Consider the following 230174-nt stretch of genomic DNA (forward strand, 5'->3'; position numbering starts at 1 on the left):
ATGCCTGATAATGCTGATATAAAACAATTATTTAATGTCCTCCTTACTCTTTTCTCGCGAGTGAGCCTTGGCAACATAACACTATTTACACTGTAAATAACGCTCATCACCTGTCTACACCCTGAACAAAAAGTGACTTTGCTCACATAATTATTGCGATTTTATGAATCCCGCCGTAATATCCGTTGCGACGGACAAATTAATGAGACTAACGTCACAGTTGTGCCGCTAGCGTTTCCCATCGGACGGACTATTTGTATTCGAGCATCTGAGGTTGATATGAAATTGGCACAGGTTTCATCCCCCGTTCGGACCGTGTTTCATGGTGCCGGGCAATTCCTAGCCATTGCGCTTTATTTTGCGGCTATCGCTGGCATTATTCATTACAGCGTCGCCGCCCATAACGTTGCCTCTGAGGCGTCACTGATTGAGCTTTCCCAGCTTATATTACTCGCCGCGTCCGTATTTACTTTTCGACGAATCGCCCATGTACATTGCGCATACAGCTCGGCAGCGTCGCTAATGAGCGCCTTTTTCTTAGTCCTGATGATCCGTGAGCTTGATGCAACATTAGACATGGTTTTCCACGGTTTTTGGAAAATCCCGGCGCTCACCGTCACGGCACTCGCTCTCTGGCCAGCAGCCAAAAACTGGCGTGAAACAGCTGAGAGTCTGGCAAGGATCGTCACATCTAAATTCGCTCCCGTACTGATGGTCGCCTTAGCGCTGTTACTCGTTTACTCGCGTTTGTTTGGCATGGGCGTGCTTTGGGAGCAAGCGATGGGCGCCAACTACGTGCGTGATGTGAAAAGCATTGCGGAAGAAAGCACTGAGCTGATGGCGTATGCCATGATTTGGCTCGCGGCACTCGGCTATTGGTTTGAAGCACGTCGCGCCCAAACGATCGGCGAGACGCAATTATCTCACCCTGTATCTGAGAACGACCTTTCGCTGTAACCGCAATAAACCTAAGCGGAATAAGCGACACAAAATGTCAGCGGCCAATGGGTCGCTTTTTTTATGTTTGCTTAAACACCAAACTGATGAGCTAGCTAGACGACCATGTCGGCGATAGTCGACATCCCGGCTTAATGCTATTATTAGTGTGAATAGATTGAGGAACTCATATATGGCTAAGTCGTTTTTCGCCTTGTTGGCGTTGTTATCATTTTGTGTGTATGCCCAACCCGAGTCCGATACCCCAGCTAACACGGGCCAAGTAGTGACCGAAAAAAACGAGTCTATTTGTAAAACCACTTTTAGTCGCGAGATGTTCAATCAGCAGATGACATTTAGCGATCAGGACAACGACAAAAAAGTGCGCCGTATTGCTGAGCGAAAAATTGCGGCGGCACGAGAGGCCTTTGCGGAAACCGGTAGCTACTGTAACGCGGCTGATGTGCTCCTCACCTTTGAACCTAAATCGCTATCCAGTAAAGATGGTGACGCACAGTTTCGAGAGTAAGTCATCATTTCCCACCTTATTCATTTGGCGTAAAAACACACAGAAACCAGACTGTGTTAGACTGTTTGCCAACATTTATTCAGGCAAAACACAAAACAGTTATGAAAAAAGTACTTTGCCTCGTCGCATTTAGTGTGATGTTATCCGGCTGTGATAACAGCGAGGTGGGCGATGTGAGTTTAGGCATGTTCACCATGAAAGATATCAAACTCAATCACTTGGTTGATCCTATCGTTACCGGCGTCACCTGCCATGTCGCGTCGGTAGAAGCCGACCTCAGCTTTGCCGATCCCAGCGACAGTGCGATCTCTTGTCGACAAACCGGTGAGATTACGCCCGAGATGATCGCACAAATTGATAAAAGCGACTCCGGTGAAGTAGTGTTCCGTAAATCAAAAAGTATCTTCTTTAAGTCGATGAAGATCCGTCGTATTTACGATGCCAAAAACCAAACTTTGATGTACCTGTCCTATTCCACCAAAGAAACCTCTGGCAGCTTTAAGCATAGCTTGTCGACCGTCCCGTTATGGGGAACCAAGGCGTATCAGTTATCGCCTCAAAAAGGCTAACAATTCACTGAATAAGCGGCTACCATAGCGGGCCAATAGACTAAAGATGCTCGCGATGAAAACGGTAGAATCTCGTATTGCGGCGTGGTTAGATGAAGTGGTTATCGGGTTAAACCTGTGTCCCTTTGCTGCCAAACCGCGCCGAAATCAACAAATCAAAATAGATATCTGCACCTCGTGTGACGACGCAGATATTCTCGAATCCGTATACCAAGCACTCACCGACTTGGCGCAGACGGATCCGGCGATCACAGACACGACCGTTCTCGTCGTCCCGAACGCACTCCACGATTTTGAACATTATCTTGATGTGCTGTCGATGGCCGAGAATCTTATCGACCATTTTGGTTGGCGAGGGACTTTCCAGCTCGCCAGCTTTCATCCGCAATATTGCTTTGATGGTTGTGAACCTGATGATGCAGAGAACCTCACCAATCGTGCGCCTTATCCGTGCTTTCACTTGATCCGTGAAGACAGTATGTCGCGAGCACTTGCACATTACGGTAAGGATCCAGAGGCGATTCCGGCGCGCAATATCGCCTGTGTCTCTGCACTCACTGCCTCTCAGCGAGCCGCGTTGTTTCCGTGGTTATCCACTGACGAAGACGCATAGACGACGCGCGTTTCACCCAAATCGCACTCCCCTAAACGCAAGGTTAACTTGTCCCCATTAGCAAGGGGACCAACCCCTTCAGGGGTGCCAGTAAACACCACATCCCCAGGACGTAGCGGGAAGGTATCACTCATATGTGCAATAAGTGGCACCACTGATGTCAGCATGTGTGCCGTATGGCCTTGCTGTCGGATTTCGCCATTAATCGCCAGTGAAAAGAAAACATCGTCCCAGTTCTTTGGGGTTGCCACAAAGGGGGTTATCAGCGCGCTGCCCGCAAATGCCTTTGCCCTCTCCCACGGCAACCCCTTTGCTTTTAGGTAACTTTGTTGGTCACGTCGTGTTAAATCCAGTCCCAACGCCATGGCCCCCAGACCTGATTGTACCTCCGACGGTGTTGCCTCATACAACGGCTGGGTGATCAGAACTGCCAGCTCGGTTTCAAAATGCACCGGCGCAAACTTCTCTGCCAACGTCAAAGAGTGACCAAGCGATTGGATCGTGCTTGGCGGCTTGATAAAAATCACCGGTTGTTCTGGAAGCGGATTATTGAGTTCCGCTGCATGCGCCGCGTAATTTCGCCCGACACAATAAACCTGTCCGACTGGGAGTGTGATCACATTCCCGTTTGTCCATTGGTGTTGATAGTCCATGTCCTTGTGGTTCCTTGGCGATTAAAAGTCGATCCCTGACCAATTTTGATAACGAATTAATACAGATTGCAAGACAGAGTTAGCATTTCAAGGGACGCTGACTTGTTGATTTTCAACTCAGCGCTAACGATAAAGCGAGGCACACAAGGGAGCCACTATGGAGCACTTTACCTTAGATGAACCAATTGCCTGCGTTATTTTTGACTGCGATGGCACCTTGGTTGATTCAGAGCAACTGTCTCACCAAGCCTTAGTCGCTACATTTGCGTCTTTCGGCGTGGCAATTGACTTGCAAGAATCATTGGATCATTTTGAGGGTGGCAAACTCACCGACGTGTTGCGCCAAACCTGTGAGCGCTACGCCGTGCAACTCCCTATCGACCAATTAGAACCCAGGTACCGTACCTTATGCCACCAGCTGTTTGAACAATCTTTACAGCCCACAGCAGGCATTGAAGAAGTGCTAAAAACACTGGCCTCCCAAGGCATCGAGATGTGTGTTGCCTCCAATGGGCCAACCGAAAAGATGGCGCATGCCTTAACCCTCACCGGCTTAATGCCTTATTTTGAAAACCGACTCTTTAGCGCCTTTGATACCAACAGCTGGAAACCTGCACCAGACTTGCTTCATTATGCTGCCATGAATATGGCATGCCCGTCTCAACAGTGCATTTTTATTGATGATACCAATCGCGGCATTCAAGCGGGTATTAACGCCAACATGCGCACCATACACTTTAACGCCAACCCAAACGCACTCACCACAACCCACCCATTGGTGCACCGTGAATATTCAGCCGAAGGGCTTAGGCAATTGTTTTCAAAGGCGTATGTGGCGATCTCACCGTGAATGGCTGCTCAGCGCAATTGCATGTTGGCGCCACCATTCTTCGTCGACACGAATGGCCTGTAATTGACCCGCGCGCTCAATCAACCAATGCCGCTCCAATTTCAATGCGGGTGTACCAACCGCTACATTGAGTGCCGCCATCGGCGCCCCTTCTAAGGCTTCCCAACGGCTGGTCCAGTGACATTGATGAATGGTTACATTGGCAGACAATTTCTCACTCATCGTCTGCTGCTGATGTTGTGGGTAATAGTCAGGTTGTAAGTAAGTGCGAACATACCCCACAGGTACGCCCACTGAAGAGACAACGCCTTCTGCTTGATAGATCGCACTAAAGGGTGGCAAGTGCATCTGTTGGCTCATTTCTGCACTGGCTAGCGTCGTCGTTTCTTTTTGAATAGCAAACTGTCCGCCTTGTGCGGCGAAATCAGTCGTCCAGTCTATCAAGTCACTGGGGTTATACCGCCAAGGATTCGGCGCAATAAACCAACCTCGCCGATCAAGCCGGTAGATACGCCCTTCTGCTTCTAAAACCGCGAGTGCTTCACGCAAAGTGACGCGCGTCGTGTGGAAGGCTTCCGCTAACTGCCGCTCTGACGGCAGCTTTTGCCCGGGGTCGAGTTGACCACTGTTGATTTGCTCTAAGAGTTGCTGGCGGATCGCCATAAACTGCATCATTGAATTAATACGCCTAGCCAAGGTTTGCGTTTCTTATGTGATCTTTCTCAACTTGCCTATTAAAACCTGACCTCAAGGTGCCAGAACTAGACACAGGTTAAGATAGAATCGCCAGTCTACTTGGAATTGCAAACAAGAACAAAAGATGTGCCAACGGATTAAGCAGGCTTTATCAAGGATTAGACCATGCCATACATTCACACTTTTCGTGTGTAGTTGGCTATTCGTTTCTCTCGCCTTGATGACCTCAAGTCACGCCGATGATAACCAGCTATCCGATTATTTTATCGAAACGTGGACCTCTGCAAGTGGCCTGCCTCACAATAGCATTAACGCGATTGAACAAACCACAGATGGCTACCTGTGGTTCGCAACGTGGGAAGGTATTGCCCGTTATAACGGGCTAGAGTTTGTTCTTTTCGATCGTGGCCCCAAAACCCAAATGCAAGATTCCGGCACCCGCGCACTCGCGGTTGGTCCCAAAAATGAGCTCTACGCGGGTGGCGCACGTGGCAGTGTCGTGATGCGACAAGGGTTTTCATGGCACGCTTTACCGACTGCACCCAGTTTAGTGAATGATATTCTACGTGACGCTGACGGCGGCCTCTGGCTCGCTATCGAAGGCATGGGCGTTGTCTATTACTCGGCTGAACAGTTGCAAATGCCTACTCCCCGGCCCACACACTTTATCGAGACAATCAGTAGTTATCGTCTCGCGTTAGCGCCCAACAAGCATATCTATGCCGCTACAGAGAAAGGGGTTTATCTCTTGTCGGCGCAGCAGGGTGCCACGCCCATCTCTCATCATAACTTGTTCGAAAAAGTGTTCTACGTCGCCACGGCTAACGATGGTGCTCTTCTCGTCGGCTCTGAGCATGGCGCTTGGCGCTATCAACAACAGCGGTGGACACCTCTCGATGGCGCCTTGCTTAACCAAGCCGTCACTCTGGTAGAGCAAGACAGTCAGGGGGCTTATTGGTTTGGCACGCTGAGCCGTGGCGTCGCCCACCTGAGCGATGGCGAACTCGACTTTCTCGACAATCATCGAGGGCTGCCGAACAATCGCATTTTATCTTGGTTTGAAGACAGCGAAGGCAGTATTTGGATTGGCACTAACGGCGGGGTCATGCGTTTACGCTATGCCCCCTTTGTCACCCTGACCGCAGACCAAGGGTTAGCAGGAAATTACGTGCGTACCGTCTTAGCAGGCCAAGACCATCACGTTTGGGTAGGCGCGAGTGAGGGGCTTAGCCAGATAGATACACAGCGTGGTAGTGCTCAAATACTAACGGATAATGTGTCGGTGCTCAGTCTTGCCCACCGCCGTCAAGGTGGACTCTGGGTGGGAACCTATCAGCATGGACTCCAGGTTTGGCAAAACGGCACGCTGCATACGCCGCGCGGCATCAACGGCCACTTGCCAGATGATGAAGTCCGAGCGATTTTAGAAAGGCCTGATAACACCTTATGGGTTGGTACTCCTCGCGGATTGGCAAAGCTCAATCAGGGGACCCTAGCCCAGCTTTATGATAGTCAGAATAGCGATATGCCCGGCAGTTATGTCATGGCATTGGCGAGCGACGAACAAGGTAAAGTCTGGGTAGGGACCGGACGCGGGGTCAGTTATATTGAAGCGGGTCAACTCCACACACTTGACCTCTCACAACAAGAGCAAGCTCAGTATGTCTTCGGCTTTTATATTGAGCCGGGATTTGTTTGGATGGCAACCGACCGGGGCGTGATTCGTTACTCGCAAACCGATGGAAGCCTTGCGCTTGTTGGTCGTCCACAGGGGCTACCGATCGATAAATTTTTCCAAATCATCAAAGATGATAGCGATAATTTTTGGTTGTCGAGTAACCGTGGTATTTGGCGCATTAACTATCAACAAGCGCATCAAGTGGCCGACGGTACGCGCCAACGCATCGACTTTGAGCATTATGATCAAAGCGATGGCATGGCGAATAACCAAGCCAATGGCGGCTCGTCACCCGCAGCGACGATAACACCAAACGGCACCTTACTATTTGCAACCGCCAAAGGCGTGGCCAGTGTAAGTCCGGATAGAATTGCGCGATTGCTCAGTCGCCCACTGCCTATTGTGATGCAGCAAGTCCAATTTGATGGTAAAGATATTAACCCCGAAGCCAATGATATCGCGCCAGCGGGTACCAATCGCGTCCTCTTTTCTTACGCTGCGCTCGGCTATTCGATGCCAGAACAAATCCAATATCGCACCCAGTTGGAGGGGTTTGAGCTTGATTGGGCCTACCGGCACGAGAGTCATGATGCGGAATACACTAACCTGTCGCCGGGGGTTTATACCTTTAAAGTGAGTGCTCGCTACCCTTATGGGGAGTGGAGTGACGATGTATTGCGTTACCAATTCACCTTAGAGCCTTCGTTGTGGCAACGTTCGGACATACGCGCACTTGGCTTTTTTCTTTTTGTGAGCGCAGCGTACGGCATCTTTTTATGGCGTATTCAACGCTTACAACAAAAGCAATTGCAGCTGAAAGCCCTGGTCAAAGAGAAAACGCAGGCGCTGCAAGCGCAAGCCGATGACTTTGAGCGGTTATCCAAAGAAGACCCTCTCACCGGGCTGGCGAATCGTCGTGCGTTTGATGAATATTGGCACCGTGCCTTTGACCAAGCACGTGAATCGGGCGAGACATTGCAGGTCGCGATTCTGGATATTGACCACTTCAAACGGATTAATGATCATTACTCCCACTTAGTGGGCGATCTGATTATTCAGCGTGTTGGCGCGTTTTTAAATCAAGAACAAAAACACTTACGCCATGTGGCACGCTGGGGAGGCGAGGAGTTTACTCTGCTGTTTGCTGGCAGCGTTGCCGACGGATTCAGCTATTTTGACCACCTGCGTCGCCAAATCGCAACGTTAGACCTGTCTGATATTGACACCACGCTCTCGATTACGGTCAGCATTGGCATGGCGGGTAATCAGCAAGCCAGTGACTATGTCGATGGGCTCAAACGCGCCGATCAGGCGCTGTACAAAGCGAAACGCGATGGCCGCAATTGTGTCCGCCAAAGCAAGAGTGAGTCGACTGCTCTGTAAAGCGATGAGATCAAAAAAGGGAGCGTTTGACGCTCCCTGGTTCATGGTTCATGGTTCATGGTTCATTACAGTCTCATGCCGTCAACGATTACGCCATGGTATCTAGGCTTTTCTCGTATCCTTCAAATTGCTTAGAGACAGACTCGCTTGGACCACCGGTCAGTTTACTGATGATGATCGCACCTAGGCCGGCCAAGAAGAAACCTGGGACGATTTCATACAAATCATAGATGCCACCCGACATCTGCTTCCAAACAACCACGGTGATACCACCAATCAAGATGGCAGCAAGTGCACCGTTACGGTTCATTCCACGCCAGAAAAGGCTCAGGAGCAAGGCCGGACCGAAGGCAGCACCAAAGCCTGCCCACGCATAAGAGACCAAGCCGAGTACCGAACTGTCTGGATCCATCGCAAGCCCCAGCGCAATCGCAGAAAGCAAGATCACAGCACCACGACCTACCATCACCACTTCTTGTGTGGACGCGTCAGGACGGAATACTTGCTTATAGAAATCCTCTGCCAATGCCGATGAAGAAACCAGTAGCTGTGAATCGGCGGTACTCATGATCGCAGCCAAAATAGCAGCTAACAGAATACCCGCAATGACGGGATGGAAAGCAGCATTCACCAACAGCATGAAAATTTTCTCGCCGTCTTTCAGATCACCGGTCATGTCATTTTGTACGTACAAAATCCCAACCAAACCGATCAACACCGCACCAAACATCGACAACGCAGACCAACCCACCGCAATGCGACGCGCTGTGGTGATGTCTTTGTTTGAACGCGTCGCTTGGAAACGGGCCAAGATATGAGGCTGACCAAAGTAGCCCAAGCCCCAAGCAGCTAATGAGATGATGCTAATCCACGTCAGCGGCTCACCGTTAACATCGCGCCAGAGTGTCATCAGCTCAGGATTGATCGCGGCCACATCATTGCCCAGTTTGAAGACACTGCCATCCATAATAACAAAGGGCACAATCAGTAGGGCTGCCGCCATTAATAGCCCCTGAACCAAGTCGGTCCAAGAGACGGCTAAGAAACCACCAAACAAGGTATAGGACACAACGCAAATCGTGCCAATCACAACCGCGGTGGTGTAATCAAAGCCAAAGACGGTAGTAAAGAGTTTACCACCCGCCACCAAGCCTGAACTGGTGTAGAAAAGGAAGAAAAGCAAAATGAAGAAGGCCGAGATCGTTTGCAGAAGCTTTGACTTATCTTCAAAGCGACGCGAGAAGAACTCAGGCAATGTTAATGCATTGTCGACTTCAATACTGTACGTACGCAGGCGCTTGGCACAAATCAGCCAGTTGAGGTAGGTCCCCAACAGCAAACCGCCTGCTAACCAAAGTGATTCCATTCCAGCCGCATAGGCATAGCCAGGAAGGCCAAGCAGCAACCAACCACTCATATCTGACGCACCGGCCGACAGTGCCGCAGGCCAAGGACCTAATGAGCGGCCACCGAGAAAATAATCCTCGGAGTCGGAGGTACGTTTATACGCATATATACCAATGACAAGCATCAGTATGAGATATGCAAGAAACGTGGCACTGATGGCATAGCTATTGTCTATCATATCTGTCCCTCAATTACATGGCCCCTTCCGGGGCCATCTCTGGAAAGTTAATGTTCACCACTGCCGAGTTCCAGAAGCGTGGCATTACCACCTACAGCAGTGATATTAATTGTGCGGGTGCGCTCGGTCACAAAGCGCAGCACATAGTCAGGCGCGCCGATAACCGGATACAGCTGGGTATCGGACTCTGCGACCAGTGCTGCAATCACACCCTGTCGTTGTGCAAGCTGACGATTGACATCACGTACGTGTGTAAGCGTGCCTGTCGTCGCTAAACCCACAATATTGGGATGCGCCAAGAGCGGCGCATTGGTATCAAGGTCAACACGAATGGCCACCCTGTCCGGACACCCTGCTTTGACCAAATCGGCCAACACGGCATCCGCCATATCGGTGTGAGTGCCCTCTACACTCACCACCACACAATTACCTGCCACCAACGCAGCCGCTAACTGCCCACACAGTGCGACATGCGTCAACGACGCATCACCTGTGATAGCAAACGTCCCGCGACCAACGGTATACAGCTCGTTGGTTTCCCCGGTTGGGCCAGGTAACTCGTGTACTTTATCGAGCAAACGCTCGGCACTATCACACTGAAATCGAATCATTTTTGCTGCGTCTGCAAAGGCTTCACCTCGTGCTGACACTGTGTCAGACCAACGCTGCAATAGCGCGACACGGCCTGCGCCACCTTGATCGTTCCAGTCTTCCCATACCGCTTCACATTGCTCAATGATGCTATTTAATTGGTTCATTTTTCTCTCCTGATCCTTTCAACCGACTTATTGGCCATTCACCGTCGCTTGAGTGAAGCGATACAAGTAATGCGGGCCACCGGCTTTCGGGCCAGTGCCTGATAAACCCCGACCGCCGAATGGCTGAACGCCAACCACAGCACCAACTTGGTCACGGTTGAGGTAACAGTTGCCAACGCGTGCACGGTGTTCAATGTGCGCACAGGTGGTTTCATTGCGGCTATGTACGCCCATCGTCAGGCCAAAGCCCGTACGGTTAATGTCATCAATCACCTTGTCCAACTCTTCAGCGCGATAGCGCACAATGTGAAGAATGGGACCAAAGTGCTCTTCACTGAGCTGATCGATGCTCCGGATCTCAAAGGCCGTTGGCGGCACAAAGGTCCCTTGGTCACACTCAGGAGAGAGCGCAACTTGCATGACTAACTTGCCACTGCGTTTCATTTGTTCGATATGCGCGAATAACTTGTCTTTCGCAGTCTGATCAATGACTGGACCAACATCCGTCGACAGCAATTCTGGGCGTCCAACAGACAGTTCAGCCATTGCGCCTTTGATCAAGCTAATCACGCGATCGGCGATATCTTCTTGGATATAAAGCACGCGAAGTGCCGAACAACGCTGACCCGCCGACGCAAATGCTGAGCGCAATACATCACGAACGACTTGCTCGGGTAAGGCGGTGCTGTCGACGATCATCGCATTTTGACCGCCGGTTTCTGCCACCACAGGCACAGGGTCGGCATCTCGCTCTGCCAAGGTACGCGTAATACGCTGCGCCGTTGGCGTCGAGCCCGTAAAGGCCACACCCGCGATACGCGCATCTTGCGTCAAGGGCGCGCCAACCACAGGTCCACTACCCGGCAAGAGTTGAATAACGCCCGCTGGGATCCCGGTTTCAAGCAACAACTCGATAGCGCGGTAAGCAATGATCGAGGTTTGCTCTGCAGGCTTAGCAACCACTGTATTTCCTGCAACCAGAGCGGCACTCACTTGCCCCAAGAAAATCGCCAATGGGAAGTTCCATGGGCTGATACAAGTGAAGACACCGCGTCCGTGGTAGCTCACCGATTGTTGGGTACCATCAAAGCCTTGGTAACTAAACGGAGCCGCCTGGAGTTCCATCGCTTGCTGCGGGTAGTAACGCAAGAAGTCAACCGCCTCGCGCACTTCATCGATACTATCGTGAATAGTCTTCCCTGCTTCTCGGTGACATATAGCCACCAACTCGCCTAAATTCGCTTCTAGTTTATCAGCAAGGTCAAGTAAGTACTTACCACGCTCGCTCACATCGGTTTTTTGCCATTCAGGGAAAGCGTTCGCCGCATTATCCAGCGCTTGGTTAACCTGTTCAGCCGTAGCCCAATCCACACGCCCTACCACTTCGTTGCGATCATAAGGAGCATGCACAGCGTGGCTATCACCTGATGGTCGTTCGCCATTCACAATCGGACCGGCTTGCCATTGGTAATCTCCCATAAAGGGCGAAACGCTATCGATGAATGGTTGCCATTCAGATGCAATGTCCGTTGCAACGCCTTGTGAGTTTTGACGGGTCGGTCCGAAAATCTCACTCGGCAGCGGAATGCGATCATTGTGCAACGTCGTATGCCCTCGCAAGATATCGACAGGGCTGGCAATCAGATCCTCAATAGGGCAGCGGGCATCGACGAGACGGTGAACGAAAGAGCTGTTGGCACCGTTTTCTAGAAGACGGCGGACAAGATAGGGCAGCAAGTCTTTGTGGCTTCCCACTGGTGCATAAATGCGCACATCACTATTAAATAAGCCTTTGGCATGGTTATACAAGGCGTCACCCATGCCATGCAGGCGTTGGAATTCAAAATCCTGATGGGTCGCCATCGCCGCAATCGCCGCGATAGTATGCGCATTATGACTGGCAAACTGGGGATAGATGAGGCCACGCACGTGATCGCTCAGCAAGAAACGCGCACACGCCAAATAGGACACATCGGTGGCTTCTTTACGGGTAAATACCGGATAGCCATGATGGCCGGTTTGCTGACACAGTTTGATTTCACTGTCCCAATACGCACCTTTCACCAATCGCATTGGGATCAAATCACCTTGTTCTTTAGCGAGCGCCGCTAGCCAAGTGATAACAGGTAACGCACGCTTAGAATACGCTTGCACGACGAGACCAAACTTGCCCCACCCTTTAACGGCATCGYCACGATAAAGTTTTTCAAACAAGGCCAGAGACAGCTCAAGACGATCGGCTTCTTCGGCATCGATGGTGATGGCGACATCTTTTTCTCGTGCACGTTTAAGCAAGACCAATACCGTCTCAAACATTTCTGTCATCACACGATCTTGATTCGCGACTTCATAACGTGGATGCAGCGCAGAAAGCTTGATAGAGACAGACGGCGACGGTCCTGAGTAGCTCGATTTTGCTGCGCCAACCGCATCAATAGCCTGTAAATAATCATTGAGATACTTGCGCGCATCGTCGGCCGTTAGGGCCGCTTCTCCCAACATATCAAAGGAATAGGTAAAGCCTTGGCTACGCGGCGTCTCACCGTTTTTTAACGCCTCGTCGATATCACGGCCCAACACAAATTGGTGACCCATGATTTTCATCGCTTGATGCATCGCTTGACGAATCACAGGCTCAGAGAGCTTATTCACTAAACGATTGATCACAGACGCAGGCTTTCCTTCGGTGCTCTCATCCAAAGTAACCACTTTGCCCGTTAACATCAGCCCCCACGTTGAGGCATTCACGAATAGCGAGTCAGAATGACGCAAGTGTGCTTTCCAATCGGCAACGCTAAGTTTGTCACGGATGAGTGCATCGGCGGTATGCGCGTCAGGAATACGCATCAGTGCCTCTGCTAGACACATCAGCAAAATACCCTCGCGTGTGTCCAAGCTGTATTCCAGCAACAACGCATCAATCATTTGCACGGCTTTCTTATCCGCACGGACTTGCTCAATGAGCTTGGTCGCCTGGCGGCGTGTTTGTTCACGCTCTGTCTCTGACGGCTCAGCAAGAGGGATCAATTGGGTTAGCCATTCACTTTCATCAACACAGTAAAGTGGCGATATTTCAGACCAAATCTGCGCTAGCGGACGCTCGATAAACGATGGCTGCATAGCATCGATGGCTTTAAACATAGTGGTATCCTCACTCACGTCCTTCCCAACTCGGGCAGGAAAATGTTACGTCATTGTTACTTGGCGATCGATTCTATGCGGGGTCTATCGTCAGGGTCTTACAAAAAGCTCCGGCATTATTGCAAAATCCTCCGGTAATTAACAAATAAAGCTGTCGATCGCCATGCCTCCATAACAAATAGGACGCATGGCGACGATAAAAATAGGCACGAGATCGCGTTGTGAACAAACGCTAAGGAGTCAACTTAAACTTTGCGGGCGAGACACCAAAATAGCGTGAAAACGCGTTGGTAAATCCGCTCTGACTAGAGAAACCGCAACTATCGGCGATTTGTGCCATCGTCAAATCACTTTCTTTAATCAGTTGCTTTGCCAACGCGAACCGCTTTTCCAACACATATTGGTGGGGAGTCATCCCGACCTGTTCTTTAAACAGTTGATGGAATTGGCTTTCTGCAAGAAAAACACTACCAGCCAGCTGGGCGACGGTAATCTTGCGACTCATATGTTGGTGAATATAGCGGTCGATGATATCCATGTTGAGCCGATGACCGTCTCGTCGTGGTGAAATGTGATCACGAAAATGGCGGTGCAACACACACATCAAGGTGTCGGCACACGCTCGACTGAGCAATAAATCGGTTGGATTGGCAATCATCTCTGCCGTTAACGCTTTAATTAAGGTCTGAGCCTGAGTGTCGAGCTGAAAATACGCGTCACGTTCAAAAAGGCGAGCGATATTGTCATGCATCGACGCATGCCCAACCCATTCTTGATACGGTAAGTTAATTACCAGTATTTCATTGCGTCCCACACCGGTAAAGGCGTGCTCTTCGGATTCTGTTACCAAGCACCCCTGTCCCGGGCCAACGAGGCTTCCTCGCCCACCGACATCAAATTCCGTTTGTCCTTGCAGCCCTATCACCACTTGTTTGTAATCATGGCTATGGTGCAATTGCTGGCTGGGTAACGCTATCACTTCAGACACTTTCGGCGTCTTTGCCATTGACCGTCACTATCACCGTTAACCTATGTCGCATTATTTTGTCACGATTATCAGTAGCACGCGATCATCATCTTTCGGAACTATGATCAAGAACCTCTATTTTTACGGCCGATGTCATTTGGACTAAAAAAATGCGGAAGATCCCTCATTTTTGATTAATAGATCAGCGTAGAAGAACAAAAAAGACAACAAAACAATGACAGTGTCAGCTGCTAAGCTACTGTCTATAAAGTGGTTAAAGGCGATGCGATGAAAAACCTCTTTGCTTGATCATCGTTTCGAGGCGATCAATGGCGATCTTGGCCTTGATCATGGTTCGGTCACACGCGTCGTCACACAATCTTATTTGAAGCGCGGCGGCGCTTAAGGTAATCTCGCGTGGATATTAAAAACAATGAACACAGTTGCACCGATCACGTCGCAGAATGCTGACTGCCGTCAAATAATTAACACGGTTTGCGTGGCAACGCTGGTTTCCGTGATAGTCTACTTTTTGGACATAGGTATTATTATTGCGACACATGCGTAAGCAAGGGAACTATGACAACGAAATACATAAAGGCGCTATGCTTAGCGCTCCCTCCCCTACTGCTAACCGAGTTGGCGTTCGCTGAAAACGCGTCTTCCGCGGATAACATCGATCCGGTCAGTGAGTTGGTTGAGAAACTTCGCGCAAAAGAAGATGTGCTGGAGTCTCAAAACGATGAGCTGGCCCTGCAGCAGGCGAAGCTTGATGACCTTTTAGTTAAACGCGCCACGTTAGATGACGAGCTAAGTCAGCTTCAACGCGAGCGTAGTGAGGCTAAAGCCCAGCTGGACGCCAAGTTTCAAGACTTGATCGCTGACCCAAGTACCGACATCGGTCCTTATCAGCAAGCGTACCAACAAGCTTGGCAAAAGGTTAATAACCATCAACAGGAACAAGCTGCGAACGAATCAGCGATTATCGAGCAGAAAAAGTTGCTCGCGCAGCAAGAACGCCAGCAGGCTTTATTAGCCACCACGCTGGAAAACCTGCACGAGGCCATGCGTGAAGCCCGCGCTGAACGCTTGCGTAAAGAGTTGACGCAGAAAGACACCATTGAGGTTGTTCATAGTGTCACCTGTGCGCCCAATATGACGCTTGCCGCTTGTGCGAATCAAGGTAAGACCTTGACAATGCAACAAGCCATTCGCGAATTCCGTGGCCAAGTCACCGACTTTGTCACCGAATCGGCGGCGGTGAAGCAAAACATCGATAAAGTTGCTTTCAACATTCACGTCACTAACAGTGAAGTGGTTGATGCAGGCTTTACCGGTGGCACCGACTACACCACCCGCATTAAAGCGGAACTCGTCAGTCGCCCGGGTAAAACAGCAGCCTGTCGCTTGTTAAATCTGGAAGATCGCTACTGTGTTGAAACCACACAAGTGCAGCAACAAGCCAAACATAAGCAACAAGCAAAACGCTGGGTCAATGTCACTGTTCGCTCTAACCGTTATGACGACAGCGTTAAAATTAACGACGTGTCTTATGGCAGCACACCTGTTGAACTGATGCTTCCTGTTGGCACCCATGAACTGACGGTGAGCAAACCTGGGTTTGTCTCATACAATCGCGAAGTTTATCTTGGCAAAGATCAGGTCGTATGGGCCAAGCTCGAAGAGCAACCCAATCGTCCACCTAGCCCGGGAAAAAAGTTTACTGACCCTGTATCTAATAACCTTGAAGCCCCGCAAATGGTGGTTATTGGCGCAGGTGAATACAAAGTCGGTCCAGACGCGCGAGAAAACGTTGCGGTACGCCACTCGTTCGCGATTGGCTCGACGCCTGTCACCGTGGCGCAGTTTGATGCTTTTGTGAATGCGACCGGTTATGTCACCGCTGCAGAACAAGGGAATGGTTGTAATATGCTAGTTAGTGGTGAGATCAGCCAAAGCTTGGAGTCAGATTGGCGTCAGCCTGGTTTTGACCAAGCCGCAGATTCACCCGTTGTTTGTGTGAACAAGAAAGATGCCAATGCTTATACCAAATGGCTCAGCCAACAAACCGGCCATAACTACGCACTTCCGAACGATGTGCAGTGGGAAGTGGCGGCCCGTGGCGGCACAAACAGCGATTTCTGGTGGGGCAACGAAATTGGTGTCGGCAACGCCAACACAGGCTGGAGCGGTACCGTGTGGTCAAACACACGAACCTCACCGGTAAAAAGCTTTCCGCCTAACCCCTTTGGCGTCTATGACACAGCCGGAAATGTCTGGGAATGGGTAAGCAGTGAAGAGCCAATCGCCCGTGGTGGTGCTTGGAACTTTTCACCGCAACGTGCTCGCGCATCAGAACGCTTGGACGTCGGCGAAAACATGAGTGCTAATTATCTTGGTTTCCGCGTGATCAGAAAAATCTAGTCTGATAAGCGATAGTATCTAAGTCCTTTAAAGCCGCTTTCTCAAGCGGCTTTTTTTCTGCTTACTTCATCGGCAAGCACCATCAGCACAGTGCTATCTACCGGCGTACCACGACTGTCTATCACCCTAGCGAATCAACAACAGAATAATACACTGATTAAGAAAGCGTTTATCAGTTACTTACACTTTGCAGCATAGATTGATCTTAGCCACAATCTTTAAGTAAAGTCACTTTATCTTGTGTCAATGGGGCAAATCCCCCCTACCCAACGTCTAGGCTTCTGGATATAGTGACAAACGTAAACAGTATTTGTCCCGATAAATGCTTTTACGTAAATCCTAACACTGTTAGGTGCAGTCAACGATAACTAGAGCGGTCAACAACCCTCATGACTCGTTCGGTTATTTAGACAACCTCTTCTACACGTCGTACAGGATACAGCCCGAAAGGGCGACTCTTGTCTTTGCCGGCTTTATGCCGGCATTTTTTTGTGCTCAAATAAGCCTGCCTGTTTTTTTATGTTCAAACGGACAATGGCGTCCAATAATAATAACATTCGATCGTGTAGGCCTTATGATGCAACCGGTTTCCATGCTGCCTCCCTCTCTCTCAATGCTTGAACAACTGCCTGGGTGCTGGGGATGCAAAGATAAAAACTCCGTATTTGTTTACGCAAATAGTGAATACTGCCGACTCGTGGGACTCAAGCACCCTCAAGAGTGTATTGGTAAAACGGATCACGACATGCCCTGCCCAACCATCGCCTGTGCCGATCAATTCCAGGCACAAGACAAACAAGTGATGGAAACAGGCAAACGTCTACGGGTATTAGATATTCATCCTTACGCAAACGGCCGATGGTACGCCCATCTTTTTACCAAAACGCCTTGGTACGATGAGGCGGGGAATATCTGTGGCGTCGTTTTTTGTGGCCAAGAGTTGAGTGACACGGCGATCTTGGAAGTCGGACACTGGATATGCCGCGCAGTGACACATCCAGAGGATCATCCGCTCGACGCACCATCACATCGTCCCGACATCCATTTAACCGCGCGAGAGTCTGAAGTGCTATTTCTGCATCTGTATGGTAAAAAGCCGCAATTAATTGCGCAAAATTTAGGGGTATCGGTAAAGACGATTGAAAACCACTTTGCACACCTGCGGGAAAAGTTTGGTGTAGAGTCCAAGGCAGCTTTAATTGAACGCGCATTGGCGTTGGGGTTCGGCTCTGCGATCCCTGAGCGGTTGCTCACTAAGCAAGTGTCTGTGGTATTGCGAGATTAACGTACTGACAACAGAGAAAGTGCTACACAAAGCAGCACTTTTCATTGCTTACATTGGCTAAGAGATAGGGCTTAGGGCGCAAGGCGTTCAACATCCCATTGATCGTCATCGTTGCGCTGGTATAAAAAGCGGTCGTGCAGCCGATGCTCTCCGCCTTGCCAGAATTCAATGCTTTTTGGTTTCACACGATAGCCCCCCCAGAATGTGGGCACTGGCACTTCACCTTTTGCGAATTGCTGTTTGAGCTCCATAAATTTACCTTCAAGGGCGGAGCGCGCCGTCAGACGCTCGCTTTGCTTACTCGCCCATGCAGCGATCTGGCTTTCCTTGGGACGGGAGGTAAAGTATTTAAACACCTCTTTTTTAGTCAATGGCTCAGCGTCGCCGGTTATATGTACTTGGCGCTCAATAAAGTGCCAAGGGAAATGTAGGCTAATTTGGCTATTGTTCTTTAAATGCAAGGCCTTACGACTGCCTAGATTGGTGTAAAACACGAATCCATCGTCACTGTAGTCTTTCAACAGCACAATACGTTGGAAAGGCTGACCGTTTTCATCCACAGTCGCGATCGTCATCGCGGTAGGGTCAGGAACTTTTGTTTCTATGGCCTGTTTGAGCCAATGTTCAAATAATTGTAGTGGGCTATCAGGCAAATCATTGCGGCGTAGACCGCCTCGCGTATATTCTCTTCGAATGTCAGACAGATCCATTGCATTCTCCAATTCATTCATTTTTCGTTATTTTGCGCAGGTTGCGCCAGATAGACAAGGATATTCTCGAGTACGGTATTAAACCGACTCCGATCAATGGCCAAGGAGCAAGACGGTGAAAAAGTCGCAATTTGTGTTGTCGGCGACCCTACTCGGCACGGTCTTATCCGTGATCGTTGGCATTGTCACCTTCAACGAAACCAAGTTTCAGTTAATAGCGCAAATGCGCGAGGATGTTCGACAACTCGAAGATAAGCTGTCTGCCGAGCTGGCTCGATACAGTGAGCTACCCGCCGTCCTCGCCACCGATCCACGCTTAGTCGCCTTATTAGCTGATTCGGCGCCCAAACAGGAAGTTGTAGAGATCAATCGTTTATTAGTTCGGTGGGCCTCGCGTCTTGAAGCCGACACCGTCTACCTGTTGAACAGACAAGGGACCACGATGGCGGCCAGTAATTGGCAGAGCCAAGCCTCTTTTGTGGGTCAAAACTATGCGTACAGACCCTATTACCAACAAGCGATAAAAGGGGGAAAAGGCGCTTATTATGCCTTGGGCAGTCGTTCAGGAAAGCGCGGTTATTATTTTTCCTATCCCGTCCGTGACTCAAATCAACAGGGCTTACTGGGAGTGCTCGTCATCAAGGTTGACCTGTCGATTATCGAACAAGTATGGAAATATCAAACCTTTGACTACCTATTGACCGATCCGCAAGGGGTTATTTTTTACAGCTCTAACCCAGACTGGGTGTACCAAACACTCACTACCTTGCCCACGCCTCAAAAGCAAAGTATTCAACGCTCGAGGCGTTATGGCGACACCCCGCTTATCCCGCTGAGCCAGTTTCAGCATCCTCGCCAGTTAGGAGATAACGCGGTGATTTCTCTCGGGCTAGATGCCTCTGCACGTCAGCCAATGCTGATGACCACACACACCATCAGCCAAGCAGATTGGCAGCTCTATGGACTCACGCCGAGCAGCACCCTTTACCCTTATGTTTTTCAGGCAGTCATACTATTCATCACGTTTTATTTCTTGGTCACTGTGATTGTCTTAGCATGGTGGCAGCGTCTTGTTGCTCAGCGCCAGCTTGCACGATTAAACCAGAATCTTGAACGCAAAGTCGCACGCCGTACACAATCTTTGCAAGCGTCCAACCTGCAATTGCGTGACACCCTTCATCAATACGAGCGCACGCAACAAGTGCTCAAACAAACACAATCAGAATTGGTACAAGCCGCCAAAATGGCGACCCTTGGAGAGATGTCTGCAGGGATCAACCATGAAATCAATCAACCACTTGCGGCCATGCGCACCTACACAGAAAACAGTCAGCGCTTACTGGCCAAAGCACGCTATCAAGACGTGGAAGCTAATTTGGCGAAAACGCTCGGATTGATTCAAATGATCAGCGACATTGTGGCGCGTTTTAAGATCTTCGCAAAAAAATCACAAACCCGAACAGGTACCCTCGATGTCGTGCCATTGCTTCATGCCGCTGTCTCGTTGACCAAAAGCCGCTGGCTTCGTCAAGGCATCACGGTACAGCTTCCCTCACACTCAAGCCCTCTTTATGTTGTCGCTGATGCCATTTTACTTGAGCAAGTATTAGTCAACTTGCTCACCAACGCGATTGATGCTGTATCGAGTACTCCCGACCCTTGCATTCGGTTTGAGACTCAACACGATGCAAGCCGCCTTGAACTGCGTGTGATAGACAATGGTAAAGGCATGGATAGTGAAACACTGGCACAGGTTTTTACGCCCTTTTTTACCACTAAAGAAACGGGACTCGGGCTTGGGCTGACGATTTCGAAGCGGATCCTCGAGAGCCTACATGGTCAACTTATCGCCAACACCAACCCAACAGGCGGAACCATCATCATCATTCGTCTGCCCGTTCCGACTAAGGAGAGTGAATAATGGAGCCGACAGTGATTGTGGTCGATGATGAGCCTGCGGTCCGCGATGCGATGACGCAGACACTGCGCCTTGATGACTGGCAGGTCAACGCGTTTGCGACCGCACAAGAGGCATTAGCGGCCCTGACCACCGACTTCTCAGGCGTTATCATCGCCGATATTAATATGCCCGTCATGGACGGTATGCAGCTATTGCAAGCGATATTAGCGCTCGATGGTGAGATGCAAGTGATCATGCTTACCGGCCACGGTGATATTTCTACCGCGGTCGAAGCCATGCGGCTGGGAGCGTACGATTTTATCGAAAAACCTTTTTCAACCGATCATCTGTTGGACGTGTTAAAACGTGCGTATGACAAGCGTGCTTTGGTGCTCGAAAACCGCGAACTTCGCAAGGAGCTTGCAGCGCAAAGTGGCCCCGGGCCGCGCATTTTAGGCAACCATCCGCAAGTGAAATCCGCCCGTCGTCAGCTGGGCTACAATCAGCAAACAGACGATGACGTGTTACTAGTCGGAGAAAAAGGCACCGGGAAAGAGCTGGCTGCTCGCTTTATTCACGACCATGGCAAATGGCAAAACACGCCCTTGATTACCCTCAAATGCCGCTTACTGCCTACCCATTTGCTGGAGCAAACGTTATTTGGCGGCGAGTTGCCTCACTGGGCTAACAAAGCTGGAAAATTGCATGCTGCAGACGGTGGCTGTTTGTTAATTGACGGCATCGAGGCGCTACCGATCCCTCTTCAGCAACGGTTATATCGCTATATTCAGTTACGTGATAATCCTGAGCATCCCCAAACCAGTCAGGTTCGCCTTATTGTCACATCACGGTTTGATTTGGCCGAGCGAGTACAACGTGAGCAATTCGATCCCGCATTATGTCAACACTTCCTGACTGGCCACGTTTTGATGCCGCCATTGCGTGACCGCTGTGATGACATTATCCCGCTATTTCAGAACTTTACTCGAACCATTGCGTCACGCTATGGCATCGAAGCTCCAACATTGTCTTCACCACAACAACAACGTTTATGCGCACACAGCTGGCCGGGCAATGTGCGAGAGCTTCGCGCTTATGCCGAGCGATTGGTCCTACTTGGCGAAGATAGGCTAGACAACGAAGCGCCTTCCGCGACCACAGAGTCTAAATTGCCCACACTGACGGACCGTGTCAGTCAATTCGAGTTTGAGATCCTTAGCGATGCATTGCGACGACATGGTGGTCGACTAAAAGACGTTCAACAAGAATTGGGTCTCGCGAGAAAGACCCTTTACGACAAAATGCGCAAACACCAGTTAGATAAAGAAAATTTCAAACGTAGCCAACATTAGCGATTCTTTCGTATCATCGTCGCGCAGTGATACATAACTTCGCATAAAAACCAACAAATAAAGTAAAAAATCAGCAGCATAGACTAGACTTTTAAGAGCGGTTTCTAACATGGGGAGAGACATGGCTTGGCGCGATAAGTCTCATGCAGTATTGCCCAGAGACGAGCATCTCGATTACATCGATGATAAAACAGCGGCTTTGCTCTTAAACGCGCCAAAAAGTGCGCGTATCTTGTTGTGGACAATCGCTTTGTTTCTGATCACAGCCGCCATCTGGGCTTCCCAAGCGCAACTCGATAAAGTGACGGTCGGGCAAGGAAAAGTGATCCCCTCCTCGCAACTGCAAGTGGTGCAAAACCTTGAAGGCGGGCTGGTTAAAGAGCTGTTGGTCAAAGAAGGCGATACGGTCGTCCGTGGCCAACGTTTAATCCTTATCGACGACACCCTGTTCCGGTCGGATTTTCGAGAGCGTGAGCAGGAACTCAATGGCTTGCGCGCCGATGAAATCCGCATTCGCGCATTGCTCGAGTCAGTACAAATTAATGACACCGCTGCACTGGAAGAGTGGCGTGACAGCATCATTCTCAATCGTCAACCGCTCCAAGTCCCCAGCGATTTGGCCGCAGCGCGTCCGGGGCTCGTGAACCAAGCACAAGCCAGTTATCAAGAGCAGCTATCAAACATTCAAAATCAGCTGTACGTGACGGCACAAAAAATTCGCCAAAAAGAGCAAGAACTGATCGAGCTCGAGTCACGCATCGACAACCTCGAGCAAAGCTTGGCGTTCGCACAAGAAGAGCTCAACATTACTCGCCCCCTCGCCGAAGAAGGGGTGGTGCCTCAAATTGACTTAATTAAACTGCAGCGCCAACTCAACGATACCCAACGTGAACTATCCTCTGCACAGTTATCGTTGCCTTCCGTGGTGTCATCAATGCGAGAAGCGGTATTCCAGCGTTTAGATGTCGCGTTAACGTTCAGAACAGAACAACAAGAAACCCTTAACCAAGTCGAACAGCAAATTGCCTCGATGACAGAGGGAAAAGTGAGCCTACAAGACAGAGTCGCACGCACCGTGGTGACCTCCCCAGTTGACGGCACCGTGAAGAAGTTACATGTCAACACCGTCGGTGGCGTGATTCAGCCGGGGATGGACATTATTGAAATTGTTCCTTCGGAAGACAACCTGCTCATTGAGGCCAAAATCGCGCCACAAGACATTGCCTTTTTGCGCCCCGGGTTGGAAGCGGTGGTGAAGTTTAGCGCCTACGATTTTACCGTGTATGGTGGCCTGAACGGTCAGTTAGAAACCATCAGTGCAGACACCATTCAAGACGAGGAAGGCAACAGTTTTTATTTGGTTAAGGTACGCACCGAGAAAAACAACATCGGTGACGCAGAAACACTGCCGATTATCCCCGGAATGACCGCGTCTGTTGACATCATTACTGGGAAACGAAGCGTCCTTGATTATCTAATTAACCCTATTGTTAGGGCACAAAACACGGCATTACGGGAATAGGGATGACTGAAATATGATGCCAATTTGGACACGCATGAGTGCGGCTGTAATAGCAGTACTCAGTTTGCTCCCCGCCGCCCACAGCCAGTCGTTAGAGCAGGCAGTGGTGCTCACTCTCGCCACCGATCCTGAATTGCGCGGCGGGTTTCACGAGCTGATGAGCTTGCATGAGCAAATGAAAAACAGTGAAGGCGACTACCTTCCCGACATCGATTTAGACGCAGGCATTGGCTATGAGCGTATCGAAAACGACTCCACCCGCGCACAAGGTGATATCGACTTTGATCGCAAAGACGCAACACTAAGCCTGCGCCAGTTGTTATGGGATGGGCAAACCTCACACAATGTGAGGCGCACACGTTATGAAGCCAACAGTCAGCGCTTTCAACTGCTCTCCGATGCGGAAGACAAGGCCCTGCAAGTCGCCGAGGTCTATCTGGATGTGCTTAAGGCAGAACAAGTATTGGATCTCTCTGAGGCCAATATGGCCGTGCATGAACAAATCCTCTCTGATATTCGTCGCCGCGCGGAGTCTGGAATTGGGTCAACGGCTGACTTATCCCAAGTCGAAGCACGTGTCGCGCGTGCCAACGCAAATTTACTCTCGGCACAAACCAACCTCGAAGACGCCTTTACTGCGTTTTTCCGTGTCGTGGGTGAGCCTGCTAACGAGCCAATTGAACCCGTTGTCGATAACCTTGCCTTACCGCCCTCCATTGATACAGCGTTAGAGCAAGCCGTCAGCCGCAGCCCATTGTTAAAACTGGCACGCTACGACATTGAGGCGGCGCGCGCTCAATACGAGCAGTTTAAAGGCAATCATCTACCTAATGTTAGTTTGGAAGTCAGTCAAACTTGGGCTGATCAAGTGAGTGGCGTGAACGATACCAGTGATGAATTTAGCGCGATGGTGCGCTTTCGGTATAACCTTTTTAATGGAGGGAGCGATCAGGCCACCATTCGCAGAGGCGCATACGAGCTGAATCGCGCACGAGACATCTTTGACAATGCCTATCGGCAATTGGAAGAAAGTACGCGTTTAGCATGGAGTGCCTACCAGCTGACCACCCAACAAAAAGTGTTTCTCCAACAACAAGTGGATGCAGCGTCAGACACAGTGCTGGCCTATGAAAAACAGTTTCGTATCGGCCGACGCACCTTATTGGACTTGCTCAACACAGAAAACGAGTTGTTCGAAGCACGTCGCGCTTACCTTGACGCGAACTTTGATCATCTCTTAGCGCAATACCGGCTATTGAATAACACCGGCAATCTATTAAATGCGTTGCGGGTGACGATACCTTCCGAATGGCAAGTTAACGCGGAGGACCACAAATGATGCGAGTCCTATTTTACGCTGTGTGTATCAGCCTCCTCAGTGGCTGCGGTTATGCCATTATGGCACCGCCGGTGGCCCTGCAAGAACACGACGTTGCCGATGCGGATAAGGATGGCGTGATCAATGCGCGTGATCGCTGTGAACAAACGCCAATCGGTGCCATAGTCGATAATCAAGGGTGTCCCAGTTATGTGGAGCCAGACTCCACCGTTCAAGCGTCAGAGACGCCAGCCACATCGTTGCGGGTGCTATTTGCCAATGATACCGCAAAAGTCAGCCCCGACTATGTCACTGATATAACAGCTATGGCAGACTTCCTTACCCAGTACCCCGGCGTGTCAGTACGTTTAACCGGTCATGCCAGTGCCATTGGCTCGCCCGAGTATAATTTACGCTTATCGCGAGAGCGGGCACGTGCGGTTAGGGCCGAGCTCGTCAGCGCCGGCATTGTTCCAAGCCGCATTGAGATTGATGCGCTGGGGGAAGCGAATGCCACGCACACCGATCCGAACGCGCCACAAGACCGGCGCGTGAGTGCAGAGCTGTTGAACTTTAAAGGAGATGTAGAGAAAGCGTGGACAATCTTCACTCGCCGGCCCCAGTAGTACAGCGATCCGTATGTCTATGAAGCGATGGGGCGTCGCCATATTGGCCATTTTGCTGTCGATGAGTGTCGGCGGCTTGACCACCACTGAATCGCGTTGGATCCAGCAGGTTTCCGCGTTTTACGGTGAGCGTGCGGGCAAACGCGTATTGGCCTGGCGCAATATGGTCGCGAATACACAGAGTCTGTCGGAGCAAGAAAAGCTGCGCCAGGTAAATGATTTTTTTAACCAATTGTATTTTGTTGATGATATCGAGCTATGGGGAAAAAAAGACTATTGGGCGACGCCCCTTGAGTTTCTCGGCACCAGCGCAGGCGATTGTGAGGATTTTAGTATCGCCAAGTATTTCTCACTGCGAGAACTCGGTGTCGATGATAAGAAGCTACGGTTGGTGTATGTCAAAGCGATTCGGTTGGATCAGTTCCATATGGTTGTCGCTTACTATCCGACACCGTCATCGGAACCTGTGCTGCTCGATAACCTCGACCCAGAAATAAAACGCGCTTCATTGCGGCGAGATTTGCTACCTATCTACAGCTTTAATGGTAGCCGATTGTGGCTGATGAAAGAGCGAGGCCAAGGGGAGCTGGCCGGTAACTCCTCACGACTCGGACTATGGAATGACTTACGTAACCGCGTCGACACGTTAAAAATGCAAAAACCCGTTAAACTTTTTGATAGGTAACGACCTATGACGTTATTCAACCAAATATTCACCTGGATGCTGGTCATTTTCTTCTTCTTGGTGTTGTCGGTGTTCGGTATCGAGCTCAACACCACGCGCAACTTTTTGCTCAACCAGCAAACCGCAGATGTGAACAATACCGTGAACTCGATGGGCTTGGCCCTCGCCCCTTACTTGGAATCAGACGATAAGGTGGCGGCCGAGTCTGTGATCAATGCGTTTTTTGACGGTGGCTTTTACCGTGAAGTCAACCTCACCCTGCTGTCCGATAACAGTGAAATCGTGCGCGAATATCCAGTTAAAATCCAAGGTGTTCCGCAATGGTTTATCAACCTCGATATTTTCCCAGTGATCACGGAAAAGCAAACCATTACCAGTGGCTGGATGCAATTGGCAGAAGTAGAGGTCGTGGCCCATCCCGGCTATGCCTACAAACAATTGTGGAAGTCGTTTGTACAATTGGGGTCGAGTATGGCGGTCATTTTTCTGATCGCATCGGTCGTGATCGGCTGGCAATTGCGCCGCTCTCTCAAGCCCTTAGCCCGTATCACCGCAAAAGCAGGCGAGATTGCTAAAAACCGATTTGGCGACCCTATTCCGCTTCCCCCGACCATTGAATTAAAAACCGTGGTCAGGGCCATCAATGTCATGACCGAACAGCTGAAAAGCTATTTTGAGCAACAAGCCAAAGAAGCCGACCGATTACGCAAAACCGCTTATCGCGATCCCGTTTCTGGGCTCGGCAACCGCAGCTTTTACGTCGGCCAACTTAAATCTTGGCTCACCGAATCGGGCGTTGGCGGGATGGCACTGATTAAGGTTGATCTGATCAGTGAAGCGTACAAAAAACAAGGGTTCGAAGCGGGTGATAACTTGGTGGAACGTTTTGCCAATAATCTCACCCACACCATTATTACCGATGACAGCATGACAGCGGCCCGTTTGAGCAAGGACGAGTTTGTAATCTTAGCTCCCAATACCGACGCTGATGATCTGCGACTACTCGGTGAAAGTGTGCTGGCAATGGTAGTCGATATGCAAGCCGATCCCATGGGGCTCACACCACCGAAAGTGGCCGTTGGTTTAGCCGTGAATGGCGGCGGGAACCGTGATGCCAGTATTTTGCTCTCGCAAGCCGATAATGCGCTTTCTCAGGCTCGGAATACTCCCGATCACCCTGTGGTGCTAATTGACCAGTCGATGGGCGATGCGGCGATGGGTAAACAGCAATGGAAAGCACTCCTTCATGAAGCGGTGGCGAAAGAGCTCTTTGTATTTAAGTTTCAGTCTGTCAGTGACAGCACCTCAAAACTGCTCCACCAAGAGGTCTTCTCGGCGATTGAAAAAGACGGTGAGTATTATGGCGCCGGCCACTTCTTGGGGGCAGTAGAGCAACTTCAACTAGGTGAGACCTTAGATAAATATGTGATCACCCACATTATGAAAACACTCTCTCAAGACAAGAGTGCCGGTCCATTAGCGGTTAACTTAACCCTAAGCAGTATCACTAATGCATCCTTTATCCGTTGGTTAGGAAGTGCGATGTACCAAAACAGAGGACTTGCCGGCCGTCTATTGTTTGAAATCCCGGAAGTGGCGTTTGTACGCCATGCCGACCACACCAGTCTGCTCGCGGATCAAATTCGCCAAGCGGGTTTCCAATTTGGGGTGGATAACTACGGACGCAACTTCCAGTCACTTGATTACTTGCAACGCTTCAAACCTGATTACGTGAAAATCGATTTTGCCTATACCAATAATATCGATGACGATGCTCAGGGACATGTGTTGGCGTCGGTGTGTCGTACGGCCCACAACCTCAATATCACCACCATCGCAACACGGGTCGAAACCGAAGCACAGCTTGCTCGCCTCTCGGAGTTATTCGTGAACGGCTTCCAAGGCTATATCTTTGAGAAATCTAAGGACAGCAATGGTTAAAGATCCGCTGCTACAATCTCTCATCTATGTGTCGCGTTATTTCGGTAACGCGAACTCTCCGGACGCACTAGTGTCAGGCCTACCCATTTCCGATGGTTATCTATCGCCCTTTCTCCTTCCGCGCGCCGCCGAGCGCGCTGGTATTGTTGCCAAAGAAGAAACCATGGCCATCAAAGAGGTCTCGCCGTTACTTTGCCCTGCCATTTTGTTGATGAAAGATAACGATGCGTGCGTCTTGCTAGGATTAGATTTAGCAGCTGGCCAAGCAGAAATTGTCCTGCCTCACGCGGATATGACGCCCCAGTGGGTCATGCTGGATGACCTTAATGACGCCTATGTCGGACGGCTTTTCTTACTTAAAAAGCAATTTCGATATGATGAGCGCTCTCCCAAAGCGCAAGTCAAAGATGAAGGCCATTGGTTTTGGGGCACACTTTGGCAATCTCGCCACATCTATCGCGATGTCCTGATTGCCTCATTATTTATCAATGTATTTGCCATCAGTGTACCGCTATTTTCGCGGTTGGTTTACGACAAGATAGTCCCAAATCTTGCGTTTGATTCCCTCTGGGTGCTGGCCAGTGGCATTTTCGTCATTTTCGTTTTTGACCTCTTGCTCAAACTCCTGCGCAGTTACTTTATTGATATATCGGGTAAGAAAACTGACTTGCTGATCTCTTCACGTATCTACGCCAAAGTGATTGGGATTAAGATGGAAGCACGGCCGCCGTCCGTAGGCGCGTTTGCAAGGCATATGCAAGAATTTGAGTCTATCCGCGAATTCTTTACCTCTGCCTCCATTTCAACGCTCATCGACCTCCCCTTTGCGTTGATTTTTCTCTTCGTCATTTGGCTGGTCGCAGGTCCTCTGGTGATTGTGCCCCTGATTGCCGTCTCCTTGCTTATTATCCATGCCATGCTGATTCAAAAACCGCTACGACGCACAATTGAAGAAGGCACGCGTTTATCGTCCCAAAAAAATGCCAACCTGATTGAAAGCCTCGTTGGCCTAGAAACGATTAAGATTTTTGGTGCCGAAAGCCAGTTTCAATACCGCTGGGAAGAGGCCGTGGCACACATGGCGAATTGGAGCATCAAAACCCGGCGCTTGACCGATTCCGTCCACAACTCCGCAAGCTTTGTCCAACAGTTTGTCGTCGTCAGTATGATAGTGTTTGGTGTCTATCAAATCGCGGAAGGCGCCTTGACCATGGGCGGACTGATAGCAGCCAGCATGCTCAGCTCTCGCGCGGTCGGTCCTTTAGTTCAGCTTTCGTTGCTGTCAACGCGCTATCACCAAGCCAAATCCGCTTTAGATATCATCGAACAGCTCATGGAATTGCCCACGGAGCAAGTGGCTGGCAAACGTTACATTCATCGTCCGATGATGCGCGGTAAAGTCGAGCTAGATAACATTGACTTCCACTACCCCAATGCCACCTCTCAAGCACTGCGTCGTGTCTCGTTTACTATTTACCCTGGAGAAAAAGTCGCAATCATTGGCCGAGTAGGCTCAGGGAAAACGACCATTGCACGCTTGTTGGTAGGGCTATATCAACCCACGTCAGGATCGGTGGCTTTTGACGATACCGACATTTCCCAGCTCCATTACATTGATGTGCGTCGTAATGTCGGTTTTGTTCCTCAAGAACCGACCCTCTTCTTTGGTTCGATTCGTGACAATATTACCCTTGGGCAGCCGTTGGCGGATGATATCGATATTATGGATGCAGCGACCCGTGCCGGAGTTCTCGCGTTCACCCAATACGATTCAGCCGGTTTGGAGCGCCAAGTGGGTGAAGGTGGCGTTTTGTTGTCAGGAGGTCAAAGGCAAGCTGTCGCGCTCGCTCGCGCTTTATTAGGACGTCCGCCCGTGATCATTTTAGATGAACCCACCAGTCAGATGGATAACCGTACTGAACAGTTCATTAAGACTCAGCTCAAAGACCTTCGCCGAGAGGAGACGCTAATTCTGAATACCCATAAAACAGGTATGCTCGATGTGGTCGATCGTGTCATTGTGATGGAACAAGGCAGTGTGGTTGCGGATGGGCCGAAAAAAGCGGTGTTACAAGCATTAAAAGAAGGGAAAATAAGGAAAGTCAGTTAATCAGTTTACAGTGTAAACTCGCGATTAAGCTTTCGCTTGATAGGGTTTAAGCTGAATTTTTGCATTCTCATACATCAAAATGGACGGACCGTGCTCCGAGTCGACCGAATGCTTTTCTTCCCCGATGGTGCAATGCACTCGGCTCAAAAGAGACTTGGTCGCGACAATCGTCGATTCCCGGTAGCCCGCGGCAATTTGTGCATCCGTTACTTCAATCTCGTGTTCAATGTTGTCTATCTCTTCAAAAAGATGATCGCGCGTGGTGGTAATACGCTCTACCATCGCTGCATCACGCTTTTGAGCCGGTAAGGCTTCAAGCTTCGCTTCTGCGGCTTTGATGCGGTTGAGTTGCGCTTTTTTCTCTTCCCATTGTTTATTGAGATCGACCACTTCACGTTTCAACAACGCCAAGCGTGAGAAGCAATGAATATATGTGTGAGCCCCTGCACTCGCACCGATGATCACCGCCTCCACTTTTTCACCTACTTCGTGTTTACCCCCCGCCAGTGTCCCTTTCCGTTTCGTGGCATCGGCAATCATCAGTGATTTACCCACATGGGTTTGACAGTGCATCGCATGCAACGTGAGCTCGAGGTTGTTGTTAGCACACAAGGTGGCATACTGCGCAAACTTAGCAACGATGTTGCCTTCCGCCACCAAGGTACAATTGATCTCGGAGTCAGAGGCTACTTGGCGGCCGATAATACCATTTTGTATGATAATGTCTCCGCCTGCCGTGATGGTGCATGACTCAACGACACCGCCGACAGTAACTGTGCCGGTCGCGGTCACTTTCATCCCGACTTCGACGTCGCCTTTAATCACCACACTCCCTTCAAAATTAACGTGCCCTGTCCCCACATCGACCGCGTCCAAACTCAAGGCATCATCTACCGCGACACCGTCATCCAATAAACGCGGAATACCCGCCATGGTTGCCACCAAGATATTAGGGTCTTTATTACTGAATTCACTGCCATCATGTGCATTCAGCGCCATGGGTTTACCTGGTGTGGTCGGTAATACCGACCCAGTCACAGTGAAGCCTTCGTAACCGGCAGTTTCAGGCACCAGCTTGGCGAGTGGCTGACCATTTTTCACCATCACCATCTCACCGAGATCACGCATATCGACTCGCCCGTCATCACGCTCTCTCGGTCGGCGAACACGATCGGCGGGATCTTCGATTAAATAAACGATATGGGCGTCTTCACCCGGCACTGGCTGGCGACCAAACGCAACCGGTACATCCAAATATTCGCCTGGTTTTAAGCGCCCAGAAGCAGAGAGGAGTTTTTGTAAGGTTGGCTTTTTGATGCCACGCACAATGTTGGCTTCACGCAAGGTCGAGAGAATATCATTTGCTTTAAGACCACTGCCACCACAGGCACCATTCACGACTAAGTAGGCTGTCATTTTATCGTCAGCAATACGTGCTTCGACTGTTGCATCACGGCTTTCGGCAATGATGATTTCTTCGGACTCATCATGTTCGGCACTGTCATTCAGCTTAGCGAGCGCAGATTGAATCGTATCATCAAAGCAAAAGAAACTACCGACCTTGTTGGCAACCAACCAGTCTTTAATCTGATGTTTATCAACCAGCTCATCGCCTTGATGATGTCCGCCGATTGATAGATATACTCGTTGTCCATCCTGCGATATACGTAGGATTTCGTCTAGCATCTTGGTCCCTGCCTATTCGGTCCTTTTGAAAACCATATCGTCAACGCGAAACAGTCCTCGTCATGAGTTTAAACCTTTATCGAGGCGAAATATTTTGGGTAGTTTCTTATAAATTAGCTGACATTGAACGCAACCACGCGCAATTGTCTCATTAATAATAAATTATAGGGGTTTTGGCACACATGGAAGTGAGGTCACGTCTAAAATCGTGAGGTAGTAAGCGTTTATCATAAAAAAGTGTGAGGATGCAGTGAGAAGCGTACATCTTATTGCATATCACGCATTCCGGTTAGAATGCGTGCTATCTAACACGATTATATCTTCGTCACCGTTAAAGCTGAGCGTAGGCATTGCGTTTTGGCAATAATTTACAGTGTAAATAGGGGCAGCGATAGGACGTCAAATTTACACTGTAAATAGAGGCTAATTATCCAATCGAAAAGCCACGTAATCACGCAGGGCTTTCTCTGCCGCCTTCTTACCTGACAGATTAAACCGAGCACAGACAGTTTGCCAACAAAGGCCTTGTAGGACTTTACTGGTTAATAGCGCCTCGCGCCAATCCCACTCGACAGGCGACGTTGACTGAAATGTCCACCGAGTCCAGGCTTGCAAACTCCCAATCGCCGCTTCAGTGCCAACACCGCCGGCCGCATACCCCTGCACTTGACGAGTCTCCGCGTTGGTTAGCGGACGAGCGGGCATGAATGCGACCAGTGTCGCCGCAATATCGGGCTCCAAATTCTGGTGTGCGCTCATCAATAAAAGGGGCAAGCTTTGCTGAAAAAGCGTCACGGCTTCTTTCATCCATGTCATCGTCTCTACCGGCCTAATTAACTGCAATGAGTAACATCCGCTAGCCTGGTCGCGCTTGATGCCAAGTTTGACCGGTTCAAAACCCTGCTTCTGCCAAAAGTGAATAAGGGCCTTTGTCGCCCCAAAACTGGTGCCTATACAGGCTATATTTTCTTTCGCGGCTTGCTGTTGAAGATGCGTCAGTAGTCCACTTGCTACACCGTGCCGACGCCATTCAGGAGCGACCGCAATGCGCTGAATACGCCATAGCTTGTTCTCTAACACCGTTGCGTATCCAAGGTGAGTCGCCAATGATTGTGCCAGTAAGTGCCCGCGAATACGGCGAGTGCCAGCAATCACTGCCTCACTTAACGGAGTTGAAAAGCCTCCCTCTTCCGCCACCACCACAACGCCAATCGTGTGTTTACCTTGCTTGGCAACGACGATATGCAAACTATCATCATCAAGCAACAAGGCTAAATCATTGGGCGATGTTTGATAATGGGCCGTCATCAATAAAGAAAATAGCGTGACCAACTCTTGTTCATGATGGAATAAATGTTCAGCGCTGAGCGTTTTAAACTGCACAGCGCTATCCGCACACGGCTCCACCTTTGGTGGTATCACATCGTGAGCTACATTGAGTAGGAAAAGCTGATTCAGACAGGTCTCTACCGGATCGCCTTCGGCCCAACGCATGGGTTCGGTTAGGGTGAGAGAGCGCCACTGTGGCTGTTCTTCTTCGAGGAGCGCGCGTAATCTAAGCGTAAAGGCACGACCCGTTCCTTCATAACCATGCTCGGTACTGGCAATGGCGACACGGCTATACTGACGAAGGATCTGACTAAGCATCGGTAGTGGAATGGCTGCCGCCTCATCAACGAGAAGAAGATCGGCGTCGGGGCATTCTCGCAGCAACGCATCTGGCGCGACAAAGCGAATACGACTACCTTCAACACCAACATCGAGCCCATTCACCTCCATGATGCCCAGCTGACGTTTGGCATGGGCAAACAAGGTAGTGACATTGGCGGGAGTTGGCGACGTCACCACAATTTGTCGCGGCGCTTGTAAGGCTAACTGCGCTGCCGCTATTCCCATTGCTGCGGATTTGCCACGCCCACGATCCGCGGTCAGCAATAAAGGTCGACGGCGATGCCCAGTCACTACCTTTTTTAATCCGTTAATTACATCCTGTTGTGAAACGAGATGAGATACGTCGGATAAAGGCGGAAGGGTGGGTGCCCGCCAACCTTGATGTGAAATCCAAGCCACACTGTCCGTATTTTGCAAAAGCCGAAGCATTCTTCTGACTGATAACGGTAAGGTCGCCACATCGGCCGCCACCTGCAAAATGATCAGAGAGCCGGCTCGACAACAACCACTGATCGCACAGAAGGCCTCGCTATTAAATGCCCCATCAACGTCCACTAACAGATGGCCACACTCTTGCCCCAACCATTGTTTGGCTTGCCGCCAGCTGATGACATCCGGCGCATCTTGGCTTGCTACGCGACGCACTGGCGCTTCTCCTAACGCTACGAGGATGTCAGTCACCGACCGCTCAGAGACCACCAGTTGACGATGCGAGCGGGCTTGGGCTGTTTCAATGAGTTGAGAGAGAAACTGGGACAAAAGAGACGTGGCAGACATGAAGCGCCTAATCGAGTAGCAAACAATAGGCTGATCATAACTGAAAGCAAAAAAAACGGCACGCAATGCGTGCCGATATTCAATCGCGAGGTCGAGGCTTACACGTTATCAAGCTGCTCTTTAATTAATGCGAGAATACGCTCAGCTTGCTGATCATCGATCTTTTTAAGGTTGATGCTTAAACTACTGCCTTTGCGTCGATACGCCGCACGGCCTTCCACTAAGGTCGTTGATTGCTCTTTTTGCTTCGCTTTTGGCGCAACTAACTCATCCTTAAATTGCTCGATGTGCAAGGTCACTTCTCGGGTAATACGCGTCACGCCCTGCGCATCCACTTGTTGCCACAACGGAGTATTTCCCAGTTTATCCAATAGTGCCTGCTGTTGACTGTCGTCTAAGCCAAAGAACAAACGATGCAACTTCACTATGGTCGGTCGGCCAAGTTCGGCGACACTCGGATAGGCTTGCAGTAGTGGCAAGGGTAGGGCAGCAGCTTTCAACGCACCACTGACCAGTGCTTCACTGCACTGGCAGACGGTTGCCAACGCCTTTTGATCAGCCACTTCGCCACTATCCAACATGGCTTGCATCTCTTTGCCTCGCTCATACAACGACAAAGGTTTATGCGCATTAGCGACATCGGAGAGAAATTTTGCATGACGCGTACTGATATCTTTCGCGACATAAACGAGGAAGTCTTGCTCTGCAATCAAGCACGACATGCGACGGCGGCTACCGTCCAATACCTCAATGCGTCCATCATCTAACCAACGTCCCACCGCGGGATATTGCTGACCGCGGTCTTTGAGCGTGGTGAGAATATCTGATAGCGCGAGCTCATTAAGAAACGACTGCTCTCGGGCGTTTTTATCAAATACCGTGGTTTTCTCGGCGATATCTGCCGCCGGTACTTTAATTAGCTCAAATTCAACAGTATGTTCGCCGGCCACGGCCAGCTCAATCACCGCCGCTTTTTCGCTAGCCGCTTTTTGCGCTTCTTGCGTGGTGGTGGCGCGACGCTTGTCGGCTTTGGCAAACAAACGTGCATTCAAATCGGAAGTTTTAATCGCCATTCTTCTTTATCACTCCTGATTGAGCAATGCCCAGTGACTATGTAGCACACGCTCAAGCTCAAGCCCAACACGGTGCACCGCTTCTTGCGCAGTTGATAGCGTCTTCTTACCTCCCTCAAAGTCTTGCGAGGTCAAATCAAAGACGGTGCTATACGTATCTGCACAGGTCTCAAACGCGCGGCTTCGAGGAATCGTCGCCATCATCACTTGGTCACCCAAAAGGTAGTTCATTTCAGTCAACACTGAAATTTGCTTTTTATTGTCATCTTCAAACATGGTTGGCATTAAGCGCACAAACTCGAGACCATGCCAATCTTCAGGGAACATTTCATACACTTGAGGTAAGTGCTGGAAAAAGTTCACCGTTGACGCCCAATCTAAGCGCTTGGCGGCACACGGGATCACCAACGCATTTGACGCATACATCGCATTCCAAACGAGGGGATCGATGTGCGGACCCGTATCAATCATGATCACGTCGAACTCATCACTGATAGGATCAATAACCTTCTCTTTGAGTAATTCGACGACATCGAGCGACTGACTGCTTGCCAATGATTGCCATGCTTCTGCGTTGAACATGGCATCCTCAGGAAAGGCAGCCATGGTTTTTAAGTTTGGATATTGCGTCGGCAGCAAGACAYTACGCATCATAAAGTCTTTATCTGCCGCTTGGGGGGTATTATCCAGCATGACGTCGACCGCCGAATAAATCCCTTCCTGTTCCGTCAGGCTGATTTGTGGATTGAGGAATAGACGCAACGACCCTTGAGGATCAAGGTCAATTAAACAAATGCGATAGCGCTTCTCCAAGTTTAATGCCATACAGGCCGCGAGGTGCACCGCACTCATTGATTTACCCGTTCCGCCTTTCTGGTTCTGGATGTTAATCACCCAAGGCTTATGGGCTTTTCCCTTACGCTCATGAAAAGAGGGGACATTGGCCGCGTCCATGATTTTATGAGCTTCATCTAAGGTAATCGAGTAGTGGTTTGCATTGTTCTTGGTGAACTGATGCCCTTGCTGCTCCATACGAGAAATTGCTTCATCTAGCTTACGACGGGTTAAGCCAGATCGGGTTTCCATCAACGCTTTTGACATTGGTGGAAACAACTGATCATGTCGCTCTTCCATCACAATTTCGACGCGATCAGACTGAACTTGTTTCGTCTGCGCAGCGATATTGCGAAGGTTTTCAATCGTCTTTTCCCTATCCATCTTCTTTTCGCCATTATGAGGAATAATTGGCGATTGTACAGCACTAAGAAGTAAATACAATAAAAAGCTGAACAGATAGCAATCAAATAAAGATCCTGCTCACAATTGTTATTCCAGCGAATATAAGGGCAGTTTTGCCGCCATAATCTTGCGATTAATTGTAGGGCAAACGCCAAACATTAAAAATGTCACASTGTCACTTATTTACAATGTAAACGGAAACACTTCACGGAAGCCTATTTCATGATGGACAAATTACGGATAGTGTCATTTCAATCTTAATTGTCTGTCTGACGATACTCCACGAGTCACCTTTCTACCTCGCTTGATGCTATTAGTAACCTTTAACATGGCTTTTGATCATTTTTCCCGAAAACATGATCAAGGCAGATGCGATGTAAAGCGTAGTAACCTTGATCATGCTTACGCTATCGGTATCCCTGTTAAGGAACGATGATCAAGTAATATATCCGTTGAATTTGTCAGCAAATGGACGCTCACTGACACCAGTGAATACGGAAAAATGATCAAGTGAACCGCAACAAGCGGACTCTTCCCTATTCAGGCCGGAACGATGAGAGCAATTGGCTAAAATACGGTGAATGTCCGATGTAGCAAGGGATCGCAAAGGATCGTATCACCATTCCGCAGCTACAGTAGGCTCACAGTTATCGCTACGCATACGATCCAACAGCACGATCGCTATCATGATCATTGTTCCGTAAGTCGGACACATATCTCGGCTTCGCTAATCTACTGTGAATGTCATTTCAATTTTAAGCCCGAGCGCTCCCTTTCCCTCCTCGCCTGGTAACAATCACACCAATATTGACCGGAAAAGCTGAAAATGACGCTAGCTTGATCATAGTTCCATACCATAAACAGCCGATATCCAGCAGATTTTGGCTAGGATAACCACACAAGGTAATACTTGCCTGTGGATAAAGTGTGTGTGAGCCATGATCATTGTTTCAATTGATTGATGATCATCGCTTCGCGCCATTGATGATCATTGATACGGGCATTACATGATCATCGTTGGAGACATATGTTGATCATGCCTCCGACCTTGCGTTGATCATGCTTTCGGGGGTGTAAAAAAATAAAACTCTAATAAACAAACACTTAAAGGAAATTCGCTCCATGGATCAATAGATCAGATCATCAAATTAGATCAGTTAAATCATAAAGATCAGTTAAAAGCGCCAATAAAAAAGATCTTTCTTTTATGATTTTTTTTTATTAGGATTTATCTGGAAGTATGGTCAATTTACGGTCTTCGCTTATTTGACTATTCTCGCTCTCTAATGAGCAAGCTATCGGGAAAGGAACGAACTGCACATGAGCAGCACCAAACCAGAAAAAATACTGATTAAAGCCCCACGATCGCACAAAGATGGGCATCTTTTTGAAGTGCATGCTCAACTTGTGGACTGGCTTGCTCAATATGAACATTTTAAAGGGGTAACCAAAAGTATTCTTGAATTACTGAACCTGATTTCAGTCCGTGGTTTCTCCTCTCAAGATGGCTATGTGTCAACCACAGAATTAGTCGATGCCACTGAAGGCCAACTCACCCGTGCCGCGATTCAGCAACGACTGCGAGCAGCTGTCAGCCTAGGGTTATTCATCCAACAACCGGTGCGGTTCGAGGAAGGCTTAGCAGGCAAAACCATGCTTCATCGCTTCGTCAATCCTAGCCGTTTAATCTCTACCCTCGGTAGTGCGGGATTAATGACAGAGAAAAGCCGTGATGTGGTCAAACAAAAACGCTCGAAAGCATTGGCACAAAATCAAGTGAATCGCCAACTGCTCAGTGAGCATGGGCTAGGCACGCCTCCTACCATGCCGGATGAGAAAGATCAGATCTTGGTATCGCCGACCAGTTGGGCTGGGATCATTGACCAAGCATTGGCACCGCCGCGAACGAAAAAAAGTTACCAAAAGTCGATGGTGGCGATCAGTGGCACCAAAGCGATCATCGAGACACGCTCAGCGAAGTCTATCATGACGGTGGACGATCTGATGACCCTGTTCGCGCTGTTTACACTGACAGTGCAATACCATGATCATCATTTGCCCAGTTATGAACTGCAGACCCAGACCATTGGCAATAAAACGCCAATTTATATTACGGACATCCTGCAGCTGCGTGGTAAGAAAGACAGTGGTCCAGCGCGAGATGCTATCCGTGAAAGTATCGATCGGATTGAATTCACCGACTTTCAGTTGCACGAGCTGACGGGACGTTGGTTGAGCGAAAACATGCCGGAAGGATTTAAAAGTGACCGTTTCCGCTTCCTGGCCCGCACCATCACAGCGTCAGAAGAAGCCCCAAAAGAAGGGGAGGATGGTGAAGTAAAAATCAAACCGAACCTGTATATTTTGGTGTGGGAACCGTCGTTTTTCGAAGAGTTGATGACAAGAGACTATTTCTTCTTGTTCCCCCCCGAGATCTTGCGTCAGCATACCTTGGTCTTCCAGCTGTATTCGCTCTTCAGAAGCCGTCTGTCGCGTCGTTTAGAAGATTCCTTGTTACTGAGCGAACTAAACCAGAAAATGGCGAGAAACATCGAATGGCGCCGTTTTTCGAGCGATCTCATTCGAGAGCTTAAAAAACTGGCTGATGGAAAGGTGACGGATGATGTGTTTGCAGTCAATCTGTGGGGGTATCACCTGACCCTCACTCGCGAGGATGATAAAAAGTATCCTGACTATCGGATGGATATTAAGTGCAATGTGGATGAAGTGATCCGCTACTCACGGGCCAAGATGTATAATGAAGGCAAACGATCGCTAGCACCAACCATGCCGAACCCACTGCGCAATGAGATTTTACCCAAACAAGACCTTGATCAGCTTTCCGGGATCATCGATGGGGAGTTTGAACCCATTCAGCGCAAAGAAAAGTCCAGCGGTCGATTAGGGCGGCGTGTGAAGTTACGCAAGCACTTGGTTGAAGTGAACGCGGATGAGCTCACGATCGTGTTGTCGAAATATACCTCGGAGGAAGCCCTCCAACGCAGTATCACGGCGTTATCAGCAATGACGGGACATCCAGCGTCTGTGATCACGGAAGAGTGCCAAGGCTATTTAGAGAAGCTGGATTGGCTGATGGTGGGTGAGAATGTGGTGCCGTACGAGACGCTAAGCCGTACCATTGAGTTTTATAACCAACAGCAGCAAGAGCGTCATCTTTCCATCGAGCGATTGATCTCTGGCTTAGCCGTACGTCGTAAAGTCTGTCAGCGCGTGTATGAAGGCCATTTAGATGGGCAAGTATTAAGCGTGCTTGATGAGATTGCCTCAGGGCGTTGACCTTACCGTTTTTCATGTCAATAAGGATTAGCAGTAAGTTAACCAAGCGCTGACAATTGCTAAAGTAGGAACGATATACTCAATCTCGATAGATACCTTTGTCCTATTTGATGTCCTCGTCGACATCCTTTGGCACTTCTCTCGCCAGCGGGCTCTTTGCCCGCTTTTTCTTTGCCTGAATCCCCCCTCTCGCCCTCAATGTCCAGCAAATTAGGCGTTTCATTGGTGAGTTTACAGTGTAAACTGCCTGCTTTTGCTTAATTGATTTTTGCTGTTTGGGAGATCTATGCCTGTTTTCTTGCCCTTTGCGGCAGTGTCCATTTGGGCGATGAATACCATCGTCAACAAGATGGCGGTGGTGGTGATTGCTCCTGGAGCCATGGCTTTCTATCGATGGTTCTTTGCGATTTTAGTGCTTACTCCCTTTTGTCTGCCGACTTTATGGCGACAGCGGCGTGCGGTGTTTAAATTAGCCCCTCGTCTTGCGGTGTTGGCGTCTCTGGGTATGGTGATCAACCAATCGGTCGCCTATTTTGCTGCACAAACGACTACCGCCACTAATATGGCGTTAATTATGTCGTTGGTCCCAATGCTCAGTTTGCTATTTAGCGTGTGGTTTCTGCACCAACCGCTAACACGTATCGCCATCGCTGGCGCGATATTGTCCTTTTCTGGACTTGGGTATATGCTCACTCAAGGTCAGCCCATGACGCTGCTTGAAAGCGGTGTCACTGCCGGTGATGGACTCATGTTGATTTGCGCATCTGCTTATGCCTTGTATTGTGTATTACTCAAACGCTGGCCGATGTCGGTGTCTAATTGGGTTTCTGTGTATGTACAAGCATTGTTTGCGGTATTGATGCTCTTACCTGTGCTTTATGCCGCGCCCAGTGCTGATATTGTGCCCGACGCGTATCCCTTGGTGGGCTTTGCGGCCGTCGGCGCGTCGGTATTAGCGCCGGCATTGTGGCTAAATGCGATCGCGCTCAATGGCGCTAGCCGTACTGCGATGTACATGAATTTATTACCCGTACTCACCGCAGGCATTGCCATGATATGGCTTGATGAAGTATTAACGCACTATCACCTCATTGGTGGCAGTTTGGTGCTTATCGGCGTTGGATTATCGCAACGATCTACCCATCCAACACGCTGACAACCGTCTACACTTGATAAATGAGCGTAGTATCAACCTAGGGTGTTGATAGGAGGTGAGCGATGTGGTGGTTAATTGAATTAGATTGGATGCCTTTATGGGTGACGCCTGCGCAAGGCCGCGTGAAGTCATCGGCCTCATCACCGATTATTTGGTAGTGAACCCAAGGAGAAATCGTTACGAACATGGAAGTGAAGGAAATGGAGACGCCGCGGGTAACGATTCGACCCGCCTTTCGTCGTGAAGCGGCCTATTTCTGGCGTCAGATTTACCACTCTCGCGCGTGGAAGCAGTTTGACGCGCCTTATATTCCCCTCGAACCTGTCTCATTTTGGTCCTTTCGGTTTGGCCTGTTCCGACGTTTCATTGTTGGAGACAGTGCCAAAGTCATTTGTGTGGATGAACGTCCTGTGGGCTATGTGACCTTCTACTGGGAAGACAAACGCACACGCTGGCTTGAAGTGGGGATCACTATTTTTGACCCCGCCGATTGGGGGAGGGGAATCGGCCGCCGTGCGTTGGCCTTGTGGGTGGATGAGTTATTTCGCTGCCAAACACTCAACCGAATTGGATTGACTACTTGGTCAGGGAATCCGGGCATGATGCGCTGCGCGAAGGCGTTAGGCATGAAAGAAGAAGGCCGGTTGCGTTCGGTGCGCTTCTTTCAAGGTGAGTACTATGATGCGTTACGTTTCGGTGTGCTTCGCGAAGAGTGGTATGGGTTACATCACGCCTCTACCCAGCTTGGTATCAACAATGTCTCTCTAGACGCCCAACCCGCTCCGCTTGCTGCAGCATCAACCATGCACAAGCATCATACGCTGGTATGATGCTGGCATCACTTGTTTGTCGATGGCGTGACTCTCAAGCGGGCGTGATAACACATAGCCTTGCAAGTAATCGCATTGATGATCACGTAGCCAAGCAAGTTATTGCCGTGTTTCGACCCCTTCTGTGACGACACGCAAATCAAGCGCATGGGCCATGGCAATAATCCCACGACACATTCGGCGTGTTCCAGCAATGAGGCGATAAGGGTAAGGTGCCTCGATGACAGTTTTGATGGGATTTTGTGTCATTTCCGTGAACGCTTGTTTGAACACTGGGTTCTGACGGTGATCGGCGTCGTCAAAAATATGACGTATTTTTTATACAGTCATCAGGTCGGTATCACTGGACGCAACAACGCAAAAATGTGATGTGAATCACTCATTGGTTAGTGGCTTGATTAGGAAACGAACTTTTGAAAAGGGTGGTTGATTATTCATTCTTCTCGCTCAGATTCGATACATTATGCCTGATCTTTCGATAGGGGATCACGACCTTCTCTGCTAACTTCTAGTGAGTCGATGGATGACACACTCTCGACAACACCTCTGTTCCTGCCGAGTAATAACACATTGATTGTGGGGGAGTTCCATGAAAAAGTTGGAGAATGTCTCTGCGGTATGTTTCGATCTAGATGGGACCTTGGCGGACCCATTTGACGACCTTGTTGACGCGATATCGGGCATGTTAAAAGGGCTCGATCTACCACCTGAAGATCCGAATACGATCAAAGACTGGATCGGTGATGGCGCAGATTTGTTGATCCACCGGGTGTTAACACGCCAGATCAATGGCCGCGTGTCAGATGCGGTCTTGAATCAGGCGCGCACACTTTTCCTGTCCTCTTATCTAGGCAAGAAACCGCCAAAAACACGACTCTATCCGGGCGTCCTTGAGTGCTTGAAAGGACTGGCACGCAGACAGCTGCCCATGATCTGTACCACGCACATGCAAACCGTTCACGCCAATAGTTTGTTAAAAGCACTCGGCGTGAGTCACTTTTTCACGCGGATTGTAGGCGCTGATGCGATTGCTGCCTTGCAATCTGGCCCCGATGCCATCTATGAAGCCGCGGCGATTTTACGCGTTGCGCCCACGGAGCTATTGGTTGTTGGGGATGCAGTGAATGACGTTCAGGCCGCACGGTCGGTCGGATCCCCTGTTGTTTGCGTGACTTACGGCTATAATTACGGAACAGAGATAGAGAAAGCGCGTCCCGATCTGACCCTTGATACACTCGCGACGCTGCCCAATATCATAGAAAAGCCGATGCATTCACGCGAACAGGGACCAGCAACCACTGTTCCATCGCATCCGGTCATCGCGTCGCCTTTGCCGTCTCACACCTTGCGCCGGGGAAGTGATGCGCCATTCCGATAAACGGTCAGGAGGGAAGCGTGAAAAACGAACTAGATCCTGCATATCTACTTCGCGCCTACGAGATAGTGACTCAGTTTGGAGAAAAAACCGAACAAGGACATCGCCTAGATGGCATTGAAGCCTTCTCAGATTATGACGGCTACACCATTTATTTAGCCGGAAATGGCGTACAGTTACGGGTGGGGTTTCACAATACATATCACCTGGATTATGAGCACGAAAACCTTAAAACGCAGTTCTTGAATAAGGTCGATGCCTTGGTGAAAAACTATCGACAGTCGTGACCAAACATTCGATAAACGCCCCGTTCTGGGGCGTTTTTTTTGGCCGATGATCAGGATTTGTTATGGATAATCAAACCATTAAGAAAAGCTGTACCGACAAACAGTGCGTAGTGACAGGCACGGATGCCCACTACCAAGCACTCGTGGCGAGTGCAGCCGCTGCCATTTTGGTGATTGATGAATCAGGTGTGATTATCGATGCCAATCCCTACACCCACACATTGCTGGGCTATGACCATCAGCAACTGGTGGGCAACAATGTGGAATGCTTGATGCCGCCAGAGCATGAAGGTAAGCATCAGCATTATCTGATGCAATACCTTACCGGTGGCGAAGCAAAAGTGATTGGAACTGGTCGGCGAGTTAAGGCCCGTCATGTCGATGGGCACCTCGTCCCTGTACACCTTGCGGTCAGTGAAGTACAGATAGACAATCGACGTGAGTTTATCGGCATCATGTCTGATCTCAGCGCGCTCACGCAGGCGCAAGCGAGCGTAAAACACGAGCGCAACCAGCTAAAAACCATCATCAATGCGATTGCCAATCCAGTGTTTGTCCGCGAGTTAGGCGGGCGATATACCATGGCCAATCATGCGTGTGTGCAGGCCGTTGGGGTCGATAATGTGGAGGCGTTAGCTGATGCCTTTGCCCAGTTATTGCCCAAAGGAGGACGAGAGACACTCAACGCGCTGGATCATCAACTGACCATGAATGGCGAGCCGGTGCATACCGATGTCACTCTGAACGATGGCCGCACCTTTAAACTGGCGAAAACCCTCATCCATCACCTCGAAGGTGAGCCATATGCCATTGTTACCGTCGCGTACGATGCCACCCCACTTCTTAATGCCATGAAAGACGCGGAGCGAGCGAACCAAGCGAAAAGTGACTTTCTTTCTGCAATGAGTCATGAATTACGCACACCGCTTAACTGTGTGCTTGGCTATGCACAATTATTAATGAATGCGACCTCGCCAGCGTTAGAGGCCACTCAGCAACAATACGTGGCACAAATACACCAAAGTGGCCGTCATTTACTCGCCCTGATTAATGATGTGCTGGATCTTGCCAAAATCGAGGCGGGAAAAATTTCCCTCAACCCGAGCTGGGCACCTTTGCGTCCGATGATTTGCGAGGCTATCGATTCGCTGTTGCCTCTTGCCCATCGCCAGACGGTGAGTTTGCGCCATACTCTACCGGACACACTCAACGGTGATATTTACGTCGATGCGACCCGTTTTAAGCAAGTGCTGATCAACCTCATTAGCAATGCAATTAAATATAACCATGCGGGTGGACGTGTCACGGTATCGACCCGTCAGCAAGCCGAAACGATAACGATCGCGGTGACGGACACAGGCATTGGTATTGAACAGGATAAGCTGAGCGCGTTATTTGAGCCTTTTAATCGCTTAGCTGCAGAGCAAACCCATATTGAAGGGGCAGGCGTGGGGCTTGCGGTCACACAGCAATTGATTGCGCAAATGCAAGGTGAGATCACCGTGAGCAGCGAAGTCGGAAAAGGGAGTTGTTTTGCCGTCACCTTTCCTTATCGTGGACAGTCGTTGACCGAGATAGCGTCTTCACCCACGCCGTTCACCCTTACCCAGCCGCATCGAGTGCTTTTTATTGAACCAGACGTTGCACAGCAACGCTTAATGGCCGATTGGTTCGAAGATTGGCCGTTACTGACCTTGACCTGTGTCCATGATTTATCGTTAGCAGCCGCGATGGCGCATACCACGCCGCCCTCGCTATTCATGGTCAGTCATGCGGTGCTTGATGACACGGCAGATCAGGTTCAGTCGCGACTCGGTGAACGGCCCATGATCGTGGTTAACGTGCCGGACACCGAATCTATGCAATCGCACAGCGATAGCATTGTGACGTTGGCGTCACCGGTATCGGGTGCGGCGTTGGGCCGAGCGATGCAAACACTTTTGGAGAACAGGGCATGACACGAGAAAAATCCCAAGCGCAGATCCTGATCATTGATGATCGACCGGAAAATGTCGACTTGTTGACTGCCATGTTGCTGCAATCTGGCTATCAACACATCACAGGCCTTAACGATCCACGCCTTGTGGCCGATTACCTCTCACCGATCCCCGATTTAGTGTTGCTTGATATGCGGATGCCACAACGCTCGGGGCTAGATGTTCTCGATTTGCTGAACAATACGCTCGGCGAGCACTGTCCCCCCGTGATGGTGCTTACTGCCGATAGTGACAACAATCTGCGCAATCAAGCCTTATGCCGTGGGGCCATTGATTATCTCACCAAGCCGTTTGATCATCATGAAGTGCTCCAGCGCATCCATAATATTCTCCATTTTCAATTCAAAACCCTGAAAGAGCGAGATCAAGCGGCGCGTTTGCAGATGTTAGTGAATAAGCAAACCGCGGCATTACGTACCCTGTCTTTAACCGATCCCCTAACCAATCTACCCAATCGACGTGCGCTGGTGGATGCGGCTGAACGTCAACTCGCAAAGGGGATGGTGACCGTGTTTATGATCGCGTTGGATGGGATGGAGGCGGTCACACAGCATCAAGGCCACTTAATGACAGAAGCGCTGTATAAACACTTAGCGGGGCTCTTAGCCAGTAGCTCGGTCGCAAGAGGGCGGCGTATTGGTGTGTGGGACAACACACGTTTGGTGATGGTAGTGGAAGGAGATATCACCGCCATTGACGCACTTGCTAAGCGGATTTGTCGATTATTGAGTGGTCATCACACCCTTGATGGCCGTTTGATGTCGATGCACTGCCATGTGGGAATAGCCCAAGCGGAAGGTGAGCATCATGATGTGGAGCAACTCTTTCGCCAAGCGATTCTGGCTATCCCGACCGATGACACTGAAGTGGGTCATTATCGCCAAGAGTTGGATGCGCAATCGCAACGTGAGCATATGATCCGCAATGGACTTAGCCCGGCCCTTGAACAAGGAGGGTTGTCTTTGGTCTTTCAGCCCAAATGGGATCTCAATACCGGCACCATGGTAGGCGCTGAGGCGTTATTGCGTTGGCGTCATCCGCAACTGGGAGCGATCAGCCCGGCCGAGTTTATTCCCATTGCCGAGCGAAGTGCTGATATGATCCAACTCGGCGATGCCGTTTTTTCTATGGCGTTGCGCGCGCTGGTCCGTTGGCGAGAGCAATACACCTTGCCTGAGGCGTTTCACTTAGCCATCAATGTCTCTTCCCAGCAACTTCGCCACGGTTTTGCCGATAGCATTCTTGCCCGCTGCCAAGCGCTGGAAGTACCCACCCAAATCATTCAGCTTGAGGTTACTGAATCGGCGTTAATTCGACATATGTCGGTGGCGCTTAAAGAGTTACAACAGCTCCGTGATGCGGGGATGCACATTGCGCTTGATGATTTTGGCACAGGCTACAGTTCATTGAGCTATTTGAAACAGCTTCCTGTGGACTGGGTGAAGCTTGATCGTAGCTTTATTCAAGACCTTGCATCCAACGCCAGTGACAAACATCTTGTTGGTAGCGTGATCGACCTAGCGCATGGGTTCGGCCACGGTGTGGTGGCCGAAGGCGTGGAAGAAGTTGGTCAGCAACAGATTTTGCAGCGTATTGGCTGCGATCAAGCGCAAGGCTTCTTGTATGCCAAACCGCTGGGAACCGAACAGTTTGAACAGCTTCTGCAAACCGGATGTGAGTGCCCAGCGACGGCTATCAGTGCGCCCGTGTCTGGATAGCCGTGGTCATCATCGGATTAGAGATGAGTCATACGTTAGAGGTGGCTGATAATGGTATCGWGGCGCTGATTAAACTCGGTGTCGGTCACCAAGCCTGACGTGGGGTCAAAATGCTGGTGAAAACTCGGTAGTGATAAGATCCCTTTAACCTCAGCAGCAAAATAGGGAGCAGAGTGCTGGGTTGAGGTCAATACTGGGTGAAAATCAACGAGAAATGCGTGACGGCACGGTATGCGTAAGGCTTGCGCTTTATCCGTAGGATGCATATCCTGAACACAGTTAGTCGGGGAGCAAGTAATTGCTGAGACTGCGAAAGCAGGACCCGTAGAACCTGATCCAGTTAGCACTGGCGGAGGGAACTGACACGATCAGCGCACAAAGTGATGCATACTGCCGTACTTTGTCTCCTTCCGCCCCTGATGATTAAGGGGCCATTATGAACCTATCTCCACCTGTTATTCTCACCATTGCCGGCTCAGACAGCGGTGGTGGCGCGGGCATTCAAGCTGACATTAAAGCGATTTCAGCGACCGGCGGCTATGCGTGCTCGGTGATCACCGCGCTAACCGCGCAAAATACCTGCGGTGTCGAGGCCGTCTTGGCGGTTGAGCCCGATTTTGTGCGCGCCCAATTAGATGCGGTGTTGTACGACATGCCGGTGCGTGCGGTGAAAATCGGTATGTTGGCCAATCAAGCGATTATTCGTGAAGTCGCTGCTGTGCTGGCACGGTCGCCACACTTACCGGTGATTTTAGATCCCGTAATGGTCGCGACCAGCGGCGATCCTTTGCTCGACGAGCAGGCCATGACGGCGTTGATTGACGATCTTATCCCACGCGCAACCGTGCTCACTCCCAACTTGCCGGAGGCCGCCCGTTTAACTGGCCAGCCTGTTCCTACCTCTATCGAGCAAATGCATGAGCTGGTGCCGGCACTTCGCCATCTAGGCTGTCCTTACGTGATGCTCAAAGGGGGCCATCTACACCATACGCCCGAGAGTGTCGATATGTGGATTAGCCGAGACACCTGTCAAACTTTGCGCGCACGCCGCGTTGAAACCACCAACACTCATGGCACCGGTTGTTCACTGTCTGCTGCGATCGCCTCGTTTTATGCCCAAGAGATGACGCCTATCGAGGCCGGGCGAGCGGCTAAGCAGTATTTGACGGAGGCCTTAGCGCATAGTCAGCAGCTAACGGTCGGAAGAGGGGCTAGGCCGGTGCATCATTTTTACGCTTACCCTGATAATTTGTGTCTGTCGCCAGCAGAGCATGCTGTCGCGGAGTTGCCCTGAGACGAGATGGAAACGATCCGCTGCAACCTAAGTGGGGCAGCGGTATCGAAAAGAAAACACAAAGATGCGTTGGACGCGCCCGTTAGGCGGCAGACCAATGTGGTAAACGCTCGGCGGCGATATAAAAGATGCGATCGCCCGGTGCCACTTCGGTGTGTAGGCGAGGGTTCAGAGTGATCCCATCGCCTTTGTCGAGACCAATTAAGGTTGCATCGTGCTCATGCTTTAATTGATTAAACAAGGTGCCGACATCCGTTGCTCTTGCATCGGTGGGGTAGCGGGCACAGTATTGGGTCATCCCTTGAGCCGTGCTCAATAGCTCGTGATGTAATTGACTTGAACCGGGATCAACGGCTGCTTTTGCCAGCATTTCCACCGACACAGACGGCACACATTCAGCGTGCGGATAGTGCTGCTTCAATATTTGGCTGAGTGCATCATCTTGAAAATACGCGAGTAAATGAGCGGAAGGGTTTTTGTGGGCGCAGAACAGAGCCGCAGAAAGCGTAATATCGTCTTCTGGGTTATCGATAATAATGCTAGAGGCGCTGTCGATGCCGGCGCGCGCTATGCCCTCTGCATCGGTAAAGCTGGTCACGCGCACAAACTCTACCTCGCCAGGCAGCGGATTTTCCATTTCAGGACGCACACAAAGCACGATCGGGCGCTCGCCATGAATACCGCTTTGCAACAAACGGATTAACTGAATGGTACGCTGGCCGTTCCACCCCAAAACTAAAATATGATTTTTCACAGTAAGACTCCGTTTTCCTTGTAATCCACGTCGCCAATAATCCACTAAGGCACTGGTCACATGCCCAATCACCACCGCAAACAGACCGAGTCCACCGGGAATGATCCAAAAGGCGGTAATCCACTGTCCTGCCTCGGTCGCGGGCGAGTAATCGCCATAGCCCACGGTAGAGGCGGTGACCACTAAATAATAGATGTAGCGACTGAGTGACTGAGTCATCTCAGTTTCACCCGCCGATTGTAAAAGCAGCCAGCCAATAACGCCGTAGGCGAGTACGACCAATCCGAGAATACGCCCGTTTAAATGGGCGAAGTGGCTGATAATCCAACGTTTAAAAAGCAACCAAAAGGTCATAGTGTCTCGCTCATTCGCTATAGAAACGCCAGTATGAAGGGATTTTTTATGGGTTTACAGTGTAAATCMACGCATTGGCGTTGAGAGGATCACAGTTTAATCGATTACAAGCGCATACATATGCATAAAGCGTACAATGCAGATATTACCGACTAGGAGGACTTCGCGTGTTTACATCTCGTCGTCAACTCGAAAAAGAGCAACAAAAACGTACTGAATTGCAACTGAAACTGGAGCAAGTCAATGCCCAGATAGACGCGCTACACAGCGAAAAAGCGGCGTTAGAATCGGAGCTGGCCGTGGTACAGAAAAAACGGCAAACCGGTAAAGAGATCGACGCTAACCTGTGCCATTTTGGTGATTCGATTACCGCGACCCAATCTTCGCTGGCGACCCTAGCAGAAACCATTAATGGTGAAAAAGAGCGTGTGACGGAGGTGAGCCATCAGGCGGCGTCATGTGCCGAACAAGTCAATGATCTCGCTCGCCAWGTGCAGTCATTATCCGCGCAATGTCAGCAATCGTCGGAAGCAATTCGTGCTCTCGATCAGCACGCACAGGAAGTGAGTGGCATTGTGAACTTGATTCGCGATGTGGCCGACCAAACCAATCTGTTGGCCCTGAATGCGGCGATTGAAGCAGCCCGAGCCGGCGAGCAAGGGCGGGGCTTCGCCGTGGTGGCTGATGAAGTCCGTAACCTCGCCGAACGCACTTCCACAGCAACGCAGGATATCACTCAGCTGGTGGAGAAGATTCGCGCCGGGAGTGGACATGCGTGTACGCTAACCGATCAGCTTGCCAGTGAAGCGATCAAATATAGCGAGCAAGGCCAACAGGTGGCAGATGCGATGGCGACGCAAAGTGAGCAAGCGCAGCACAGCCGAACCACCATTAAAGCATCGGCATTGCGTGCTTTTTGTGAACTGGCGAAACTCGACCATATCAGTTTTAAGTTTGCGATTTATCGTGTGGTGCTCGGTGAAGATAGCATGAGTGCCAACGACGTGACTGATCATACCCAGTGCCGCTTAGGACAGTGGTACGACCGCGGCGAAGGACGACAGTACTTCGCCCAGTTACAAAACTTTAAAGCCATCGCCGCCCCTCATGAGCAAGTGCACACCCACGCGAAAGCGGCGGTGGCCGCGTTTCATGCACAGCAACCCGAGCAGATGGTCGCGGCGCTAACAGGGATGGAAAATGCCAGTATGACGGTGATTGATAAGCTTGAACATCTGGCGATTGAAGGCAGCGAAGAAGTTGCGTAACGCGATGAGTGTGAAATAGCGACACAGATGGTAATCTCATCCTAAATCAAGGATAAAAAGCCGAAGGAGGCTGAAGTTACCATGACGTCGATTGCATTACTTGATGGTGGCCTAGGGCAAGAAATTTATCAGCGAGCGCCACAAGTGAGCTCACGGCTTTGGTCGGTGGCGGTAATGTTAGAGCATCCGGATATTGTTAAAGACGTCCACAAAGACTTTATCCGAGCAGGCGCCAAAACGCATACTCTCAATACCTATCCGGCCACCCCGACACGCTTGGCGAAGGCGGGGTTGCTCGATAGCATTGACACCATCTATCGGCAGGCCTTTTTTGCATTGCAACAAGCCATCGACGAAACTGGCGAGGACGTTGATATTGCCGGTTGCTTGCCCCCTTTAGTCGGCAGCTATCTCGGTCAGCCCCAGCGTAGCTTTGAAGACATGAAAGCGGAGTTTGCCCATATTGCGCGCCTGCAGCCTGACGTAGACGTCTTTCTTATCGAAACTATGAGCAATACACTCGAAGCGCGCGCAGCCTGTGCCGCCGCTCGCGAGCAAGGTAAGCCTTATGGGGTTGCATTTCGTCTCGAGGCTGATGGCAACTTACGCTCTGGCGAGTCGCTTAACGAGGCAATGCGTGCCGTGGCTGACTACGCCCCCACAGCGGTGATGCTAAATTGCTGTGATCCAGCCGTATTGACCGCTGCAATGCCACACATGGCACGGAACTATCACACCGTGGGTGGCTATGCCAATGCCTTTAAATCCGTGGATGATATGGCCAAAGGCAGCAAAGCCGATGCGCTAGAAGCCCGTGAAGATCTCTCACCGCTAGTGCACACCGAACGCGTACAACAATGGATCGCCGACGGTGCCCTTGTAGTTGGTGGCTGCTGCGAAATCACCCCCGCGCACATCCAACACCTCGCACAAACCCTTGAACAGTCTCACGCGATCATCAAGTTTTCGCAGCTGGGTTAGGGGACAGTTTAACTCGTTCCCACGCTCCGGCGTGGGAATGCATACCGAAGCCGATGCACCACTCGTTCCCGCGCTCCTGCGTGGAAATGCATACCGTGGCCGATGCACCACTCGTTCCCACGCTCCGGCGTGGGAATGCATACCGTTGCCAATGCACCACTCGTTCCCACGCTCCGGCGTGGGAATGCATACCGTGGCCGATGCACTACTCGTTCCCACGCTCCGGCGCGGGAATGCATACTGTAGCCGACGCACCACTCGTTCCCGCGCTCCCGCGTGGGAATGCATACCGTGGCCGATGCATCACTCGTTCCCGCGCTCCCGCGTGGGAATACATACCGTGGCCAATGCACCATTCGTTCCCACGGGCCTGAGTGGGAATGCATACCGTGGCCGATGCACCGCTCGTTCCCACGCTCCCGCGTGGGAATACATACCGTGGCCGATGCACCACTCGTTCCCATGCTCCTGCGTGGGAATGCATACCGAAGCCAATGGACCGCTTGTTCCCACGCTCCGGCGTGGTAACGCATACGGCTGCCGCTCCGTCACATTCTTAGCCCAACCTAATCACTGCGCCTTTTGCGTTCTGTTTTCTATGGTAAAATCGAGCCAACTCACGATATTTCAGAACACCACATTCAAACGAGACAATTTATGACAAGCACCCAACAACGTGCCGCACTACAACGCCAAATTTGGGCCATTGCTAACGACGTGCGTGGATCCGTCGATGGCTGGGATTTTAAGCATTACGTACTGGGTACGCTGTTTTACCGCTTTATGAGCGAGAACTTTGTTAACTACATTGAAGCGGGCGATGAGAGCGTCAACTATGCCGGTTTGCCTGACGAGGTCATTACGCCAGAGATCAAAGATGATGCGATCAAAACCAAAGGCTACTTCATCTATCCAAGCCAGCTGTTTAGTCACGTAGCCAAAGATGCCTATAACAATGAGCACTTGAATACCGATCTTGCCGATATATTTTCCGATATTGAGAACTCCGCCAACGGCTACCCGTCCGAATCCGACATTAAAGGCTTGTTTGCTGATTTTGACACCACCAGCAATCGACTCGGCAGCACAGTAAAAGACAAAAACACCCGCCTAGCCCATGTCATCAAAGGCGTCGCCGGGCTAGATTTTGGTCACGCTTTTTTTGAAGATGGTGAAAGCAGCCAAATTGATCTTTTTGGCGATGCGTACGAATTTCTTATCTCTAACTACGCGGCGAATGCAGGTAAATCGGGCGGTGAGTTTTTTACTCCACAAAATGTCTCTAAACTGATTGCGCAACTGGCAATGCACAAGCAAACCAGTGTGAATAAGATTTACGATCCCGCTGCTGGCTCTGGCTCACTGTTGTTGCAAGCCAAAAAGCACTTTGACAATCACATCATCGAAGACGGCTTTTACGGGCAAGAGATCAATCACACTACTTACAACTTGGCACGTATGAACATGTTTTTGCACAACATTAACTACGACAAGTTTGATATGCAGCTGGGCAATACCCTGACCGACCCAAAACTACGCGATCAAAAGCCGTTTGATGCCATTGTGTCTAACCCGCCATATTCGGTGAAGTGGATTGGCAGCGATGACCCCACCTTGATTAATGATGATCGCTTTGCGCCGGCGGGAGTGCTGCCGCCCAAATCAAAAGCCGATTTTGCGTTTGTGCTTCATGCGCTGCATTACCTGTCAAGCAAAGGGCGCGCTGCCATTGTTTGCTTCCCGGGTATTTTTTATCGCGGCGGCGCGGAAAAGAAGATTCGCCAATATTTGGTGGACAACAACTACGTTGAAACCGTGATTTCACTGGCACCTAACTTGTTCTTTGGCACCAGCATTGCGGTGAATATTTTGGTGCTGGCGAAAAACAAACCGAACACGGACATCCAATTTATTGATGCCAGCGGTTTGTTTAAAAAAGAGACCAATAACAACATCCTGACCGATGAGCATATTGCTCAAATCATGGCCGTGTTTGATAGCAAAGAAAATATCGATTATCTGGCTCGTTCGGTACCCTTGGAAGAAATTGCCGACCCCGCTAACGACTACAACCTCTCGGTCAGCAGCTACGTGGAAGCTGAAGATACCCGCGAGCAGATTGATATCACCGCGCTGAATGCCGAGCTAAAAAACACGGTGACCAAAATCGACCAGCTACGCACTGAGATTGATGCCATTGTCGCGGAAATTGAAGGAGGCGAGGCATGAGTCAGTTGAGCTTTTTGGATAAATTGCTGGATGGGGTTGAAGTTGAATGGTTGCCCCTTGGTGAATTCGGTCAATTTATTCGTGGTGGAGGTCTGCAAAAAAAAGACTTTGTAGAAAGTGGATATCCTGCAATCCATTATGGACAAATCTATACAAAATATGGATTGGAAGCAAAAGAGACGTTTACATTCGTATCCAGTGAGTTAGCTACCAAACTTAAAAAAGCTAAGAAAAATGATCTCCTTCTAGCTACTACATCTGAGAATGATGAGGATGTTGTCAAGCCGTTAGCGTGGTTGGGTGACTCAGTTGCAATATCTGGCGACATGATGATTTTTCGTCATGAGCAAAACGTAAAGTATTTAACGTACTGTATAAAAACTACAGAATTTCAATCCAGTAAAAAGAAATATATAACAGGGGCGAAAGTTAAGAGAGTGTCGAAAGACAACCTAACCAAAATACTCGTCCCCATCCCTTGCCCAAACAACCCCGAAAAATCGCTGGCGATTCAGGCGGAGATCGTACGCATACTCGACACCTTCACCGAGCTAACCACCGAGCTAACCACCGAGCTAACCACCGAGCTTAACGCCCGTAAACAACAATACAACTACTATCGTGAGCAGTTGTTAAGCCGAGAGCACCATTCATCAGTGCAGTGTACGTTAGGGGATGCGCTTGATATGCGTGCTGGAAAGCATATTAAAGCCAATAATATAAACAAATTTGAAAAAAATGAGTTTATATATCCTTGCTACGGTGGGAATGGCCTACGAGGCTTTGTGAGTGATTATAGTCATGATGGTAGCTATGTTGCTATAGGTAGACAAGGTGCATTATGTGGTAATATAAAACGAGCCAATGGAAAATTTTACGCCACCGAGCACGCAGTAATTTGCTCAGCCAAAAATGGAGTAAATATTGATTGGGTTTTTCATATGCTCACATATATGAATTTGAATCAATATAAATCAAAGTCAGCCCAGCCCGGACTCGCGGTAAGTAAAATCGCTAAACTACCTATAACAATTCCACCGGTTGCAGAGCAAACACGTATTGCAGCGATTCTCGATAAATTCGACGCGTTAACCAACTCCATCATCGAAGGCTTACCCCGAGAAATAGAGCTGCGTCAAAAGCAATACGAGTATTATCGTGACTTGTTGTTGAGTTTCCCGAAGCCAAGTGACGAGGCGGCATGATATGAGCAAGACGTTAAAGGAGATTGCTGAGCATTTAAATGCGCCAAGAAAGGTGAAGAATAAGAAGACCACTGAAGTCGAAGTGGTCAGGCAAGTGCCGAAAGTACAGCTAATTTACGCCTTCAACGGTATGGGGAAAACCCGCCTTTCTCGTGAGTTTAAGCAACTGGTTGCACCGAAAGGTAATGGCGATGATGACGAAGCCATTTCGTCACGGGATAAAATCCTCTACTACAACGCATTCACCGAGGATCTCTTTTACTGGGATAACGATTTAGAAGAGGATGCTGCCCCAAAGCTGAAAATTCAGCCGAATACCTATACCGAGTGGGTGCTCACCTTGCTGAAAGACCTTGGGCAAGATGCAAATATCGTTAAGTACTTTCAACATTTCGCCAACGATAAGTTAACCCCGCAATTCAGTGAAGACTATGCCGAAGTCACCTTTACTCTGGAACGAGGTGACGATAAAGGCACAGAGCCCCTGAAAATATCCAAGGGGGAAGAAAGTAACTTTATCTGGAGTGTTTTCTATACGCTGCTGGATCAGGTGATTACTATTCTCAACGTAGCAGAGCCAGAGAATCGTGAGACTGGGCAATTTGATCAGTTGGAGTACGTGTTTATTGATGACCCAGTGAGTTCATTGGACGAAAATCATCTGATCGAACTGGCCGTTAATCTGGCAGGACTGATCAAGGCCAGCAAGTCTAATTTAAAGTTCATTATCACTACCCACAGCCCGCTTTTTTATAACGTAATCTACAACGAGCTAAACGGTAAAGCCTGTTATCTGTTGGAGCGGTTTGAAGATGGCACCTTTGCACTGCTGGATAAGCACGGCGATTCTAATAAGAGCTTCTCTTATCACTTGTATTTGAAGCAGACCCTGGAAAAAGCCATCGCTGAAAACACCGTACAGAAGTACCACTTCACGCTATTGCGCAACTTGTACGAAAAGACCGCGAGTTTTCTGGGTTATCCAAAATGGTCAGAACTCTTGCCCGATGACAAGCAGGCGTACTTAAACCGTATTATTCAGTTTACCAGCCATTCCACATTGTCGAATGAAGTCGTCACCGAACCCAGTGGGCCGGAAAAAAAGATGGTAGGCTTGCTACTGAACCACTTGGTTAGCAATTACGGCTTTTGGCAGCAGGAAGAACAAAATGGTTGATTACTCGTTCCCACGCAGGAGCGTGGGAACGAGAGCAAATGTCCCTGTACATGCCCCTGTAAATGATATTGATGCGGTGGATATTCAAGGCTTGAAGACGCCGGAGGCCATCATCGCCCTGCTAGCGGCCGATAACACGCTCACGCGGCCGCAGCTGGCCGAGCGGATCGGCAAAGACATTCGCACCATTGGTCGCGCCTTGGCCAAGTTACAGCAAGCGCAAAGGATTAAACGGGTCGGCTCTGATAAAGCCGGCCATTGGGAGGTTCAATCGTGACACATTACAACACCATCGCCGAAGCTAATCACTTTATTGTATTAAGCAAATATGAAAAGGCGGGCCAGATAGCAGAAAGCTATCAGAGTGAAGACGCGCTAGAGCGCGAGCTCATTCAAGATCTTGTCAATCAAGGCTATGAATTCGTACCAGCATTAACTCGTCCAGACGCCATGCTCGCCAATGTGCGCGTGCAGCTGCAAACCTTGAACAATGTCACCTTTTCAGACGCTGAATGGCAGCGTTTTGTCGAAACCTATTTAGATAAGCCAAGCGACAACATTGTCGAGAAAACCCGTAAGATTCACGACGATTATATTCACGACTTCGTGTTTGATGATGGCCGTATTCAAAATATCTATCTGGTTGATAAAAAGCGCATTGCGCGAAATAAAGTTCAGGTCATCAAGCAGTTTGAGCAAACCGGCAGCCATGCCAATCGCTATGATGTCACTGTGCTGGTAAATGGCCTGCCGCTGGTACAAATCGAGCTAAAAAAACGCGGAGTCGCTATTCGCGAAGCCTTTAATCAGGTGCATCGCTACAGCAAAGAGAGCTTCAACAGTGATAACTCGCTGTATAAGTATTTACAGCTGTTCGTGATTTCCAATGGTACAGACACACGCTATTTTGCCAACACGGTGAAGCGCAATAAAAACAGCTTTGACTTCACCATGAACTGGGCGCAAGCCGATAATACCCTGATTAAAGATCTGAAAGACTTTACGGCTACCTTTTTCCAAAAACACGCATTGTTGAATGTGCTACTGCACTATTCAGTGTTTGATATCGACAATACCTTACTGGTGATGCGCCCCTATCAAATTGCCGCCACTGAGCGCATTTTGTGGAAAGTAAAAAGCTCATATGAAGCAAAAACTTGGGGCACGTCTGAAAGCGGTGGTTACATATGGCATACCACGGGGTCGGGAAAAACCTTAACCAGCTTTAAGGCGGCACGGCTTGCCACAGAGCTGGACTTTATCGATAAGGTGTTCTTTGTGGTAGATCGTAAAGATCTTGATTACCAGACCATGAAAGAATACCAGCGATTCTCACCGGACAGTGTGAATGGCTCTGACAGCACTGCTGGCCTTAAACGTAATCTGGATAAAGATGATAACAAGATCATCGTTACCACTATCCAAAAGCTCAACAACCTCATGAAAAGTGAAGGCAAGTTGCCTGTTTACAATCAGCAGGTTGTGTTTATTTTTGATGAATGCCACCGCAGCCAGTTTGGTGAAGCGCAAAAAAATTTGCAGAAAAAATTCAAGCGTTTTTACCAATTTGGTTTTACCGGCACACCGATTTTTCCGCAAAACGCTTTGGGCGCTGAAACCACCGCCAGCGTGTTTGGCCGTGAGCTGCACTCTTATGTCATCACTGATGCGATTCGGGATGAAAAAGTGCTCAAATTCAAGGTGGACTACAACGACGTCCGGCCAAAATTTAAGGCCATAGAAACCGAGCAGGATGAGAAAAAGCTCAATGCAGCAGAGAATAAACAAGCCCTGCAGCACCCAGAGCGTATACGCGAGATTTCACAATATATTTTGCAACACTACCGGCAAAAGACACATCGCTTGAATGGTAACAACCAAGGGTTTAATGCCATGTTTGCGGTGAGCAGTGTCGAGGCGGCTAAGCTCTACTACGAAACACTGAATGCGTTGCAAAAAGACAGTGATCGACCATTAAAGATCGCGACAATTTTTTCGTATGCCGCCAATGAAGAGCAGGATGCGGTTGGTGAGATCTTAGACGAAAGCTTTGATGTATCGGCTATGAACTCGAGTGCCAAGGAGTTTTTAAGCGCCGCAATTGCAGATTACAACGGGTACTTTAAAACCACATACAGCGTCGATAGCAATGGCTTTCAAAACTATTACCGCGATCTCGCGAAACGGGTAAAAGCAAAAGAGATCGACCTGATTATTGTGGTCGGCATGTTCCTGACCGGTTTTGATGCGCCAACACTCAATACTTTGTTTGTGGATAAAAACTTGCGCTATCACGGTTTAATGCAGGCATTTTCACGCACTAATCGAATTTACGATGCCACTAAAGCGTTCGGTAATATCGTCACTTTCCGAGACCTAGAAAAAGCGACCGTCGATGCCATCACCCTATTTGGTGATAAAAACACCAAAAATGTGGTGCTGGAAAAAAGCTATCAGGAATACATGGAAGGCTTTACCGACGTGATCACCGGTAAAGCTAAACGCGGCTTTATGGAGGTGGTCTCCGATTTGGAGCAAAACTTCCCCGATCCGGCTGACATTGAAACAGAGAAAGAGAAAAAAGCCTTCGCTAAAGTATTTGGTGAGTACTTGCGGGTCGAGAATTTGCTACAAAACTATGATGAATTTTCGAGCCTAAAAGCGCTGCAAAGTGTGGACACCAGTGATCCTGAAGCGGTCGAAGCGTTTAAGAGCGAGCATCATGTGGATGACGAGAAGCTGGCCGAGATGCAGACCATTCGCTTGCCGTCAGATCGTAAGTTGCAAGACTACCGCTCAGCCTACAATGACATTCGCGACTGGCAACGCCGCGAAAAAGCCGCACAAAATCAATCCGAGTCAACCCTTGACTGGGATGATGTGGAGTTTGAGGTGGATTTGCTCAAGTCGCAAGAAATCAATCTCGATTACATTCTTGAGCTGATTTTTGAGCACAATAAAAAGACTAAAAGCAAAGCCGATTTGGTGGATGAAGTGCGCCGGGTGATCCGCGCCAGTATCGGCAACCGTGCTAAGGAAAGCTTGGTGGTGGACTTTATTAATCAGACCGATCTCGATCAGCTGGGTGAGAAAGCCAGCGTGATTGAAGCTTTCTTTAGCTTTGCACAAGCGGAGCAAATGCGTGAGGCGCAAGCACTGATTGAGGAAGAAAACCTTAAATCCGAAGAGGCAAAGCGCTACATCACGACCTCACTCAAACGCGAATACGCCAGCGAGCAAGGTACGGAACTTAACAGCCTATTGCCTAAGATGAGCCCGTTAAACCCACAATACCTGACCAAAAAACAAACCGTCCTGCAGAAGATTGCTGCGTTTGTCGATAAGTTTAAAGGCGTTGGCGGAAAAGTATGATAGCTAGGAGATAACTTTGATATGCGTTCCCACGCAGGAGCGTGGGAACGAGAGGTGAAGCAGCTCACTGGCGTTATTCGAGTGCCAGAGATTACATGGGAGCGTCGGGACTGCTGGAGATTTGTCGCAAGTGTTAGCGAGGTATGCATTCCCACGCGGGAGCGTGGGAACGAGAGGTGAAGCAGCACACTGGTGTTATTCGAGTGCCAGAGATTACATGGGCACGACGGGGCTGCTGGCGGTTTGTCGTGAGTGGTAGCAAGGAATGCATATGGAGTTTTAACTATGGGGAGAAGCCGCTACAAAATCACCGAGCCTCACTTACCGCACTTCGTGACGTTAACCGTACTGCACTGGATCCCGGTATTCACGCGCCCGGACACCGTTAATATCTTGCTAGATGCTTTGCGTTTTTTAAGCAGAGACGGCCTTAACGTTTATGCTTGGGTGGTGCTAGAAAACCACTGTCATTTAGTGCTGCAAAGTCAGGCATTGGATCATGATATTGCTCGACTTAAATCATGGACGGCGAAAAATCTGATTCAATACCTTGCTGAGCGCAACGTGAAGCAAATACTGGATCAACTGGCGTTTTATAAAAAAGCCCACAAAGGTGATCGCGCTTATCAGTTTTGGCAGGAGGGTGTGCATCCTGAATTGATACAAAGCGATGCCATGATGTGGCAGAAAATCGACTACATTCATCAAAATCCGGTGAAACGAGGCTATGTTGATGAAGCTGCACACTGGCGTTATTCGAGTGCCAGAGATTACGAGGGAGCGTCGGGGCTGCTGGCGGTTTGTCGCAAGTGGTAGCAAGGCAAGGTATGGATTCCCACGCAGGAGCGTGGGAACGAGAGATAATTAGTTAGAAAAGCATTTCTTTAGGTAGCCGCAGTATGTATTCCCACTCGAGAGCGTAGGAATGAGTTATGTGTTGATACGCACTTTATCTATCCTGAGCTATGTTAAGAAGGTAATACGTGTTCGTCGTTACTATAGAGTGGCTCGATATTCATTCCTAGACGTCTGAATGGGAGTGAATAATACTCTCTAAACTCATGCGCTAGGAGGAATCATGCCAACACCAACCCCCGATTTTGGTCTACCGGATGACTTTGACCAATACCTCGACAAACTGATGGAGTCCAATGGCACCGATCCGGCTCTGGGCGAAGAGCTTCGTAATGCGATCATTAAAAGCTGTCGAGAAGTGAATGATAAATTATCCGAGTCGTTCTCAGATTTATCGAAAACCGGCTTTGAGCCAGAGGACGAGGCGAACAGCGAGGACGATGATTAACTTATTCCAGAATAAAGTAAACCCCTCACAGTAACGTCTAGGCGCTGGTTTTGTCACTCTTTCCCACGCAGGAGCGTGGGAACGAGAATATGCAATGGGCCGTAGAGCGTGCCACAGCAACACCAACAAAATTGCGATAACTCTCTAAAAATTTGGGCTTTTTGGTATGGTTGGCTAATTTAATAGACAGTGCGGTCAGAACCTCATTGTCCTTTGGTTTCTTCAATGAGCGAGGAGCAGGCGCTGTGGGCAGGGTTTGAGTCGCTTTTTGTTAATGAATACAAGGAGTGTGGGATGGAGAGGTTGATGCGATGGATGACGTTCGTTGTGGGCGGCTTGTTGTTGGTGGCCTCTGTGATGGCGCAGTTGGCGCCGCATCCACAAAGTGTGTTGTTTGAAAATGTGCGTATTTTCGATGGTCAATCTGCTCAGCTTTCTACCCCCAAACATGTTTTAGTTGAGGGAAACAAGATCACACGGATTTCGAGTCAGCCGATTGACGTGGTGCCGTCATTGAACGCTGTAGTGATCCAAGGTGAGGGACGCACGCTGATGCCGGGGCTGATTGATGCACATTGGCATGCGATGTTGGCGACTGTTTCCGTCCCACAACTGCTTACCGCAGACGTCGGCTATATCAATCTTCGGGCCGCACAAGAAGCTGAACGCACGCTAATGCGAGGCTTTACCAGTGTACGTGATCTTAGTGGGCCGGTATTTGGTCTGAAAAAAGCCATTGACGAGGGTATAGTCGCTGGACCGCGCATTTGGCCCTCCGGTGCAATGATTTTGCAAACGGGCGGACATGGTGATTTTAGGATGCGTTATGAGGTGCCTGCTGCGAACAATGCCGAGCTGAGCCGAGGTGAATCGCTCAATGGTGGTGTGATAGCGGATGGCGTGGCGGAAGTAAGAAAGCGTGTTCGCGAGCAACTGATGTTAGGCGCCTCGCAAATCAAACTCGCAGCGGGGGGAGGCGTCTCCTCTGCGTATGATCCGATTGATGTGGCGCAATACTCGGAAGAAGAATTCCGTGCCGCGGTAGATGCGGCAGATAACTGGGGCACCTATGTGACGGTACATGCCTACACGCCCAAAGCGATTCAAACTGCGATCAACGCGGGTGTGAAAGTGATTGAACATGGACAGCTCATGGATGAAGCAACTGCACAATTAATGGCGGAAAAAGGCGTATGGCTGAGCGGCCAAGCCTTCCTTGCTAACGAGTACTCGAATCCGACGCAAGGAGAGGCGAAAGTAAAACAGCAACAGGTCGCCCAAGGCACCGACAACGCCTTTAAGCTTGCCAAGCAATATGGCCTTAAGGTGGCTTGGGGCACCGATATTTTATTCAATCCTGCCATGACCAAAAACCAGGGCGCGATATTAACCACGATGACAAAGTGGTACACACCGGCTGAAGTGTTATCGATGGCAACGTCTGGGAATGCAGCCTTGCTTGCGCTGTCTGGCAAGCGGAGTCCATATCAAGGGAAATTAGGGGTGATAGAAGAGGATGCTATCGCCGATATACTGCTTGTTGAGGGTAATCCGCTGGAAAATCTTGACCTGATTGCCGAGCCTGATGCGCACTTCGTTGTGATCATGAAAAACGGCAAAATCTATAAAAACACCTCGGAAACAACAGGGTATTGATAGCCAATGAGTGCACGCGATTGTTAGAGTGGCAATGGCGTGCGCTGTTGTCTTTGAGCTTAATCGGCCAAGTGCAGAGTTAGGCCAACACTCAGTTGGTCGCTATCTGCTTGATGTGTTTTTAGTTTTTATTGTCACTTCTTCTTTACTGATAAGCCGCAATATTCTCCGCTCCCTATGCTGCTAGGCTAGATCTTTGCCGCCAAACTCGGTACATTACACGCAAATAGAAACTATTCTCACTTTTGTTTATGGCGGAAGCCATATCACCAAGCATGTTTGTAGATATCACCATGATAAAATCGTCTTCATTTCGGCTCGTGCTGGGCGTTGCGTCCTGTTTGGCGTTTACGCCAGCGGTGAGTGCAGATCAGCTCGAAAAGGCGCAAGCCATCGAGGGTAAAACCACCCAAGAAGCGGCACAGTCGCAATCACGCATTAATCGCCGCGCCGATGCCAGTTTGGCTATGCGTCAAGAAATTGAGCAAATTCAAACTCAGATCAGTAATTTAGAAATCTACCGCGATCACCTACAAAACTTGGTGAGCAACCAACAGGTAGAAGCACAAAGCCTTCGCGATCAAATCATCGAGATCAAGGAGACGCGCCAAGGCATTGTGCCTTTGATGTACCGCATGCTCGACGGATTGGAACAGTGGATTGCTAAAGACATGCCACTGAAAGCGGAGCAGCGACAAGCACGCCTAGAAAAACTTCAAGCGATGATGGGTCGCGCCGATGTGGCGGATTCGGAGAAGTTTCGTCGTATTCTCGAGGCCTATCAAATTGAGCGTGACTATGGCACTAAGCTAGATGCTTACCAAGACACCATTGCGCTGGATGGTCGGGCACATCAAGTGGATGTGCTGCATCTTGGTCGCGTGTCGCTGGTGGCCCGTAGCCTTGATGGCAAGCAGCATTGGGTCTGGAGCACGCGAGATAAGCAGTGGGTATCCTTGGATGCGAGTGCGGGCGAAGCCGCGGATAAAGCCTTCGCGGTTGCACAAAAACAAGTGGCGCCGTCGTTGTTATCTCTGCCTTTAAGTGCCAACCAAGGGGTAAAATCATGAGCTGGAAAACCCTGATTGCTGCAGCCTGTTTTATGGCTGTCGCGCCTTTGACCCATGCTGACGATCTTGTGGGTCAAACCCAACAAGCGCAGCAGCAAGCCCGTGAACACAACCAAGCGCGTGAAGCGGAGTTCGCGATGACGGAGCGGGAGCTGCGCGCCAAACTGAATCAGTTGAAAGCGACCCGTAATGCGCTTGAGGCGGAAACCGAAAAACTCAGTGACACCTTTAGTGACAACGAGCAACAACTGGCGTCGTTGGAAGATAAACTTCGCTTAGAATCGGGCAGTTTGGGAGAGCTATTTGGCGTGGTGCGTCAAGCGAGCAAAACCATTCAAACCGACAGCGCTTCCAGCTATGTAGGCATCACGCAGCCGACCTTTAATCAAACCGTTTCAGAGATCGTTGCCGCCGATACATTGCCGTCACTCAAACAGCTAAATACCTTGTGGCAAGGGATGCTCACCCAAATGCAAACCAGCGGCGAACTGCAAGCGTTAACGTTGCCGGTTGTGGATGCGCAAGGCGTGTCGTCTGAGCAGTCGGTGGTGCGCATCGGTAACCTTGGGCTGATTAGCCCGCAGGGCTATTTGAACTGGCAGTCGGACAGGAAGGTGGCGATCCCGTATCGTGCGCAACCTGATAATACCCTGACTACATCCAAGCTCGAGCAAGCGATCACCTCGGTGGGTGAGCCTGTGCTGGTTGATCCGTCGCGCGGTTTTCTCCTCAGTCAATTGGAGAAAGCGCCAAGCCTGGCGGATCGCTTTAACCAAGGCGGTTTTGTGGCCAAAGTGATTGCGGCGTTGTTGGCTGTTGGTCTGTTAATTGCGCTCTATCGTGGCGCGGTCCTTTTGTCTATTCATGCCAAAATGCATCGTCAGCTGAAACATCCAGAGTCACCAGAGGATAACCCACTTGGCCGTGTACTCAAGGTGTATCATGATGCGCCACAACGCGATGTTGAATCGCTGGAGTTACGTTTGCTGGAAGCGGTTGTCGATGAGCAGCAAGGCTGTGAAAAAGGCCTCTCTATGTTGAAACTACTGGCAGCACTGGCGCCAATGCTGGGTCTGTTAGGAACAGTGACGGGGATGATCGAAACTTTCCAAGTGATTACCCAGTTTGGTAATGGCGACCCGAAAGTGATGGCAGGCGGTATTTCGATGGCTCTCGTGACCACGGTACTCGGCTTGATCGCGGCGATCCCACTGCTTCTTGCGCATAATATTTTGAGCGGGCAGGCCGATCACATTCGCGGCATGTTGGAAAAACAAAGTATTAGCCTTGTTGCAGAACAAGCCGAGCAACCAGCGAATACGGCGGCCACTGGACAAGCAGCATGATGGATGTAGAGCTACTTTCCCAATTCAATCACCAAGATATTTGGTTTATCTTGCGCCATTTTATGGCGCAAGGTGGGCCTGTGCTATGGTGGCTGGGTCTGGTAGTGCTGTTTTGCTGGGTGTTGGTGATCGAACGTTTGTTGTACTTATACTCACGGTTTCCGGTACAACGGCAAGCGTGGGTATCGGCTTGGCAAGCACGCACGGATCATCATTCGTGGTATGCACGCGCTATTCGTCAAGGGTGGCTATTTGAAGCGCAGCATGAACTGGGGCGCTACCTCAGTTTAATTAAAGCGCTGGTGGCCATTTGCCCGATGTTGGGCCTGTTGGGCACAGTCACTGGAATGATCTCGGTATTTGATGTGATGGCCAGCCAGGGGAYCAGCGAGCCACGCTTGATGGCATCGGGGATCTCGATGGCTACGCTGCCGACCATGGCTGGTATGGTGGCGGCCCTTGCCGGCATGTTTGCCCATGCCCGTCTAGTTAAAGCCTGTCAGCGCCGAGAAGTTGCGCTTGAACAGGCGCTTCGGAGTCAGTAATGCGATTGATTCGACCTCATAAGCAGCGCGAAGAAGCGCAAATCGATTTAACCTCCATGTTGGACATTGTGTTCATCATGTTGATCTTTTTTATCGTCACTAGCTCGTTTGTGCGCGAATCCGGGGTGGAAGTGAACCGTCCCGAGGCGAGCCATGCAACCAGCCAAAAAGATGCCGGTATCTTTGTCGCAGTGACCGCATCGAACGAAATCTATATTGATAAGCGTTTGGTGGATGTAGAGCGTGTCGAAGCGACGTTAGAGCATGTGCTGTTGGATAAGCCGGATGCGTCCCTTGTGATTCAAGCCGATGAACTGGCGTACAATGGTACCGTCGTAAAAGTGATGGACGCCGCCAAGGGAGCAGGGATCGCGAGTATTGCCTTGGCTACGGAGTCGCCATAATGAAGCGATGGCTGATTTCAATGCCGGTCGCGCTGGTATTCACGTTAGGCTTATTTATGCTGATGGCTCTGATGGTGGGTCACAGTACCCAGCGCCCGCAAGAAACGTCGACCTCGATGAGCATCGATATTTTTATGCAGGAGCCAGACACCGATGTGCAGCGTCGTCAGCGCACGGTGCCAGAGCGGCCGAAACCACCGGAAATGCCAGATACGCCGACGCCGGTGACACAAACACAATCGACAGCTTCCGCTCAGCCGGATATGCCAACGCTGAATTTGCAGACCAACATTCAAGGCGTCATGGTGCAAGCTCCCTCACTGGGTGATTTAAGCGTCATGCAGGGGCCGAATAATCAGCAGGCTATGCCGCTATTTCGGGTGGAACCCAATTATCCACCACGGGCCATGCGTCGTGGTTTAGAAGGATATGTAGTGGTGCGTTTTACCATTAGTCCTTCCGGTCGACCGCAAGATTTGAGTGTGGTTGAAGCAAATCCGCCCCGTGTGTTTGAACGTGAAGCACTGCGAGCGCTGCGTAAATGGAAGTACGAGCCCAAAGTGGTGAATGGAGAAGCCGTGGCGCAGCCGGGTCAGCAGATCAAATTGGAGTTTAACTTACGCTAATGTTGAAACGACTTATCTTTACCTTGGCATTGATGTTTGCGCTGCCCGCCGCGGCGCAGTTGTCACCCTCGGTTGCCTTATCGATTGAAAAGGCACAAGCGTTAGAGCAAGCGTCTAAGTTGGGCGAAGCCATTGCGCTACTCAACAAGCTGAATGTGAAACGTGATTTTGACAAAGCTTTTGTTGACCGTGCGCTGGGGGTTTTCTACTGGCAATATGGCAACAATGATAAAGCGATTGTTCATATCAAGCGCGCGGTAGATAGCGAGCAATTGCAAGATGCGCAAGCGTGGCAAACTAAGCGGATGTTAGCCGATTTACTGCTGATTGATGGCCAATACGCGGCGGCATTGCAATATTATTATCCGCTCGCCCGTTCGGTACCTAAAGAGAAATCCGAGCAGGCCGAAGATGTGTGGCTGCGTATCATGCAAGCGCATTATCAACGCGAGCAATGGCAGAAAGTGTTGGCTGCGTATCCGGACTATGAGCGCGCCATGAATAACACGGCCACCGTGTCGGCGCTATCACTCAAGCTTGGGGCGCAATTGCAATTGGAGCAATGGCGCGGGGCGACCCCCACTTTAAAAGCCTTGATTGCCCTTGAGCCAGATAATAAACAGTGGTGGCGTCAATTGGCGGCCAACTATGTGCGCTTAGAACAGCCGAAAAATGCGATTAGCACCTATTTACTTGCCAAGCGCAAAGGGATAGCCCTAGAGCCGAGTGAGCAACGGACAGTGGCACAGCTTTACGCCAATGTCGGTGTTCCTGAGCGCGCAGCCAAGTGGCTGAAGGGGTTGCCTGAGAGCGAGCAAGATGCGCAAACACTTGCTCAGCAAGCCAGCCTTTGGCAACAAGCGCGTGAATGGCCTCAAGCCATTTCAGCTTGGCAACTAGCAGCTAAGAAAGAGAGCCAATATCACTGGCAGCTGGCGTTGATGCAAATTCAGCAGGGTGATTATCAGCAAGCACTCACTTCGCTAGACAGAGCGGGAAAAGGGGCTTCTAAGAAGGATATTGCGCTAGCGAAAGTACAAGCGTATTACAAGTTGAATCAGTTTGACCATGCCCTTGAGCAAGCTAAAGTCGCGCAACGTATTTCGCCGGATGACGCAGTAGAAAGCTGGTTAACCTTTTTGAAAAAACGCCAGAAGATGCAACAAAGCTAATCAAGGTTAATTGATATCAAAGTTAAAGAAGGCCCCACAACAAGTGCTTGTGGGGCCTTTTTTATTATCGCGAGTGTCTGATCGACAGGCACAAAAAAGGGCGCCAACGGCGCCCTACATTCAGTCAGACAAGGTTTCTTATGCAACAGAAACGTTAGATGCCTGTGGGCCTTTTTGGCCTTGCTCAACGGTAAAGTTTACACGTTGGCCTTCGGTAAGGGTTTTAAAGCCTTCACCAACAATCGCGCGGAAGTGTACAAACACGTCTTTTTCGCCGCTGTCTTGAGTGATGAAACCAAAACCTTTCTCTTCGTTAAACCACTTTACGATACCAGTTGATTGATTAGACATAATCATTCTCTCTTAAATTAAAATAAATAGGGTAGCTTTGAACGGAGTCGATGAAATGTCTAAAAGCGAAAGTGGGTAACGTTAGAAACTCTATAATATTGATAATAGCGTAGCTTATGTCGACTTTTACTTGATGAATCATTGATGCTCCATGTTCCAGAGCTGTGACCACCATACAGCAATCCCAGTTCATGTAAAGCGTTTATTACTTATTTTGTCCCCAGTGTTTTAAAAGATCAGACACATTGGTTTTTGGGTGGTTGAGCACGTTGTCATCTTTCGTGGCTTCGCCCACCACGTCATTGGGATTATAGAGCGCACATGATTTCATAGAGAGGCAGCCGCAGCCGATGCAGCCACTGAGGCGTGACTGTAGCTGTTGAAGCCGCGCAATTTGGTCGTTCAGGGTCTGATCCCAGTGCTCTGCCATTTTACGCCATTGCGCTTGAGTGGGAGCTTGGTGTGAAGGAAGCTCACTGAGTGCTTTGCCAATCGCATCCAGTGACAGGCCAACATTTTGCGCCGCTTTGATCACGGCAAGGCGACGCAGCACTGCACGGTCGTAACGACGTTGGTTACCCGCGTTGCGTTGGCTCACAATCAGCCCCTTTTGCTCGTAAAAATGCAGGGTAGAGACCTTTACCCCCGCACGCTTAGCCACTTGCCCGACACTCATGGTCATTTTTTGCTCCCGTTGCTGTGATTTTCATTTACCTCAATATAACTTGAGGTTTTATGATGGCGAGTATGTTGAAAAAACAATGAGAGGAAAGTCACTGATGGCAATTACGAAACAAGGTTTTACCGTCACTGTGATGAAGGTTGTCACTATCACGGTTGGCATTACGCGAGCCGATAAAATGTTGAACGTTTGTTCAATGGATCAGCTATCTGAATATCTTCGCCACGATCTCGGTGTGAGGTCTGCGTATCACCCTCGTCCATCAGCCAGTCGCTTTCTTTACTGACTTTACTGAACCGTGGCGAAAGGACATAAAAAAGGCCAGTCTAAGACTGGCCTTTGTGCGCGTTAGCGTGCTAATCGCTGGCTATAAGGAACTAGGCGAGTAGTTCGTTAGCGGTTTCTACAACGTTTTCAACGGTGAAACCAAACATCTTAAATAGCTCACCAGCCGGTGCTGATTCACCAAAAGACGTCATGCCAATGATACGACCGTCTAGACCCACGTACTTGTACCAATAGTCGGCAATGCCGGCTTCGATCGCGATACGCGCTGTCACGTCTGATGGCAATACAGATTCGCGATAGGCTGCATCTTGCTTGTCAAACAGATCCGTGCTTGGCATGGAAACCACACGCACTTGCTTGCCTGACTCACTCAGTTGTGCCGCCGCATCAACGGCTAGCTCAACCTCAGAGCCAGTTGCAATCAAGATAAGCTCTGGCTTGCCCGCGCAATCTTTCAGGATGTAGCCACCTTTGGCAATGTTAGCAAGCTGTGCATCATCACGATCTTGTTGGGCAAGGCCTTGGCGCGAGAAGATCAACGCGCTTGGGCCGTCTTTACGCTCAACAGCTGCCTTCCAAGCAACGGCTGATTCTACCTGATCACATGGACGCCAAGTGCTCATGTTTGGTGTCTGGCGCAGGTTAGCCATTTGCTCGACCGGCTGGTGAGTTGGACCGTCTTCGCCCAAGCCGATGGAATCGTGGGTATAAACCTGAATGTTTTGCACCTTCATCAGGGCCGCCATACGCATCGCGTTACGCGCGTATTCCATGAACATCAAGAAGGTTGCGCCGTAAGGTACAAAGCCGCCATGCAACGCAATACCGTTAATGATGGCGGTCATACCGAACTCACGTACACCGTAGTGTAGGTAGTTACCACTGGCGTCGTCAGCAGTAATGGCTTTTGAACCAGACCACATGGTGAGGTTTGATGGCGCCAGATCCGCCGAACCGCCAAGCAGTTCAGGGAGCAGTTTGCCGAAGGCTTCCAGTACGTTTTGCGACGCTTTACGTGAGGCAATTTTCGCTGGGTTAGCCTGTAGATCTTTGATGAGCTTTTGGGTTTCGCTATCCCAGTTTGAAGGCAGGTCACCGTTCATACGACGCGTAAATTCCGCCGCGAGTTCTGGATACTGCGCCTGATAGGCAGCGAATTTTTCGTTCCATGCTGCTTCTTTGGCCGCACCGGCTTCTTTGGCGTCCCACTGTACATAAATATCTTGTGGGATCTCAAACGGACCGTGCTCCCAACCAAGGAATTCGCGTGCCGCTTTGATTTCGTCTTCGCCTAGCGGTGCGCCGTGGCAGTCATGGCTACCGGCTTTGTTTGGCGAACCGTAACCAATGGTGGTTTTGGTACAAATAAGCGTTGGTTTGCCGGTTTCAGCTTTTGCCGCTTCGATAGCTGCTTGAATCGCAGCAGGATCGTGGCCGTCGACCGCTGGGATAACCTGCCAGCCGTAAGACTCAAAACGTTTTGGCGTATCGTCAGAGAACCAGCCTTCAACGTGACCGTCGATTGAGATGCCGTTGTCATCCCAAAACGCAATCAATTTACCTAGGCCCAAGGTACCGGCTAGCGAGCAGGCTTCGTGAGAAATACCTTCCATCAGGCAGCCATCACCAAGGAACGCGTAAGTGTGATGATCGACAATATCATGGCCGTCACGGTTGAATTGAGCAGCCAGTGCTTTCTCAGCCACGGCCATACCGACGGCGTTAGTAATACCTTGGCCAAGCGGACCGGTTGTGGTCTCGATGCCAGGGGCATAACCGTACTCTGGGTGACCTGGTGTTTTTGAGTGCAATTGACGGAATTGCTTCAGATCGTCAATGGCAAGATCATAACCCGTAAGGTGCAGCAGTGAGTAAATCAGCATTGAGCCGTGGCCGTTTGATAGCACAAAGCGATCGCGGTTTGCCCAGTCTGGATTTTGTGGGTTGTGGTTCATGTGGTCGCGCCACAAAACCTCGGCGATATCAGCCATACCCATTGGGGCACCTGGGTGTCCCGAGTTAGCTTGTTGAACTCCGTCCATCGCAAGGGCGCGAATGGCGTTGGCTAGCATTTTGCGTTCCATGTGTATACCTACAGATTGAACAGGTTGAATACGGTATCGACGTTAATCATAAAAGCGGCCTAAGCCGCTTTTATTGTGTTAAATCACAGTTGCTCGCGAATCATGGCTTCGAGCTTGCCTTGGTCAACCGCGAAATTGCGGATGCCTTCAGCCAGTTTTTCAACGGCCATCGCGTCTTGGTTATGTTCCCACATAAACTCAGCATGGGTCATACGCGCTGGGCGCTGCTCTGTGGCGCCAGTGTCTTGCAATTTCACTGGCACGTCACCTTCTGCGTCACTAAGCTCTTGCAGCAGTTGTGGGCTGATGGTTAGACGGTCACAGCCTGCCAGCTCCAAGATTTCGCCGGTGTTACGGAAGCTTGCACCCATGACCACAGTATTGTAGCCATGCGACTTGTAATAGTTGTAGATGGTGGTGACGGATTTCACGCCTGGGTCTTCTGCTGGTGTGAAATCACGGCCTTCTTTCGCTTTGTACCAGTCCATGATGCGACCAACGAATGGTGAGATCAAGTAAACACCAGCTTCGGCACAGGCGCGCGCTTGCGCGAACGAGAAGAGTAGCGTCAGGTTACAGTTGATCCCTTCTTTTTCTAGGATCTCTGCGGCGCGAATACCTTCCCACGTTGAGGCGAGTTTGATCAAGATACGGTCGTTGCTGATCCCTGCCTCGTTGTACATGCTGATCAGTTTGCGTGCTTTCGCCACACTGGCGTCAGTGTCGTAAGATAAGCGTGCATCCACTTCGGTTGAAATACGGCCAGGGATAGCATTGAGGATTTCTTTACCGATATTGACCGCAAGACGGTCACACGTGTCTGCCACTTGTTGATCAGCGTCGTTGCTGTGTGATTTGGCGTAAGCAATCGCTTCTTCGATGAGCGGCGCATATTCTTTGATTTGCGCCGCTTTCAGGATCAGCGACGGGTTTGTCGTTGCATCTTGTGGTTGGTACTTTTTGATCGCTTCGATGTCACCAGTGTCAGCGACAACGGTGGTCAGGGCACGGAGTTGGTCCAGTTTGTTGCTCATCTTCACTCACCTTTTCTGCGTGATAGGCTCAGACGCCACGTTTGCGGGTTAGCGCCTGCTCTGAATATGAACAGATGCAACGCGCCTGAGCAAATGATGTGACGATCTTTGTGTTTTTCACATCGATTGTCAATTGTATTGCGAAATAAACCCGCGATACATCTCACTTCTTTGTGTGTGGTTTACTCTGGCTGTTGAAATGTGATCTGTTTCTCGTTTGGTGCCGGCTCTGACATATTCAATAGCGCCATGGCGCAACTGGCACTGGTTGCTAACACGTCAATGACACCTGTACGCAGTGCACCTAAGATGGACAACGCTTTGCGGCTCTCGCTTGCCATAGCAATCACATTAGGAATGCGCGCCAAATCTGGCATAGCTAGACCCACTACACGGCCTCGCATCAGATTATCGGTCGGTTGACCGTCCATGCGGAAAAAATCAAAGCCGCCGATGTCACCGACAATACCATCGTTAACCCGTGCTTCTACAAATTCGCGAGCGCTAAAACAGCCAAGTTTTACCATGTGGCTATTTTCATCCATATCGCCAATTCCCACCAGCGCAAACTCTGCTTTTCTGGCTTGGTTCAAGGTTTCACTGATGTTGGGGTGAGAAACAAAGACTTGTTGAATGGTTTCGTTGTCGACGTAGGCAGGGGCGTAGAGGGTTTCGCTGCTACCACCAAACTTTTTGGCGAGACGTCGACAAATATGGTCAGCGTTAAATGCATCTCCACTGCGGTGCGTCCCACCAATGGCGCAGACAAAGCGTGCTTGACGATGAGATACCACACCTGGGTGATCTGCGACTGCCGCGACATTTTGTCCTTGACCAACCGCGACCACCATACCGTCGTTCAGGTTGGCATCCAAGTAAGCTGAGACGAGTGTCGCCACCTGCATACGTTGCTCTTGGGCACTGGGTTGATCGAGAGAGATAAGTGCGCGCTTTAAATTAAACCTGTCCATTAAACGCTGCTCAAGCTGCGCACTATGAACGGGGTGAAACTTTACTGTGATTTCGACGATCCCTTCTTCTCGTGCCCGTCGCAGCAATCGACTGACCTTGGGACGACTTATTTTGTACTTACGCGCGATCTCTTCTTGTGTAGCGCTTTGTTGGTAGTAAAGAATGGCGATTTCAGTCAATAAATCGGTGTCTTCTTGCAACGCGTCTGGTGTGGTTGGCATCGTCATCATGGGTGTACTCATTGGCTAGTGGGATGTGTCAGCCCTGAATGGAATTGATTGCAGTATAGCGTCGAACATTATCATGAACAAATGTTCAAAGATACGTTAAGTGTTCACTTGTTGTGGGTTAACGAGGCAACAAAGATGAGATCTGTGTTTGAAAAATTAGCCATATCTATCTAGTTTTACAAATAATCGCCTTGAAAGTTATTCACAGTGTCGGAAAAACCAAGACAGACAGGCAGAGTTGGACTGGTCTGCTGGGTCAATCACGATAAAAATTGGAGTGAAGATGCTAATGCAGGCTCTGCAATCGCGACAGGCACTCATCTGGACCACTATTGCGCTCTCCGTTGCTTTTGTGGCGTCTGTTTTTTATGGCATCGCTAACCTGACCCGTGTCTTACAGCTCAATGATCCCTTGCTCGATGTGGAGTACCGTTACTTTATTGACGAGACCAACGAATTGTCACTCAATTACGTGATTGATCACGCGCCGTTTGCCACCGTACAAAACCCTGAAGCAATCCCCTGGAAGCTCGAATATCAGACATTTTGGATACAAGTGGAGTTTGACTATAAAGGGTTAACTGAGCGTCATCTCCATATTCTGACCGATAATACGACGATTGATTACTTGGATGCGTATCACCTGGTTGATGGCGATCAGATCGTGACTAAGTATGAGGGAGGCGATGTTACTCAATCGCGATTAGCCAATATGTCTCTCCCTGCCTCAGTACCGGTCACGCTCCTGCCCGATAAAGCGAATACGTTGCTAATCAAAGTGACGTCGAGTGATATGCCAACCATGCCGTTATGGGTGATGTCACATCAAGCGTACGATCAACTCGCTAAAGCGATTCATCTTCTGTGGGGTGGCTTTATCACCTTTATGCTATTAGTCACCCTTTATAGTGTCGGGGTGTATGTGTATAGCCGGCAGCGTGTGTATTTGATTTATGTGTTGAACACACTGATGGCGACAGTGGTGATCAGTGCCAATCATGGTTTTAGTCGCTATTTTTTACCGGAGTGGGCCCAGCGTTTTGTCAGTAACCATATTTTGGCATTCGCTGTATGCTTGCTGACCATTGCGCTGTGGTTCACCTACTTCTTCCTCGATTTTGAGCGCAGTCGAGACTACCAACGTGTCCGTTCCATGTTCTTGATGGCGACAGGTGCTTTAGCTGGCTTGGCGCTGCTTACATTTATCACTCCACCGTATATTTCCGCGTCGTTAGTGTTACTGTCTCAAGTGCCCATTTACGGATTGGTCATCTACTTTTTAATCAAACAGTGGCAACCGGGTAAATTCTGGTTGCTGTTATTTGGGTTGTCGTGGCTACCTGCAATGGTGGGTGGGCTAGCATTTTATGCGCTGATGCTCGGGTACAGTGAATATACCGTAATGAGCCGTTATGCGTTGATGCTCTCCATGGGGCTCACCATGATGTTGTTTTCGGTTGCCTTAGCCGAGCGTTTCCGGTACCAGCGAATGAACGCTATGGATGCACTGACTCATGATACGTTGAGCGGTTTGCCCAATACCAACGTGATTCACATCGCGATTAATGATCTCATCGATCTCAATATCAGCTTCAACCTGTGTTGTGTAACCGTTGACAACTACAATAATCTATTGCCCTACCTTGATGAAGATACGCGCAAGTCGTATATCAATACGATCGTTGATCGAATTCTAGAAGCCTTGGATGTTGAGCAGATTTATCAGATTGATACGGAATCAGATATACCTTATCAACGACTAGGGTGCCTCAAAGAGGGAATATTTACCTTCTTGATTGAGGAGGAAGATTTAGAGACATGTAACCATATTTTAGAGTCCGTCATTGAGGGACTTAACGGTGAACTTGCTATCGGGTCTTTTATTACCCACATCAATGCGCGAATCGGCGTGTGTCACTATCCGTCTGATGGAGCGCACCCTAGCCTGTTGATAAACCGCGCCATGCAAGCACTGCAGCAACATCGTTCCGTGCTCGGAGGATATACCCACTTTAACAACCACGAACACAAGTATCACGAGCTTCATGTTTCGTTAGTAGCAGATCTGCGTGAGGCAATTGAAAACGATGGGCTGGAACTCTATCACCAGCCTCAAATTGATTTACGAACAGGCTCCATTCATGGTTCTGAAGTGCTCGCACGCTGGATGCATCCACGCTTTGGACAGATTTCCCCCGATGTTTTTGTGCGTATGGCTGAGGATGTGGGTATTATCAACAACTTGACTCTATGGGTGATTCGACGTGCTTTCCAACAGCAGCAACAGTTAATTGCTAGCGGTCACTGTCGGCGCCTGTCCATCAATATCAGTGCGTCCGACATTTATATCCCGAACTTAGCGGCGCGAGTGGTTGATCTGGCAAGCCAATACGATGTACCAACGAATCTGGTTTCTCTTGAACTGACCGAATCGGTGATGGTTGAAGACTACGATTGGCTGAAGCGCTTGATCAGTGAGCTGTCGGAAAGTGGTATTGAGGTATCGATTGATGACTACGGCACCGGCTATTCATCGCTGTATTTTCTCTCACAGCTGCCATTTACTGAGTTGAAAATTGACCGTAGCTTTGTACGCAATTTACCCCAAAGTGGTCGCCATCAAAGCATTGTACGTGCGACGACGGATATGGCACGCTCACTTGGGGTCATGGTGGTTGCTGAAGGGGTGGAGTGTGAAGAAGCGGAAGCGCTATTGCGACGCTATGGCGTGGACGTTGGCCAAGGCTTTTACTACTCGCGCCCCTTACCGTTCAATCAGTATCAGGCTTACGTTCAGCGTATGGACAACGTCCAACCTGTCACGATTTTACGGCAAGGTCGCTTAAGCTCATCCGGATAACCGCATACAACTGGAAAAGTTGTACTCTTCTATTTTCTTCATGCCCTCCCTAGAAGGGCAAATAAATGGCACCCAAACAGCAGGCCTGACTAGCACCGGTGACAGCGGGCACGTTGCCCGGCTGATTATAGAGGGTTTGGCGGGCTAACCATGCAAACGCGATGGCTTCCATGTCGTCGCAACTGATCCCCACGTCATCTGAACGCGCAATATGCCACTGAGGCAGCGCCGCCTGCAGTGCTGCCATCAACGTTTGGTTGTGTGCGCCGCCACCACAGATAAACACGCGACCTTGCTCATGAGGTTGTATCGCCATGGCAATGCTTTGTGCCGTCAGTTCAAGTAGTGTGGCTTGCACCTGTGACGGAGAGAGTGAAAACGCCAGTAAGTGGCGATCCAGCCAGTCAAGGTTGAAGTATTCTCGCCCGGTGCTTTTTGGCGCGGGGCGTGAAAAATAAGGGTCAGAGAGCAAACGCTGTAGTAATGGCTGGTAGGCGGAGCAGCTGGCTGCCCATGCGCCATCTTTATCATACGCCTGATGTTTGTGACGCTGTATCCATGCATCCATCAGCATATTCCCCGGCCCCGTGTCATAACCGTATAAGGGTTGGTCGGGACATATCATGGAGACATTGGCAATACCGCCAATATTGACCACTGCGGTTGGCTGCTTGGCATCGGAAAATAAATCGTTATGGAATGCGGGTACGAGTGGCGCGCCTTGGCCGCCAAATGCCATATCTTTGCGGCGAAAGTCGGCAACCGTGGTAATGCCTGTTCGCGCTGCGATCACATTGGCGTCACCCAGTTGCATGGTAAACGGATAATCACCACTGGGTTGGTGATACACAGTTTGTCCGTGACAACCGATTGCAGCAACATGCTTGGGGCGTAAGCTTGCGCTTTCTAGCAAGGTATTGATGGCATGGGCATAGCACTCGCCGAGACGGCGATCTAACTGCCCAATCGCAGTGATCGCTATAGGGTGGCCGCGACTTAAACTAATCACGGTTGCTTTAATTTCTTGCGGCATGGGCTCACTGTGGCGCGCAATGGGCTCAACGTGCCCAGCTTGTGTAAAGCGTACTGCCACGACATCAATGTTATCTAAACTGGTGCCAGACATCACACCGATGTATATATCTGCTGCGGGTTGAGGCATGTGTGTTCCTTATCAATGCACAAATTGCGCAACCACTGGGCGTTATTACCACCCTGCGCGGACAGATGAGGGGAGCCCTAATAGGGAGCTGTTTAGTTGAATACCCCTTCCATGGCACGAGTATAAACAGATTGCGAATCTAGGCAAAGTGCTTGATTATTCTGTTGTGATAGTGGCTGCCAGCGTGGCATACGCACGGTATCAATACGTCACAAGGTTTTCAGTTGCCAAGCAAGTCACGTACTCATAAGGCCTTGGCACTAGTATAACGTGCCGGCGTGGCAGTCGGCTGACAATGGGATGAAGGAGATATGATGGGGCCAGTATGGTTGGATGTTCACGCAGAGCGTATCGACAATGAGGAAAAAGAGATCTTAGCTCATCCCAGTGTGGGCGGTGTCATTCTGTTTGCACGCAATTATCATGACAGTGAGCAACTGCAGGCGCTCACTGCAGAGATCCGTGCAGCAGCGGGGCGCGATATTCTAATTGGTGTCGATCAAGAAGGGGGGCGTGTACAGCGTTTTAAAGCGCCGTTCACACGTATTCCAGCGGCACAGTCTTATGGGGCTCTTAAGGCGGATGCTAGTGTTGCCGAGCAAGCCGGCTGGTTGATGGCCGCCGAGCTTATCGCGCATGGGATTGATTTAAGCTTTGCACCAGTGTTGGACTTAGGATTTGCTTGCGCAGCGATTAAAGATCGGGCTTTTGGTGACAATCCCGCGGAAGCTATTCGTTATGCACGTGCCTTCACCCAAGGCATGCGCGCGGTGGGAATGGCAAGTACGGGCAAGCATTTTCCGGGTCACGGAGGGGTACAGGAAGACTCTCATCTGGTGACGCCGCATGATCCGCGTGAGATGTTGCACTCGTCGGATTTCGCCATCTTCAAAGCGTTTATCGAGGAAGGGTTACTGGATGCCATGATGCCGGCTCATGTGGTGTATCCGCATCATGATGGGCAGCCTGCTAGTGCATCCGCGTTCTGGTTGACCCATATCTTGCGCCAGCAGCTGGGCTTTAAAGGACTGATTTTTTCTGATGATCTCAGTATGGGTGGGGCACATGTATTAGGCGATGCACCGGCTCGCGCCTGCGCAGCCTTGGAAGCAGGCTGTGATATGGTGTTGGTCTGTAATGACCGAGATAGCGTGGTTGCCGTTCTCGATACCTTGCCCATCACAGATGTCCCTGCGGCCAGCCAATTGCGTGTAGCAAAAACGATTGATTGGACAGATTTGCAGCTTGATACGCGTTGGAAGTCTGCCAGAACCCAGGTTACTGCTCATCAGGCCAAGTGGGAGGCGGCAACAGCGTAATACATATTACTTAGTACGCCATTGATAGCCTTTGTGGCTTGCTGTACACAAAAGGGCAACGCCGGAAGACGTTGCCCTTTTACTTATATTCTATTTAGCTGTGCGTGTGCTATCTCGCTATGCGCCTGAACCCGTTTTGTTGCCGTTGGGCGGTGTGGCCACCGTGTCATGCAATCTGTTAGGGGGCTAGCGACTGTTTGTCAACGGTCATCTCCGAAAAAGCCATCATCGTGTTGTTGACGGCGCGACTTGTTCTGTTGACGTTTCTTACCTTTTTTACCGCGTGGTGCCTCGTCATCAAAATAGTCGTGGTGTCGGGACTTGAACTTCTCTTTGTGTTGAGAGCCATGTTTTAACCATTGATCCCACTGTGCCATGGTGGTGCTTTCCTAACGCTAATGTATTTACGTGGCTGTGTTTGCAGCCGGATATTCAGGCAACGCGCGCGTCGCCCTTAAAGGTTAAGATAGCCCAAAAATTCACCGTCGACTAGTGAAATTATCATTGCAAACGTGTTTTTTTTACTCTGGGACAAGCTGGCCAGTAGAGCTTTGTAACTCATTGATTAAATGCGACTTATCGCTGCCATCTAACCAGACAAGATAAAGCTGATGAACCAATGCTGGGCTGGTGCCTACCAGATGCAGTTGTCCACGGTCGATGTATGGCTGAATAGCCAGAGACGGTAGAAATGCAACGCCGCCGTGGGTGAGTAAATAATTAAGCGCAAGGTGACACGATTGGGTATGGAGGACGGGTGGACGCTGCAATGCCTCAATACGACTTTGCTCGACAGCAAAGCGGGTTCCCCAATCCAAATAGACGATCGCTAAGTCTTGGATATCTGCCATGGTCACATCGGGCAGGTGGCTGACCAATTGCAATTGATAATCGCCGAGGTGATGGGAGTGCAATCCTTCGAGTTTGGGTAATTCAGACGTCAGACCGGCATCAATGCGCTTTTCAATCAATTGACGCGCCAGCATTTGTCGAGGCGTAGCTTCAGCGCGGATCACCCAATCAGGTTGATTGGCACATATACGATTAATCCAGTCACTGACCCCTTCTAGTTCCCAAAGCGTTGGGGAGGCTCCAATAGTGTCGAGCTRACGAATCCGAAAACTGACTGCCGATTGCGTCAAATAGAGGTTATCGGCCGCGTGGCCAAAATGACGTGTTTTACTGACCTCTATRAAGGTACGAAGAAGTTGAATATCCAAATAAAACACCCTGTAAAGAAACCACAGTCTTATTTAGGCAACAAAAAGTGATACGCGTCAAGTCACACCGCGTGATTTATCAAGGGAATGGAAAGGAAGCCGCGGTTAAAGGAGCAGATCGGCCAATGTTAGCGGTCGGTCGGTCAAACCAAGGTGCTGAGCCGGTGTTTGGTGCTGCTTGTCTTGCCAACACAAGTTGTGCCACGCGCGGTAAATATCAAGCAGAGGAAGCAGGCCGCCGGGACGTAAGCGTCGACGAGGTTCATTGACTAACAGCGCAAATTGCTGATGAAAATGTTGCTGATATTTCTTCAATGCATCGCAGCTAGCATGGGTTAACCAGTACGCTTCTTTGCCTTTTGCTTGGCCATGATCGCAAATGGCTTTTGTGCCTTCACCACTGCGCGTAAACGCCCAGCGATCGCGCCACCAACTGAGTAATACGATATCAATTTTCTCAGGCTCTGCGCCGGGTTGCCAGTATGCGTCCTGTTCAACGTATACGTGACTGACGCGTTTATCCCGAATGTCAGCTTCAAAGACGGATAAGCAGGCAGAGCGAAGCAAAGGCTCTTGCGGTGAAAACACCACAATGTTTTGCCAATGCGCCAATAAGGGCTTGAGATTTAGGTAGTGTGCATAGGTTGTGTACTGTGGACGTATCAAGGTGCCACGGTTAGGATAGATAAAATGCAGTGGCTGGGTATACGGGTCTTCCACATTCGAGCGGGCGAAAACCGCGCGATATTTTGCATCCACGCGACCGAGTAATCCCTCGGGTGTCGCGAGTGTTTCGCTTCGGTCGACATCAGGCGCACTGGCGATAAATCGACAATGATCTTGATAGGGATCGTGCTGAGCATTGACCACTGGGTGATCGTACGAATGATAATTCACGTCTTGCAGCAACACATAACCGCTATGTGCTTCCCCCGTGGCGAGCCATTGCACGCCATTTTGACTGTGTGGCTGCAAAGGTGCGTGTACGCTAGCAAGGTGGCCTTGGGTGGTTTCGCCTAAAAAGCGCGTATCATAAGCCGCAAGTTTTTGCCGACAGCGAGCGGCAATATGGTTGAGATGATCGTAAAAGGTCTTGGGGTTCAGCGTTAGACGGCGGCAAATCTCTCGCACCGTGTGGCCTGTGAACAGGTAGGCCAACAACTTTTGCTGTAACTCACTTTTTTTATTCACCCCCGACCAGCGATCGACGAAGGTGCTTTGACACCCTTTACAGCGATAGCGTTGTTTATCACCGCTGTAGCCAAATGCATGGTAGCAGGCTCGGTGGGTGAGTACGGGTTTGCCCAGATGTTCGCAATCTGGGTTGGTGCAGGCGCATAAACCATCGGCATGCAGTTGTCGCTGAGTGATCAGCTCTGCATGCACTTGGTGGTTGTTGAGCAATGGAGGAAACGCACCACACTCACGGCATACCAAGGTTGGGCGTGCCGGATTGGTGTGCTGAACCAAGTAATGCTGCTCATCAGTGGACCCAAAATTTGGGCAAGTGAGCGTTTTACAAAAGTTCAGCTGCAAGTCACCGGCAGCTGGGGGCAGTTTGCCGCTAGACACGTTTCCTCCGATCAACACTTACAGGTTGATCGCTGTTTCAAGCGATACAGTCATCATTTCGTTAAATGATTTCTGACGCTCGTCTGAGCTCAAGGCTTCACCACGGATGATGTGGTCAGACACAGTCAAAATGGTCAGTGCGCGCGCGCCCAGCTCAGCGGCCACACCGTAGATACCTGCCGCTTCCATATCAACCGCAAGGATGCCAAGCTTGTCCATGGTGTTGAACAGATCCGCTTCAGGGCTGTAGAACAAGTCTGCAGAGAAGACGTTACCCACACGAACAGAAACGTTTTGTTTACGCGCTTCACCTACTGCCGTTTCCAGCAGATGGAAGTCAGAGATCGCAGCAAAATCGTGGTTCGCGAAACGCGTGCGGTTCACTTTAGAGTCGGTTGATGCACCTTGTGCAACAATCACATCCATCAGTTTTACATCGTCTTTCACAGCGCCACAGCTACCAACGCGAATGATATTCTTCACGCCGTAGTCTTTGATCAGCTCATGCACGTAGATTGAGCAAGATGGAATACCCATACCGTGGCCCATCACTGACACTTTTTTCCCTTTATAGGTGCCGGTGTAGCCAAACATGTTACGTACGTCAGTGACACGCTCTGCGTTTTCCAAGAAGTTCTCGGCAATGTATTGCGCACGAAGTGGATCACCTGGCATCAGGACGGTTTCAGCAAAGGCGCCATCTGCGGCATTGATATGTGGGGTAGCCATAATGTGCTCCAATTATCTTAAGTTAAGAGAAAAAGCGTTCGATCACGGCCTGATAGGCCATGCCGCCAAGGTAGATACCAACAATGCCCATGATCCCCGATAGTACTGGGGGAGCAGGCAGTGGTAGCTTGATCGCGCTGAAGAAAAAGCCAACGATGGCACCAGCGACGACCGCAAGTAAAATCTCGTTCATTGTAACCCTCAAACAACTTATTAGATGCAGTCAAACTCATGTCGGTGCCGATTTTGCGACAGTTCTAACTGTCTTTATTGTCTTTGCTCTGGCGCCGGATGAGATGGACTCAGTGTATGTAACAACGCCCTAGTAACGCGCGATCCTGATCACAACTATCTGCATATTACCGCGAATACCCCCTAATGGTTACCAAATATGTTGATAGTGTCGATGCAATCGCTTGCTTTTTGGTCATTCAGAGCATGACGTGTGATCACGTAGGCCTTTTTGATGGTGTGTGAGGGGATAGTGGCGCAAACAAAAACAGTTCTTTTGCGCCAGATCAAGGTAGGCATCAGCCGTCACTGAGTCACTTTTGCTGTTGATCGCTGCTCGGATAGCAAACATAGATTGATGTCTCTTATCTTGCGCAATATCAATATAATTATAAATATGAACGATTCTCACTTCTATTCGTGACTTCGTTTTTTAATTGCGCTAGCATGCTGCCATCAACCTTGATGAGGAACTAGCGATGCGAGCTTTTCGTTCAATTTTTCAACTTGTTATCTTAACGACATCTTTACTATTTGGTAGCCAAGTCGCGGCAAAAACCATTGAGCATGCGATGGGTACAATCGAGATAGATGGCGTGCCACAACGTGTGGTCGTGTTGGGCCAAGGTAKCTTAGACGTGTTAGATCGTATTGGTGTTGAGCCTGTGGGTGTGGTCAAGTCACTGATGCCCGACTATCTTGCGGACAAGTACCAAGATGAAAAGTACGTCGCCGTGGGTACGGTAAAAGAGCCGGACTATGAGGCTATTTTCATGGCTAAGCCGGACCTGATTATTGCTGAAGCACGTATGGCCTCCCTGATGAAAGAGTTGGAAGAAATCGCCCCGACGATTATGTTCCAAGCAGACTACAACCAATATTGGCAGAGCGTGCAGAAAAACTGGCGTATGCTGGGTCAAGTCTTCGACAAACAAGACAAAGTGGAAGCAATCATCGCAAAGATGGATGCCAAAATTGCTAGCACACGTAACAAAGCCGCTGCGGATAACTTTAATGCGTTGATGGTGATGAGCAACGGTAGCAAAGTGGCAATGTTCGGCGAGAAAAGCCGCTTTGGTATGGTGTTTGATGAGCTCGGCCTAAAACCTGCGAAAAGCGACGATGTCGAGGTCGCCGGCTCTCATGGCAACTTGATTTCTTTCGAGTATATTGCCGATGCCAACCCAGATGTACTTCTTGTGCTAGACCGTGAGCAAGCCATTGGGGAAGGTGTGGGTAAAGCGAAAGCGCGCTTTGATAATCCACTGGTTAACAAAACGCCAGCCCATCAGAACAACCGTATTAGCTATCTAGACCCAACGGCGTGGTACATCACCATGGCGGGCATGACGGCGATGGATAAGATGATCGACGATGTAAATCGCGTTCTCTAACCGCCAAATAACTGGCTAATATTGACCCGGGCATTCCCCGGGTCTTTGTGATTGTAAGCGTCTCAACGGTAGTTGTGTTGTGAAATACCTTTCTATACCCGTACTCGTGATTCTCGCGCTGTTATCGATTTCGATAGGGGTGGCGCACGTATCGATTGAAAATCTACTCGCAGGCGATGCGCAAGCGTGGACCATTTTTACCACCAGTCGAATTCCGCGATTATTGGCCATCTGTTTGGCGGGTGCCGGCCTCAGTGTTGCCGGCTTAATCATGCAGCAGATTTGTCAAAACCGATTTGCCTCACCTGATACCACCGGCACCATTGATTGTGCGTTGCTGGGTTATGTGTTGACGCTGGTGGTCTTTGCCGGCGCGAGCCAGTGGTTGGACTTGGCCATGATTGTCGGGACTGCCATGGCGGGCACATGGTTATTCGTTCGTTTTCTGCAGCGCCTCAAATTCAAAAACACGGTACTGGTACCACTGATTGGCATCATGTACGGCAACGTGGTGTCTTCGCTCACTCAGTTTCTTGCTTACAAATACGACCTGATTCAGACCTTGCAGGCATGGACGGTCGCTAACTTTTCGTCCGTGTTGTCGGGTAACTACGAAATCTTGTTTGTCGCTGTGCCTGTTTGTGCCATTGCTTACGCCTATGCCAGTCAATTCAGCGCCGCCAGTATTGGCGAAAGCTTTGCTAAAAATATTGGCTTGGACTACCAAAAAGTGGTGCTGTTCGGCGTGATGGTCGTGGCGCTTTTGTCTTCGGCCGTGGTGATGATCGTAGGGGTGATCCCTTTCTTGGGCCTGATTGTTCCCAACGTGGTGTCCTTATTTATGGGCGATAACATTAAACGCAATCTGCCATGGACTGCATTCTGGGGCGTTGTGCTGGTGTTGAGCTGTGACATTTTAGGTCGAGTGTTGATTTTCCCTTACGAAGTGCCGATCGCAATGATCATTTCCATTCTTGGGGGCGCGGTCTTTATTTATTTAGTCATGAGGGATAAAGCCAATGCGTGATGTGGTTAAACTCTCTCTTGTCTTCCTCGGTACGTTGGCCGTCGCTGGATACTTTCTGGGTCATGGCCTTACAGCGGATAACTACGCCTATTTTCTCTCGCGTCGTACCCCGAAAGTATTGGCGATCGCCCTCGCAGCAGTGGCTATTTCGGCGTCATCGTTAGTGTTCCAAACCATTACCAATAATCGCATTCTTACACCGTCGATTCTTGGCTTCGATAGCTTGTACATGTTGTTGCAAACAACCTTGCTGGTGGTATTTGGCGCATCCAGCGTATTGCTGATTAATCCGTATTTAAATTTTGTGGTATGCGTGATCTTAATGACGATTAGCGCCACGGTTTTATTTACGCTGTATTTTCGACGCCGACGCGCGAACATTTACACCTTACTCTTGATTGGTATCGTGCTGGGGAGTGTGTTTGGCAGCATCAGTCAGTTTTTTACCTTGCTGGTCGACCCGAGTGAGTTTGCGGTGCTGCAAGATGCGATGTTCGCAAGCTTTAACAATGCGAACCGTGATTTGGTGTACATGAGTGTTCCGGTGCTCGCATTGTGCTTGCTCGCGCTTTATCGCTATGCCAATCAATTGGATGTGTGCTGGCTAGGAGAAGACAACGCGATTAGTCTTGGCGTCGATATTCGCCGTCTGACCCTTAAAGTGATGATGATTATCGCGGTGATGATTGCAGTATCAACGGCGCTTGTCGGCCCAGTGCTGTTCTTTGGCTTGATTGTGGTTAGCCTCGCGCGACAAATGTTCATCAGCTATCAGCACCGTTTCTTGATTATCGCTACCAGTATTTTGGCCGTGTTCTTGTTGCTAACCGGTCAGTTTGTTGTTGAGCAGTGGTTTGGCTTTGAAACCACTGTCAGTGTCATTATCAACTTTGTTGGCGGGAGTTACTTCCTGTACCTGCTGACTAAAAATAAGTTTTAACCATTATGATTGAACTGATCGAACTCTCTAAATCCTATGGGCAAACCAAGGTAGTTGACCAAGCCAGCGTGCTGTTTCCACCGGGAAAAGTGACTGCAATCATAGGGCCCAATGGCGCAGGGAAAAGTACCTTGTTATCGATGGCCAGTCGACTGACTGACAGTGATGCGGGGCAGGTTTTAATTGGTGAGAAGCCGTTGGCCGAGTGGAGCAATGAAGCATTGGCGAAACGTCTTGCGGTGTTGCGCCAGTCCAATAATATCAATATGCGCTTTCGCATTCGTGAATTGGTCGCGTTTGGTCGCTTTCCTCACTCAAAAGGCCGTTTAAGTGACGACGATAATCGGATCATTGATGATGCCATCGCGCAGCTTGGTTTGGAGGAGCTTCAAGACCGCTTTATCGATGAGCTGAGTGGGGGCCAGCGCCAGATGGCCTTCATTGCGATGGTTGTAGCGCAAAATACCGACTACATCTTTTTGGATGAGCCGTTAAATAACCTCGATATTCGCCACTCTGTGGCCATTATGCAGACGGTGCGTGACTTGGCGCACCGCCATAATAAAGCCGTGGTGGTGGTGATGCATGACATCAACTTTAGCGCATGTTACGCCGACAATATGGTTGCGATGAAAAACGGTGAAGTGGTTGCCAGTGGTTCGGTGAACGAGGTGGTAACGAAGCCGGTGATGGAAAGCATTTATGAGATTGAATTTGATGTGAAAGACATCAATGGACAACGTATTTGCCTTTATTACGGCGCCCCGACACCGGCGTTGGCGCTGGCTCAGTAAACGGTCTCCAGTCACGAACATGACTGGAGACTACCGTGTGACTAGTGCGATTTTGCGGTACTTGGTGTGTTATGGCTGGTTGGTGCACGAGTCAGCCACCAACTGGCCAGTGAGCCAAGCGTCACCATCGCCACGCCTTGCCAGAAGGTGAGCGTTAGTTCGGTCGACAAAAGAATGGCGGACAAAAATGTCGATAAAATCGGGATGAAATAAGACAAGGTCGCCAAAAACACCAAGTTACCCTTAAGGATGCCAAGGTTCCATAATCCGTAACCGCCCCCCATTGCCGCACCGGCTAATAGGACATAACCGACGTCTGACCAAGAAGCGGAAAATGCTGGCGCGTCGGAGAGCGCGAAACCGATCCAGAGTGTGATGGCGGTGGCGATAAAGAACCAAGTGATACCATTTTTTCCCTGCGCACTCATGCGAGTCAGATTACAGTATATGGCCCAAATGATGGCACCACTGAACGCCAGTGTGTAGCTCAATGGATTAGAGTGAATATTGGCGACTAAATGTTGCCAAGACACCCCCTGTTTGCCACCAACGGTCCAAACGACGCCTAAAAAGGCGACCATCAAGGCTGGGTAAAGCCAAAGACTGACTTTTTGACGTGTGATGAGCACGGAAAAAAACACGGTTAGACATGGCCACAAATAGTTAATCACGCCCATTTCGATCGCTTGTGTCCGCGTATTGGCCCACGCTAACGACAACGAAAGGCATAACTCGTAGACCACGAATAACACGCCGCCAACAATCAAGTAGCGGCGCGGAAAGTCACTGAGTTTAGGTGTCCCGACAAAAAGCACTAAGCAGAGCGCTGCGATAGAGTAAATGGCAGCAGCGCCACCCAAAGGGCCAAGCAGTTCGGTCACGTGGCGAATCAGGGCGACATTGCTGCTCCACAGCAGGATCGCTCCACACCCCGCAAGCGTGTATTGATTCATAACAGGCAGTCCAAGCAAAAAAGCTTAAATTGCCTATCTTTTCGGCATCACGCAACCCCATCAAACATCTTTTTGTTTCTTCAATGCTTTTTTTGCAAGTAATGTATCGAGTGGCGTGGGATGATCGATTAAGAATCCCTGAACATAATCGATACCAATGTCTTTGACCAAAGCGAGTTTTTCTTCATCAGAGACCCATTCAGCCACGGTTTTATACTGCATGGTATTACAGATATTGACGATGGATTCGATAATCACGCGATCTATTTTATTTTCCTTATCAGCCAAGTTTGCCACAAATTGACCATCAACTTTGACCACATCGACATTAAACAGTTTGAGATAGTGGAAGGAGCATAGTCCTGAGCCGAAATCGTCAAGCGCCACATGGGCGCCATAGGCACGTAGCTCGTCAACGAAAGAAATGGCGGAGTTAAGGTGGCTGATCAGTGCCGATTCCGTGATCTCAAAACATAGCCTATCGGTGGGGAAGACAGACTCGGCAACCAATTGTTTGAGTCGGGCCTGGAAGTTGGGGTCACTGATCGAATGGGCGGACAGGTTAATATTGAATCTTAGCCCAGAATCTGCGAGCTCTTGTGCGCGAGTAGTCAGGACATAGTTCGTCACCCACTCATCAATATCGCGGATATGACCAAAAGCTTCTGCGGCGGGAATAAACTCTCCGGGGCTCACAATGCTGCCATCGGTGTCCACCATACGGACCAATAACTCGTACCAGTGTTCGACTGTCGGCCCTTCAACCGGCGCAACTTGCTGACCATAAAGTGTAAATCTGTCTTCAGCCAACGCTCGGGTGATTTTACCGACCATTTGCATATCATTATGCCGTCCTTGTGCCGAGCCTGAAATATCATCGTATTCCACGATCTGACCGCGGCCTGTGGATTTGGCGGAATACATCGCCACATCCGCGCGACTCATCAAATCGGAAAGGGAAAGTGCATTATCGGTGACATTGACAAGTCCAACACTGGCACTGATAGAGAAAATACGCTCCCCATACGGGAAGGATAGTTGTTCTAAGCGATGGATAAGCGTTTTAATGGTGTGTTTAGCATCATGCATATTGCAATTGGTCAGCAGTACCGCAAACTCATCCCCGCCTAGGCGTGCGACCGCATCGTCACTGCGAATGTTATCGGATAAGGCTTGGGATACTTGGCACAACACTTCATCCCCAGCGTGGTGACCCACCGAGTCGTTAATGATCTTAAATAAATCGAGATCGATAAACGCTAATACGGAAGGGATATCCATCTCTCGCGCTTGCACGAGGTGCTGTTCCATGAAGGTTTCAAATGCGCGTCTATTGGGCAGTTGTGTCAGAGGATCGTGGTTGGCATTGTAATCGAGCTGTGCCATTAAGGCGTGCTGCTCTGAGACATCTCTCAAAACCACCACATAACCACGATGCGATTGTTGCTCGTTATCGCCTAACAAGGGAGAGATGGCGACAGAAACATACACTTGTTTGGTGTTATTGAGCACGAGCCGATAGGCATCTTGAATATGGGTTTCGAAATGCGTGTTGAGCTGTTGTTCACTGAGGAACGACAAGCGAACCGGCTCTCCATGATGGAAAAGATAAAATACATCATCGACCGATTGGCCAATCGGGGCCTGCATACGATAATTGGCAAGTTTTAGGGCGGTATTATTGAGATAGACCAAATGGCCTTTCTCATTCAAGGTGATCACGCCATCATTAATAGAATTCATGACCACATTGAGTTGTTCACGCTCGGATGCCAAAGTCGCGTTTAATTTATTAATTTCGGTGTTATCCCAATTGGCTCCAATCATGCGGATGGGCTGGCCGTTATCATCAAATTGCGTTGTCGCTAAGGCACGCAAATACCGCGTGTGCCCTTGCCGATCAATGATACGAAATTGCGTATCAAGCTGTGCCATATTGGCGAAGGCTTGCGTGAGTTCATCCTGAACGCGTGGAAAGTCGTCAACATGAATATGTTGTTGCCAGGTGGCGAGTGTTTTGCAACCGGCGCCTGTCGCTATGTCATAGAGCTGATACATTTGTGAATCCCACTCGAGGCGGTCTTCTTGCACGTGATATTCCCAAATCCCGATGTTAGCCGCTTGTGTGGCGGCTTCTAGCCGACGTCGAAGCGTATCGTTTTGCACATTTGCTAAGTACTGCTCGGTAATATCAATCGCAGTACTGAGCACAGTTTGGGCGTCATCGTCTTGGCGTGCGGAAGATTGGCGAAGGTAACGATACTCACCTGATGCGTTTTGAAAACGAAATACTTCAATGACACGTTCAGTATGGCCATCAACAAGCAGCTTCATGGCCTGCTCAAGCGCAGGGCGGTCTTCGGGATGAATCCGTGCGAGCCAAGCTTGATAGGTGCGAATCTTCTTGGCTTGAATGCCGAGTAAGGGCGCAGACCAATCAGAAAAGATCAGTAAACTTGTTTGGGTGTTTAATTCGAATACCGCGAGCTTGTTGATATCAAGTGCAAACCGCCAGCGCGCGAGCCAACGTTTTTGTTCACGTTGTGCCGCTTTGAGTTGGTTGATATCTTCGACTTGGCTGATCAGATGGGTAACATGCCCGGCGTGTTTGTCACGTACCGCAGTAACAGAGAGCCGCCCCCAAACAACATAACCATCGCTGCGGACAAAGCGCTTTTCCATCCGCTTATTATCAATATTCCCGATGATCAGATCGTTAAAATAGGCCTTCAACTCATCTTGATCTTCCTCTCGGGTAAAGCGAGAAACATGGACGCCGCGTAGCTTGGTCTGTCGGTAGCCCCAAAAGGTTGCAAGGCTCTGGTTGATATCTTGGATATAGCCGCGCGAATCGAGTATCGCCATCCCAATTAATGAATTGTGCATAGCCTGAGTCAATAAGGAGTGTTGCTGAGTATGTTGGCGTTGATGCTGGCGATAGCTATAAGCCAGTTGAGTCATACATACCCCAATAACGAGCGTGCTCGCGGCAGTGGCCAGCATGGGGATGGAGGCTTGGTAGCTACTTTCTAGGTGAAAGGTCAATACCCCCATGGCACTCAGCACATCAAAGCTCAATACCGCCAACGCGATCGTACTCAGGCCAATTAAGCGGCTCTGTAGGGTGGCGGCGAGGAAAAATAGCCCAGTCAATGCGATAAATGGATAAGGAATAGCGTAGAGCACCGCAGTGATCAGTGCGAATAAGGCCACACAGCTGGCTAATAAATAGCTGGGAGATGTGTGAACAATCAGTGCATTTTGTCGTTTAGAACGGCGCTCGGCATTGATCACTAACAAGAGTGGAAAGAGGGCAACAAAGCCGATCAATTCGCTTAGATACCAGCGTCCCAAGGCGTAGTCGACATGCATCGCGTCGTGAAAGGAGAGTACGCTGGCACCTAAAACCGCACCGAGCAATGGTGAAAGCACGATAGTGGGTCCGATACCGCGAATAAACGGCCACATACCTTCCAAGGCATGACCAAAGCGCACCCGCATGGAGCGGTAAAGAAAACAGCCCAGTAAGGCTGTCGAGCCGTTAATTAAGGCAAGACTGATACTGAGTGATGAGGGGATGCCCATCAAGGTATCGGCATAATAAATGCCAACGATAAAGCCAAGCAGGCCAATTGGCCACGCATAGCGAGGGAAGCAAGTAAGCGCAAAAGCACCGGCTGCGGAGGCGTACCAGATGATGGCGAATTGCTCGCTGTCGGGGAGGACGGCAAGTGAAAACCACACGAGGGTAAAGCCAGTGACTGCAAGCGCCAAAAATGCATGGGTGGAATGGCGTACTCGCCGACTAAAAATCATGAGTCTCTCGCTAATAACAACAACCTATGGTCAGCTTAGCCCACTTTTACGTGATTAAGATGGGAACACAAGGATTTTCGAACTGTAGTGAGGACTCTGCGATTTTGGCCTATACGGCTTTGGTCTAAATTTGATCTCATTCACCGACTTTGCCAAAAAAGCATGTAATTAGTATGAAATTGTGTACAAAAATAAAGCAAGGCAGAGTGGCGATGTGTTAGTCATTTCAATACAAGCATAGCCACAGATGGCAAGTGACTTAACAGGGATAGGTGACGAATGACAAACAAGGAAACAGTTCCGCTGATAAAGATGATCGTCCCGATGGCAATGATAACGGTGATCATTGCGTTTGGACTCTGGCTCACAGCGCCAATCTCCACCGCAATGATGCTCGTTGCCTTGGGGTTACAAACATTACTCAGCATGCTGGTGGTTTGGTTGGAAAGACGGCATGGCCAAAAGGCAACGGATAAGGAGAATGAGCCTGAAACGCATGCCTTACCGGTGGAAACCGTCGGACGTTTAGCCAATCGTGCCACGACCAATGCGATGGCAGCGGCGGAAGTGTCGCATTCGGTTGATATTCTCAATACCCACCTCGCGGAGCAGTACGCGGCTGTGGTGGAAATTACTGATACAGCACAGCATATCGAGCAAACCTTAGCACAAAATTGCCAAGCGCAAACCGATGCGGTGGAACAAGTTAGCGCAATGCGTGAGCAAAGCTTGCAGGGATACCATCAGTTGAGCGCGTCGATTGATGAAATGCGCCAAATCAACCAAAAAACAGCGACCACACTTACTCGCATTCAAGCGTTAGATGCCAACGTGAATAAGGTCAGTGATGTCGCCAACGTTATTGATGCAATTGCAGAGCAGACCAATCTGTTGGCGCTCAATGCAGCCATTGAAGCCGCACGTGCCGGCGAGCAGGGGCGAGGCTTTGCCGTAGTTGCCGATGAGGTCCGCCAGCTTGCGCAACGAACCTCTGAAAGTACTACAGAAGTGGCGAGTATCATTCGTCAGATCATGACAGAATCTGGTGAGGTGATGGAGTATATTCAAGCGCTCTCGACAGATGTGGATACCGGAACCAATAATGTCGAAAAGGTGGGTCAGCTATTACAGCAGCTTTCTAGCAGTGCCGATACTGTAGAAGAGGCGGTGAAACAAATTGCTGAGGGATCGAGCGCTAACAGTGCTAGCTTAGAGCAAATCGCTGCATCACTCACGCAAGTGCGAAGCGGATTGGAGAGCAGTGATCAGCAAGTGAGTGCATTGACCAAAGAAGCGGAGAGCTTAATGGATACTGCCGAGATGACCAATGCAGTATTTGCAGAATTATCGGATGCCAGCCCTCACCAGCGTTTCTTCGCTGCCGCCTGTGCATGTCGTGATCGTATTCAAGAGGCCTTTGAGGAGGCGGTTCGCAGTGGCACGATTAGCCAATCCGATCTGTTCGACCGTCAGTATCAACCCATTGCCAATACGGATCCGCAAAAATATACCACGCGTTTTGATGCCTTTTGTGATCGCCTCTTACCCCCCATTCAAGAGCCGATTTTAGAGCAAGATGACCACATTGTTTATGTGATTGCGAATGATACCAATGGCTATGTACCTACACATAATCAGCGATTTTGTCAGCCTCTTACCGGTGATTATGCGCAAGATATCGCCGGTAACCGTACAAAACGCTTATTTGACGACCGAACAGGTAGGCGTTGTGGGCAACATACTGATACCATGCTGTTGCAGACCTATAAACGTGACACAGGTGAAGTGATGCATGACTTGTCTGTTCCTCTTTTTGTCGGTGGTCGACACTGGGGAGCGGTGAGAATGGGGTATCATCCGCCTGTGTCTGCGGATTAAGCGAAAAGGAGTAGCAATGAATCCAGTTGCGATTGTAACCGGGGCAAGCGGCGGCATCGGCCGAGAGACCGCAAAGTTGTTAGCACAGCGTGGCTATGCCATCTGTATTAACTATCTAAGCAACAGTGAATCCGCATTTGAGTTGGTTGATGAACTCCAAGCCATTGGTGTAAACGCAATTGCGGTTCAAGCCGATGTCTCGACCGAGGAAGGCGTAACACGTTTGTTCAGCGAAGCGGATAACCGCTTAGGTAATGTCACAGCGCTGGTCAATAACGCGGGTATTATGCAGCCTCAGTCTTCGGTCAGTGGGATGGATGCGGCGCGCATCAACGCGATGTTTCAGGCCAACGTGACCAGTGCGTTTTTGTGTTGCCGTGAAGCCGTCTTACGTATGTCGCAATCGCGTGGCGGACGTGGCGGGGCGATTGTTAATGTATCGTCTGCTGCGGTAAAAACTGGCTCGCCAAACGAGTATGTTGATTACGCGGCGACGAAAGCTGCACTCGATACGTTAACCATTGGCTTGGCGAAAGAAGTTGGACGCGAAGGTATTCGTGTTAATGCTGTGCGCCCGGGCCCGATTGATACCAATATGCATGCCGCCGGCGGTGAGCCTGATCGCGTCGCCCGCGTCGCGGACAACATTCCATTGGGGCGAGGGGGCTCAACATTGGAAGTGGCCGAGATGATCGCTTGGCTGTTGTCGGACAGCGCCTCATACTCAACTGGCAGCCTCTTTGATGTTGCAGGCGGTATGTAGTCACGTTTTTCTAATCATTTGTCGGCGAGCGTGGCTGTCTGCTGTCTATGTTTAATAGAGAGGAGTTCGCCGATGATCGAGAGTTTGATACCCAGTTTGGCGACATGGTCGCCGCTGGGTTTATTTTTTCTTATTATTGCCACGTCATACTTACTAGAAGACGCTGCTATCGCGTTGGCGGCATATATTGCGGTACAGAGCTTGCTGCCGTGGCCGTCTGCGTTATTGGCAATCTTTATTGGCATTGCCAGCGGTGATATGGCTTTGTACTTACTGGGTCTTTATGCGCGGCGGTATCGAGGTTTACGGGCTCGCTTACTGACGCAAAAAGGGGTAAGAAAAGCGCGCCATGCACTCCGCCGTCAACTGTTCCTCAACTTATTCCTAATCCGCTTTATCCCAGGTTTACGGACCGTCGCTTATAGCCTCAGTGGTTTCCTCTCCATTTCGGTAGTGATATTTGCCCTCGCGGTTGGTGTGGCGACAGCGTGCTGGACCGGATTGATCTTCTGGGGAGCGTTTGAGATTGAGCATAATCCTTGGTTGGCAGAGCGGCAGCTGACTGGCTGGGCGTTTTTAGGCGCAGTCGTTGGACTGGTGCTGGTGAACCGATTTTTACGCCGCAGAGCATTGCCAAAATTAACAAAGAGGCAGTATGACCAAGTCTAAATCGGTACTGACCGGACAAACGGGTATGCCAGATTATCCTGTTGTACGCACGTCGGGGTGGTTTGAATTCTTACCCGCTTGGGCGTTTTATACCCCTGTCGTCGCGCAATCTATCGTACTTGCTGCTTACTACCGCAGTGTGACTGTCCCTTTATTGGCCAACCCTGGCATTTTTTTATCTGGCATGGTGGGGGAGGCGAAATCAGATATTTTTGCACTCGCAGGGGACGTGGCGCACCAATACATCGCCCCTTATGTGTGTTGGCAGAAACCTGAAGGTGTGGATTCAACAAGTCTGTCGTTACTGCAGCACAAGCTCGCGCAACAAGCGATTAGTTTTCCATTGGTTGCTAAACCGGATAAAGGATGCCGAGGCGCCGGTGTGCAATACATCGATAGTGAGCGCAAACTGCACCGTTACATTGAGGCCTTCCCGACCCACCGTAAGATTATTTTTCAAGCGCTTGCCCCTTATCCTGCCGAGGCGGGGATCTTTTATCTGCGTTATCCCGGTGAGGCGACCGGTGAGATTATCTCTCTGGGGCTAAAGTATTTGCCATCAGTAATAGGCGATGGGGTGTCTACGCTAAAAACGCTGATTGAACAGCATGCTGATATTGGTACACGTGCCCACTTATACCATGCTCGTCATCAACACCGACTCGATACGGTGATCGCAAAGGGAGAGCGGGTGACCTTGGCATTTTCTGGTAGCCACTGTCGAGGTGCGCTATTTAAACAGGGCGCACACTATGTGACACCTGAACTGCAGGCAAAGATGGACGAGATTGCCAACGACATTGATGGTTTTTACTTTGGCCGTTTTGATATCAAGTTTCGTGACATTTCGTCGCTAATGAAAGGAGAGACGTTGTGCATCGTGGAAATCAATGGTGCCAGTAGCGAGCCCGCACATATCTGGGACAGTGACAGCAGTTATTGCGAAGCAGTACGTGCCTTGATGAGCCAGTATCGTCACCTTTACCGGATTGGCGCGGTGTGGCGGCGGCAAGGTTACACACCGCCCTCGTTACGGGTACTACTGAACGCTTGGCGTGAAGAACGACAATGGATGACGCGCTATCCACAAACTGATTAAACGGCATGACTTCTGCTAGGTATGGATGGGATCAGGACAGCGCAGGATGACAGATCCCACTGACTGTCAAACTGTACTAAGGTAATGAGTATGCATTGTTCTCTTAACGAAGAAGATCGCGCCGTGATTCGCGGCAATTTAGACGTGATTGGCCAAGCGCTGAAGCTTCTCGAAAGCCTCTCTGATACCACGTACAGCCAGAAGAAAGCAGATGGCTTTACTAGCACCATCGGTCAGCATATGCGTCATGCGCTTGATGTGTATGTGGCACTCAAGCAAGGGGAAGCCTGTGGTGATATCGATGCCGATAGGCGTCGGCGTGGGCATCTGGTTGAGCACGACCGGCAGATGGCACGCAAAGAGTGGCAATGGCTTGCCGAGTGGCTAGAGTCTCTCTCTCATCAACAACTGCATCGCCCCGTGCATATTTCTACCCAAGTGACCTTATATGCCACCAATACGGTGTGCCTTTCTACCACAGTGATGCGCGAGCTTATTGTGGTAGCCAGTCATGCCACGCATCATTTTGCTATGATCCGCAGTGCCGCCTATGAACTCGGTGAAGTCTTGGATGAACATATTGGTGTCGCGGCGGCGACCGCAAGCTACGAGCGAGATCAGCTTCGATGTGCACGTTAACTTGGCAGGCTTCACAGGATGGGATAGACCTGTTCTTCAATCGTGATGAAGCGCGAGGCCGCAGTCGTGCGTTACCGCCCAAGACCTATCAATTGGATCAGACTCAGGTATTGATGCCTATCGACCCGGACGGTATGGGGACATGGATTGCAGCCAACGAGTTTGGCGTGATTGTCTGTCTACTGAATGATTACCAGCATGCCCAAACGGTTGCGCCACGATTAAGCCGAGGGCAGTTGGTCAAAGCGTTAGCGGTTTGCACCGATCTGGATGACATGGCGAACGCGTTGCCAATCGATGCGTTGCGCGATTTTGCTCCCTTTTTGCTGCTCGGTTTTGCAGTCGATGGCCTATCAGATAAGACACACGGCTCGGAGGTTGTTCCTCGGGCTTGGCGATGGAACGGTCAGACGTTGCGGTGTGTTGACTGTCAGCCACCAGTGGTTTCCTCTGCGATTGATATTGATACCACCACGAACACGCGAACCTACTATTTAAGGCAAATGGGTGGCACAGTACCGACCCGGCAGCAACTGTTGGCGTATCACCGCAGCCATTTGCCCGAGCGCGGTAGTGCGTCAGTGTGCATGCACAGGGAGGATGCCAGCACAGTGAGTTTGACGCATGTACACATCGGCGCCGATGGTATCACCATGTATTACTACGACGGAGCGCCATGCTTGGTCGAGACACCGCAAGCGGCGTATCTACCGCTTGCGAGAAACTATGATTTAAAAGCCAATACTGGTACCGACGGTCACTGAACTGGTTTCAGCATCACCGCGGTCGGCATAGGTCAGTTCGAAGGCTAGCCTTGGCCCGGTGGTGGTATTGAGTTTAACCCCAATCGTTCCGATAGCTCCCCAGCCAATGTCTTTTTCATTGCCAAACTCTGTGCGGTAGTAGTTGGCGCCACCGCGCAAATAGAGGCTACCCATTTCGCCCGGCACAGTAAACTGGAGGGCAACGGGAATATACGATGAGGTTAAGGTGCGCTCAATACCGTTACTGTCTTCAAAATCAGCAGTAGTTTGACCGTATCCGGTATACAAGCTGCTGTAATCCGTCAACCTAAGCGTCCCGTTCGCTTCCCATGTATGGCCGGTTTCTGTCTGTCCTGCATATTTTACGTCGGTGATACTGGCACTCGCACCGACGCTAAGCGGAGAGGTTTGAGCGGTTGCGCTGGTTGCGATCAGCGCGCTTGTGCATAGCACGGCAAGCGGCATCAGTTTTTTCATCGTCAGATCCTTTTAACAGGTTGCAAGCCTAAGCCTGATTGTCACCATTATAAGAAGCTAACGGCAATCGTATCGAAACCTTGAATGAATTTTGTGCGCTAGGTGAGGACGAACGTAAAGTTTCCCATCAAGCGATTTTATCCATCCGCAAGCAGTGCTATTGTATGGCCCCTTGTGTACGGGCATGGCTATCATGCGTATTTGTTTATCAAAGGGTCCGAGAAATGAAATTTGCTGTTCTTGATCAAGCGCTATACGACCACCTTTATCGTGATATCGAAGCGTTTCGTAACACGTTTGATCTTCCTTGTAACGATGCTGCGTCATTGGACGAGAAAGCGGACGATCTGCACACGGCGTTAGCGGTGGAAGAAATGACAGAGCTCGCGGAAGCGGACTCATTGGTTGAACAGGTAGATGCCATTGTTGATAGCGTGTATGTACTGATGGGCCGCGCAGTACAGATGGGCTCACGCGGATACCGTGATCAGTTAGAGGTGAGCTATCTCATTGATATCTTATTGCAAATCGCTAATCGTCTCGGTATTGACTTTGTGACCTGTTGGGATGAAGTGCACAGCAGCAACATGAGTAAGGTATGCCGTAACGAAGGTGAATTTGCAGATACCCAAGCATTTTATGCCAACAAAGGCATTGATGTGGTCGCCAGCCCTAAGGCCGATGGCATTATTGCCAAGTGTGCCAAAGATGTCACGGTCGAAGGTAAATTAATCCGTGAAGGTAAGGTCATGAAGTCGGTTTACTACCGTCCTGCCGATCTCGCGAAATGTGTGATGGCAGAACTAGCCTAAATTCTGTTAAGCACATCGTTATTACGCCATCGCTTTGTCGGTGGCGTTTTTGTATTTAGCCTATTGTGTATCCTTGATCTGACTAGAGCATTGACTCTGCTCTAATACGTGGCCGTTTTGGTTTGTCATCAAAAATTAGCAAAGATGTCTGCCTTTATAGCGTAAATGCGTCTTATTCCCTTCGTGACTTTTGCTACATCCGCTGATTTGGGTCTAAATTGAAAACTTGCGACTGACATAAAATCTTTCGGTCCGTTTAGTGCAATCACTCAATGCAGGGTGTGCACTAAACCAATCTTGCAACACAAAGGTAGGGAGAACACTGTGACCAATCTATTCTCACTTGAAGGTAAAGTCGGCATTGTTGCTGGGCTTGCCAATGAGAACAGTATCGCGTTTGGCTGTGCAAAAGCATTGCAGCAAGCCGGCGCAGAAGTGCTGGTGAGCTATGGTACATCGAAAGCGGAGCGTTTCGTTGAGCCTTTGCGCGGCGAGATGGGGGATCCGGAGTTGATGCTTTGTGACGTTCAAGACGATGCCCAACTCGATGCCTTATTTGAGCGCGCTAAACAAAAATGGGGGCGGATAGATTTTGTGGTTCACTCTATCGCCTTCGCACCGCTCGAGGACTTACATGGTCGTGTGGTGGATTGCTCGCGCGATGGCTTTTTACTAGCGATGGATATTTCTTGTCACTCATTTATTCGGATGGCGAAGCGTGCGGAGCCTTTGATGCCAGAAGGCGGCGCACTCTTTAATATGTCCTACTATGGGGCCGATAAGGCGGTGGATAACTACAACATGATGGGGCCGGTAAAAGCTGCCTTAGAGTCTGCTACCCGCTATTTGGCGGCTGAGTTGGGGCCGCAGGGTATACGTGTCCACGCCATTTCACCGGGGCCGATTCGTACCCGTGCAGCATCTGGACTTAAAGAATTCGAGGCCTTAGCCGTCGACGGTGAAACGCGATCACCATTGCGTCGTTTAGCCACGGTGCAAGATGTAGGGAGTGCGGTGGTTTACCTTACCTCAGATGCGGGACGTGCTTTGACGGGGCTCACCCATTACGTAGACGCGGGACACCACTTACGTTTTTAATTAGCGTTTACGATTTGACTGATTCGATTCATTGAAGGAGTCCACTATGACAGGGACACATAACGAGGAGGTCATCGAGAATAAGACGTACGATGAGATTTCAGTAGGCGATGAAGCCTTTTTAGAAAAGCGCCTGACCATGGAAGACATTAAGCTGTTTGCCATCATGTCAGGGGATGTCAACCCGGCCCATGTGGATGATGATTTTGCCAAAAGTAGCCGTTTCCAAGAGATCATCGCTCATGGGATGTGGGGCGGTGCACTGATCTCAACGGTGCTCGGCACACAGTTGCCGGGGCCGGGGACCGTATATCTTGGCCAAACACTGGCGTTTAAAGCACCAGTGATGCTGGGAGACGTGCTGCGCGTTGCCGTTCGTGTTGATCAAATGGACGATAAACGTCACCACATTGTGTTCGCTTGCCGATGTGAAAACCAACGTGGTGATGTGGTGATTGATGGCGAGGCACGCGTGCTTGCGCCCACAAAGAAGGTCCGGCGCCAGCGAGCTGTGCTCCCCGAAATCCGTTTAACGGAACGCGGACAACTGCATGCTATCTTAACCGCGGCAGATCATCCGGATCCTATGCGCACGGCCGTCGTCCACCCAGTGGACGACAGTGCTATCCGTGGCGCAGTGGCTTCAGCAAAACAGCAATTAATCATTCCTACCTTGGTGGGCCCTCGCGATAAGATCATGGCCGCGGCGGACAAAGCCGAGCTGGATATCAGTGAGTTTGACATTGTCGACGCACCGCACAGCCATGCAGCAGCCGAAAAAGCCGTGGCGATGGCGCGCTCTGGTGAAATTGAAGCCCTAATGAAAGGCGCGTTGCATACTGACGAGTTGCTTCATGAAGTGGTCAAGCGTGAAGGTGGACTGAGAACGGAACGCTGCCTGAGCCATGTGATGGCATTTGATGTGCCGACCTACCCGCGCCCTCTATTTATTACCGATGCGGCGATTAATATTTATCCAGGCCTTGCCCAAAAGCGCGATATTATTCAAAACGCGATTGAGCTAGCCCATGCAATTGGCAACACCAACCCTAAAGTGGCCATTCTCTCAGCGGTTGAAACCATTAACCCGAAAATTAACTCCACCTTGGACGCGGCGGCGCTGTGCAAGATGGCAGAGCGCGGCCAGATTATTGGGGGCGAATTAGACGGGCCGCTGGCGTTTGACAGTGCGGTGTCTGAAGTGTCCCGTGCGACCAAGAATATTCACTCCACCGTGGCGGGCTGTGCCGACATTCTCGTGGCCCCCGACCTCGAAGCGGCCAATATGTTGATGAAACAGCTGAGCTATCTTGCCGATGCTACCGGCGCGGGTGTCGTCGTGGGCGCACGTGTGCCCATTATGCTCACCAGCCGTGCGGATGATGCACTCACCCGAATTGCATCAAGTGCGTTAGCTTTATTACTGGCTGAGCATCAAAGAAAGACATTACAGACCCGAGTCTAGGCGGTGCAATGGGTAAGATATTAGTGATTAATAGTGGCTCATCGAGCTTAAAGTTTGCATTGTTTGATACAGCGGGCCCCGTGGATTCGGGGCCCAGTTCATCGGTTCACGCGTTAGTGAAGGGGCAGTTTTCAGGGCTTGGGACCGATCGCTATGATGTATCCATGACCCGTCATAAGCCGGGAGTCAGTGAGGTCCCCCCGGGCTCTGCGCCGGACCATCATGCTGCCGTCGCGTCGTTACTCATCTGGTTAGAGCGCCAAGGGCTGTTGGACGATATTGTCGCGGTTGGGCATCGTGTCGTGCATGGCGGTCAGCACTTTCATCAAGCGACTCAGCTGGATGAGCAAAAAGTGGCGTTGTTGGAAGCGTTAACGCCGCTTGCACCTTTGCATCAACCTTTTAGTCTTGCCCCGATTAAGATACTCGGCGAGCGATTGCCTGAACTGGTACAGATTGCGTGTTTTGATACAGCGTTTCATGCTCATCAGCCGCTCGAAGCAAAACAATTCGCTTTACCTTACGCGATGTTCGATCGAGGCTTTCAGCGTTACGGCTTTCATGGCCTTTCTTACGACTATATAACGCGGCGTCTGCCAACCATTATCCCTGATTTTAACCATGACGCGCGTGTGGTTGTGGCGCATTTGGGGAATGGTGCAAGCTTATGTGCTATCCAAGCCGGAACTAGCCTTGCTTCTACCATGGGGTTCACAGCGCTGGAAGGCTTACCGATGGGGACACGCTGTGGGTCAATCGATGCGGGCTTGGTGCTGCATTTGATTGCGCAAGAGGGAATGACGACTGACGAGGTAACGACGTTACTCTACAAGGAGTCAGGGCTTCTAGGCTTGTCTGGCATTAGCAGTGATATGCGTGCCTTGCTGAATAGTGACCGACCGAGAGCGCAGCAAGCGGTCACACATTATTGCTATCGCATTGCGCGTGAGATTGGCAGTTTATCGGCAGCGTTAGGTGGGTTGGATCATATTGTCTTTACCGCTGGGATTGGCGAGCACGCCGCGCCAGTACGAGAGCAGGTAGCGTCCCATTGCCAGTGGCTGGGGGTGGATTTAGATGGCGGGGCGAATCAAGCCAACCAATCTTGTATTTCGAGCACCACGAGTCGAGTCGGGGTCTGGGTGATCCCGACCGATGAAGAGCAAGTGATCGCGGAAGACTGCCTCACCATGTATCAAAAGGCGCTCACTCATTAGGACGTAAATAATCACGCATCATCGATTCAATCTGCCCAGAATCCATCATCTGTGCAATTGTGTCACTGAGCTGAGCGACTGCCTCCGCATGGTGAGATTTTTTTGATAGCACGATGTAGGCGTTAATCGGCTCAGAAAAAAGGAGTGGCTGCTTTTCGAGCACGCGATTGGTATCGAGGCGGCTAACCAAGTAATCGAGTTGGTATTCCTCACCGATGACTGCATTGGCGCGTTGATTGATGAGTTGTTTAATCGCAAACAAGGTTTGACTGACAGGACGTATCTGAATGTTTTTATCTTGACTGAACTCGTCTGGGAAATGCGCGCCTCGTTCAATTGTGATGGGCAACGAATACAGCTGTTGTTTAGTCCTGACGGTGTGCATATCACCTTTGTGCGTGTAAATTACGTAATCAAGGTTGGTGCGGTAAGCGGGGGTTAAATAATGCAGATAGCCCTCACGATCCGCCGTTCTGAGCACATTCGTCGCAATATCCGCTTCGCCCTGTTCGAGCAATTTCAGACACCGTTTCCACGAACACTTCAGCACGTTGATCTTAAATCCTGCCTTGTCCGCGAGTGCAGTGATGATCTCGACATCAATACCTTGGTAGGGATAGGTCTGGGTATCTGTCCAAGGCGGCCAGTGTGGGACCGCATAGGTTAGTGTTTTTTCTGTGTTGGCCGCCGCCCCATGTATCAGTTGCATAGCGACGAGGACGGCAAAAAGTAGGTACTTCATCAGGGATACTACGTTTTGATATTTCTATTAGTATAGTCAATGGATGCCTATGTAAAGCCTGCGATAGTTAGTTTTTTTTAGATGATTTAATCATAACAGGGTCTGCAAGACACACCAAAGTGTGACATCGCATACAAGATTTTTTGTTGATGCGCACCGTGTAAAATTAAATCGGTATTCTATCTCCGGACAAAGAACGCAAGGATGTTTTTTATGATGCGCTGGGTATGGATGGGCTTAGTGGTGCTCAGCCTCACTGGGTGTGCGCAAAAACTGGGCAGACCCTTCGATATTAAAAATCTCGCTAAGTCGGACATGGATCTGATCACGGATATCCACATAGCGGAAATTCGCGATCTGACTGAGCAGTTGATTATAAAGCTCTATAAGCGTAATCCGCGAGAGCTTAGAAAAGTACCGGGAATGACGATCGAAAAGCGTGTTGCTCAGCTTATGTCTGAGAAACGTCCCGAAAACGGCTTTCGTGAGCTGGGTGGCATGGATGGGATTGCGCTGTTACCACTGGCGTTTTCTAGCGAGTTTAGAGGCGACCGGGTGTTTGCGTTGATGGCGGGTGTTACCGGCATGATCAGTGCTAGTTACAATCACCAACTAGAATTTTTCTTGCTTGACGATATTGATCAGCAAAAGCTGTACAACTGTGCACGCAATCTCGAAAAAGTGGCTTGGTTATTGAACAACGAGAAAGATGATAACGGCGAGCTGCTTTTACTGAGTAACGGTGTGGGCAAAAATGGTGTGCCTAATTACAGCTATGAGCGCTTGTTTAGTCAGATGATCCTCATTCAGGATATGATGGCGGTGATGGTCGCCGACAGTACCAATCGCCATATCAATCAAGTCGTGCATAGCATGGCATCCATGACTTTCTTCCCGATTTAATGGGATTGTCTAAGGCGGCTTTGGCGCCGCCTAAAGCCTTACCAGCCAATCTCTTTGCCTTGATAATCGATAAAACAGCCGTTTTGGCTATCGGTCAGGGTATCGAGTACCTGTTTTAACCCCTGAGCGGACTCTTGAACGCTAATCAGCGCATTGGGACCACCCATCTGTGTTTGTACCCAGCCTGGGTGCAACGCAACCGCACGGATACCTTGGTCGCGAAGATCGATGGAAATACTTTTGATCACTGCATTCAGCGCTGCTTTTGAACTTCGGTAGATGTAACCGCCCCCCGATTGGTTGTCGCTCATACTGCCAACTTTGGAGGAAAGAAAAGCAAAAATGGGTGTGTGACCACTGTGACGAGCCTTGATGAGATGTGGCGTAAAGTACTCAGCGATAACTAATGGTGCAATGGTGTTCACTTCTAAAACATCGCGCCATGCGGCCGTGTCGACCTCACCGAATGCGTAGCCTTTGGGACCATAGAGCCCAGCATTGTTGATCAACAAATGGATGGAGATGTCGCTCAGCTCTGATGCGAGCTGCTGCACGGCGGCGTGGTCTGTCACGTCGAGTGCATGGGTTGAGAGCGTGGTATAGCGGTTTTTAAGTGTCATTAAATGAGGGGCAGAGCCGGGAAAACGGCAGCAAGCAATTACTTGCCAGCCGTGTTCTAGGTACAACTCTGTTAACGCGAGTCCGATGCCCCGGTTTGCGCCCGTAATGAAAAGTGTTGGCGTCATGCATACCTCTAAATGGTTGGCGTTGCCACCATTATATGACCAATCCGCCATCGACTTTAAGTGTTTGACCAGTAATAAAACTCGCCTTATCACTGGCTAAAAAGCAGATAGCATCAGCAATATCTTGAGCCGTTCCCATTCGGCCCAATGGTGTCTTGGCTTTCATCATATCAATCACCTTCTCGGGCAGGTTGGCTGTCATCGGTGTCTCGATAAAACCAGGCGCGACACAGTTGGCGCGTATTTTTGCACCGTGGCGGGCGAGCTCTTTGGACCATGTTTTAGTCATGGCGATCACACCCCCTTTAGAGGCCGCATAATTGGTTTGACCGATGTTGCCGTCCGTCCCCACCACAGATGATAGCGTCACAATCGCGCCTTTTTCTTGCTCTAGCATCAGCGGAGCAATGGCTTGGGTCATGGAGAATACCCCTTTAAGATTGACATCAATGACGGCATCCCAATCATCTTCTGTCATTTTGGTGAGTAGGTTGTCGCGGGTAATCCCAGCGTTGTTCACCAACACATCGACAGGCGCATTTTGTTGGTGCAATGTTTGCACCCAACTGGAAACAGCGTCACGATCACACACATTGAGCGCGATGGGCTGAATAATCGCGTGGTCTTGCCAAGCGGTCATTGCATCCATGGTGAGATCGATGGCGTAGATTTTCTCTACCCCTTGTGTAATGAAGGTATCAACAATCGCGCGCCCAATTCCTTGGGCAGCGCCGGTAATGACACAATGTTTTCCTGCTAGCATCTGTGTGCTCCTTTTTTGGTGACACCCCACGTCTTCTATAACTACAACGCAAAGCGGTGAGGAATCGATCAGTAATTTCTTGGGCGTCTGTATTGCCTAAGGCCCTGCTTACATTCGATAAGCTTGCAACAACTAGGCCATGCACTACTCTGTCTATGATAAATTGGCATATCAATTTGTGGGCGGATAGGCTAAAATTTAATCAAGATGTCACCTTGTTTGAGAGAGGACCTATGCCGACGTCAATTAATTCGCAACCTTTGGCGCAGCAATATATGCAGCGTCAGCGCGATCGTCAGGACGATCAGGTCAATGGCGGTCTCAATAACTCAATGAGCGTGCAAGAGCGTGCTGAACTGATCCGCAAAGAGCGTGAAGAACAAAAAGAAGCCGCTGCATCCGGCGAGCAACGCGAAGAAAAACGTGATTATCAGTCGCTGATCGATCGCGTTGCTGAGCAAGAAGCACAAAAGTCAAAAATGGATGCTTACAACCAGCGTCAGCAGGCGCTAATGGAGCAAGTTGAAAAGACGATCACGCCGAATGCGCAACAAACAAGCTACAGTTTGAAAGTGTGACCCTCTTCATCTCTTTTCTGTTGTCAAAGGCCGCTACATGAGCGGCCTTTTTGCTTTTTAGGACAGCGGTGCTTGCGTTTTAGTTTTCATAAATGTAAATGAAATGTTTGCGTGGGTGGGTTTCTTTACACTTTAAAGAGAGTGTATCACCCAGATAAACCGCTAATTATCGCATTGGCGCATGACTGTTCATAAAAGATGACAACTTTGGTTAACATTTAAGTAACCTTTTGTCGGTGGTGTCATGCTAGTGCTTCCTCTTTGACGGTGCTATTTCTATTGGCATGAACAAGGAGGAAGCAATTATGACGACCACTATGCAAGCGCCCTTCAAAACCATTAACCCACTGGGCACGGACGGATTTGAGTTTGTTGAGTACACGGCGCCGGATCAAGCGGGCATTGATGCACTGAAAAATCTATTTTCATTGATGGGTTTTGCGGAAATCGCCAAGCATAAGCACAAGCAGGTTTGGCTGTATCGTCAAGGCGACACCAACTTTATTGTCAATGGTGAGCCCGAGTCACAAGCACAAGGCTTTGCCAAAAAGCACGGTGCGAGTGTCAATGCAATGGCATTTCGCGTCAAAGATGCCGTGCATGCGATTGCCTATGCTGCAAAGCAAGGCGCCAAGGTGGTTGAACCAAGCATTGGTCCAATGGAGTTAAGCATTCCAGCGGTCTATGGCATTGGTGACTCGCTGCTTTACTTTGTTGATCGCTATGGCGATCAAAGCATCTATGAAGTTGACTTTGATTTCTACAACGACTGGCAATCACGTCTCAAAGAGGCTGACGCTGGCTTAAAAGTGATTGATCACCTAACCCATAATGTTGACATCGGCAATATGGATGTCTGGGCCGACTTTTATGACCGTATCGCGAACTTTAAAGAAATCCGCTTCTTCGATATTGAAGGGAAAAAGACGGGATTGAAATCACGTGCTCTCACCGCGCCATGTGGAAAAATCCGTATTCCCATCAACGAATCAAGCGATGACAAATCGCAAATCGCGGAATACTTAAAAGAGTACAACGGTGAAGGCATTCAACATATCGCACTGACGACAGACAATATTTACGAGACCGTCCGTACGTTGCGTCAACGTGGTATGGCATTTATGGACACGCCAGATACCTACTATGAAAAGATCAATGAACGCGTGAAAGGGCATGAAGAAAGCATCGACGAGCTTCGTGATACCCGAGTACTGATTGATGGTGATGTTGATAGCGGTATCTTGCTGCAGATTTTCACCAACACGGTTATCGGCCCGGTGTTTTTTGAAATTATTCAGCGCAAGGGTAACCAAGGTTTTGGTGAGGGTAACTTCAAAGCCTTGTTCGAATCTATCGAGTTGGATCAAATACGTCGCGGCGTGTTGGATTAACCAGACAGGTAAATTTAAACTTTCTACTGTAGGCGCTCTTTAAGGGCGCCTTTTTTGTCTACTTATCATGACAATTTTCGCTGAAAGCGGAAAATGCCTCTATGCTTAATTTCAATGGAGATTTAAACGGACTAGGTGACTATGAAGGCAGATACCGCCGTTGCTCGTAGCTCTTTATCGGTTGCGCTGATCACCAAACTAACCCTGTGTTGGGCGTTGTTAACCGCGATGGTTGCCGCGCTGCTATTGTATGTTGATTATCAAGAGCATAAAGGAGATGTCGAGCGTGCGTTGTCGATGACTGCGGAGAAAGACTTGAGTGTGATGGCCTCTCATCTTTGGTGGGAAGAGAGCACTGCCTTTGAGCGGCAAGTCGAGCGCTTGATTGCGCAACCTCACATCGATTATTTGCGCGTTTTTGATAGCAACGGGACCCGAGTAGAGCGTGGCGTTGCCCCTTCTGATCAAGCTCTCGAGTATTCATGGCCCTTGGTTTATCGCGATGCGGGCAACGAGTACATGCTGGGGAATTTGAACATTGCCTCGAACTACACGGCAACAAAAGCGAGTATGAGTGAACATCTAATGTGGACAGTGGCAGCATGGCTTTGCCTATGCGCATCCGGTATTGCCATATCGCTTTGGATCATTAGCCGAGAACTTACCACCCCACTAGCGAAAATGCGCCACCAAATCAATGTCTGGGACGCTGACAATAAACCGGTTTTTCTCTCCACGCCCAAGAATCGACACGCGTGGAGTGATTTAGAAACGCGTTACAACACCATGATTGCGCGTTGCCGAGAGCGTTTGAGCTGCATGGATGACGACCGCCGGTATGCGGAGCAGGCGAGTCAGAAAAAAAGTGAATTTCTGGCCAATATGAGCCATGAGATCCGCACACCCATGAACGGCATTATTGGTATGGCCTCACTGCTAAAAGGCACGGAGCTCAATGACGAGCAACAAGAATTTGTCGAAATGCTTGAGACTTCGTCAATCTCATTGCTTGATATCATTAATGACATCCTCGATTTTTCTAAAATTGAAGCTGGAAAATTAGAGCTGGAACCTTTAGAGATCAATGTTTTTGAGTTGGGAAAAGATATCGAAAACTTGTTCACGTTACGGGCTAAAGAAAAAAACCTGCAATTTCACTGTGACATCGACAAAGACATATCTCCTTTGCTGATCGGCGACGCACCTCGGCTTCGACAAGTGATGATTAACCTTGTGGGGAACGCGGTGAAGTTTACCGAGAGCGGTGAAGTCGCAGTGGGGGTCTCGAGTGTCAGTGAAAGCGACGATAGCTGTGTCTTACGCTTTGAAGTCAAAGATACCGGGCCAGGCGTGCCGTTTGAGCAGCAAAGTCGCATCTTTAATAAATTTGAGCAAGGCGATGACCCAACGGCACAGAGCCAAGGAACGGGACTCGGTCTCGCGATATCTCAGCAAATTGTGCATCTGATGGGTGGGACACTGCGATTGGAGAGTGAGCCGGGCAAAGGTAGCCGTTTCTTTTTCACCGTTCGATTTAGCAAAAGCAACGTCCCCCTCGCCACGCCGGTAGAGGCCTATTTATTTGCCGGAGCGCCTATGCTGCTGGTAGACGATAGCCGTTTAAATATGCGCATAACCACGGCACAGCTCAGTAACTTGGGTTGTCAAGTCACTTGCTGTATGCATCCAGACGATGCGATGTCGCTGATTGAAGAGCGCATCAGTAGTCAGTATCCATTCAAAGTGGTGATTTTAGATAAGTTGATGCCCAAAACGGATGGTTTTTCACTGGCGACCAAGATCAGTGCGCAGTTTGGCAAGGAAAGTCCAGCCATCATGATGTTAACCGCTGCGCCCGATGGCCTCGACAAACCGCGCATTGAACGTGCTGGTATTGAAGGCTACCTAGGGCGTCCTTATCAGTTCAATGATTTGAAGAGCCACCTTGTGCGTATTCTGCAGCAGCGTCAACCAACATTGGGCGTCGTACGGTCCACAGGGCAAAGTTCGTCGTTAGCCGGGTTGCACGTTTTGGTGGTCGAAGATACCAAAGGTAATCAGCGGGTGACTGAGGCCATGCTCTCCAAATTGGGGGTACGTGTCACCGTGGCTGAGAATGGTCAACAGGCTTTAGATTATTGGCAAAAGCAGCCGTTTGATTTGATCTTTATGGATTGTCAAATGCCCGTTATGGATGGTTACCAAGCCTCGAGACGTATCCGTGAGCAGGAAACACGCTTTAATCGAACCCCTATTGTGGCCCTGACAGCCAATGCGACTGCAGAGGATAAAGATGCGTGCCTAGAAGCGGGCATGGATGACTATATTGCTAAGCCGGTTCGTAAAGACGATCTCGCAACAATGCTTAAAAAACATACCTTTACCAGCGAGACTCAACTTCTTACTAAGTCATAACCCTAAAAAAACTGAGAAGTGAGTCGCAATTGTGATCTTAGTTACAAAACTATCAAAAAATCATACGGATTTTTAGAGTGGTCTAACCTCTATTCGTTAGGCTTCTAATGTTTTATCGGAATCTTGTTCCGTAATAATTAGAAAGCAAAACGAAAAGAGGAAACATGAAAATAAAAAAAATGCTCTCAGCGGCAGCGGCGTTGCTGCTAAGCCTCAGCGCTCAAGCGGGCCAGCTAAACGTCATGGCGTACAACATTATGCAGCTGAGTAACCTTCAAGATTGGGATCAAGCAGAGCGTGCGGCTCGGTTGCCGAAAGCCATTGCAGCGATGGACACTCAACCAGATGTGATTCTGATCAGTGAAGTCTTCAATGCTGAGGCCGAGCAAGCGATGAATCAGCTTGCAAGTGTATACCCTTATCAAACGCCCAACGTTGGGCAAGACTGCAGTGGCGAAGGCTGGGACGCTCTCACCGGGGATTGTTCCAACTCAGTATTTGTCGTGCGTGGTGGCGTGACAATTTTGTCTAAATATCCCATTTTGACCCAAAAGGCCCATATTTATCATCACAGTTTAAAGGGCAGCTGGGACTATCAAGCTAACAAAGGCTTTGCATATGCCAAGATAGATAAAAATGGGGAGATCTTTCACCTGATTGGCACCCATTTACAAGCCACGCATGATGGGATGTCCGATGAAGAGCATCAAGTGCGTCTGGGTCAGCTAGGGGAAATCAAACACTTTATCGACCAAGCAGCGATTTCCGCTGACGAGCCTGTGATCATTGGTGGTGACATGAATGTGGAGTGGAGTCGCCAAGATGAAATTAAAGACATGAAAGCGACCTTAAGTGGTGTCCTGCGCTTCACAGAGCCGGAAGTAACGTCTTTTTCTGCTAAACATAATTGGTTCACAAAAGCGAACGCTTATCACTTTGACTATGATCTTAACTATAACACCACGTTAGATTATATCTTGTGGAGCCGTGATCATGCTGTGCCAGCTAACCAACCTGAGATGAAGGTAGTGCAATTAACCGCAAAGGATCAATGGTACTGGGATTACCTTGAAGGTGAGTGGCCAGAAGAAGCCGGACAAACCTACCATGATGGTTATTACAATGAGCTCTCCGACCATTATCCGGTGATGGTACAGTTTGAATTTGAGTAAATAGACTCTCGGTAGTTCACCGTCATATGGGGCTCAATCATATTGAGCCCCATCACCTTGCTCCTTATCCTCCCTTCCATTAATAGACGATTGATTTCTCTTTGTGTACCAAGAAAATTTGGCATTATGCGCTACGCTTAAGGAAGGAATCGATAGCGCTCCCGGCCTTGGATAGCTCTCCGAGGAGCAGAACTGCGGCGTTGGTGACGCTCCCATTTGCCGCCTGACTGTCACGATAAGCAGTTTGAGGATAAATGCGAGGGAAGAATGGATAAGCCGCGTTTCCACATCATTTATGTTGATGATGACGAACTCACATTGAAAGCAATTGGTCGGGTTATTCGTCGTTTGAAACCTGACTGGACAATTAGTCTGGTAAAAAATCCTACCCAGTGGGAGAAAGGGGTCTTAAATAACCAATCGTTATCTTTAGTTATCAGTGATTTACTGATGCCAAAACTGAAGGGGGATGCGCTTCTAGAACAGGTTCGCCAGCACTATCCGGGGGCGGTGCGAGCACTGATCACCGGAGATACACGGCAAAAGATCACTGAACTGGCGACCCCTAGCGTGCATTTTGTCTTGCCCAAGCCCTTTTCTGAAGATGACTTTGCCAATGTACTCAATAGTGTTGAGCGCCTCTACAAATTGCCGATTGATAGTGAAACACGCAATCGCCTCATCGGTATCGAGGATTTTCCCGTTCTGCCTGATTGTGTCCGCCGGCTACGTGCCACGATTAACAATCCAAACTCTGACATGGAACAAATTGCACGGGTAGTGAGTGAAGAGCCGCCTCTGGTTGCTCGACTTTTGCAGCTGGCTAACTCGGCCTATCTGGGCTTTCGCAACCGAACTTGGTCCATAGAAACGGCGATCAATCGATTGGGTATTCAATCAGTGGAATCCATCGCTGCCACTATGGTTGGGCACAATGCGTTTCAGCACTTGTCGACCAAAGAACACTATGCGGTGGTCGATGAACATATCGAACTGGCTAATTTAAGCAAATCACTGGGTGCTTTTTTAGGCCATGACAAAGCACATGCTGAGCGTTTGTATCTCGCATCAGTGTTGTCCTCGTTAGGGGAACTGATGGTGCGAGAGCTTGGCTGTCGTAAAACTGGCAACAACCCCATTTGCGATTTACCCTCTCGCTTTGATACCGCGCTCGTGGTCTCCAGCTATATCATTATTTTGTGGGGCTATGATTTTGAATTGGCAAAAATTGTTTTAGCTAGCGGTGAGGCGTCTTCGCTATCTGACAGTGAGCAGGCCAGTGATGGTGCACTCCTACATTACTGCCGTCAGTGGATTCGGGCGAACGATATCGAGAAAGCGAAACTTTTACAGTCTTGGTCGTCGAATATTGGCGCGTTTTTTACTCAATCGTATCAGGAGACGATCTGAGTGTACGGGTTGGTATTCGACGTTACTATAGGTTTTCCCTGTCGACTGAATAGGGAGGGAAAACGTGAAGAATAGCGACATGTCACTAGCATTGTTCAATCAACTGTCAATAGCGATATGTATCGTCGATCATGAGTACACCATTGAGAGTGCAAACGCGAGCTTCCTTGATCGCTTACCAGCAAACCAAAGTACAGTGGTTGGACGCTCACTATTGGCATGCTTTCCAGCCCATCGTCAATTTTTACAGCAAAATATCGATTCGGTCTTCTCGACGCAAACCCCATTACTGTCCTCCGGCTCTGTCATCGTTGACCCATCTTGGGAAGTGGGGAGCGACGCCGCACATAAGTGGCAAGACATTGAGTTTCTTCCCATCCCGTCAGCGTGTGGTGTGGTAACACAGGTTGCGATTTGTTTTTACCGACCCACAACGTTGGTGGCCCCGAAGCAAGACTCAGTCACCACCATGTCGGATAGTCAGCGACTCAAACGAAGCTCGGACGCCTATCAAGAAGTGGTTTCAGAGCTTAAGCAGCTGCAAAGCCAACTGCTTCAATCTGAGAAAATGGCGTCGATTGGGCAAATATCGGCGGGAATTGCCCATGAAATCAATAACCCTATCGCTTTTATCTCGTCTAACATCCGCACCTTGTATGACTACTTAGAGAAATATTCCGCTTATGTCCATCAGTTGGATGAAAAGATTGATGCTACGGCGAACAAGGTGTTGAGCGCTGATAGGCAGGCGCTAAAAGATAAGATTCAGTTAGATTATTTACTCGAAGATGCCAGCGATCTCATTGAAGAGTCGTTAGAGGGTATCTCGAGAGTGATGACGATTGTCAAAGATCTCAAAGAGTTTTCCCGTGCTGATAATGGCGAATGGGTATCAACCGATGTTCGTCGCGGTATCGACTCGACACTGAAGATTATCCACAACGAAATTAAGTATGCCATTGAGATCGAGAGAAACTACTCGCCACAGACGCCCGACATTATTTGCCAGCCCATGCAACTCAATCAGGTTTTTCTCAATCTGTTGATTAATGCAGCCCAAGCGATCGAGGGCGAGGGAAAAATTAACATCCTTGTTGCGCCTCTTGATGATGAGCACTTAATGATAAAAATTAAAGATAACGGGCAGGGGATCCCTGATGAGGCGCTGACGACGATTTTCGAGCCATTTTATACCACCAAGCCTGTGGGGCAGGGAACGGGGCTTGGGTTGTCTGTCTCACGCGATATTATCGCTGCTCATGGTGGCCAGATTACGGTTAAAAGTGAGCTGGGAAAAGGGACCACGTTTACCATTGTGTTGCCGTGTTCAGATAACTGCGCCGACGAGATTGCCTCGTCTGATGAAGAAGCGATAAGAGGAGGCCATAGCGCATGATGGCGTACACGGAAATTCTATTGGTTGATGATGAGCCACATATTTTGCGTGCGTTAAAGCGAGAGTTACGTCGTTTTGTAGCCTATATTCATACCGCAGAGTCGGGCCAGCAGGCGCTAGATATTTTATCCAAACATCACATTGGCCTTGTGATTTCCGATTACCGTATGCCGAATATGGATGGCGCAGAGTTACTGATTAACATCCATCAGCGTTATCCCGATATCGCCACCATTATGTTGTCCGGCCAAGCCGATCTACCGGGTGTGTCTCGAGCAATTAATGCTGGTGCGTTGAGCCAGTATGTGAGCAAACCATGGGACCGCGATGTGTTGTGCGACACGGTGAAAACCATTTTGACCCATAAACACGCGTCTTTGCCCAATGACACCCTGACTACTTGCTTATCAAAAGAGGCGCTCAACCAGAAAATTCAAGGTATGGCGGTAGACGCAAAAACACCGTGGCTTGTGGCGATCATTGATAACCAAGGCACGAGCAATCTTAATGACACCGAGTCGGTGATGCTGGGGAATCAACGTCTGCAAAGGGTGAGTGAACACTTGCATGAGTTGGAGGTATTCGAATGGCATCGGATCGCCGACAAATTTATTGCTCTGTTTGAGTATTCATCAGAAGGCCACCGGTTATTAAGCGAACTGATTGAACATTTGCATGCTGCAAAAGAGGAAAAAGACCTTTCAATGCAATTAATGCTCAGTGCGCTTCGCTCTTGGCAGGAATTGTCTTTCGAGGTCATTCAGGCGCGTAAAGCCGACAAAGTACCGCTCTACGATGCGCTCTATTGGCTACCTTGCCCTGAGGATCATCAAGACGATGCCAGTTTGGTTAGCTTGATTCGCGATATTGAGGCCAAGCACTTCGAGGCGTTCTTTCAACCTCAGTTAAATATTGTAACCAATGAAATTGATGGTTTTGAAGCACTAGTGAGGCGTCGACTCGCATCGGGACACTACCAAAGCCCAGCGGAGTTTTTGCCGTTATTGAGTCAATATCGACTTGAAAATGTACTAACCACCTCGATGTTTGAGCAAGCACTGGAAGCGATTGGGCGACTAAGTCAGGCAGGTTACGCGAAAACGGTGAGTGTTAATGTCACTGCAAAACAATTAGAGACTGGGTTTGTGGTTGATGTTATCCAGCACCTTTCGCCGCACTACCCCGATGAGATTGCACACCTTGAAGTCGAGTTGGTAGAAACTGACCGGATTGATGACTTTTCATTAACGCGCCAGCAAATGGAACGTTTGAAATCCCTTGGGATCTCCTGTGCGTTAGATGACTTTGGGACTGGTTTTGCGGGGTTTGAGTCCATGTGCGACCTCCCCTTTGATGTGATAAAAATAGATGGCCGCTTTGTTCGTAATATTGGTCAGAGTGAAATGGATGAGGAGATCTTGACTTCAATGGGTCAGAGTGCGCGACTGATGAATGTCGAGGTGGTGGCTGAGTGGGTCGAGAATCAGAACCAAATCGACTTTTTGAGAGAAAAAGGGTGTACGCGTGTGCAAGGCTATGGCATTGGTGTACCGTTGAGTCTAGATAATATTTTCGAATTTTTAGCGAATTTTAAAACACCTGCCTAAACCGGACGGGCGTTATGAGGCGTGATTAGCAACGGCGTGATCCCTCTGATATAGGAGGGTGACAGCGACTGTAGTGCCGTGGGTTGATGAGGTGAGTTGTATTTCTCCTTGGTGATGACGAGCAATATCATAAACATACGTCAATCCGAGGCCCATACCTTGTCCAACCGGTAGGGTAGTAAAGAAGGGGTCGTAGACACGATGACCCTGTTCACGCGGTAATCCTGGCCCAGAGTCTTTCACGGTGATGGTGCACGAGTCACCATTGTTTTCCCCCTCCACATCAATACTGTGTACAACGTCTGGATTGCCCCGCTCACAGGCTTGCAACGCATTTTTGAGCACTTCTTTAAACAACATCACCAGCTCCTCATAGCGTCCCATAACTGGGGGCAGTTGATATACGTTAGCGGCAATCGATATCTTGAGACTCGTCGGTGGTAAGAGAGTATTCAGCGCCTCATCAATCACCGTAAAGATCTCAATGCTTTGAAAGTGTTGTCGTGTTTGTTGGCTGTAGCTGGAGTACTGCTGTAAGGCGGAAACAATATTGATCACGCGTTGCACACAGTCGTTGGCATCGGTAAAGCTATCACTAAAATCATCATAAAGGTCATCGGCATAGTGACGTTTCTTCCAGTGCGTGAGGGTTTCAAGCGGCTCTGACTGGTGAATAACCTGCTCGGCAATGTCCGCCCATTTTTGGTAGGTGTTGAGGTATTCTTGGCACATTTTCAGGTTACTTTTCACTGCGCCGATGGGGTTATTGATTTCATGGGCAACCCCTGCCGCCATGGTCCCAATCGATGCCATTTTTTCGCTTTCGACCAGCTTTTCCTGCGTTTGCTTGAGTTGATGGTTTATCTCACGGAGTTGATCATTGGACCGCACTAAATCGGCCGTGCGCCGCGCCACCTTACTTTCTAGTGTCTGGTTGGCCTCTTCTAGTCGTTTTTGGTAGGTCGCAGTTTTATTTTCGGAGTCACGTAATGCTTGAATCATATTGCTAAACGCAGCGGCCACACTTGCCAGTTCATCCTTCCCGTGGGTTGAAATGTGTACGTCTCGCTCGCCACTGGCGATGGTATCGGCAGCATTTTTAAGTTCTGATAAGCGCTGGGTCAGATAGCTTCCCAATAGGTAAGAAAACAACGCTACTAATAGCATCTCGCCCAGTACAATCAGCATGCTCCAATTTTTTGCGTCTTTAATCTGGCTAAGCAAGCCGGTCAGATCAAAGCCAATCCAGACCGATCCAAACTCAATGCCAGATTCAGAAATGGGCGCGCGTACATCATACAGTCCATCCGTGACGGACTGAGCATTCATCTCAAGAATGGCTGTATTGAAAGATTCAGGAAGGTTACCGGCCGATGATAAGACTCTCCCGTTATCGCCTAAAACCGCGACATACATAATATCGTTGTTATGGAGTAGCTCTTGGGTAAAGGAGTCGACGGTGGCGAGATCAAACGATAACACCGCATTTTTTACTGTGGAGGCGAATAACTGGGTTGTTGAACTGGCACGTTGGTTGAGCCCTTGATAGTTGGTGGTTTCCAAATAATTGAGAGTTAATGTCAGCAGAATCGCCAACAGGATCGCCTCAATCAGGGCGACACCTAAGATGGTCTTTAATCGCAAGGACATGGGTTATTCACTCAGCAAGTGTTGCAACAGCGTAATGTTTAACGCTCTCACATCGTCCCAATCCTCATCTTGCGCGGATTCTATCCCTTTGAAGCTGATATTACCCAGCAGCGCTCGGCCTTTTTCACTGTCATTAAGGGAGAGAAAGGCGGCTTTAATCGCGTCGGCTACTTCAGGGTCAAGGTCGGGATGAAATGCGAACGCATGAGGCGTATAGCCGGGCGTTTTCCATAACACGCGTAGCTGCTCGCTCACTTCGGCATTGGTATTGTTAAAGGTGCGCTCAATGCCGCCGCCGGCAATAAAGAAATCTCGTGCAACATTCAAATACACCGAGTCATGGGACGAGACATATTGTGGCGTAATGCTGATGCCTTTATTCTTCAGCGCGGCACGTGGCACCACACTGGCGGCAAACGCGGCGGGGGAAGGAAAGGCTAACCGCTTGCCGTCAAGCTCCTCAAGGGAGGAAATGGACGCTTCTTTTTTGACGACTAGAATACCGTGAATCCGCTTATCTTTTTGTTTCGCAAATGCTTGGTAGCCAGGCTTTTGGTGGAAAACGGTGTAATGATAAGGATTCATGTAAGCGACATCGTATTCACCGGTGAGCACACGTCCTTCGAATTCGGGAATATCTTTGGCAGTACGAAAGACAAGGTGGTACCCCGATTGTTGAGAGACGTATTCTAAAATCGGGCCCCAGTTATTGGCCAATGTAATCGCAGATTGTTGTGGCACGATACCAAAGGTAATGTCTTTCGCGTGTGCATGGCTGGTAAAGGCAATGCCCAGTATCAGTGACAACAAGATTCCTTTCATTTGCGCATCTCTCACCCAGTAGCTGACGATCTATTAGACAGTGTAGTTAGCTGCATCTATCCTTGCCACGCCATTCCGTGTGATTAACTCAATGAAATCAGGTTGTAACCTGAGAACCTTTGTCTTCTTTCTAATCTCAGAGCATTGTTCGCCCTCGGTGATAAGCTGATGTTCACGTCCGAGGGCGAGAAAAGTGGCAGGAGGTGTGCGCAGTGGCAGTGTCTCTGCTCTATGAGTGAGTTAACGAGGCGAAGCCGCAGGTTTGATTACCAGTACCCCAATGACAACGGTGCAAGAAAGCAGCAGGCAGGTTAACGTAGGCAGGGGCGGATAATTTAACGTGAGCGTTGCTAACAGGGAGGCGAACCCATAACCCAGCGTATGGGCCATCGCGATATAACCACTGACTTTCCCCGGTTCATGATCGAACCGTTGCATCGCTTGGCTGGTATAGGCGGGGATAAGAAGTGCACAGGCAGCTGATATCACCAGCATTGCCATCACTAACACAGCAAAATGTGGCACTAATAGCAGGGCGTAGCCGGTCACCATACTGATTGCGCCGAGGCTTAGCATACGCTCGGTGCTCAGACGCTGTCTTTTTACCACTAACACTTGTACGGCTAAGGTGGCGATACCGCTTAACGTCAGCAAATAGCCGATGGCTTGGCTAACTTTATCGGCGGACCATTCGGTGAGGTGATTGAGCATGGGGGTGAGATTGTATTGCAACAGGGCAATCGCTGCACACACGGCAAGGCCGTAACCCATGTAGGGCCAAATGGCTTTTGGCGCGAGCCATAGACGGGCGGATGAATGAGGTTCGTCCTTTTTACCCGCGTAGTGAGGCATCATGCTGATAGCGATTGCGCCTAATAGTGGCAGTAATAGCATCAGCGTCAGTGACGCGTAGGGGCTGATCACTAGTACTGCCGAGGCAATCAACGGGCCAGCTAATCGGCCGAGGCTTAAGCCAATACTGATGGAGGTAATCGCTTGCATACGATGCGCCTCGCCGGCGAGTAACACGGCCCAATGCTGATTGGCCGGCACCATCCCTGCGACTGTTAAGCCGTAGATCACCCGAGCCAGTACCGCAAGCGCCAACCAAGGCCATGGGTTAGCGCTGCTTTGCGCGCCTACTGTTGCGGCGAGCAATAACGCGAAGCTAATCGCCATGCCGGCTAGTGCTTGCAGGACCACAAACTTGGGACCATGTTGGTCGCTGATCCGTCCCCAAAATGGCGCGGCGGGGAGAAACAACACGCTCCCCACGGCAATAATCACTGCCCATGTCGACAGTGAGAAGCCACCTTGTGCCACCAGTAAGGGAAGCGAGACCAAGAGTCCGTTCTGACCGATGCCCATCAAGGCAGCAATCAAGGTCAAGGTGATCGGTTGCCACCTTGCGGTTTGTGTCGCGCTTTTAGGGTGTGTCATCACAACTCCTTACAGACACGGGCTTACTGGGCAATGTTGTTGCGCAAATATGGGCTAAATAAATTGGGAGAAAAGGCGCCCAGCGAGGACTGGGCGCGAAAAGGAACATAGTTAAAACGTGGCGCTGTAGCTCAGGCTAAAGGTGCGCCCTACGCCGGCGTAGTCAAACATGTCGGCGCTAGCGAGGCCGCTATAGACTTTCTGCGCTTTTTGGCTCCAAATTGTTTGATAGTCTTTATCAAACAAGTTTTGGATGCCGAAATTAATTTGGCCGACCGGTAACGTGTAGTAACCATTGAGGCCGACAAGCTCGTAGCCCTCAAGGCGGTCGCCATCTTCATCAGATAGATCGCCAACGTGTTGGAGGTTTAGCTCGGTGCCCCAATCGAAGTTATCGTAGCCTACTGCCGCCATCGCGGTGGATGGGCTCGCATTGTAGATACTCAGCTCATCCCAATGGCCATTATTTTTAATTTCGCTTTGCACGAGGTGACCTTGCGCGCGGCTATACCAAGTGTCAGTGAGGTAGTATTTGATTTGCCCTTCGAGGCCATAGATACGCTGTTTGTCACTATCTAAGGTGACATCGAGATCGTTATTGTACTTGTACGACTTGTCCGACATCGAGTAGTACGCGGCGACTTGCGCATTGTAGTCTTGTTGCTGAGTGCGCCAGCCTAGCTCAAAGGAGTTGGTTTTTACGCCGTCCAATTCCGTGTTTTGAACACTCACGCTATTGGTGAGGGTACCGCCTGAATATTTGCCTTTGCCGTAGAATTTACCTGGGTCGGGCATGTTAAAGCCTTGACTAAAGTTAGCCCAAACTTGTTGGTTGTCGGTTAGGTCGTACTTGAGTCCCGCATTCGCAAGCCAAATATCCTTGTCTGTGGTGCCGCCTGGGATGGCATCCGCATCTGGCAATAAGCCGAGTAGAATATAGGCTTGCTGGGTGAAGCCGATAAAATCACTGCCTTTGTACTTGGTGTACTGGTAGCGCAATCCGGCAAAGGCATTTAACTTATCGTTAACGGCCCAGTCTGCTTGAGCAAACACACCGGCATTTTGGGTATCAAAGTCAGGATAACGACCGATCGTGCCCTTTTTCTCAAACTCTAAACCATGACTTGTTGCACTGGTTGTTGAATCATAGACGTATTGCTTGGCGCGGAACTCTTCCTTGCTGTAATCCAACCCATAGTTCAGCGTGAGGTTATCCCAGTTTTTCTCCAGTAAGAGTTTTAGGCCGTAAACATCGTTGCTTTGCTCTGAGCCGCTAAATAGACCTTTACGCGGAAACGGGAAATAGCCGAAGGTTTCTTCTCGATAATAGGCTTGTGCGAGTAAGGCATGATTTAGCACATTGGTATGGCTATATTGGGTGTTGAGCATCAAACGTTCAGTGAATGGTTGCTCATCAAGTTTGAGCCCTTTACGACGCTCAACATCACTTTTTAGATCGGTCGTATCTTCAAACCAGATCCCGTAATCACTGTCTTGTTGACTGTCATAGTATTGAGCAGTCAGGGAGAGGTGCTGTTCGTCATCAGGGCTGTAATCTAAGCTACCCATCACATCAATGCTGTCATTGAATTGGGTATCGGTTTGGGTCACATCGGGCAAAATAGGATCGCCATTGCCGTCGTAGGCAGCGCCTTTGCCTTCATATGCCACGGACAAGCGCCCTTGCAAGGTATCACTGCCGCCGGATACTGCGACCGCGGCTTTCTTTGTCAGGTCGTCGCTGTTGTTAAACCCAGTGGTGACGCCGGTGTGAACCTCAAGTTGCGCATCGCCCGCTTCACCGCGTTTGGTGATAATATTGATAATACCGCCGGTTGCCCCCGCGCCATAAATGGAGGTCGCGCCTGACAGTACCTCAACACGTGCGACATTAAAGGGGTCGATACTATCCAGTTGGCGGCTGATGGTGCGAGCGGCATTCAGTGCGACGCCATCAATCATGATTTGTGCGCTGCGGCCACGCAAATTCTGTGAGGCATTGGTACGCGCGTTAGTGCTGCCAAAGTCAAAGCTTGGGATCAGCTTCCCGAGTGCGCCTTTTAATGACTCACCGCCTTGAATTTCACGGGTTAGTTCTTCATTGGTGATCACCCAGTTGGTGCTGGCGGAATCGGCGATCGTGGTCTGAATTTTACTGCCAGTTACGATGATGGTTTCGGTATTGGCCGCAGAAGGGGCGGCATGGGCAAGGTGTGTGCCAATCACTAAGGCCAGTGGGGTCAGTGAGAGGCCAACTACTTTTTTAGACTTCATAATTATCCTTATACAACATAAAGCTGCAGGGCTCAGTGAGCCTGCGTCCCTGCAGTACGTCTACGTCACTACCTAATTATTTGTCATTGAATGATAATAGATATCATTATGATTATTGATATTCGTCCTTGTTGTCAATACATTGATAACCGAATTGCCACATTTCATCTAATTCGGTGAAAAATAACGCATAAAGGTCGTAACAAATGCAGGGGAATTATTGGCAAGCAGCCAATCAGAAACTGCTCGCAAAAGCGATCAGTGAGCTTCATTTCGAAAATGCGATTACGGTTGACCACCTTGAAGGGCATCAGTTTAGGTTGGCACTGCCTGATACAGAGTGGCGGTTTACGGGCACCATGAGCATTTGGGGAATGGTGATGGTAGACAATGGCAGCGTGTCACGGGGCGACAACCAGCATCCAGAACTGATTGCATTAGTGATGGACTTGCAGCCTGTTCTCGATATGGCGCCTTTGCACCTTGGTGGTTTTATCGAGGAGTATCAAGAAACACTCATTGCGGAACAACAGCATCTCGCGATGCTTAGCACTCTGCCAGCCGATAAACTCGTGACGTTGTCAGAAACCGATCGCCAGCCCTATTTGGATGCTCACCCTAAGGCGCTCGCCAATAAAGGGCGATTAGGCTGGGGCCAGCAAGATAGCCAACAGTATGCGCCTGAGTATGGCAACACATTTGCGTTGCATTATCTCGCTGTACATCGAGCGTGCGCACGTTATGGCTTTGGGGATGGATTCGAGCAGGCCTCTTTACTCTCGGAGACCCTATCACCAGTCGCTTATGAGGCACTCATAACGCGCTTAGCGGTCGATAAACGGGATGATTATCTGATTATGGCGGTGCATCCGTGGCAGATGCAGCGTTATATTTACAGCCAATATGCGTCATTACTTGCCTCTGGTGACATCATTGATCTGGGCACGAGTGAGGAACAGTGGCGTCCACAGCAGTCCATTCGTACCTTGAGTCGGGCGGATGAACACGGCAAGTACGACGTAAAAACAGCGTTAACCATTCTCAATACCTCTTGCTATCGCGGCGTACCGGGGAGCTTTATTGCCCATGGCCCAGTGCTGTCAAAATGGCTGTCAACCTGTGTACGCGAGGATGCGTTATTGTCGCGTCTTGGCATGCATGTGCAGCAGGAAGTCGCCGGTGTGTACTGCCCGCAGCCTTATCAGGCACAAATAGACAGCTGTTACAAATATCATGAAATGTTGGGATGCGTTTGGCGTGAGCGTGCCGAAAGCCTGTTACCGTCTCATCAGCGACCCATGAGTATGGCGACTCTGATGCAAGCGGGTGGTGATGGGTTCAGCTGTGTCGAAGCGCTGATTGCGCGTACCGTGCTAACACCTAGCGAATGGTTGCAGCGTTTGTTTGATCACGTTGTGGTCCCCCTTTATCACTTGCTATGCCAATACGGGATTGGGTTAGTTGCGCATGGGCAAAACATTACCGTGGTGCTGGAAGACGATATCCCTGTAGGTTGCATGATCAAAGATTTTCATGGTGATTTACGCTTTGTCGATCAACCGTTTCCAGAGTTGGACAGCTTAGATAAACGCGTGCGAGCGGCGATCAAGCACTTGCCGCCACACTATCTGGTGCATGATTTATATACGGGACACTTTGTGACTACGCTGCGTTTTATTTCGCCGTGGTTTGTATCGCTTGGAATAAGCGAAGCTGAATTTTATCGTCAGTTAGGTGACACCCTTCGTCGCTATCAACAGGCACATCCGCAGCTGAACGAACGCTTTAGGTTATTTGATGTGCTGAGTGAGACGAAAGAGAAGATTTGTATCAATCGGGTCAGATTTAACATCGGCTATGATGACAGTAACGAACGGCCTGTTCCCATGTTTGGTGAGGCGATTCGCAATCCACTGGCTGAGGCGTAATGCGGATACTTAACGAAAAATACCCGCAATAGGCGGGTATTAACACTCAAGTTAGCGTGAGTGGTTTAGCTTACTTACCGCTTTTACTTTGCTTGGTAAGCTCTTTGATGTTGCGGCTGATTTCACGACGCTGTTTGGAGATTTCTGCGTTCTTAATGATGTAGTCATCCACGCGGTCTTCGTAATCACCTTTCATATTCTTGATGATTTCGACGATATCTTCATAGGACATCTCAGGCTGGATGTAATCGAGCAAATTTTCCAGCAATACAACGCGTTTCTGGTTGTCGCGGATTTTCTTATCGTTGTCTTGGATTTCGCGTTTAAGTTTGTTCTTTTGTCGTGAGTGCTTAACGATCTCAAATACACTGGTCATCATAGTCGCCTTCTATTTTTTTGAAGTATGAAAAAATTAAACCACAAGCGCACGACCAAACCCAGCCTTTTCGCGCTTGAAGTGAGGAGTTTTTCATCAATTGAACCGATAAAGGATCTGATTTGGGATACAAAGGATGTGCCATTGCGGAGAGACTGGCGAAAGACATGCCCAAACCACCTTATACCCGATTAGAACGTGATGTTGGCAAAGATAGCAGACTGGCATTGACAGTGGTATGACACATATCAAAGCCAGCCTGCTCGGGATAGCGATCAGTAGTTGGTTGGCGTCCCCTCAAGTTTCACGGAGGAGCCAGAGGTTTTTAGCATCGCGCCACGTAACATGGCTTGCACGAGCTCGGTGGCGTCGAACTTTGTGAGTGCTTCGTGCGCACCGACTTGTTTGGCGCGATCCACACTAATATCACTCGACAGTGACGTATGGAGTATCAGGTACGCTTCGGCCAGTTTATCATCACTACGGATTTCAAAGGCGAGTTCATAACCGTCAATGCCGGGCATCTCGATATCGCTAACAATTATGTCAAACGGCTTGCCAGCGGACGCCGCGTTTTTCATCATTTGCAGTGCTTCTGAGCCGTTGTTGGTGACGTGATAGGGAATATTAATACTGTCTAACGCCTCAGAAAGCTGCCTTCTTGCGGTTAAGGAATCATCAACAAGCAAGATGTTCATCGGCTTGAGCTTTTCACGATCGACATCCGACAAAACTGGGTGCAGTTTATCCGGATCGGATGGGAAAATATGCTCCATGATGTATTCGACATCCAGCAGCTGAACCAGTTTTTCGTCGATTTTCATTACGCCAGTTAGAAACGCACGCGTGCCGAGTGTTTGAGGGGGCTCGGCGATCGAGCGCCAGTCACACTCGCTGATCTTTTCAATGCCGCGCACCAAAAAGCCCATCACACGTCGTTGGCAATCAGTGACGATGATGTAACACGACTCCCATTCTGACTTATCGACTGGCTTATAACCAATCGCTTTAGCCATATCGATGACGGGAGTGGCGATGCCACGGAAACTGGTAGTTCCTATTACTGTGGGGTGAGAGCCGGGCAAATCCGTTAGCGGCTGAAAAGGGATGATCTCCCGTACCTTAAGCGTCCCAATCGCAAAAGATTGCGTCGGGGTCAGGCGGAACATCAACATGCCTTGTGATTGATTGGCTTTGCTCTTCATAGCATCACTCTGCGTGTAATCGTAATATCGGTGTGTATTTTATCAGCATTATGCGTAAGACACATCTCCCCATTATGATAGGGGGGATTAGACAGAACATAAAATTTTTCCGTACTATTGTCTCATATTTGAAACTTATTGATAGTGTGAATTAAATGCGCGATTTCGCACGCTTTCCGGTTAGCAGTCATGCTAGGCTAATGGCGCAGAAAACACGAAGACATAGCCATGACGCAGGGCAGTAGGTTGCCTGTCGTCATTTCTTACCTAAAATAAAGGTAATAGCTTTTTTGTCACCGTGTTACATCAATGACAAAAAGTGCATGATTAGGTGCTCGTCCTCGAGCTATCACGCGCATCGGATATACGCTTTTAAGAAGTAAACCAACGGTTGAGCAAACTATGACCAATATTTTAGATTCGGTAGATTCGCGTACGCGGCTGGTGGGGGAGAACCGCCTAGAACTGTTAATGTTTTATCTTGGCACCACGCAACCTTTTGCCATCAATGTTTTTAAAGTGCGTGAGGTCATTAAAGTGCCTCGACTCAACCAAATGCCTGGCTCGCATCCGAATGTGCGTGGCGTGGCGATGATCCGAGGAAAGTCAATCCCAGTGATTGACCTGCGTCAGTCGATTGGTATGGGCTCGATCGGGGTGTCGGACGATTGCAACGTGATCGTCACCGAGTACAACCGGACGATTCAGGCGTTCTTAGTTGGCCAAGTCATCAATATCAAAAACATGGGCTGGGATGAGATTATGGAGCCGCCTAAAGGCACCGGCCGAAATAACTACCTGACCGCGATCACCCGCCAAGACTTTGATGGCCAAACTCGCCTCGTAGAAATTGTTGATGTTGAGAAAATCTTGGCTGAGATTGTCGCGTACGAAATTGGGATATCAGAAGACGTGCTCGATCCTCAACTCACACCTTATATGGCAGGGCAGCGTGTCTTAGTAGTGGATGATTCGTCAACAGCACGCGCACAAGTCAGTGATACCCTGTCTCAGTTTGGTGTCGAATGTATTATGAAAAAAAACGGTGCCGAGGCGCTGCAATTACTTAAAAGTTGGTGTGATGAAGGCAAAAATGTCAGCGATGAGATCCTATTGATGATCACCGACGCTGAGATGCCTGAGATGGATGGCTACAAATTAACGCATGAGGTACGTTCCGATAGCCGAATGAGTAACCTTTACATCGCACTTAACACCTCATTGAGTGGTAGTTTCAACGAGGCCATGGTTGAAAAAGTCGGTTGTAATCAGTTTATCTCTAAGTTTCAACCTGATTTGCTCGTGAACGTTGTCCAAGAGCGGCTCCGTGAAGTCGTCGCCAGCTAAGGTAACGCGTAACAGCAATGTGCCTTTTGAAGCGAGCCTTGGCTCGCTTTTTTGTTGATTAACGAAGTGGAGTGACGGAGAGAAAGCCCTGTTAACGTGAAAGCCACGTGGTTTAAGGAGGTAGAATGAAATACCTGTTTTTGATGCGACATGCGAAATCCAGTTGGGATGACCCTAGCTTAGACGATCATGACCGGCCTTTGAATCCAAGAGGGTTTCGTCAAGCTCCTTTGATGGCTGAGCGCCTCAATGCTTGGTTATTGCAGCCTCAAACCATTGTAACCAGCTCAGCGCAGCGAGCGAAAGATACCGCGGTATTGGTGGCGCAGACCCTTAATGACAAGCCACCTATCCTCGTCGACACCGCCTTATATACCGAGCACAGTGGTGCGATTACTGCCGTAGCGAAACAGTTGGATGATCGTCATCAAACCGCGATGATCATTGGTCATAATCCTGCGTTGAACCTTTATCTCCAACAGGTGGGCATGTACAAAGAGAATTTACCCACGTCTGGAATAGCCGTGGTGACGTTTGAGACGACATCGTGGCAAGCGATCAACGAGGTGGATGCGCAGCTGATTTACCTTGATTGGCCAAAGCGTCAAGTGAGTTAAGTCATAATAGGCACTATATCTAGTTGAAGAAAAACTACATTTAGATGAGAGGGGAAAAAGTTATCTACTAAAACTGTGGATAACCCCGTTAATTTCTTTGTTACCTTTCTTCTGAGCCCTGTACTCATCAGGGATGAGCAGGAAAAACAAAAAAGTGGCGATAAATTAACCATCAATAACGTGTCATATATTTGTCATTATGATGACGCAATCGACCGATGATGTGGAATAATAGTGCCGCCTTGAGGCAGCCCTTGCACACTGTCGCATCAGCATTCCATTGAGTAGTAGGAGAGTAGGATTGATCACGGTAGATAAACATGAAGGCTTATCGGTTCGCGTTGCCATTCTGAACGAGGAAATCAGTGCACAAGAAGTCGACTTCTACTTGTTTGTCCCCGGAGAGCTGAAGTTTGGTAAGCATGTCCTGAACGAAGATGAATTCTACCACCGCGTGCTGTCGAATAGCCGCACCTATTTTACCTCTCGCTACCACTTACCTTTGGTGCACTCTCGTTTAGCTAGCCGAGAGAAATTACCCACCGAGCAATATCGGGTCAGCCTGAGTTTGTATGCTTATCAGTACGCGCTCTCGTTAGAGAAAGCGACGCACGACTTTTTTGAGTCGGTCTCAGGGTTGGAAGACGAAGAAGCACTCGAGCAACTAGAAGATACCATCGAAATGGCGGTGGAAATCTTGCGCCGTTTGCGCCGGTACCAGCCGCAAGATACTAAGCTAGTGAAGTATTACAACAATATTGATAATTATCTGTCATGGCTGACCGAGCAACGATTTTTATCGCTTCTAGCGCATATGCCACGCGGCTCGGTGTATAAAACCATCCGCCAACAACTGGTGGAGCTTTGTGAAGCGGAAGAAGCCCATCGTTTGGTCAATCGCTACAATTCCGACAAAGCTATCGGCGATCCGACCCGTATGGTTAACAAAATGCGCCTGTTACGTCGTTTGATTGAATTTCCTGTCACCATTCGCCAAAAACCGGAAGCCTTGGGTAAGAACCTCAACAAACTCGCGAAAGCCTCGGCGACAGCGTTTGTGATGCTGTTTGTCACGACTGTGATTGTGCAGGCGCGGCAGTATTTGGGTGAGATTACCTTGTCGTTTGTCTTGGCGATGGCTGGGATCTATGCGTTGCGTGAAATTTTTAAAGATGATTTGCGTGACGCGCTGTGGCGATGGATTCGTAAAGGACGGCCCAAATGGCGCAAACGCTTTATTGACCCCACCTCGAATAGACAGATTGGTCGGCAGTTGGAGTGGCTCGATTACATCGACTTTACCGCGCTGCCCGATGAAGTCAAAAAGCTGCGTCGTGGTAAGTTGCGTCAGCAAGAAGAGGCCGTGGTGCGTCTAAAGGTCAAAACCCAGCTAGAGACTACTCGCTTTTTGTCAGGCTATGACACGACTCGAGATGTTTGGAAGCTCGATTTTCGTTCTTTCTCACGTTTAATGGATCGCGGAAGTCAGCGTTTGTATCGTCTAAACGATGGACAGGTTTTAAAAGACTCGGTTGAAAAGCGCCACCAATTCAATTTGGTGAGCTGTCAAAAGATCAAAGACCAGCCCACGGTATATCAGCGTTGGAAAATCACGGTAAACCGTTCGAAGGTGGTCGATATTGAAGAAATCCTCGACTAATTTTTCAATGAAAACGTATTTTGCCTGCTGAGGTAGTCGATACAAAAAGCATAAAAATCCATAGCACTGAGTGGCTTAGAAAAGTAATAGCCTTGAAACTCATCGACCCCCATTTGCTGTAAACTGAGCAACTGTTCTTGCGTTTCCACCCCTTCGGCAACCACGCAGATCCCGAGCTGATGTGACATATAACAAATGGTATCGACCAGTATTTGCTGACGAGAAACGGTGGCCATATGCTCGACAAAGCTACGATCTATTTTCACTTTGTCAAAGCTCAAGTGATTCAGCACCGCCATTGAGGACCATCCGGTGCCAAAATCATCCAAGGCAAGTTTAACGTCAATGTCTCGCAACTGGTTCATGAGTAGGCTAAATCGACCAATATCATCAATGGTCATGGTTTCGGTGATTTCAAACACCAACCGTTTACGTTGCTCAGGGTGATGCATAAAAATATTCACAACGTCTGAGAGCAAGGCCTCACTAAAGAAAGAATCAGACAAATTGATCGCGATATCGATATGCTGATTGATGGTTTGCCACTCGGTATTCATCGCCGCATAAACTTGGCGTAGGATCCAAGTACCAAGCCGCTGTCCAAGACCGGCTTCTTCCGCTACATCGATTAATAACTGCGGACGGACTTGGCCAAAGGTTGGATGTTGCCAGCGAATTAATGCTTCACAGCTCAGTTTGTTAGGCTCTGACGATATAATCGGCTGATAGACAAGAGACAATTCATCCTGACTTTCATCCAGCAGCAGGGCATTTAAGTCATCCTTTAATTGTCGGCGTTCACGGGCATCGGCCTCGAACTTAGGCTTAAAGACCACGATACTGTCTTTTGAGGGAGAAGCATTTTTGGCCTTGAGCAAGGCCAGATCGGCATTATTCAATAGGGTATTCGCAAAGACCTCCGGATCTTTATGAAGTGCTGCATCAAGATCTGTGCTTTTGGCAATCCCAAGCGCGACGGTAAGTTGAATATCAGGATAGATATCGTCGAGGGCGTGGCGCAATGTATCGCGCAGTGGTTGGGTGAAAAAGCTTAAATAATGGCCATCGGCCGTGGTTAAAACTGCAAATCGGTTGCCGCTTAAACGCGCGCAAGTATAGCCATAAGGTGAGCAGATACTATTAAGCTTTTGCCCGATTTTAGCGAGTGCTTGGTCCCCTTGCGCATACCCCACCAAGTCATTAATGTCTTTAAAGCGGCGAATATCGATGACAAGTAAGGTGTGTATGACATGTTTGCTCGCAGCTTTTTGTAACGCATACAATAAATAATTCCGATTTGGAAGCTGTGTGATGCTGTCCATCCATGCCATTTTCTGTTGCGTGAGGCTGTCTCTAAACATGCGCCAAGAAAAGTATCCAAGTAGGACAAGGATCAGTCCAACGGTGAGGTAGATATGTTTTAGTTGGTTAGCAAGGTATTCGCGCTGTTTGATAGCGGCAGKGCCGGTTAAATTGTTGATCATTAAATCACGCAGCGCAGGGAGTAGGGTGTCCATTTCGCCAAGCAACAGTTGTAAGCGTGGCCTCTGACCTTCTAATACCGCTTGTTCATAACGTCTGATGGTTTGAAATGCACGTTTGACCAGAGGAGTGGCACTAAAGGCTTGTCTCAACTTCTCTGTCTCGCTGCTTCGTAAAAAGGTGTCGTAGCGACTCCAGAGAATGTCGTACTTTAAAATGAGTGCACTGCGGTCTTGACGTTGAGTGTGGAGATACAAGGCGAGCTCATGGCGAAACTCTAGGGTTTCTAATTCCATTTGGGCCAATGCCCATGCTGACAGCTGGGTACGCACGGCATGGCGAGAGTAGCTTTGATTGAACTGATAAAGCGTTACGACCGCAAAAATTAGGATCGAAAAGACAAAGATAATAAACCACGTGACCGGGCGCTTAAGCATCATAAGTGTATTGCACCGCTACTCATCCATCACCTCCACACGGTTCGCTTGCCACACCATCCGACTGTGTATTATTTCGTTATCCATTAACTGATTCTCCGATAATGGATAGATGACCCATATCGGCCCTTTATCGCGAACACGCATCCACTGACCATTCTTTTTTATCGCAAATATGGGGTTATACCGCTCAATATCCTCAACCGTAATGTAAGCCCAATAATCATTTAGCGCATAAACTTTGAGTGTTCTGGGCGGAATATCGAGTTGAGCGAGTAACTTTTGCGCTGATACGCCTAAAAATCGCTGTTGGCCATCGGTCCATGGCGTGGCTGTTTCAATAGTACGATCTGCCATCGCGACGAGTTGTTCGCGCGTAAAAGCCTCTGTTCCTTCTTTGCTGATAATCGTCAGCATCGGACTGGCCATGACTGTGCGACTGGCTGTCATTGCGATCACCCAACCAACCAGCAATATCCATTGCAAGTAGTGGCCGTACTGTGCTCGGCCAATTGTGGTGCAGTGTGTCATGATATGCGCCTCCCAAGAGCTTCCTCTTAAACGTAGTTGTACGCACTGGCTTACTCAAGTGTGGGCGCGGAGGAGGTATCCAGTCGCTTGGTCAAAGTAACTTGTTTTCATAAGCTAGAAGATAATTCTATTTATTAACCATTACATTCATACAATATCATGTCAGTTTGTTTATAAGTCGTCATAGTGGCTAAAATAAAAACAATTATTAAACCAATATTCTTTTAGTGAGTGAAAGTATGAAACAACCCCACTTTTCCACGTTAGCTGTCCACGGTGGTGATCAAACGGATAAAGGGCACAATGCGGCTTTCCCGCCGATTTACACAGCCAGCAGTTTCATTCAATCTGACCTTAGCCATCAGGCCGATTTTGGTTACTCGCGGGTTGCGAATCCAACCCGTTCGGCTTATGAGAGTGCATTGGCAGCACTCGAGCAAGGTTGTTATGCGACCGCGACGGCCTCGGGGATGGCAGCGACAGCCTTGGCCTTAGAACTGCTGCCGGCAGGCGCGCACATTATTGCGATGCGCGGTGTGTATGGGGGGACGCATCGCTTGTTCGACAAACTCCGCGCCACCAATAATGGGCTCAGTGTCGATTATGTTGATCTCAACGATTTGAATGCCGTGGCAGCCGCGGTCAAGCCGAACACGGCGATGATCTGGGTTGAAACCCCAACCAACCCCTTGTTGGAACTTGTCGATATTACCGCTATTTGCCAGTTTGCCCGCGAGCATGCGTTATTAACCTGTGTGGATAACACCTTTGCGACTGCGTGGAACCAAACGCCGTTGCGTTTAGGGGCGGATATTGTGATGTTGTCGACCAGCAAATACATTGGTGGGCATTCTGATATGATTGGCGGCGCGCTGGTCACCGCTGATGAAGCGTTGGCGAAAAAAATCGATTTTGCGAAAACCACGGTCGGCGCGATTGCCTCGCCATTTGATGCCTATCTCGCGTTACGCGGATTAAAAACGCTCGATCTGCGTATGCAGCGCCAATGCGATAATGCGCTAAACGTCGCGACTGCGCTGGAAAACCACCCTGCCATTGAAGCGGTTTTCTATCCGGGCTTACCGTCACACCCGCAACATGCGCTTTGTCAAACGCAAATGCGCTCAGGGGGAGCAGTGGTTACCATTCAGCTAAAAGGTACGCGGGTGGAAAGCGAGCGATTTTTAAGCCGCTTACGCTACTTCATCTTGGCGGAATCGCTCGGTGGTGTGGAGAGCATGATCAACCATTCAGCCTCCATGTCTCACGGCTCCATGAGTGAAGAGGAACGCGAGGCGATGGGGGTTTTCGATACCACCTTCCGGCTTTCAGTCGGCATTGAAGATAGCCGTGACTTAATTGATGATCTTCTGCACGCACTCGATCAGGAGGCGTCATGACCGATTATGGCGTCTGGACGGTGGTGACGCCACTGGTGACTATTGTGCTTGCTGTGGTCACGCGTCAGGTGATTCTGTCGCTACTAGCAGGGGCGATGGTGGGTTATACCGTGATCGCCAATTTCAATCCATTCGCAGGCGTGGCGAAGGCACTGGATAGTTACATTGGTGTGTTTGCCAGCGCGGGGAACACGCGCACCATTTTGTTCTGCTTTATGGTGGGCGGCTTAATACGTCTTATCCAAGTCACAGGCGGCACGCGGGCCGTGATTCATGCGCTCACCGAGCGTGCTCAATTGGTCAAAAATCCGATTACGGTGCAGTTGCTCGCGATGGTCACCACCATGCTGATTTTTATTGAAAGCTCAATTTCCATTATGTCAGCGGGGACGGTGAGTCGTGATTTAGCCGATCACTATCGCGTTTCTCGAGAGAAGCTCGCCTATGTGATCCAGTCATCCTGCGTTGCGACTTGCTCCAGTGTGATGATCAATGGTTGGGGCGCCGCGATGATGGCGATTATCGGCGTGCAAGTCAGCAAAGGGTATGTTGAAGGCGAGCCCTTCACCATTCTATTGCACGCCATCCCTTACAACTTAATGGCATGGCTCTCCTTGCTGGCGGTGCTTTTTTATGTGCTCACTGGGGCGAGTTGGGGGCCAATGGCGAAAGCTGACCAACGTGCGGCAGCTGGACAAGTCCTGCGTGAGGGCGCCTTTCCTATTGCTGGCGATCATCAGCGCGATGATGAGCCGCTAGGCAAAGTGAGCTATTTTGTTCTGCCGTTACTGAGCACCATTTTAATGGTGCCGGTGGGCCTGTTTATCACGGGTAATAGCGATATTGCCTCAGGATCGGGCTCGACCGCTGTTTTTTGGGCGGTGATGGCAGGGACTGCGGTCGCGATGGCTTTCTTTATCGGCACGCGTGTCTTGTCGTTAGATGCTTTTTTCCGCCACCTGTTAGCCGGATACGCGAATATGATGCCTCTGGGGGCAATTATGTCGCTGGCATTTTTAATGGGGGATTTATCGGCAGACTTACATACGGGACACTACATCACTCAGGTGATTGATGGCATTCTACCTGCAGGATTATCAGCCGCTTTTGTCTTTGTGATTGCCGCCATTATGTCATTGGCGACTGGGACCTCGTGGGGCACGTTTGCAATCATGATCCCGATTGGTATTCAGATTGGTGCAGCGACAGGCATTGACCCGCATTTGATGATTGGCGCATCGATATCTGGGGCCATTTTTGGCGATATGACGTCACCAATCAGTGATACAGGCATTGTCGCGTCGATGGCGACGGGTAACGATCACGTCGACCATATCCGTACGCAATTCCCTTATGTCTTTGCGGTGGGGGGAGTGACCGCGGTCTTGTTTGCGATATTGGGAAGCGCTTAAGCGCACACTCGGTTAGAAAAAGAAACTGTCCTTGCGAGTCAGCAAGGACAATTTGTTAATGCCCAAGTCCATGGAGTCAGTCTTTGCGGGCAAAAGGGGCAAGCGAAGGTTGATCTCGTTGTCTAATAAAATGTAGACGCCGAGCCTTATCTTGTCTAATTAATCATTCAATCAGTTTGTGTAATCGGAGTCGTGGCTTGGTTGAGATACGCAATAATATCATCTGACTCATACATCCATTGCACTTCGTCGCCCTGTTGAATACGTAAACAGGGAACTTTAATTTTTCCGCCTCCCTGTTCCAGCTCACGTCGGGCGGCCATATCGCGCTTAGCGTCTTTGGCCGCTAGTGGCAGTCCGAGTTTTCGGCTTGCTTGACGAACTTTGACGCAAAATGGACATGCTTGAAATTGATATAAGGTCACTTGCTTTGAAAACGCGACCATAGCTTGGTGCTGATCTGCGTTCAGCTTTGGTGGCTTAGGCTTAGTGAGCGCTTCAACAACGAGAATGATCCGGCCAAGGATCCAACGAATAACACCCATTTTCACTCCCTGTGTGTATCAAAGAGCAGAGTTTAACACGACAGCGCACGTGACCCTATAGCAGGGTTTGTTTCTAAATGGTGACAATGTGTTTCTGATGTGAAACACAGTGGCGTTGTATGGCGCCTTTTGGCTGGTAAACTAACCATCCTGCAACCTCACGATAATAAGCAAACGATTACAGGCACCCTATGACACTGCAAGCCATTGACTTTCAAGCGCCTAATGCGGAGCAAGCCTTTGTTGAATCCTTACGCGAAACGGGATTTGGCGTGCTTAAAAACCACCCACTACAACAGCAGCTCGTGGCTGATATTTACAACCAATGGGAAGGTTTTTTTAACACCGAGGAAAAACATGCGTTTACCTTTAAGCCCGATACCCAAGATGGTTTTTTCCCCGCTAAAATTGCGGAAACGGCGAAAGGCCACACGAAGCGCGATTTAAAGGAATTTTTTCACTACTACCCTTGGGGGCAGTGTCCTTCGGCCTTCCGTGACAACCTGCAATCTTACTATCAACAAGCGACCAGCTTGGCTGAGACCTTGTTGTCATGGGTTGAGCGTCAGTCACCGGACAGCGTCAGTGAGCACTACTCACAATCACTTTCTAGCATGATTGCAGGGAGTGAGCAGACATTGTTACGCGTATTACATTACCCGCCGTTAAAAGGCGATGAAGAGCTAGGCGCTATCCGTGCCGCCGCCCACGAAGATATTAACCTGTTGACCATCCTGCCTGCAGCGAATGAGCCGGGCTTGCAAGTGAAAGCGAAAGACGGGCGTTGGTTAGATGTGCCGTGTGACTTCGGTAACTTAATTGTCAATATTGGCGATATGCTACAAGAAGCATCGGGCGGCTACTTCCCCTCAACCACCCATCGCGTGATTAATCCTGAAGGCGCAGATAAAACCAAAGCACGGATCTCGTTACCGCTGTTTTTGCATCCGAAACCAGATGTGGTGCTGTCTTCTCGCTATACGGCGAAAAGTTATCTGACTGAGCGTTTACGTGAATTAGGTGTTCTGTAAGCGAAAAGAAAAGCCGAGGTGATATGCCCCTCGGCTTTTTATTTAGACCCGTTTCGCGTATTGCAAGTTAAGCGTCATCCCCTAAGGCCTCTTCGATGCGCTCGGCGGCCTCTTCACTGACCCATTGGTGCCAAAGGTCGCGATAGCGGCGTAAGAACTCATCGGCAGCGATCTCGCCATCAGCTTGATAATCATCCATCCAAGCGAGCATCTCGCTCATGACGCTATTATCGTATTCACGTTGCTGAACGTAGCGAAAGGCGACCGGCGATTGTTCCGCAAATGACGCTGTTGTGAGTGTGTGCACGGGAGAGGTGGGAAATGCAGTGACTTTTGGGGTCTGGCATTCCGCTTGAGTGATACAATTTTTATAGTGCTCAAGATCAACTGCTGCGCCAAGGTCCACTTCGACCATTTCATATTTGCCCATCACCGGCGTCGGTGCCCAGTAATAACCAAACCACGCGTCACGACGATCATTGGCTCGAGCAATGGTTCCAGCCAGGCCAGCGGCAGAGCCGGGATCGATCATCTCAAAACCGGCTTCACCCAGTTGAAGTGCATCAAAAAGGTGCTTGGCAGAAATTTGGCAAGTCCATCCGGCGGGGCAGCCCATAAACGCCGCTTTGTCGGGGTCTTCGGGGTGTGGAAATAATTCTGGATGTGACTTAATACCTTCAATGGTAGCAAGCTCTGGATGTTGGTCCACCATGTATTTTGGCACCCAAAAGCCTTCATTTCCGCCTTGGCTAAATGCATTGCCGGCGTATTTGAGTCGCCCATCAGTCACCCCTTTATCGAGCATTGCTTTATGCGAGTTGGTCCAGAACTCAGGCGCAATGTCCGGCTCACCCTTTTCTGTCATCGATACGCCTGTTGGCATGGTGTCACCGGGGACCAAACGCACGTCGCAGCCATAGCCGTTAGCGAGGATAAATTGATCAACATGTGCCATCAGGGTGGCTGAATTCCAATTCATATCCGCAATCGTGACATCGCCGCAGGCTGGCTCATCGGCGTGAGCACTTGGCGTCGAGATAAATAATGGAGAAAGTAGGAGCGCACAGAGTAGGGGTCGCATAGATCGTCCTTGAAAGTCGCTAGTGTTAGGTCAAAAACAAAACGTACCATGCGTCTGATACAAGGTCTATACTGGTTGAAGCGCAAGGTGCTGAATCACAATCTAAAAACACATTTTTTGATCATTAGGTTAATATCGCTCGTTATAAACGCTATTGGTACGCCTCCGTATAGCTGTTGTGCGCGTTGCCGTTGCACCTTTGCTTTGATGACTGATTGTCGAGGAACCATACATGCCACGCCAAGAACAGCTCAACGCCATTGAACAACAAGATGATGTAATCGCCCTGTCGGGATCGCAAGCGGCTTTAAAGCTGGGAAGCGCAGCCCTAGTGCGTATGCATGTGCACACGCCGATGAAAGGGTTATTTCGCTTTAATGCCATTATGCTTGGTACAGACGGAAAACGTTATTGCTACACCCAAATCCCGTCTCTATCTGCGCAGCAAAAAGGGCAATATTTAAACCCAGGCTTTCAAGTGCGATTGCATGGTGTGGCCGCAGATGGGTCGCTAGTCCGATTCAGTGGCAAGGTGCAAGGCGTGCTCGAGAGCCACTGCAGTATTGTGTGCATTGAGCTTCTTCGTGAAGGCGCGACAGCCACGCCGTTGCGACAAGACAAGCGCTTTCCAGTGGCGTTATCAGCGACGCTTGCCACAGAGGGAATGAGCAAGATTGAGGTGGAGATACGCGATTTGTCGGTTGGCGGATGTTTATTTGCTTACCGTTCAATGGGCGCCAAATTAGCTCCAGAAAAAAAAGCGACGCTAAGCCTAAACCATTTAGCGCCGAATCAAGATCTCACGCTTAACGGTTCGATTCTCTCACATCGATTACTCGGCGATGATTATTTGTGTGGCTTTCAATTTGATGACCGCAGCAAGGCACACAGTACGTGGTTAATCACCAACCTTGCCTTCGATGGCACCTATTACCGATTAGCGGTGACCAATAATAAAGGTGAAACGTCTCTGAATTGGTCTTAATCTTCTTACATGCTCGGGGTCATTTTCAGTAAGCTGCCGTTTCGTTTATCTGTGAGAAGCAAAATGCTGCCATCATTGGCTTGAATGACGTCGCGGATACGCCCGAACTGACCATCAAATAGCCGCTCTTCGCTCACCACGTTACCGTCTTCGAGGGTTAGGCGCACCAACAGACCAAATTTTAATGATCCAAGCAGTAGGTTGCCTTGCCACATCGGGAAGCGATCACTGTCCACCATGATCATGCCTGACGGTGCAATTGACGGATCCCAATAATAGACAGGTTGCTGCATACCTTCTTTCGCGGTGCCTTCACCAATTTGTGTGCCCAATCCGTAATTCACCCCATAAGTGATGATTGGCCAGCCATAGTTAACCCCTTTTTCGATGATATTGAGTTCATCGCCACCTTGAGGGCCGTGTTCATGCGCCCAGACAGTGCTGCCATTATTATCGAGTGTGATACCTTGCACATTACGATGACCGTAACTAAAAATCTCGGGCTTTTTTGCATCGTGAGCAGAGAACGGATTGTCGACCGGCAAACTGCCATCGAGGTTTAACCGCACTAAACTCCCCAAATGATCGGTAATAAACTGGGCGCGGTCACGGTGGCCGCGGTCGCCCAGCGTGATGTAAAGGTGCTCTTGGGTCACCAATAGGCGACTGCCAAAGTGACGGGTTCCGCCGCGTTTGGGTAATGCAGTAAAAATGACCTTGCTATTAATGAGAACATCATGTGACAGCGTTGCTTTGAGCACTTCTGTCCCCGCTTGGCCGCGTTCATCTTCTGCAGCATAAGAAAGGTATAGGGTACCGGTCGCGGGGAAGTCAGGCGCTAACGCAATATCAAATAGCCCTCCTTGCCCCTGCTGATAGACGCCTTTGGGTACTCCTAATATGTTCACCGTTAGCCCATTAGGCGTTAGGCGTTTTAAGGTGCCGTTCCGTTCAGTGATCAGGATATCGCCATTAGGTAGCTCGGCCATCCCCCATGGGTGGTCGAAGCCACTTTTCACTTCCTCGACATTCACAGTGACCGTCTCCGTCTCGATAGTCACCCCGTGCGCGCTCAACGGCGTGCACAATACGAACATCAACAAAAAAGTCGACGATATCCGGTGCATGACGACCTCCTTGATCAGTGGACGCTGAGTTTACGATAGAGGCGATCTTTAAGGTGTGCACGTTGCTTTTTCATCGCGGTAAAAATGTCGTCGCTGGTTGGGATCTGCTTCATTTCTAGACCACGAATATGATGATCGAGCTGATGATAACGCTTGGCATCAAGTTGGAAGTCAGGATCGTTCGCCTTCAAATCATGAATGCGTTCACGGTACTCTGGGAACTCAAAGATAAGCGCATGATTTTCGCCTTGCATAAACACCTCCTTCTCACCTTGTGATGCTATTAAGGCTAGGCGCGCTTTGCCGATCTCTCCAGTTTCAGTCTGCTTGATTCGGGTCGAGTGGCGGGATGCTGGGCTCGACGGCTTTCGCCGCTTTTTTATCGGGGAAATGGATGGTTTTTCCGTCAGCTGTCAATAAGCTGATGGTATGTGGCGAACCGTCCGGTTGTAAGGTGACCAGCCCGACAGCACTGGCGTTCACCAAGCGCTTAGGGCCTGCGGTGTCGGGATCACGCCTATCAATCCGCATACGCTTTCGCTTGGTTAGCCAATTAAATGGTGAGCGAGGACTGAACAAAATACGATCGCACCATTCACAAATGCTCAGCAGCGGCTCTGGGAAATTGTTTTTAAAGCCGCTCGCGGTAATCTGCCATAAGCGCGGGCTATTGGTACGAAAACGAATACGAATGTCATAGGCAAATGAGTAGTGCACATCACCTGACAAAATCACATAGTTGGTTGGCGTACGCTGGTGGCGGAAAATACTCAGTAAGGTATTAGCACTGCCCGGATGAGCCATCCAGTTCTCAGCATCGACAATGGTAGGTTTGCCGAGCCAAATTGCGATACGTTGTAATACTTCAATAAACTTTACCCCGAACATAGGCGCGGCCGAGACAATGACCGCACTATCATGCTTAAGCAAGTCATGCTGAAAATCCATCAGAGCTTCCCAGTCCATCAAGCCGGATGGGCGGTTCATGCTGGACTCCGATCGCCACCGACGAGTTCGAGTATCGAGTACCACTACACAGGGGGTCGTCGGTACGTTGTAATGCCAATGCTCAAAGCGAAGTAGCGTCTCAATCATTGCGTCGTGCGCACTATCATTCGGGTCATCGCCAGACTGACCAAACTGGCTAGCTGTCGCAAGCGTAATAAACGAGGGATCAAACTGTTTAGGGTCATTTCCCCAGCCTTGGCATAGCCAATAGGCAAACAGGCCGTTGCCAATAATGCGCCGTGAAAAGGGCTGTTGATAGGCTGCTTGCTCCCAGCCTACGGTGATGTTCCAGTCATCGGTGATATCGTGGTCATCAAAAATCATATAGGTGGCGAGATGGGCGAACAGACGCCTGACTTGGGGCAGACCGTGTTGAAAATGAGTCAGGGCTTGTTCTTCACGCTGATACCGTGACTGCTGTTGTGGCGTTAACGTGCGGTTGAGTGCGACTGAGGCTGTATTTGTGATGCGCCACGCTTCTGGCGACCACACCAGTAAATACATGGCGAAATGTTCGGCAAAGCTAATCAGGTGATTGCTGGTTGTCTGAGAGGTGAAGATTGGCAGCGCACGTCCTTTTAACCGCTCGAACAGAGAACCATACCGTGCGCGCTGTGTGGGTAACAATTTTGTCCTGTTGAGGTAGCCATCTGGATGCGTATCGAGTTCTCGGCAATGTGCAATCGGTGCGGCGTCAAAGTATTCATTTTTGAGCTCCAGCCGAGTAATCAAGGCTCTGATCCGCTGCAACATTGGTGTGGCGACATCATCGGCGTAAATCTGATCTCCGCTCATAATGAGTATGTCCGGCCATTGTGACATCTCCTCATTGGCGAGTTTATCGTCGAGTGTGACCAGTGCATCATCACACTGATGGTGCGGGTGCCGACATGAGCCATGCGCTAAATGGTTCGCTTGGGAGGGGATCACAAAGTGCGGTGAACGTTCACCTTCATAGAGTAAATCGGGTATCCATTCAGACAAGGGCTTTTGATCGAGTAAGATGTCGTAACGCAATGGTGCATCGAGCGGAAAGCCGTGCGCACATCGGAGATGAGCCAGCACCACCCACGCATGTTTCCCTGCGCGAAATTGCTGTGCCGAGGAGAGTGGCATCGCGGCAAGGAGGGTCTGATCATCAAAAACGGATAATGTGCCTTCGTCTGGCGGCGTTGATAATACTGCCCATACCACGACTTCATGTTGAGTGGTTCGCCGTAACATGGGGCCAGCAATAAAACGGGGCAGGGAAGAGGCGTCCGGATTCAATGTTCGTTTCCTTTTTCGGTCTGTTTGCCATCTTGGCATTTTTTGGGGGCAGGATGCAAAACGTATGCGATAATCGCWTGTTTTGGCGTCTTTTTAGCCATTTGAACATGAAAAGCGATAAATCACCGTAAAAGGGGTTGCACCCTTTGCTGCAATCGCCTACCATCCTTCTCGTTGTTACGAAACACGTTTCCCCCATAGTTCAGTTGGTAGAACGGCGGACTGTTAATCCGTATGTCACTGGTTCGAGTCCAGTTGGGGGAGCGCAAGGCGTGACGTTTTTGATATCACGGTCGATTAATTTTTAGTGATATAAAGGTTCCGTGTGTAACGTAGGTTGTTCGGATTTTCCGTATTATAGCCGCCTACTTTAGGGCTTTTGATTACACTACGCGTGTAAAAGTACATTGGAATGGCAGGCATCTCCTCGGCGAAAATGCGCTCCGCTTCCTGATAATAGGCTTTACGCTTTTCTGGGTCGACAACGGAGAGTGCTTGGTCAAGCAGCTTGTCGTATTCAGGGTTGCTCCAATTGGACTTATTCATACCTTTACTACTGAAATAGCTCAGGAAAGTTGAGGCCTCATTGTAGTCACCATTCCATCCATCGCGAGCCACATCAAAGTCTTTTTGTAGCACCTTTTGCAAAAAGGTTTTCCACTCTTGGTTAGCTAAGCTGACTTTAACCGGTAGATGGCGTTTCCACATAGACGTTACTGTCAATGCAAGTTTTTTGTGGGATTCCATGGTGTTATACACCAATTCAAACTCTAGAGGGTTGTCTTTAGTGTATCCCGCTTCGGCCAAGAGTGCTTTTGCTTTTTGATAACGCTCTTCTTGGGTCATTTCCGCCCAAGCCAATTTCGGCGGTTCGAAGTTGTTGATGGCTGGTGGTGTTGCACTGTACGCAGGTTGCTGTCCTTGACCAAGAATAATGTCGGTGACGACATTACGATCAATGGCATAGGCGAGTGCTTTACGTACGCGCACGTCGTTAAACGGTTCGCGCTCTGTGTTGAATAAATAGTAATAAGTCGCAAGTGACGGCATGGTTAGGAATTCATCGGGACGCTCTTGCTTGATTTTCTTATAAGATTCAAGCGGGAAGCTAAAGGTCACGTCGATCTCACCGGTGCGATAACGATTATACTCCGCGTTGGCATCGCTGGAGGTTACATACGATGTGTTGTTAATCACCGTTTCTTTATCGTTCCAGTACATGGGATTACGCTCAAGATCGATGCGCTCATTAATTACCCAGTTGGTCAAGTTATAGGCGCCGGAGTTGACCATATTTTCGGGGCGTGTCCAGTTATCTCCATACTTCTCTACCGCATGTTTTGGTACAGGGTAGGTCGAAGAATGGGTGAGCATATTGGGGAAATAAGGAGTACGTCGCACCAATGTAAACTCGATGGTATGGTCGTCCACCGCCTTCACGCCCAATGCACTTGCAGGCTTATGTCCATCGGTGATTTCGGTTGCATTGAGAATGTTCGCGGTGCCTAAATACCAAGCGTATGGTGCAGCGGTTGCTGGGTCKACGGCACGTTGTAGTGTATAGACAACATCTTCCGCTGTAATGGGCTCACCGTCAGACCATGTCGCCTCGCGTAGATGGAATGTATACGTTAACCCATCTTCACTGACTTCCCAGTTTTTTGCTAAACCTGGTGCAATATCGCCACTTGGCGTGCGCGATGTAATGCCTTCGAACAAATCTGAGATAATTTTGTTACTGGCGGTATCACTGGACTTGGTCGGATCCAGCGTAGGCACTTCGCCAGAAACCCCCCAAATAAGAGTCTGTTGCTCGGCAAGCTCCACGCCTTCTGGAACGTGAGCTGCAAACGCTGAGCTACACAATGCGAGTGCCAATGAACCGGCCAATAGTTTTAATTTCATCTTTCCATTCCTTGGTTGAGTGATTTGTTAATAAGCTTTGTTAATCAATAGATTAACCACAAATGGTAAGCGAAGAAAAGCGATGTGATAAAAAGATGACAAATCAACGACAGGAAAGCGTGAAATCGTGACCTCTATTTTTATATCGATTTAATCCTGCATGGCGGTTGCCGGTCGCGGCGTATTCATACGGCATGATCCCCTCGGACAACCTAGGCGGTTTTATGATAAATTGGCCGTTTTTCATAGACTCAAGGATGATCTTCCGTGCTGTTACGTCCATTTTCTCCCACTGACTTAGCCTCATTTTTATCTCTTTCTATCACGCATGAGCAGCTGCCTTTTGTCGGACGCCCAGAGGAAATCTTGGCGGCGACCAATGAATTTGCTCACCTACACCTGATTGAGGTAGAGACCATGATTGTGGGCGGTTTTATTCTTGATACTGGTTACGCGTCGCAATACGACTTTGCCCATGCGGGTGATATGGGAGTTCGTGCGGTGTTTATCGATCAGCACCACCAAGGTAACGCACTGGGTCGCCGCGCGATGATGGCCTTGGCGGATTATGTCAAACCGCGCTACCCGTGGGCGCAGCGTCTCGTTCTGACCGTAAACTGCAAAAATGCGGGCGCGATTGCGTGTTACCAACGCGCAGGTTTCACCGATACGGGCGAGTTGTATCATGGTGGCAGCGCAGGTCCTCAGCATATTATGTTGATAAATGTCGAAAATAAAGTCAGTCCTGATGGTAATATGGCTTAAACCCGCGATGACTTGCTAAAAAAGAAGGATTGTGCGACGCTCAAGTAAAATCACTGATAAGCAGGGATCATGCTTGGCGGTTGATCTCCATCCGACTGGCGTTGTGGTGGGATGAAAAGTGACATTCATCGGCCCAAGAAATGCGTCGAGTCGGGTGAGGTATTGCGTTTAACAAGGAGAGTAATGATGAAGATTTATGGCCACCCTTCTGCCATTAATGTTCAAAAAGTGATGTGGTTGATTGATGAGTTAGATTTAAGCATCGAATTGGATGAGGTTGATATTCATCATAACGCCCAAGACGCTGATGCACTGGCACAAAAATGTCCAATGCGTCAGGTGCCGGTACTAGAAGATGGCCCGAACAGTGTGTGGGAATCGCACACCATTTTGCGCTATTTGGTTGCCTGCTATGGCAATAAAATGTGGTACCCAGATTGCGCGTTCCAACGCTCGCGCTATGAGCGTTGGATGGATTGGTGCCTCTCTTCGTTTCAGCCTGCGGTTAAAACCGCTTGCTTGGAATCATCGAGCGATCTAAAAGTGAGAGAAGCGGCCCTTGAGCAGTGCCGCCAAGATTTAGAGAAGCTGGACAATGAACTTGCCGAGCGTCGCTATTTAATTTCTGACATGATGACGCTCGCCGATATTGCAATTGGCACTGTGGTCCACTCTCTTGCCGTGGCGCCATCAATGACCCTGCCGCCGCACGTGTCGCAATGGTACCAGCAACTAAAATCATCATCAGGTTATCAACGCTGGGTCGTTCAGGCTCGTCAAACCCAACCTGCGTAAACCATAATTTTTATTAAGATTGAGCCCGCATTAGCGGGCTTAAAGCGTTTTTAGCGGCCCCACGACACACAGTGCGCTTTGATAGCCAGGCTGTTGTTCAATGCGCTCAAGATACGCAACAATGTGACGGTGTTGCTGAGGGTCTAGGCGAGGACGCATTGCGATTAATGGGAAACTCATTTGGATATCTGCTGCTGTGAGTGTGTCACCACACAGCCAATCATGTGTCGCTAAGTGGTGTTCGATCATGGCAAGGTGGTCTCGCAGTTGGGGGGCAATAAACTGGTCGGTGACGCCTTTCATCAGCTTTTTCGCCAAGGGGCGTACAAAAAAGGGCATCGGTGCTTCTGGGATTTTGCTGAAAATCAAGGACATGACCAGTATTGGCATTAAAGACCCTTCGGCATAGTGCATCCAGTATCGATAGTGACCTTTCTGCTCTGGTGTTTGTGGCGCTAAGCGCCCGTCAGCATACTTTTCTAAAATGTACTCAATAATCGCGCCCGACTCTGCAATGACCGTCCCTTCATCTTCAATTACAGGTGCTTTGCCCAGAGGGTGAACGCGCTTGAGTTCGGGAGGCGCCAACTTGGTGTTGGGGTCACGCGAGTAGGTCTTGATTTGATATGGCACACCCAGTGCCTCAAGCAACCAAACAATACGCTGAGAACGCGATTGTTCAAGGTGATGAATAATAATCATAAGGAATATCTTTGACTGTAAGTTTAAAAAGGCTCAGCTATCGATACGATAGTCTTGCTATTTCGATCAGTCCTTGTGATTCAATTCATTGATTTGGAGGTGGGAGTACTCGGCCTTGAATGCGTAATTTGGGGTCCACAGACGAAATGTTCGTGCCGCGAATGTATACATTGCCCCCCACGTAAATATCGTCGGGTAATGCGCTAATTGGCGAGTTAGTAAGATAAAGGTTGCCCTCAACGTACAAGCGTCTTGGCAAGGTGGTGAGAGGCGTATTGACCAGACTGAGGTCGCCACGCACGACGAGGTTTGGTGGTAATGCGGTTACAGCGGTATTGGTGAGGTTGATATAGCCACCGACTTTGAGCCGCGGTAGCCGTGTCAGCGGCGTATTTGCCGCATTTAAGTAACCGCCGATATCCAGTCCGCGAGGCAGTCGCGAAATATCGCTGGCTTCGATATCTAAATACCCTTGCGTTTTTAACCCTGCGGGTAAGGTCGTGATGGGGGAAAAGCGGAGTTTCACATTGCCGTAGTTGTCCACATAGCCGTGAAAACGTAAGTCTTGCACGAATGTATTGAGGGGTTCGTTCATCGCATGCGCGGGCACTGCCATCATAAAATAGCCGACAAGAATCCAAAGTTGAATGATGGCTTTTGGCATGAAAAGGTCTGCGTGGTCACAACGTCTGCTTCAATGTAGAGCGTTTCGGCGAATATTCAAGCCCCTCTAGGTTTTCTGTCATCGAAAACGTTATCTTCTACGTATGTTAGCCATTATTCCAACCAGTACTGACTGAGGTACCTGTGCTTCAATCTCGTTATCACACCCTGCGTTTGGTTCTCGGAGATCAACTGAATGCCAGCCACTCATGGTTTAAGCAGCACGATCAGGGAGTGCTTTATGTCATTGCCGAGCTTAAACAAGAAACCGACTATGTGACCCATCATGTCCAAAAGGTTTGTGCGTTTTTTGCTGCAATGGCGCAGTTTGCTGATGCGCTTGAAAAGGCGGGGCATGATGTCGAATACCTCACATTGGATGACACGCAAGCCTATCAAGACTTGCCCGCATTGCTGTACGCTCTTTGTGAGCACTATCAAGTCGATCAGTTCGAATATCAGCGTCCTGATGAGTATCGGCTCTCGATGCAACTCGAACAATTGCGTTTACCCAATGAGGTTGCATCCCAATGTGTTGAGACGGAACATTTTCTCTTACCCTTTTCACAGATTACCACCCAGTTCACCGCCGGTAAGCATCGAAAAATGGAGTTTTTCTACCGCGATATGCGTCGGCAGTTTGATATCTTAATGGAGGGGGATCAGCCTGAGGGGGGAAAGTGGAATTATGATCAGCAAAATCGTAATAAGCTAAAAAAAGCGGATCTCGATGCGATTCCCGCGCCATTGATTTTTGCCAACGATGTCAGCGATATTCTCACCCGTATTGAGCGCCATCAGGTTAAGACCATCGGACATGCGGCGTCAGCCTTGATGTGGCCGGTGACACGTCAGCAGGCGAAAGCGCTACTCGACCATTTTTGCACCTACTGCCTGCCATTGTTTGGTCAGTTTCAAGATGCAATGACAGGACAAAGCCCTCATCAGTGGAGCTTGTACCACAGCCGTCTCTCTTTTGCGTTAAATGCCAAGTTGCTTCACCCCATGCAAGTGATCCAAGCTGCGATTGATCATTACCGCCAAAATGAGGCTATCAACCTCGCTCAGATTGAAGGGTTTGTCCGACAGATCTTAGGCTGGCGCGAATATGTTCGTGGTGTGTACTGGGCGAACATGCCTGATTATGCACAAAAAAATGCGCTTGGTGCGCAAGGCACATTGCCGGCATTTTTTTGGGATGGAAAGACCAAAATGCGTTGTCTCTCGCATGCGATCACGCAATCGTTAGAGACAGCGTATGCCCATCACATTCAGCGACTCATGGTGACAGGAAACTTCTGTCTGCTTGCGGACGTCGACCCAGATGAAGTGGATGATTGGTATCTCTCAATCTACGTTGATGCGATCGAGTGGGTCGAAATGCCGAATACGCGTGGAATGACGCAGTTCGCCGATAACGGCATTGTGGGGACGAAACCTTATGCGGCCAGTGGTGCCTATATCAATCGGATGAGTGACTATTGCGCTGGGTGTGAATACGATGTGAAAGAGAAAGTTGGTCCTAAGGCGTGTCCATTCAACGCGCTATATTGGCATTTCATGGCGCGTCATCGCGACAAATTTGCCCGTAACCCACGCACAGCCATGCCGTATCGAAATTGGGATAAGATGTCAGAGACGCAGCAAAGCCAGATTTTGGCGCATGCGGATGAATTGCTTGCCAATCTTGATGCGCTTTGATGCCGTTATGATCGCCCTCAACTGGAGCGTGAGGGCGGTCATAAATCGCGTCGCGCTTATTGCGTGTTTGGCACAATCTGAATCTCAACACGGCGGTTGAGCGCACGGTTTGCCGCGCTGTTGTTCGCAACCAGTGGACGTGTCTCACCAAAACCGGACGTGTACAAACGTGCATTGTCGATCGACTGACTGGCGAGGTAGCGTTTAACGCTCATGGCACGGCGTTCCGACAAACGCTGGTTATAGGCCGCTGCGCCCGTGTCATCTGTGTGACCCTCAATGCTTAAGAAGGTTTTGTCGTACTTGCGCATCACATTAGCAATGGCATTGAGCTTAGGATAAAAATCGGCCGCAATCGCATCCTGATCTAACCCGAACGTAATGTTTGAGGGCATGATTAAGCGAATATTGTCGCCTTCACGCACTACCTGAATGCCCGAGCCCGCCAATTCTTCACGGAATGCTTGCTCTTGCTGATCCATATAATTACCGACAGCTGCACCGCCAATGGCACCGATAGCTGCGCCAATAAAGGCACGTTTGCCTTTATGGTTCGATGTCGATTTTCCCACGATGGCCCCAGTGATCGCGCCAATTGTCGCGCCTTTTTGGGTGTTCGACATCGACTCACAACCAGTGAGGGCCAGTGATGCGGTCAGTACGGCAACCGCAGTTAGTTTGCATTTCATTCCCATTGTTTTCTCACTATAACCAAACGGTGGTCAGTTTAATTTACTTCAGCTTAGACACTCTTCTTCAAGAAAGTGTCAAATTTATGAATTAGTGATGGTGTTTTAAACACTTAACGGAAGACCACTGACAGAGTTCTCAATTTTGTCTTCTTTTCCCTGCAACCTGCCGTGCAAATTGCGCTGGATCAAAATGTGATGAGCAAACAGCGTGTTACAACAAAACCCATAAAAGGCCCTGTCATGTCTGGGCCGCAATGATCCCGACTAAAGGAGCAAATGGTCATGTCGAGCACTTTCTTTATCCCTGCTGTTAACCTTATGGGCGCAGGTTGCCTTTCTGAAGCCGCAGACGCGATTCAATCACATGGATTTAAAAAAGCCCTTATCGTCACTGATAAAGTCCTTAATCAAATTGGTGTGGTAAAGCAAATCGCCGCTTTGCTTGATAGCCGAGAAGTCGATTGTGTGGTCTATGATGGCACACAGCCCAACCCAACCACTGAAAACGTGGCACAAGGGTTAGCGCTTTTACAAGCGAACCAATGTGACTGTGTGATCTCTTTAGGGGGTGGATCGCCGCACGACTGCGCCAAAGGTATTGCTTTGGTGGCAGCCAATGGCGGTTATATCAGTGATTATGAAGGAGTGGACCAGTCGGCCAAGCCCCAACTTCCGCTGATTGCGATTAATACGACGGCGGGCACCGCATCAGAAATGACGCGTTTTTGTATTATCACCGACGAAGCGCGCCACATTAAGATGGCAATTGTTGATAAACACACCACCCCGATTATTTCCGTCAACGATCCTGAGCTGATGCTGGCTAAACCGGCGTCATTAACGGCGGCGACCGGCATGGATGCATTAACCCATGCGATTGAAGCTTACGTATCGACCGCCGCTACGCCGATCACTGACGCAGTTGCACTGAAAGCAATGACACTAATTCAAGAAAACCTGCGCACCGCAGTTGCTGACGGCCAAAACCTAGAGGCGCGGGAGCAGATGGCCTACGCACAGTTTATGGCGGGTATGGCATTTAACAATGCGTCTTTGGGCTATGTGCATGCGATGGCGCACCAACTAGGTGGATTTTATGACTTGCCGCACGGGGTGTGTAACGCCGTTCTATTGCCCCATGTGCAACGCTACAACGCGCAAGTGTGTGCGGAGCGCTTACGGGATGTTGCCACGGCAATGGGCGTCGATACGGAGAGTATGAATGCGGAGGAAGGTGCGAAAGCCGCAATTCAAGCCATTCAAGCATTGGCCACCGATGTTGGGATCCCAGCGGGTTTGCGCGAACTCGGCGCCAAAGAAGAAGATATTGATGTGTTGACCAAAAACGCCTTGAATGACGCGTGTGGTTTCACCAATCCGAAGCAAGCGACGCACGAGGAAATCGCCAAAATCTTTATGGAAGCGATGTAGTTTCCTAGATATCACACCAACTCTAAAAAGGCCTGATTATTCAGGCCTTTTTTCTTTCTATACGGTCGACGTTTAAAGCAAGTTAGTCACTGCGATCTTCGACGTCTGCAATTTGATTCTCGCAGCACTCGCCGTTCAGGACGGTATGAATATTAGTGAGCGTGGTATCTGCGATATTGTGCAGTGCTTCTTTGGTGAGAAACGCTTGGTGTCCGGTAAATAACACGTTATGGCATGCAGAGAGGCGACGGAATACATCATCAACAATCACATCATTAGACTTGTCTTGGAAAAATAGCTCCCGTTCATTGTCATACACGTCAAGACCGAGCGCACCGATACGGCCTTGCTTGAGGGCTTCAATAGCGGCTACCGAATCGAGCAATTCACCACGACTGGTATTAATCACCATCACTCCCTTTTTCATTTGAGCAAAAGCACGCTCGCCGAGCAGATGATAGTTGTCTTTGGACATTGGACAGTGCAGAGAAATCACATCACTTTCGGCAAACAGTGTTTCTTTCGAGACGTATTCGCCACCGAGTTCAATCGCAAGGGGGTTAGGGTAAGGATCGTGGCACAACAAACGCATACCAAGCCCTTTTAGGATCCGCAGGGTCGCGATCCCAATTTTACCCGTACCAATGATCCCAGCCGTTTTACCGTGAAAGTTAAACCCGACTAAGCCATCGAGTTCAAAGTTGGCATCGCGTGTGCGTTGGTAGGCTTTATGAAAGCGTCGGTTCAAGCACATCATCATGCCCACCGTGTGCTCCGCGACCGATTCGGGAGAATAGGCAGGTACGCGAACGACGGTGATCCCCAACGATTTTGCGGCCTCCAAATCGACACGATCGTAGCCAGCACATCGCAACGCCACCAGTTTGATATTGGCGTCACTTAAAATCTCTAGCACAGGGCGGGAAAGATCATCATTAACAAACGCGCAAATAGCCTCCGCCCCTTGGGCCATTTTGGCGGTTTTGGCGGTGAGCTGAAAATCATGAAACTCGAGTGTGTAACCAAACGCTTGGTTAGCATGAGCAAAGGCGGCCTTGTCATAAGATTTGGCACTAAATACGGCAATGGTCGTCATGTGTTGCCTCCGAATAAGTCGGGGGGAGGTAAAGAAGCGTTATAAATACCGTGATTTGGATCCAAAATAAACCATGAGATTTATCAGGTTAAAGGTGTTGATGTTGATGTTAGTCCAAACGATTAAAAGCCGCGCAGGCGGCTTTTAATCGGCTATCTCGCAGTGAAGGATAGGCTAGAACTTAATGGTGGCGTTTATGCGTACATCGCGTCCCGCAGCGGGCACACCGGCAGACAGATAGGGTGTGTAATACTGATCGGTCAGGTTAGCGATGGTGGCGCGTAGCGTAAAGTCGTCTCGCGGCGTCCATTCTCCATAGAGGTTTTGGAAGAAGTAGGCATCGCTCGCCACATTGGCTGTATGCAGTGAGGGGTTCTCTGGGATACGGTCTTGCTCATCCCAGTATTGGCCTTGCCATGCAACTTCAATCGTATCGGTTAGTTGATGGCCCACGCCGAGTGAGGCGCTGAGGGGCGGGTTGTCATACCAATACTCGTCGTCGCCGGTACTGTCACGTAGCGAGCCTTTGTGTTTGCCGCGCACCATAGAGACAGAGGCATCTGTAAACCAATCGTTGAGACGATACTGCACTTGCGCATCAAATCCGTAAGTATAGAGTCCGTCGAGATTGGTGTAGTAGCCTTCTTTTTGTTTGGTCGCATTGACCCCACGACGCTGCGCAACGTCATGAATGACATCATTCCAAAACAGAGTCACCTCTGTTGCTAGGTGATCCCCTTCGAACAAGGCATTCTGACGCTTATCAGATACGCCCAATAAATAGGCATTGATACGAGTGACTGAGAGATCGCGGCTGGTGGCAGCGCGCTTGGACGCTCTCGAAAACTGCACTGTATAGAGCTCATCAATGGTCGGTGCCTTTAAACCATAGGCATAAGCCGCTTTTATTTGCGTGGCTGGACTCAGATCGTAGGTCAATGCAATACGCGGCTCCCAACCTTGGTGTGAGACCGCACTGTAATCGTGTCCAACGGATGGGTCATTATAGTCTGGCGCGGCGTTTGGTACCCCTTGGGAACGAATATGGCTGTAGCGCAGTGATGCGGTAAGTTCGAGATCTGGGGTAATAAAGTACTTATCTTGAACGAACACACTGGCGGTTTGTTGTTCGCCCGAGGGCTCAAAGGATGGCGTAAAGTGGCCATAGTTCTTTTCTGGCTTTTTGCGATAAGTATGGTTGTAAACGTGCGAGTTTCTGTCCTGGTTCTGGTACTGCGCCCCCACCATGACTTCGTGATCACCGAAGTGACTGGTATTGGTTAGCTCGGCAAACCAGCGCTCATAGGACAACCAGACTTGGTGGCCATATTGGCCTGATGTGATGTAAGACTGATAGGTACTATCCGGGCGTTCCCAATAGCGATGATTCTGTGAGTGTGCAATGACGACACTGGTATCAATGTAATCATTATAAGGCTGGTAGTGGTAATTAAAGGTGCTGGTGTATTCGCGATAATGATTATCCACTGAGGCGGCAAATAGCGCGGCATCGTAGCTACCATACTTTTTAATTTTGTAGGGCGTTACCGATGGCATGGCTCCCCGTCGGTTTGCCCACGGTTTTCGCCCTTGGTCATCATAGCGCGTATGGCTGAACATCATATTGTGCGCGTCGGATTGGTAGCGAACTTTACCCAGCAAACTGTGTTGACGGTAGCCAGAGAAGGTAAAAACGTCACCGTTGCCTAGCTCGATATCATCGGCATCACGTCGAGAGCCATGCAATAGCACGGACCACCCAGAGTCAGACGCACCATAGGTGGTGACACTGCGCTTCCATTGATGGTTCACACTGTTGAAACCCGCTTGCGCCATGGCGCCAATCGACGAATCTGGATCAAGAAAGTCAGTGGCCTCTTTCGTTTCCATCACAAAACTGCCCGCGAAAGCGCCAAGGCTGGCGCGAACGTTATGGTCGCCTTTGATAAGGCGTACCGAACGTAGCAGTTGAGGGTCAAGAAAAAAGCTGCCATAGCGATATTGTTGAAAGCCGACGGGGGCGCCATCGACACGGATCGAGAGCGCGGAAGGGTGTGAGAATCCCCAGACATTAATGCGTTCGCTACCCGGGCGCGCACCACCATCAAGTGATACGCCCGGCATTTTCATTACCAGCTCACCGATGTTGTGGGCTTGTTCGCGTTGAATATCATCCAGCTCTAACGTGGATTTTCCCGGGGAGATAAGGGTAATTGGGTGCTTTAGCTGCTCGCCTTGTACTTTGACGGTCTCAATCTCTTTGGGAACAGATGTGCCGTCGGTACTCGCGGCTTGGGCACTCATGGAAAGCGCTGCCAAGATGGCAAAGCGTAAAAGAGGATACTGCATGCTCATAAAACTTTACTGACGCATAAAAGCGCGCACTATACGCCTAACTCGTCAATCTGGCAATGCTAATGATAGTGATTATCACTTATTGAGAGAGTGGCGAATACAGCGACTTCGCAGTATGATGAGCCAAAATTAACGATAGGAACGGCTATGTTTACTGGGATTATTCAAGCGGTCGCGACCATTGAGCGCTGCCGCGATCAGGGTGGATTACGAACTCTGGATATCCGCTTCCCCGCTGGATTTTGCGAGGGGCTTGAAATTGGTGCCAGCATCGCTATCGATGGTGTGTGTTTAACGGTTACTGAGCAGCTTGATGAAACCTTGGTACGGTTTGATGTGATGTTGCAAAGCCTTGCCGTCACTACATTGAAAGCGGTAGACGTGGGCGACACGGTTAATGCTGAACGCGCGGCCAAAGAAGGGGCAGAAGTGGGCGGGCACCCTTTATCTGGCCATATTGATTTCAATACTACCGTTCTAGACGTTCAACAGATTGACGATAACTATCGCATTCGCGTCTCTGTGCCGCATGAATGGATGAAGTACATCTTCCCGAAAGGCTACATTGCGCTCAACGGGGCCAGTTTGACGGTATCTGACGTCAATAAAAACGATGGTTGGTTCGAGGTGTGGCTGATCCCAGAGACGCGCAGGATGACAACATTCGAGGCCAAACAGGCGGGAACAGCGATCAATGTTGAAATTGAACGCGGCACGCAAGTGGTGGTTGATACCGTGCGAGATGCCATTGACGAAAAGATGGGCGCGTTGATGCCTTTGTTTGAGCGATTTTTAGCCGCGCACAACGCCGATATCGATGCGATTGGCCATGCGGCGCAGCAAGCCTTGTCCAAGTCGGACGACCAATAAACCATGGTGTTTTCCGCACCGTTAGTAGGAGAGCCTAGGCTCTCCTTTTCTTTTGGTGAGATGTTGACCGATTTTACGTGGCGTTAACGTCATCCACTCCTCCGATCTGCTCAAATTGTGCGCGAACCTGCTCAAATGATGATGTGCTTAACAAAAATGTCAGCAATAATTCATCGATATATGCTCGAACGCTCATTTTTGTTGTTATTTTGTTTTCGAGATGATGAGAGTATGCAAAATGTTAGTGTGGTTTTGAACGTGTAACCCTACTAACAGTGACAAGGATAATCATCATGAACAAAAAAGCGTCGACTTTATTGGGAGAGTGCGTCGCCGAGTTTATCGGCACGGGCTTGCTCATCTTCTTTGGTGTGGGCTGTGTCGCCGCCCTGGTACTGACAGGCGCCGACTTCGGCCAATGGGAAATCAGTATTGTGTGGGGCTTCGGGGTAGCGATTGCCATTTACTGTACCGCGGGCGTTTCGGGTGCGCACATCAACCCGGCTGTCACCATTGCACTGGCTGCTTTTCACGGCTTTGAAAAAAGCAAGGTCGTGCCTTATATCGTTTCACAAATGCTCGGTGCTTTTGCCTCGGCGGCACTGGTCTACAGCCTTTATAGCAACCTCTTTGTCGAGTATGAACTGGCCAATAACATTGCACGCAGTAGCCCTGAAGCGCTAGCCACCGCGGGGATTTTTTCAACCTATGCACATCCTGCTATTTCCTTTATGGGCGCGATGGCCGTCGAATTTGTGATTACCGCCGTGTTGATGTTCGGCATCTTGGCGTTAGGTGATGAAAACAACGGTGCCGCGCGTGGGCCAATGAACCCATTGCTGATTGGTATCCTGATTGCGGTTATTGGTGGCTCACTAGGCCCATTGACCGGGTTTGCCATGAACCCCGCGCGTGATTTCGGTCCGAAATTCTTTGCTTACCTAGCAGGATGGGATTACGCCCTAACCGGTGCGCGTGATATTCCTTACWTTATTGTTCCCATCGTTGCACCAATCCTAGGTGCTTGCTTCGGTGGCTGGTTGTATCCAAAAGCGATCGCGCCTTATCTGCCTCAAGCGGGTCACGGCTGCACGATTCCAAATCAGTGTGAAGACGATGAAGAAGCACTGGTGCAGGCGAAAGAAACTGATGCACGTGAAGTGAACGCATAAACAATACGGACGGCGCCGATTGGCGCCAAACCGACTAAAATAACAGAGAACAAAAGGATCATATTATGTCTGAGCAAAAGTACATCGTCGCCCTTGATCAAGGCACCACTAGCTCCCGCGCTGTAGTGATGGATCATGATGCGAACATTGTCGGTGTCTCTCAGCGCGAGTTTACCCAAATTTACCCGCAAGCAGGTTGGGTTGAGCACGACCCAATGGAGATCTACGCGACGCAAAGTTCAACGCTGATAGAGGTCTTAGGTAAGACCGGGATCCGCAGTGATGAAATCGCCGGTATCGGTATTACTAACCAGCGTGAGACCACGGTGGTATGGAATAAGGAAACGGGCAAGCCTATCTATAACGCCATCGTTTGGCAGTGTCGTCGTACCGCTGAGATCTGCGAAGAGTTGCGTGGTCGTGGGCTTGAGTCCTATATCCGTGATAATACGGGTTTGGTGCTTGACCCTTACTTCTCTGGTACCAAGGTGAAGTGGATCTTGGACAACGTTGAAGGGGCCCGTGAAGACGCTGAAGCCGGTAAGTTATTGTTTGGTACCGTTGATACCTGGCTGGTCTGGAAGATGACTCAAGGCCGTGTTCATGTTACCGATTATACCAACGCCTCTCGAACCATGTTGTTTAACATTAACGACATGTGTTGGGACCAAAAAATGTTGGATGAACTGGGTATTCCCGCATCAATGATGCCAGAAGTACGCCGTTCTTCCGAAGTGTACGGTCAAACCAACATCGGGGGTAAAGGCGGCACGCGGATCCCGATTGCAGGTATTGCAGGTGACCAACAAGCGGCCTTGTTTGGTCAGATGTGCGTTGAGGCTGGCCAAGCGAAAAACACCTATGGTACGGGCTGTTTCTTGCTGATGAATACCGGGCAGGAAAAAGTCACTTCTAATCACGGCTTGCTGACGACGGTTGCATGTGGCCCACAAGGCGAACCTGCTTATGCGTTAGAAGGGGCGGTGTTTATGGGCGGTGCCTCGATTCAGTGGCTCCGTGATGAGCTAAAAGTGTTAGAAGACGCTCATGACTCTGAATACTTCGCGACCAAAGTCGATACGTCAAACGGTGTCTATGTTGTGCCTGCCTTCACCGGTCTTGGCGCGCCATACTGGGACGCATATGCTCGAGGAACTATCGTTGGCTTAACACGTGGTGTTAACTCTAACCATATTATCCGTGCCACCTTGGAAAGTATCGCTTATCAAACACGTGATGTGTTGGATGCGATGCAAGCAGATTCGGGTATCAAGCTTGCAGCACTGCGTGTTGATGGCGGTGCGGTGGCGAATGACTTTCTGATGCAATTCCAAGCCGATGTCTTGGATACCGAAGTGCATCGCCCTGAAGTAACCGAAGTTACCGCACTGGGTGCCGCTTATCTGGCGGGTATGGCTGTAGGCTTCTGGGACGGCTTGGACGAGCTAAAAGACAAAGCGAAACTGAATCGAAGCTTTGAACCTCATCAAGACGAAGAAAAACGTAACCGTCGCTACCGTGGCTGGAAACGCGCGGTGAAATGTGCGCAAGCTTGGGCGTCGCTGCACAACGAAGACGAAGATTAATTCTCGTTACCTCTCCTCAAGGGCGCGCATTCGCGCCCTTTTTTTATCATTCCAACATCCGTTCTCACGCATGCCTTAACGTCTACAAAAACAGACTGATATAGACAACCTTCCCGTCAAAACGCGCTCGACGCTACGTAATAAGCCAGTATTTAGTTTACATATCATTCAGGCTGTTAACTATTATTCTACATTAGTCACAGACGATAGGTTTTTTTCGAACATTTTTAGTGACCGAAAACGAAAGTTGATATACAGTTAAACCCATAAATAAATGTTCGTTCGCTCAAAAAGGAACAAGGTCGACTAACAATGACTACGCCAACTACTCATAACGAAACTTTACTCGATATTCTGGTCGTCGGAGGAGGCATCAATGGTGCGGGTATCGCTGCCGATGCAGCAGGCCGTGGTCTGAACGTCGGCCTGTACGACGCAAAAGATTTTGCGTCAGCGACGTCCTCTGCAAGCTCTAAGCTAATCCACGGCGGCTTGCGCTATTTGGAGCATTACGAGTTCCGCCTTGTGTCTGAAGCCTTGGCCGAGCGCGAAGTCTTGATCAACAAAGCGCCGCACATTGCTTTCCCAATGCGCTTTCGTTTGCCGCACCGCTCCTATTTGCGTCCCGCGTGGATGATTCGTTGTGGTCTGTTTCTCTATGACCATCTTGGTAAACGCTCTACGTTGCCCAGCAGCCATAAAGTGAATCTGGCCAAAACTGGGTATATGAAAGACGAAATGAAGATTGGCTTCGAATATTCGGATGCATGGGTGGATGATGCGCGCCTGACATTGCTAAACGCACAATACACCCGCGAGAAAGGCGGCGAAGTACGTAACTACTGCCAAGTGGTCGCGGCAGAGCGTGAGAATACGATTTGGCGTGTCACCTTGGAAGATACCCACACGGGAGAGCGATTCGAGCGTAAAGCGAAAGCCTTGGTGAATGCGACAGGCCCGTGGGTTAAGCAGTTTTATGATGATAGCCTGCACGAGAAATCACCGCGTGGTATTCGTATGATTAAAGGATCACACATTGTGGTGCCACGCATTCATCAAGACCCACAGGCGTACATCTTGCAGAACAACGATGGCCGCATTGTGTTTGTAATCCCTTATCTGGATAAATTCTCGCTGATTGGCACCACAGACGTGGAACACAAAGCCGATCCGCGTGCGGCGAAAATTGATGATGCCGAAGTGGATTACTTGGTCGATGTGGTTAACCAGCACTTTACCAAACAATTGTCTCGAGACGATGTCGTTTGGAGCTACAGCGGTGTGCGTCCATTGTGTGATGATGAGTCTGATTCACCGCAGGCGATCACACGGGATTACACCATTGAACTGGAGCAACAGGGCAATCAAGCGCCGCTCGTGTCGATTTTCGGAGGTAAACTCACCACTTATCGGAAGTTGGCAGAGTCAGCCATGCGCAAACTGGCGCCTTTCTTTGACAAGATGGGTCAGCCTTGGACCGCAAATGGTGCGCTACCGGGCGGCGACTTTAGCTGCACACGCGAACAGTTAGCAGCATCGTTTATGCAGCGTTATCCTTGGTTAGCGCAAGTAACGGCACAACGTTTTGCAGATACCTATGGCACACGTACACACCAAATGCTCGCTGGGTGTCAAAGCGAAGCGGACATGGGTCGTCGATTTGCAGACGGTGTGTATCAGGCTGAGCTCAACTATTTGATTAAGTACGAGTTTGTTCAGCATGCCGAAGATGCATTATGGCGCCGTACCAAACTTGGCTTGTATCTCTCCGAAGAACAACAAGCCGCGATTGCGGATTATATTGAGCAACAGCGAGGCAGTGTACGTACCGTGCCGCTCAGTGAAGCGAGCTAACACGACCGGATTGCAACAAGACTCGAACTAAGATGAAAAAGGTGCCATGACGGCACCTTTTTTAGTTTACGCGCCTGTCGGCTTGCCTATTTGTTTAATGGGTGCGTGAGCGTCTTGCAGATAATGTGCTGCCGAGTGATGCGGTGATCACCATACCAATGGCGAGCCACTGACGAAGCGCAAGCTGTTCGTCGAGCACCAACAAGCCCGCCATCGCTGCCACGGCAGGCTCTAAGCTCATCATGACACTAAAGGTTTGCTTGGGCATATTACGAAGGGCAATCATCTCTAACGAATAAGGGATGGCGCTAGAGATCAACGCGACAGCAATCCCTAAAGGCAATAAATGCCATTGCAAAATGGCGCCATCGGTCGCGATATAACCGGCTGGTACCAGATACAACGCGGCAATACTCATGCCCAATGCCACCGTGCCACCACCGGGCGCAAGGTTGCCTGCTTTTTGGCCAAAAAGGATGTAGCCAGCCCAACAACCTCCCGCAGCAAGCGCGTAGGCGACGCCAATCGGATCGAGTGCATCCACACCAGAAAGATCGGGTAAGAGGGTGATGACCCCGCCCACCGCTAAGATAACCCACAGACTATCACGCGCCCGTCGAATGGACAGCAACGCCACGAGCAACGGGCCAGTAAATTCAAGTGCTACCGCAATGCCAAGCGGGATCCGCTCAATGGCAAGATAGAGCAGTAACATCATGCCGCCAAGACAACTGCCGTAGACGATGATGGCTCGCCAATGTCGGCCTCGCGGCCATTGGCGCCAAGGCCTAAAGACGAGGCAGAGTAGCAATGCCGAAAAGCCGACACGTAATGCTGATGTGCCTACCGGACCTACCAGAGGAAATAGCTGTTTGGCAAACGAAGCGCCAAATTGAATGGCACACATTGCGCCAAATACGCTTAAAATCGCTATGAACAGTGCGGGAGCCTGCATGATTATTCCTCCTTGACCTCAACAAGGCTCACCTTAACATAGCGACATAAAAAAGCCGCCCCCGAGGAGCGGCGTTTATTGCTTTTATGGCAAAGTTRGAATTTCTGCTTGGCAGAGTCATAGGCACTTTTTAGCGAACCGAGAGCTTGCTCTGCCCCTTGTTTTATTTCATCCCATGCCTCATCGCTTGCATCTTGCAATTCATCGATGCGCGTTTTCGCTTGTGCTTTACGGGCGCGTAAATGCTCTATGGTTTCGCGATATTCCGCTTTTGCATGCGCGGAGGCAACATCAGCTTTTGCTTCAAGTTTATCGATTTCTTGGTTCCAGCTGTGTAAGCGTTCATGGAACGTATCAATCATCTCTTGGCGGCGCATAACACCTCCTCGGTTAAGTCAGTGGCATTTGATGACGCCTAACGTCATTGCTTATGCATTTCCGGTTATCTCAAGCTTATCAACGACACGTTCCACGTCTTGTGCGTTTTCCGCCATTAATATGGCTAAATCGCGGGCCGCATCGCTTTTCACCTCGCCAGAGAGTGTGGCAACGCCATCATCAACAGACACTTCGATGTTGGTGCCGCTGATGTCTGGGTCGAGTAGCAAGCTTGTCTTCAGTGACGCCGCAATTTTGGTATCGACCACGGTCTGGCCGAGGTCGGCGGCTTGGCTTGCTTGTTGCGAAACAGTGAGTTCGTTTTTAACCCCGGACACGCCGTCTATTTTTTCGACCAATCCACTGGCCAAGCTTTTATCCAGCTCAGTATCCACTTGACCTGTGAGTATCACCACACCTTGCTCTACATCTGTGTCGATATCGAAATTATTGAGGTTTGTGTTCACCAACAGCATGGTTTCAGCTTTACCGTCAATCCAAGCGTCTTTGGCTTGATCTTGCCATTGATTGTTGCTGCTTGCATGCGCGCTTGTGGCACCCAGTGCAAGTGCAAACCCCATTGCGACAAATAAAGGATGAAATCGACCTTGCGGAGTCGTCTTCATTGAACCCTCCTTATTTGATGAATTTGAGCAACCTCGTGGTGTTGCCGAGAAAATCTAGTGCGAAGGCTATGCCAACATTGCAATCAACTGAAAAATAGACAATTTTTGTTTTTTCTTGTTGAGAGCTAAGTCAAGCGATCTGTAATTTTTACATATGAATCTGTAAAAATGACTTTCATTGTTGAGAGAGCCGTCCGCCTATGGCACGGTAACGAAACACCTATCAAGGAGGCTCGGTGATGTCTCGGATTTCTGTCGCTCTTTTGTTAAGCGAGCAAGATATAAACTGGATGACCGACTTACTGCGTCAGGCAGATATCGACACGACACGAGTTACGGACGTTAAGCAGGGACTTCGGGCGTGGCAAGCCGCGCCTGCGGATCTGGTAGTGTGTGATCTTGATGAATTGGGAGACGATGCGGAGCTTATCTGGCAACGGATGGAACAATCGCCTGACACCGAGTGGCTTTTACTCAGCCGTGGCGACCCGCATCCTGACTGGAATGCCAAGGCGCAACAATGTGTCGCGACGGTTTTTCGTCGGCCCGTGGATCCTGAGTTGGTTCAAGCGTTTATTGATGACACGCTGATGCAGCAAGGACAATCTTGTAGAGCGAGCAAACCGATATTGACGAGTCAAGCGAACCAGTTCGGATACTTGCTTGGCAGTTCAGCGCCCATGCGGCATTTGTACCGAGTCTTAAAACGGCTGGGTCCGACCGGTGCCAATGTATTGGTTGTCGGCGAGAGCGGGGTGGGTAAAGAGCATGTCGCGAAAACCTTACATCGATTAGGTTGTGACCCTAACGCCCCCTTTATGGCGATTAACTGCGGAGCACTGAGCCCTGAGTTGATAGAGAGTGAGTTGTTTGGTCATGTGAAAGGCGCATTTACAGGGGCACACCAAGATCACGCGGGTATTTTTCATCAAGCAGAAGGCGGCACCGTCTTTCTTGATGAAATCACCGAAATGCCGCAGGCGCTGCAGGTAAAGTTGCTACGTGTGTTGGAATCCGGAGAATATCGCCCAGTGGGCTCGACACACAATCAACGCGCCAATGTTCGTCTTGTCGCGGCGACTAACCGCGACCCACAACAAGCAATCGCATCCTCACGATTGCGTGAAGATATCTACTATCGCTTAGCCCAGTTTGTGGTCAATGTGCCACCCCTTCGGGAGAGAGAGGGTGACATTGAAGCACTGACGACCCATTTTTTAGCTGAACTCAATCATCAATTCCACACCCAGAAGGGGATCGATCCTCAAGCGATAAAACGCTTAAATGCCCACCGTTGGCCCGGCAATGTTCGCGAACTCAAGCATGCGATTGAGCACGGCTATTTGCTTTGTGCTGAGACGATTTTGCCCGATGACTTGCCGCAAGCGGTGATCACGCCTACCAACACATCGACGGCGATCATGTTACCCGAATCGCTTACTTTAGACGCGCTAGAGCGCTTAGCCATTACCCAAACCTTGACCCGTTGTGATGGCAATAAAACGCGCACGGCTGAAGTGCTTGGTATTAGCCCTAAAACGCTATACAACAAACTGAATCAGTATCAATCAGTCTCTTCGTCCTCAACAGCGGGAGAAAGGATCGATAGCGATCGCGGTTGAATGCGAATGTCGAGCTTGCGGTCGCGATAAATTTCCCCATCGATGACATAGTCGGTGGTATGCGGAAAGCGCACGGCGACATGGGTCGCCTGTTGATGATGCGTGAAGCGACCGACGGGTGTGTCGAGTAAGCTGGTAAGGGCGAGCTCAGCGAGAGAAAGAACTGTTCCAGTCTTGGTTGCCGATGGAGTCAACCAAGTGACGTCGAGCTTGCCATCCGCGTGATTCGGTTGACCACGGCCTTGGGCAAGTAAGGTTGTCATTGGAGCGGCATTGGCAATGACCATGCTGGTGGTTTCAATGGTTTGAGACGGCTGCTTATCGATACGAATCGATAAGGTCATTTTGGTATTTTGATTTGCCGCACCCAATAAGCCTTGCAAATAGGCCCATTGCCCACTTTGGTTTTTTTGTTCACGCGCCGCATAACGGATCATTTGTTGCTCAAAGCCCACACCTACAACCAATAACGCGATACGGCCATTGCAACGCGCGGTGTCGATGCGATTAGGGATGCCATCAAGAATCACCTCACAAGCGGCATCAATGCTGAGAAATTTCGATTTGATCCCCCAAAGTGCATGACAAAGCGCATTGGCGGTGCCAAGCGGCAGCACCCCGAGCGGCGTATCGGTGTTGACCAGCGCACGCGCCACTGCATTGACTGTGCCATCCCCGCCTGCGGCAATCACGACATCGGCATGGTGTGCCACGGCGCGACACGCGAGTTGATAGGTACGCCGATTGTGGCGAGTGTGATGGACCACCACGCGATAGTCTTCGCCTAAATAGTCTTGAATATACTGCTTGTGCTTTTGCCACTTACCACCGCCCGCCGCTGGATTGGCGATAATCCAAGCAATGGGTCGATCCAGTCTTAGTGCGCCGTCTTGCTGGAAGCGTGACAGTGCTCGAAATTGACGCCGATTAAGCTGTGCTTTGGGACGTATTGWGCGGATGCTGTTTAGTACGCTGTTTAGGTTTTTGTCCGGCTCAAGGGCCCATAAATATGCCGCAGCCACCATCACAGAGCGACCACGGCCTAACGCACAGTGCACCACCACGGTTTCGCCACGCATACGTTGCTGATGGATCCACTGCAACGCTCGCATCAATTGGCTACGGGAAGGATACGCATGATCGAGGACAGGCACGGAGAGGTAACTGATTTCACGGGTCTCGCTAAAACTGTTTAAGCTCTCAAATTCAGCAGTAACATCCAAAATGCCGCCAATGCCTTGAGTTTGAATGTAGTTCAGATCGTGACGAGTCAGCCGCGCGCCAACATAAAGCCCGGATGCGATTTTTTGAATAGCAGGCTCGGTATCACGATGACGTGCCCAGCGATTATAAAGGTGCGTGCAAACGAAAAATGGCGCAAATAGTCCATGGATGAGGGTTGGGAGTTGGCCAGTGTATCGCTTACGGAAAAGGCGCGGTTGATTACGCCAGTATGCAAAACTGACGGCAATAAAGGCGATGCCACTCCAAAGCAGCAGCACATCGAGAGCAAGCCAAGGTGTCCAAACCGTCACTAAAACGAGCGCAGCGCCGATGAGCGCGTAGAGTGGGCCAACGATCACATGTTCTCCTTGCAGGCCATCCGTGTGCGTATCGGTATGATTCGCTTAGGTATCGTCAATGACGACTATAGCCTAGCAGGAGAGGAGATAGAAACGAAAACGGCACGCTATCATTGCGTGCCGTGTAAAGTCTCGTATCAGTTATGGACTGATTAAGCGTCTTTCTTCTGTGCTTGTTTCTTTTGCTTTTTCATCGCACGCCGCGCTTCGATGATGTGTTTTGCTTCGCCGCCCACGTGTTGCTCTCCACGCTCGCGAGCCAGTTGCACTTGGCGTTCGCGCTCACGAAAACGCGCTTTCTGCTCCTCGGTGTGTTTGTCATAACATTTCGGACAGGATACGCCTTGCTCATAGTGTTCGCTTTCCATATCGGCTTTGGTGATCGGTAGGCGGCATGCATTACACATGGCGTACGATCCTTTCTCGAGCGAATGATTTACCGCCACGCGGCCATCAAACACATAGCACTCGCCATTCCAAAGACTCTTACTCTCAGGCACTTCTTCGAGGTATTTTAGGATCCCACCTTCCAAGTGATAGACCTCGTCAAAGCCTTTTTCCTTCAAAAAGGCCGTTGATTTTTCGCAGCGAATGCCGCCAGTACAGAACATGGCGACTTTTTTATGCTTGCTTGGATCGAGGTGCTTTTCTACATACTCGGGAAAATCACGGAAGCTTTCGGTGTGAGGGTTAACCGCGCGCTCAAAGGTCCCGATTTCAATTTCGTAGTCGTTCCGTGTATCAATGACCAGTACCTCAGGATCGCTAATCAGATCGTTCCATTCCGTCGGCTTCACGTAGGTACCGACTGTATGGCGAGGATCAATCCCCTCAACACCCATGGTGACGATTTCTTTTTTCAGCTTTACCTTGGTGCGATTGAAAGGTTGGCTGTCTTCAAAAGACTCTTTGTAGTCAATGTCCGCAAGGCGAGCATCGTTTTTAAACCAAGCAAACAGGGCATCAATGCCTTCGCGGCGGGCGGCGACGGTGCCGTTAATCCCTTCTTTAGCGAGCAGTAGCGTGCCGCGCACTTGGTTTTTTTCCATCACCTCTTGCAGCGGGGTACGAAGATCTTGGTAGTTATCAAGGGTGACGAACTTATAAAGCGCACAAATAACGTAGGCGGACATGTTGTTTCCTCTTGCTGGCTGGAGCGTAAATCCAGTGCATGGGTTGTGGGTTCAAAAGACGCGCGAAGTATAGCGAATGGCACTGGGGCTAAACACCAGCGAAAAGTAAGGTTAAACGTTTTGTGCCCGTGTTGCTTTGGTTCGGGTCGGTTTATTTATTTGTGTTCAAATCAAAGTGCTGCGGTAATTATTCACCGCAGTGCATTACTAATGAGATCAAAGTCACGTATTGGCTGGGTTTTTGTCGCGACATTACGGATTTCGCCGTAGTTTGGATGGGTTTTTAGTCACGCCAGTAAGAATTTATTGCTTTATGGTCTAATTATTTTGCTGGTTGGCGTGCATCGACTAGGCCGGAGTCTAGAGAGCAAAGTAATTAGCCAAGCATCAAGAAAGGATGCGAGACATGATTGAAGAATGGATTAATGCCTTTGTAGGCTTTATCTGGGGAAAACCGATGCTGATCTTACTGGTCGGTGGCGGATTGTTTTTCACCCTATACGGAAAGCTCACACCTTTTCGTTACATGGCGCATAGCGTCAAGCTATTAACCGGTAAAGTGGATGATGGCAGCGGTCATGGTGATTTATCTCATCGCAAAGCCTTAGCGGCAGCACTGTCCGGTACGCTAGGCCTTGGCAATATCGCGGGTGTCGCGCTGGCGCTGAGTGCTGGGGGACCGGGGGCGGTTTTTTGGATGTGGCTTACCGCGTTACTGGGAGTATCGACTAAGTTCTACACCTGCACACTGGGAGTCATGTACCGCCACAAAGACGCTAAGGGAAATGTACACGGTGGCCCCATGTATACGGTTCAGCATGGGTTGGGCCCGAAGTTTAAATGGTTGGCGGTGATGTTTGCTATTGCGGGTCTGATGGGATTTGTGCCGTCATTTCAGATCAACCAACTTGGCGCTGTGGTGCAAACTCAACTGTTTCCGGGGGTCGCTTGGTTAGAGAGCAGTGCCTTCTCGTGGGGAATGGGTATTGTTCTCGCCGTGTTCGTTGGCATGGTAATTTGGGGTGGCCTTAAGCGTGTCGCTGACGTCGCTGGGGCTTTGGTACCTTTGATGGCGGGAAGCTATATGGTCATGGCGTTAGCCGCGTTGGTGCTTAATGCGGAACGCGTGCCCGGTGTGTTCCAGTCTATATTTGCCAGTGCTTTTTCACCGGATGCGATGCTTGGTGGAGTACTGAGTGTGATCATCATCGGTGTGAGTCGTGGTGCCTTTTCTAATGAGGCAGGGATTGGCACTGAAGTCATGGCACACAGTGCGGCGAAAACCAATGAGCCCGTGCGTGAAGGTTTGGTCGCGAGTTTAGGTCCTATCATCGATACCTTGATTGTTTGTAGCTGTACTGCCTTAGTCATTCTCGTGACTGGTGTGCTCGACCAAGCTGAGGGTATGCAAGGCGTGAGTTTGACCATGGCGGCTTTCAAAGCGGCGTTTGGTGCGCCAGGCGCGTGGTTGCTCGCGGCACAAGTGCTGATCCTCTCTTTTACCACCGTCTTTACTTTCTGGTATTACGGCTATAAGTGCTTTGTGTATTTGTTCGGTGAAAAAGCCGGCCAGTACTACAAGTATCTGTATCTCTCACTGGTCGTTCTGGGGGCAGTGGTATCATTGGATGTGGTGTTCTTGTTCTTGATCGGTGCGTACGGATTGATGGCGGTGCCGACCATGGTCTCTGGCCTATTGTTGGCGCCGAAGGTAAACCAAGCCGCAAAGGCCTATTTCAGTAGCCGACGTTATCAGTCGCATAGCGGATCACAAGCCACTAACCTTTGAATTAATTGAATAATCAAAAGGCTGCCTTGACGGCAGCCTTTTTTATTGCGGTGAGAGCCATAGGCGTGGTAGGCGAGTACTCGCGTTATCAATCGTCGAGTGGGGCACCAAAGATATACTTATCTGCTAGTCCTACCATACGACCAATTTCTGGCTTAGTAATGGTGTCATTGGCACCAAGCTGTAAGGCTTTAGCGCGGTTGTCTTCACTCATGATGGAGGAGAACATTACGATAGGCATGGTTTTGTAGGTGTCATTATCGCGTAAGCGCTTGACCAAGTGCATACCGTCCATGCGTGGCATCTCGACATCTGAGATAATGGCATCCACAAATTCAGTGATTGCCACACCTTCTTCTTTCGCGATTTTCTCAAACTCCATCAGCTTCTCGAAGGCTTCGCCACCGTCTTTCGCAGACAAAATATTGTAGCCCGCTGAACGTAGCGTATTTTCGATCAGGCTGCGGATAAAGGCAGAGTCATCAACCACCAATACGGTTTTTGCTTCTCGCTTTTTCGCACTGGTTTCGGAAATATTGACGCTGCGGTCTTGGGTTACATCATATTTCTCCATGCTCAACTCTGGGTTGATGTCGGCGATGATTTTTTCAAAGTCGAGAATCATGATGAGGTTGTTGTTTTTACGAACCACCGCGACCACACAGTCTTGTTCACCGGCTTCGAGGAATTGACTGGGTGACTCCACCGCTTCCCACGAGATACGGTGAATGCGACTAATACTGTCGATCAAAAACCCGTTCGTCATGTTGTTAAAGTCGGTGACAATCACAAACTTGTTGTCTTTTTCTGGGCGGGTTGGCACCCCTAGCCAGCCTGCGAGATCAATCAAGGGAGTGAGTTTTTCACGAGAAGAAAACACGCCAATCATGTGAGGCTGTGCATTGGGATAATCGGTTGTTTCAGGCACTTGAATGACTTCACGGACTTTGGCGACGTTAATCCCGTAGTAACAGGTTTTTGTACTGCCGTCCGGAAGTTGTTTCATAAGGTGAAACTCGATGATCTCGAGCTCGTTAGTGCCACTTTCCGTCAGTATTGCGTTTTTTGATGGCTCGTCGTTCATGCCTACCACATTTCCTATCGATAACAGCGAAGATTGCTGACAAACACAGCGATAAAACCAGTATAAGCCTGTGATCAATAAAGCGACAATATTTGCCAAATAATCGAACGGCGTTCTGTGGTCTATCACGCTAAATTCGGCTTGGAAATCAGCGCTAAGTTACAGCTTAGTAACAAAAAAAGCCTGCACTGAGGCAGGCTTTAGTGATTGGGACCACGTAATAGGAATTAAGGTAACGCAACTTCAAGATGATAGTTACCGATCATTTTTCCTTGGTCGTCCAAAAAGCGCGTGTAGGAGAAGGGCTCGAGATCAATGGTCGTTGGCAGACCACGGACCACTTCATTCATCACCTTTCCGGTGATGGCAGAGGTCAACATACCGGTACGGAAATGCCCACAAGCATTGAGATAACCGTCGATACCAGGTACTGCACCAAGAATCGGCAGTTCATCCGGTGAGCCCGGACGCAAGCCTGCCCAGCAGCGCTTGATATTCATCTTTTTCAGCTCGGGGATAGACTTCATGGCGCCTTGTGCCAGCTGCTTGATGTACTTCATGTCTGTGGTAGTATCAAAACCACGCTCTTCAGTGGTTGAGCCAATCAGAACTTCACCGTTATCTTTTTGGGCGATGTAACAATCACTGGTGGTTAAACAGCCATTTAAAAGCTTGGGTAGCTTCTCGGAGACGATCACTTGGCCTTTGACGGGGAAGACAGGCATTGGCATACCCGTTGCCCACAAGCTGAGTTTTTCCGCCCATGCACCACCGGCGTTGATCATGGTGCCACAACCTAGCTTACCGTTTTCTGTCTCAACCGCGACAACCCGGTTACCTTGTCTCACCACGCCCGTGACTTTGGTATTGAGATATAGCTCGACACCGTTCTGCCGTGCTGCTTCCAAATAGGCCTCGTTGAGGCGATAGGGGTTGATTTGGTGATCCCCCTCAAACTCCATCGCACCAATGGCAGCGCGCGACACGTTAGGCTCTTGTGCGTGAAGGTCTTCTTGAGACACCCAGCGGACATGCTCTTGGCGATCAGGTATGGCTGCCGCAATGTGCTCGGCATAGAGTTTGTCGTACTTATCAAACATGACAAACTTCAGACCGGTACGCTCAAACTTAAAGTCCACACCGTGATGCGTCATCAGGTCATCATACAATGCCGGATAGAGCTGGTTAGACAGCATCGCCATATCGAAGAACGGCTTGGGCATAATGTGCGGTTTGATCTCTGGTGATCCACCTTCGCCGCTTTCTTGCATCTGCTTAGAAAGGGTTTTAAACAGGATAACGCCGCAACCAAGGCCGGTTGACTCGCCCATCGCCCATAGGCCACCGGCTGACGCACGTGAGGCGTTTCCGGGGTATTTATAGTCCACAACGGCGATGGATAAGTCGCGCTCGCGGCTTAAATGATAAGCCACCGATGCGCCGATCACGCCGCCGCCACAAATTACGATGTCGTACTGTTTCATGCGTCATCCTCCAACGCAGCAAAAGGAATAGGGTCGAGTGGGAATCGAGGGCGAATCAAAGGCTGAGGCGACGTCGTGCTCTCATTGAGTCGGTCGTAGCAGTAGTGCGCACAGGTTTTTCCTTGGCAGTCACCCATGGTAACGCGGGTACGCATTTTCAACGTAATCACATCCTTGACGCCTTGATTGATGGCGTTATCAATGTCCGCCTTTTTCACTTGCTCGCAGCGACAGATCACTGTGTCTTTTTCCGGCAAACTGAGCAGGCCTGGGCGACGATAGCCTGCCGTATCAAAGCCTTTACGGAAACGGTAGCTCTTTTCGAGCTGATGACGCAGAGCCTTAAACGCATTATCAAGATTCGGCATTGAAATATTGCGTGCCTTCAGTGCTGAATATGCCGCAATCTTTCCTTCCAACATGGCGGCTTCTGCGCCGGCAAATTTTACGGTATCACCTGCGCAGTAAACATTGTCGAGGCTGGCTCGTTGCCACTCGTCCACCACGGGGATCGCCCCGCTCATATGATCGTACTGCATATCTAGCCCCATTAGTTGTGCGAGCTGAGAGCGTGCCGCGAAGCCGTAACCCACACCAAGTACATCAGCATTTATGGTTTCGGCACGGCTAACATCTGGGTGCCAATCTTTACTGTAGGGGGCTACCGTGACTTGCTCGACTTGGGGGTCACCCGAGGCTTTAACTACGCCCCAACCGTAATGCATCGGGATATGGTGGCGTTTGAGATACATCATCATCGAGAGGCCATCTAGCGCGAGCTGTGGACGGTTGAGGAGGGCGAGTGTTTCACGTGCCAAGTCTTTGAATGGCGCCGCTTCATAGATACCCGCGATATCACAACCGGCTTTGTGAAGCTGACAAGCAACCAAGACGAGCAAAGGCCCTGTGCCGGTGATTACACAGCGGTGACCGGGACGGACCAAGCCGCTTTTTATTTGAAGTTGGATACCCCCCAGAAGCATCACCCCAGGCATATCCCAGCCGGGAAAGGGAATGCTGCGCTCTTGGCAACCGGTGGCGAGGATCAATTGCTCATAGTCAATCGTTGATAGCGTGTCTTCATGAGCAGTGAGGAGGTGTTGATCCGCCATTGGCCCCAGTACCCGTGTCAAACTACGTAGGTCAATCAAATCCTGATGCTGGCGATATTGTTCGCGCAGAGACTGTGACGTGGCTTTCCATTTGTCATCCAAATGGGGCAGCGCGTTAGTCTCTCGCCACGGGCCACGATAGACGACGCCACCGGGTTTGGGCGCTTCATCAAGAATAATACTCGCGACCTTGTGCTTGGCCAGTGTGACCGCGGCAGACAGGCCGGCAGGTCCAGCACCAACAATAACAACAGGCTTAGACATGGGTTTCTCCTTGCTCGACGGTACTGCTTTCAAGATCCTTATTTTCAACCACAATGTTGGCTTCAGTGCGGACATCCATATCCGGCTGAACGGCGACTTGGCACGCACGTTGTTTATGGCGGCCGTTGATTTCCAGCGTGCAGCAATGACACACGCCCATGCCGCAATAGGCACTGGCTAACCGGCCATAATCATTTTTAGATAGCGCACGGATATTGCTCGCAAGCAAGGTGCTTAGCACGCTTTCTCCAGCGATGGCAGGAACCGTCTCGCCATTGACACGGATCGAGAAGGTTTTGCCAACTGCATCGGTAATGTCTTGGGATCGTTTCATCGTTTTAATTGGCTCATTGGTATGTTGTCGGGACAGTGATGACTCCCACTCAGACTGTTTAAGTGAGCGGACCTTATTGTCTTATTTATTAGGCGAGGCGTATGTTATAGCCGAGTCGTGAAATGCGTGTTACTTTTTGTTGCGTTTTCGTTATCACTCACAAAAAATAAGGAAAAATAAGATCTATTGTGATCATTATCATGATATCGATCTGTTTTATTGAGTGATGTGAAAGTGAACACTCGTTATGGAGGAGCAAGTGCTATTGCGTGAAAGGATTGGCTGTGTCATCAATGAGTGATGAGGATCAGTAACGGTGATAATCAGGAGACGAGAATGACGGAGTCAGGATCTGAATGGTTGGAAGATGTGAGAACGATGCGCGAGACGTTCGACGCGCAGAAAGCGCAGGCCTCTCAAGTACCATTTTTAGATTACCCTCATCGGCGAGATGCGCTACTGCGCTTGCGTCAGGCCATCAAGCAAAAATCGTCTGCGTTACAACAAGCCTTGAGTGATGATTATGGCTATCGAGCCCCCGTTGATACGGAAATAGCCGATATTCTGCCTCTGCTGCACCAAATTGATTACACCCGCCGTCGATTAAAACGATGGATGAAGCCGCAAAAGCGGCGTACCGGGATAACTCTGCTGGGAACGCAATTAGTGGTGCATCAACAACCCAAAGGTGTAGTTGGGATTATCGTGCCTTGGAATTTTCCGATCATGCTCGCCGTGAGTCCGCTGATTTGCGCGGTGTCGGCCGGCAATCGGGTAATGCTTAAGCTTTCGGAGTTCACGCCTAACACCAATCGAGTATTACGCGCGTTAATCGCTGAGGTGTTTAGCCCAACTGAAGTGGCTGTGATTGAAGGGGAAGTTGAAGTATCACGCCGCTTTACTGAGTTAGAGTTCGACCATCTCTTTTTTACCGGATCAACCCAGGTTGGGCGCCAAGTCATGCTGTCTGCGGCTGATAATTTGACACCAGTGACCCTTGAATTGGGAGGCAAGTCACCGGTGATTATTGATGATCAGATTGACATGGATATCGCTGTGTCGCGGCTCATTTATGGTAAGTGTTTAAACGCCGGGCAGATATGTGTTGCTCCCGATTATGTGCTTTGCCCTGAGCATCGCCAAGAGGCCTTTATCCACGCCTATCAACGGGCATTTCGAGCTCTATACCCTGACTTTGAAACCAATCCGGATTACAGCCAGATCATTAATCAAACTCAAGCGACACGGCTACAAGAAACGCTCCAAGATGCCCTTGATAAGGGAGCGCGTCGCTGGTGTGCACTCGACCAACAAACCGTGCCGAGTGCAGAAAAACGACGTTGGCCGACCCAGTTGTTGACCCAAGTCACCGATGATATGCGGGTGATGCAAGAAGAGATTTTTGGCCCGCTCCTGCCGGTGGTTACCTATCAAGACTTCTCTGAGGCACTGAGTTATATTCAGGCGCGCCCGCGACCGCTCGCCTTGTATTTGATGAGCAATGACGCTGAGATACGCACACAAGTCACCACACAGCTTCACGCCGGCGGGATGGGGATTAATGAAACTTTGTTCCATGTCGCTGCCGAAGATGCGCCTTTTGGCGGCATTGGCGATTCCGGTATGGGGCATTACCACGGCATTGAAGGCTTTTACACCTTTAGCCACAGTAAAACCGTCCTCACCCGCGATAAATGGGACACCAGCTTTTTAGTCAAACCGCCGTACAATCGCTGGTACAAACGCTTAATGCGCTGGTGGCTGATGCGGTAAGCCTGCAAATTTGCACGATAAGGCGTTGCGAGATGAGTACTTTCCCCAGTTACTGAACGCATCACTAAACTTTTCTGAGAAATTGATCTATATCTTTGGTTGTTACATAACTGTTAAAAGTGGTGCGAAGCAACCAAAGGAGCGACACAATGGCGTTTTCAGTACAACCCGATTCCATGTTGCCAGACATTGGCGATCATGAGCGCGCGATGGTTGAGCAAGAAGTAAAGCTCGCCGTGACCGATGTTAACGGACAATCGTTAGGCTATTTAGCGATGGTGCCGGATGCGCAGCGTTTCCTGACGCTGACTCAAGACACCAACGAGGCCTTAAGCTTTATCAAGACGCCCTGCAGTGTTAATGCAGGCTACTATCAATGGTCGTTTTTTTATGATGACATTGAGTATGGGCTGGACTGTTTAATTGATCCGGACCGAAACAAATGTCGACTCTATGCCAATGATCATGCCGCGGCTGCACCATCATGGAAGTTGGGCTATGACAAGGAACTGGGTCCTCTTATGATGGCCGCCCCTATCTCTGCGATTGGTCCCGGTACACGTGTTGCAGTGACGTCTGAAGACGCAAGCGTCCCCAAAGTTCTTGTTGGAGCACTCGAAGGCGGTGTACTCGTTCGTGAAGAGCCAAATTAGTCGTTGCTAAATCAATCTGTTACCTTTTTCTCCGCCAGCGCTTAGTCGCTGGCTTTTTTGTTGGGTAATGCTCACTGTCTGTATACGAGAATGAATCAGGTTTCATCTCATTTGTGCAACATGTCAAAAATAATAGATCTAATTTGTCTGACATATGAGACATAAAGAGCTGCATAGAGCGTGCGAATTTGCATTGTAAACAAAAGGTTAAATAAATTGTAAATAATAATATAGTCAATAATGCTGATTGATTACTCAAATAAAGCAAATCCCACTGCAGAAAAAATGCTTTTTGATGCATAGCTTTATAAGCGTGCTTGTTGTTTTTTGTAGGCAATTATGACTTTCTACGTTTAACCATTGTAAGGAATACAATATGTTAAAGCATGTTCTTAGCTGCTGTATCGCATCTGCACTCGTTGCAGCTTCGCCAGCTGTGCTCGCAAAACAAGATGAGGGTAAACAAGCGATTGCTCAGCAGCAAACGCTAGCACCATTAGTGGTTGCATCAGACAAGCAGGGTATTGAGGACCAATACATTGTGGTGTTTAAGCAACCAATGACACTCAGTGATGATCCACAAGCGTTAAAAACCTTCACACAGCAAACGGTTTCCAGCATGGTCAACCAACATGCGGTTAAGGTTGAGAAAGTGTTTGATCGCTCGCTGAGTGGTTTCGTGGCCAAATTAACACCAGAGCAACTGCGCGCGTTGCGTGTGGATTCACAAGTTGATTTTATCGAGCAAGATAAAACGATTTCCTTGGACCCGGTGATCACCCCAAGCGCCAACCAGAGTAACCCAGTTTGGGGGTTGGATCGCATTGATCAACGTAACCTGCCTTTGGATAACAATTACAGTACCAACTTTGATGGCACGGGTGTGACGGCGTATGTCATTGATACAGGTGTGACAACGTCACACGTAGAGTTTGGTGGTCGTGCTCGCTCTGGCTATGATTTTGTTGATAACGATAATGACGCCTCAGACTGTAACGGTCACGGTACCCACGTGGCCGGTACTATCGGGGGAAGCCAATATGGTGTCGCCAAAAATGTCGACATTGTTGGGGTGAGAGTCCTTAGTTGTAGCGGCTCAGGCTCAACGTCCGGTGTGATTGGTGGGGTTGACTGGGTGGCAGCCAATGCCAGTGGACCGTCAGTGGCAAATATGAGCTTGGGYGGCGGTGTATCAACCGCACTGGATAGAGCGGTTGCCAGTGCCGTGCAATCGGGTGTGAGCTTTATGTTGGCAGCAGGAAATTCCAATGCCGATGCATGTAATAGCTCTCCAGCGCGTGAGCCAAGCGGTGTCACCGTGGGCTCTACCACCAGCAGCGATAGCCGCTCAAGTTTCTCAAACTGGGGCAGCTGTGTCGATGTGTTCGCACCGGGCTCTCAAATCAAGTCAGCATGGTATGACGGTGGCTATCGCACCATCAGCGGGACATCGATGGCGACCCCTCATGTCGCCGGTGTTGCTGCCTTGTACTTACAAGAAAACAGCAACCTATCTCCTGCGCAAGTAGCAAGCTTGATCAGTAATCGTGCCAGCGTGGGTAAGATCAGTGACACGCGCGGAACGGTTAATAAATTGCTCTATAGCCAAGCTGATAGTGGCTGTGAGCCGGATTGCGGCCCGACGCCAGATCCCGAAGGTGAGCTTAAAAATGGTCAGCCGGTTTCGGGCATCTCTGGTGGGCAGGGTGCGCAACGCTTTTTCTACGTGGATGTAGAAGCCGGTCACCGCCTGAGCGTAAATATCAGCGGTGGGTCGGGTGATGCAGACTTATATGTTCGCTATGGTGCGAAACCTACGCTGTCGAGCTGGGACTGTCGTCCATACAACTATGGCAACAGTGAAGTGTGCACGGTGCAGAGCACCCAGAAGGGACGTTATCATGTCATGTTAAATGGTTATACCGCCTTTAGCGGTGTAAGCGTCACAGCACGATATTAGTAGCTGGTGCGCGCAGTTGGCGCGACCATGATGACTCATACTAATCAGACAGCGCGGCAATCGCCGCGCTTTTTTTGTGTGCGCCTATTGGCTGTATTGGGTTAAACAATCGCACAGTAACGAAATAAAGCCTTCACGGTTCACCTTCATCGCCACATCGGCGTTAGCGGCATGCCCGGTCACTCTATAGCGATCAACCACAGTCATTCCGGTGGTGAGTTTGCCTTGTGTTTCTATATCCACCCATACGGATTCACAATCGAACAACTCAGGTTTGATAAGCCAAGCAATCGTGCAAGGATCGTGGAGGGGCGACCCGTCGAGTTGCCACTTAGGATCGCGGTGATAACACATAAAGAATTCCAGCCACCCTGCGACAGTTTGTGCCACGGGATTACCAATGGCGCGGATCGTGGCGACGTCGGCATCTTTGACCAAGGCTTGGTGGGTCACATCCAAGCCAAACATGGTGATAGGGATCCCTGAGTGGAACACACGGTGAGCGGCTTCAGGGTCAACATAAATATTAAACTCAGCAGCGGGGGTCCAATTCCCCAAGGTGACCCCTCCGCCCATAAGAACGATACGCTTGATGCGATTGGCGAGGTGCGGATAAGTTGCAAGCAATAGCGCGACATTGGTTAGCGGACCGGTGGCGACGACGGTTATCGGTTGATGGCTAGCTTCTAACACGCGTGCCATCACACTGATGGCATTATCGGGTTGAGCGTCCATCGCGGGTGCAGGGAGTTCAGGGCCATCAAGGCCTGATTCACCGTGGACATTATTCGCCACCACAAGGTCGCGCAGCAGAGGCTTATGGGCTCCCCCTGCGACAGGAATGTCGTGGCGATTTAATAAGGTGAGGATCCGTCTAGCGTTGTAAAGCGTCTTATCCAGCGTTTGATTGCCGGCACAGGTGGTAATGGCCTTAATAGTGAGCTGATCGAGTGCACAAGCCATCACCAGCGCGATGGCATCATCGTGTCCCGGATCGCAATCAATGATAATAGGTTCACCCATTGCACACTCCTTTTTATTGTGTGTTCGGTTGCGGCGTTTCGCGGTCTGGCGTTGGCAGTGATTGTGCTGATTGGGGCCAGCCGCTCATTTCATGATTTGATCACGCTACGTGTGATTTCGACTGGTGACTGTGAGCTAGCTCGTTCTATTGAGATTGGCTGGGTGAGGTTTGTAACAGATGAAAAAGATATCATCAAAAATGTGATGCCTAGAGTAACATTATGTCAACATGTCATGAACGAAAATGTGGTAGTTACATCATTTTGCAAACAATCCAATCAATCTAAACATTGGTAATAATTTGGTATTTTAATCCACAATTAAGCCATTAATTAAGAATAATATGTTGGCTATTAAAAATATTGCCAGTTTATGTGACAAGTTTTTAACAAAACAATTAGTACATATATCTATTACATCTGTGTGATATATCCGGTCGAACTCGATACTATGCAACCGCACAAAATATTATAAATAAGAGAGTTTGACGTGAACCAAACTATAGAAGTCTCCGAAAAGAGTGTATCCACTCGTTGGACCCAACATGACACCCACTGGGCGCTCAGCCTATTTGGCACCGCTGTCGGTGCTGGGATCCTGTTCCTTCCCATTAACCTTGGTATGGGTGGGATCTGGCCGTTAATCATCATGGCGGTGCTTGCTTTCCCCATGACCTTTATGGCGCACCGCGGGCTTGCACGTTTTGTGCTCTCCTCTCGCCATAAAGATGCAGATTTTACCGATGTGGTCGCCGAGCATTTTGGTGCCAATGCGGGCCGGATGATCTCGGTGTTGTATTTCCTTTCTATCTTCCCCATTTTATTGATATACGGCGTCGGATTAACCAATACGGTAGACAGCTTTTTAGTCAATCAACTGGGATGGGTATCCCCTAATCGTATCTTATTATCTGGTGTGTTAGTGGCGGGCATGATTGCGATCATGCTGGGTGGAGAGCGCCTCATGCTGCGCGCTTTCGCCGCTATGGTGTACCCCTTGGTGGCTATTTTGGCATTTTTGTCGTTCTATCTTGTGCCATCGTGGCAAACGCCTAACTTGACCCTACCGCCGATGAGTGAGCTAGGCATGAACCTGTGGCTTGCGGTGCCTGTGGTGATTTTCTCGTTTAGTCATGCTGCGGCGATTTCAAGTTTTGCTAACATTCAGCGTCGCCACTATGGCAATGATGCACAAGGCAAGTCAGAGCAAATTCTTAAGCGCGCGGGCGTCATGTTAGTTGCTTTTGTGCTCTTGTTTGTCTTCTCGTGCGTGCTGACACTCACGCCAGCACAAATGGCGGAAGCGAAAGCGCAAAATGTGTCTGTGCTTTCTTACCTTGCTAACGTCACCCACAACCCCTTTATCGGTACGCTGGGCCCGCTTGTCGCATTCATTGCGATCACATCGTCGTTTTTAGGGCATTTCCTTGGCGCGCGTGAAAGCTTGAATGGTTTGGTAACCAAACATAGCAAGCTGACCTACAAGCAAGCTGATAAGCTGGGTGTTTTGGTGATGTTCTTTGCCATCTGGTGGTGTGCGGTGATTAACCCCAGCATACTTGACATGATGGGGGCATTATCAGGCCCTGTGATTGCGATGATCCTCTTTATTATGCCCACTGTCGCGGCTTATAAAGTCAAAGCGCTGGCACAGTATCGTGGCAAAGCGGGTACGTACTTTATCTTCGTCACCGGTATGCTGGCAATTTCAGCGTTGCTCTATAACCTGATGGGTTAAGTCAGTACGCTGTCGCTCGACGAAAAGCGCCTTAGGGCGCTTTTTTATTAGTTTTACTTATCTATTTCTAGTGAATATCTTATCCGAATCGATATGCGCGCATCCTTTAATAGTGACAGATAAACCTAATAAAATCAGCCGTTAGTGTCACATTCATCATGATTTAGCTTGGCTTAATTTGTTAGGTTTTGAATCAGCCCATATTATGTAAATCCCATCTCTCTTCTTGCACAATAGGTTGATAATTATCAACTTTCATTTCTGTGTCTGCCTCGATGATAAGCCCAATGTTGATTGAGCATGAGGGCGGTTTATGACACATCCAACCGAAACAGACAGACAGGTGACATGGGGGTGTTACTTGGCATTGATCTTCGCGATCGTATTTTTCTCGGGGTTGTTGCAATCCAATCAATGGTACGGCGTGTTTGATTTTACCACCTTGAACGGATCCTTCGGGCAGGTGGCTTATCAAGCGACAGCGGCGGCCGATGGGTCGGTGGAGGTGGCAACGACGTCACTTCGCGGCAAAGGCGGGAGTGGTGCACGAGACGGCTTTATTTTTGCGCTGACCCTTATTCCCACAGTGATGTTCGCACTCGGTATGATCAGTGTGCTTGAGCACTATGGAGCACTTGATGCCGCGCGCAGACTCTTAACCCCACTATTGAAACCCGTATTGGGCATTCCCGGCAACTCAGGATTGGCATTAATTGCCTCTATGCAGAGTACAGATGCGGGGGCGGCGATGACGCGTCAACTCAAAGATGAAGGTTACTTGACCAAACGGGAAACGGATGTGTTCACCATGTTTCAGTTCACGGCAGGGGCAACCATCGTCAACTTTTTCTCATCAGGTGCTGTGTTATTTACGCTGACGCTGTCAGATGGCTCGTTAGCCGTGACCTCGTCGATTGGTCTCGCGATTGGTGTGATCTTCTTGTTTAAGTTCATCGGCGCCAATGTATTTCGTGTCTACCTCAATATCACCGAGGGTAAAGGGCCACAGCGAGACAAGTCTCAATCCTATCAAGAGGAGCACGCGTCATGACTCATTCTTCCAGCAGTAAACCCATGATCACCGATATCTTTGTCGAAGGGGCAAAAAAAGGTTGGCACATTGCAACGACGTCGACGGTTCCTAATGTGGTCATGGCGTTTGTGATTATTAAGGCGCTGCAAATCACCGGGTTATTAGGCTTGATGGGTGAGGTGTTTTCGCCTGTGATGGCGGTGTTTGGCTTACCCGGCGAAGCGGCTGCCGTGCTAATGGGAGCATGGATGTCAATGGGAGGCGCGGTTGGTGTGGTGATCACCTTGTTTGACCAAGGCATTCTCACCGGCACCCACATTGCGATTTTGGTCCCCGCTATCTATTTAATGGGCTCACAAGTGCAATACATCGGCCGAGTGATGGGCCCGATTGGTACCGAAGGTCGTTATATCCCCATCATGGTTGGCATTTCGATTCTGAATGCTTTTGGTGCGATGTGGGTAATGAATCTTTTACTTTAGGAGGCATGATGATGTTTTCTTTGCAACGCTACTTGGATGAGTTAGCGCCTCTGGTGAATGCCGACTGTGGCACGTTCCAGCGCGACGGCATTGAGGTTATTGCAGCCTTGATGGCTGATAAGTATGAACAAATGACAGGCTGGCACATTAAGCGTGTCGATTGTGGTGAGGCAGGGGTGGGATTAGAGATCCGAAACCAGCCCACCGATCCGCATATTGATGTGATGATGATTGGCCATATGGATACTGTGTTTCCAAAAGGGACGGCGGTTGAGCGTCCGATGCATGTGGAAGAGGGCTTTGCCTACGGCCCGGGTGTATCCGATATGAAATCGGGTTTGTTGAATATCGTCTATGCACTGCGCGCATTACCACAAGCTGAACGTGATGCACTCAGCATTTGCATTTGTATGAATCCTGATGAGGAAGCGGGCTCGATACATTCTAGTGACTGGTTGGAATCCGTTGCACACGATGCACGTTATGTGCTGGTGGCAGAGGCCGCGCGGGCTGATGGAGGTTTAGTGAAAGCGCGGAAAGGCATGGCACGGTATAAAATAGCCATATCAGGCCGTGCGGCGCACGCGGGGAATGAACCAGAGAAAGGACGTAGCGCGATAACAGAGTTGGCTCACTGGCTGGTGACGCTCGATAGTATGAAAGATCTTGAGGCCGGCACCAGTATTAATGCTGGCGTGATTGAAGGCGGAACGGGAGCAAATATTGTGGCCGCACATGCATCGGCACTGGTTGATATTCGATTTTGGGATAACACCGCTTATGATGCGCTCGATCAAGCCATCCAAGCCCGCGCCTCTCATCCTTACACGGCTGATGTCACCATTGAATTGGTCCGCGAAGCTTACAAACCGGCAATGGTTCCCACGCCTGAAACAGAGCAGTTGATGGGGCTTGTCGAAGCGGCTGCCTTTGATGAAGGTGTTCCAATTCATTGGAAAGCGGTAGGTGGCGGATCTGATGCGAATAATACCGCTGCCATTGGGATCCCCAGTTTGGATGGTTTTGGCCCAGTTGGGGCGAATTTCCACAGTGACGACGAATACCTTCAACTGGACTCAGTGGAGCCCAGAATACGTTTACTGACCCGCGTATTGTCTCGGCTCGCTGAGCAAAAAAATCGCTAGTTACCCCGTCGGCGGTTACAAACAGGTGGCCGCCTTTTACTCATTGCGTGCTGCGTTATCTCACCGTATGTGGACAACCGTTGTAACGGCGAATCAGAGCCAGTTTTGCGGCTAAATAACATTGAGTACGGCGCAGTGCTTGCCTTGCTTTTTGGCCTGATACATAGCTTTATCTGCTGCGGGGATCTCGCTATCGCTGAGCCCATCAGGATAATAGGCCACGCCTAGGCTGATCGTCACAGGCGTGGGATGATTAAAGCGCGCAAGGCTTTGTCGGGCAATTTCATCGCACAAGAGTCGCGCTTGTGATAGCGCTCGTTCAGCACTGGAAAAGGGATGAAGAACCCCAAACTCCTCACCGCCAATACGTGCAAGTATCGCATCATTGGGAAGAAGACTTTTGGCTGTTTCCGCGACAAAACAGATCACCTCGTCACCATGCGCGTGACCAAATACGTCGTTAAAGGCTTTGAAATCATCAATGTCAAAGACCATCAGTGCCATGTTTTTTGGCTCTCCTTGTTTGTCTTTTAAACACTGATAAAAAAAGCGTCGGTTATGTAGCTGTGTCAACGAGTCAGTGACGGCTTGTTCTTGAAGCTGGGCATTGGCGATTTGTAGCGCGTGCGTTTTTTGGCGAACATTACGTTTAAGCAGCAAAATATAACTGACCACGATCAAGACGCCGAAAGTGATCAGTGTGGGAAACAGGTAAGCGGGATAAACGGTCTCAACGTCATAGTAAACCCAACGGTTGAGGAGTTGGCGTTTGGTATCATCATCCAGCCAGTTAAATTTATTACTTACTTGATTGAGCAAAGCCGTATTGCCTTTGGCAAACCCTGCATAAAGGGTTTCGGTGTAAAGATGACGAACAGGAATAAAGAGATTTTGATTGGTGGTGGTATAAAGGTGATAATTTGCCACTTGCAGATCGGCCACAAATGCTTGGATTTTTTCAGATAATGCGGCATCAAGCATGGCTTGGTTATTCGGGAAAAGCTGTAATGCTACGTCTGGAAAGTTAGCGCTCATAAACTCTTCTTCGTACCCGCCTTGTACCACGCCAATCTTATGTTCGGTCTCACCAGAAAGGACAAAGTCAGCAGACGTGCCCATCATGGATTGACTGAAAAACACCTGGGTATCGATGGCGAAAAGCGGTGTCCCGAAATCCATAAACTTAAGCCGCTCTGGCGATTGTAGAAGGCCAGCGTGAATGTCTGCCTCCCCAGAGCGTACTAAGTCAATCGAACCTTGCCAATCGGTCAGCAGGAATTTGATTTTATAGCCATTACGTTTGCCAAATTCCTTCCAAAAATCTACTAATATTCCCTTGGGTCTTCGCTGTTCATCCAGATAGGAAAAAGGCCGCCAAGCATGTGAGTTGGCTACTGTTAATACTGGTTTTTGTGATTCTGGCTGCTGACTTTGTTCAGCGTGGACAGCAGAGCTCATTGCTAGCAGTGCGACCCATACCAGTATAATCATTTGACGAACAAATAGAGGTAACGCACTACAATCCAGCATAGACAACCTTTGGATTTGGTCATAAACCAAAACGGAAGAAAACCAATGACTCATGTCGTTACTGTCAGTATATGAATAAAACGCCTCTTTGGCGATAAATCTCATTTTTACTGCATAATTGTAGGATGATGCGGCCACAGCGTTTCGAGCTTCACTGTGGCATGCGTTAGCAGAGAGATGGCATGGCGGCTGATGGAAAACTAGCCTATTGCTCAGTGATTGGCCCCCACTCCGAGACCAAGCTTTCTTTGACCGTTTGATACGGATAAGACGCAAGGGCGCCAAACCCAGGTATGGCCTTTGCCTTAATTTTGGTATGGAGCGGCGAAGATAGACCGAGTAAAAAGCGCGTCGTCGCCGCCGAAGTTGGCGTTTCATCGCAAGCGGCGGCAAAGTGCTGACACCATGAGGACAACGCTTGCGCATCGATCGCCGGTAATTCTGGGCGCGGAGGTAAATGGGCGATCTCGCCTTGGCATACCGAGCAATGACCACAGGTGGTTGGTGCCGCATGATCACCAAAATAGTCGGCAAGGCGCTGACTAATACAGGTTGAAGAAGATAACAAGGTCAGTAATTGGTTGATGCGGGCAAGCTCGCTCTGCTCTTTTTTGGCAAAAAGGGCATACAGCGTCTCAGCTTGATCGTGAATATCAATCTCGTGGGTGTTCACGCCAAACACTTGTGTGGCTTGTTGGGTGGCAAGTGATAACCAACCTTGTTCGTGAAAGTACTCCAATGCAGTTAACGCGCGCTTTCTTTCTGCTCCAAAGCGTTGCCACAGTTGTTGGAAATCCATCTTGTACCAGGTTTTTGCTTTGATCGCGCATGCAAATAGCTGGGCAACAAATTCGCGTCGCTCACCATGGAATTTGGCCGTAATGGCGGCGGGTGACTCCACACATTGGAATTTTACATCGGCAAAGTAACTGTATTGGCTGGTGATCACGCCGGCCATTTCTAAATAAACGAGCAAGGTTTTAAGCGGTAAGAGCCGAATATTATATGTCCGTGAAAGACTATGGAGCATGACTTCCCATTGTTGACCTGCCTGTTGTACTTCTTCTAGTAACCCCTGAATCGCCATTTTGTCTGGCGTATCGCCGTAGATAAAATTTTCCAGCACATTCAGACTCGATTGGTTGGCGAGCACCGTGCACGTTGCGTTTTCTCCGTCTCTTCCGGCGCGGCCAATTTCTTGGCTGTAGTTTTCGATTGATTTAGGCAAGTCAAAATGGATGACACGCCGGATGTCCGCCTTATCGACGCCCATCCCAAAGGCGATGGTCGCGACAATACACGGCGCACGGCCCGACATAAATGCCTCTTGTATTGATACACGCGTCTCGTGATTCATGCCAGCATGATAAGCGGTCGCGGGGATATGCTGGGTTTGTAGCCACTCGGCCACACTCTCCGCCGTTTGCTGCTGGGTGACATAAATGACGGTCGGCAAATTGGGGTCATGCTTTAACTGCTCAACCAGCGCTTGCCGCTTATGCGTCTCTTCCACAGCGACCACATTTAGATGCAGGTTAGGACGATAAAAGCCGGTTAACGTGGTGTTGTTTGTCGGGATGGCAAACTTTCGCTGCATGTCCTCAACCACAGCCGGCGTCGCAGTCGCGGTGAGAAGCAACACCTGTGGAATATTCAACTGCTCTCGGTAGGCGGGGAGTTTGAGGTAATCGGGACGAAAATTGTGTCCCCATTCAGAGATACAATGCGCTTCATCTACCACCAATAACGAGATCGGGATAGGAGTGATAAACTGGCGAAAACGTTCGTTATTCAAACGCTCGACTGAAATCATCAGTACCTTGATGTCGCCGCGACGGACTTGATCCATCACTTGTTTGGTTTGTTCGGGTGTCTGCGTTGAATCGATGGTGGCCGCAGGGATGCCTTTGCGGGTCATAAATGCAAGTTGATCATGCATTAATGCCAGCAAAGGCGAAATCACCAATGTTAAGTGGGGCAGCTGTGTGGCCGGCAATTGATAGCACAATGATTTACCTGCACCTGTGGGAAAGATCGCACAGGCGGATTCACCTTGCATCACCTGCGAGATCACTGCTTCTTGTCCCGCACGAAATGACGAAAACCCAAAAATTTGCTTAAGTGCCTGTGCCAACATACCGTCTTTCCCCTACTTTTAACCAAGTGTCTGTTTATGAACAGGCGGGAAAAGGTATCGGCTATGTGCCGAGGTTGCAAGCACAGGCGGTAGGCGTGCGAGCGACCCCATTATCTGCAATAAGTGGGGTCGCTCTTTTCTTAACGGATGCGAGAGCTATCACAGCGCCTTAATCAGTGCCGCGATCTCATCCCACTTTTGCTCATCAATCAACTTGGCGGGCACCATCCAAGTGCCGCCGCATGCGAGTACCGAGGGCAACGCGAGATAATCGCTCACGTTTTCTTCACTCACGCCGCCGGTTGGCATAAAGCTGACGGGATATACCGCAGAGAGTGCTTTTAACATTGCAATGCCTCCCGACGCTTCCGCGGGGAAAAACTTCAACGTATCAAGACCAAGTTCCATGGCTTGCTCGACCAAACTCGGGTTGTTGATCCCAGGGACGATGGCAATTCCACGTTGCTGGCAATGTTTTACTGTAGTGGGGTTAAGCCCAGGGCTAACAATAAAATCCGCCCCTGCATCTATCGCGGCGTCGACTTGTGCAAGCGTCAGTACTGTTCCGGCCCCAATCAGTAGATCGGGATAGGCATCGCGCATTTGGCGGATAGCACTGGCAGCCGCGTCGGTACGAAAGGTGATTTCGGCGCACGGTAAGCCATTATCGACCAGGGTTTTGGCGAGCGGCACGGCATCGTCCGCATGATTAATCGCAATTACCGGCACGATGCGTATCGCCTTGAGGCGTTTATTCAGTTCAGTCATGAAGATCCCTTACAGTAAAACGCTTAACAGCGCTACGATAACAAACGCGATGGTTCCGAGCAGGGTTTCCATCACAGTCCAAGTTTTAAGTGTGGTTTTTTCATCCATTTCGAGCAGGCGCGACACCAACCAAAAGCCCGAGTCGTTGAAATGCGATAAAACGGTAGCTCCACCGGCAATCGCGATGACAATAAAGCATAAATCGAGTTGAGATAAGCCGACAGTGTGCGACACCGTGGGCGCAATCAGCGCGGCCGTAGTGGTCAGCGCGACGGTGGCGGAGCCTTGTGCAACGCGCAAGCAGGTGGCAATCACAAACGCGGCCAATATTATCGGCATCCCTGTATCTGACAGCATGTTGGCGAGTGCTTCCCCAATGCCGCTAGCACGAAGTACGCCTCCAAACATACCACCTGCACCGGTCACCAAAATCACCGCACAAATCGGTGCCAATGAGTCGGAGCACAGCTTCTCCATTTTACTTTTGCCAAGCTTTTGGCCGAAGACTAACAAGCAAGTTAACAGCGTGATGAGCAGTGCAACCGGTGTTTTACCCAGCATACGCAAAAAGCCGACCCAAGCACTCTCCCCGTTGACTATACCCGCCACGCTCAGCGCGTTCAGGCCAGTATCAAGGAAAATTAGCATGACAGGTAGGAGTAAGATCATCAGCACCGTCGAAAAGGCGGGATGGTCCTTTTTGTTTTTAAACATCACTTCTGTATTTAAAAACGCCTTCGCAAGGGGAATATTGAATTTTTTACCGGCATACAAAACAAATAAATAACCGCCTAGATACCAAGTGGGTAGCGAAACCAGTAGCCCAACAACCAAGAGCAGACCCATATCTGCGCCGAGTAAATCTGAGGCAGCAACCGGACCGGGATGTGGCGGAACGAAGGTATGCATAACCGCAAATGCACCCGCGACGGGTAGGGCATACTTTATCGGTGAGCCACCTAAACGTTTCGCGACACTAAACATAATGGGCATCATCACAATCAGCCCCGCATCAAAGAAGATCGGAAAGCCAAATAGTAGAGAAGCGATACCCAATGCAAACGGAGCACGGGCTTCGCCAAAGCGGTCGATCAGCGTATCGGCCAATACATTCGCGCCACCGGTGACTTCGAGAATTTTACCAATCATGGCGCCGAGCCCAACGAGCAAGGCGACCGACGCCAGGGTGCCGCCAAACCCTGTCATCATGGCCGGTACTACCTTATCGGTAGGGATCCCCGTGGCCAAAGCCGTGATTAAGCTGACCAATGTGAGTGATGCAAATGCATGCACCTTCAGCTTCATTATTAGGAGTAATAACAGTGCGATAGCGCCCAATGCTATCAAGAGTAGGGTAGTGGGTTCAGGGCTTTGTGCGAGTAGTTCCATGGCTCACCTCTTCCGACCAGGATGTTTGTGTCAAACTTCACAAATCTCATAGTTACCGGTAACATGTTACCGGTAACCACACTAAGATAAAGACAATTATTGAATGCGTTATCAAAAATGAGATCTGGTTAAAATCTCGCTAAGGAGTCGGTATGGCAATTGGCAGTGTGATTGTGATGGGCGTCAGTGGCTCGGGAAAAAGCACCTTAGGCGTGAAATTGGCAGCGCGCTTGAAGGCCAAATTCATCGATGGTGATGACCTGCATCCACGGGRAAATATCGAGAAAATGGCAAGTGGGCAGCCGCTTGATGATGATGACCGCACGCCATGGCTATGCCGGATCCGTGACGCTGCTTTTAGTCTCGAACACAAACAAGAATATGGGGTGATTGTATGCTCTGCCTTGAAGCGTCGTTATCGCGATCTCATTCGTGAGGGCAATCAGAACGTCACTTTTTTGTTTCTCGACGGCGATTATGCGCTGATCCTCGCAAGACTCAGAGCGCGCAAAGGGCATTTTATGAAAACCCATATGCTGGATAGCCAGTTTGCGACGTTGGAGGCGCCGGGTGACGATGAGCCTGATGTTGTCCGCGTTGCCATTGATGCAGACATCGATACTGTGGTGACGCGTGCCGTGCACGCCTTAGCAGCCATGGAGGATCGGAAATGACACACCCGACTTTAATGGCCGTGACAGAGGCGTTACGCCAGCGCAGCCAACCGACGCGCACCGCGTTTTTGCGTCAGACTCAACAGCAAGCTGATACAGGAAAAGCGCGCACCACCCTATCTTGCGGCAACATGGCTCACGCCGTGGCGGCGTCGTGTCAACAAGATAAACAACACATGCTGGATATGACCACCGCCAATGTGGCGATTATCAGCGCCTATAACGATATGCTGAGCGCGCACGCGCCCTATGCTGACTACCCTGATCAGATCAAAGCGGCGCTTCAACCTTTGGGCCACACGGCGCAAGTCGCAGGCTGTGTGCCCGCGATGTGTGATGGTGTCACACAGGGGCAGCCGGGAATGGAAATGTCCTTGTTTTCACGTGATGTGATTGCACAGGCGACTGCGATATCGCTCAGTCACAATGTGTATGACGCAACATTATTGCTTGGTGTATGCGATAAAATTGCACCGGGACAATTGATGGGCGCGCTGGCCTACGCCCATTTACCGACCTTATTTGTACCCTCCGGCCCAATGGCCTCGGGGACAAGTAACGAAGAAAAAGTCGCGGTGCGCCAAGCCTATGCGGCAGGCAATCTTGGCAAAGAAGCTTTATTGACCATGGAATGCCAAGCTTATCATAGCTCGGGAACCTGTACCTTCTATGGCACGGCCAACACCAACCAACTGGTGCTTGAAGCCATGGGATTGATTCTTCCTGGTGCGGCGTTTGTTGCCCCCAACTCATCATTACGCCAAGCGCTGACTCGCTATGCTGCAACAGCGTTAGCTTCCCAATGTGCGGGAAGTGCGAATTACCGACCACTCGCCGATGTGGTGACCGAAAAAAGCGTGGTAAACGGTGTGGTCGCGTTGTTGGCCTCGGGCGGCAGCACCAACCATACGATTCACTTGGTGGCGATGGCGCGTGCCGCTGGCATCATCCTAACCTGGGAAGATATGGATGCGCTTTCTCATGTTGTGCCCTTACTGGCTCGGGTCTACCCCAATGGACCCGCTGATATTAATGCCTTTGAGGCGGCAGGGGGCGTGCCCACGCTGATGGCGCATCTGCATTCGCTTGGGTTACTGCATACGGACACTGTGCCTGCTATCGGCCAGTTTAGCGACCAGCTGACCACACCACGATTAGATAAGGGGCAGCTTGTTTGGGAAACTGCCACCCCATCAACCGATACAGCGGTCATCGCCCAGCCCGGTTCACACTTCAGTGCAACCAGTGGTTTGCTCATGCTGTCTGGCAATATGGGTAATGCAGTGATCAAAGTCTCTGCCGTGGATCCTGCGCACCGTGTTGTTTGTGCGCCCGCGCGGGTGTTTGATTGTCAGCACCAAGTCGAGCAGGCTTATCAGCGTGGTGAGCTCAACCAAGATGTGATTGTGGTGGTGCGTTTTAATGGCCCCGCCGCGAATGGCATGCCAGAGCTGCATAAGCTCATGCCGATTCTTGGCAATGTGCAAAAAATGGGTTATCAGGTCGCATTGGTGACAGATGGCCGGTTATCCGGCGCGTCAGGAAAAGTCCCTGCGGCCTTGCATGTCTGCCCGGAAGCCATGCATGGCGGTGCATTGGCGGGTGTGCAAGACGGCGATCTGATCACATTGGACGCGAATACTGGCGTATTGACCTGCCATGCTGACTTATCTCAACGATATGTAGCTAATACGCCTCAAGCTGCTACAACCTGGGGACGTGATTTGTTTGCTGCGGCGCGTCAGCAGGTGTCTCGCGCTGATGAAGGAGCGACGTATCTATTTCCGTGATTGCTCGGTCAACCGTGATGGTTACAAGCTGCCACCGTCTGTGATGGTGTGTGGGATAGCATGCACTTTTTCGGTGATAGTTTCACCGCTTAATGCTTGAATCAAAAGTGTCGCGCTGCGCTCACCGATTAACTCTCGGGGCGTCGCGACACTGGTGAGTCTTGGGCTGACCACAGTGCCAATATCCAACGCATTGTAGCCGACAATGCTAAGCGTTTTAGGTACCTCAATGTCCTGCTGTTTACAGGCAAGTAACGCACCGACGGCGAGGTCATCATTGGTACAAAACAGCCCGTCACAGTTGGGATACTGAGCCAAGGTTTGGTTAAGTAAGGTTTCGCCCAAGCTAAATGAAGAATGCTCTTCGGTGGCAACACAGCGAGGGGTGAGTCCTGCCTGTATCATCGCGCGTTCGTACCCTTGTTGCCGCAGCTGAGTACGGGTATCTAACCGAGCCGCCAAGTACACGATCTGCGTTTTCCCTTTATTGATCATGGCTTGAACCGCATCATAAGCGGCTTGCTCATGATCAAGCCCAACGGCCATATCAATCGGCGTTTCTGGAAGCTCCATGGTTTCTACCACAGGAACAGCGGCGGTTTTTAACATTTGTAACGTACGTGGGGTGTGGTTAGTTTCAGTGAGGATCAAGCCATCCACTTGATAAGAGAGCAAAGAGGCAATTTTCTCTTCCTCTGCCTGCTCGCTATAGCCGGCGTGCGTAATCAAAATGTCGTAGCCATGTGCCTTAGTCACGCGTTCAATGCCCTGGACTAAATGCGCAAAGACTTGGTTAGACAATGAAGGAAGCACAATTCCAATGGCTTTGCTCGATGATTTAGATAGCATCGCAGGGACGCGATTTTGAATGTACCCCAACTCTTCAATCACCGCCGCAATCTTGTCGCGTGTCGCAGGGGCGACTGACTCAGGATTGCGCATATAGCGCGAGACTGTCATTTTGGTCATCCCAACGCGATCGGCAATATCTTGTAAAGTAGCGCGATTTCTTTTGTCTTTCATCTCAATGCACTAGCTGAAAATGTTACTTGTAACATTAGAGCAATCCCATGTCGGATAAGCAAGCAAAAAGGGATGAGGTATTATCGGGGATGGGAACAAAGCCGCTAGACAAGAGTTTGACGGCGTTTGCTCCGTATTAGTGTTAGACGAATGGATTTTCACATTTGGTCAGATAGCAACTCACATCACCCGATTGAACCGGGCAGACGGACTCTGTCGATTTTTCTTTTTGGAGTTGCAGTCGCTGACAGTCTTGGTGGTCCGGTGAAAAGTGTATCCATACGCTATCCATGGTCAAGGTGTTGGCAAGGTAATAAACGTGCTGACGATGATCAGCCACATTGGTCCAAATGGTGTAAGACGCTTTTTCTGTGTGATAAGGGTTAAAATTAACAGGAACAGAGCACGTAGCTACGAGCGAACGTGCTTGATAAACCGCTTCACGCCGGTTTTGCGCGGGCTGGCTAAAGGTTAAGTAATAGCTGGCTCGCTCAAAACGTTGCGTAGCACTGTTGCCGCCAGGTGCTGAATAAACCGGGTGAGCAATAGGATTGTTAGGATCAAGCCCCCACGTGTAAGTCCAGTAAGCCTTCAGCGTTTGTTGCGTATTATAGTCGGGTTGGTTGGTGACAACAGTATCGTCATGGCTTTCATAGAGTTGAAAAACGCCGTCTCGCACTTCGATAACTCCGGCATTTCCATCGGCATCGGAAAGTGATAGATGCAAATGAGAGTCAGTGTCCGATGTATCAGGTAAGCGTTCTGAAACGATGGTGATCGTGTTTGAGGTAAAAAACTGAATCACTTGATGAACGTTGGCAAAACAATCCAATACAAACTGCACCCAGCGGTTAGCACTCAAAAATTGTCCGTCTCCGGTTGCCGGCCCGTAACTGACATCTGAGTCATATAGGCCATTCACGGCTAATCCGGCTTCGTTGAGGCCGTCCACGGCAGCATAACCTTGCTTGTCACTACCCATGACAGTGACGAGACTTGCGTATTCCGAGCGCCATTGTAGTACCTGCTGCTTACGAATACCGAGCTGGCTAGCAGACTTCGCGTCCAGTCCTCGACTTTTCATACCTGTTGGGAAACGATAGAAATAGGTATTAATGGGCCAAAACCAGTCCATATTGCGCGCAGTGATAAGATATTGTGGATTTAGATTATTAAATATGCGTGTACACATATTCACTGACACCTTTATTCTTAACATGGTATACGAACAAGGCTAACATAGGTTATGTCATAAAAATTGGGCCAAAGAGAATGGATAGTGGAAATGAGTGAGCTCAATAGCAGTTCTGAGTTGCGCACCAAAGTGCTTAAAGGATTAAGCCTGGGTGTGGGTGGTTTAGCAGTCTTGGTGGCGATCGGTAATATTCTTGTTAGTCAAAGCTATATCTATGCGTCATTTGTGATGCTTTACGCGCTTTACTCTTGGCACGTATATCGACAAACCTCTAACACGACCTTTTTTAATGGCCACAAATACATTATGTCGGTCAGTCTGACGATATTGGTGATAGCGGGAACGGTTTTGAAGCCAACGGACACTGGCACGTTCTTCTGGACGTTAGTGTTCCCTATTATTTATTACCTACTGTTAGGGCATAAAGCGGGGTTTTTGGCTACCGTGTCTTTATTTCTCATCCAAATGGTTAATATCGCTTTTCAGTTTGATACCGAGCAGTATTTCGACATGATAACCATGATGCTTAACTTTTCGTTTAGTTACGTCACCATTGCCGTTGTCTCGCATGCCTATGAGATTAATCGCGTACTGGCGGAAAACAAACTGAGTAAACTGGCGACGTGTGACCCGCTAACCGGAACTAATAACCGCCTCGCGTTGAAGCATCGTTATCAAGCATTACAAGATCAGCAGGCCGAGTTTCATCTTTTGGTGCTGGATCTTGATCATTTTAAAACGGTTAATGATGAACATGGCCACGATGGCGGCGATGTCGTGTTGCAATCGGTGGTGAACACCATGGTCGAGGTCGTGGGGAGTAACAACGTATTCCGGCAAGGGGGCGAGGAGTTTTGTCTTCTTTTAGAAGGTGTTTCTCATCATGATGCGCTAGCGGTGGCAGAGCGAATCCGCAAGCGTATTGCGAAAACCCCGGTTGTTTATCAGCAACGGTCTATTCCTGTTACGGTCAGTATCGGGGTCACGCAAAGCGAGGCGTCAAAATGTGCTCAAGAAATCAGTCGCCAAGCGGATGAGAATTTGTATGCGGCTAAAGCGAGTGGTCGGAATAAAGTGGTGGCGTGAAACTGTTAAGGAGCCACTTTGCCTCGCAGGGCTTTGGTTTGGCTCTTACGTTTTTTAGCATCCACGCGGCGACGTTGTGACGCTTTGGTTGGCCGAGTTGGCTTGCGTTTTTTCTGCTCTACCATTGCGCCTTTGATAAGCGCCTGCAATCGCTCTAGTGCGTCTTCTCGGTTTAGCTCTTGGGTGCGATAGTTTTGCGCTTTTATCACCACGACGCCGTCTTTGGAGATGCGTGAATCGGACAGCGTCATTAAGCGTGCTTTGTAGGCATCAGGCAGTGACGAGGCTTGGATATCAAAGCGTAGATGAATGGCGCTCGATACTTTGTTGACGTTTTGCCCGCCTTTCCCTGCGGCGCGGATTGCCGTGAGCTCAATTTCAATGTCGGGAATCGCTACTTTGTTGGATAGAGTCAGCATACGGCCTCAAATATTAACAAGAGGCGCGCAGTGTACATAGCATTAGGCCTGTGGCGCAAATCGACCAGCAGGCCAGAGTCACTCGCTGAATCAGAATCAAGCACGCGCTTTACGCTGGTTTCAGCCCCGAGCGTAATAAACCGGATGAGGCAATAAACTAAAGCTTAAATGTTTCCATGCGCGTTTTTAAGTTATGCGCAAGATTGCTGATTTGGTCACAGGCAATCGCTGTTTGCGTTGCCCCCTCGGCCATTTCCGTTGAGGCGCTATTAATGTTCTCAACGCTGCGGTTAAGCTCGTTTGAGACAGAGCTTTGCTCACTGCAGGCGGTCGCTATTTGGGTACTGCGTTGCGCGATATCATCGACAGAGACTTCAATTTCTCGCATTTGTTCGCCGGTATTGCTCACCGTTTCTACACATTGCGTAATGCCTGTTTGGCATTCATGGCTGGATTCGCGGACCTTAGTCGTGTTTATTTGCAGTGTCTCGATGGTATTAACAATTTGCTCGGTCGATTCTTGAGTGCGCTGTGCCAGTGAGCGAACCTCATCGGCTACCACGGCGAACCCTCGGCCTTGCTCACCGGCACGGGCTGCTTCTATCGCCGCATTCAAAGCCAGTAAGTTAGTTTGCTCAGCAATACCACGAATCACATCAACCACGACATTAATATCCTCTGAGCTAGATTTCAGTTGCTCTGTTAATGTTTCTGAGTCTTGCATCAATCCAGATACGCGTTCAATAATGCTAATCGCATCGGCTAATGACCCACACCCTTTTTTCGCGATCTCTGCTGCCGAGTGCGCTGATGTTGCGCCTTCTTCGGTATTCTGCGCCACTTCACTGACGGCAGCTTGCATTTCTGTCATGGCAGACGCCACCGATCCAAGCTCTTGCTGCTGGTTTTGCATACCTGACGCATTTTGAGATGAAATCGCGCTTACCTCTTCAACGGCGGCCGTCAATTGAATCGTCGAGTCACTAATTTCTGATACCAGCTCGTGCAAATTACTTTGCATGGTGACCAGCTCCTTAAGCAACGTGCCAAGCTCGTCTTTAGATAAATCGTTCTTATCAATGTTATTGTTGAGCTGGCCTTTAGCAATACTCGAAGCAAATGCCAGCGCTTTGTCAATGGGGCGAGAGATAGAGCGAGAAAGTATCAGGGTCGACGCTAAGATGACCAACACAATCACCAAGGTACCAATTGCTGAGTTGATTTGAGCGATATGAGCCTCTTGGTTTGCGTTTTCGATTATTTCACTTACTCGCTTATCATTCAGTTTTAGAGCCTGATTCAGGTCGTCTAATGCACTGACGTATGTGTCAAAACTGGCTAACACGATCTGATTGGCTTCATCGCTATCTCCGCTTTTAAGTAAGCGGTTGTATGACTGTGTTTCTTGAATATACTGACGCCAAGTTTTCTTAAACGTCGTAAATAACTGGCGCTCTTCCGACGTTAACTCTAAGGCTTCATAAGCCTTAATGCCTGCTTGCACATCGGCGCGCCATTGATCAAGTGTGTCAAGCCATTGTGGTAATTGAGGGTGATCACTGTTTGGGAGTAACGAAAACTCATCTTTACGAACCTTGGTGACATCCACCTGAATCCCTTTCAATATTTCCACTGAAGGTAAACTTTTATCTGACAGTTGTTTAATGTCATTAGTTAAGGTTGATAAACCCATCATAAAGACCAGGGCGACCGACGCAAAAACGATAAAAACGGCGGTAAAGCTGAGCCATATCTTTTTTACAACACTTAAGTTTTTCATGGTTTATGTTCCTGATTGTCACAGCACTAGACGTATAATCATGTTAGCCTAAGCGTAGACCGTTAAAGCGTAACGTGCCTTGAATATGCAAACCTAGCACGAGTGAAGTGATGGCAAATCAAACCGCAACGGATACCTCATCGAAACAATCTGCCGTGAATCGCAACAGTAAAAACCTGACTATATTGTGGGAGCTTATTGCGTTTATCCGCCCTTACCGTTGGCAAGTGAGCGCGGCATTGCTGGCTTTGATTTTTACCGCATCATTAACACTCTCCGTCGGACACGGCGTTCGACTTTTGATCGACCAAGGCTTTGCACAGCAATCATTGGTTGAGTTGGGCAATGCGGTACAGTTTATTTTGCTGATCACGGTATTAATCGCGATCGGCACCTTTTTCCGGTTCTATCTGGTGTCATCGGTGGGTGAACGGGTCAGTGCCGATATTCGCCAAGCGGTATTTGATCATGTGATTGGTCTGCATCCGAGTTATTTTGAAACCCACGGCAGCGGCGAAATTATGTCGCGGATCACCACAGATACCAGCTTACTGCAAAACATCATCGGCTCCTCTTTTTCCATGGCGATGCGCAGTGCGTTACTGTGTGTGGGCGCTATCATCATGCTGTTTGCCACCAATATTAAACTGACCTTAATTGTGCTGGCCTCCGTGCCTTTTATTTTGGTGCCAATACTTATCTATGGCCGTCGCGTGCGTGTGTTGTCGCGGCAAAGCCAAGATTCGATGGCGGATGTAGGCAGCTATGCCGGTGAAGCCATCACCAATATTAAAACCGTGCAAAGCTTCGCGGTAGAGGATCACGCCAAAGCTGCATTTGGGCAAGAAGTGGAGCGTGCCTATCTCATCGGACGCGAGCGCGTGAAACAAAGAGCCATTCTTATTTCCGGGGTGATCGTGATTGTGTTCAGCGCGATTACAGGGATGTTATGGGTCGGCGGTCGCGATGTGATTCAAGGCACCATGTCAGCAGGCGATTTGGGCGCCTTTGTATTTTTCGCCATCATGGTTGCCTCTTCCATGGCCACCTTGTCGGAAGTGATGGGGGAGTTGCAGCGCGCGGCAGGCGCAACAGAGCGCTTGGTGGAGCTTTTACACGTGCAAAGCCATATTCGTACTCCCGCTACCTCACCGATTGCCGATGCCCAATCACTGAGCAATGATATTCGCTTTGAAGCGGTGCACTTTCATTATCCTACGCGGCCCCATCAGCCGGCGATTGATACGCTGAACCTTGCTATTCAGCCTGGTGAAGTCGTGGCGTTAGTGGGCCCGTCGGGGGCGGGGAAAACCACCGTGTTTGAGCTATTGCAACGCTTCTACGATCCGCAATCAGGTGCGATTATGCTGGGCGGAAAAGATATCCGCAGCTTGTCCCCGCAAGCGTTGCGCCAACAAATGGCTCTGGTACCACAACAACCCGCCCTGTTTAGCGATGATGTGATAGGTAACATCCGCTACGGCAGGCCAGATGCCAGTGAGCAAGCGGTGAAAGAGGCGGCCATGCAAGCGCACGCCGATGCCTTTATTCAGCAATTACCCGATGGTTATCACAGCTTTCTAGGTGAGCGAGGCGTGCGGCTTTCGGGCGGCCAACGACAGCGAATTGCGATTGCCCGCGCGATTCTTAAAGACCCACGGATCTTATTGCTCGATGAAGCTACCAGTGCCCTTGATAGTGAAAGTGAGCATGCGGTGCAGCAAGGCTTGGCGGCTTTAATGCGGGACCGCACTACCCTGATTATCGCCCACCGCTTATCGACCATTCAGCACGCTGACCGCATTGTGGTGATGGATCAAGGTAAGCTGGTGGATGTAGGCAGCCATACCGACTTGCTGGCACGCTGCCCTCTGTATCAACGCTTGGTAAAACGGCAATTTAGCCAGTCATCACACCTTTAAGCGTTGTTTTCCAAGGCTTTAATTTGTTGGTCTATCTTTTCCGCTTCTTCGGTAAGCAGTGAATAGCCACGGATATCGCCGTTGCGCTGCGCCTGAAAGGCTTGCTGTTGCTTAGCGTCGTACTGCTTTTTAAGCTTTTTAACCGGATTCGGCTTTAAAAATGAAAGCATGTCGTGTCCTTTGTTGATAACTGACATGCTTCATTACGGTGAAAAGAGGGGCTGGATGATAGCGACTGCTGTTTAGTGGCTAAAAGTGGGTACCCGAGATAAACAGGTGCCCAATAAAACCTATGGGTAGAGCCTACACTAACTAGAATGAGTAGGTTACACCTAGTGCGCCACCAAGTTGCAACTCTGGGCCGCCGTGGAAGTTAAGCTCTGGATGGACCTGGCCGTAGGCAGTGATCTGCTTGTTGATTTCCCAATCTAATCCTATCGGTAAACGCACGCCATAGTCGTCGTCCCACTCGGCCCAGCCACCGGCGCCCACATACCAATCAACCGGGATATCGGGATTATCAAAAATGCCGTGTTGAAAAAGGTAATCAAATGCGGTGCCGCCATTGCCGAGGGTAAAACGGTATTGATCGTCGACTTCTAGGACTGCGCTCAGTTGTTGGTCGACGGCAAGACCCGCCGAGATATTGGTTTTTTCTTTCGCCACCGCTTGAGTAGTGAGACCCAGTGTGAGTAGGAGACCGAGAGCGATAGGTTTCATAGTGTGCCTTAAAACTGCTTGTTCAGATGGCACAGAATGTAGCGATGTCAGCAGAACAATCTGTCAAGCATATGTCAGCGACATTTAAAAGTTCATACGCTTATGTCAGCGTTTGCCCAGAGAAAGCCATTCATAAAAAAGGCGAACCGAGCGGCTCGCCTTTAACATCACTGTTTCCGTTAACGGAGTGGATTACTCATCCATATAACTTTCAATGCTAGGGCAAGAGCAAATCAGGTTGCGGTCACCGTAGACGTTATCGACACGGTTGACTGATGGCCAGTATTTGCTTGCCTTGTTATGGGCAGATGGGAAGCAAGCCAACTCACGGGAATAGGCGTGAGACCACTCGTCTGCCATTAGATCTGCTTGGGTGTGAGGCGCATTGACCAATGGGTTGTCTTCCAGCGTCCACTCACCGTCTTGCACCTTGGCAATTTCCTCGCGGATGGCAATCATGGCATCACAGAAGCGATCCAACTCTTCTTGGCTTTCACTTTCGGTCGGCTCAACCATCAGGGTGCCCGCGACCGGGAACGACATGGTCGGTGCGTGGAAGCCATAATCCATCAAGCGTTTGGCGATGTCTTCTTCGCTGATGCCGGATGCCTCTTTGAGCGGACGAATGTCGATAATACATTCGTGTGCAATGCGTCCGTTTTTGCCGCGATAAAGCACGGGGTAGTAGGGACGCAAACGCTCCATCACATAGTTGGCACCGAGAATCGCCAACTCGGTCGCGCGCGTCAGGCCTTGTTCACCCATCATGGCGATGTACGCCCATGAAATAGGAAGAATCGAGGCGCTACCCATAGGTGCAGCCGAGACGGCAAATTCGTCGCCTTGCTCGACATGGCCGGGAAGGAAAGGCGCAAGGTGCGATTTCACGCCAATCGGCCCCATGCCCGGGCCGCCGCCACCGTGGGGAATACAGAAGGTTTTGTGCAGGTTGAGGTGCGAGACGTCTGAGCCAATGTAGCCCGGTGTGGTCAGCCCCACTTGCGCATTCATGTTGGCGCCATCCAAGTAAACTTGGCCGCCTGCTTCGTGCACCAGCTCGCACACTTGTTGCACGGTTTCTTCATACACACCATGTGTCGATGGGTAGGTGATCATAATGCATGAGAGCGCATCGCGGTGTTTATCGATCTTGGCTTTCAGATCATCAATGTCGATGTTGCCGTCGTTATCACAGCCAACGACAACCACTTTCATTGAGACCATGGCCGCGGAGGCAGGATTGGTGCCGTGCGCGGAGCTTGGGATCAAGCACACGTTGCGGTGACTGTCGCCACGGCTTTCATGGTAGCGCTGAATCGCGATTAAGCCCGCATACTCCCCTTGCGCGCCTGAGTTCGGCTGCATGGAGATCTCGTCGTAGCCGGTGATTTCACACAGCATGTCACGCAGTGATTTGCCCAGTGTTTGATAGCCTTTGGCTTGCTCCAATGGCACAAACGGGTGCAGGGCGCCAAACTCTGGCCAAGTGACAGGGATCATCTCGGCCGCGGCGTTTAGCTTCATGGTACAGCTGCCCAGCGGGATCATGCCGTGGGTAAGGGAGAAGTCTTTGTTTTCCAACGCCTTCATATAGCGCATCAGCTTGGTTTCACTGTGATAGCGGTTAAAGACGGGGTGCGTCAGGTATTCACTGCTTCGGCGGCATGCGGCAGGGATCGCGGCAAATTCATCGGCTTCAATGTCGCTCGCCAAGGCTTCCGCATTGCCTTGACCGGTAAGCGCGGTAAGCAGTTGATTGACTTCTGCCAGCGTGCTCGCTTCATCAAAGCTCACGCCGAGCTGGCCATCCAATTTACGCAGATTAAAACCGGCATCTTGCGCTTGTTGGTACAAGGCATCGGTTTGCTCGCCTGTGTTGAGCGTGACGGTATCAAAGAAGCTGTCGTGAGTAAGGCTCAATCCCGCCGCTTGTACCGATTTGGCGAACAACGCGGTGAGATGATGCACACGGCGGGCAATTTTCTTTAAGCCTTCTGGACCGTGATATACCGCATAAAAAGCAGCCATGTTGGCGAGCAAGGCTTGGGCGGTACAAATATTGGAGGTCGCTTTTTCACGGCGAATATGTTGCTCGCGCGTTTGCATCGCCATGCGCAGGGCTTGGTTGCCTTTGCTATCGACCGATACGCCAATCACACGGCCTGGCATGGTGCGCTTGAGCTTGTCACGCGTGGCCATAAAGGCGGCGTGTGGGCCACCGTAACCCATAGGTACACCAAAGCGTTGTGCTGAGCCAATCACCACATCCGCGCCCATTTCACCCGGTGCTTTGAGCAAGGTGAGTGAAAGTAGATCGGTGGCGACTGCGACTAGCGTCTTCTTGCTTTGTGCGTCTGCAATAAGTGCGCTGAGATCGCGTACTTCACCGGTGGTGCCAGGATACTGGAGCAGGGCGCCAAATACGTCGTACTTATTCAGCGTGTCGGTGTCATCAACAATGATGTCATAGCCGAGGAAGTTGGCGCGCGTTTTAATCACATCCAAGGTTTGTGGGTGCACATCACTGGCAACGAAAAAGGCGTTGCCTTTGTGCTTGCCGCCGCGCTTACACAGGGTCATGGCTTCCGCGGCTGCGGTGGCTTCGTCGAGCAGCGATGCGTTGGCCAAATCCATCCCCGTTAAGTCCATCACCATTTGCTGGAAGTTCAGCAATGATTCTAATCGGCCTTGCGAGATCTCGGGCTGATAGGGGGTATAAGCCGTGTACCAGCCCGGGTTTTCCAACACATTGCGTAAAATAGGGGGGGGAGTATGCGTGTGGTAGTAGCCTTGGCCGATCAGGCTGCGCTTAATGGTGTTTTGCGCGGCAATGTTGCTAAGTTCGGCCAGCATCTGGGTTTCGCTTTTGGGCGCACTCAGGTTTAGCGGTTTTGGCAAGCGAATGTCAGCAGGGACAGTTTCTTCAATTAAGTGCTCAAGGCTGGTGGCATTAATCGCCGCCAGCATCGCATTTTGCTGATTGGTATCGGGACCATTGTGGCGCGCGATAAAATCCTTATCGGCCACTAGGCTATCGAGTAAACGCGTTTTAGTCATGATATTCGTCCTGAATTAGTCTTCAATCGTTGCCGCGTACGCGTCTGCATCCATCAAGTGATCCAAATTGGTATCGTCAGCCAGCTTAATTTTGGCAATCCAGCCACCTTCAAAGGGTGCTTCGTTGACCAGCTCTGGACTATCTTCCAAATCTTCATTGATAGCGACGACTTCACCATCCACGGGGGCATAGATGTCAGACGCGGCTTTCACTGATTCCACCAAAGAGAAGCTCTCACCTTGTTCAGTACTGTCGCCAACCTCGGGTAGATCGACAAACACGACATCACCAAGCAGTTCTTGGGCATGATCAGTGATCCCCATAGTGACAGTGCCATCGCCATTGTCTTTAACCCACTCATGGCTTTTCGAAAACTTCAGTGTCGCGTCCATTTGTTACTCTCCTGCTTTAAATACGAGCTGCTCAAACAATGAGCGATTTACAATGTAAAATGAGGTGGCGTTGGTGACGCCAGCTCTTAAATTCAATTTATTGGCGATACACGGGGAAACGTGCGCAAAGTTGTTGCACGTCTTTACGCACGCGCGCCTCGATGTCGGCGTTGCCTTCTGGCGATTCGACGAGGGCATCCAACACATCGCCTATCCATTCGCCGATTTGACGAAATTCATCGGTGCCGAAACCGCGGCTAGTGCCGGCTGGGGTGCCGAGGCGAATGCCGGAGGTGATCATGGGCTTTTCGGTATCAAAGGGGATGCCGTTTTTGTTACAGGTGATCCCAGCACGCTCAAGTGCTTGCTCAGTTTGATTGCCCTTTAAGCCTTTGGGGCGTAAATCAACCAGCATCAAGTGGGTATCGGTGCCGCCGGTAACAATGTCGCAGCCACGGGCTTGGAGCACTTCCGCGAGCGCTTTGGCGTTAGCAACCACTTGATCAATATACAGTTTAAACTCAGGCTCTAATGCCTCACCCAATGCCACCGCTTTGGCGGCAATCACGTGCATCAGCGGACCGCCTTGCAGACCGGGGAACACTGCTGAATTGATCTTTTTGTTGATATCTTCGTGATTGGTCAGGATCATGCCACCGCGCGGGCCACGCAGGGTTTTATGGGTAGTGGTAGTGACCACATGCGCATGCGGCAATGGCGAGGGATGGGCGCCAGTGGCAACCAAGCCGGCGATATGCGCCATATCAACCATCAGGTAGGCGCCCACTTCATCGGCAATCGCGCGGAAACGGGCAAAATCAATCTGACGTGGGATCGCACTGCCGCCGGCGATAATCATTTTGGGTTGATGCTCTCGAGCCAGCACCGCGACTTCATCGTAATCAATTTCTAGACTGTCTTTGCTCACGCCGTACTGCACAGCATTAAACCATTTACCCGATAGTGCAGGGCGCGCGCCATGAGTGAGGTGGCCGCCAGCATCGAGCGACATACCTAAAATGGTGTCACCGGGTTGCAGTAGCGCCAGCATTACCGCGCCGTTGGCTTGTGCGCCCGAATGCGGCTGCACATTGACATACTCGCAGTTAAACAGTTGTTTGGCACGGGCTTGAGCGATGGCTTCGACTTCGTCAACGTGCTCGCAGCCGCCATAATAGCGGCGGCCCGGATAACCTTCGGCGTATTTATTGGTTAAGCAGGTACCTTGCGCTTGCATCACGGCTTGCGAAACGATGTTTTCTGACGCAATCAATTCGATTTGTTGCTGCTGGCGTTTATGTTCCGCGTTAATCGCGGCCATCACGGCACCGTCTGATTCAGACAAGTTGGTTGAGAAGAATTGCTCAAGTTCCACGTTTGGGTAGCTGGGTTTCATTGCTTCATCCTTGTTGACTAGCCGTGGCTTAGCAGGCCACCACATTAATTGGGATCACATTGGTAGCAAGGCCGCCTTGCGAGGTTTCCTTGTACTTGCTCATCATGTCGAGCCCTGTTTCGTGCATGGTTTTTATCACGCTATCGAGTGACACATGGTGTTCACCATCACCGCCCAATGCGAGGCGGGTTGCGTTAATCGCCTTCACTGCACCCATAGTGTTGCGTTCGATGCAGGGCACCTGCACCAAGCCATTAATGGGATCGCAAGTGAGCCCTAGGTTGTGTTCCATGCCGATCTCTGCAGCGTTTTCAATCTGCGCATTGGTGCCTCCCATCGCTGCAGCGAGCCCCGCTGCTGCCATGGAACAGGCGACTCCGATTTCTCCTTGGCAACCCACTTCGGCCGCCGAGATCGACGCATTGGTTTTATACAAGGAACCAATCGCGGCAGAGGTCGCTAAAAAGGTACGAATACCTTCTGGATTGTTGGGCGAGACAAACTTGTCGTAATACGCCAACACCGCTGGGATCACACCTGCTGCGCCATTGGTCGGCGCGGTAACCACTCGGCCACCGGCGGCATTTTCTTCGTTGACTGCCATGGCAAACAGATTGACCCAATCATTGCTGTCTGTCGGTAATCCATGCGCTTGTTTGTCATGAATGGCGTCGTACATCCCTTTAGCGCGTCGCTTAATGTTTAAACCGCCGGGTAAGACGCCGCCTTGTTGAATACCGCGGTCGATGCACTCGCGCATCACTTGCCAAATATGATCGAGCCCTTGATTGACGGTATCCCGCGTCGCACTGGGGTCGATATACTGAGCTTGCGCAATTTCATTGGTAAACATCAACTCACTGATTGTCATGCCCGTTTTTTTGCATTGCTCAAGTAACTCTGCCGCACTTTTGAACGGATAGGGGGGCGTAAAGTCGGAGGCCAGCGCATCCGTTTCACCTTCTTCCACCACAAATCCACCGCCGACCGAAAAATAGGTTTTTCGTGCCAAGCATTTGTCTTTTTTGTCATAAACACTGACGGTCATGCCATTGGGATGGGCGGGTAACACCTGATCGTAGTGAAACACCAAATCCGCATCCCAACTAAACGGGACATAATGACTACCAGCAAAGGGCAGTTCGCCGCCGTTTTTAACCATTTTGGTCATGGTTTCTATGTCGTCTGATTCGATGGTGGCGGGCATTTCGCCCATTAGCCCCATCACACACGCGACGTCCGTGGCGTGGCCCTTTCCGGTTAACGCCAAGGAGCCGTATAAATCGACGCTCACGCGATGAATCGCATCGAGCGAGAGTGTTTGGATCGCGAATTGTGAAAAGCGTGCGCAGGCCAACATTGGCCCAACGGTGTGCGAGCTGGAGGGTCCGACACCGACTTTAAACAGGTCAAACATGCTGTGACTCATGGCATGTCTCCTACACAGGTAAGGTACGTATTGTTGTTGGTAGATGTCTTTGTAGACACCTTGCATTGCTCACTCATCAGCAGTGCTACCTACAGTTTATATCCTTGCCACAGAACGCTACCTGAAACAGGTCGCTGCAAGCGGCGAGAGTGATAACAACCGGCACGCGTTGGTGATGATTTAAACATTTTATTAACGTACCTAAGCCGTAACTTTTCCGCAAAATAAATTTCCAATAGGAAACCTATGTTGTGATCGCGATGACATAACGACCTCTGACCATACGATCAACTTCGCGACGCAAACGTTTGCCTTTTTATCCTAAGCTGAGGTAAATTGCAAACAGCGTCGGGTTTCTCATCATCGTTTTTTGCATCGCAACGCCCTGACTGCTTGTCATTTATGGACTTTTCCTTTTAAGCGTATTGGCGGCGATCCATTGATTCACGAATTTGAGGGGAACGAGGCGGTTGCACCTTGTCTAACAGGGCTATATTTCCAATAGGAAACTTTTTTGTTAAAAGTGTTAACTATGCCGATGCCGCTCGAAGGTGGGATATGTCAGAATGCCAAATTAGTAGAGTTAACCATGTTAGCGCGGAGGCCGAGCAACGGTGTCAACAGACCACTTAACACAGGATGTGTATCCCTCAATGCAGGTAGAAAAAGCACAAAGGGAGGATGAACCGCACGCCCCTATTGCGCCGTTGCGGTTGGGCCCACGATTAAAAGCGATTCGAGTTGGGTTAGGGCTGACGCTCGAAGAAGCAAGTCAACGCACGGGATTAGCGCGCTCGACCTTATCAAAGATAGAGAATGAGCAAATCTCCCCGACTTTCCAAGCGATGCAAAAACTCGCTCACGGCCTAGACATTGACGTGCCTCAGTTGTTTGCGCCACCCAAAAAACGGCAAGCAACAGGGCGCCGTGATATCACACGAGCCGGTCAGGGTAAGGCGCATCCAACCGGCACCTATGAACACGAGCTACTGGCAACGCAACTGAGCAACAAAAAGATGATGCCATTTAAGTCGCGTGTCCGTGCCCGCGCTTTTGAAGATTACAGTGACTGGATCCGTCACGATGGTGAAGAGTTCTTGCTGGTGTTGGAAGGCAGCATTCGTTTTTACTCTGAGTTTTATGAAGCGATCACCCTTAATGAAGGAGACAGTGTTTATTACGATGCCACGATGGGACATATGTTGGCATCGGTCAGCGAGGATGACGCACTCATCTTGTGGGTGACCGCATCCTAACGCAATGTCACGAAAACTGGCGACGCGCATCGTCGACTAGCATTACTTTTTATCGCCATTTAGGCAGAACATGGAGTGAACAATGGCAGAGTTACTAACGACCCCACTACACGCATTGCACATTGAGATGGGCGCAAAGATGGTCCCCTTTGCTGGCTATGATATGCCCGTCCAATATGCGCTCGGTGTTCGCAAAGAGCATCTCCATTGCCGCGAACACGCAGGTCTGTTTGATGTATCGCATATGGGGCAGGTTCGTCTCGACGGAAAGGATGCAGCCAACGCGCTAGAAGCCTTAGTGCCTGTTGATGTCATTGATTTACCGGTAGGCAAACAACGTTATGGCGTGTTTACCAATGCACAAGGCGGTATTTTGGATGACCTCATGATTGCCAACCTAGGCGATCATCTCTTTCTGGTCGTTAACGCCGCCTGCAAAGCTCAGGACATTCAGCATCTGCGCGACAACTTGAAAGGGGATGTGACCGTCGAGGTGCTTGATGATCGTGCGTTGTTGGCACTACAAGGCCCGAAGGCGGCGCAAGTGTTGGCGACATTCAACCCGAAGGTTAATGACATGGTGTTCATGGACATTCAACCTGTTGAGATTAATGGCATTCACTGCGTGGTGAGTCGTTCCGGTTACACCGGTGAAGATGGGTTTGAAATTTCTGTACCGTCTGAACATGCAGAATCGCTCGCCAAAGCGCTGCTTGCCAATGACGACGTGGAATGGATTGGCCTAGGTGCACGTGATTCACTGCGTTTGGAATGTGGTTTGTGCCTGTATGGTCATGATTTGGATACCACCACTACGCCGATCGAAGCGAGCCTTATTTGGGCAATCAGTAAAGTGCGTCGTGCGGAGGGTGAGCGCGCCGGAGGCTTCCCCGGTGAGGCGAAGATTCTCGAGCAGATTGCGACTAAAGCGGTCAGCCGTAAGCGAATTGGTCTCTTGGGCCAAAGCAAAGCGCCTGTGCGTGAAGGCAGCAAGTTGTTCGAGGCCAACGATAACGAAATTGGTATCGTGACCAGTGGTACCTTTGGTCCCACTAAAGGCATGCCGGTTGCGATGGCGTATGTGTCACCGGAATTTACCGCGGTGGGCACGGAGGTGTTTGCCGAAGTACGTGGTAAAAAGCTGCCCATGACCGTCGAGAAAATGCCCTTTGTACCGCAGCGTTATTATCGCGGCTAAATGATTGTTACTCATATAGATGGCACACATCACTTATTGATTATGGTGAATAGGGGTTCGATGTGCCATCTTCATTTTTAATGACATTATACCGCGACTGTTTCGATTCGTTTCTAACTCACATAACTCAAATGGCTAAATTGCTGGCTGAATATGCCTATGTTAGCGTCTATAAAAGCGTAGGACTTGGGTATGGGTTGTGGATAACGAAAAGCCTTATTTTTCCTATTGGGGAAAAGCCAGTGCTGATTTAGGAGGCGGAGATGCTTATCACCAGCTGGCCTATCACTGTTTGGACGTAGCGGCCGTTAGCTATCACCTCCTTCATAAAGAGCGGCCGCTCACGAAAGCCATTGCGGAATTTCTCGAACTCTCTCCGGAACAGCTACGAACCCTATGGTGTTTCATGATATCGCTTCATGACTTAGGCAAGTATGCGTCCGCATTTCAGGAACTGAACCTCAGTGTTTCCGCTGCCCTATTAAACCCTCGAAGTAAAAAAGAATATGACGGGCGAGAATACCGACATGACAGGCTAGGGTATTATTTCTGGCAGCAGCATGAGACTGAGATAGTTCAAGCTATTTGTGGTCAATCGTTCGGTTCAATGGATGATGAAACAGCTGTCTATGAAACAGTTGACGTGCTGGCGCAATGTGTATTAGGACATCATGGCCAGCCAGTCAATCGGCAAATGCCGCCGTGGATTAAGTCTTTTACGGAAGAGCGTAACCATGATGCGGTGACAGCATTCATTGCCGATATTAGTGAGTTGTTTCAGCCAAAAATTAACATAGAGACATTATCGTCTGATAATTGGCGAGCGAAACTTGAACAAGTGAGCTGGCAACTCGCAGGGCTGGCCGTACTTGCGGATTGGATGGGTTCAGATACTCACTTTTTTCCCTACGTCTCTCAGCCTCAACCGCTTGAACAGTATTGGCTTCACGCGCTGGTATGTGCCGAACAAGCGCTGGACCATACCGACTTATCTCGCACACTGACAGTGACACCTTTTAGTGCCTTTTCCGATATCTTCCCTTTTTCTCCAACACCTTTGCAGGCTTGGGCAGCGTCGGTAGAAATTAACGACCAACCTCAGCTTTTTATTTTGGAGGATATGACAGGGGCAGGGAAGACTGAAGCCGCGCTCACACTCACACATCGATTAATGGCTGCTGGTGCCGCCGATGGTTTTTATTTTGGCTTGCCGACCATGGCGACATCCAATGCCATGTTTGATCGAGTCGCCGATCACTATACGCAAATGGTGAAACTTGGTGAGGGAGAACAAGCCAGTATTACGCTGGCACACGGTGCCCGTGATATGAATGACCGATTTCGAGAAATGGTGCACACCTCAGGTACGGTAGATAGCAACTATCACCAGCGTGATGCAACCGTGACGGCACAATGTAATGCTTGGCTTGCGGATTCACGCAAAAAAGCGTTGTTGGCACCTGTTGGCGTGGGCACCATTGATCAAGCGTTGCTCGCTGTTCTGCCTCGTCGGCACCAATCTTTGCGCTTGCTGGGGTTGAACCGAAAGATCCTGATTTTTGATGAAATCCACGCAGCGGATGAATATATGCTCGCCTTGTTGGAAAGCTTATTATCATTGCATCTGCATCAGGGCGGCTCGGTTATATTGTTAACGGCTACCTTATCTCAGCAACAACGGCAACGCTTATGCCAAGTTTGGCAGCAAGCCGCCGGTTTAGCCCCTGTGATGCCGAGTCAGGATCACTTCCCTTTAGCTACCCAAGTGGCGATTGATAAAGCCCCAGCGCTGAAAGAAACCGCTATTGCTCGGCAAGCTAAACAAAAACGTGCGGTTGCAGTAGATATGCTCACTCAGTTTGATGACTGTTTAGCAACTGTGTTGACGGCGGTTGCTAAAGGGCAATGCGTGGTTTGGATAAGAAATACCGTGGATGATGCACGTGAAGCGTATGAAACGTTACTGAGTCGGCTTGATCATCCCGAACGGTGCCATTTATTTCATAGCCGATTTATCTTAGCCGATCGAAAAAATATTGAGAAAACCGTTCTCGACAATTTTGGTAAAAGCAGTTCGCAATCAGAGCGTCAAGGTCGTGTATTAGTTGCGACTCAAGTTTTTCAAGAGAGCTTAGATGCTGACGCTGATGTAATGATATCCGATATTTGTCCGATTGATGACTTGATCCAACGCGCGGGACGTTTGCACCGTCATAAAAGAAACAAACAAGGTGCCTATATTGCGCAAGGTGACGACGAACGCGACCCTCCCGTTCTCTATATTCATGCCCCCTCTTGGGAAGATAAGCCGAAAGCCGACTGGCTAAGTCGTCACTTTCAACCCACGCAATTTGTTTATCGCTCACCTGGACGACTTTGGTTGGGGCTTAGAAAACTACGCCAATTAGGTGAAATCTGTATGCCAATGCATGCACGCGAGTTGGTTGAAGCCGTTTACAGTGATGAAGCACTAGCACAAATTCCAACCGCGCTCCAACCTATGGAAGAAGAGTATTTGGGGAAAACATACAGTATTGGCGCGAGAGCACAGTCGCAATGTATTGATTGGCAATATGGTTATTGTGATCGCAGTGCAGACTATTGGTTTGATGATGAAACAGATATTAGTACCCGCTATAACGACATAGAAACCGTGGACGTTTTGCTGGTTAACGAACAAGCAGGTGAACTAGTGCCAATAGCAAAAGACAATCGATTTGCAGTGGCGCTGAGTACGGTCAAGCTGTCAAAAAGAAAGTACGCCGAACAACTTGCGCCTTTGCCCGAGCGGCTTGAGCCTGCATTGACAAAGTTGATCGAGCAACACCCTCATGTGAAATATATGAAAATTTGGTTGCCCGAAAACGATTCTCGCTTTGCTTATAGCGAGGAAAAAGGATTTTACGAGCGGCCACAGGAGGCGACATGAATTTAATTCAAGACCCATGGTTGGATTATATCCATCGTAATGGCGACATTAAGAAACGGCCGATCACTGCGATATGTGATCCCGACGTCGTAGATTTTTCACTACCAAGGGCCGATTTTTATGGCGCAGCGTATCAGTTTGCTATTGGCTTATTACAAACTGCGTTTGCGCCAAAAGATTTGTCACAATGGCACCATTACTTTAAAACGCCACCGGCCGATGTTGTTTTGGAAGAAGCTTTTAATCAGGTCAGTCACGCCTTTAATGTGGTTGGAGAAGGTCCCTTATTTATGCAGGATTTTGACTCCCTCGAGGATGCGCCATCGACCACGGTCTCAGGGCTATTGATAGAAGCGCCTGGCGCAAACGGCATAAAGAACAATACCGATTATTTTATCAAGCGGGGTATTGGCCAAGTGTTGTCTCTCGAAATGGCAGCGTTGGCTTTGTTTACTTTTCAAATTAATACCGTTCCAAATCGTGGGTGTAAAAATGGGCGTGCCGGATTAAGGGGAGTTGGTCCTCTAACAACCTTGATTATGCCTACTAATACCAAGTCTACTCTTTGGCATAAGCTCTGGCTTAATATTATTAATCGGAAAGACTTTAAATATAATGAACCATGTTTTAGCGATGCTTCTGTTTTTCCTTGGTTAGGAAAAACGAAAGTAAGTGATAAGCCAGGTTCTGAAATATACCCATCCAACCTTCACCCCTTACACATGTATTGGGCAATGCCATATCGAATAAGACTATCTTGTGAAAATAGAGTTGCATGCTGTGATATCTCGGGAGAAAAATCATACTCAGTATCATCGTGTAAATTTAAAGGGTATGGGAATAGTTATAAGGGAAATTGGATTCATCCTCTAACGCCTTATCGAGTTAAGAAGGAAAGTGGTGAGAATAAATATTTACCATTTGGCGGGCATTGCAACGAATTTTACCATAAAAACTGGACGTCATTATTTCTTAATCACGATTCTTATGGTCTGAAGTGCGCACAAGTAGTTGATAGGTTCTACTCATTACGTTTAAATAGTCAAGATGGTGTTGATCCACATATCCCAAGATTATGGATGTTTGGCTATGATATAAATAATAGTGCTCGTGTCGACGGCTGGTACTCTTCCACTTTTCCCATTTTTTATTTGGATTTAAATAAGAAAAATGAAATAGTACTAGAAGTTAACACACTACAAGATTTATCGGTAAAAAGTCTTAAGCAGCTACGCGACCAAATTAAAAATGCGTGGTTTGATCGTCCAAAGGATGCGAAAGGCGATACATCTTTTATCGATCTCGCGTTCTGGCAGAAGACGGAGTCTGGTTTTTTTACTGCCGTGTCGCAGTTGATTGAAAATATAGAGCAAGAAGACGAGAGCTTAACCCCGGAACAAGCAAAAAAATGGCTCAACATATTACGCGCTGTATGTTTCGACTTATTTGATGGTTATGCCATGACTGAGCTGGGTAATGCGAGGAATATGGCGAGACGGATTAAAGCGAGACAGACTCTGAGCTGGTGGCTATTTAACAGTAAAGATATAAAAGCATTTATTCGTGAACACGATATTGCGATTGATAAGGAGATCGCCTAATGGATAGTACACTACAACATAGTGTTTTACGCTGGTGGCAAAGTATGTACTTATCACCGAATGAATTATACAAAAAAGGTATCACGCCAGCCCCAAACGCACAAAAAGCACAGCTAAAACGTTGTCGAGATCTTGACGCCGTTATGCTGACGCCAGGGTTTCGTGCCTTATGGCAAAGCTTGCCTGCGCCTATAACGGAGCATGCCACATCAAATGACATGGAATGCTGGGCAGCTATTGCTGGTGCGCTAGTACATGTGAAGCATGATAGCGCACACAATCTGGCGACGGCGGCGGGGAGCAAAGCACAGAGTGATAAATCGAGAGTGAGTGAGCTGCGCTTTGCACAACTGCAAGATACCAAGACACCGGATGAATTTCTGCGCCGTTTAAGAAGGATCCTGCATCAGCTTGATCACAGTGTTTTGGTTTCATCTTTGGCGAAAGATATCTATCAATGGTTTGGGGAACACAGCCAATTTTATCCTCGCCAAGCAGATAAACGCATCACTGTCCAATGGGCAATGGACTATTACCGCGCAGCGGGAACTAAATAGAAAAAAGGAAAAGAGAATGAGCCAATTTATTCAACTACACCTACTGACTTCGTATGCGCCTTCTAATCTGAACCGTGACGATTTAGGTCGGCCCAAAACCGCAAAAATGGGCGGATTTGAGCGCTTGCGTGTGAGCTCGCAAAGTTTAAAACGTCATTGGCGGACATCAGAAGTCTTTGAAACGGCGTTGGCAGGTAAAATTGGGATTCGGACCAAACGTTTCGGCCGACAGTTATACAGTGAGCTTATCGAACAAGGTGTGACCGAAAAATCCGCCAAAGTATGGGCGGCAGAGATAGCAGGGGTTTTTGGTCAAATCAAAAAAGATCAACTAGATATCGAGCAACTTGTTCATATTAGCCCAGAAGAGCAAGATGCAGCACGCTCTTTGATCGCGATATTGGCAGAGGAAAATCGTGCGCCAAAAAAAGAAGAACTGGACTTATTAAAGGCAGATCATGCAGCAGCCGACATCGCCTTATTTGGCCGTATGCTAGCCTCTTCGCCATCGTTTAATGTGGAGGCCGCCTGCCAAGTTGCGCATGCATTGAGTGTTCATAGCGTGGTTGTGGAAGATGATTATTTTACCGCTGTGGATGATTTGAACAACAAAGAGGAAGATGCGGGCTCTGCTCACCTTGGTGAAGCGGGTTTTGCGGCCGCTTTATTCTATTCCTATATCTGCATCAACAAAACGCAGTTGATTGACAACTTACAGGGCGATGAGGCACTTGCTGATAGCGCGATCAAAGCCCTGACGGAAGCGGCGGTGAAAGTGGCGCCTTCAGGTAAACAAAATAGCTTTGCTTCACGTGCTTACGCGAGTTTTGTTTTAGCCGAGAAAGGCGAACACCAACCAAGACAATTGTCGGTAGCGTTTCTTAAACCTGTAAACGATCCCGATCAAGGTCAGGCGGCCGTAGCGGCGCTCAACGATCAAGTACAAAAATTCGATCAAGTATATGGTGAGTGTGCAGATAGCCGCTATGCATTAAATGTATTTGAGGGTACCGGCTCTTTTGATGAATTACTCAAATTCGTCACAGAATAAGTGGGAGGCAAGATGCGAGATTATCTTGTTTTTCGATTGTACGGGCCGCTAGCCAGTTGGGGTGAGCCAGCCGTCGGTGGCGACAGACCCACCAGCGCTTATCCGTCGAGATCAGCAGTACTTGGATTACTTGGAGCGGCACTTGGCATCAAACGGGATGATAAGGTACAGCTTTCAAGTCTGCAACAAAGTGTATGTATCGGCATCAAACAGTGTGTACCGGGTTCGCTTTTGCGTGACTACCATACCGCGCAGGTGCCGAGTCACGATAAAAAGCGCATACATCGCACGCGCCAAAGTGAATTAAAAACGGGAAAGAAACTACAAACTGTGCTCTCAAAACGTGATTATCGTTGTGACGGTTTGTGGGTCGTTGCAGTGTGGCTCGCGCCCTCGGCTACGATGTCATTAAACGAGTTTAAAAAGGCGTTATTAAAGCCTGTGTATCCCCTTTCTTTGGGGAGAAAAGCATGTCCACCGGCCTTACCACTACAACCTACCTTAGTGGCCAATGCTGATTTAAAGTCAGCATTAGATATGGAGTTTCCAGCGATAACAGCATCGAATAAAAGCGATGCACTCTGGTTGGGGGCGACACCTTATGTGACTTACTTTTGGGAAGGCGATGTGGGAGAAATCAATGATGAGCGTGTATTAACCACCCACCCTTGGGATGACCCTATCAATCGCAGTCGTTGGCAATTTAAACAACGCGTTATGCATCAATTGACGGTAGAGGAGGCCAATGATGTATCTGTCTAAAGTCCGGCTACTGTCATCCGCACAAGCAGTTAAACTTATCTCAAAATTTGGCCGCAATGGTGCATACAGTGCTCACCAAATCATTTGGCAACTCTTTCGTCATGCGAGTGAGCGACCGTTTATATATCGAGAGGAGCAAGAACAAACCACGGGACGGCCTCTGTTTTATGTGCTTTCTACTATTCCACCACAAGATGAAACCGGTGTGTTCGACCTCCAAGTCAAGCCATTTTCGCCCCAGTTATACAATGGCCAGAGACTTCATTTTCAGCTAAGGGTTAACCCGACGATTTGTGTGACAGATGCAAAAGGAAAGCGACAGCGGCACGATGTCCTTATGCATGCGAAAAAGCAGGTGGGGGAAGTGAGCGCTATCGCATTGCAGGAAACTATGGATAAGGCCGCGCAACAATGGCTTTGTGATGAAAATCGATTGTCGCAGTGGGGTGTTACATTCGATAACGTACCAACGATTGAGGGATATACCCAACATCAAAGTCGGAAAAAGAATGGCGCGCATGTGCAGTTTTCGAGTGTGGATGCTCGCGGTACTTTAACGCTCCAAGACAGCGAACGCTTTTTGGAACAATACGCAAAAGGTTTTGGGCGCGCCAAAGCTATGGGTTGTGGGTTAATGCTGATTCGGCCTGCGTAGATATCGGCCAATAAATATGGAGGAACCATGGGGTTCATTCCGTTAAAACCTATCCCGATAAAAGACAGGCGTTCGATGGTTTTTGTCGGGATGGGGCGCATTGATGTGCGTGATGGTGCCTTTGTTGTGATTGATGAGGTGAATGGTGAACGAATGCATATCCCAGTGGGCTCAGTGGTATGCATTATGTTGGAGCCGGGTACGCGCATCAGTCATGCTGCGGTTAAACTCGCGGCAACAACGGGTACATTATTGATTTGGGTCGGTGAAGCAGGAGTGAGACTGTATTCTGTGGGGCAACCTGGCGGTGCGCGGTCTGATCGTCTTTTATACCAAGCGCAGCTTGCGCTTGACCCTGATTTACGTCTAAAAGTCGTGCGTAAAATGTTTGAGCGACGATTTGGTGAGCCGGCGCCTCAAAGACGTAGTGTTGAACAATTACGTGGTATTGAAGGGGCTCGAGTACGCAACAGCTACAAAATATTGGCCAAGCAATACGGCGTTGAATGGCATGGCCGCAACTATGATCCAAATGACTGGGATAAAGGCGATGTGACCAATCAATGTATTAGTGCGGCGACCAGTTGCCTTTATGGCGTGACTGAAGCGGCTATTTTAGCAGCTGGTTACGCGCCGGCGATTGGATTTATCCACTCGGGTAAACCACTTTCGTTCGTTTATGATATTGCAGACATTGTTAAATTTGACACGGTCGTACCACTCGCCTTCAAAGTTGCCGCTTCTTCACCCGCGGCACCTGACAGACAAGTACGCCTTGCTTGTCGTGAACTCTTTAGAACCAGCAAGTTATTGAAAAATATTATTCCGATGATCGAAGAGGTATTAGCGGCAGGTGATATTACACCGCCTGAACCGCCTCATGACGCCCAACCACCAGCTATACCTGAGCCAAAATCAATCGGTGATAGCGGACATAGGAGCGGCTAGATAATGAGTATGCTTGTTGTCGTCACCGAAGCCGTACCGCCAAGGTTACGTGGCAGACTTGCTGTCTGGCTGCTCGAAGTTCGCGCTGGTGTTTATGTGGGCGATGTAACACGTCGCGTGCGGGAAATGATTTGGGAGCAGATAACTGAACTCGCTGATGTAGGCAACGTGGTGATGTGTTGGGCGGTGAATAATGAATCAGGTTTTGACTTTCAAACTTATGGTGAGAATCGCCGAGAGCCTGTCGATTTGGATGGTTTAAGGTTGGTGGTATTCAAGCCGAGTGATGAGGATAAATAAGCCCAGTTTGCTCTTTAAAAAGTTGGTAGAAAAATGCAGGTCGATTTTTGTTATATAAAACAGTAATATCCGTTTAGAGTGTTCCCCGTGCCCACGGGGATGAACCGATTATTTATCCGTCGCTCACCCTCATCACAGTGTGTTCCCCGTGCCCACGGGGATGAACCGCGGGCGTAAGTGATATAATTTACGCATAGCGAGTGTTCCCCGTGCCCACGGGGATGAACCGAAACCCCGCACAGTGGCGGGGTGTGGTTAGTTGTGTTCCCCGTGCCCACGGGGATGAACCGATAGTGAGGCAGGTTAGCTCTAATGTGCTCCGGTGTTCCCCGTGCCCACGGGGATGAACCGCAATCAGAGCAGCAGGCGCGGGAGCACGCGGAGTGTTCCCCGTGCCCACGGGGATGAACCGGCACCATCCTTTTATTGCAGCAAGGGCGGCGAGTGTTCCCCGTGCCCACGGGGATGAACCGCATGTAGACGCCATGCGATTCGTATTCACCGTGTGTTCCCCGTGCCCACGGGGATGAACCGCTGACAATCAATCTCTGGAATGTTTGTCGTGAGTGTTCCCCGTGCCCACGGGGATGAACCGTGTCCAGAATGCGGAAGCGGATTAATCCGACGGTGTTCCCCGTGCCCACGGGGATGAACCGTGCAAATATACGGCCTTTGACAACAAAGGAAAGTGTTCCCCGTGCCCACGGGGATGAACCGCAGTTTTTGATATAAAGGAATCCCTTTTTGTTGTGTTCCCCGTGCCCACGGGGATGAACCGCAATAACAACGAAATGACACTGGATAGCTCTGGTGTTCCCCGTGCCCACGGGGATGAACCGCAGGAACGCGACTACATCCGCAAGCGCAGGCAGTGTTCCCCGTGCCCACGGGGATGAACCGGCGGTGTGTTCGTGGTCAAGTGCTAATCCGCGCGTGTTCCCCGTGCCCACGGGGATGAACCGCACGCACTCAGCGGCGTATGTTTGCGGTAATTGTGTTCCCCGTGCCCACGGGGATGAACCGACAGTGCCGAAGATACGGAACCCTATGATGGAGGTGTCGATTTAGATGATTGGTGATTGCAGTACTGCAATCTCTCTTGCGATTACTTAGTTAGTGCATCTGCGTGGCGTTGTTTCCTAAATCATTGAACTTATCATCCGAGCCGCGATCAGATTATCAAAGCCTCAAAACAGGTCTCAGATGATGAGCAAAGCCAAGTACAAAATCAGCAATTGTAAGCAATACAATCAAGCACTGATTAATCGTGGTTCGATTACCTTTTGGGTTGATGACGCCGCTATCCAGACTTGGCACTGCAAAGAGCATCATGGCAAACGAGGCAGAGGCTTTACCTTTACCGATGGTGCCATTGAAACCGCGCTGATGGTTAAAGGTATTTTCAAGCTCCCTCTTCGCACCCTGCAAGGCTTTCTCGACTCGATATTTGGTCTGATGGACGTACCGCTAAAATCGCCGTCATACAGTTGTATCAGTAAACGAGCGAAGACGGTCGAGGTTAACTACCGATTACCCAGTCGTGGACCCGTTGCTCACGTCGTTATTGATGCCACTGGGTTAAAAGTGTTCGGCGAGGGAGAGTGGAAAACGCGCAAACATGGCAAGGAAAAACGCCGTGTTTGGCGCAAGCTGCATCTCGCGATTGACGACAGTACACATGAAGTGATTTCTGCCGTCGTGAGCTTAGCGTCTGTCGGCGACAATGAAGCCCTACCGACACTACTCAACCCGTTACGCCGAAACATCGCCCAAGTCAGCGCTGACGGTGCTTACGATACGAAAGCCTGTCATCAGGTGCTCAAGAAAAAAGGCATCAAACCGACCATTCCACCGCGTAGCAACGCGGGTTACTGGGAGGATGGCCACCCTCGCAATGCAGCCGTCAGCGCCTTGAAATCGCGTAACTTGGAAGACTGGAAACAAGAAGAGGCTTATCACCAACGCTCTCTGTCTGAAACAGGCATGCCTCGATACAAAACGTTAATCAACCCTAAGCTGACCCTACGCAACTATGATGCCCAAGTTGGCGAAGCATTGGCCAACGTGAAAGCAATAAACAAAGTCATAAGACTTGGTATGCCTGTTAGTTACCGAATTGACTGAGGGGAGCAATCCCATTGAGATCAGTGCGTTGGGTGACTGATTTGACCAACAATGCCTATCTGCGTTATCGTAGTTATGTTGTTTTCTTATTAATTAATATCGCCTTTTATAGCAGTTAGGGGTGGTCGCTTTGGTTTCTATTTCTTACAACGAACTTATATGTATACTCAGCGATTTTGGTTTGTCCTAGTTTGTGTTTTCACTTTGCTAGGTGTTGTGGCAGCTTACGGATGGTTCGCGGAAACCGTCAAATTTGGTGGTTTTATTGCAACGGGTAGTCTGCTCCTTGCAATGGGTTGTTTTCGATTTGCTATTAAAAATAAAGACCCTGATGTCATTTTTGGGGCGTGGGGTGGAGTTGAAAACGCTCCTAATATTACGGAAGAGTGGGTAGGAGAAAAGATTCTACAGGACTCAATTGAAATTGATCCAGATTGGGTGGGTTCACTTGCATGGTTAGGAAACCCTGATAGATTAGAATAAGGATCTGCGTAAAAAACCCAGCTTTGGAAGCTGGGTTTTTTTGGCTTTTTTAAAAGAATTACAAGCCTTTCAACGCGTTCGCATCAACCTTTGGCTTGTCCCCAAAGTTGTCCGGCTCTGGAGGTGGTGCAGGTTTATCTTCTTCAAGCGGTTGGAAGACATTGAATTCACTGTCCCCATCGACTTTTTGTCGCCGCTGAGCATTGCTTTGATTATTCAAAGATTCCATTACATAGGTTCTTTTGCCTTAGGGATACTTCCCCGTGCCCATGGGGATAAACCGCAACTCGCTGTCCTTGTATTCATAGAGATGCTATTTGTGGTAGCACTGACGAGACTTATTGAGAAGGCCGATACCTCAATAACTCGGCCTTTGACTATATAAATAAACTAGCAATTGCTAAGCTGCTCAACCGCCTCTAGGGCTTGCGCACCATAAATCAGCGAAGGGCCGCCGCCCATTAAAATGGCAACGTTGATCGCCTCTACACATTCTTGCTTGGTCGCACCGTGCTTTAATGCGGCGGCAACATGTGCGCCGATACAGCCATCGCAACGCGCGGCAATACCAATCCCTAGTGCAATCAACTCTTTGGTTTTTACATCAAGGTCGCCTTCAGCCATTGCGGCACGATGAAGCTGACCAAATGCCGCCAGAGTCTCACTGCTGTTTGCTTTAAATTGTTTATTTAACGCCAATTGTTGCTCATTGATTTCTTGATAGTTTTTCTTGGTCATAGTCCCACCTTTTATTTTAGCTTTGACTAATATATTTGCTTTGTGTGTAGGATGCAATCCGTGTCCATGATTTATAATTGATTGCCTAGAAATCTTTCTCATCCTGTTGGTTTCGATTTGCCAGCGCCGTTAAATCCGCTTTTTTATGGCTGCCTGACAATGCCTGTTCTAGTCTCAATAAGTCACTATTGATAGTTGACATGTTAATGCTGAACGGTAGGTAGTCACTGACGGGGGTCAGTTATGAGTATTAAAAAACGCATTTTAGCCATTGTGTTGACAGGGGTGGTACTGCCGACGTTGATTATTGCCATTGTTGCCCTGTATCAGTTTCGAACGAGTACCTTGATCAGCTACGAACAAAGCTCATACAAAGAAATGCAGCACATTGGTAATGCGTTTAAGTTCTATCTACAAGGCCTGTCTGCCAACGCGAAAATGTTAGCCAATAGCCAAGCGTTGCAAGAGCTTGATGGCAGTGTCGCCAAATACATGGGCCCGTCAAAGCCAATGACATCGCTTCAAAATAGCTCGGTCGAAGCCCGTGCGTTTAAATTGTTGGATGCAATGGGTAATTCGCGTGATGATTTCGCCTATGTCTTTCTCGGTTTAAGCGATGGGGGCTACATTCAGTGGCCGCAAGGGGAGTCTGGCGATTACGACCCTCGGCAGCGCCCTTGGTTTCAGACGGGGGTAGGAAGTGGTAACAACCCTGTTCGAGTCCCTTCCTACCAAGATATTACAACAGGAGCGCCTTTACTGGATTATGTTATCGAATTTCAGGCGCAAGACGGGTTAACCGGGGTGGTGGGTGTTGATGTTACCTTGGAGGCATTGACCAATATGCTTGGCGAGGTCACGCTCGGCCAGTCAGGTTACATTGTGCTGGTGGAAGATACCGGCACCATCTTAGCCGATCCTAATAACCCAGATAACAACTTTGAATCCGTAGACAGCGTGAATAGCGTCTATAGTGGTCAATCGCTAAGCCGTGCGCTCAAGGCGGTGTCATTTGATGGTGAGTCTTATTTTGTTAACCAGTATCAAGCGCCCGATAGCGGCTGGCGTTTAATTGGTATTGTGCCTCAGCAAGAAGTGTTAGGGCAGGTGAATCAACTGCAAACCGTGATTATCTCGATTGGTGTACTTTTAGTGGTGATTTTCGGGGTGCTGGGCTTCTTTATGGTTAACCGAATCTCTGCCTCGATTGTTGCGGTGAGTGATGGGCTCAGTGATGCGGCAAGCGGTGAAGGTGACTTAACTAAACGTTTGCCGGTAACCAGCAAAGATGAGCTAGGCACGACCGCCACTGCCTTTAACCAGTTTGTGGATGTGATCCAAGAGCTGATTATTGGCATTAAAGATCGCTCGCTGAAACTTACATCTCATGCCGATCATACCACCCAGTTTGCTGAGCAGCTTGATGGTGCGAGTCATCAGCAGCGCTCAGGGCTCGAGCAGATTGCGACCGCGTTTCATCAAATGGTCGCGACGGCCAATGAGGTATCGCAAAACTGTAATCAGACGGCTGATTCGGCGCAGCAATGCCAATCAGAAGTTGATCGCGGCATGGCCTTGATGAATAACACGCGCGCCGCAGTGCAAGAAATGGCGACCACGCTCAACGAAGCGGATAGCGCCATGGCTGAGCTTACGAAAGAAAACGACAATATCACCGCTATGCTGGATACCATTCGTGGTATTGCCGAGCAAACCAACCTATTGGCGCTGAATGCGGCGATAGAGTCTGCACGCGCGGGGGAGCATGGGCGAGGCTTTGCCGTAGTGGCGGATGAGGTTCGGGTGCTGTCGCAAAAGACCACCAAATCAACCGAAGAAATTGACGAGTTGTTACAAGCCCTGACTCAACGGACTAGCCAGCTGTCAGAAAAGCTACAGGGCAGTGTGGAACACTCGCAGACGACCACCGAGGCAACCGAAGAAGCCCTGAGTGTATTTGGTACTATTCAAGAGTTGGTGGGGCAGATCCATGATATGGCCGCGCAAATTGCCACCGCAACAGAAGAGCAGCACTCGGTATCGGAAGACATTAATCAGAATGTGACCAACGTATTGGATGGTGCGAATAGTGCCGCGGAAACCGCGGAACAAACTAACGCAACGGCGGCCGAGTTACGTATGGTGGCGACTGAACTCTCAGAGTTGGTAAACCGATTCAAAACCGACAAACCCAGCACATAACGGCGCTATCTTTAAACAGGAGCGCCAAAGAGGAACGGCGAGCAAGTAGGCTCGCCGTTTTATTGTGCACGTGATGTTTATCGCTACACCACTTCAACAAATCCCATTAGACCGGTTTTCATGTGCTCAATGACATGACAATGATACATCCACCGGCCAGGGTTATCGGCCACAAAGGCTGCCTTGGCGTGGCCATTTTTACCCAATAGCACGGTATCGGTATGGAAAGGTGTCACGGGTTTACCGTCCATTTCCAGCACGGTAAAGGTATGACCATGTAAATGGATTGGGTGGTGGTACTGAGTAACATTCTTTAAATCGAAAATATAGGTTTTGCCCCGTTCGAGCGTTGCGATCGGATCGGGAATATTGCCTTTGCTCATTCCCTCCCATGCGCGTTTGTTCATCAGCCAAAATTCGTGCTTCCCTTTGCCTTGCTTATCGGCGGGTGTGATTGCGCCGGCCCATTCAAAGACAAAGTGTCGCGTTTCCGCATTCGCCAAGTCAGGAGTGGCCACTGGATTAAGTGGCAGGGCGGGCAAAGGTTTTTCGACCAAGGTGGATGGCGTTGTGGTAAAGCTAGCCAGTAGGAAAGGAAAACGGCCTTTCATGTACATGATCTCAACATTGGTTCCGGCTTTGGGGGCGACTAAACCAATATCGAGTCGCATACCGGGCGCGATCTTGTGCTCTTCGAGTCGTCGAGGCGTCGCGATCGGATTACCGTCAATGGCAACAATCCAAGCGTCCGCACCGCGGACTTGAATAGGATAAGTCAGGGTATTATCGACGTTGGCTAAACGCAGGCGAGTGGTGGCATTTTCTTGTAGTTCATACTTAGGTTGATGAACACCGTTCACCGTGCCCCATTCACCCGGCGTTCCCATTCGGGCGCTGTAACGAGGAATGGCGAGATCTTTCCATTGCCCTTGGGGGTCGAGGTGCCAATGTTTGAGCATGAGTACATGCTCTTCGTCAAACGCGACCGGTGACGCTTCTTCCACCACAATGGTGCCCACCAAGCCTTTGCCCAATTGCACCACAGAGTTCATGTGAGGATGATACCAAAAGGTGCCAGCGTCAGGCGGTGTAAAGCGATAAGTAAAGGTTTCGCCCGGCTGAATAGGGGGTTGGGATAAAAAGGGTACACCGTCCATTTCAATCGGAATACGGAGTCCATGCCAATGAATGGTGGTGGGTTCATTAAGGTTATTGGTAAAGTGAATTGTCACGGGCTCGCCCTGACGGCAGCGAATCGTGGGCGCAGGGATCTTGCCGTTAAATGCCAATACATCCGTTTGATGGCCGGGCACTAAAGATGCTGTGCTTGGCTCAGCGCTTAAGTGATATTCCCACATGCCATTATCTCGTGATGCGGATACCAGCGAACAAGCAGGAAGGGCGGACAACGCAGCGAAAGCAGCGGAAGATTGGAGAAAGCGACGTCGAGTGAGGCCATGCACTGGCATGCCTTGGTCACGGCAAGTCATAAGAATACCTTTCGAATCAAATAATCGGCTTACTATACCGTGAACGCGTCAAAGTGAGAAAGATTATCAATTGACCCTGTGAGGCAGTTAAAATAAGCCAGCAACAGACTGCTGGCTCGATAGTCGGATTATTGACGGTGAAAAATGTCGAGGCCAGATGCTTGATTTATGGCGGGTAATGCTTCGAATTCAGGCTTGGCAATATAATACCCTTGGAAGAAGTCGATGCCTAAATCGTGCAAGCAGCGTAATTCTCTCTCAGTTTCTATCCCTTCGGCAATAATTTGACGCCCTAGCTCCTCACACATTGCCACACTGTGGCGAACAATGGCCTGTTTCACTGGGTCAGTATCAATATCTCTCACCAGCGCCATATCGATTTTAATAATATTGGTATCAATATTAGCCAGTGCCGTTAAGCCAGAGTAACCGGCGCCGAAATCATCAATGGCGGTAATAAAGCCTTGCGAGCGGTAATAGCGAATAATGCGTTGAATATGATCATAATCAAGCACTTCTTCCCCTTCGGTAAACTCAAACAAGATGCGATCGAGCGGAAACTGGTGTTCGCGCGCGGCTTTAAGGGTGGTTTGAATACAACGTTCGGGCTCGTAAACAGCATTAGGCATAAAGTTAATGCTCAAAAAGCAGGGGATCTCGAGCTTTGCCGCTAATGACACCGCTTTAATACGGCAGGTCTGATCAAATTGATACTGATTGTCGGCGTTTACATGTTTAAAAACACTGCCCGCACCGCTGCCATCCATGCCTCGTACCAGCGCTTCGTATGCGAACACACGCCCAGTGGATAATTGAACAATGGGCTGAAAGGCCATTGAAAAGGCAAAAGGGAGCGGTTTTTTGTTTTTGCAGGCATCACATTGGGAGGCGGAATGTGTCATAGATTTAAATATCAATGGAATAAAGGTGTTTTCACAATAGTAGATGGTGCGTGTCTTTAATGCGAGTCAAGGTGTCTAATCTCTGCGCCACGACGAGTTATCTACAATGAGAAATTAAGTTGGCACTAGATATGCTTAATAATTAAGCGGCAATATCAGGCGCTTTTTTGACGTCGTGCGATACAAAAAGTATGGCATACGGATGAACAAGCTGCTTTTTGCTGATAATGGCGACAAAGTGACCAAATTTGGTTTATACCTTAATAAGGTTGTTAAACGACCGAAAATACCAGATGTGCCGGTTCAAGGTAGCTGGCCAGTGACAGAGGATGAACGTCATGCTTGCTGAAAAACGGGATGAAATAGACAACCCCCTGATTTGGCCAATACTCAGTATCTTGGAATCTACGCGACAAAGCTGGAAAGTGCATCACCTTCTCAGTGAGTTGCAAAAAAACACCATCATGGCAGAGCTGGATGCTGACCCGCATCTTGATCTGTTTAAGCGCAATTTTTTGATAATGAATGCGCTATACCAACTGCAAGAGATGTTGCTACCTCAGCAGTGGTTGCAGGTGGAGTCAATGGACATTCAATTGCAGTGGCGTGTCGGCGGTAATGGTTTTGTGGCAAACGAAATCGATTATCAAGATCCACTCCGTGAATATTACATGGATTGGAACAACTACGACGCTAGCCGAGACGATGTCAAAGAGCTTCTATCGTCGTTTTGGAAGCATTATCAACGCCATATTGGTAATGATGCACCGGGCGAAACCATGCTGGAGCGCAAAAAAGCGCTAACCGTACTTGGGTTGGATGAGCACGCTAGTGAGCATGAGATCCGTCGACAGTGGCGTAAAATGGCGTTGAAGTGGCACCCAGACCGTCCTGAAGGCGATGCGACCACGTTTCGTGAAATGTGCGAGGCTTGGCAAAGCCTGCGTCTTTAATTCCGCCCTCAGCAAGCAAATACAGGGTGTGGTGACACACCCTGTATGGTAGTGGTTAGGCGTTGTTGAGGCCACGGCTGCGTAGCTCAAAGATAAGCTTTTCAGCGCTGCATTCAAATTGCATTTTGATATGTGCACTGTCGCCGCTAATTTGCTCGGCGTTAAAGTCGTGCTTGACGGCAGGGTTAACACTTTGTGCGAGCGAGAGGTACTGCTCAAAGCGCGCCTGCATTGCCTCGACGCTGTCGGCATGAATCGTCACTTCCGCGACTTCATCTCCTTCTGAGATAATATAACCAATTTCCGCGCTTACACCGCACGCGTCACATGCGTCAGTTTGATTCTCTTTCATGGTTGTCCCCTACGAGATAAAGCTGCAGGCGTCAAAATAGGCTTATCGCCTGCAATAAAGATGTCATGCTGATCTTTAGCAGAGTCTTGATTGTGGCACATTGAGATAGGTCAGGTTTTGCAGGAGTTTGTAGCACGATGCATCATTGTCAGCAATCTAATTGTAAGCAATAGGTGGCGAATAAAAAATCACCCACCATCAGCGTATGCCAATCGTGGGTGATCGTCAGAGCATCTTGGTAGAATGCGCTAGACCCAGTCTTCTTCCCATTGGACCAAGGTGCCTTTTGGCCAGTTCGCGCCAACCTCGTGGTACTCTTGCTCTAGCTTATGGCGGCGAATTTTAAGTGTTGGCGTGAGTTTTCCGTTCTCAATGCTCCAAGGTTCTTTGATCATCAACACGCCTTTGATTTGCTGGTGGGACTCCAGCTCACCGTTGATGGTATCAATTACCTTTTTCACGCGGCGCTCATAGCGGGCCCGATCAAAGTGCGGGAAGTGGTGCGGCAAAGCAAGCAAAATAGGCGCAGGCATGCCAGAGCCGATCACACAGAGCATCTCAGCGTTAGACAGCTCAAATAAACGTTTTTCAATCGGTACAGGGGCGACAAATTTGCCTTTTGCGGTCTTGAAGGTATCGTTTTTACGCCCAGAGATACTCAGGTAGCCTTCACTATCGAGTTCGCCTAAATCCCCCGTGTGTAGCCAACCATCCACCAAGGTTTCGGCTGTGGCTTCCTCATTTTTGTAATAGCCACTAAATAGGCCCTGACTTTTGACTAAGATCTCCTGATCATCGGCTATCTTGATTTCAACGCCGGGTCCTGCATTACCGACGGTGCCAATTTTGTCAGCCCTAAATGGATAGTTGAGTGTGCTGTATGCGTAGCTTTCGGTCATTCCCCAGGCTTCGGTGATATGTAGGCCCAGCTTCTCATACCAGCGCAATAGTGCTGGAGCAACGGGTGCTGATCCACAGCCCAATACGCGCGCTTGATCAAGGCCAAGGTTCTTAGCGATTTTCTTTTTAATCAAACCACCGACAAGAGGAATGCTCAGCAGCAGGTTAAGACGTGCATCTGGCAATTTCTCTTGAATGCGCTGTTGGAACAACGTCCACAGTCGCGGTACCGAAATGAAAAGCGTTGGGCGATGCATTTTGACATCTTCAATAAAGGTATCGAGCGACTCTGGGAACGCGGTTGGGATCCCGCCCATAATGGCCGACCCCATGATGTACACACGCTCTGTGATATGGGCCAATGGCAGATACGAGAACAAACGATCGTTCGGCTCGATACCAATGTGGTCGATCAGGCGTTGTGCGGACCAACAATAGCCGCCGTAGCTCAGAATGGCCCCTTTCGGGAGCCCAGAGGTGCCAGAGGTATACACTAGAGACATCACATCATTATCCAGATGGACCGGACGCTCTTCGGTAGGTTCGTGACTCGCGACTAAATCCTGCCAGTCATAATGGCAATCCACCGTAGGATATGGAAATGCGATAGTCTTAATGTGTGATAGGGTCTGTAACGACGCTTTTAGCGCTTTGGTGTCATCCAGTTTGCCGACAAACATGGCCTTAGATTCACTGTGCGTGACCACGTGCTCAATGGTGTCGCTGCCGGCCGTTGGAAAAATGGGCACGCTGATGTAACTGCCCATCATCATCGCCAGATCGGCAATAAACCATTCCGCACAGTTTTTAGAAATCAGCGCCACCTTGTCACCGGGTTGCAAGCCCATGTCACGTAATGCTGTGACCATGCGCATTGCCTGATCAGCGACGTCCGTAAAGGTATAATCAACGAAACGGCGCTCGCGAATTTGGCGTAAAAATACGTGGTTAGGGCGTTCGTCGGCCCAGCGTAAAATTTGATCGTGTGGTTTGATGTGTGACATTGGACTTCCTCGTTGTCGCAACGTGATTCATACGTCTAACTGTTATAATAATGTTAACTTACTGACCCTGCCTGCATTTACGCAAGGCAATTGTTTAAACATGTGTTCAAATTATGACTGTCGGCACTATTTACACCAATAAGTCCTCATTTTTTGGGCTGTTTTCACACATATCTATCAAGGTATTAGCAGAACTTTGATCCGCTTCAGCGAGTCTTTGGTGTGTTTCGTGTCAGGCTTTCTATTGCACTCTGTACTATCTTTATGGCGAGCCGTGGCGCAAATGCGTTGCCTGCCAATCTATTGCAACATGCAGACGATGACTGCCCGCCATGCTGACGGAGACTGGGGAGAACACATTACACATGCCAAAACGCAGTAAGGCCCAAACACAACAGACGATCGAGACCATTCTTGATGCCGCGAAGCAGCAACTCCTGACGTTGGGCTACGAGGGCATGTCGTATACCACCCTCAGTGAAGCGACGGGGGTATCTCGTACTGGGATCAGTCACCACTTTCCGCGCAAACAAGATTTTATGGCTGCGCTCGAACCTGTACTGCTCGATAGTTTGATGGGTACGCTAGAGACGGACGGAACCGTTAACCAGTTAATGCAAAGCTGGATGCAGGCGATGCATGCCGATGGTGAGTTCAAAGCCATTTTACGATTGTGTTTCTACTTGCTGATCAGCGGTAAAGCCGATAACGGTGTCGCCTTTCGCTGTTTACGTAAATTGCAGGCGGATTGTGAAAAGCAAATGAATACCGATCTGACCGTTGCTTTTTCACAGCTGCTAGGCGCCAGTTTATTGATGTGCCGGCAGTAAGCGGCACCGGTCCGTTGAGTCTGCATAATAATTGACATAACACGACGATATCACGCCATTCGCTTACCAAAATTTGACAGACAGGCGCGATGCCTTTTGATAAACTCGCCACGCTTTTACAGCACCAGACCTTTTTTGGAGATAACTATGAACAATACCGACCATCCTCCTAGTCGATACGGAGAAAAATAACTGCCGTTGGTATTGTGATCCTTCCTTTTACCAGCGCAGTCGCAGCTGGTTTTCCCGCTCTGTTTTTCTCCTTTCTCGATGTAACGCTTAATCACGCCCTTTCAGCGTGAGGTTCGTTGTTGATGGTCGTTACCTGTTGCCAATCGGGAGATTCGCCATGACGGTAATGAACAACACTTTTGACTACGCCACTGCGTTTTCCACTGCAGAAATCGTGGCGGCACGTAATGCGTTTTTACAATACGATATCGACAAGCAAGTCGAGCTGCTTACCGTGATGCCGGTTGAGGAGTCGATGGGCATTTTGCATCACTGCTCGGTGGCTCATGTACAGCATTTGCTTAATGCGCTGGATGCGCAGGGGTTTGACCGCGAAGCCCGTGAATATGCCAACCATTTAGGCTTTATTCACTCGGAAGCGGAACCAGCGAAAAGCTACCTCTCTACTGGCGTGTTTGCACATGTTAAGCAGCGGATTGGCTGGATTGTCGGACTTGCGCTGCTTGGTATCGTTTCTGGGATGATCATTGCTCAGTACGAAGATACCTTAAGCCAGCTCGTTCTGTTGGCTGTGTATATGCCAGTGATTGCGGCGGCGGGAGGCAATACCGGTTCCCAAGCGGCAACCTTGGTGGTGAGGGCGCTTGCAACGGGAGAGCTTCGCAAACGTCAGTGGCTCCAAGTGATTTGGAAAGAGGCCCGCGTCGCGGTATTTATTGGTGTGGCGATTGCTGCAGTCATGATGGTGAGGATTTTACTGTTCAACCACAACGCGACGGTCGGCGCGTTTGCATTGCACGATATTGCGGTTGCCATTGCGTTGGCCCTGTTTATTCAGGTGACCATCTCCACGACGCTTGGCGGATTGCTGCCGATTGTGGCGCGCGCATGTCATCTTGATCCTGCCGTATTGGTTAGCCCGGTGCTTGCGTCTGTGGTGGATATCTCCGGAATGTGGATTTATTTCACCGTGGTCAATACCTACCTAGGCATTGGTAGCTAGCCCGAAGAGTGGCGCCCATGTGGCGCCATTTTTTATCTACGCTTATGGTCAGTGATAGCGAGCTCGTAGGATTTTGCGTATTCGATACGCACTTAGCTTGATCTTACGCAGTAAATTGCTGGGTAACTGTGCTATCACTATCACAACAGTTGAATTATTAAAAAATATTTTAATAATGGGAAAGGCGGCGTGATGCCGCGATTCAATTTCTGCCAATAAGGTAACCCTATGAGTGATGCACTGGTACTCGTTATTAATTCAGGTAGCTCGTCGTTAAAATTTGCCCTGATGGATGCGCAAACTGGCGATGCTGTGATTTCCGGCGCTGGAGAGTGCTTTGGGCGCGATGACGCGCGGATGAGCTGGAAAGTCGACGGTGAAAAAACCGAGAAAACCTTAAGTGCAGGAAGCAACCACCACCAAGAGGCCATGGACATCATTGTGGGCCTTATCGAAAGCAACCAATTGAGTGATAAACTGCAGGCCGTTGGCCACCGTGTGGTACATGGCGGTGAAACCTTCAGCCAAGCCACCTTAATTGACGATGCTGTATTGGCGCAAATTGATGCGCTAAAAGCTCTGGCGCCACTGCATAACCCAGCACATGTGGTGGGCATTAAAGCGGCACGTAAAGCCTTCCCAAGCTTGCCACAAGTGGCGGTTTTCGATACGGCATTCCATCAAACGATGCCAGAAAAAGCTTACCATTACGCGATTTCGCGTCAGCTCTACAACGATTACGGTATTCGCCGCTATGGCTTCCACGGCACTAGCCATTACTACGTAAGTCGTGAAGCGGCAAAATGGCTTAACCAAGCGCCTGAACAAACCAACGTCATCACTGTTCACCTTGGTAACGGTGCCTCTTTGTGTGCGGTCAAAGACGGTCAAAGTGTCGATACCAGCATGGGCTTTACGCCTTTAGCCGGTTTGATGATGGGCACACGCTGTGGTGATATTGACCCATCTATTCTAGAGTTTTTGTCGAAAAAAGGGCTCAGCATGGATCAAATCCACCATGAGCTGATCGATAAAGCCGGTTTACTCGGTGTTTCGGAATTAACGAACGATTGCCGAGGCTTGGTCGAGGCGGCAGAGCAGGGCCATAAAGGCGCCCAATTGGCGCTAGAAATGTTCGCTTATCGCGTTGCAAAATTCATCGCAAGTTACATGGTGCCATTATCCCGTCTGGATGCGATTGTTTTCACAGGCGGAATTGGCGAAAACTCACTGCCAGTCCGTGAAATGATTCTCAAAGAGCTGGCCATTTTCGGCTACCAAGCGGATGCCGATGCCAACGCCGCCGCGCGTTTTGGTGCCGCAGGGCAGATCACCACCCAAGCGTCACCGCTTGCATTGGTGATCCCAACCAACGAAGAGCTAGTTATTGCTCAGCAGTCGGTAGAATTGTTGTAATTTAAAGCAAAAACAGATAATTAAAGGCGAGCTTTGTGCTCGCTTTTTTTGTGATCATATGTTGGATAGACCATCGCAAAGCGCGCGAATGGCGACACAGCGATTACTCACTACATGATTGCTGCAATTGCTCCTTAGTTAGCCAAGTTAGTGTTGGCTTGGTTATGCCCAGACACGTCTCAGTGCGATCATTGCTCGCAAGGTTTTGCCCCAAAGTCGTTTAGGTAATAGTTACATTAGAAAACTAGAGTGTCGACTTCGAGTTAGCATTGCTAATGCCTAACCGCCAGCTATGCCAGAGGATGATTTACACAATCTGAGGTCTTTCGAATACACACGCCAACTACTTTTTGCCGATGTACGAGATTCTTCAACACATTTCACATATCCTGCTTGGTCAACGCGATAACCCAAATATATTCTGTTTGTCAGGGATAAAACAGCTATAGAAAAGACGGTGATGAATGCATATCTCCACCAT

The 230174-nt window shown here is 49.6% G+C and carries 194 protein-coding genes, 1 tRNA gene, 1 pseudogene, 1 CRISPR repeat array and 1 riboswitch; of the genes and pseudogenes, 115 read left to right on the forward strand and 81 right to left on the reverse strand.

What is annotated here, in order from left to right; all coding sequences use genetic code 11:
• The first annotated feature begins 279 nt into the window (after positions 1–279).
• The 4 genes from BZJ18_RS00005 to BZJ18_RS00020 all read left to right on the forward strand — a co-directional run bounded on the left by BZJ18_RS00005 (position 280) and on the right by BZJ18_RS00020 (position 2647).
• On the forward strand, positions 280–957 hold the full coding sequence (locus tag BZJ18_RS00005; protein ID WP_077454831.1) for a hypothetical protein: 678 nt from the start codon (positions 280–282) through the stop codon (positions 955–957).
• A 172-nt stretch (positions 958–1129) separates the two neighbouring features.
• On the forward strand, positions 1130–1465 hold the full coding sequence (locus BZJ18_RS00010) for a hypothetical protein (protein WP_069586787.1): 336 nt from the start codon (positions 1130–1132) through the stop codon (positions 1463–1465).
• Positions 1466–1566: 101 nt separating this feature from the next.
• Entirely contained in the window at positions 1567–2034 is a 468-nt protein-coding gene (locus BZJ18_RS00015) for a CreA family protein (RefSeq protein ID WP_077454832.1), read from the forward strand.
• 46 nt (positions 2035–2080) lie between these two features.
• The gene (locus tag BZJ18_RS00020) at positions 2081–2647 is read left to right on the forward strand and encodes a DUF1415 domain-containing protein (protein ID WP_241824884.1); all 567 of its coding nucleotides are present in this window, start codon (positions 2081–2083) and stop codon (positions 2645–2647) included.
• Here BZJ18_RS00020 and BZJ18_RS00025 read toward each other — a convergent pair.
• The gene (locus tag BZJ18_RS00025) at positions 2599–3300 is read right to left on the reverse strand and encodes a fumarylacetoacetate hydrolase family protein (protein ID WP_077454834.1); all 702 of its coding nucleotides are present in this window, start codon (positions 3298–3300) and stop codon (positions 2599–2601) included. The genes BZJ18_RS00020 and BZJ18_RS00025 overlap by 49 nt on opposite strands.
• A gap of 157 nt (positions 3301–3457) precedes the next feature.
• On the opposite strand from BZJ18_RS00025, the gene BZJ18_RS00030 reads away from it, so the two are divergent.
• Entirely contained in the window at positions 3458–4150 is a 693-nt protein-coding gene (locus tag BZJ18_RS00030) for an HAD-IA family hydrolase (protein ID WP_077454835.1), read from the forward strand.
• Here BZJ18_RS00030 and BZJ18_RS00035 read toward each other — a convergent pair.
• Positions 4142–4825 (reverse strand): GntR family transcriptional regulator, encoded by a 684-nt coding sequence (locus BZJ18_RS00035; protein WP_077454836.1) that lies wholly within the window; start codon positions 4823–4825, stop codon positions 4142–4144. The two genes, BZJ18_RS00030 and BZJ18_RS00035, sit on opposite strands and share 9 nt — an antisense overlap.
• 208 nt (positions 4826–5033) lie before the next feature.
• On the opposite strand from BZJ18_RS00035, the gene BZJ18_RS00040 reads away from it, so the two are divergent.
• Entirely contained in the window at positions 5034–7907 is a 2874-nt protein-coding gene (locus tag BZJ18_RS00040; RefSeq protein ID WP_241824885.1) for a ligand-binding sensor domain-containing protein, read from the forward strand.
• Positions 7908–7995: 88 nt separating this feature from the next.
• Here the strand turns inward: BZJ18_RS00040 and putP are convergent, their stop codons facing one another.
• The 4 genes from putP to BZJ18_RS00060 form a co-directional block, all read right to left on the reverse strand.
• Positions 7996–9492, reverse strand: a complete 1497-nt coding sequence (putP, locus tag BZJ18_RS00045; protein ID WP_077454837.1) for a sodium/proline symporter PutP — start codon at positions 9490–9492, stop codon at positions 7996–7998.
• Positions 9493–9539: 47 nt separating this feature from the next.
• The gene (locus BZJ18_RS00050) at positions 9540–10250 is read right to left on the reverse strand and encodes an aldehyde dehydrogenase family protein (RefSeq protein WP_077454838.1); all 711 of its coding nucleotides are present in this window, start codon (positions 10248–10250) and stop codon (positions 9540–9542) included.
• A gap of 27 nt (positions 10251–10277) precedes the next feature.
• Positions 10278–13391, reverse strand: coding sequence for a bifunctional proline dehydrogenase/L-glutamate gamma-semialdehyde dehydrogenase PutA (gene putA / locus BZJ18_RS00055; RefSeq protein ID WP_077454839.1), 3114 nt, complete (start codon positions 13389–13391; stop codon positions 10278–10280).
• A gap of 232 nt (positions 13392–13623) precedes the next feature.
• Positions 13624–14397: a helix-turn-helix transcriptional regulator gene (locus BZJ18_RS00060; protein WP_069586778.1), complete on the reverse strand. Its 774-nt coding sequence runs from the start codon at positions 14395–14397 to the stop codon at positions 13624–13626.
• Positions 14398–14937: 540 nt separating this feature from the next.
• Between BZJ18_RS00060 and BZJ18_RS00065 the strand changes: the two genes are divergently transcribed.
• Positions 14938–16782 carry an SUMF1/EgtB/PvdO family nonheme iron enzyme gene (locus BZJ18_RS00065; protein ID WP_077454840.1) on the forward strand — a complete coding sequence of 615 codons (1845 nt, stop codon included), beginning with the start codon at positions 14938–14940 and terminating at the stop codon, positions 16780–16782.
• A 577-nt stretch (positions 16783–17359) separates the two neighbouring features.
• Entirely contained in the window at positions 17360–18067 is a 708-nt protein-coding gene (locus tag BZJ18_RS00070; RefSeq protein WP_108743088.1) for a helix-turn-helix transcriptional regulator, read from the forward strand.
• A 71-nt stretch (positions 18068–18138) separates the two neighbouring features.
• Here the strand turns inward: BZJ18_RS00070 and pdxH are convergent, their stop codons facing one another.
• Positions 18139–18777 (reverse strand): pyridoxamine 5'-phosphate oxidase, encoded by a 639-nt coding sequence (gene pdxH, locus BZJ18_RS00075; protein ID WP_077454842.1) that lies wholly within the window; start codon positions 18775–18777, stop codon positions 18139–18141.
• 115 nt (positions 18778–18892) lie between these two features.
• Here pdxH and BZJ18_RS00080 point away from each other — a divergent pair, with 115 nt between their 5' ends.
• The 8 genes from BZJ18_RS00080 to BZJ18_RS00115 all read left to right on the forward strand — a co-directional run bounded on the left by BZJ18_RS00080 (position 18893) and on the right by BZJ18_RS00115 (position 30231).
• Positions 18893–20698 (forward strand): sensor histidine kinase, encoded by a 1806-nt coding sequence (locus tag BZJ18_RS00080; protein ID WP_077454843.1) that lies wholly within the window; start codon positions 18893–18895, stop codon positions 20696–20698.
• A complete protein-coding gene (locus BZJ18_RS00085) occupies positions 20698–22029 on the forward strand; it encodes a sigma-54-dependent transcriptional regulator (RefSeq protein ID WP_077454844.1) in 1332 nt (443 codons plus the stop codon). The genes BZJ18_RS00080 and BZJ18_RS00085 overlap by 1 nt, the downstream gene beginning before the upstream one ends.
• Positions 22030–22150: 121 nt before the next feature.
• Entirely contained in the window at positions 22151–23551 is a 1401-nt protein-coding gene (locus BZJ18_RS00090; protein ID WP_077454845.1) for an HlyD family type I secretion periplasmic adaptor subunit, read from the forward strand.
• Positions 23552–23567: 16 nt separating this feature from the next.
• Positions 23568–24890: a TolC family outer membrane protein gene (locus tag BZJ18_RS00095; protein ID WP_077454978.1), complete on the forward strand. Its 1323-nt coding sequence runs from the start codon at positions 23568–23570 to the stop codon at positions 24888–24890.
• Positions 24887–25495 (forward strand): OmpA family protein, encoded by a 609-nt coding sequence (locus tag BZJ18_RS00100; protein WP_077454846.1) that lies wholly within the window; start codon positions 24887–24889, stop codon positions 25493–25495. The genes BZJ18_RS00095 and BZJ18_RS00100 overlap by 4 nt, the downstream gene beginning before the upstream one ends.
• A 19-nt stretch (positions 25496–25514) precedes the next feature.
• A complete protein-coding gene (locus tag BZJ18_RS00105; RefSeq protein WP_069586770.1) occupies positions 25515–26180 on the forward strand; it encodes a transglutaminase-like cysteine peptidase in 666 nt (221 codons plus the stop codon).
• 6 nt (positions 26181–26186) lie between these two features.
• Positions 26187–28121: a bifunctional diguanylate cyclase/phosphodiesterase gene (locus BZJ18_RS00110; protein WP_077454847.1), complete on the forward strand. Its 1935-nt coding sequence runs from the start codon at positions 26187–26189 to the stop codon at positions 28119–28121.
• Positions 28114–30231 (forward strand): type I secretion system permease/ATPase, encoded by a 2118-nt coding sequence (locus tag BZJ18_RS00115; protein WP_077454848.1) that lies wholly within the window; start codon positions 28114–28116, stop codon positions 30229–30231. The genes BZJ18_RS00110 and BZJ18_RS00115 overlap by 8 nt, the downstream gene beginning before the upstream one ends.
• A gap of 24 nt (positions 30232–30255) precedes the next feature.
• Here BZJ18_RS00115 and BZJ18_RS00120 read toward each other — a convergent pair whose 3' ends face one another.
• The 4 genes from BZJ18_RS00120 to BZJ18_RS00135 all read right to left on the reverse strand — a co-directional run bounded on the left by BZJ18_RS00120 (position 30256) and on the right by BZJ18_RS00135 (position 36656).
• Positions 30256–31917, reverse strand: a complete 1662-nt coding sequence (locus tag BZJ18_RS00120) for a DUF342 domain-containing protein (RefSeq protein ID WP_077454849.1) — start codon at positions 31915–31917, stop codon at positions 30256–30258.
• Between the two features lie 423 nt (positions 31918–32340).
• The gene (locus tag BZJ18_RS00125) at positions 32341–34365 is read right to left on the reverse strand and encodes a GNAT family N-acetyltransferase (protein ID WP_077454850.1); all 2025 of its coding nucleotides are present in this window, start codon (positions 34363–34365) and stop codon (positions 32341–32343) included.
• A 98-nt stretch (positions 34366–34463) separates the two neighbouring features.
• Positions 34464–35438, reverse strand: a complete 975-nt coding sequence (locus tag BZJ18_RS00130; RefSeq protein ID WP_077454851.1) for a ParB/RepB/Spo0J family partition protein — start codon at positions 35436–35438, stop codon at positions 34464–34466.
• 9 nt (positions 35439–35447) lie between these two features.
• Positions 35448–36656, reverse strand: a complete 1209-nt coding sequence (locus BZJ18_RS00135) for a ParA family protein (RefSeq protein ID WP_077454852.1) — start codon at positions 36654–36656, stop codon at positions 35448–35450.
• A 1341-nt stretch (positions 36657–37997) separates the two neighbouring features.
• On the opposite strand from BZJ18_RS00135, the gene BZJ18_RS00140 reads away from it, so the two are divergent.
• The 3 genes from BZJ18_RS00140 (at position 37998) to BZJ18_RS00150 (ending at position 41960) form a co-directional block, all read left to right on the forward strand.
• Complete coding sequence (locus BZJ18_RS00140) at positions 37998–39974, forward strand: replication initiator protein RctB domain-containing protein (RefSeq protein WP_077454853.1); 1977 nt, start codon at positions 37998–38000, stop codon at positions 39972–39974.
• Positions 39975–40260: 286 nt separating this feature from the next.
• Complete coding sequence (locus tag BZJ18_RS00145; RefSeq protein ID WP_069586762.1) at positions 40261–41130, forward strand: DMT family transporter; 870 nt, start codon at positions 40261–40263, stop codon at positions 41128–41130.
• 185 nt (positions 41131–41315) lie between these two features.
• Entirely contained in the window at positions 41316–41960 is a 645-nt protein-coding gene (locus tag BZJ18_RS00150) for a GNAT family N-acetyltransferase (RefSeq protein WP_241824886.1), read from the forward strand.
• A gap of 99 nt (positions 41961–42059) precedes the next feature.
• On the opposite strand, the gene BZJ18_RS17185 is transcribed toward BZJ18_RS00150, so the two are convergent.
• On the reverse strand, positions 42060–42209 hold the full coding sequence (locus tag BZJ18_RS17185; protein WP_131825251.1) for an EAL domain-containing protein: 150 nt from the start codon (positions 42207–42209) through the stop codon (positions 42060–42062).
• 340 nt (positions 42210–42549) lie between these two features.
• Here BZJ18_RS17185 and BZJ18_RS00155 point away from each other — a divergent pair, with 340 nt between their 5' ends.
• The 4 genes from BZJ18_RS00155 (at position 42550) to BZJ18_RS00170 (ending at position 47337) form a co-directional block, all read left to right on the forward strand.
• Positions 42550–43338 carry an HAD family hydrolase gene (locus tag BZJ18_RS00155; RefSeq protein ID WP_077454854.1) on the forward strand — a complete coding sequence of 263 codons (789 nt, stop codon included), beginning with the start codon at positions 42550–42552 and terminating at the stop codon, positions 43336–43338.
• 17 nt (positions 43339–43355) lie between these two features.
• Positions 43356–43622, forward strand: coding sequence for a DUF3081 domain-containing protein (locus BZJ18_RS00160; protein ID WP_069586758.1), 267 nt, complete (start codon positions 43356–43358; stop codon positions 43620–43622).
• Positions 43623–43684: 62 nt separating this feature from the next.
• Entirely contained in the window at positions 43685–45580 is a 1896-nt protein-coding gene (locus tag BZJ18_RS00165) for a PAS domain-containing sensor histidine kinase (RefSeq protein WP_077454855.1), read from the forward strand.
• A complete protein-coding gene (locus BZJ18_RS00170) occupies positions 45577–47337 on the forward strand; it encodes a putative bifunctional diguanylate cyclase/phosphodiesterase (protein ID WP_077454856.1) in 1761 nt (586 codons plus the stop codon). Before BZJ18_RS00165 ends, BZJ18_RS00170 begins: the two co-directional genes overlap by 4 nt.
• A gap of 35 nt (positions 47338–47372) precedes the next feature.
• Here the strand turns inward: BZJ18_RS00170 and BZJ18_RS00175 are convergent, their stop codons facing one another.
• On the reverse strand, positions 47373–47603 hold the full coding sequence (locus BZJ18_RS00175; protein WP_077454857.1) for a hypothetical protein: 231 nt from the start codon (positions 47601–47603) through the stop codon (positions 47373–47375).
• A gap of 8 nt (positions 47604–47611) precedes the next feature.
• Positions 47612–47712, forward strand: a riboswitch (TPP riboswitch).
• Between the two features lie 61 nt (positions 47713–47773).
• On the opposite strand from BZJ18_RS00175, the gene thiD reads away from it, so the two are divergent.
• On the forward strand, positions 47774–48631 hold the full coding sequence (gene thiD / locus BZJ18_RS00180; RefSeq protein ID WP_077454858.1) for a bifunctional hydroxymethylpyrimidine kinase/phosphomethylpyrimidine kinase: 858 nt from the start codon (positions 47774–47776) through the stop codon (positions 48629–48631).
• Positions 48632–48713: 82 nt separating this feature from the next.
• Here the strand turns inward: thiD and BZJ18_RS00185 are convergent, their stop codons facing one another.
• Positions 48714–49739, reverse strand: a complete 1026-nt coding sequence (locus tag BZJ18_RS00185; RefSeq protein ID WP_077454859.1) for a potassium channel family protein — start codon at positions 49737–49739, stop codon at positions 48714–48716.
• Between the two features lie 491 nt (positions 49740–50230).
• Here BZJ18_RS00185 and BZJ18_RS17745 point away from each other — a divergent pair.
• The 17 genes and pseudogenes from BZJ18_RS17745 to BZJ18_RS00265 all read left to right on the forward strand — a co-directional run.
• Positions 50231–50566: pseudogene (locus tag BZJ18_RS17745) on the forward strand (methyl-accepting chemotaxis protein); the annotation flags it as partial.
• A 21-nt stretch (positions 50567–50587) separates the two neighbouring features.
• Positions 50588–51007 (forward strand): CZB domain-containing protein, encoded by a 420-nt coding sequence (locus BZJ18_RS17750; RefSeq protein ID WP_371414258.1) that lies wholly within the window; start codon positions 50588–50590, stop codon positions 51005–51007.
• An 81-nt stretch (positions 51008–51088) separates the two neighbouring features.
• The gene (locus BZJ18_RS00195; protein ID WP_077454861.1) at positions 51089–51988 is read left to right on the forward strand and encodes a homocysteine S-methyltransferase family protein; all 900 of its coding nucleotides are present in this window, start codon (positions 51089–51091) and stop codon (positions 51986–51988) included.
• A gap of 657 nt (positions 51989–52645) precedes the next feature.
• The gene (locus BZJ18_RS00200) at positions 52646–54217 is read left to right on the forward strand and encodes a type I restriction-modification system subunit M (RefSeq protein WP_077454862.1); all 1572 of its coding nucleotides are present in this window, start codon (positions 52646–52648) and stop codon (positions 54215–54217) included.
• Positions 54214–55422: a restriction endonuclease subunit S gene (locus BZJ18_RS00205; protein WP_077454863.1), complete on the forward strand. Its 1209-nt coding sequence runs from the start codon at positions 54214–54216 to the stop codon at positions 55420–55422. The genes BZJ18_RS00200 and BZJ18_RS00205 overlap by 4 nt, the downstream gene beginning before the upstream one ends.
• Position 55423: 1 nt before the next feature.
• A complete protein-coding gene (locus BZJ18_RS00210) occupies positions 55424–56599 on the forward strand; it encodes an anticodon nuclease (protein ID WP_077454864.1) in 1176 nt (391 codons plus the stop codon).
• Positions 56592–56876, forward strand: coding sequence for a winged helix-turn-helix transcriptional regulator (locus tag BZJ18_RS00215; protein WP_077454865.1), 285 nt, complete (start codon positions 56592–56594; stop codon positions 56874–56876). The genes BZJ18_RS00210 and BZJ18_RS00215 overlap by 8 nt, the downstream gene beginning before the upstream one ends.
• On the forward strand, positions 56873–59971 hold the full coding sequence (locus BZJ18_RS00220; RefSeq protein ID WP_077454866.1) for a type I restriction endonuclease subunit R: 3099 nt from the start codon (positions 56873–56875) through the stop codon (positions 59969–59971). Before BZJ18_RS00215 ends, BZJ18_RS00220 begins: the two co-directional genes overlap by 4 nt.
• Positions 59972–60256: 285 nt before the next feature.
• Positions 60257–60787: an REP-associated tyrosine transposase gene (locus tag BZJ18_RS00225; RefSeq protein ID WP_077454867.1), complete on the forward strand. Its 531-nt coding sequence runs from the start codon at positions 60257–60259 to the stop codon at positions 60785–60787.
• A gap of 262 nt (positions 60788–61049) precedes the next feature.
• Positions 61050–61274, forward strand: coding sequence for a hypothetical protein (locus tag BZJ18_RS00230; RefSeq protein ID WP_077454868.1), 225 nt, complete (start codon positions 61050–61052; stop codon positions 61272–61274).
• Positions 61275–61568: 294 nt separating this feature from the next.
• The gene (locus BZJ18_RS00235; protein WP_198532141.1) at positions 61569–62930 is read left to right on the forward strand and encodes a metal-dependent hydrolase family protein; all 1362 of its coding nucleotides are present in this window, start codon (positions 61569–61571) and stop codon (positions 62928–62930) included.
• Positions 62931–63217: 287 nt separating this feature from the next.
• A complete protein-coding gene (locus BZJ18_RS00240; RefSeq protein ID WP_077454981.1) occupies positions 63218–64000 on the forward strand; it encodes a DUF3450 domain-containing protein in 783 nt (260 codons plus the stop codon).
• Positions 63997–65346 (forward strand): MotA/TolQ/ExbB proton channel family protein, encoded by a 1350-nt coding sequence (locus BZJ18_RS00245; protein ID WP_077454869.1) that lies wholly within the window; start codon positions 63997–63999, stop codon positions 65344–65346. Before BZJ18_RS00240 ends, BZJ18_RS00245 begins: the two co-directional genes overlap by 4 nt.
• Positions 65346–65891: a MotA/TolQ/ExbB proton channel family protein gene (locus tag BZJ18_RS00250; protein WP_077454870.1), complete on the forward strand. Its 546-nt coding sequence runs from the start codon at positions 65346–65348 to the stop codon at positions 65889–65891. The genes BZJ18_RS00245 and BZJ18_RS00250 overlap by 1 nt, the downstream gene beginning before the upstream one ends.
• Positions 65891–66295, forward strand: a complete 405-nt coding sequence (locus tag BZJ18_RS00255) for an ExbD/TolR family protein (RefSeq protein WP_069586742.1) — start codon at positions 65891–65893, stop codon at positions 66293–66295. Before BZJ18_RS00250 ends, BZJ18_RS00255 begins: the two co-directional genes overlap by 1 nt.
• Positions 66295–66921, forward strand: coding sequence for an energy transducer TonB (locus BZJ18_RS00260; protein WP_077454871.1), 627 nt, complete (start codon positions 66295–66297; stop codon positions 66919–66921). The genes BZJ18_RS00255 and BZJ18_RS00260 overlap by 1 nt, the downstream gene beginning before the upstream one ends.
• Positions 66921–68093, forward strand: coding sequence for a tetratricopeptide repeat protein (locus tag BZJ18_RS00265; protein WP_077454872.1), 1173 nt, complete (start codon positions 66921–66923; stop codon positions 68091–68093). The genes BZJ18_RS00260 and BZJ18_RS00265 overlap by 1 nt, the downstream gene beginning before the upstream one ends.
• A 138-nt stretch (positions 68094–68231) precedes the next feature.
• On the opposite strand, the gene cspE is transcribed toward BZJ18_RS00265, so the two are convergent.
• Both cspE and soxR read right to left on the reverse strand, forming a co-directional pair.
• On the reverse strand, positions 68232–68444 hold the full coding sequence (cspE, locus tag BZJ18_RS00270) for a transcription antiterminator/RNA stability regulator CspE (RefSeq protein WP_069586739.1): 213 nt from the start codon (positions 68442–68444) through the stop codon (positions 68232–68234).
• Between the two features lie 205 nt (positions 68445–68649).
• Positions 68650–69126, reverse strand: coding sequence for a redox-sensitive transcriptional activator SoxR (gene soxR / locus BZJ18_RS00275; RefSeq protein WP_077454873.1), 477 nt, complete (start codon positions 69124–69126; stop codon positions 68650–68652).
• 97 nt (positions 69127–69223) lie between these two features.
• Between soxR and BZJ18_RS00280 the strand changes: the two genes are divergently transcribed.
• The gene (locus BZJ18_RS00280; protein ID WP_069586737.1) at positions 69224–69412 is read left to right on the forward strand and encodes a hypothetical protein; all 189 of its coding nucleotides are present in this window, start codon (positions 69224–69226) and stop codon (positions 69410–69412) included.
• A 91-nt stretch (positions 69413–69503) separates the two neighbouring features.
• Here BZJ18_RS00280 and tkt read toward each other — a convergent pair whose 3' ends face one another.
• From tkt to BZJ18_RS00295, 3 genes are all read right to left on the reverse strand, one after another.
• A complete protein-coding gene (tkt, locus tag BZJ18_RS00285) occupies positions 69504–71498 on the reverse strand; it encodes a transketolase (RefSeq protein WP_077454874.1) in 1995 nt (664 codons plus the stop codon).
• Positions 71499–71581: 83 nt separating this feature from the next.
• Positions 71582–72532 (reverse strand): transaldolase, encoded by a 951-nt coding sequence (gene tal / locus BZJ18_RS00290; RefSeq protein WP_069586735.1) that lies wholly within the window; start codon positions 72530–72532, stop codon positions 71582–71584.
• A gap of 182 nt (positions 72533–72714) precedes the next feature.
• Positions 72715–73731 (reverse strand): sugar-binding transcriptional regulator, encoded by a 1017-nt coding sequence (locus BZJ18_RS00295; RefSeq protein ID WP_443216490.1) that lies wholly within the window; start codon positions 73729–73731, stop codon positions 72715–72717.
• A gap of 286 nt (positions 73732–74017) precedes the next feature.
• Here BZJ18_RS00295 and BZJ18_RS00300 point away from each other — a divergent pair, with 286 nt between their 5' ends.
• Positions 74018–76594, forward strand: coding sequence for an EAL domain-containing protein (locus BZJ18_RS00300; protein ID WP_077454876.1), 2577 nt, complete (start codon positions 74018–74020; stop codon positions 76592–76594).
• Between the two features lie 49 nt (positions 76595–76643).
• On the opposite strand, the gene BZJ18_RS00305 is transcribed toward BZJ18_RS00300, so the two are convergent.
• On the reverse strand, positions 76644–77756 hold the full coding sequence (locus BZJ18_RS00305) for an anhydro-N-acetylmuramic acid kinase (protein WP_077454877.1): 1113 nt from the start codon (positions 77754–77756) through the stop codon (positions 76644–76646).
• A 314-nt stretch (positions 77757–78070) separates the two neighbouring features.
• Here BZJ18_RS00305 and nagZ point away from each other — a divergent pair, with 314 nt between their 5' ends.
• Positions 78071–79075 carry a beta-N-acetylhexosaminidase gene (gene nagZ, locus BZJ18_RS00310; RefSeq protein WP_077454878.1) on the forward strand — a complete coding sequence of 335 codons (1005 nt, stop codon included), beginning with the start codon at positions 78071–78073 and terminating at the stop codon, positions 79073–79075.
• Positions 79076–79275: 200 nt separating this feature from the next.
• On the opposite strand, the gene BZJ18_RS17220 is transcribed toward nagZ, so the two are convergent.
• From BZJ18_RS17220 to BZJ18_RS00330, 5 genes are all read right to left on the reverse strand, one after another.
• Positions 79276–79452 (reverse strand): hypothetical protein, encoded by a 177-nt coding sequence (locus BZJ18_RS17220; RefSeq protein WP_157893189.1) that lies wholly within the window; start codon positions 79450–79452, stop codon positions 79276–79278.
• 144 nt (positions 79453–79596) lie between these two features.
• Positions 79597–80295: a LysR substrate-binding domain-containing protein gene (locus BZJ18_RS00315; RefSeq protein ID WP_077454879.1), complete on the reverse strand. Its 699-nt coding sequence runs from the start codon at positions 80293–80295 to the stop codon at positions 79597–79599.
• A 105-nt stretch (positions 80296–80400) separates the two neighbouring features.
• A complete protein-coding gene (locus BZJ18_RS00320; RefSeq protein ID WP_069586798.1) occupies positions 80401–81867 on the reverse strand; it encodes a lactate dehydrogenase in 1467 nt (488 codons plus the stop codon).
• 18 nt (positions 81868–81885) lie between these two features.
• Positions 81886–82596, reverse strand: a complete 711-nt coding sequence (gene deoD / locus BZJ18_RS00325) for a purine-nucleoside phosphorylase (RefSeq protein WP_069586729.1) — start codon at positions 82594–82596, stop codon at positions 81886–81888.
• Positions 82597–82618: 22 nt separating this feature from the next.
• Positions 82619–82789, reverse strand: a complete 171-nt coding sequence (locus tag BZJ18_RS00330) for a XapX domain-containing protein (RefSeq protein ID WP_069586728.1) — start codon at positions 82787–82789, stop codon at positions 82619–82621.
• A 517-nt stretch (positions 82790–83306) separates the two neighbouring features.
• Between BZJ18_RS00330 and BZJ18_RS00335 the strand changes: the two genes are divergently transcribed.
• The 4 genes from BZJ18_RS00335 to BZJ18_RS00350 all read left to right on the forward strand — a co-directional run bounded on the left by BZJ18_RS00335 (position 83307) and on the right by BZJ18_RS00350 (position 86982).
• Entirely contained in the window at positions 83307–84221 is a 915-nt protein-coding gene (locus BZJ18_RS00335) for a siderophore ABC transporter substrate-binding protein (protein ID WP_206744397.1), read from the forward strand.
• 79 nt (positions 84222–84300) lie between these two features.
• Positions 84301–85248, forward strand: a complete 948-nt coding sequence (locus BZJ18_RS00340) for an ABC transporter permease (protein ID WP_069586726.1) — start codon at positions 84301–84303, stop codon at positions 85246–85248.
• Positions 85241–86188: an iron chelate uptake ABC transporter family permease subunit gene (locus tag BZJ18_RS00345; protein ID WP_077454880.1), complete on the forward strand. Its 948-nt coding sequence runs from the start codon at positions 85241–85243 to the stop codon at positions 86186–86188. Before BZJ18_RS00340 ends, BZJ18_RS00345 begins: the two co-directional genes overlap by 8 nt.
• A 5-nt stretch (positions 86189–86193) precedes the next feature.
• On the forward strand, positions 86194–86982 hold the full coding sequence (locus tag BZJ18_RS00350) for an iron ABC transporter ATP-binding protein (RefSeq protein WP_077454881.1): 789 nt from the start codon (positions 86194–86196) through the stop codon (positions 86980–86982).
• Positions 86983–87023: 41 nt separating this feature from the next.
• Here BZJ18_RS00350 and yddG read toward each other — a convergent pair whose 3' ends face one another.
• Together yddG and BZJ18_RS00360 are read right to left on the reverse strand one after the other, a co-directional pair.
• Positions 87024–87935 carry an aromatic amino acid DMT transporter YddG gene (gene yddG / locus BZJ18_RS00355; RefSeq protein ID WP_077454882.1) on the reverse strand — a complete coding sequence of 304 codons (912 nt, stop codon included), beginning with the start codon at positions 87933–87935 and terminating at the stop codon, positions 87024–87026.
• 60 nt (positions 87936–87995) lie between these two features.
• The gene (locus tag BZJ18_RS00360; protein ID WP_077454883.1) at positions 87996–91751 is read right to left on the reverse strand and encodes an EAL domain-containing protein; all 3756 of its coding nucleotides are present in this window, start codon (positions 91749–91751) and stop codon (positions 87996–87998) included.
• A 324-nt stretch (positions 91752–92075) separates the two neighbouring features.
• On the opposite strand from BZJ18_RS00360, the gene BZJ18_RS00365 reads away from it, so the two are divergent.
• The 6 genes from BZJ18_RS00365 (at position 92076) to BZJ18_RS00390 (ending at position 97563) form a co-directional block, all read left to right on the forward strand.
• The gene (locus BZJ18_RS00365; protein ID WP_158011234.1) at positions 92076–93629 is read left to right on the forward strand and encodes a methyl-accepting chemotaxis protein; all 1554 of its coding nucleotides are present in this window, start codon (positions 92076–92078) and stop codon (positions 93627–93629) included.
• Positions 93630–93645: 16 nt separating this feature from the next.
• Positions 93646–94392, forward strand: coding sequence for an SDR family oxidoreductase (locus BZJ18_RS00370; protein ID WP_069586721.1), 747 nt, complete (start codon positions 93646–93648; stop codon positions 94390–94392).
• Positions 94393–94464: 72 nt separating this feature from the next.
• Positions 94465–95061 carry a DedA family protein gene (locus tag BZJ18_RS00375; protein ID WP_077454885.1) on the forward strand — a complete coding sequence of 199 codons (597 nt, stop codon included), beginning with the start codon at positions 94465–94467 and terminating at the stop codon, positions 95059–95061.
• On the forward strand, positions 95048–96160 hold the full coding sequence (locus BZJ18_RS00380; RefSeq protein WP_077454886.1) for a hypothetical protein: 1113 nt from the start codon (positions 95048–95050) through the stop codon (positions 96158–96160). Before BZJ18_RS00375 ends, BZJ18_RS00380 begins: the two co-directional genes overlap by 14 nt.
• Before the next feature lie 90 nt (positions 96161–96250).
• Positions 96251–96799 (forward strand): hypothetical protein, encoded by a 549-nt coding sequence (locus BZJ18_RS00385; RefSeq protein WP_077454887.1) that lies wholly within the window; start codon positions 96251–96253, stop codon positions 96797–96799.
• A complete protein-coding gene (locus BZJ18_RS00390) occupies positions 96787–97563 on the forward strand; it encodes an NRDE family protein (RefSeq protein ID WP_077454888.1) in 777 nt (258 codons plus the stop codon). The genes BZJ18_RS00385 and BZJ18_RS00390 overlap by 13 nt, the downstream gene beginning before the upstream one ends.
• Here the strand turns inward: BZJ18_RS00390 and BZJ18_RS00395 are convergent.
• Positions 97531–98040 carry an outer membrane beta-barrel protein gene (locus BZJ18_RS00395; RefSeq protein ID WP_077454889.1) on the reverse strand — a complete coding sequence of 170 codons (510 nt, stop codon included), beginning with the start codon at positions 98038–98040 and terminating at the stop codon, positions 97531–97533. The two genes, BZJ18_RS00390 and BZJ18_RS00395, sit on opposite strands and share 33 nt — an antisense overlap.
• Positions 98041–98264: 224 nt before the next feature.
• On the opposite strand from BZJ18_RS00395, the gene BZJ18_RS00400 reads away from it, so the two are divergent.
• The 4 genes from BZJ18_RS00400 to BZJ18_RS00415 all read left to right on the forward strand — a co-directional run bounded on the left by BZJ18_RS00400 (position 98265) and on the right by BZJ18_RS00415 (position 102632).
• Complete coding sequence (locus tag BZJ18_RS00400; RefSeq protein ID WP_069586715.1) at positions 98265–98852, forward strand: nucleoside triphosphate pyrophosphohydrolase family protein; 588 nt, start codon at positions 98265–98267, stop codon at positions 98850–98852.
• Positions 98853–99176: 324 nt separating this feature from the next.
• The gene (gene fabI / locus BZJ18_RS00405; protein WP_077454890.1) at positions 99177–99950 is read left to right on the forward strand and encodes an enoyl-ACP reductase FabI; all 774 of its coding nucleotides are present in this window, start codon (positions 99177–99179) and stop codon (positions 99948–99950) included.
• A gap of 46 nt (positions 99951–99996) precedes the next feature.
• Positions 99997–101415, forward strand: a complete 1419-nt coding sequence (locus tag BZJ18_RS00410) for a bifunctional enoyl-CoA hydratase/phosphate acetyltransferase (protein ID WP_077454891.1) — start codon at positions 99997–99999, stop codon at positions 101413–101415.
• Between the two features lie 8 nt (positions 101416–101423).
• Positions 101424–102632 (forward strand): acetate/propionate family kinase, encoded by a 1209-nt coding sequence (locus BZJ18_RS00415; protein WP_077454892.1) that lies wholly within the window; start codon positions 101424–101426, stop codon positions 102630–102632.
• Here BZJ18_RS00415 and BZJ18_RS00420 read toward each other — a convergent pair.
• Positions 102622–103374: a substrate-binding periplasmic protein gene (locus BZJ18_RS00420; RefSeq protein ID WP_077454893.1), complete on the reverse strand. Its 753-nt coding sequence runs from the start codon at positions 103372–103374 to the stop codon at positions 102622–102624. The genes BZJ18_RS00415 and BZJ18_RS00420 overlap by 11 nt on opposite strands.
• Before the next feature lie 213 nt (positions 103375–103587).
• Here BZJ18_RS00420 and BZJ18_RS00425 point away from each other — a divergent pair, with 213 nt between their 5' ends.
• Complete coding sequence (locus BZJ18_RS00425) at positions 103588–104277, forward strand: hypothetical protein (RefSeq protein WP_077454983.1); 690 nt, start codon at positions 103588–103590, stop codon at positions 104275–104277.
• Between the two features lie 38 nt (positions 104278–104315).
• On the opposite strand, the gene BZJ18_RS00430 is transcribed toward BZJ18_RS00425, so the two are convergent.
• Together BZJ18_RS00430 and fabG are read right to left on the reverse strand one after the other, a co-directional pair.
• Positions 104316–105023: an SDR family oxidoreductase gene (locus BZJ18_RS00430; protein WP_077454984.1), complete on the reverse strand. Its 708-nt coding sequence runs from the start codon at positions 105021–105023 to the stop codon at positions 104316–104318.
• 31 nt (positions 105024–105054) lie between these two features.
• On the reverse strand, positions 105055–105786 hold the full coding sequence (gene fabG, locus BZJ18_RS00435) for a 3-oxoacyl-ACP reductase FabG (RefSeq protein WP_077454894.1): 732 nt from the start codon (positions 105784–105786) through the stop codon (positions 105055–105057).
• A 233-nt stretch (positions 105787–106019) separates the two neighbouring features.
• On the opposite strand from fabG, the gene BZJ18_RS00440 reads away from it, so the two are divergent.
• The 7 genes from BZJ18_RS00440 to BZJ18_RS00470 all read left to right on the forward strand — a co-directional run bounded on the left by BZJ18_RS00440 (position 106020) and on the right by BZJ18_RS00470 (position 115755).
• Positions 106020–106364 carry a hypothetical protein gene (locus BZJ18_RS00440; RefSeq protein ID WP_069586709.1) on the forward strand — a complete coding sequence of 115 codons (345 nt, stop codon included), beginning with the start codon at positions 106020–106022 and terminating at the stop codon, positions 106362–106364.
• A gap of 305 nt (positions 106365–106669) precedes the next feature.
• Positions 106670–107755: a 4-hydroxyphenylpyruvate dioxygenase gene (hppD, locus tag BZJ18_RS00445; protein WP_108743090.1), complete on the forward strand. Its 1086-nt coding sequence runs from the start codon at positions 106670–106672 to the stop codon at positions 107753–107755.
• Positions 107756–107896: 141 nt separating this feature from the next.
• On the forward strand, positions 107897–110170 hold the full coding sequence (locus BZJ18_RS00450; protein WP_077454895.1) for a response regulator: 2274 nt from the start codon (positions 107897–107899) through the stop codon (positions 110168–110170).
• Between the two features lie 164 nt (positions 110171–110334).
• On the forward strand, positions 110335–111342 hold the full coding sequence (locus BZJ18_RS00455; protein ID WP_077454896.1) for a sphingomyelin phosphodiesterase: 1008 nt from the start codon (positions 110335–110337) through the stop codon (positions 111340–111342).
• Between the two features lie 267 nt (positions 111343–111609).
• Positions 111610–112752 carry an HDOD domain-containing protein gene (locus BZJ18_RS00460; RefSeq protein ID WP_077454897.1) on the forward strand — a complete coding sequence of 381 codons (1143 nt, stop codon included), beginning with the start codon at positions 111610–111612 and terminating at the stop codon, positions 112750–112752.
• A 64-nt stretch (positions 112753–112816) separates the two neighbouring features.
• On the forward strand, positions 112817–114148 hold the full coding sequence (locus BZJ18_RS00465; protein WP_241824887.1) for an ATP-binding protein: 1332 nt from the start codon (positions 112817–112819) through the stop codon (positions 114146–114148).
• The gene (locus BZJ18_RS00470) at positions 114145–115755 is read left to right on the forward strand and encodes an EAL domain-containing protein (protein ID WP_077454899.1); all 1611 of its coding nucleotides are present in this window, start codon (positions 114145–114147) and stop codon (positions 115753–115755) included. The genes BZJ18_RS00465 and BZJ18_RS00470 overlap by 4 nt, the downstream gene beginning before the upstream one ends.
• A 12-nt stretch (positions 115756–115767) precedes the next feature.
• On the opposite strand, the gene BZJ18_RS00475 is transcribed toward BZJ18_RS00470, so the two are convergent.
• From BZJ18_RS00475 to BZJ18_RS00490, 4 genes are all read right to left on the reverse strand, one after another.
• Positions 115768–117405 carry a HAMP domain-containing sensor histidine kinase gene (locus BZJ18_RS00475; RefSeq protein ID WP_077454900.1) on the reverse strand — a complete coding sequence of 546 codons (1638 nt, stop codon included), beginning with the start codon at positions 117403–117405 and terminating at the stop codon, positions 115768–115770.
• A gap of 3 nt (positions 117406–117408) precedes the next feature.
• Positions 117409–118227 (reverse strand): phosphate/phosphite/phosphonate ABC transporter substrate-binding protein, encoded by an 819-nt coding sequence (locus BZJ18_RS00480; protein ID WP_077454901.1) that lies wholly within the window; start codon positions 118225–118227, stop codon positions 117409–117411.
• Positions 118228–118467: 240 nt separating this feature from the next.
• Positions 118468–119667 carry an MFS transporter gene (locus tag BZJ18_RS00485; RefSeq protein ID WP_077454902.1) on the reverse strand — a complete coding sequence of 400 codons (1200 nt, stop codon included), beginning with the start codon at positions 119665–119667 and terminating at the stop codon, positions 118468–118470.
• Between the two features lie 111 nt (positions 119668–119778).
• Positions 119779–121941 (reverse strand): TonB-dependent receptor, encoded by a 2163-nt coding sequence (locus tag BZJ18_RS00490; RefSeq protein ID WP_077454903.1) that lies wholly within the window; start codon positions 121939–121941, stop codon positions 119779–119781.
• 206 nt (positions 121942–122147) lie between these two features.
• Here BZJ18_RS00490 and BZJ18_RS00495 point away from each other — a divergent pair, with 206 nt between their 5' ends.
• Positions 122148–123869 (forward strand): IucA/IucC family protein, encoded by a 1722-nt coding sequence (locus tag BZJ18_RS00495; RefSeq protein ID WP_077454904.1) that lies wholly within the window; start codon positions 122148–122150, stop codon positions 123867–123869.
• A gap of 70 nt (positions 123870–123939) precedes the next feature.
• Here the strand turns inward: BZJ18_RS00495 and BZJ18_RS00500 are convergent, their stop codons facing one another.
• Positions 123940–124245, reverse strand: a complete 306-nt coding sequence (locus BZJ18_RS00500; protein WP_069586695.1) for a DUF496 family protein — start codon at positions 124243–124245, stop codon at positions 123940–123942.
• 275 nt (positions 124246–124520) lie between these two features.
• Positions 124521–125450, reverse strand: coding sequence for a chemotaxis protein (locus BZJ18_RS00510; RefSeq protein ID WP_077454906.1), 930 nt, complete (start codon positions 125448–125450; stop codon positions 124521–124523).
• Positions 125451–125852: 402 nt separating this feature from the next.
• On the opposite strand from BZJ18_RS00510, the gene BZJ18_RS00515 reads away from it, so the two are divergent.
• The 3 genes from BZJ18_RS00515 (at position 125853) to BZJ18_RS00525 (ending at position 129074) form a co-directional block, all read left to right on the forward strand.
• Entirely contained in the window at positions 125853–126797 is a 945-nt protein-coding gene (locus BZJ18_RS00515) for a chemotaxis protein CheV (protein ID WP_077454907.1), read from the forward strand.
• Positions 126798–126922: 125 nt separating this feature from the next.
• Positions 126923–127414 (forward strand): SixA phosphatase family protein, encoded by a 492-nt coding sequence (locus BZJ18_RS00520; RefSeq protein ID WP_069586632.1) that lies wholly within the window; start codon positions 126923–126925, stop codon positions 127412–127414.
• A gap of 301 nt (positions 127415–127715) precedes the next feature.
• On the forward strand, positions 127716–129074 hold the full coding sequence (locus BZJ18_RS00525) for a hypothetical protein (protein ID WP_077454908.1): 1359 nt from the start codon (positions 127716–127718) through the stop codon (positions 129072–129074).
• Here BZJ18_RS00525 and BZJ18_RS00530 read toward each other — a convergent pair.
• Together BZJ18_RS00530 and BZJ18_RS00535 are read right to left on the reverse strand one after the other, a co-directional pair.
• A complete protein-coding gene (locus BZJ18_RS00530) occupies positions 129071–130996 on the reverse strand; it encodes a putative bifunctional diguanylate cyclase/phosphodiesterase (protein ID WP_077454909.1) in 1926 nt (641 codons plus the stop codon). The genes BZJ18_RS00525 and BZJ18_RS00530 overlap by 4 nt on opposite strands.
• 15 nt (positions 130997–131011) lie before the next feature.
• Positions 131012–131443: an oxidoreductase gene (locus tag BZJ18_RS00535; protein ID WP_077454986.1), complete on the reverse strand. Its 432-nt coding sequence runs from the start codon at positions 131441–131443 to the stop codon at positions 131012–131014.
• 320 nt (positions 131444–131763) lie between these two features.
• On the opposite strand from BZJ18_RS00535, the gene BZJ18_RS00540 reads away from it, so the two are divergent.
• Both BZJ18_RS00540 and BZJ18_RS00545 read left to right on the forward strand, forming a co-directional pair.
• Positions 131764–132924, forward strand: coding sequence for a trans-sulfuration enzyme family protein (locus tag BZJ18_RS00540; RefSeq protein WP_077454910.1), 1161 nt, complete (start codon positions 131764–131766; stop codon positions 132922–132924).
• Complete coding sequence (locus tag BZJ18_RS00545; RefSeq protein WP_077454911.1) at positions 132921–134336, forward strand: Na+/H+ antiporter NhaC family protein; 1416 nt, start codon at positions 132921–132923, stop codon at positions 134334–134336. Before BZJ18_RS00540 ends, BZJ18_RS00545 begins: the two co-directional genes overlap by 4 nt.
• A 167-nt stretch (positions 134337–134503) precedes the next feature.
• Here the strand turns inward: BZJ18_RS00545 and BZJ18_RS00550 are convergent, their stop codons facing one another.
• Entirely contained in the window at positions 134504–134881 is a 378-nt protein-coding gene (locus BZJ18_RS00550) for a glutaredoxin family protein (protein ID WP_077454912.1), read from the reverse strand.
• 191 nt (positions 134882–135072) lie between these two features.
• Here BZJ18_RS00550 and BZJ18_RS00555 point away from each other — a divergent pair, with 191 nt between their 5' ends.
• Positions 135073–135912 carry an isopenicillin N synthase family dioxygenase gene (locus tag BZJ18_RS00555; protein ID WP_077454913.1) on the forward strand — a complete coding sequence of 280 codons (840 nt, stop codon included), beginning with the start codon at positions 135073–135075 and terminating at the stop codon, positions 135910–135912.
• 67 nt (positions 135913–135979) lie between these two features.
• Here the strand turns inward: BZJ18_RS00555 and BZJ18_RS00560 are convergent, their stop codons facing one another.
• Positions 135980–136993, reverse strand: a complete 1014-nt coding sequence (locus BZJ18_RS00560) for a glycine betaine ABC transporter substrate-binding protein (protein ID WP_077454914.1) — start codon at positions 136991–136993, stop codon at positions 135980–135982.
• 232 nt (positions 136994–137225) lie between these two features.
• Between BZJ18_RS00560 and BZJ18_RS00565 the strand changes: the two genes are divergently transcribed.
• A complete protein-coding gene (locus tag BZJ18_RS00565) occupies positions 137226–137978 on the forward strand; it encodes a PilZ domain-containing protein (RefSeq protein ID WP_077454915.1) in 753 nt (250 codons plus the stop codon).
• A 5-nt stretch (positions 137979–137983) separates the two neighbouring features.
• Here the strand turns inward: BZJ18_RS00565 and BZJ18_RS00570 are convergent, their stop codons facing one another.
• The 3 genes from BZJ18_RS00570 to BZJ18_RS00580 all read right to left on the reverse strand — a co-directional run bounded on the left by BZJ18_RS00570 (position 137984) and on the right by BZJ18_RS00580 (position 141337).
• Positions 137984–139105, reverse strand: a complete 1122-nt coding sequence (locus BZJ18_RS00570) for a PQQ-dependent sugar dehydrogenase (protein WP_077454916.1) — start codon at positions 139103–139105, stop codon at positions 137984–137986.
• Between the two features lie 14 nt (positions 139106–139119).
• Positions 139120–139359, reverse strand: a complete 240-nt coding sequence (locus tag BZJ18_RS00575; protein ID WP_069586641.1) for a YdcH family protein — start codon at positions 139357–139359, stop codon at positions 139120–139122.
• 64 nt (positions 139360–139423) lie between these two features.
• Positions 139424–141337: an alkaline phosphatase family protein gene (locus BZJ18_RS00580; RefSeq protein ID WP_443216491.1), complete on the reverse strand. Its 1914-nt coding sequence runs from the start codon at positions 141335–141337 to the stop codon at positions 139424–139426.
• Positions 141338–141573: 236 nt separating this feature from the next.
• On the opposite strand from BZJ18_RS00580, the gene BZJ18_RS00585 reads away from it, so the two are divergent.
• Positions 141574–141646: transfer RNA gene (locus tag BZJ18_RS00585), tRNA-Asn, on the forward strand.
• A gap of 33 nt (positions 141647–141679) precedes the next feature.
• On the opposite strand, the gene BZJ18_RS00590 is transcribed toward BZJ18_RS00585, so the two are convergent.
• On the reverse strand, positions 141680–143287 hold the full coding sequence (locus tag BZJ18_RS00590) for a peptide ABC transporter substrate-binding protein (RefSeq protein ID WP_077454918.1): 1608 nt from the start codon (positions 143285–143287) through the stop codon (positions 141680–141682).
• 267 nt (positions 143288–143554) lie between these two features.
• Here BZJ18_RS00590 and BZJ18_RS00595 point away from each other — a divergent pair, with 267 nt between their 5' ends.
• Positions 143555–144052, forward strand: coding sequence for a GNAT family N-acetyltransferase (locus tag BZJ18_RS00595; protein ID WP_077454919.1), 498 nt, complete (start codon positions 143555–143557; stop codon positions 144050–144052).
• A 183-nt stretch (positions 144053–144235) separates the two neighbouring features.
• A complete protein-coding gene (locus BZJ18_RS00600) occupies positions 144236–144847 on the forward strand; it encodes a glutathione S-transferase family protein (RefSeq protein WP_198532144.1) in 612 nt (203 codons plus the stop codon).
• 39 nt (positions 144848–144886) lie between these two features.
• Here BZJ18_RS00600 and BZJ18_RS00605 read toward each other — a convergent pair whose 3' ends face one another.
• Both BZJ18_RS00605 and BZJ18_RS00610 read right to left on the reverse strand, forming a co-directional pair.
• Complete coding sequence (locus BZJ18_RS00605) at positions 144887–145549, reverse strand: glutathione S-transferase family protein (RefSeq protein ID WP_077454921.1); 663 nt, start codon at positions 145547–145549, stop codon at positions 144887–144889.
• Between the two features lie 85 nt (positions 145550–145634).
• Positions 145635–146213: a hypothetical protein gene (locus BZJ18_RS00610; RefSeq protein ID WP_241824888.1), complete on the reverse strand. Its 579-nt coding sequence runs from the start codon at positions 146211–146213 to the stop codon at positions 145635–145637.
• A gap of 143 nt (positions 146214–146356) precedes the next feature.
• On the opposite strand from BZJ18_RS00610, the gene BZJ18_RS00615 reads away from it, so the two are divergent.
• Positions 146357–147913 carry a cryptochrome/photolyase family protein gene (locus tag BZJ18_RS00615; protein ID WP_077454922.1) on the forward strand — a complete coding sequence of 519 codons (1557 nt, stop codon included), beginning with the start codon at positions 146357–146359 and terminating at the stop codon, positions 147911–147913.
• A gap of 56 nt (positions 147914–147969) precedes the next feature.
• On the opposite strand, the gene BZJ18_RS00620 is transcribed toward BZJ18_RS00615, so the two are convergent.
• Positions 147970–148602, reverse strand: a complete 633-nt coding sequence (locus BZJ18_RS00620; RefSeq protein ID WP_069586537.1) for an OmpA family protein — start codon at positions 148600–148602, stop codon at positions 147970–147972.
• A gap of 285 nt (positions 148603–148887) precedes the next feature.
• On the opposite strand from BZJ18_RS00620, the gene yiaY reads away from it, so the two are divergent.
• Positions 148888–150036, forward strand: coding sequence for an L-threonine dehydrogenase (gene yiaY, locus BZJ18_RS00625; protein ID WP_077454923.1), 1149 nt, complete (start codon positions 148888–148890; stop codon positions 150034–150036).
• 82 nt (positions 150037–150118) lie between these two features.
• Here the strand turns inward: yiaY and BZJ18_RS00630 are convergent, their stop codons facing one another.
• Together BZJ18_RS00630 and BZJ18_RS00635 are read right to left on the reverse strand one after the other, a co-directional pair.
• A complete protein-coding gene (locus BZJ18_RS00630; protein ID WP_077454924.1) occupies positions 150119–151132 on the reverse strand; it encodes a 2-hydroxyacid dehydrogenase in 1014 nt (337 codons plus the stop codon).
• A gap of 174 nt (positions 151133–151306) precedes the next feature.
• A complete protein-coding gene (locus tag BZJ18_RS00635; RefSeq protein ID WP_198532147.1) occupies positions 151307–153481 on the reverse strand; it encodes a TonB-dependent receptor domain-containing protein in 2175 nt (724 codons plus the stop codon).
• 153 nt (positions 153482–153634) lie between these two features.
• Here BZJ18_RS00635 and BZJ18_RS00640 point away from each other — a divergent pair, with 153 nt between their 5' ends.
• The 4 genes from BZJ18_RS00640 (at position 153635) to glpD (ending at position 158969) form a co-directional block, all read left to right on the forward strand.
• Complete coding sequence (locus BZJ18_RS00640) at positions 153635–154357, forward strand: riboflavin synthase (RefSeq protein ID WP_069587489.1); 723 nt, start codon at positions 153635–153637, stop codon at positions 154355–154357.
• Positions 154358–154650: 293 nt separating this feature from the next.
• Positions 154651–155529, forward strand: coding sequence for an MIP/aquaporin family protein (locus BZJ18_RS00645; protein WP_077454926.1), 879 nt, complete (start codon positions 154651–154653; stop codon positions 155527–155529).
• A 65-nt stretch (positions 155530–155594) separates the two neighbouring features.
• Positions 155595–157115 carry a glycerol kinase GlpK gene (glpK, locus tag BZJ18_RS00650; protein ID WP_069587491.1) on the forward strand — a complete coding sequence of 507 codons (1521 nt, stop codon included), beginning with the start codon at positions 155595–155597 and terminating at the stop codon, positions 157113–157115.
• Positions 157116–157427: 312 nt separating this feature from the next.
• Complete coding sequence (glpD, locus tag BZJ18_RS00655; protein ID WP_077454927.1) at positions 157428–158969, forward strand: glycerol-3-phosphate dehydrogenase; 1542 nt, start codon at positions 157428–157430, stop codon at positions 158967–158969.
• A 94-nt stretch (positions 158970–159063) separates the two neighbouring features.
• On the opposite strand, the gene BZJ18_RS00660 is transcribed toward glpD, so the two are convergent.
• The 3 genes from BZJ18_RS00660 to BZJ18_RS00670 are packed head-to-tail and all read right to left on the reverse strand — an operon-like array spanning position 159064 to position 160928.
• The gene (locus BZJ18_RS00660) at positions 159064–159924 is read right to left on the reverse strand and encodes an EamA family transporter (RefSeq protein ID WP_069587493.1); all 861 of its coding nucleotides are present in this window, start codon (positions 159922–159924) and stop codon (positions 159064–159066) included.
• A gap of 2 nt (positions 159925–159926) precedes the next feature.
• Positions 159927–160301 (reverse strand): hypothetical protein, encoded by a 375-nt coding sequence (locus BZJ18_RS00665; protein ID WP_077454928.1) that lies wholly within the window; start codon positions 160299–160301, stop codon positions 159927–159929.
• A gap of 51 nt (positions 160302–160352) precedes the next feature.
• Positions 160353–160928, reverse strand: coding sequence for a BON domain-containing protein (locus tag BZJ18_RS00670; RefSeq protein WP_077454929.1), 576 nt, complete (start codon positions 160926–160928; stop codon positions 160353–160355).
• A gap of 239 nt (positions 160929–161167) precedes the next feature.
• On the opposite strand from BZJ18_RS00670, the gene BZJ18_RS00675 reads away from it, so the two are divergent.
• The gene (locus BZJ18_RS00675) at positions 161168–162550 is read left to right on the forward strand and encodes a sigma-54 dependent transcriptional regulator (protein WP_198532149.1); all 1383 of its coding nucleotides are present in this window, start codon (positions 161168–161170) and stop codon (positions 162548–162550) included.
• On the opposite strand, the gene BZJ18_RS00680 is transcribed toward BZJ18_RS00675, so the two are convergent.
• Complete coding sequence (locus BZJ18_RS00680; RefSeq protein ID WP_158011235.1) at positions 162493–164133, reverse strand: diacylglycerol kinase family protein; 1641 nt, start codon at positions 164131–164133, stop codon at positions 162493–162495. The genes BZJ18_RS00675 and BZJ18_RS00680 overlap by 58 nt on opposite strands.
• Between BZJ18_RS00680 and BZJ18_RS17450 the strand changes: the two genes are divergently transcribed.
• Positions 164134–164289 carry a hypothetical protein gene (locus BZJ18_RS17450; protein WP_158011236.1) on the forward strand — a complete coding sequence of 52 codons (156 nt, stop codon included), beginning with the start codon at positions 164134–164136 and terminating at the stop codon, positions 164287–164289.
• On the opposite strand, the gene trhO is transcribed toward BZJ18_RS17450, so the two are convergent.
• Positions 164286–165266 carry an oxygen-dependent tRNA uridine(34) hydroxylase TrhO gene (gene trhO, locus BZJ18_RS00685; protein WP_077454931.1) on the reverse strand — a complete coding sequence of 327 codons (981 nt, stop codon included), beginning with the start codon at positions 165264–165266 and terminating at the stop codon, positions 164286–164288. The two genes, BZJ18_RS17450 and trhO, sit on opposite strands and share 4 nt — an antisense overlap.
• A gap of 406 nt (positions 165267–165672) precedes the next feature.
• On the opposite strand from trhO, the gene BZJ18_RS00690 reads away from it, so the two are divergent.
• A complete protein-coding gene (locus tag BZJ18_RS00690) occupies positions 165673–167055 on the forward strand; it encodes an alanine/glycine:cation symporter family protein (RefSeq protein ID WP_198532151.1) in 1383 nt (460 codons plus the stop codon).
• Positions 167056–167143: 88 nt separating this feature from the next.
• Here BZJ18_RS00690 and BZJ18_RS00695 read toward each other — a convergent pair whose 3' ends face one another.
• The 4 genes from BZJ18_RS00695 to BZJ18_RS00710 all read right to left on the reverse strand — a co-directional run bounded on the left by BZJ18_RS00695 (position 167144) and on the right by BZJ18_RS00710 (position 171333).
• Positions 167144–168139 carry a chemotaxis protein gene (locus BZJ18_RS00695; protein ID WP_069587499.1) on the reverse strand — a complete coding sequence of 332 codons (996 nt, stop codon included), beginning with the start codon at positions 168137–168139 and terminating at the stop codon, positions 167144–167146.
• Positions 168140–168366: 227 nt separating this feature from the next.
• On the reverse strand, positions 168367–169623 hold the full coding sequence (locus tag BZJ18_RS00700) for an NAD(P)/FAD-dependent oxidoreductase (RefSeq protein WP_077454932.1): 1257 nt from the start codon (positions 169621–169623) through the stop codon (positions 168367–168369).
• Positions 169620–170999: an FAD/NAD(P)-dependent oxidoreductase gene (locus tag BZJ18_RS00705; RefSeq protein ID WP_077454933.1), complete on the reverse strand. Its 1380-nt coding sequence runs from the start codon at positions 170997–170999 to the stop codon at positions 169620–169622. The genes BZJ18_RS00700 and BZJ18_RS00705 overlap by 4 nt, the downstream gene beginning before the upstream one ends.
• Positions 170992–171333 carry a (2Fe-2S)-binding protein gene (locus BZJ18_RS00710; protein WP_077454934.1) on the reverse strand — a complete coding sequence of 114 codons (342 nt, stop codon included), beginning with the start codon at positions 171331–171333 and terminating at the stop codon, positions 170992–170994. Before BZJ18_RS00710 ends, BZJ18_RS00705 begins: the two co-directional genes overlap by 8 nt.
• Positions 171334–171669: 336 nt before the next feature.
• On the opposite strand from BZJ18_RS00710, the gene BZJ18_RS00715 reads away from it, so the two are divergent.
• The 3 genes from BZJ18_RS00715 to BZJ18_RS00725 all read left to right on the forward strand — a co-directional run bounded on the left by BZJ18_RS00715 (position 171670) and on the right by BZJ18_RS00725 (position 175719).
• Positions 171670–173106 (forward strand): coniferyl aldehyde dehydrogenase, encoded by a 1437-nt coding sequence (locus BZJ18_RS00715; RefSeq protein WP_077454935.1) that lies wholly within the window; start codon positions 171670–171672, stop codon positions 173104–173106.
• 149 nt (positions 173107–173255) lie between these two features.
• Positions 173256–173759: a hypothetical protein gene (locus BZJ18_RS00720; RefSeq protein ID WP_077454936.1), complete on the forward strand. Its 504-nt coding sequence runs from the start codon at positions 173256–173258 to the stop codon at positions 173757–173759.
• Positions 173760–174135: 376 nt separating this feature from the next.
• Positions 174136–175719, forward strand: a complete 1584-nt coding sequence (locus BZJ18_RS00725) for a S8 family peptidase (protein WP_077454937.1) — start codon at positions 174136–174138, stop codon at positions 175717–175719.
• An 84-nt stretch (positions 175720–175803) separates the two neighbouring features.
• Here BZJ18_RS00725 and rihA read toward each other — a convergent pair whose 3' ends face one another.
• A complete protein-coding gene (rihA, locus tag BZJ18_RS00730) occupies positions 175804–176742 on the reverse strand; it encodes a pyrimidine-specific ribonucleoside hydrolase RihA (RefSeq protein WP_077454938.1) in 939 nt (312 codons plus the stop codon).
• A 57-nt stretch (positions 176743–176799) separates the two neighbouring features.
• Between rihA and BZJ18_RS17455 the strand changes: the two genes are divergently transcribed.
• From BZJ18_RS17455 to BZJ18_RS00755, 5 genes are all read left to right on the forward strand, one after another.
• On the forward strand, positions 176800–177039 hold the full coding sequence (locus tag BZJ18_RS17455; RefSeq protein ID WP_206744398.1) for a hypothetical protein: 240 nt from the start codon (positions 176800–176802) through the stop codon (positions 177037–177039).
• A gap of 192 nt (positions 177040–177231) precedes the next feature.
• A complete protein-coding gene (locus BZJ18_RS00740; protein WP_077454940.1) occupies positions 177232–178479 on the forward strand; it encodes an HAAAP family serine/threonine permease in 1248 nt (415 codons plus the stop codon).
• Between the two features lie 313 nt (positions 178480–178792).
• The gene (locus BZJ18_RS00745; protein ID WP_077454941.1) at positions 178793–179530 is read left to right on the forward strand and encodes a nucleoside recognition domain-containing protein; all 738 of its coding nucleotides are present in this window, start codon (positions 178793–178795) and stop codon (positions 179528–179530) included.
• Positions 179527–179994, forward strand: coding sequence for a YjiG family protein (locus BZJ18_RS00750; RefSeq protein ID WP_077454942.1), 468 nt, complete (start codon positions 179527–179529; stop codon positions 179992–179994). Before BZJ18_RS00745 ends, BZJ18_RS00750 begins: the two co-directional genes overlap by 4 nt.
• Positions 179995–180002: 8 nt before the next feature.
• Positions 180003–181139 carry a M20 family metallopeptidase gene (locus BZJ18_RS00755; RefSeq protein WP_077454943.1) on the forward strand — a complete coding sequence of 379 codons (1137 nt, stop codon included), beginning with the start codon at positions 180003–180005 and terminating at the stop codon, positions 181137–181139.
• Between the two features lie 111 nt (positions 181140–181250).
• On the opposite strand, the gene BZJ18_RS00760 is transcribed toward BZJ18_RS00755, so the two are convergent.
• From BZJ18_RS00760 to BZJ18_RS00775, 4 genes are all read right to left on the reverse strand, one after another.
• Positions 181251–182669 carry a transporter substrate-binding domain-containing diguanylate cyclase gene (locus tag BZJ18_RS00760; protein WP_198532153.1) on the reverse strand — a complete coding sequence of 473 codons (1419 nt, stop codon included), beginning with the start codon at positions 182667–182669 and terminating at the stop codon, positions 181251–181253.
• A gap of 205 nt (positions 182670–182874) precedes the next feature.
• A complete protein-coding gene (locus tag BZJ18_RS00765) occupies positions 182875–184806 on the reverse strand; it encodes a RecQ family ATP-dependent DNA helicase (protein ID WP_077454945.1) in 1932 nt (643 codons plus the stop codon).
• Between the two features lie 159 nt (positions 184807–184965).
• Positions 184966–185574, reverse strand: a complete 609-nt coding sequence (locus BZJ18_RS00770) for a bifunctional 4-hydroxy-2-oxoglutarate aldolase/2-dehydro-3-deoxy-phosphogluconate aldolase (RefSeq protein ID WP_077454946.1) — start codon at positions 185572–185574, stop codon at positions 184966–184968.
• 9 nt (positions 185575–185583) lie between these two features.
• Complete coding sequence (locus BZJ18_RS00775) at positions 185584–186963, reverse strand: GntP family permease (RefSeq protein ID WP_077454947.1); 1380 nt, start codon at positions 186961–186963, stop codon at positions 185584–185586.
• 152 nt (positions 186964–187115) lie between these two features.
• On the opposite strand from BZJ18_RS00775, the gene BZJ18_RS00780 reads away from it, so the two are divergent.
• Positions 187116–187637, forward strand: coding sequence for a gluconokinase (locus tag BZJ18_RS00780; RefSeq protein ID WP_077454948.1), 522 nt, complete (start codon positions 187116–187118; stop codon positions 187635–187637).
• Positions 187634–189427 carry a phosphogluconate dehydratase gene (gene edd / locus BZJ18_RS00785; protein ID WP_077454949.1) on the forward strand — a complete coding sequence of 598 codons (1794 nt, stop codon included), beginning with the start codon at positions 187634–187636 and terminating at the stop codon, positions 189425–189427. Before BZJ18_RS00780 ends, edd begins: the two co-directional genes overlap by 4 nt.
• A gap of 21 nt (positions 189428–189448) precedes the next feature.
• Here the strand turns inward: edd and BZJ18_RS00790 are convergent, their stop codons facing one another.
• On the reverse strand, positions 189449–190450 hold the full coding sequence (locus tag BZJ18_RS00790; protein WP_077454950.1) for a substrate-binding domain-containing protein: 1002 nt from the start codon (positions 190448–190450) through the stop codon (positions 189449–189451).
• A gap of 142 nt (positions 190451–190592) precedes the next feature.
• Positions 190593–191669 (reverse strand): linear amide C-N hydrolase, encoded by a 1077-nt coding sequence (locus BZJ18_RS00795; protein WP_274532553.1) that lies wholly within the window; start codon positions 191667–191669, stop codon positions 190593–190595.
• Positions 191670–191735: 66 nt separating this feature from the next.
• On the opposite strand from BZJ18_RS00795, the gene BZJ18_RS00800 reads away from it, so the two are divergent.
• On the forward strand, positions 191736–192731 hold the full coding sequence (locus BZJ18_RS00800) for a GGDEF domain-containing protein (RefSeq protein WP_241824890.1): 996 nt from the start codon (positions 191736–191738) through the stop codon (positions 192729–192731).
• Positions 192732–192736: 5 nt separating this feature from the next.
• Here the strand turns inward: BZJ18_RS00800 and arfB are convergent, their stop codons facing one another.
• Positions 192737–193150, reverse strand: a complete 414-nt coding sequence (arfB, locus tag BZJ18_RS00805) for an alternative ribosome rescue aminoacyl-tRNA hydrolase ArfB (protein WP_077454953.1) — start codon at positions 193148–193150, stop codon at positions 192737–192739.
• 157 nt (positions 193151–193307) lie between these two features.
• Positions 193308–194930, reverse strand: a complete 1623-nt coding sequence (locus BZJ18_RS00810; RefSeq protein WP_077454954.1) for a methyl-accepting chemotaxis protein — start codon at positions 194928–194930, stop codon at positions 193308–193310.
• Positions 194931–195040: 110 nt separating this feature from the next.
• Between BZJ18_RS00810 and BZJ18_RS00815 the strand changes: the two genes are divergently transcribed.
• Positions 195041–196852: an ABC transporter transmembrane domain-containing protein gene (locus BZJ18_RS00815; RefSeq protein ID WP_077454955.1), complete on the forward strand. Its 1812-nt coding sequence runs from the start codon at positions 195041–195043 to the stop codon at positions 196850–196852.
• Here BZJ18_RS00815 and BZJ18_RS17025 read toward each other — a convergent pair.
• The 6 genes from BZJ18_RS17025 to BZJ18_RS00840 form a co-directional block, all read right to left on the reverse strand.
• Complete coding sequence (locus BZJ18_RS17025) at positions 196849–197022, reverse strand: DUF6435 family protein (protein WP_108743092.1); 174 nt, start codon at positions 197020–197022, stop codon at positions 196849–196851. The genes BZJ18_RS00815 and BZJ18_RS17025 overlap by 4 nt on opposite strands.
• A gap of 142 nt (positions 197023–197164) precedes the next feature.
• Positions 197165–197572: a hypothetical protein gene (locus tag BZJ18_RS00820; RefSeq protein WP_077454956.1), complete on the reverse strand. Its 408-nt coding sequence runs from the start codon at positions 197570–197572 to the stop codon at positions 197165–197167.
• A 192-nt stretch (positions 197573–197764) separates the two neighbouring features.
• Positions 197765–200629: an aminomethyl-transferring glycine dehydrogenase gene (gene gcvP, locus BZJ18_RS00825; protein ID WP_077454957.1), complete on the reverse strand. Its 2865-nt coding sequence runs from the start codon at positions 200627–200629 to the stop codon at positions 197765–197767.
• 15 nt (positions 200630–200644) lie between these two features.
• Positions 200645–201022 (reverse strand): glycine cleavage system protein GcvH, encoded by a 378-nt coding sequence (gcvH, locus tag BZJ18_RS00830; protein WP_077454958.1) that lies wholly within the window; start codon positions 201020–201022, stop codon positions 200645–200647.
• A 97-nt stretch (positions 201023–201119) separates the two neighbouring features.
• The gene (locus BZJ18_RS00835; RefSeq protein WP_077454959.1) at positions 201120–202418 is read right to left on the reverse strand and encodes a serine hydroxymethyltransferase; all 1299 of its coding nucleotides are present in this window, start codon (positions 202416–202418) and stop codon (positions 201120–201122) included.
• 28 nt (positions 202419–202446) lie between these two features.
• Positions 202447–203847, reverse strand: a complete 1401-nt coding sequence (locus BZJ18_RS00840; protein WP_077454960.1) for an L-serine ammonia-lyase — start codon at positions 203845–203847, stop codon at positions 202447–202449.
• A 653-nt stretch (positions 203848–204500) separates the two neighbouring features.
• On the opposite strand from BZJ18_RS00840, the gene BZJ18_RS00845 reads away from it, so the two are divergent.
• From BZJ18_RS00845 to BZJ18_RS00900, 12 genes are all read left to right on the forward strand, one after another.
• Positions 204501–205103, forward strand: a complete 603-nt coding sequence (locus BZJ18_RS00845) for a helix-turn-helix domain-containing protein (RefSeq protein WP_077454961.1) — start codon at positions 204501–204503, stop codon at positions 205101–205103.
• Positions 205104–205185: 82 nt separating this feature from the next.
• Positions 205186–206301: a glycine cleavage system aminomethyltransferase GcvT gene (gene gcvT, locus BZJ18_RS00850; protein WP_077454962.1), complete on the forward strand. Its 1116-nt coding sequence runs from the start codon at positions 205186–205188 to the stop codon at positions 206299–206301.
• Between the two features lie 199 nt (positions 206302–206500).
• Entirely contained in the window at positions 206501–209230 is a 2730-nt protein-coding gene (locus BZJ18_RS00855) for a CRISPR-associated helicase/endonuclease Cas3 (protein WP_077454963.1), read from the forward strand.
• A complete protein-coding gene (gene casA, locus BZJ18_RS00860) occupies positions 209227–210831 on the forward strand; it encodes a type I-E CRISPR-associated protein Cse1/CasA (RefSeq protein ID WP_077454964.1) in 1605 nt (534 codons plus the stop codon). The genes BZJ18_RS00855 and casA overlap by 4 nt, the downstream gene beginning before the upstream one ends.
• Complete coding sequence (gene casB / locus BZJ18_RS00865) at positions 210831–211388, forward strand: type I-E CRISPR-associated protein Cse2/CasB (RefSeq protein WP_077454965.1); 558 nt, start codon at positions 210831–210833, stop codon at positions 211386–211388. The genes casA and casB overlap by 1 nt, the downstream gene beginning before the upstream one ends.
• A 16-nt stretch (positions 211389–211404) precedes the next feature.
• A complete protein-coding gene (gene cas7e, locus BZJ18_RS00870) occupies positions 211405–212439 on the forward strand; it encodes a type I-E CRISPR-associated protein Cas7/Cse4/CasC (protein ID WP_077454966.1) in 1035 nt (344 codons plus the stop codon).
• A 12-nt stretch (positions 212440–212451) separates the two neighbouring features.
• Positions 212452–213201, forward strand: a complete 750-nt coding sequence (gene cas5e / locus BZJ18_RS00875; protein WP_077454967.1) for a type I-E CRISPR-associated protein Cas5/CasD — start codon at positions 212452–212454, stop codon at positions 213199–213201.
• Positions 213185–213856, forward strand: a complete 672-nt coding sequence (gene cas6e / locus BZJ18_RS00880) for a type I-E CRISPR-associated protein Cas6/Cse3/CasE (protein ID WP_241824891.1) — start codon at positions 213185–213187, stop codon at positions 213854–213856. The genes cas5e and cas6e overlap by 17 nt, the downstream gene beginning before the upstream one ends.
• Before the next feature lie 27 nt (positions 213857–213883).
• Positions 213884–214804 (forward strand): type I-E CRISPR-associated endonuclease Cas1e, encoded by a 921-nt coding sequence (gene cas1e / locus BZJ18_RS00885; RefSeq protein WP_069361018.1) that lies wholly within the window; start codon positions 213884–213886, stop codon positions 214802–214804.
• A gap of 3 nt (positions 214805–214807) precedes the next feature.
• A complete protein-coding gene (gene cas2e / locus BZJ18_RS00890) occupies positions 214808–215104 on the forward strand; it encodes a type I-E CRISPR-associated endoribonuclease Cas2e (protein ID WP_069589326.1) in 297 nt (98 codons plus the stop codon).
• A 78-nt stretch (positions 215105–215182) separates the two neighbouring features.
• Positions 215183–216127: a CRISPR direct-repeat array (repeat unit 29 nt; unit sequence GTGTTCCCCGTGCCCACGGGGATGAACCG).
• Between the two features lie 183 nt (positions 216128–216310).
• The gene (locus tag BZJ18_RS00895; protein WP_077454990.1) at positions 216311–217228 is read left to right on the forward strand and encodes an IS5 family transposase; all 918 of its coding nucleotides are present in this window, start codon (positions 216311–216313) and stop codon (positions 217226–217228) included.
• 159 nt (positions 217229–217387) lie between these two features.
• Positions 217388–217711, forward strand: a complete 324-nt coding sequence (locus tag BZJ18_RS00900) for a hypothetical protein (protein ID WP_077454969.1) — start codon at positions 217388–217390, stop codon at positions 217709–217711.
• Positions 217712–217769: 58 nt separating this feature from the next.
• Here BZJ18_RS00900 and BZJ18_RS17230 read toward each other — a convergent pair whose 3' ends face one another.
• Positions 217770–217940, reverse strand: a complete 171-nt coding sequence (locus BZJ18_RS17230) for a hypothetical protein (protein ID WP_158011237.1) — start codon at positions 217938–217940, stop codon at positions 217770–217772.
• A 161-nt stretch (positions 217941–218101) separates the two neighbouring features.
• On the reverse strand, positions 218102–218449 hold the full coding sequence (locus BZJ18_RS00905; RefSeq protein WP_069586948.1) for a carboxymuconolactone decarboxylase family protein: 348 nt from the start codon (positions 218447–218449) through the stop codon (positions 218102–218104).
• A 243-nt stretch (positions 218450–218692) separates the two neighbouring features.
• Between BZJ18_RS00905 and BZJ18_RS00910 the strand changes: the two genes are divergently transcribed.
• Positions 218693–220651 carry a methyl-accepting chemotaxis protein gene (locus tag BZJ18_RS00910; protein ID WP_077454970.1) on the forward strand — a complete coding sequence of 653 codons (1959 nt, stop codon included), beginning with the start codon at positions 218693–218695 and terminating at the stop codon, positions 220649–220651.
• Between the two features lie 83 nt (positions 220652–220734).
• On the opposite strand, the gene BZJ18_RS00915 is transcribed toward BZJ18_RS00910, so the two are convergent.
• Complete coding sequence (locus BZJ18_RS00915; protein WP_077454991.1) at positions 220735–222120, reverse strand: multicopper oxidase family protein; 1386 nt, start codon at positions 222118–222120, stop codon at positions 220735–220737.
• 149 nt (positions 222121–222269) lie between these two features.
• On the reverse strand, positions 222270–223043 hold the full coding sequence (locus BZJ18_RS00920) for an EAL domain-containing protein (protein ID WP_077454971.1): 774 nt from the start codon (positions 223041–223043) through the stop codon (positions 222270–222272).
• A gap of 338 nt (positions 223044–223381) precedes the next feature.
• Between BZJ18_RS00920 and BZJ18_RS00925 the strand changes: the two genes are divergently transcribed.
• Positions 223382–223996 carry a DNA-J related domain-containing protein gene (locus tag BZJ18_RS00925; RefSeq protein ID WP_069586945.1) on the forward strand — a complete coding sequence of 205 codons (615 nt, stop codon included), beginning with the start codon at positions 223382–223384 and terminating at the stop codon, positions 223994–223996.
• Positions 223997–224051: 55 nt separating this feature from the next.
• Here the strand turns inward: BZJ18_RS00925 and BZJ18_RS00930 are convergent, their stop codons facing one another.
• Positions 224052–224348: a DUF406 family protein gene (locus BZJ18_RS00930; protein ID WP_077454972.1), complete on the reverse strand. Its 297-nt coding sequence runs from the start codon at positions 224346–224348 to the stop codon at positions 224052–224054.
• A 248-nt stretch (positions 224349–224596) separates the two neighbouring features.
• Positions 224597–226252, reverse strand: a complete 1656-nt coding sequence (locus BZJ18_RS00935; protein WP_077454973.1) for an AMP-binding protein — start codon at positions 226250–226252, stop codon at positions 224597–224599.
• 365 nt (positions 226253–226617) lie between these two features.
• On the opposite strand from BZJ18_RS00935, the gene BZJ18_RS00940 reads away from it, so the two are divergent.
• The 3 genes from BZJ18_RS00940 (at position 226618) to BZJ18_RS00950 (ending at position 229693) form a co-directional block, all read left to right on the forward strand.
• On the forward strand, positions 226618–227082 hold the full coding sequence (locus BZJ18_RS00940) for a TetR family transcriptional regulator (RefSeq protein ID WP_198532154.1): 465 nt from the start codon (positions 226618–226620) through the stop codon (positions 227080–227082).
• Between the two features lie 349 nt (positions 227083–227431).
• Positions 227432–228277: a magnesium transporter gene (locus BZJ18_RS00945; protein ID WP_077454975.1), complete on the forward strand. Its 846-nt coding sequence runs from the start codon at positions 227432–227434 to the stop codon at positions 228275–228277.
• 228 nt (positions 228278–228505) lie between these two features.
• The gene (locus BZJ18_RS00950; protein ID WP_077454976.1) at positions 228506–229693 is read left to right on the forward strand and encodes an acetate kinase; all 1188 of its coding nucleotides are present in this window, start codon (positions 228506–228508) and stop codon (positions 229691–229693) included.
• Positions 229694–229972: 279 nt separating this feature from the next.
• Here BZJ18_RS00950 and BZJ18_RS17755 read toward each other — a convergent pair whose 3' ends face one another.
• Positions 229973–230155: a hypothetical protein gene (locus tag BZJ18_RS17755; RefSeq protein ID WP_443216492.1), complete on the reverse strand. Its 183-nt coding sequence runs from the start codon at positions 230153–230155 to the stop codon at positions 229973–229975.
• Positions 230156–230174 lie beyond the last annotated feature (19 nt).

The sequence above is a fragment of the Salinivibrio sp. IB872 genome (assembly GCF_001995345.1).
GTDB lineage: Bacteria > Pseudomonadota > Gammaproteobacteria > Enterobacterales > Vibrionaceae > Salinivibrio > Salinivibrio proteolyticus.

What these genes read in the sequence shown, in the direction of transcription:
- BZJ18_RS00455 (WP_077454896.1), top strand. Translation starts at nt 110,335, where the DNA reads ATGAAAATAAAAAAAATGCTCTCAGCGGCAGCGGCGTTGCTGCTAAGC.
- BZJ18_RS00260 (WP_077454871.1), top strand. Translation starts at nt 66,295, where the DNA reads ATGAAGCGATGGCTGATTTCAATGCCGGTCGCGCTGGTATTCACGTTA.
- BZJ18_RS00575 (WP_069586641.1), bottom strand. Translation starts at nt 139,359, where the DNA reads ATGCAAGGCGAAAATCATGCGCTTATCTTTGAGTTCCCAGAGTACCGT.
- cas6e (WP_241824891.1), top strand. Translation starts at nt 213,185, where the DNA reads ATGATGTATCTGTCTAAAGTCCGGCTACTGTCATCCGCACAAGCAGTT.
- BZJ18_RS00705 (WP_077454933.1), bottom strand. Translation starts at nt 170,999, where the DNA reads ATGTCTAAGCCTGTTGTTATTGTTGGTGCTGGACCTGCCGGCCTGTCT.
- BZJ18_RS00745 (WP_077454941.1), top strand. Translation starts at nt 178,793, where the DNA reads ATGACACATCCAACCGAAACAGACAGACAGGTGACATGGGGGTGTTAC.
- BZJ18_RS00635 (WP_198532147.1), bottom strand. Translation starts at nt 153,481, where the DNA reads ATGCAGTATCCTCTTTTACGCTTTGCCATCTTGGCAGCGCTTTCCATG.
- BZJ18_RS00720 (WP_077454936.1), top strand. Translation starts at nt 173,256, where the DNA reads ATGGCGTTTTCAGTACAACCCGATTCCATGTTGCCAGACATTGGCGAT.
- BZJ18_RS00120 (WP_077454849.1), bottom strand. Translation starts at nt 31,917, where the DNA reads ATGCTAGACGAAATCCTACGTATATCGCAGGATGGACAACGAGTATAT.
- BZJ18_RS00390 (WP_077454888.1), top strand. Translation starts at nt 96,787, where the DNA reads ATGTGCACGTTAACTTGGCAGGCTTCACAGGATGGGATAGACCTGTTC.
- BZJ18_RS00125 (WP_077454850.1), bottom strand. Translation starts at nt 34,365, where the DNA reads ATGTCTGCCACGTCTCTTTTGTCCCAGTTTCTCTCTCAACTCATTGAA.
- BZJ18_RS00640 (WP_069587489.1), top strand. Translation starts at nt 153,635, where the DNA reads ATGTTTACTGGGATTATTCAAGCGGTCGCGACCATTGAGCGCTGCCGC.
- BZJ18_RS00545 (WP_077454911.1), top strand. Translation starts at nt 132,921, where the DNA reads ATGACCGATTATGGCGTCTGGACGGTGGTGACGCCACTGGTGACTATT.
- BZJ18_RS00415 (WP_077454892.1), top strand. Translation starts at nt 101,424, where the DNA reads ATGGGTAAGATATTAGTGATTAATAGTGGCTCATCGAGCTTAAAGTTT.
- BZJ18_RS00815 (WP_077454955.1), top strand. Translation starts at nt 195,041, where the DNA reads ATGGCAAATCAAACCGCAACGGATACCTCATCGAAACAATCTGCCGTG.
- BZJ18_RS00015 (WP_077454832.1), top strand. Translation starts at nt 1,567, where the DNA reads ATGAAAAAAGTACTTTGCCTCGTCGCATTTAGTGTGATGTTATCCGGC.
- BZJ18_RS17750 (WP_371414258.1), top strand. Translation starts at nt 50,588, where the DNA reads ATGGCGACGCAAAGTGAGCAAGCGCAGCACAGCCGAACCACCATTAAA.
- BZJ18_RS00110 (WP_077454847.1), top strand. Translation starts at nt 26,187, where the DNA reads ATGACGTTATTCAACCAAATATTCACCTGGATGCTGGTCATTTTCTTC.
- BZJ18_RS00365 (WP_158011234.1), top strand. Translation starts at nt 92,076, where the DNA reads ATGGCAATGATAACGGTGATCATTGCGTTTGGACTCTGGCTCACAGCG.
- BZJ18_RS00810 (WP_077454954.1), bottom strand. Translation starts at nt 194,930, where the DNA reads ATGAAAAACTTAAGTGTTGTAAAAAAGATATGGCTCAGCTTTACCGCC.
- BZJ18_RS00800 (WP_241824890.1), top strand. Translation starts at nt 191,736, where the DNA reads ATGAGTGAGCTCAATAGCAGTTCTGAGTTGCGCACCAAAGTGCTTAAA.
- BZJ18_RS00330 (WP_069586728.1), bottom strand. Translation starts at nt 82,789, where the DNA reads ATGAACGAGATTTTACTTGCGGTCGTCGCTGGTGCCATCGTTGGCTTT.
- BZJ18_RS00905 (WP_069586948.1), bottom strand. Translation starts at nt 218,449, where the DNA reads ATGACCAAGAAAAACTATCAAGAAATCAATGAGCAACAATTGGCGTTA.
- BZJ18_RS00345 (WP_077454880.1), top strand. Translation starts at nt 85,241, where the DNA reads ATGCGTGATGTGGTTAAACTCTCTCTTGTCTTCCTCGGTACGTTGGCC.
- BZJ18_RS00380 (WP_077454886.1), top strand. Translation starts at nt 95,048, where the DNA reads ATGACCAAGTCTAAATCGGTACTGACCGGACAAACGGGTATGCCAGAT.
- BZJ18_RS00675 (WP_198532149.1), top strand. Translation starts at nt 161,168, where the DNA reads ATGTCTCGGATTTCTGTCGCTCTTTTGTTAAGCGAGCAAGATATAAAC.
- BZJ18_RS00580 (WP_443216491.1), bottom strand. Translation starts at nt 141,337, where the DNA reads ATGTTACGGCGAACCACTCAACATGAAGTCGTGGTATGGGCAGTATTA.
- BZJ18_RS00755 (WP_077454943.1), top strand. Translation starts at nt 180,003, where the DNA reads ATGATGTTTTCTTTGCAACGCTACTTGGATGAGTTAGCGCCTCTGGTG.
- BZJ18_RS00115 (WP_077454848.1), top strand. Translation starts at nt 28,114, where the DNA reads ATGGTTAAAGATCCGCTGCTACAATCTCTCATCTATGTGTCGCGTTAT.
- BZJ18_RS00795 (WP_274532553.1), bottom strand. Translation starts at nt 191,669, where the DNA reads ATGTTAAGAATAAAGGTGTCAGTGAATATGTGTACACGCATATTTAAT.
- cas2e (WP_069589326.1), top strand. Translation starts at nt 214,808, where the DNA reads ATGAGTATGCTTGTTGTCGTCACCGAAGCCGTACCGCCAAGGTTACGT.
- BZJ18_RS00570 (WP_077454916.1), bottom strand. Translation starts at nt 139,105, where the DNA reads ATGCACCGGATATCGTCGACTTTTTTGTTGATGTTCGTATTGTGCACG.
- BZJ18_RS00480 (WP_077454901.1), bottom strand. Translation starts at nt 118,227, where the DNA reads ATGAAAGGAATCTTGTTGTCACTGATACTGGGCATTGCCTTTACCAGC.
- BZJ18_RS00765 (WP_077454945.1), bottom strand. Translation starts at nt 184,806, where the DNA reads ATGTTGGCACAGGCACTTAAGCAAATTTTTGGGTTTTCGTCATTTCGT.
- gcvP (WP_077454957.1), bottom strand. Translation starts at nt 200,629, where the DNA reads ATGACTAAAACGCGTTTACTCGATAGCCTAGTGGCCGATAAGGATTTT.
- BZJ18_RS00280 (WP_069586737.1), top strand. Translation starts at nt 69,224, where the DNA reads ATGGCAATTACGAAACAAGGTTTTACCGTCACTGTGATGAAGGTTGTC.
- BZJ18_RS00395 (WP_077454889.1), bottom strand. Translation starts at nt 98,040, where the DNA reads ATGAAAAAACTGATGCCGCTTGCCGTGCTATGCACAAGCGCGCTGATC.
- BZJ18_RS00150 (WP_241824886.1), top strand. Translation starts at nt 41,316, where the DNA reads ATGGAAGTGAAGGAAATGGAGACGCCGCGGGTAACGATTCGACCCGCC.
- BZJ18_RS00470 (WP_077454899.1), top strand. Translation starts at nt 114,145, where the DNA reads ATGATGGCGTACACGGAAATTCTATTGGTTGATGATGAGCCACATATT.
- cas5e (WP_077454967.1), top strand. Translation starts at nt 212,452, where the DNA reads ATGCGAGATTATCTTGTTTTTCGATTGTACGGGCCGCTAGCCAGTTGG.
- BZJ18_RS00265 (WP_077454872.1), top strand. Translation starts at nt 66,921, where the DNA reads ATGTTGAAACGACTTATCTTTACCTTGGCATTGATGTTTGCGCTGCCC.
- BZJ18_RS00660 (WP_069587493.1), bottom strand. Translation starts at nt 159,924, where the DNA reads ATGCAGGCTCCCGCACTGTTCATAGCGATTTTAAGCGTATTTGGCGCA.
- BZJ18_RS00510 (WP_077454906.1), bottom strand. Translation starts at nt 125,450, where the DNA reads ATGAAGAGCAAAGCCAATCAATCACAAGGCATGTTGATGTTCCGCCTG.
- BZJ18_RS00300 (WP_077454876.1), top strand. Translation starts at nt 74,018, where the DNA reads ATGCTAATGCAGGCTCTGCAATCGCGACAGGCACTCATCTGGACCACT.
- BZJ18_RS00915 (WP_077454991.1), bottom strand. Translation starts at nt 222,120, where the DNA reads ATGCCAGTGCATGGCCTCACTCGACGTCGCTTTCTCCAATCTTCCGCT.
- BZJ18_RS00385 (WP_077454887.1), top strand. Translation starts at nt 96,251, where the DNA reads ATGCATTGTTCTCTTAACGAAGAAGATCGCGCCGTGATTCGCGGCAAT.
- hppD (WP_108743090.1), top strand. Translation starts at nt 106,670, where the DNA reads ATGACGACCACTATGCAAGCGCCCTTCAAAACCATTAACCCACTGGGC.
- BZJ18_RS00490 (WP_077454903.1), bottom strand. Translation starts at nt 121,941, where the DNA reads ATGAAGTCTAAAAAAGTAGTTGGCCTCTCACTGACCCCACTGGCCTTA.
- tkt (WP_077454874.1), bottom strand. Translation starts at nt 71,498, where the DNA reads ATGGAACGCAAAATGCTAGCCAACGCCATTCGCGCCCTTGCGATGGAC.
- BZJ18_RS00440 (WP_069586709.1), top strand. Translation starts at nt 106,020, where the DNA reads ATGCCGACGTCAATTAATTCGCAACCTTTGGCGCAGCAATATATGCAG.
- BZJ18_RS00430 (WP_077454984.1), bottom strand. Translation starts at nt 105,023, where the DNA reads ATGACGCCAACACTTTTCATTACGGGCGCAAACCGGGGCATCGGACTC.
- cspE (WP_069586739.1), bottom strand. Translation starts at nt 68,444, where the DNA reads ATGTCTAATCAATCAACTGGTATCGTAAAGTGGTTTAACGAAGAGAAA.
- BZJ18_RS00085 (WP_077454844.1), top strand. Translation starts at nt 20,698, where the DNA reads ATGGAGCCGACAGTGATTGTGGTCGATGATGAGCCTGCGGTCCGCGAT.
- BZJ18_RS00600 (WP_198532144.1), top strand. Translation starts at nt 144,236, where the DNA reads ATGATGAAGATTTATGGCCACCCTTCTGCCATTAATGTTCAAAAAGTG.
- BZJ18_RS00930 (WP_077454972.1), bottom strand. Translation starts at nt 224,348, where the DNA reads ATGAAAGAGAATCAAACTGACGCATGTGACGCGTGCGGTGTAAGCGCG.
- arfB (WP_077454953.1), bottom strand. Translation starts at nt 193,150, where the DNA reads ATGCTGACTCTATCCAACAAAGTAGCGATTCCCGACATTGAAATTGAG.
- BZJ18_RS00195 (WP_077454861.1), top strand. Translation starts at nt 51,089, where the DNA reads ATGACGTCGATTGCATTACTTGATGGTGGCCTAGGGCAAGAAATTTAT.
- BZJ18_RS00030 (WP_077454835.1), top strand. Translation starts at nt 3,458, where the DNA reads ATGGAGCACTTTACCTTAGATGAACCAATTGCCTGCGTTATTTTTGAC.
- BZJ18_RS00495 (WP_077454904.1), top strand. Translation starts at nt 122,148, where the DNA reads ATGCAGGGGAATTATTGGCAAGCAGCCAATCAGAAACTGCTCGCAAAA.
- BZJ18_RS00775 (WP_077454947.1), bottom strand. Translation starts at nt 186,963, where the DNA reads ATGGAACTACTCGCACAAAGCCCTGAACCCACTACCCTACTCTTGATA.
- yddG (WP_077454882.1), bottom strand. Translation starts at nt 87,935, where the DNA reads ATGAATCAATACACGCTTGCGGGGTGTGGAGCGATCCTGCTGTGGAGC.
- edd (WP_077454949.1), top strand. Translation starts at nt 187,634, where the DNA reads ATGACACACCCGACTTTAATGGCCGTGACAGAGGCGTTACGCCAGCGC.
- BZJ18_RS00065 (WP_077454840.1), top strand. Translation starts at nt 14,938, where the DNA reads ATGACAACGAAATACATAAAGGCGCTATGCTTAGCGCTCCCTCCCCTA.
- BZJ18_RS00565 (WP_077454915.1), top strand. Translation starts at nt 137,226, where the DNA reads ATGCCACGCCAAGAACAGCTCAACGCCATTGAACAACAAGATGATGTA.
- BZJ18_RS00610 (WP_241824888.1), bottom strand. Translation starts at nt 146,213, where the DNA reads ATGCCAAAAGCCATCATTCAACTTTGGATTCTTGTCGGCTATTTTATG.
- BZJ18_RS00420 (WP_077454893.1), bottom strand. Translation starts at nt 103,374, where the DNA reads ATGAAGTACCTACTTTTTGCCGTCCTCGTCGCTATGCAACTGATACAT.
- BZJ18_RS00245 (WP_077454869.1), top strand. Translation starts at nt 63,997, where the DNA reads ATGAGCTGGAAAACCCTGATTGCTGCAGCCTGTTTTATGGCTGTCGCG.
- BZJ18_RS00535 (WP_077454986.1), bottom strand. Translation starts at nt 131,443, where the DNA reads ATGACAGCCAGTCGCACAGTCATGGCCAGTCCGATGCTGACGATTATC.
- BZJ18_RS00790 (WP_077454950.1), bottom strand. Translation starts at nt 190,450, where the DNA reads ATGAAAGACAAAAGAAATCGCGCTACTTTACAAGATATTGCCGATCGC.
- BZJ18_RS00035 (WP_077454836.1), bottom strand. Translation starts at nt 4,825, where the DNA reads ATGATGCAGTTTATGGCGATCCGCCAGCAACTCTTAGAGCAAATCAAC.
- BZJ18_RS00700 (WP_077454932.1), bottom strand. Translation starts at nt 169,623, where the DNA reads ATGAAACAGTACGACATCGTAATTTGTGGCGGCGGCGTGATCGGCGCA.
- fabG (WP_077454894.1), bottom strand. Translation starts at nt 105,786, where the DNA reads ATGCTAGCAGGAAAACATTGTGTCATTACCGGCGCTGCCCAAGGAATT.
- BZJ18_RS00215 (WP_077454865.1), top strand. Translation starts at nt 56,592, where the DNA reads ATGGTTGATTACTCGTTCCCACGCAGGAGCGTGGGAACGAGAGCAAAT.
- BZJ18_RS00005 (WP_077454831.1), top strand. Translation starts at nt 280, where the DNA reads ATGAAATTGGCACAGGTTTCATCCCCCGTTCGGACCGTGTTTCATGGT.
- BZJ18_RS00235 (WP_198532141.1), top strand. Translation starts at nt 61,569, where the DNA reads ATGGAGAGGTTGATGCGATGGATGACGTTCGTTGTGGGCGGCTTGTTG.
- BZJ18_RS00555 (WP_077454913.1), top strand. Translation starts at nt 135,073, where the DNA reads ATGACACTGCAAGCCATTGACTTTCAAGCGCCTAATGCGGAGCAAGCC.
- BZJ18_RS00620 (WP_069586537.1), bottom strand. Translation starts at nt 148,602, where the DNA reads ATGAAATGCAAACTAACTGCGGTTGCCGTACTGACCGCATCACTGGCC.
- BZJ18_RS00070 (WP_108743088.1), top strand. Translation starts at nt 17,360, where the DNA reads ATGCAACCGGTTTCCATGCTGCCTCCCTCTCTCTCAATGCTTGAACAA.
- deoD (WP_069586729.1), bottom strand. Translation starts at nt 82,596, where the DNA reads ATGGCTACCCCACATATCAATGCCGCAGATGGCGCCTTTGCTGAAACC.
- BZJ18_RS00835 (WP_077454959.1), bottom strand. Translation starts at nt 202,418, where the DNA reads ATGAAACCCAGCTACCCAAACGTGGAACTTGAGCAATTCTTCTCAACC.
- BZJ18_RS00425 (WP_077454983.1), top strand. Translation starts at nt 103,588, where the DNA reads ATGATGCGCTGGGTATGGATGGGCTTAGTGGTGCTCAGCCTCACTGGG.
- nagZ (WP_077454878.1), top strand. Translation starts at nt 78,071, where the DNA reads ATGGGGCCAGTATGGTTGGATGTTCACGCAGAGCGTATCGACAATGAG.
- BZJ18_RS00010 (WP_069586787.1), top strand. Translation starts at nt 1,130, where the DNA reads ATGGCTAAGTCGTTTTTCGCCTTGTTGGCGTTGTTATCATTTTGTGTG.
- BZJ18_RS00375 (WP_077454885.1), top strand. Translation starts at nt 94,465, where the DNA reads ATGATCGAGAGTTTGATACCCAGTTTGGCGACATGGTCGCCGCTGGGT.
- BZJ18_RS00760 (WP_198532153.1), bottom strand. Translation starts at nt 182,669, where the DNA reads ATGCTGGATTGTAGTGCGTTACCTCTATTTGTTCGTCAAATGATTATA.
- BZJ18_RS00940 (WP_198532154.1), top strand. Translation starts at nt 226,618, where the DNA reads ATGCCAAAACGCAGTAAGGCCCAAACACAACAGACGATCGAGACCATT.
- BZJ18_RS17220 (WP_157893189.1), bottom strand. Translation starts at nt 79,452, where the DNA reads ATGGCACAGTGGGATCAATGGTTAAAACATGGCTCTCAACACAAAGAG.
- BZJ18_RS00690 (WP_198532151.1), top strand. Translation starts at nt 165,673, where the DNA reads ATGATTGAAGAATGGATTAATGCCTTTGTAGGCTTTATCTGGGGAAAA.
- BZJ18_RS00460 (WP_077454897.1), top strand. Translation starts at nt 111,610, where the DNA reads ATGGATAAGCCGCGTTTCCACATCATTTATGTTGATGATGACGAACTC.
- BZJ18_RS00520 (WP_069586632.1), top strand. Translation starts at nt 126,923, where the DNA reads ATGAAATACCTGTTTTTGATGCGACATGCGAAATCCAGTTGGGATGAC.
- BZJ18_RS00695 (WP_069587499.1), bottom strand. Translation starts at nt 168,139, where the DNA reads ATGAACGACGAGCCATCAAAAAACGCAATACTGACGGAAAGTGGCACT.
- soxR (WP_077454873.1), bottom strand. Translation starts at nt 69,126, where the DNA reads ATGACCATGAGTGTCGGGCAAGTGGCTAAGCGTGCGGGGGTAAAGGTC.
- BZJ18_RS00920 (WP_077454971.1), bottom strand. Translation starts at nt 223,043, where the DNA reads ATGACACATTCCGCCTCCCAATGTGATGCCTGCAAAAACAAAAAACCG.
- BZJ18_RS00130 (WP_077454851.1), bottom strand. Translation starts at nt 35,438, where the DNA reads ATGGCGATTAAAACTTCCGATTTGAATGCACGTTTGTTTGCCAAAGCC.
- BZJ18_RS00450 (WP_077454895.1), top strand. Translation starts at nt 107,897, where the DNA reads ATGAAGGCAGATACCGCCGTTGCTCGTAGCTCTTTATCGGTTGCGCTG.
- BZJ18_RS17230 (WP_158011237.1), bottom strand. Translation starts at nt 217,940, where the DNA reads ATGGAATCTTTGAATAATCAAAGCAATGCTCAGCGGCGACAAAAAGTC.
- BZJ18_RS00950 (WP_077454976.1), top strand. Translation starts at nt 228,506, where the DNA reads ATGAGTGATGCACTGGTACTCGTTATTAATTCAGGTAGCTCGTCGTTA.
- BZJ18_RS00845 (WP_077454961.1), top strand. Translation starts at nt 204,501, where the DNA reads ATGCAGGTAGAAAAAGCACAAAGGGAGGATGAACCGCACGCCCCTATT.
- BZJ18_RS00550 (WP_077454912.1), bottom strand. Translation starts at nt 134,881, where the DNA reads ATGGGTGTTATTCGTTGGATCCTTGGCCGGATCATTCTCGTTGTTGAA.
- BZJ18_RS00205 (WP_077454863.1), top strand. Translation starts at nt 54,214, where the DNA reads ATGAGTCAGTTGAGCTTTTTGGATAAATTGCTGGATGGGGTTGAAGTT.
- BZJ18_RS00945 (WP_077454975.1), top strand. Translation starts at nt 227,432, where the DNA reads ATGACGGTAATGAACAACACTTTTGACTACGCCACTGCGTTTTCCACT.
- BZJ18_RS00225 (WP_077454867.1), top strand. Translation starts at nt 60,257, where the DNA reads ATGGGGAGAAGCCGCTACAAAATCACCGAGCCTCACTTACCGCACTTC.
- BZJ18_RS00410 (WP_077454891.1), top strand. Translation starts at nt 99,997, where the DNA reads ATGACAGGGACACATAACGAGGAGGTCATCGAGAATAAGACGTACGAT.
- BZJ18_RS00170 (WP_077454856.1), top strand. Translation starts at nt 45,577, where the DNA reads ATGACACGAGAAAAATCCCAAGCGCAGATCCTGATCATTGATGATCGA.
- BZJ18_RS00185 (WP_077454859.1), bottom strand. Translation starts at nt 49,739, where the DNA reads ATGACCTTTTGGTTGCTTTTTAAACGTTGGATTATCAGCCACTTCGCC.
- BZJ18_RS00155 (WP_077454854.1), top strand. Translation starts at nt 42,550, where the DNA reads ATGAAAAAGTTGGAGAATGTCTCTGCGGTATGTTTCGATCTAGATGGG.
- BZJ18_RS00515 (WP_077454907.1), top strand. Translation starts at nt 125,853, where the DNA reads ATGACCAATATTTTAGATTCGGTAGATTCGCGTACGCGGCTGGTGGGG.
- BZJ18_RS17025 (WP_108743092.1), bottom strand. Translation starts at nt 197,022, where the DNA reads ATGCTTTCATTTTTAAAGCCGAATCCGGTTAAAAAGCTTAAAAAGCAG.
- BZJ18_RS00840 (WP_077454960.1), bottom strand. Translation starts at nt 203,847, where the DNA reads ATGAGTCACAGCATGTTTGACCTGTTTAAAGTCGGTGTCGGACCCTCC.
- rihA (WP_077454938.1), bottom strand. Translation starts at nt 176,742, where the DNA reads ATGGGTGAACCTATTATCATTGATTGCGATCCGGGACACGATGATGCC.
- BZJ18_RS00540 (WP_077454910.1), top strand. Translation starts at nt 131,764, where the DNA reads ATGAAACAACCCCACTTTTCCACGTTAGCTGTCCACGGTGGTGATCAA.
- BZJ18_RS00350 (WP_077454881.1), top strand. Translation starts at nt 86,194, where the DNA reads ATGATTGAACTGATCGAACTCTCTAAATCCTATGGGCAAACCAAGGTA.
- BZJ18_RS00050 (WP_077454838.1), bottom strand. Translation starts at nt 10,250, where the DNA reads ATGAACCAATTAAATAGCATCATTGAGCAATGTGAAGCGGTATGGGAA.
- BZJ18_RS00090 (WP_077454845.1), top strand. Translation starts at nt 22,151, where the DNA reads ATGGCTTGGCGCGATAAGTCTCATGCAGTATTGCCCAGAGACGAGCAT.
- BZJ18_RS00670 (WP_077454929.1), bottom strand. Translation starts at nt 160,928, where the DNA reads ATGAAGACGACTCCGCAAGGTCGATTTCATCCTTTATTTGTCGCAATG.
- BZJ18_RS00910 (WP_077454970.1), top strand. Translation starts at nt 218,693, where the DNA reads ATGAGTATTAAAAAACGCATTTTAGCCATTGTGTTGACAGGGGTGGTA.
- BZJ18_RS00560 (WP_077454914.1), bottom strand. Translation starts at nt 136,993, where the DNA reads ATGCGACCCCTACTCTGTGCGCTCCTACTTTCTCCATTATTTATCTCG.
- BZJ18_RS00605 (WP_077454921.1), bottom strand. Translation starts at nt 145,549, where the DNA reads ATGATTATTATTCATCACCTTGAACAATCGCGTTCTCAGCGTATTGTT.
- BZJ18_RS00305 (WP_077454877.1), bottom strand. Translation starts at nt 77,756, where the DNA reads ATGCCTCAACCCGCAGCAGATATATACATCGGTGTGATGTCTGGCACC.
- trhO (WP_077454931.1), bottom strand. Translation starts at nt 165,266, where the DNA reads ATGTCCGCCTACGTTATTTGTGCGCTTTATAAGTTCGTCACCCTTGAT.
- casB (WP_077454965.1), top strand. Translation starts at nt 210,831, where the DNA reads ATGGATAGTACACTACAACATAGTGTTTTACGCTGGTGGCAAAGTATG.
- BZJ18_RS00200 (WP_077454862.1), top strand. Translation starts at nt 52,646, where the DNA reads ATGACAAGCACCCAACAACGTGCCGCACTACAACGCCAAATTTGGGCC.
- BZJ18_RS00400 (WP_069586715.1), top strand. Translation starts at nt 98,265, where the DNA reads ATGAAATTTGCTGTTCTTGATCAAGCGCTATACGACCACCTTTATCGT.
- BZJ18_RS00820 (WP_077454956.1), bottom strand. Translation starts at nt 197,572, where the DNA reads ATGAAACCTATCGCTCTCGGTCTCCTACTCACACTGGGTCTCACTACT.
- BZJ18_RS00370 (WP_069586721.1), top strand. Translation starts at nt 93,646, where the DNA reads ATGAATCCAGTTGCGATTGTAACCGGGGCAAGCGGCGGCATCGGCCGA.
- BZJ18_RS00025 (WP_077454834.1), bottom strand. Translation starts at nt 3,300, where the DNA reads ATGGACTATCAACACCAATGGACAAACGGGAATGTGATCACACTCCCA.
- BZJ18_RS00935 (WP_077454973.1), bottom strand. Translation starts at nt 226,252, where the DNA reads ATGTCACACATCAAACCACACGATCAAATTTTACGCTGGGCCGACGAA.
- BZJ18_RS00750 (WP_077454942.1), top strand. Translation starts at nt 179,527, where the DNA reads ATGACTCATTCTTCCAGCAGTAAACCCATGATCACCGATATCTTTGTC.
- BZJ18_RS00255 (WP_069586742.1), top strand. Translation starts at nt 65,891, where the DNA reads ATGCGATTGATTCGACCTCATAAGCAGCGCGAAGAAGCGCAAATCGAT.
- BZJ18_RS17450 (WP_158011236.1), top strand. Translation starts at nt 164,134, where the DNA reads ATGTTCTCCTTGCAGGCCATCCGTGTGCGTATCGGTATGATTCGCTTA.
- yiaY (WP_077454923.1), top strand. Translation starts at nt 148,888, where the DNA reads ATGTCGAGCACTTTCTTTATCCCTGCTGTTAACCTTATGGGCGCAGGT.
- tal (WP_069586735.1), bottom strand. Translation starts at nt 72,532, where the DNA reads ATGAGCAACAAACTGGACCAACTCCGTGCCCTGACCACCGTTGTCGCT.
- BZJ18_RS00895 (WP_077454990.1), top strand. Translation starts at nt 216,311, where the DNA reads ATGAGCAAAGCCAAGTACAAAATCAGCAATTGTAAGCAATACAATCAA.
- BZJ18_RS00925 (WP_069586945.1), top strand. Translation starts at nt 223,382, where the DNA reads ATGCTTGCTGAAAAACGGGATGAAATAGACAACCCCCTGATTTGGCCA.
- BZJ18_RS00105 (WP_069586770.1), top strand. Translation starts at nt 25,515, where the DNA reads ATGAAGCGATGGGGCGTCGCCATATTGGCCATTTTGCTGTCGATGAGT.
- BZJ18_RS00020 (WP_241824884.1), top strand. Translation starts at nt 2,081, where the DNA reads ATGCTCGCGATGAAAACGGTAGAATCTCGTATTGCGGCGTGGTTAGAT.
- BZJ18_RS00095 (WP_077454978.1), top strand. Translation starts at nt 23,568, where the DNA reads ATGCCAATTTGGACACGCATGAGTGCGGCTGTAATAGCAGTACTCAGT.
- putP (WP_077454837.1), bottom strand. Translation starts at nt 9,492, where the DNA reads ATGATAGACAATAGCTATGCCATCAGTGCCACGTTTCTTGCATATCTC.
- cas7e (WP_077454966.1), top strand. Translation starts at nt 211,405, where the DNA reads ATGAGCCAATTTATTCAACTACACCTACTGACTTCGTATGCGCCTTCT.
- BZJ18_RS00210 (WP_077454864.1), top strand. Translation starts at nt 55,424, where the DNA reads ATGAGCAAGACGTTAAAGGAGATTGCTGAGCATTTAAATGCGCCAAGA.
- thiD (WP_077454858.1), top strand. Translation starts at nt 47,774, where the DNA reads ATGAACCTATCTCCACCTGTTATTCTCACCATTGCCGGCTCAGACAGC.
- BZJ18_RS00475 (WP_077454900.1), bottom strand. Translation starts at nt 117,405, where the DNA reads ATGTCCTTGCGATTAAAGACCATCTTAGGTGTCGCCCTGATTGAGGCG.
- gcvH (WP_077454958.1), bottom strand. Translation starts at nt 201,022, where the DNA reads ATGGACGCGACACTGAAGTTTTCGAAAAGCCATGAGTGGGTTAAAGAC.
- gcvT (WP_077454962.1), top strand. Translation starts at nt 205,186, where the DNA reads ATGGCAGAGTTACTAACGACCCCACTACACGCATTGCACATTGAGATG.
- BZJ18_RS00060 (WP_069586778.1), bottom strand. Translation starts at nt 14,397, where the DNA reads ATGGCAAAGACGCCGAAAGTGTCTGAAGTGATAGCGTTACCCAGCCAG.
- casA (WP_077454964.1), top strand. Translation starts at nt 209,227, where the DNA reads ATGAATTTAATTCAAGACCCATGGTTGGATTATATCCATCGTAATGGC.
- pdxH (WP_077454842.1), bottom strand. Translation starts at nt 18,777, where the DNA reads ATGGATCTGTCTGACATTCGAAGAGAATATACGCGAGGCGGTCTACGC.
- BZJ18_RS00485 (WP_077454902.1), bottom strand. Translation starts at nt 119,667, where the DNA reads ATGACACACCCTAAAAGCGCGACACAAACCGCAAGGTGGCAACCGATC.
- BZJ18_RS00140 (WP_077454853.1), top strand. Translation starts at nt 37,998, where the DNA reads ATGAGCAGCACCAAACCAGAAAAAATACTGATTAAAGCCCCACGATCG.
- BZJ18_RS00295 (WP_443216490.1), bottom strand. Translation starts at nt 73,731, where the DNA reads ATGACGATGCCAACCACACCAGACGCGTTGCAAGAAGACACCGATTTA.
- BZJ18_RS00230 (WP_077454868.1), top strand. Translation starts at nt 61,050, where the DNA reads ATGCCAACACCAACCCCCGATTTTGGTCTACCGGATGACTTTGACCAA.
- BZJ18_RS00900 (WP_077454969.1), top strand. Translation starts at nt 217,388, where the DNA reads ATGTATACTCAGCGATTTTGGTTTGTCCTAGTTTGTGTTTTCACTTTG.
- glpD (WP_077454927.1), top strand. Translation starts at nt 157,428, where the DNA reads ATGACTACGCCAACTACTCATAACGAAACTTTACTCGATATTCTGGTC.
- BZJ18_RS17185 (WP_131825251.1), bottom strand. Translation starts at nt 42,209, where the DNA reads ATGACACAAAATCCCATCAAAACTGTCATCGAGGCACCTTACCCTTAT.
- cas1e (WP_069361018.1), top strand. Translation starts at nt 213,884, where the DNA reads ATGGGGTTCATTCCGTTAAAACCTATCCCGATAAAAGACAGGCGTTCG.
- BZJ18_RS00715 (WP_077454935.1), top strand. Translation starts at nt 171,670, where the DNA reads ATGACGGAGTCAGGATCTGAATGGTTGGAAGATGTGAGAACGATGCGC.
- glpK (WP_069587491.1), top strand. Translation starts at nt 155,595, where the DNA reads ATGTCTGAGCAAAAGTACATCGTCGCCCTTGATCAAGGCACCACTAGC.
- BZJ18_RS00100 (WP_077454846.1), top strand. Translation starts at nt 24,887, where the DNA reads ATGATGCGAGTCCTATTTTACGCTGTGTGTATCAGCCTCCTCAGTGGC.
- BZJ18_RS00145 (WP_069586762.1), top strand. Translation starts at nt 40,261, where the DNA reads ATGCCTGTTTTCTTGCCCTTTGCGGCAGTGTCCATTTGGGCGATGAAT.
- BZJ18_RS00360 (WP_077454883.1), bottom strand. Translation starts at nt 91,751, where the DNA reads ATGATTTTTAGTCGGCGAGTACGCCATTCCACCCATGCATTTTTGGCG.
- BZJ18_RS00710 (WP_077454934.1), bottom strand. Translation starts at nt 171,333, where the DNA reads ATGAAACGATCCCAAGACATTACCGATGCAGTTGGCAAAACCTTCTCG.
- BZJ18_RS00165 (WP_077454855.1), top strand. Translation starts at nt 43,685, where the DNA reads ATGGATAATCAAACCATTAAGAAAAGCTGTACCGACAAACAGTGCGTA.
- BZJ18_RS00500 (WP_069586695.1), bottom strand. Translation starts at nt 124,245, where the DNA reads ATGACCAGTGTATTTGAGATCGTTAAGCACTCACGACAAAAGAACAAA.
- BZJ18_RS00630 (WP_077454924.1), bottom strand. Translation starts at nt 151,132, where the DNA reads ATGACGACCATTGCCGTATTTAGTGCCAAATCTTATGACAAGGCCGCC.
- BZJ18_RS00770 (WP_077454946.1), bottom strand. Translation starts at nt 185,574, where the DNA reads ATGACTGAACTGAATAAACGCCTCAAGGCGATACGCATCGTGCCGGTA.